We start from the raw sequence: 179,821 nt of genomic DNA, 5'->3' as shown, positions 1-179,821 counted from the left end.
CGTGGCCCGGGCAATCGACGTGCGCGTAGTGGCGCGTCTCGGATTCGTATTCGACGTGTGCGGTCGAGATCGTGATGCCGCGCGCCTTCTCTTCCGGCGCCGCGTCGATCGCGTCGTAGGCCTTGAATTCGCCGCCGAAACGCTCCGCACCGATCTTCGTCAGCGCCGCCGTCAGCGTCGTCTTGCCGTGGTCAACGTGACCAATCGTGCCCACGTTCACGTGGGGCTTGGTGCGCTCGAACTTACCCTTTGCCATGGCTGCCTAATCTCGAATCTGGTGAGGTGGTGACTGCGTGCCGCGTCGGATCCGCACTGGAAGCGGAACCGCGGAGGATGGTGCTCACGAAAGGAATCGAACCTTCGACCTCCTCCTTACCAAGGAGGTGCTCTACCGACTGAGCTACGTGAGCAACGATGTGGAACTGAGGGTACCGCCTGAAACGTTCAATGGAGCGGGAGAAGGGAATCGAACCCTCGTAATCAGTTTGGAAAACTGAGGTTCTACCATTGAACTACTCCCGCACCGGGACCCGCATACCGCATTACAACCTGTCGCACTGCACTTGTTTCCACCGCACTCGAAAGATGGTGGAGGGAGGTGGATTCGAACCACCGAAGGCGTAAGCCAGCAGATTTACAGTCTGCCCCCGTTGGCCGCTTGGGTATCCCTCCGGCGCTTTCGTGTTGCCGGTGAAAACAGCCCGCGATTTTGGGGCCAGTTCCCGGTTCTGTCAACGCTGGAAGGCGCTGGATTTCACCGGACCCGTCGCCTGGCCGATGACCTTGCAGACGGGCGCGCATCTTAACCGTCCCGGCGCCGCGGCGCCATGGCCGCGTGCGAATTTCCGTGCATCCATGGCGCCCCGACGCACGAAAGGCGCCCGCAGGCGCCTTTCGCGAAGCCCGACGACAGAGGCCGGTCAGACGTTGAAGCGGAAATGCATCACGTCGCCATCCTTGACGATGTATTCCTTGCCTTCCAGACGCCACTTGCCCGCGTCCTTCGCGGCGGACTCGCCGTTGTAGCGGATGAAGTCGTCGTAGCCGACCACTTCGGCGCGGATGAAGCCCTTCTCGAAATCGGTGTGGATGACCGCAGCCGCCTGCGGCGCGGTCGCGCCGATCTTGACCGTCCACGCGCGCACTTCCTTGACGCCCGCGGTGAAGTAGGTCTGCAGGGTCAGCAGGCCGTAGGCGGCGCGGATCACGCGGTTCAAGCCGGGCTCGTCGAGACCCAGATCGGCCAGGAAGGCGTCGCGGTCGGCATCGTCGAGCTGCGAGAGTTCTTCCTCGATCGCGGCCGACACCGGCACCACCTCGGCGCCCTCGCCCGCTGCGCGTGCACGCACGGCGTCGAGGTGCGGATTGTTCTCGAAGCCGTCCTCGAGCACGTTGGCGATGTACAGCACGGGCTTGGCGGTCAGCAGGAACAGGTCGCGGATGGCCGCGTTGTCGTCGTCGGAGAGCTTCAGCGCGCGCACCGGCTGACCGTCGGCCAGGCCCTTGTGCACGCGACCCAGCACTTCGGCGCGGACCTTCGCGTCCTTGTCGCCGGTCTTGGCCGAACGCTCGGCACGCTGCAGCGCGCGCTCGACGGAATCCAGATCCGCCAGCGCGAGCTCGGTATCGATGGTCTCGATATCGGCGATCGGGTCGACCTTGTTGTTGACGTGGATGACGTCCGGATTCTCGAAACAGCGCACCACGTGCGTGATCGCGTCGACCTCGCGGATGTGCGACAGGAACTTGTTGCCCAGGCCCTCACCGCTGGCCGCGCCGGCGACGAGGCCGGCGATGTCGACGAATTCCACCGCCGTCGGCAGCACCTTCTGCGGCTTGACGATCGCCGCCAGCGCATTGAGGCGCAGGTCCGGCACCGGCACGATGCCGACGTTCGGCTCGATGGTGCAGAACGGGAAATTTGCCGCGGCGATGCCCGCCTTGGTCAGCGCATTGAAGAGAGTCGACTTGCCGACGTTCGGCAGGCCGACGATGCCGCATTTGATGCCCATGTGGAGTCCGTCAGGTGGCGGCTGCGCCGCTGGTGAGGGGAGTCAGTCGGCGGCTGCGCCGCCTGCGTCAGTAGAAAGCTGCGGAGCAGCCGAACAGAGAACACGGCGAATAGACACCCGGAAGATGCAGGAATTCTATCGCCAGGCGGACCATGGCGCCGAAGTTACTGACGCGACCGACCGCACCGAAGGTGCGCTGACAGCGCGCCATGCGCGCCCTGACGGCTTCACCGCTGCGTGTGCAGCCGCGTCATCGCATCCATGAAATTGTCGTCCATCGCCAGCGGCAGCACGTCGATCGCGTCGTCGATCGCGCGGCCGATCAGGATGTCGTCGTCGGCGTTCGCACGACCGAGCACCCACGGCGTGACCTTGTCCTTGCTGCCCGGATGGCCGATGCCGATGCGCAGCCGATGGAAACGGCCGTGACCGAGCAGTTGCATCGTGTCGCGCAGCCCGTTCTGGCCACCGTGGCCACCGTCGAACTTCAACCGCGCGGTCCCCGGCGGCAGATCCAGTTCGTCGTGCGCAAGCAGCGCCTGTTCGGGTTCGACTTTCCAGAACCGCAGCGCGGCCGTGACCGACTTGCCGCTGAGATTCATGAAGGTGGCCGGCTTCAGCAGCCAGACCGGCTGACCGACGATGTCGATCTTCGCGGTCTCGCCGAACAGCTTGCTGTCGAGTCGGAACGACGCGCCCGCCTTCGCGGCGAGTTCGTCGACAAAACGGAACCCGGCGTTGTGCCGGGTCCGTGCATGCTCGGGTCCGGGATTGCCCAGCCCGACGATCAGTCGCAGTCCTGCCATCGTGACGGCAACGCGGGCGCGCCCGAAGGCGCGCCCACGCGACGATTACTCGTCGTCCTTCGCGGCCTTGGTGGCCGGCACGTCCGCTGACGCGTCGTCGGCCTCGTCTTCCGGCTCCGCTTCCACGCGGCCGTGCTTGGCGACGACAACGGCGACATCGTGGTCCGCGCCCAGCGCCAGCTCGGGGATCTCGACGCCCTTCGGCAGCTTGACCTGCGAGAGGTGGACGATGTCGCCGACGACCATCGCACCGAGATCGATCTCGATGAACTCCGGCAGATCGCCCGGCAGGCAGGTCACGGTGACTTCGTTGAGCTCGTGTGTGATCACGACGTCGGCCGCCTTGCCGGCCGGCGAGGTGTCTTCGTTGAGGAAGTGCAGCGGCACGGCGGTACGGATCGTCTCGTTCGCGTTCACGCGCTGGAAGTCCAGGTGCATGATCTGCTGCTTGAAGGGATGACGCTGCATGTCACGCAGCAGCACCTTCTGGACGTCGCCGTTGAGGCTCAGGTCGAGGATCGACGCGTAGAACCACTCGTGCTGGCTGGCGAGCCAGACGTCGTTGTGGCTCAGCTCGATGCTGACGGGCTTGAGGTCACCGCCGTAGACGACGGCAGGCACGTTGCCGGCAAGACGGAGGCGGCGGCTCGCACCCTTCCCCTCGTCTTCGCGGCGCTGCACCTTGATTTCATGCGTGGTAGCCATGTTCTGTATTCACTTTTCAGGATTGAAACCGCCTCGCGGCGGTGAAGCGTCTCGTCCGCGACCAGACGAGACGTTGCAGCAGGTCAGTCGACGTAGAGCGAACTGACCGATTCTCCGAACGCGATCCGGCGGATCGTCTCGGCCAGCAGCTCGGCGACGCTGAGCTGGCGGATGCGCGCGCAGTTGCGCGCGGCCTCCGACAGCGGAATGGTGTCGGTGACGACCATTTCGTCGAGCTGCGATTTGTTGAGGTTGTCGATCGCCGCGCCCGACAGCACCGCATGGGTGCAGTAGGCGACGACCTTGGTGGCGCCCTGCGCCTTCAGCGCGGCGGCCGCGGCGCACAGCGTGCCGGCGGTGTCGACGATGTCGTCGACCAGCACGCAGGTCTTGCCGTTCACGTCGCCGATGATGTTCATCACGGTGGCGACGTTGGCGCGCGGACGGCGCTTGTCGATGATCGCCAGATCCGCGTCGTCGAGACGCTTGGCGATCGCACGGGCGCGGACCACGCCACCGACGTCGGGCGAGACCACGACCATGTTGTCGGTGCCGTGCGCGCGCCAGATGTCGGCCAGCAGCAGCGGCGAGGCGTAGACGTTGTCGACCGGAATGTCGAAGAAGCCCTGGATCTGGTCGGCGTGCAGGTCGATCGTCAGCACGCGGTCGGCGCCGGCGGCGGTGACCATCTTCGCCACGACCTTCGCGGTGATCGGCACGCGCGTCGAACGCAGGCGGCGATCCTGGCGCGAATAGCCGAAGTACGGGATCACCGCGGTCACGCTGGCCACCGAGGCGCGCTTGAGCGCATCGATGAGCACCAGCAGTTCCATCAGGTTCTCGGCCGACGGCGCGCTGGTCGGCTGGATCACGAACACGTCCTGGCGGCGGACGTTCTCTTCGATCTCGACCTGGACTTCGCCGTCGGAGAACGTCGACACCAGCGCCTTGCCCTGGCGCACGCCGAGTTCGCGGCACACGGCCTTGGCCAGCGGACGGTTCGAGTTGCCCGAGAAGATCAGGAGATTGCGTTCTTCTTTCATGTCTGCGGTTCCGCGTCGCTCTGACCGAGCGGATGGAGGAGTGGCCATGCCGGCACGTGGCGATCACCACGCAGGATCCGGCACGGGTATCAGGGGCGGCAGGATTCGAACCTGCGAATGCCGGGATCAAAACCCGGTGCCTTAACCACTTGGCGACGCCCCTAGAAAGCGGTGATTCGTGGGTGTCGACTCGGCGCATGCACCGCGAATCGACAACCACCAGCCACCGCCCTCAACCTCCCGCTTCGAGCGCATCCAGCAACGGCGATCGCGCCGCGCCGCCGACCACACGGGACGGCACCCGCGATGTGACCTGCGCCTGCGCGGCTTCGGCGGATTCGCGCGTGGCGAATTCGACGAAGCAGCCGCTGCCCGTCCCGGTCAAGCGTGGCGTTCCGACCTCTGCCAGCACGTCGAACACCGCCTCCACGGCGGGTTCTCGGCGCCGCAGGACCGGCTCGAACGCATTGCCGAGCGATGCACCTGAAACGAAGTCCGCCATTGTCGCGGGTGCAGCATTTCGCGTCAATTCAGGGGTATGGAACAGACCCGCGGTATTCACGTGCACGCCGGGATCGGCGAGGACGTACCAGGCCGAAGGCAGGTCGATCGGCAGCAGCGACTCCCCGACCCCTTCGGCCCAGGCATTGCGGCCGCGGACGAAGACCGGCACGTCGGCGCCCAGCGTGAGGCCCAGAGCGGCGAGGCAGCCTTCGCCGAGATCGAGCTGCCAGAGGCGATCGAGCGCCCGCAGGACGGTGGCCGCGTCGGACGATCCACCGCCGAGACCCGCGCCCGACGGAATCCGTTTTTCGACGACGATGTCGACACCTGAAGACACGTTCGCTTCTTTTTGCAGCAGCTGAGCGGCCCGGATGACGAGATCGTCGGCCTCGGCGAGGCCCGGCACGGAGTCGCCGATCCGGCGGATCCGGCCATCGGCGCGCGGCCGCAGGCGGATCGTATCGCCCCAGTCGAGCATCCGGAACACGGTCTGCAACGCGTGGTAGCCGTCTTCGCGACGGCCGGTGATCCGCAGGAACAGGTTCAGCTTGGCCGGCGCCGGCCAGATCGACCAGCCGCCGGCGGGATCCGCATCGCTCATGGTGTCGCGCGCGGAGCCGTGGGGTCGGCGGGCGTCCAGCTGTCGACGATCAGGCGGACCCGCGCATCGCCGCGCTGGGCGTTGATGCGGGTCGGCAGGGCCGGCGCAGCGCCCGCAGCCGGGTCGGGCTGCCATTCGAGGTAATCGATCGTCCAGCCGTCCTGCTGCACGCGCGCCAGCCGGCCGCCGGCGTCGAACGCGACCTCGGCGGGGCCGGACACCGTGACATCGGCGCGCGCGCCTGCGGCCCAGGCCGCCATCGCGGCGACGGGAATTTCGAAGCCGGTGGCCTCGCGCAGCAGCAGAGCGACATCGGCACCCTCGCGCGGACCGCCGTCGAGGCCGTCGATGCGCGCCCCCTGCGGACCGCCCTGCAGTTGCCAGCTCTGCCGGGTGACCGGCGCGCTCAGGGTCACCCGGTAATCGCCGCCGGTCTGCAGCCATTCGATGCGACCACTGCCGCCGTCGCGCCCGTTGGACATCGCGACGCGACCGTTGAACGCGAGCTGCGGCAGCGCACGCACCGCGGCTTCGCGCGCAGCGAGCCGCGCCTGCGCATCGGCGAGCGCGGCGGGCGCGAGATCGACGGTCTGCAGCGGCGGCCGTACCGGCACGCTGGTACAAGCGGCCAATCCGAACGCCATCAACGCGGCACATGCGATCCGGATGTTCATGCGCCGGTCTTCTCCAGCGCGCGGAGGAGCGAGCGGTTCTCCGGATCGATCGCGCGGGCTTCGTCGAAATACTTGCGCGCTTCGTCGTGGCGACCGAGCACCCACAGCACCTCGCCGATATGCGCGGCGACTTCGGCGTCTTTCATCATCGAGAACGCGCGACGCAGCTCGACGAGGGCGTCCTCGTTGCGGCCCAGGCGATAGAGCACCCAGCCGTAGCTGTCGATGATCGCGGCGTTGTCGGGCTCGGCCACGCGCGCGCGGTCGATCAGTTCCAGTGCTTCGGTGTATCGCGTGGTGCGATCGGCCAGGGTGTAGCCCAGCGCGTTGAGCGCGGCGACGTTCTCGGGATCGGCCACCAGCACGCGGCGCAGGTCGGCTTCCGCACGCGGGATGTCGTCGCGGCGCTCCCACATCAGCGCCCGCGAATAGAGCACCGCCGGATCGTCCGGCATCGCGGCCAGGCCGCGGTTGTAGACGTCGAGTTCGGCCGGGTCGTCGCCCTGTTGCCGGAGTTCCGCTTCGAGCAGGTAGGCGTTGCGGCGCATGTCCTCGTCGGACGTGCCATCGGACTGCAGCTCGCGCAGCCGTGCCCAGGCATCGTCCCGGCGACCGAGCTCGTGCAGCACGCGTGCGCCACGCAGACGGGCCTGCGCGCGCTCCGGGCCACCGGGCACGGTCTGGTACCAGTCCAGCGCCTCGTCGTACTGCTCCAGATATTCGGCCATCTGGCCGAGCAGCAGACGCTGCGCCGGGTTCGGCGTCAGCGCAACGGCCTTGACCTCTTCATAGAGCGCGGCGAGCGCGACCTTGTTCTCGGCGCGCGCCATCAACGACGCACGCAGCACGTAGGTACGGCCGTCCTGCGGCCCCATCGCGAGGGTGCGCTCGGCATCGGCCAGATCGCCCAGCGCTTCATACTCGCCGGCGATGCCCATGCGCAGATCCGGGCCGGTCAAGGCGGCATCGCCGAGCGCGGCGAGCGCCTGGCGCGCCTCGTCGGGGCGACCGGATTCGCGCAATTGGCTCGCGCGCAGCAGCGCGACACGGGGCTCGCCGGGGAAACGCGCGACGATGTTCTCGAGGATGCGTTCGGTCAGATCGGTGCGGTCCAGCCGCTGGGCGAGGCCGCCGAACGCCATCCAGGCCTGCAGCGTATCGGGAATCGCACCGCTGTCGACGAGCTGGCCGAGCAGACGCGCGGCCTGGGCCTGGTCGCGGGCGCCGCCACCGAGCACGGTGAAGGCATGGCGCCAGCCGGCCGGATCGCCGCTGCGCAGCAGGGCTTCGAGCTGACGGCGGGCGACGCGGTCGCGACCCGCGCGCAGCGACAACGTGGCCTCGGCGGCGCGCATCGGCAGCGAATCGGGCGCATGGCGGCGCCACAGGTCCAGCGCCTGCGCGGCGCGGCGGTCGTCGCCGGCCAGCAGGGCGATGCGGGTGGCGCGCTCGGCCAGTCCGGGATCGCCATCGGACTGGCGGGCGGCGTCGAGATACCAGTTGGCGGCCTCGTCGAGACGACCGGCCTGCACCGCGAACTCGCCGGCGAGCGTCGCGCCCAGCAGATCCTGGTGCAGGGTGTCGGTGCGGTCGAGATCGCCGCGTTGGGCATGGGCCGCGCAGGCCAGTCCGAGCAGGGGCACCAGCAGGGCGGCGCGCAGCCGCGCGGTCCGGGGCGGAGAGAAAACGGGCATCTGGGGCAACCGGGCCGTAAAATGGGCGCCTTCGTCCGCAGCTTATCGCAAGCGCCTGAACGGAATCGCGTCTCCGACAGGCACGCCCGCCCATGAGCCTTTACGCACTCGGCATCAACCACCAGACCGCGCCGGTCGCCCTGCGCGAACGGGTGGCGTTCGCCGGCGACGCGCTCGACGCGGCGCTGGCGCAGCTGCGCGCGTTGCCGCCCGTGCGCGAGGTGGCGCTGCTGTCGACCTGCAACCGCACCGAGCTCTACGCCGTGTGCGACGACGACGGCAGCGCGCTGGCCCACTGGCTGGCGACGCATCCGGGCGACGACGCGGCGCTGGCCGGCGGTTCGCTGCAGGCCTATCTGTACCGGCATCGCGACGCCGACGCGGTGCGCCATCTGTTCCGCGTCGCGACCGGGCTCGATTCGCTGGTGCTCGGCGAGCCGCAGATCCTCGGCCAGGTGAAGCAGGCCTGGGCCAGCGCGCGCGCGGCCGGCACGCTCGGTAGCGAACTGGACCGCGTGTTCCAGCATGCCTTCGTCACCGCCAAGCGCGCGCGCAGCGAGACGCGCATCGGCAACAGCCCAGTGTCGGTGGCCTCGCTCGCGGTGCGGCTGGCGCAGGAATCGTTCGCGCGACCGGCCGACTCGGCGGTGCTGCTGATCGGCGCCGGCGAGACCATCGAACTGGCCGCGCGCCATCTCGCGCAGGCCAACGTCAAGCGCTTGCTGATCGCCAACCGCACCTACGCGCACGCGCAGGAGCTGGCCGCGCGCCACGGCGGCATCGCCCTGCCGCTCGACGAACTGGACCGGCATCTGTTCCTCGCCGACATCGTGCTGTCGGCCACCGCCAGCCGCACGCCGATCATCGGCCGCGCGCAGGTCGCCGCTGCGCTCACCGCGCGCAAGCACCGGCCGATGCTGCTGATGGATCTTGCGGTGCCGCGCGACATCGCGCCCGACGTGGCCAAACTGCGCGACGTGTTCCTCTACACCGTCGACGATCTCGAACGCACGCTCGACGACAACCGTCGCGGCCGCCGCGAGGCCGCCGCCGATGCCGACGCGATCATCGATCTGCAGGTCACCCGCTTCGGCGAGTCGAACGCCGCGCGCGGCCGTCTGGCGCCGGTCAAGCGCCTGCGCGCGCACGGCGAAGCTGTGCGCGGAGAAGCGCTCGCCCGCGCGCGCCAGCAACTCGCCGCCGGGCAGTCGCCCGATGCGGTGCTGGAACTGCTGGCGCACACGCTGACCAACCGGCTGCTGCATCTGCCGACCACCGCGCTGCGCGACGCCGCGCTGCGCGGCGACGACACCCTGGCCGACAGCCTCGATGCGCTGCTGCCGCCCGACTCCGAGCCCCGGACACCCGATGCTGCCGACCCTGCGCCGTAAGCTCGAAGCGCTGGCCGAACGCCGCGAAGAACTCGAACGCCTACTGTCCGACCCCTCGACCGTCGCGGACCAGTCGCGGTTCCGCGCGCTGTCGCGCGAGTTCGCCCAGCTCGAACCGGTGTCGAACGCGCTGGCCGACGAGCGCCGCGCGCTGGACGACCGCGAGGCCGCGCGCGCGCTGCTCGACGATGCCGAAATGCGCGAGATGGCAGAGGAGGAGATCGCTGCCGCCGATGCGCGTCTGGAAACATTGGAGGCCGATCTGCTGGCCCTGCTGGTGCCGCGCGATGCGCGCGACGACGGCGGTTTCTATCTCGAGATCCGCGCCGGCACCGGCGGTGACGAGGCCGCGATCTTCGCCGGCGACCTGTTCCGCATGTACCAGCGCTACGCCGAGCGGCAGGGCTGGCGCGTCGAAGTGGAATCGGCGAGCACCGGCGAACACGGCGGCTTCCGCGAAGTGATCGCCGCGGTCGACGGCAGCGGCGCCTATGCACGGCTCAAGTTCGAGTCCGGCACGCATCGCGTGCAGCGCGTGCCCGAGACCGAATCGCAGGGCCGCATCCACACCTCGGCCGCGACCGTGGCGATCATTCCGATCGAAGACGCGGGCGAGCCGATCGAACTCAACCCAGCCGACCTCAAGGTCGACACCTTCCGCTCGTCCGGCGCTGGTGGCCAGCACGTCAACAAGACCGACTCGGCGATCCGCATCACCCACGTGCCGACCGGCGTCGTCGTCGAATCGCAGACCGAGCGCAGCCAGCACGCGAACCGCGACAAGGCGATGAAGCGCCTGCGCGCGATGCTGGCCGACGCCGAAGCCGAACGCCGCGCCGCGGCGACGGCCGAGGTGCGCAAGCTGCAGGTCGGCAGCGGCGACCGCAGCCAGCGCATCCGCACTTACAACTATCCGCAGGGCCGGATCACCGACCATCGCATCGAAGGTCTCACCCTGTACGACCTGCCGAACGTGCTCGAAGGCCATCTCGATGGCCTGATCGCGCGGCTGTCGCAGGAACACCAGGCCGACGAACTCGCGCGCATGACCGCGCAGTGAGTCGCAACGCGGCCTGAAGTGAGCCATGTGGATCCACGCCCGCGACCGCGCATCCCGATGCAGCCGTCGACACGGGTGGAGTACCCTCGCCGGATGAGCAGCCAGACCGATTTCATTCCCTTACAGATCTGCGTGCTGACGGTCTCCGACAGCCGCACCCTCGACACCGACAGTTCGGGCGACTACCTCGTCGCGTCCCTGACCGGCGCGGGCCACGGGATCGCCGAACGCGCCCTGTTGCCCGACGACCGCTACGCGATGCGTGCGCTGGTGTCGAAGTGGATCGCCGATCCCGTCGTCGACGGCATCCTCGTCACCGGCGGCACCGGCTTCACCGGACGCGATTCCACGCCAGAAGCGCTGTTGCCGTTGCTGGACAAGGAAATGCCGGGCTTCGGCGAACTGTTCCGCGCGGTCTCGGTCGAGGAGATCGGCACGTCCTCGCTGCAGTCGCGCGCCTTCGCCGGCCTCGCCAATGCGACCTTCGTGTTCGCCCTGCCCGGCTCGACCTCGGCCTGTCGCACGGCGTGGGAGAAGATCGTCCGCCACCAGCTCGACGCGCGCACCAAGCCCTGCAATCTCGCGACGATCCGTCCGCGCCTGAAAGAAGCCTGATGGCCCTCGACCACACGCTGCGCCTGCTCGCCAAGGCCCGCGGCCTGACCGCCGCGGAGATCGCCGCCGCGATTCCGCGCGTCGGTGCGGCGACGGTGTCGGCCTGGATGCGCGGCGAAAAGACCCCCGGCAGCGCGCAGCTCGATGCACTGGCCCGCGCGTTCGGCGTCCCCGCCGGCGCATTGCTGGCGACGCTCGCTGCCACGCTCGACCCGGCGCGCACCAAGGGCGAGCATGAACTGCTCGCCGCGTATCGCACGCTCAACACGCGCCAGCAGGGCGCGCTGCTCGAAGTCGCGCGGACGATGGCGCAGGCGCCACCGCGCAAGTCACGCGACTAGCGTTCCACCGCACAGGAGCCCGCGATGAAACCGCTCAAGCGCAAGGCCTACGAGGCCGCTCTGGAACCGATGCAGATCGAACTCGCCGCGGTCGCACGCTGGCTGCAGCACAGCGGCCGCCGCCTGCTGGTGCTGTTCGAAGGCCGCGACACCGCCGGCAAGGGCGGCGCGATCGAGTCGATCTCCGAGCATCTCAATCCGCGCCAGTGCCGCGTCGTCGCGTTGCCCAAACCCAGCGATCGCGAAGCCGGCCAGTGGTATTTCCAGCGCTACGTGACGCATCTGCCGTCGGCCGGCGAGATCGCCCTGTTCGACCGCAGCTGGTACAACCGCGCCGGCGTCGAATCGGTGATGGGCTATGCGACGCCGTCGCAGGTCGACACGTTTTTGGCCCAGGCGCCCGCGTTCGAACAGCAACTGGTCGACGACGGCATCCTGCTGTTCAAGTACTGGCTCGGCTGCGACCAGGCGCAGCAGGAAGCGCGCTTCGCCGAGCGCCTGCACGACCCGCTCAAGCGCTGGAAGCTGTCGCCGGTCGATGTCGCCGCGCGCACGCGTTACGACGATTACACGCGGGCCCGCGACACCATGCTGCGTGCCACCCATACCCCGCACGCGCCGTGGACGCTCGTCGATTTCAACGACCAGCGCCGCGGCCGGCTGACGCTGCTGCGCGACCTGCTCGACCGGCTGCCGGACAGCCACGTCGATGCGCCGTCACTGCGCTTCCCCAAGCTCAAGCGCACGCCGCGTCCGGAGCGCTACGACGTGCTGCCGCCGCTCGCGCCGTTCGAAGACTGAGCGCGCCTCAGGCTTCGACCGCAGGCCCGCCCGCGCCGGCGATCAATGTTTCCAGCCGCTCGGCCGTGACCGGGCCGAGGATCTTCTCCACCACTTGGCCCTCGGGCCCGATCAGATACGTCATCGGCAGGCCGGGCGGCGTGTCGAAATCGGCCGGCGGGTCGAAGGTGTCGATGATCGCGATCGGATAGACCACCGGGTGCTTCTGCAAGAACGCGCGCATGTCGTCGGCTTCGATCTCCTCGTAGGCGAGGCCGATCACCTGCACGTGCTCGCGCATCGCGTCGAGCGCCGAGAGTTCCGGCATCTCCTTCAGGCACGGCGCGCACCAGGTCGCCCAGAAGTTCACGACCACCCACTGGCCACGATGCGCGGCGAGATCGAAGCTGCCGCCGTCGATCGTCTCGACCTTCAGCGCGGGATGTGTCTTCGCTTCGGGCCGAGGCGCTGCATCGGCCTGCGCGCGTGCCGGCGTTGCGGCAGGCGGCGTGGTGCCATCGGCCGGCGCCTGGCTGTCGGGCTTGCAGGCGGCGAGCAACAGGACGAGTGCGATGCAGGAGGCGAGGCGGTTCATGCGGAAATCTCCGGGGAGTCGTAGAGGCTGCCGACCCGCCGCTTGAGCAGGTCGCGCAGCGGAATGCGCAGTTCGTCGAGGGCGGCCGAAGCAGAGACGCCGAGCGCATCGTCACGGCACGGCAGATGGGCTTCCGCGACGGGGATGCGCAGGTCGCAGGCTTCGTAGAGTTCGCCGACGGTCAGGCCGTCGAGATCGCGCGCGAGGATCCATTCACCGGATTCGGCGCGACGCAGCAGCGCGATTTCCTCCAGCTGCGCGAGCATCTGCTGCACCAGTGTGTCGGTGAGCATCGGCTCCAGCGCCTGGATCTCGTCGCTGTGCAGCCCGCGGCCCTGCACGCGCGCGGCCGAGAACCGGCCCAGCATGCGCAACAGGCCGTAGAGTTCGAAACCGCGCGGCAGGCGCATGTGCGCGGGCTGGTAGCGGAACGCTGAAATCGACGAGGCGAACGACGCGCCGAGCAGGATCGCCACCCAGCTCAGATACACCCACAGCAGGAAGATCGGCAGGAACGCGATCTGCCCGTAGATCTTCTCGTAGGCATCGAAGCTGCCGAGGTACAGGCCGATCGCCCATTTCACGACTTCCGACAGCATCACCGCCAGCGTCGCGCCGGCCAGCGCGTGTCGCCACTGCACGGTGCGGTGCGGCACCACGCGGAAGATCGTCGTGAACGCGGCGAGTTCGATCAACATCGGCGCCGCCCACAGCATCAGCCCGCGCAGCAGACGGCCCGAATCGGTGCTGAAGATTTCCAGCGCGAAGAAGCGCGCCGACACCGCCAGACTCGCCGTCGCCACCAGCGCACCCAGGGTGAGCACGGTCCAGTAGACGAGGAAGCGCCCGAACGTGGGCCGCGCCGACTTCACCCGCCAGATGCGGTTGAATGTGGTCTCCACGCTGAGCAGCGTGACCAGCACCGAGATCACCAGTGCGATCACGCCGATCGTCGTCAGCTGGCCGGTATTGGTCGACAGCTGCAGCAGCACCTGTTCCACCGCGCGCGCCGAGTCGGGCACGAAGTTGGAGAAGATGTAGTCGCTGAGCTGGTCGCGCCACTGGCCGAACGCCGGGAACACCGACAGCACGCCGAACACCACCATCGACAGCGGCACCAGCGCGAACACGGTGGTGAAGGCGAGCGCGCCCGCGGCTTCGAACAGACGGTCGTCGATGAAGCGACGCCACAGAAAGCGGGAAAAGCTCAGCGCGCGTGCGCGGTCCGCCATCCGGTCGGTCCAGCGGTTGAAAGTGGCGAGTGGCTCCATCGGCGAAGCGTAGCAAAGCGGTCTGGGTGGAGATGCATGAAGGCTTGGTGCCGACGCGGTCTTTCCGTCATACCGCAGCCGTCATCTGACGGAAGCCGGGTTTCCACAACCTGCATGACGGGTCGTCCAGCGCTCGCTCTATGCACAGTGCGGGCGCCCGACTGGTAGGCGCTGGATTCCGGCATTCGCCGCAATGACGGTATCCAGGGGCGTGCCGGGCGCGATCGACTCCCCACGCATCGCCCACTGCGCGAGAATGCAGAGTGCGCGACGCTTGCGAGCGTCTGCCGCTGCACACGCGAAACGCTTCAGATCCTGCACGTTCCTTTCCCGCAAACAGGCGTCCCCATGCCCGACATCCTCGTCCTCTACTACAGCCGCAACGGTTCGGTCGCCCGCCTCGCCCGGCAGATCGCACGCGGGATCGGCGAGGTCGACGGCATGCAGGCGCGGCTGCGCACGGTGCCGCCGGTGGCGGCGGTCACGCAGCAGGCGGCGCCGCCGGTGCCCGAGGACGGCGCGCCGTACGTGGACCGCGCGGATCTCGCCGAATGCGCCGGCCTGCTGCTCGGCAGCCCGACGCGCTTCGGCAACATGGCCGCGCCGCTGAAGCATTTTCTCGATGGACTGGGCGCCGAATGGGCCAGCGGCACGCTGGTCGGCAAACCGGCCGGGGTGTTCACCTCGACCGCCACCCAGCATGGCGGCCAGGAAGCGACGCTGCTGACGATGCTGGTGCCACTGCTGCACCATGGCTGCGTGATCGCGGGCATTCCGTATACCGAGCCGGCACTGACCACCACGCGCGGCGGCGGTACGCCGTACGGCGCCAGCCACGTCGCCGGACAGCAGGACGATCCGCAGCCGAGCGAAGACGAGGCCGTGCTCGCGCGCGCGCTCGGACGCCGCATCGCCACGCTCGCCGCGAAGCTCGGCGCATGAGCGGAATGCGGCCGCCCGCCACGCGCGTGCTGGCGACGTCGCTGGTGCTGATCGCCGTGCTGTATGCCGCCTGGTATCGCAACGACGCGCATTTCGGCGCGGCCCTGCTGGTGTTCGTGCTGCCGCCGCTGGTGCTGCTCGCCGGTGTGCTGCTGCGCCGGCCGAGCGCGCCGCTGTGGTCGGGCATCGCCGCACTGTTCTGGTTCTCGCACGGCGTGATGTACGCCTGGTCGCATCCCGAGCTGGGCCTGTGGCCGTGGGCCGGCATCGCGCTGTCGCTGGCCGTGGTGTTCTCGGCCAGCCTGCCCGGCATGCGCGCGCGTTTTTCGAAGGGGCGTCCGCCCCAGGGCTGAACGCGCTGGCGGCGGATGTCGCCCGCGCCGGTATCATGGGCGGCCCGATTCGCTGCCCTGCAGGACCGCATCACAATGGACGAACTGCTGATCGTCACCACCGGTGGCACGATCGACAAGATCTACTTCGACGACAAGTCGGATTTCCAGGTCGGCGATCCGCAGATCGGACGCATGCTCGAGGAACTCGGCGTCGCGTTCCGGTTCCGGGTGATTCCGATCATCCGCAAGGATTCGCTGCACATCACCGACGACGACCGCGAACTGATCCGCGCGACCATCGCTGCGCAGCCGGCGAAGCACGTGCTGCTGACCCACGGCACCGACTCGATGGTCGAGACCGCTAAGGTGCTGTCTTCGATCAGCGACAAGACCATCATCCTGACCGGCGCGCTGAGCCCGGCGCGGTTCCGCGGCTCGGATGCGGAGTTCAACATCGGCACCGCCGTCGGCGCCGTGCAGTCCAAGCCGCCGGGCGTCTACGTGGCGATGAACGGCCGCATCTGGGACCCGCTCAAGGTCCGCAAGAACGTCGAAGCCAACCGCTTCGAACCGCTGGGCTGACGGCTCAATCGACCGCGGGTCCGCGCATCCGCATCTCCGGCCCCGGACCGATGGTCATGCGACCGTCGGGTTCGGCGTACTCGACATCGGCCTCGGCATTGAGCGCCTCGAGCAGCCGCTGCGTCTGCGCCGCATCGAGCTCGGGATCGATCGAGACGACATCGGCGCCGACCGCGAGCCGGCGCAGCCAGGTCACCTTGCCCGGCATCCCCTTCGCGTCGACCAGACCCGCGCCGCGGGCGCTTTCGGCGATGCGGTCGGCGACCAGCGCCGGATCGCGTTCGGGCGCACTGCCCGGCGTGTAGCGGACGATGAAACGCTGCTGCATGGCGCTGACCTCGCTGGAGGGGGTGGCGGGCGGATCGCCGCCCATCGCGCATCCCGACAGCAGCAGGGCCGGAACGAAGAACGCGGCGCCGAAGCGCCGCGCGAAGTGGGGATGAGGACGGTGCATGGCGGTCTCCGCGGGGGCACGCGTCTGCGTGCGACCCCAAGATGATGCCGCCACCCCGGGCGTGCCCGGGGTGAACGTCCGGACGATTACCAGGTCGCGACCAGCGATGCCCCGCTGAAGGTCGCGTAGGCGTTGACGAGCACGTGGTACGTGCCCGCCGGCGGGTTGCTGATGGTGCAGGTCTCGTTGTTACCGACCACCCAGGAGCGGCAGTCATACGCCGTCGTGGTCGGCTGCGAGCCGGCGCGCACGTAGAGATCCGCATCGCCCGTGCCGCCGCTCAGTGCGACGCGCAGGCTGCTGGTGCCGGCCGGCACCTGGATCGTCCAGAACTGCTGGCTGCCCGCCGCGCCGCTCAGACCGGTCACCGGCACGCCGTTGCGCAGCCCGCCGTCGCCGCCCTCGCTCGGCGGGTTGTGACGCGCCTGCACGCTGACGTTGGCGAACGCGGTCACGCCGACCACCTTCACGTAGTACGTGCCGGCTTCGACGTTGGCGATGCGCACCACTTCGTTGTTGCCCGGACGCTGCGAGATGAAGTCGTAGGCATCGGCCTGCGGCTCTTCATCCTGGCTGACGTACAGCGTGACGTTGCCGCTGCCGCCCGAGGTCGTGATCGACAGCGGACCGCTGACGCCCTCCGGCACGGTGATGCTGTAGAGCAGCTCGGCACCGGCCGCGCCCGACAGGCCCGACACGGGCGTGCGGTTGGTCAGTTCGGTCGCATCCGGGGTGAGGTCGCCCACTTCCACCTGCTGGGTGCGGGTGCGGGTGTTGCCCTCGTCGTCGGTGACCGTCAACGCGACCGAGTACACGCCGGCTGCGTCGTAGGTCTTGACCGGGTTGGTGTCAGTCGAGGTGGTGCCGTCGCCGAACGCCCAGGCGCGGCTGACGATCTCGCCGTCGTCGCTCGAGGTGTCGGTGAAGGTCACGGTCAGCGTGTCGTTGTCGACGGTGAAGTCGAAGCCGGCCACCGGCACGCCCGGGGTGCCGCCGCCATCGGCGCCGATCGTGTCGACGAACTCCTCGCCCGTGCCCGCCGCATCGAGCCAGTCGCTCAGACGCGTCGCCGCGGTGCCGCCGCCGGTCCACGATGTGAACAGACGGCCGTACCAGTCGACGTGGTCCGCGCCGGTCGTGGTGCACGAGGCGTAGCCGCCGTGCAGCTGGCCGATCACGCGACCTTCGGGGCTGTAGATCGGCGAACCCGACGAACCGCCTTCGGTGGTGCCGCGCTGGTTCCACTGCACCCACAGGTGGGTATTGCCGCTGGCGCCCAGATAGCCTTCCACGCGCAGCGGGTTGTCGGAGTGCGTGATGCGCTTTTCGGCGACGCGCGGGTGATGGATGCCGGTCGCGCCTGCCGGTGCGAGATCGCGACGATCCCAGCCCGACCAGCTCAGGTTGAAGGCCGGATCGGCGGCGTCGTCGAATTCGAGCAGGGTGAAGTCGGACGCGGCATTGGTCGCGCGGACCACGGCGCCGGTCTGGTTCTGCGCGAGGCTGCCGTCGCCGTTGGCGCCGCTCTCGGCGCTGCCGGGCGTGCGGCAGGTGGAGTTCTGGTAGTTCCAGTAGACGACGATGCTGGCCGCCGCATCCGCGGTGCCCATGCCGCAGTGGTTCGCGGTCAGGAAGTACATCTTCTGGTCGTTGGACGTGTTGTTGACCAGCGAGCCGCTGCAGTAGAACGTACCGAAGCGCGAGTACGCACCGACCGACGGGATCTCGTCGCGGAAGTCGTCGCCGTCCGGGCACACCGTGTCGACGTTGCAGCTGCCGGACACGCCCTTGGTCTGGGCCAGCGCGCCCTCGCGGGCGAGGCGGCCGAAGCCGACGTAGTCGTGGTTGATGCTGGTCAGGCGCAGCTTGAGCTCACCCATGCGCGCCTTCGGCACCACCACTTCGATGATCGCGTTGTCGCCCGGCACGATCGGCGTCCACAGACTGCCGCTGGCCTTGTTGTGCGCGGAGGTGAAGGTCTGGATCGCTTCGGGATCGGCGTTCTTGGACAGGCCTTCGGGATAGACCAGCAGGCGCGCGCCTTCGGGCAGATGGAACTCGGAGAAGCCGAAATTCAGCGACAGCGCGTCCTTCGATTCCACGCGCAGGCGCCAGACCAGATTCCCGCCGGCGATCTCGTCCCAGTCACCGGCGTTGTTCGGTGTCAGGTCGACGGCGTGCGGTGTCGCGAAGCGGATCGGGCGCTGGCCCATGGCGCGATCCTGGCGCGCATCCTCGGCGCGCAGGCGCGCGGCGTCGACCGCCGGCATGCGCTTGAGTTCGACCGTCTGTTCGGCCGGCAGCCGGTTGTCGAACGCGGCCGGTCGCGCGTCGCGCGTCGCCGCCGCGGCAGCACCGACCGACAGCGTGCCGGCGGTGATGCATGCGATAAGAGTCTTCATCCTGTTCTCTACCCCTCAGTGGTGACAGATAAAAACGGAGCACACCGCGTGCGGCATGCTCCGCCGGCGGCGGACATCACGATCACGATGTCCGCTGCCTGCCCTTCCTCCCCCGGAACTCCCCGAACCCGCCTCAGTTGTGGCTGGCGCGCAGCGTGACTCCGGAGAACGATGTGTAGCCGCGGACCAGCACGTGATACGTGCCCGCCTGGGGCGTCGCGAACGCGCAGCTCTCGGCATTGCCGGTGCGGTACGGACGGCAGTCGTAGGTCGACGTCGTGGGCGCACTGCCCCGGCGCACGTACAGGTCGGCGTCGCCGCTGCCGCCCGAGATCGCGATGACCAGGTTGCGGGCGCCCGACGGCACGGTGAACGTCCACGTCTGCGCGCTGTTGGCCGCACCAGACACGCCGGTGACCGGCACGCCGTTCTGCAGGCCGCCGGTACCCGGATCGGGATTCGGCACGGTGCCGCCGGTCGCCGCTGCGACGGCCGCTGCGGCATCGACGATGCCCGCGCCGATCGGCTGGGACGGCGTCGACGGGAACGCCCGCGCGGTGCTGGTCAGCAGGGTCTTGATCTGCGCCGGTGTCTTGGCGGGATTGGAGACCGACTGGATCAGCGCGACGACGCCGGCGACGTGCGGCGCCGCCATCGAGGTGCCGTCGTAGGTCGCGTAGCTCTCGCTGCCCGGCGTGGTCTGCCCGCTGTTGAGCGTGGAGACGATGCCCGAACCCGGCGCCGAGATCGTGATGCCGCTGCCGTAGTTGGAGAAGCTCGAACGCGCGCCGGTGCTGGTGTTCGACGCCACCGAGATGACGTTGCTGCAGTTGGCCGGCGAGAAGCCCGAGACATTGGCGTTGCTGTTGCCCGCGGCGATGACGAGCGTGGTGCCGCGGTTGACCGCGCCGTTGATCGCGCTCTGCATCGCGCTGCCGCAGGTGCCGGCGCCGCCGAGGCTGAGGTTGATGACCTCGGCCGGATTCGCGTTCGCGGGCACACCGCTGACGGTGCCGCCCGACGCCCAGATCACCGCATCGGCGATGTCGGAGTCGTAACCGCCGCCGCGGCCGAGCACGCGCACCGGCACGACCTTCGACTCGGGCGCGGTGCCCGCGACGCCGACGCCGTTGTTGGTGACCGCCGCGACCGTGCCGGCCACATGCGTGCCGTGCCAGCTCGACGCGCGACCGTTGTAGAAATCGCCGGGATCGCTGGGATCCGCGTCGCGCCCGCCGCCGTCGCCCGACACCGCGGCGTCGATGATGAAGTCGTAGCCGGGCAGGATGTTCGCGTTGAGATCGCTGTGGTTGGTGATGCCGGTATCGAGCACGGCGACGACCGCGCCCGCGCCCTTGGTGGTGTCCCAGGCGGTCGTCGCGCGGATGCCGCCTGCGCCGGTGCCGAAGCCGTACTGGCTGCTGAAGCGCGGATCGTTCGGCGTCCAGAACACCTGGTTGAGCTTGTCGACTTCGACGAATTCGACGTTCGGATCGGCGGCGATCTGGCGCATCAGCGATTCGGCGTCCGCGCGGTCGAGCTTGCGGCTGGTGCGCACCACATCGGCGCCCAGCGCCATGCGCCGGACGTGTTCGAGACGCAGTTGCTTGCCGCCGCCGCTGACGGCGATCCGGCTGGCGGAGGCGCGCAGCGCGGTGTCGATCGCGGCCGGGTCGGCTTGGAGCGCGGAGCCGTCGCGGTATTTGACGATGAAGCGGTCGTGGGTATCGGACGACTGCAGGCCGCCGAGGTTGAGCCGGTCCGTGGCGTTGAGCGACAGCGGCGCCAGGGCCGCGAGCGCGAGGGACGTGGCAGCGACGAGCAGACGACGGCGCGGCGCGTGATGCGGGTGATTCGACATCCGATAACCCCCAAACCTGTGGGTGAGCCGCGCTGGGGCGGCAGATCGGGAGCCGTCGTCGCCGCCTGAACTCCGGGCAACGCCGACTCCGCAACGAATGCGGACGTGACAAAACTGACCGCAAACTGACGCTACGCGACAGCGCGGCCGGTTCGCAACGCAGAAGACCGTTAAATTTCCATGAAAAATGGCGTAGCCCGTCACATATCGACGATGTGGGTCACGATTCCGGGACCGAACGCACGCTGAATGGACCGGGACGCTGGCGGTCGGAATGGCCTGCCTGCCGTTCGCACGTCTGTGTTGACACCGGACGACAGCAGATGCGCCGGCGCACCCGCGAACGCAGCGGCTCGCAGGGTCTGACCTCGGTTGTCCAGAAACGGCCTCAGGCGGCCGGGGCAGTGACGCGGGGCACCGTGCTCAAGACGGCTGACGCGACCAACGGTCCGTCGAGCGGATCAGAGCATGCCGGTTTCGAGGCGCGCGGCTTCCGACATCATCGATCGGTTCCACGGCGGGTCGAACACGAGTTCCACGTCGGCCTCGATGACCGTGGGAATCAGTTCCAGCTTGCTGCGCACGTCGTCGACCAGGATGTCGCCCATGCCACAGCCGGGCGCGGTCAGCGTCATCTTGACCTCGAGGCGGCGCTGGCCATCGTCGGTCGGCTGTACGTCGGCTTCGTAGATCAATCCGAGATCGACGACGTTGATCGGGATTTCAGGATCGAAACAGGTCCGCAGCTGGTTCCACACCATGCGCTCCACGGCTGCATCGTCGGCGCCGTCCGGCAGTTCCAGCGGGACCGGCGGCTCCTTGCCGATCGCATCGGCATCGCGGCCGGATATCCGGAACAGGTTGCCCTCCACGAACAGCGTGTAGCTGCCGCCTAGCGCCTGGGTGATGTAGCCGGCGCTGCCCGCGGGCAGGGTCACGTGTTCGCCGGCCGGCACGAGGACGGCGGCGCAATCGCGCTCGAAACGGACGGGTTCGCTGCTGCGGGAGTACATAGGACCATCAGATGGTGGCCAGGGGCGGCCACGACAAGGTCTGTCATTGTATCGCCGCGCGCCGGTATGCTGGCCGGCCGTTTCCGCGATGCAGCCTTCCATGCCGACAAGGCACCACCCCGCGGGCGCCCGGCGCTGGCCGATGGCGACCGCCCTGTTGTTGCTCGGCAGCTTCGGCATCGCTGCCGCGTGGATTTTGCTTGCCGACGCGCGTGGCGCGCAGACGAGTTGGATGGCCATCATCGCCGCGTTCGATGCGGCCTGGCTGCTGCGCCTCGCCCGTGCCCGCCCCGGCCTGGTCCGGGCACTGGCCGGGACTGCGGCGACGGCGCTGGCGATCGTGGTCGCGAACTTCGGCATCGTCGCGTCGCAGCTCGCCCGGCCGATGGGCATGCTGCCGTGGGAGTCACTGCTCAAGCTCGGCCCGCACCACGCCTACACGCTGGCGACGCTGGCCAATTCCACGGTCGATCTGGCCTGGCTCGGTGCCGCGATCGTGATCGCGGCGGTGGCGTCACGCTGACCCGCGCGGCGGCTCAGTGGCCGCCGTCGAGTGCCTTGAGTTCGGCGACCAGCGCACCAGCCGCTTCGGCCCCGTCGCCGTAGAGCATGCGGGTGTTGTCCGCGTAGAACAGCGCGTTCTCGATGCCGGCAAAACCCGTACCCTTGCCGCGCTTGATCACCACGACGTTCTTCGCCAGCACCACGTCGAGGATCGGCATGCCGTAGATCGGGCTCTGCGGGTCGGTCTTCGCCACCGGATTGACCACGTCGTTGGCACCGATCACCAGCACCACGTCGGTGTTCGGAAATTCCGGATTGACGTCGTCCATGTCGACGATCAGGTCGTAGGGCACGCCGGCCTCGGCCAGCAGCACGTTCATGTGCCCGGGCATGCGTCCGGCGACCGGATGGATCGCGAAGCGGACCTTGACCCCGCGCTCGATCAGCCGCTGGCTCAGCTCCCAGATCTTGTGCTGCGCCTGGGCCACGGCCATGCCGTACCCGGGCACGATCACCACGCGCGCCGCATACGCCATCAGCGCAGCGACATCGGCGGCCTCGATCGGCTTCTGGCTGCCCTCGATCGCCGCCGCGGTGCCGCCGGCGCTGAAGCTCGAGAACAGCACGCTGGCGATCGAGCGGTTCATCGCCTTGGCCATCAACCGCGTCAGCAGCATGCCGGCCGCGCCGACCATGGTGCCGGCGATGATCAGCGCCTCGTTACCCAGCACGTAGCCCTCGAACGCGACCGCCAGACCGGTCAGCGCGTTGTAGAGCGAGATCACCACCGGCATGTCGGCGCCGCCGATCGGCAGCGTCATCAGCACGCCCAGCGCGAGCGCCAGCACGAAGAACACCACGATCGCGGGCACGCCCAGCGCGTGCACGATCAGGCCGCCGGCAATCATTGCAGCCACGAACACCGCCAGATTGAAGAGCTGCTGGCCCGGGAACACGTAGCGCTTGTCCATGCGCCCGTCGAGCTTGGCCCAGGCGATGACCGAGCCCGACAGCGCGATCGCGCCGATCAGCGCGCCCAGCACCGCGAGCACCAGCGACAGCCGCGGCGGCGCGGCGCCCGAACCCGACCAGCGCAGCAGTTCGACCGCGCCGATCGCCGCCGCCGACCCGCCGCCCAGGCCGTTGTAGAGCGCGACCATCTGCGGCATGTCGGTGATCGCGACCTTCTTGCCCGACACCCACGCGAGCCCGGTGCCCAGCGCGATCGCGACCAGAATCAGGCCGATGTTCGCGAGCCCCGGCACGAAGAACGTCGCCACCGTCGCCAGCACCATGCCGACGCCCGCCCACTGGATGCCCGAGCGCGCGGTCCGCGGCGAGGCCATGCGCTGCAGGCCGAGCAGGAACAGCGTGGCGGCGACGAAATAACTGCCGGCGACGAGCCATTGCAGGCCGCTCATGCGCCGCGTCCTGCGCGCGATGCCATCGCAATGGCGGCCCTCACTCCGGCGTCCCCGGACGACCCGACGGCTTGAACATCTCCAGCATCCGCTCGGTCACCACATAACCGCCGGCGGCGTTGCCCGCCCCCATCAGCACGGCGATGAAGCCGATCGCCTTCTCCAGCGTCGTGTCGGCATGGCCGAGCACCAGCATCGCGCCGATCAGCACGATGCCGTGGATGAAGTTCGAACCCGACATCAGCGGGGTGTGCAGGATCACCGGCACCCGCGAGATGATCACGTGGCCGGCGATCGCCGCCAGCATGAAGATGTACAGCGCCACGACACCATCGATCATTGCGATTCCCCGGGCCCGTCGTCCGCATCATAACCGCCGTTGAACGGCGCGCCAGCCGGCCGGCGCCGGCCACGTCAACCGCCGCGCCGGACACGCGTTGACCTGTGCAGACCCCGCCACTGGCGACGACCCGACGATGGATGGCAGCCACTTTCCCGACCCGCATGCGCACATCGCGCACGGTAGGCTTGGCGACGTGACCGAATCCACCGTCGCGGCCGACGCCGCCACTCCCGCATTGCCGACGACGCTGGAAGGGTTTCTCGCCAGCGTCGAACGCCGCGCGTTCCGCTTCGCCGAACTCGGCCTGCGCCACCGCGACGACGCGCTGGACGCGGTGCAGGACGCGATGATCAAGATGCTGGGCTATCGCGAGCGTCCGCCGTCGGAATGGACGCCGCTGTTCTGGACCGTGCTGCGCAGCCGGATCATCGACGTGCAGCGCCGGCGCACGTTCCGGCTGAGCTGGCTCAGCGATGCGCGCGCGCCGGATGGCGAGGAGATCGACTGGGCCGACGCCGGCCCCGACCCCGCCCGCCACCACGACGGACGCGAGGCCTGGGGCCGGTTGGCCGAGGCCCTGCGGCAATTGCCGCGGCGCCAGCGCGAAGCGTTCTCGCTGCGCGTGCTCGAAGAATTCGATGTCGAGACCACCGCCCGCATCATGGGATGCGGCGAGGGCTCGGTGAAGACCCATCTGTTCCGCGCCCGCGAGGCGCTGCAGACGCACCTGGAGGAATTCCGATGAACCGGTCGCACGACCCGCAGGACGACGCCGCACTGCGCGCGCTCTACGCCCAGGCGCAGGACACGATCACGCCTGCGACCACCACGCGCCTGCATCGCGCGCGGCATGCCGCCTCACAGGTGAGCGCGCCTGCGCGTCGCGGCTGGGGCATCCCGCTGGCGACCGGATTCGCTGCGGTGTGCGCGCTGGCCATCGGCGCGCGCATGCTGATGCCGGCCACAGATGCGCCGACGGCGACGCCCGTGCTCGCGGCGGCCGAATCGGCCGCGCACATCGACGAAGGCGTCGACGAAGCGTTGGCCGGCTACGACGAATCCCCCGATTTCTATCGCTGGCTCGCCGCCAACGAGTCCACCCTGCTCGCCGCGGAATGACCATGTCCCTGCCCCTGACCCGAACCGCTCTCCTCGCCGCCGCGCTGCCGTGGCTGCTGCTGTGCGGCAATGCCGCACTCGCCCAGTCCGCGTCGCCACCGGCGTGGGACCAGCTCACGCCTGCACAGCGCGAACAGCTGATCGGGCCGGTGCGCGAACGCTGGAACAGCGCCGATGCGCAGGAGCGCGAGCGCATGCTCGAACACGCGCGGCGCTGGCAGTCGATGACGCCGGCCGAGCGCGCCGAGGCGCGTCACGGCATGCACAGCTGGAAGCACCTGCCGCCCGACCAGCGCGAAGAAGCCCGCGCGCTCTACAGCAAGTTGCGCACGCTGCCCGATGCCGAGCGCGACGCCCTGCGCGAACGCTGGAAGCAGATGACGCCCGAACAGCGCCGGCGCTGGGCCGCGGAGAACCCCGCCCCGCCGCGTCGCGGCTCGCGAGGCCCCTGATCGAAAAAGGCCGCGAATTCCGCGGCCCCGGCGCAGCGCGATGTCCTCCGCACGAGTGGCGGCGCGCAGCAAAACCTTTCGCGTCCCGACGTCATGCGTCGGGACGACGGCGCCTTCAGGCCGCAGCGTCTTCCACTGCAGCGCGCGCCGGCCACACCGTCTTCGCCAGCAGCTCGTCGCTCCAGTCCGGCGCCAGCGCGCCGTCGACCAGCAACAGCTGGACGAAATTGAACACGTTGCGCGCGAACATCTCGCTCGCGTGCGTGGCCCCCAGCGAGGCGAGATCCAGTGGCCCGGCGACGATGACGCCGCCGACGTCCACCGTCTCGCCCGGCCGCGTCGCCTCGCAGTTGCCGCCGCTTTCGGCCGCCAGATCGACGATCACGCTGCCTGGCCGCATGCCGGCGACCATCGCCGCGGTGACGATCTTCGGCGCCGGCCGTCCCGGCACCGCCGCGGTGCAGACGACGACGTCGATGCTCTTGAGGTGATCACCGAGACGGCGCTGCTGTTCGGCGCGCTCCGAGTCGGTCAGCGCGCGCGCGTACCCGCCCTCGCCTGCGGCGCTGACGCCGAGATCGAGAAAGCGTCCGCCCAGCGATTCGATCTGCTCGCGCGTTTCCGGTCGCACGTCGAAGCCCTCGACCTGCGCGCCGAGGCGCTTCGCGGTCGCGACCGCCTGCAGACCCGCGACACCCGCGCCGACCACCAGGACCTTCGATGGCCGGATCGTGCCGGCGGCGGTGGTCAGCATCGGAAAGAACCTCGGCGCCAGCTGCGCGCCGATGAGCACCGCCTTGTAGCCGGCCATGCCGGCCTGCGAACTGAGCACGTCCATCGACTGCGCGCGCGTCGTGCGCGGCAGGCGTTCGAGTGGAAACGCGACCAGCCCGCGCGACACGATCGCGTCGCCGCGTGCGGCATCGGCGTCGGGCTGCAACACACCGACCAGCGCGGTGCCGGCGTCGAGCAGGTGCAGGCGGTCGATCTCCGGCGGTCGCACGCACAGCGCGACCCCAGCACCCGACAGCGCGGCCCGTGCATCGTCGACCAGGGTCGCGCCGGCATCGGCATATGCGGCATCGGAAAAATGGGCGGCGCTGCCGAGTCCACGCTCGACGCGCACCTGCGCGCCGGCCGCCACGAGTTTCTTGCAGGTCTCCGGCGTCAGCGCCACGCGCCGTTCGCCCACCGCGGTTTCACGCGCCACGCCGATCGTCACCGCCATCGACATCGTCCTCGCCCTGGAGTCGACGTCATCCTAGGCCATGTCGCCGGTCGCGGCATGCCGCGCGCCGGCGGCGGACGATCAGGCCGCGCTGGCCTGCGCCGCGAGCGTTGCCAACGCCTGCGACACGGCGCCGCCACCCGGGCGCGCCTGCAACTGGCCGGCCTCGATCATCGCGTGCAGTTCGGCCGGCATCAGCAGGAATTCGCGCGCGCCGGTCGCATTGACCAGCAGGCAGGCGCCGCTGAGCGAACTGCGCCACGCGATTCGCAAGGTCCGCCCCGCGCCCGCGCCGTCGGGCTGCACGAAGCGCTGTCCCTCGGCGAACGTGGTGTCGGCGAGACCGGCCTGCGGATCGGCGTCGTCCGGCAACAGCGGGGTGTCGTCATCGCTCGGCGGTGTCGGCAGGTGCACCTGCCGCGGCGTCGGGCTGGCGTGCTCGGCCACGAGGCCGGCCAGCCGCGCCTCGGTGGCGTTCGCATCGTTGCCGCATTGCGCGCAGCAGTCGCGCAGCGCGGGCAGGATGCCGAGCAGGCGATCGGCGACCGCACTGCCGCCATCGTTCGCCGCCAGTCCATCGGATTCGACCAGCGCATCGCCGAGCGACAGCACTTCGCGATAGCGGTCCGAATCGTCGCCATCGCGCAGCCAGGACTGCGCCAGCGCCTGGCGCCATTCGACATCCAGGAAACCGGCGACCGAGGGCAGCAGCGGACGGCCGTCGAGCCGGCGCGCGAGTTCGATCCGCGCCTGGCGGCGGGCGGCATCGAGCCGCTCGCGACCGCGCAGGGCCTGCCAGGTGCGACGCTCCACCGCCTCCGCGCGCCGACGGTTCGCGGCGAGCGCGCCGTCGATCTGCGCCAGCTGCGCGGGGAATATCCGGCTATCGCCCTGGGCGCCGTCGAGCACTGCATCGGCGACGCGGTCGGCCAGTGCCTGCTGCTCGACCGACTGCGGGTCGTCGGGATCGACGCCGTCCCACAACTCGACCAGCGCCGACAGCAGCTGCATCGCCGGCGGCGACGACGGCTCGAACAGGTGCGCATCCTCGAGCGCGAGATGCAGCCAGGCCACCGACAGCAGCGCGAGACGCTCGCGGGCGGCGGGGGTCAGCTGATGGCGCGCGGCGATCAGGTCGAACAGCGCGCCGATCAGGATCAGCGCTTCGTCCTGCTCGCCGTCGAAGGCGACCGTGTGGCGATCGATGCCCAGGCCGCCGGCCACCGCATACAGGCCCTCGCGCAGGCGGATCGCGTGCGTGTCGCCGGGCGGCAGGCTGCGTTCGGACTGCAGCAGCGCGAGCGTGGACAGGAATTCGTCACGCCGGAAGCTGCGTTCGGCGGCGTCGAGCTCCGCGCGCCGCGCGTCGCGCTGGCGCCGCGCATGCCGGCGCAGCAGATTGCCGCGCGGCGCATCGGCACGTGCGGCGGGCGATGCCCCCGCACCCGCCTGCGCGACGGCGTTGCCCTGCTCCCAGATCCGGGTCTTGTTGGCCGGCAAGGTGTCCGTCGAGCCGCCGAGTCCCGCGATCAGCGACGCATGGTCGCTGTCGCCGGCCAGGGCGCAGCCCGCTTCGGCCAGACGCGTATTGCACCAGGCGTAGACCCCGCCCAGTTCGGCATCGAGCAGCGCTTCGTGTCGCCGCAGCAGCGACGCGCGCAGACGACGGCCGCAATCGCCGGCCTCGAAGGCGCGCAGGAAACTCTCGACGAGGAAACGCGCGGCCAACGGATTCGACGGCCGCCCGCGATACTGCAGGCGACCGGCCAGCGTGTGCAGCCGGCGATCGATGATGTCGCGCACGCTCTCGAAACGCCGGTCGAGTGCCTCGGCAACCGGCTGCCCGATCAGCTGCGCCTGCAGTTCGTCGTCCGACAACAACGAGAACGCACTGCGCGCGTGCGACGCGGGTGGTTCGGGCCACGCGGCGAACACTTCGCCAAGTGCCCTCTGCCAGCGGTGCTCGTGCTGGATCAGTTCGGCGGCGAGCACGGTCAGGCTGGTCAGGTCCTCGGCATCGGCGTCGCGCGCCGGGCTGTCCTGGGTCGCGTCATCGCAGGCGCGCTGGAGACGCGCACGTTCGCTGCGCAGGGTTTCGCCCAGCAGCGGCAGCAGCCGCGCGGTGGCCTCGCGACGGATTCCTTCCATCAGTTGCGCGGGCGTTTCCGTCCGCAGGGCATCGCCCGGTCCTTGCGTCGACACGGGCATCGCGCCCACTCCGTCCCCCATAAGATCGCCGGACAATAACGCAAGGTCCGTCAGCGCGTCTTAACGGTAGCGCACACAGATCAGGCGGTCGCAGCGTCGCCGGCAGGATCGTTCGCCGCGTTGAGCTGTTGCCACAGCTGCTTCATCGCCTCGTCGAACGGCGCATCGACCGCGCGCACGACGGCACGGCCCGCGCCGACCAGCGCGGCCAGCTCCTCGGGCGACACGACCATGCGGCGGATGCCGCGGCGATTCACGATCAGCAGGCGCTGGGTCAGCGGACTGATCCACGCGACACGCGCCGCCGATTCGCGGCCGTTGTCGTCGACCAGACGCAGCCACTGGCCGACGCGCAGCTGGCGCATGCGTGCGGCGATCGTCGGGTCGAAATCCAACGCATCGTGCCCGCCTGCGAGGCGCACGGCCGGATCGGGCGCCTCGTCCTCGACCTCGGACGACTGCGGCGCGTGCACGCTGCGCGGCGTGTCGGGCAGCGCCAGCGCGGCGATGATCCGCGCCACCGCATCGCGCGCGGCGTTCGCATCGAGGCCGCAACTGGAATAGCACTCGGCCAGCGGCACCTGCAGCGCCAGCAGCTCGTCGGCGACCGCGGTGCCGAGTGCGTGCGCGGCGTCGAAGTCGACCTGGACCATGGCGTCGCCGATGCCGATCGCGGCCAGATGCCGCGCCGAGTCCGGCCCGTCGCGCAGCCAGGTCTGGGTGAGATGGTGGCGCCAGTGGCGATCGAGAAAGAACGCGACGGCGGCCGTGAGGCGGCGCTCGGACAGGCGCGAGGCGACCATGTCGTCGACGCTGCGGCGCGCCTGCTGCAGGCGTTCGCGACCATGGATGGCTTCGGCCGCGCGGCGCTCGGCGACATCCGCGCGCCGCCGCTGCTGATCGAGCCGCTCGCGCAGTTCGCCGGCGGCGAGCTCGAACACCGCCTGGTCGCTCTCGTATTCGTCGACGACGCGGTCGACCACGCGGCCGGCCTGGTCGAGCAGATCCCGATCCTGCGGCGTGTCGCCGACGTTGCCGTCGCAGGCTTCGGTCACCGCATCGAGCAGCCGGCGGGCGGGATGCGCGCGCTGGTTGAACATCGAGTCATCGGTGAGTGCGACCTTGAGATAAGGCATCACCAGCCGGCCGTAGATGTCGCGGGCCTGCTGGAGCAGATCGTTGGCATCGAACAGCGCCTGGAACAGGATGCCGACCAGATCGATCGCGTCCTCGTCCTCGCGGCTGAGCGGCGTCTGCTCGGTGTCCACGCCCAGCTCGCGCAGGCCGCGCAGCAGTTCGTCGCGGATCACATCGCCGAGGCGGCGGCGGTCGTCGCCGACCAGCGCGCGTGCGAACGGCGCGGGATCGTCGCCCTGCAGCATCCGCGCGACGCTCAGCAGCTGCGACATGCCCAGCACAGGACCGCCCGCGCCATCAGCGCCCGCGTCGGGCGCCATGTCGTGCGCACGACGCTCGCGCCACTGGTGCAATTGCTCGCGGACCAGATCCCGGTAACCACGTGGCGCAGCCGCACCGGCAGGTGCATGGCCATGCGCGGCCAGCACATCCATCAGACCGGCCGACAGCGGCCCGTATGCGGGCGCGTCGGTACCGCCGGTCGTCACGTGACTTTCGGGCTCCGCGTGCGCGACCACGCCGCCGTCGGGCACCCAGCTTTCGCCGGCGGCATCGTGGCGCCTGGAGCGCGCGGGGGCCGCTGCATGCACGACCGGCCTTGCCTGCGGTTGCGGCTGCTGCGACACGGCGCCCGGCCCGATGCCCGCGGCATCGAGCGATGCGTTGGCCCGGGCATAGACCTCGGCGAGGATGCCGGGCAGGCGCTTGTCGAACTGGTTGAACACCATCGCGCGCAGGCCAGCCGGCAGCTCGTCGGCCTTGAACAGACGCATGAAGGCGAGGACCGGCACTTCCGGTCGCAATGGATTGGCGTGCACACCCTCGATACCGAGGCGCGCGGCCAATGCGTCCAGACGATCGTTCAACGCGGCCAGCGGGTGCAGGAACTGGTGGTCCATCAGCTCGACGATCTGCTGCGCAGCCAGATGCACTTCGAGCTCACCCTCAGACATCAGTGACAGCCCGTCGGCCACCGGCGGCGCCGGGCGGTCGGCCAGCCACTGGTCGAATTCGGTTTCGATCGCCTTGCGGAAGCGCGTGGCCAGTTCCAGCGCGCGCTGGTTGAGCTCCAGCACGGCCATGCGCTCTTCCTGCGCCACCATGTAGTCGTGGCGCGCGAGCGCGGCCAGGCGCACCTGCTCTTCGATCGCACTCCAGAACCCGGACAGCACACCGCCCAACGCAGTCACGGCGTCGTGGCGCAGCGTCTCGAGGACGCGCGCAGCGTCGCGGGCGGGACCCGCGCGCGAGCCGGAACCGGCGCCGATGTCGTGGTGATGCGTCATTTGGAGGAGAATCGGGGGAAGGGGCGTAATGCCCCTCGCATAAGATTCCCGAACCCCCACGGCAGGTCTGTGACCATCTCCGCAAATACTGAACACGAGGCGCTCGCGGCGCTCGACGCACGCCGATCCGTCCCCGCCAAGCAGCTCGACGCCCCCGGCCCGGACGACGCCACCCTGTTACGCATGCTGCGTTCGGCCTCGCGCGTGCCCGATCACGGCAAGCGCGTGCCGTTCCGCTTCCTGCGTATCGCAGGCGCCGATCGCGATGCGCTCGGCGAACGGCTCGCAGCGCGCTCGCTCGAGCGCGATCCCGATATCGGCGACGGCGCCCTCGACAAGGATCGCCGGCGGTTCTCGCATGCGCCGCTGGTGATCGTCGTGGTCGCGGTGCTCGATCCCGAGGACACCAAGATCCCGGAGGTCGAGCGCCTGCTGACCGCCGGCAGCGTCTGCTTCGCCCTGCTGCAGGCCGCGCAGGCGCTGGGCTTCGGTGGTTCGTGGCTGTCGGGCTGGCCGGCCTACGATCCCGACGTGCGGGCGCTGCTCGGTCTCGGCGCGAACGAGCGCGTCGCCGGCTTCATCCACATCGGCACGCCGCGCATCGAAGCGCCCGAACGCGAGCGTCCGGACCCGGCCACGCTGCTGACCGACTGGCACGCCCCGTGACCCTGCCGCCGCAGGCGCTGCAGGCGACACCAGCGCCGCCCACCGCCCCGCTGTATCTGGTCGACGCCAGCCTCTACGTGTTCCGCGCCTGGCATTCGATGCCCGACGAGTTCCGCGATGCAGAGGGCTGGCCGACCAATGCGGTGCACGGCTTCGCGCGCTTTCTCGCCGAGCTGGTGGAGCGGGCGAATCCGCAGTACATCGCGATCGCGTTCGACGAAGCGCTCGACAGCTGCTTCCGCAACCGCCTCTACCCGGCCTACAAGGCCAACCGCCCGCCGGCGCCCGACGAACTGCGGCGCCAGTTCGCGCAGTGCAAGGCGCTGTGCCGCGCGCTCGGATTCGTGGTGCTGGCCGACACCGAATACGAGGCCGACGATCTGATCGGCAGCGCGCTGGTCGCCGGTCGGGCGCGGGCGCATCACGGTGTCATCGTCTCGGCCGACAAGGACCTGTCGCAGCTGCTCGAAGGCGCGGACGAACAATGGGACTACGCGCGCGGCGTGCGCTGGACCGCGGCCGGCGTACGCGATCGCCACGGCGTGGAAGCGCACCAGATCGCCGACTATCTCGCGCTGTGCGGCGACGCGGTCGACAACATTCCCGGCGTGCCCGGCATCGGCAGCAAGACCGCGGCGAGTCTGCTGCATCACTTCCGTACGCTCGACGCGCTGCTGGAACGCAGCGACGAGATCCAGTTCCTGCGCTTCCGCGGCGCCGGACAGGTCGGGCCGAAACTGCGGCAGCACGCCGACGCGGCGCGCCTGTACCGCCAGCTGACGACGATCGCCTGCGATGCGCCGCTGGGCGAAGGCACGACCGGATTCGCACGTCGCACCGGCGATGCCGCAGCGCTGCACGCACTGTGCGAAGCCCTGCGCTTCGGACCGCTGACGCGGCGTCGGTTGCACAGCGTCGCCGGCCTGGATTACGCGCCGCCCGCGATAGCCTAAGCGCGCTGTCGATCGTCACGGCCGCGCGTTAGCATCGGCGCATGACGAATCCATCGATGCGCGAACACACCGAAGTCCTCTATCAGGGCGACTGGCTGCGGCTGGTCCGCCACGGCAAATGGGAAGCCTGCGAACGCACGCACGGCGGCAACGGCATGGCGGTGCTGGTGATCGCGGTGACGCCCGACGACGAAGTGCTGTTCGTCGAGCAGTACCGCGTGCCGCTGGGCGCCCGCACGATCGAGATGCCGGCCGGTCTGGTCGGCGATGGCGGTTCCACCGATTCGCTGGAAGACGCCGCGCGGCGTGAGCTGATCGAGGAAACCGGCTGGTCCGCCGGCCGCGTCGACGTGCTGCTGACCGGCCCGACCACCGCCGGCATGAGCAACGAACGCGTCGCCTTCGTGCGTGCGCGCGAGCTGACGCGGGTCGGCGACGGCGGCGGCGTGGATGACGAAGCGATCATCGTCCACACCGTGCCGCGCGCGACCGCGCCGGCGTGGCTGATGCGCAAACATGCGGAAGGCTACGAGCTCGATCTCAAGCTCTGGGCCGGCCTGTGGATGGTGGACTTCAATCCGGACGGCTCGCCCGCGGATTGAGCCGGGTTCGTCCGTGGGACCTTGTATCAAGCCTTCTTGACGAACTCCGTCCGCAGCACCAGGCCCTTCACCTTCTCGACATTGCACTCGATCAGGTCGGGGTCGTCGGTCAGACGGATGTGCTTGGCCAGCGTGCCGCGCTTGAGCGTGACGCTGGTGCCCTTGACCTTGAGATCCTTGATCACCGTGACCGCATCACCGTCGGCGAGACGGGCGCCGTTGCTGTCCTTGACGACGCGTTCTTCTTCAGACATCGGAATTTCCTTGCGCGACGGACCTGCCGTCGCGCATCGATAGGTTGGTATGACGTCGCCGCGGATCGACCGCGGCGCGCGCGTCAGGCGAAACGGTCGGTCGCGCGGACCAGCGCGTCGACGTTCTCGGCCTCGAACGCGGAGTGGCCCGAGGTCGGCGTGACAACGAGTTCGGCCTTCGGCCACACCTGGTGCAGGTCGAACGCGTTCTGCACCGGGCAGACCACGTCGTAACGGCCATGGACGATGACGCCGGGAATGTCGACGATGCGATAGGCATCGCGCAGCAGCTGGTCGTCGACCTCGAAGAAACCCGCGTTGGTGAAGTAGTGGTTCTCGATGCGCGCGAACGCGAGCGCGAACTGCGCGTCGGCATGGCTGTCGGCGAAATCGGCGTCGATGTGCAGGAAGCTGGTCGCGCCTTCCCACACGCTCCACGCACGCGCGGCTGCCAGACGCGTGGCCTCGTCGTCGCTGGTCAGGCGCTTGTGGAATGCCGCGATCAGATCGCCGCGTTCGTCTTCCGGAATCGCGGCGATGTACTGCTGCCAGGCTTCCGGGAACAGGCGCGACGCGCCTTCCTGGTAGAACCACTCCAGCTCCCAGCGGCGCAGCATGAAGATGCCGCGCAGGATCAGTTCGGTGACCTGGCGCGGATGGGTCTGCGCATAGGCCAGCGCCAGCGTCGAACCCCAGGAACCGCCGAACACCTGCCAGCGGTCGATACCCAAATGCGTGCGCAGCTTCTCGATGTCGGCGACCAGATCCCAGGTGCTGTTGTCGACGAGATCGGCATGTGGCGTCGAGCGCCCTGCGCCGCGCTGGTCGAACAGCACGATCCGGTACTTGGCCGGATCGTGGAAGCTGCGCATCTTCGGGCTGCAGCCGCCGCCCGGACCGCCGTGCAGCAGCACCACCGGCTTGCCCTTCGGATTGCCGCACTGCTCGTAATAGAGCGTGTGGCGGTCGTCGACGGCGAGCGTGCCGGTGTCGAAGGGTTCGATGGCGGGATAGAGCTGGCGCATGCGCGTGGATCCGGAAAAAACCGGCCGCCAGTCTATCAGCCGGCCCTTTGGAGCCCGGGCGCACGGCCCAGCGTCACGCGATCCCGCGCCTCCAGATCGCGCTCGGTCGCGACCTCGACGAGGCCCGCATTTTCGAACAGCGCGCGTACCGCCGCGCCCTGTGCAAGACCGTGTTCGATCAGCAGCCAGCCGCCCGGCGCGAGGTGCGCGGGCGCACCCGCGGCGAGCACACGGATCGCGTCCAGACCATCGGCACCGGACGACAGCGCCGAGGCCGGTTCGAAGCGCAGATCGCCCTGCGACAGGTGCGGGTCCGCGTCTTCGATGTAGGGCGGATTGCTGGCGATCACGTCGAAACGCGCGCTGTCCAGCGGCGCGTACCAGTCGCCGTGGGCGAAGCGCACATTCGGCACGTCCAGCGCCTGCGCATTCGCGCGTGCGACCGCGAGCGCCTCACTGCTTGCGTCGGTCGCCAGCACCGCGGCGTCGGATCGTTTGCGTGCGATCGCCAGTGCGACTGCGCCGCTCCCGGTGCCGAGATCCACGACGCGCGCGTGTTCGGCAGGCAGCCGCGCCAGCGCCAGTTCGACCAGCAGTTCGGTTTCCGGCCGCGGAATCAGCGTCGCGGGCGTCACCGCCAGATCCAGCCCGAAGAAGCCGCGCACGCCGGTGAGATAGGCGACCGGCTCGCCTGCGGCGCGGCGCGCGACCAGCGATTCGAAGCGTGCGGCCACGCCGTCCGGCGCGGGGTCGCGGGCATGCGCGAACAGCCAGGTCTGCGAGCGGCCGGCGGCATGGGCCAGCAGCCAGCGCGCGTCGGTCGCGTCGATGCGGATGGCGGCGTCGCGCAGCAATGCATCCAGCGCGGGACTCGGGTTCGTAATCATGACTTCACATCGTAGCCGGCCCCCGGCCGGGCATGGTGTCGCACCTCGAGGAGATCACCGATGCGCCGTTCAATCCACGCCTGTGTCGCCGCCACGCTCGCCCTGCTGGTCTCGGGCTGTCAGAGCGCGTTCTTCGGCTTCGTCAATCGCGACAGCACGCAGCCGGATGCCACCTCGGTCTACGACACCGCACGCGGGCTCGCGCTCGACATTTATCGCCCTCAGAACGCCGCGCCCGATACGCCGGTCGTGCTGTTCTTCTATGGCGGCTCCTGGCAGTACGGCACGCGCGCGCAGTACCGGTTCGTCGGCAGCCGCCTGGCGCAGAACGGCGTCGTCGCGGTGGTCGCGGACTACCGCACCTGGCCGGCGGCCGGCTTCCCGGCCTTCATGGGCGATGCCGCGCACGCGGTGCGCTGGACCGTCGATCACGCGGCCGAATACGGCGGCGACCCGAAGCGTGTGTTCATCGCAGGCCATTCGGCCGGCGCGCAGATCGCCGCGCTACTGGGCACGGATGCGCGACACCTGGCCGCGGTCGATCTGAAGCCGAAGGATCTGGCGGGCGTGATCGGCCTGTCGGGTCCCTACGATTTCGTCATCAGCGGCAAGCTCGAGGAGATCTTCGGCCCACGCAGCCAGTGGCCCGAGGCGATGGCCGTGCGCTTCGTGGATGGCGACGAACCGCCGTTCCTGCTGATCCACGGCGACGGCGACCGCACGGTCGACGTGGGCAACAGCCGCAAGCTGGACTTCGCGCTGCGTCGCAAGGGCGTGGCCTCGACGCTGGAGATCATCTCGGGCGGCAACCACTTCGTCACCGCTGCGGCGTTCTACGACCCGGAACGCGCCCCCGAAGTGCTGCCGGCGATCCGGACGTTCATCGGTCTGGATCCGACCGAAGCCGAATAACAGACAAAATGAAGGCGGCCGAGGCCGCCTTCAAAAATTCCGTGGACGTGTGGGAGGGAGGTACGGACACGGAATCCGGTACGCAGCCCCGGAGGGCTGCTGGCGACGCGTGAAACCGCTGCGCGACGCCTGTTGACCCGATATTGCTGCAGCGCAACAGCGATTGCAAGCCCCTGTGGAACCGTTTCCTACGGTTTTTTCCTGAACCGAAATCGATAGCCAAAGACTATCGATTGAATTCCTATAATCGATTTCCCATATCGATAGACGTTGCCTACTCTATGCGCAGCCGGATCCGCCGGCCGCGATTTTCGAGTCGCCCGCCTTCCCCCGTCCAGGAGCTTGCATGTCCCTCATCAACACCGAAGTCCAGCCGTTCAAGACCACCGCGTTCCAAAACGGCGAGTTCATCGAAGTCAGCAACGAGAGCCTCAAGGGCAAGTGGTCGGTCCTGATCTTCATGCCGGCCGCCTTCACCTTCAATTGCCCGACCGAAGTCGAAGACGCTGCCGACAACTACGCCGAGTTCCAGAAGCTGGGCGCTGAGGTCTACATCGTCACCACCGACACGCATTTCTCGCACAAGGTCTGGCACGAAACCTCGCCGGCCGTCGGCAAGGCGCAGTTCCCGCTGGTCGGCGATCCGACCCATCAGCTGACCCGCGCGTTCGGCGTGCATATCGAAGAAGCCGGCCTCGCCCTGCGCGGCACCTTCGTGATCAACCCGGACGGCGTCATCAAGACCCTCGAGATCCACGACAACGCGATCGCCCGCGACGTCAGCGAGACCCTGCGCAAGCTCAAGGCTGCCCAGTACGTCGCCGCCAACCCGAACGAGGTCTGCCCGGCCAAGTGGAAGGACGGCGAGAAGACCATCGCCCCGTCGCTCGACCTCGTCGGCAAGATCTGATCGCCTCGATCTGATCGAACGACCCGACGGCGCAGTCCATCGCGCCGTCTCCACCCCCATCCCGCCCAGCGCGGATGGGGGTGGACCGCAGCCGGTCTCCTCCCCCGCCGGCTGCGGTCCACCCCTCTCCCCCGGTTCCGATGCCCGCTTCGCCGGTGCGTCGCGGACGCCCCCACCCGTCGTCAGGAGCGTTGCCATGTTGGAAGCCGATCTCAAGGCGCAGTTGAAGGCCTATCTGGAGCGCGCGGTGCGCCCGATCCACATCGTCGCCTCGGTCGACGACGGCGCGAAGTCGCGCGAGCTGCTGTCGCTGCTCGAAGACCTCAAAGATGCGAGCGCGAAGATCACCGTCGACACCGCCGGCACCGATGCACGCACGCCCTCGTTCGCACTGACCTCGCCGGGCACGGACATCTACGTGCGCTTCGCCGGCCTGCCGATGGGGCACGAGTTCACATCGCTGGTGCTGGCGCTGCTGCAGGTCGGCGGACATCCGTCGAAGGCGGCCCAAGACACGATCGAGCAGGTCGCGGCGCTCGATGGCGACTACCTGTTCGAGACCTATTACTCGCTGTCGTGCCAGAACTGCCCGGACGTGGTGCAGGCGCTGAACCTCGCCGCCGTGCTGAATCCGCGCATCCGCCACGTGGCGATCGACGGCGCGCTGTTCCAGGCGGAAGTCGAGGCGCGCGAGATCATGTCGGTGCCGACGGTGTTTCTCAACGGCCAGAAGTTCGACCAGGGCCGCATGACGCTGGAGCAGATCGTCGCCAAGCTCGACACCGGCGCGGCCAAGCGCGAAGCGGCCAAGATCGCGGCGAAGAAGCCGTTCGACGTGCTCGTCGTCGGCGGTGGCCCGGCTGGCGCCGCGGCGGCGATCTACGCCGCGCGCAAGGGCATCCGCACCGGCGTGGCGTCGGAGCGGTTCGGCGGCCAGGTGCTGGACACGATGGCGATCGAGAACTTCATCTCGGTCACGGAGACCGAAGGGCCGAAGATGGCCACCGCGCTCGAGCAGCACGTGCGCGAGTACGACGTCGACGTCATGGACCTGCAGCGCGCCACGCAGCTGCTGCCGGCCGGCGATGACGGCCTGGTCGAGATCAAGCTCGAGAACGGCGCGTCGCTGAAGTCGCGCACCGTGGTGCTCTCGACCGGTGCACGCTGGCGGCAGATGGGCGTGCCCGGCGAAGACCAATACCGCAACAAGGGCGTGGCCTATTGCCCGCACTGCGACGGGCCGCTGTTCAAGGGCAAGCGCGTGGCGGTGATCGGCGGCGGCAATTCCGGTGTCGAAGCCGCGATCGATCTGGCCGGCATCGTCGCCCACGTCACCCTGATCGAATACGACGCGCAGCTGCGCGCCGACGAAGTTCTGCAGCGCAAGGTGCGCAGCCTGCCGAACGTGCGCATCGTGACCAGCGCGCAGACGACCGAAGTGCTCGGCGACGGCGCGAAGGTCAATGCGCTGGTCTACCGCGACCGCGTCGGCGGTGACAGCCACCGTGTTGAACTGGAGGGTGTGTTCGTGCAGATCGGCCTGCTGCCCAATACCGAGTGGCTCAAGGGTGTGGTCGCGTTGTCGCCGCGTGGCGAGATCATCGTCGACGACCGTGGACAGACCTCGGTGCCCGGCGTGTTCGCCGCTGGCGATGCGACGACGGTGCCCTACAAGCAGATCGTCATCGCGATGGGCCAGGGCGCGACCGCTGCGCTCAGCGCGTTCGACCACCTGATCCGCGTGCCGGTCGCCGAGACGGCCGAGGCCGAAGCCGCGTGATCCCGCGCGCGGCCCGCGCCCTGCGCGTCCCGGTATCGCCTGTGCGATCCGGGACGTGTGCGGAGCGCGCGGCGTGAACCTGCGCGACCTGCGCTATCTGGTCGCGCTCGCCGACGAGCGGCATTTCGGCCGCGCCGCGGCCGCGTGTTTCGTCAGCCAGCCGACGCTGTCGACGCAAATCCGCAAGCTCGAAGAAGAACTCGGCGTCGCGCTCGTCGAACGCGCGCCGCGCAAGGTCATGCTGACGCCGATCGGCGTGCAGGTCGCCGACCGCGCACGTCGCATCGTCGGCGACGTCGAACAGATGAAGGCGCTGGCCCGGCGCAGCATGGATCCCGAAGCGGGTTCGATCCGCCTCGGCCTGTTTCCGACGCTGGGCCCGTATCTGCTGCCGCACGCGGTGCCGCCGCTGCGCGCACGGTTTCCGCAGCTGGAACTGCTGCTGGTCGAAGAAAAGAGCGACGTGCTGCTGACACGGCTGCGCGACGGGCGCCTGGATGCGGCGATCCTCGCGTTGCCGGTCGACGAGGACGCGCTGCATGCCGAGTTCCTGTTCGAGGAACCGTTCCTGCTCGCGGTATCCGACCAGCACCCGCTGGCCGCACGCGAACGCCTGAGCCTGCAGGAGCTGTCGTCGCAGAAGCTGCTGCTGCTCGAGGACGGCCACTGTATGCGCGAACAGGCGCTCGATGTCTGTCGCCTGTCGGGCGCCGGCGAGCACGCCGAGTTCCGCGCCACCAGCCTGGAAACGCTGCGGCAGATGGTCGCCGCGAATGTCGGCGTGACGCTGCTGCCGGTGCTGGCGACCAAGCCGCCGGTGGCGCCGTCGCCGCATCTGCGCCTGCTTGATTTCAGCGACACCCGCCCGACCCGGCGCATCGCCCTGGTCTGGCGCCGCAGCTCGGCCATGCACGCGTTCCTGCTGGAACTGGCGGGCGTGCTGCGCGATCTGCCGCCCGCGTTGTTCGAGCACGCTGCGGCCTGAGTCGCGCCGCGCACGCGGGACACGGCACAATGGACCCCGGGCGGCGCAATGCGTCGCCTTTCTCATGGGCGTCGTTCGAGCGCCCTTCCAACCCGAGGAACTCTGATGTCATCGCACTCCACCAGCGGCCTGCCGCCCTCCGACGCCCCGTCGATCCGTTTGACCCGTCACGACCTCGCGCGCCTCGACGCGCTGCTCGCTTCACCGAACTACAGGCAACACCCCGGCGCAGAGGCGCTGCAGCGCGAGCTCGATCGCGCTGACATGCTGCCGGACGATGCGCCCGCCGACGCGACCGTCGGCATGCATGCACGCGTGACCTGCATCGACGACGCCACCGGCGCCCGACACACCCTCACCCTCGTCTATCCGCACGAAGCGGACGTGGACGCCGGCCGCGTGTCGATCCTCGCGCCCGTGGGCACGGCCCTGCTGGGATTGACGATCGACCAGCGCATCGACTGGCCGGTCAGCGGCGGTCGCACCCTGCGGCTGCGCGTATTGGAAGTCGCGCCCGCGGATCACTGATCGCACTGCGTGCGGCGCCAATCCGGGCGCCGCACGGAGTACCGCAACGACTCAGAGCGGCACGCCGACCTGGCAGGCCACGCCGGTACCGCCGATGCCGCAATACCCGCCGGGATTCTTGTGCAGGTACTGCTGGTGCTCATTCTCGGCGTAATAGAACGGCGGCGCCTGATCGAGGATCTCGGTGGTGATGTCCGGATAGCCCGCCGCCTGCAGCTTCGCCGCGTAGGCGTCGCGGCTGCGATGCGCCAGCGCGGCCTGCGCAGCCGTCGTGCAGTAGATCGCGGAACGGTACTGGGTGCCGGTGTCGTTGCCCTGGCGCATGCCCTGGGTCGGATCGTGGCTTTCCCAGAAGGTCTGCAGCAGCGTCTCGAACGCGACCTGCGCCGGGTCGTAGACGACGAGGACCACTTCGGCGTGGCCGGTCTGGCCGGAACACACTTCGCGATACGTCGCGTTCGGCGTCACCCCGCCGGCGTAACCGACCGCGGTCGTGACCACACCCGGCAGCGACCAGAACTTGCGTTCTGCGCCCCAGAAGCAGCCCATGCCGAACTGCACCTGCTCCAGACCTTCAAACGCATCCTGCAGCGGGCGGCCGTGCACCGCATGCGCGTTGCGCAGCGTCACCGGCGTGTCGCGACCGGGCAGCGCATCTTGGGGCCGCGGCAGACGCTGTTTCCAGGCTCCGATTCCGAGCATCGCGATATCTCCGGGGGCGCGGCAGATTGCCGTGCGTTCTGGATGCGGGCGGCCGCGCCCGCTTCCAAGGTGTCAGCCCCGCTGCTGCGGGATCCGTGTGCGGCCCTTCAGGCTCGCGAGAAAGATGCCGGCCAGCGTGAACGCGAGACCCAGCCATTCCCGCGGCAGGGTCTCGCGCTGCAGGACGAGGATGTCGAGCAGGAACGCGCAGACCGGCTGCACGAGCAGCAGCAGGCCGACGAGTGCGACCGACAGGTGCTGCATCGCGCGCGAGATCAGGATCCAGCTCAGGCAATGGCCGAGTGCGGCGAGCAGCAGCAACCAGCCCAGCGCCTGCCAGGTCGGAATCGCGAACGACACGCGTTCGGCGACGCCGGCCAGCCCCAGCAGTCCCGCGCACAGCAGCGATACCATCGCCAGCACCTGGGCCACCGGTGCGGAAACGGCTGCGCTCGACGCGCCGATGTTGCCGGCGCGCTGCACGTGACGCAGACCGACGTTGTAGACCGCGTAGCACAGCCCGGTCGCAAGCCCGAGCCACACACCCCAGCGGTAATCGGCCGGCAGCGTCGCCCAGTCCGCGCCGAGCATCAGCCACAGGCCGAAGAACGCCAACGCAATGCCGGCCACGAAACGCAGGCCGACGCGCTCGCCGAACAGCAGCACGCCGGCCAGCGCCATGAAGAAGACCTGCGCATTGGCCAGCAGCGTCGCCAGGCCCGGGCCGATCAGCAGGATGCTCCGGTGCCACAGCCACAGGTCGGCGGCGAACGCGGTGGCCGGCAGCAGCGCCAGCCACCACATGCGCCGCGGCAGCGGACGCCAGTCGCGGCGCAGATGCACGAACAGCGCCAGCAGCACGCCGGCGAACAGCATCCGGTAGAAGGCCGAGACCGTCGGCGGCGTGCCGGCTAGACGCACCATCAGGCCGTTGGTGCCGATCAGCGCGGCGCCGGTCAGCATCCACGCGAGGGCGGCGCGACCGGCCGGGGTGTCGTGCATCGCAGGACCTCGCGTGGGGGACGCGCAGCGTAGCAGCGCCGCGCGGCGGTCTTCAGCTGCGGCAGCCCTTAGCTGAAGACGGCGGGCGCCACCTGCACGCAGTTGCGGCCCTGGCGCTTGGCCGCGTACAGCGCCTTGTCGGCGCGCGCGATCGCCGCGGCCGGCTCGTCCTCGCCGCGCTGCCGCGTGGCGATCCCGATGCTCACCGTCAGCCGCACGCGCTGGCCTTCGTGCCGCACTTCGCAGTTCTCGACCGCGGTGCGCATGCGCTCGCCGACCGCGCGTGCCTCGGCGCCATCGCGGCCCGGCAGCACCGCGATGAATTCCTCGCCGCCGTAGCGGCCGAACATGTCGGCCTCCGACAGCACGCTGCGCAGCGCGGTCGACACTTCGCGCAGACATTCGTCGCCGCAGGCGTGACCGAACCGGTCGTTGACCGACTTGAAGTGGTCGAGATCGATGAACAGCACCGAGACCGGCCGGCCGCTGCGTTCGGCCTCGGCGAAGGTCCGTTCGATCCAGACATCGATCGTGCGGCGGTTCATCGTGCCGGTCAGCGCGTCGATCTCCGCCGAACGGCGCAGCTTGACCGCGGCCGCAGCCTGGTCGACGTGCAGTTGCACCACACGCGCGAGTTCGCCGATCACCGACATCTCGTCGGTCGTGAAGCCTTCACCACCGGCGCGGCGCAGCAACAGCACGCCCCAGCCCGGTGCGCGCACCTGGAACGGAATCAGCGCTTCCATGGCCACGACCGGTCCGCCCGCGGACGGACGCACCGGCTGCTGCAGGGCCAGACCGGCGGTCGCCTGCCGGCGCAGGATCAGCCCGCGCCGGTTGACCTCGTGTTCGACCGACGGCAATGCATCCGACGGCTCGACCAGCAGATGGTCGCGGCCCTGGTAGCCGCGCAACACCGCGATGCAGGACTGGGTGGGCACGAGCGGCAGCAGGTGGTCCATCAGCAGGCGGAAGCCCTGCCACGGAATCTCGCCCGGATCGAGTCCGTTGAGCTGGGTCTGCAGGGCGGTCGACAGATCGGCGCGCGCGGCCTCGCGGCGCATCTTGCGCTCGGTGTCCTGGCGGGCGAGCCGGTCCTGGTCGCGCTGGTCGCGGTAGTCGCCGATGCGATGGGTCAGCGCGAGTGCGAGCAGCAGCGCGAAGGCCACCGCGGCGCCCTGGTAGCCGTAATGCAGCAGCGGGCCCTCGGGTGCCAGACCGTGCCGCGCCAGCGCGACCCACACGCCGGTCAGCACCATCAATGCGGTCGCCGCCGTCAGCCCCCAGGCCATGGAGACCCCGCGCCGCGCCGCGTCGGCCAGCATGCCGAAGACGGCGATGCCGGCGAGTGTCCAGCCGACGGCGCTCAGCGCCTGGGAGACCTGCGCCAGCCACGGCAGATTGAGCAGGAACAGCGCTGCCAGCGCGATCAGCCCGATACCGACGCCGCGCACCAGGCGCGCATGGCGATAGCGGCGCCCGCGCATCGTGTAGGCCTCGATCAGCCACAGCGCGGCGGCCGCGTGCACCAGCGTCAGCGCCGACAGGCCCTGCAGCTGCCACAGGCCGAAGAACCGCACGCCCGGCAGCCCGTACAGATGACCGTTCATCGCCTGCAGCAGCAGCACCAGCGCGACGGTGAAACCGAACAGACCGATGAACAGCCGGTCACGCGAGGCATAGGCCAGAGCGAGCGCAAGTGCGGCCAGGGTCAGCAGACCGCCATAGACGGCGCCTGCCAGCGCGACGCCGGAGCGTTCGACCCGGCGGATGTCGGTCGCCTGGGCCAGCACCGGGCGCAGGCTGCCGTGCAGACCGCCATCGATCTCGGCCTCGATCACTATCGGACCCTGCGCGTTGCGCGGCAGCAGGAACGCGTAGCCGGCCGGCAGGATGCCCTCATCGGCGCCCACACTGAAGAAGTCGAGCGCCTCGCTGCGCCAGCCATCGGCGGCGACCAGCTGCAGCCGGTTCACCGGCTCGCGCGGGAACCACAGCGCCCAGCGCGTCGTCGCCTCGGCCGGCAGTTCGAAGCGCAGCTCGACCACGCCATCGGAGGGCGTCCCGACCTCGATCGGGCGGGTCTCGCCCGGTCGCAGCTGGGTGGCGGACACCAGCGCCGCGAACAGGCCCATCAGGAGCAGCAGGCATGCCGTCAGCACCCAGCCGTGGCCGGGCATCGCACGCGACGCGGTTACCTCCATCGGTAAGCCCGCCCGTCGACCGCACGCAGTCGTGTCTGGATGTCTCCGATGCCCCGATGCGCCGGATCGCGCATGCGCCGCCCCCTTGGTGTCCCCTGCTCCATCGCAACTCGCGTGCCACGGTTTCCGTACCGTCGTCACGGAATTATGGCAGGAGCCCATCACAGAAATCGCGACCACGCCGTCACGCCCGGCGCTGGCGCGTCGCATGTGGACCGTCCGCTACACTGCACGGCTCTCCCGCAGCCGCCGTCCGAGCCTCCATGTCTTCCGCCGAATCCGCCGCTCCCCCGACCGATCCCGCCGTCCCGGCACGCCAGGACTTCATCCGGCAGATCGTCCGCGAGGATCTGGCCAGCGGCAAGCACCCCACGGTGCGCACGCGCTTCCCGCCCGAGCCCAACGGCTACCTGCACATCGGTCACGCCAAGGCGATCTGCCTCGACTTCGGCATCGCCGCCGAGTTCGACGGCCGCTGCAACCTGCGCTTCGACGACACGAACCCGGAGAAGGAAGATCTCGAGTTCGTCCGCGCGATCGAGGACGACGTGCGCTGGCTGGGCTTCGAGTGGGCCGAGCTGCGCCACGCCTCGGACTACTTCGACGTCTATTACCGCGCCGCCCGGAAGCTGATCGAACAGGGCGACGCCTTCGTCTGCGATCTCACCGCGGAGCAGATCCGCAAGTACCGCGGCACGCTGGTCGAGCCGGGCCGCAACTCGCCGTTCCGCGACCGCAGCGTCGACGAGAACCTCGACCTGTTCGCGCGCATGCGCGCGGGCGAGTTCGCCGACGGCACGCGCACCCTGCGCGCGAAGATCGACATGGGCAGCGGCAACATGAACCTCCGCGACCCGGCGCTGTACCGGATCAAGCAGGTCGCCCACCAGAACACCGGCGACGCCTGGCCGATCTATCCGATGTACGACTTCGCCCACGCGCTGGGCGATTCGATCGAGGGCATCACCCATTCGCTGTGCACGCTGGAGTTCGAGGATCACCGCCCGCTGTACGACTGGGTGGTGGACCGCGTCGACCTGGCCGGCAATCCGGACCTGCTGGCGTCGCTGACCGAACGCGGGCTGCCGGTCGTGGCCGCGAAGCCGCGCCAGATCGAGTTCTCGCGCCTCAACATCAACTACACGGTGATGAGCAAGCGCAAGCTCACCCAGCTGGTCGGCGAAGGCCTGGTCGACGGCTGGGACGATCCGCGCATGTACACGCTGCAGGGCCTGCGCCGCCGCGGCTACACGCCGGCGAGCCTGCGACTGCTGGTCGACCGCGTCGGCATCAGCAAGCAGAACTCGGTCATCGATTTCTCGGTGCTCGAGGGCGCGCTGCGCGACGATCTCGACGCCCGCGCGCCGCGCCGCATGGCGGTGGTCAATCCGCTGAAGCTGGTGCTCACCAACCTGCCCGAAGGTCATGCCGAGACGCTGAGCTTCCCCAACCACCCGAAGGACGAGGCGCAGGGCGTGCGCGAGGTGCCGTTCTCGCGCCAGCTGTGGATCGAGCACGACGACTTCGCCGAAGTGCCGCCCAAGGGCTGGAAGCGGCTGGTCCCGGGCGGCGAAGTACGCCTGCGCGGCGCCGGCATCGTGCGCTGCGACGAGGTGATCAAGGACGAGAGCGGCGCGATCGTCGAACTGCGCGGCACGCTCGATCCCGAGTCGCGTCCGGGCATGGAAGGCGCCAACCGCAAGATCAAGGGCACGATCCACTGGGTCAGCGCCGCGCATGCGGTCGAGGCCGAAGTCCGTCTTTACGACCGGCTGTTCGTGGTCGAAAAGCCGGACGACGAGTCGACCGGCAAGACCTACCGCGACCATCTGAACCCCGAGTCCAAGCGCAGCGTGACCGGCTACGTCGAGCCGGCCGCAGCATCGGCCGCGCCCGAGCAGTCGTTCCAGTTCGAGCGCCTGGGCTACTTCGTCGCCGACCGCGTCGACCACACGGCCGCCAGGCCGGTGTTCAACCGCAGTGTGACCCTGCGCGATACCTGGGCGGCGGACAAGGCCGGCGGTTGAGGCCACTGGAACACCCTGCATCCCGTGCGGGCTGATCGACAGGTCGCTCGGGTGCATTGCGGATCGCAGGCCACGCTCCGCGCGCTCGCGCAACGCCGCACCGCACCGACGGACAGGACGCCTCGCCGATGACGTTGATCTCGATGCTGCTGTATCTGCTGAACCAGCATCCGTTCTGGATGATTCCGGTGTACCTGGCGTTCGGCATCGGTATGACGATCTGGCGCCGCAACGCAGGCTGGGGCATCGCCACCTTCCTCGCGTGGATGTTCGCGATGTTCTGCATGCAGTTCATCAATGCCGTATTTCTCAACGCGGTCGGTACGCGCGGCACCGCCGTACTGATCGACGCGCGCCAGACCAGCTCCAAGCTCAACGAGAACTACGTCTGGACGTACGAGGGCGTGCTGCGCACCGAAGACGGACGCGACGTGACGTTCGGGTTCGACACCATGTCGGCGACGCTGTATCCGCTGCGCAACGCCATCGAGATTCCGCCGCTGGGCCAGCGATTCGAGGTCAAGTACGTGCCCGGCTTCGCACGCAATGTGGTGATCCTGACCGACGCGTCCGAACACGGCCGCGCCCTGCAGCGCCGCGAGGACGTGCAAGCCGTGATGCGCGCACGGCGCCAGTACGACGCCAGCCCGACCAATCCGGCCTTCATCGCCGAATATCGGATGGCGCTGCGGACGTACCTGTCGCAGCACCCCGACGTGGATGCGCCCGACCATGTCCGCTTCCAGCGGGCGCTCGACACGCTGGACGCGCTGGAGCGGTAACATCCCCGGCATGATCCGCCTGCGCGCCCTGTCGTTCCGCCTGTTGCCCGGCCTGCTGTTGCTGGTGCTCGCGGCATGTGCGGCGCCTGCACCGCCGGTCGCCGAGGCCGCGCCGCCCGCAGGTGCGCCGGTCATCGATCGGCCCGTCGCGCCGTCTGGCGTGCCGGATCTCGACACCAGCTGCCGCGTCGACAGCGATTGCGCGGTCAAGAACGTCGGCAGCTGCTGCGGCTACCAGCCGGCCTGCGTCAATGCGAACGCGCAGGTCGATCCGCAGGCGGTGCAGGCCGACTGCGCACGCCGCGGCATCGCCGGGGTCTGCGGCTTCGTCGAGATCCAGTCCTGCGCCTGCGTCAACTCGCGCTGCGAGGCGCCCGCGCCGGGCAGCCTGCTGCGCTGATCCCCCGCTTCTTTTCCGGAAAGTCCAATGCTGTATGCCCAGGTCCACCTGACCCTGCCCGCGTGGGTGCACGAACACGTCGACGTGTCGCGCGCCTACGTCGGCGATGACGCCAAGGTCGCGCTCGCGATCGATCTCTCACGGATGAACATCGAGGCGCAGAGCGGCGGCCCGTTCGGCGCGGCCGTGTTCGGCGGCGACGACCGCATCATCGCCGTCGGCGTCAACCGGGTGATGCCGCATACCTGCTCGGTCGCGCACGCCGAAACCATGGCCTACATGCTCGCGCAGCAGCGCCTGCAAACGCCCCGCCTCAATGAGCGCGGTGGCCCGGTCACGCTGGCGACGTCGTCGCAGCCCTGCTGCATGTGCTACGGCGCGACCGTCTGGGCCGGCATCGACCGGCTGCTGATCGGCGCACGCTCGCAGGACGTCGAGGCGCTGACGCCGTTCGACGAAGGCCCGCTGCCCGAAGACTGGATCGGCGCGCTGAACCAGCGCGGCATCGAAGTCGTGCGCGATCTGCTGCGCGACGACGCGCGCGCTGTGCTGCGCACCTACGGCGAAACCGACGGGGCGAAGTACTGACATGAGCGACATCGACACCGATCACGCCGACGCCGTGGCCGAACCGGCCGACGACGCGACCTCGCCCCTGCATGCGATCAGCGGCCTGCTCTGCTACTGCCGCCCGGGCTTCGAACCCGATCTCGCCGCCGAGCTCACCGAGCGCGCGGCCGGCGTGCACGTCGCGGGCTACGCGCAGACCAAGCGCGGCGACGGCTACGTGCTGTTCCATTCCGACAACGGTCCGTCGCTGACCAGCGAACTGCCGTTCCGCGAACTGATCTTCGCGCGCCAGAAGCTGATGCTGCTGGCCGAACTGCGCGATCTCGACCCGACCGACCGCATCACGCCGATCTTCGAAGTGCTCGCCGGCCGCGGCCGCCATGGCGAACTGATGGTCGAGCATCCCGAATCCGACGAGGGCAAGCAGCTCGCCGGCCTCGCGCGCAGCTTCGGCAACGCGCTGCGTCCGGCGCTGCGCAAGCGCGGCTTCCTGAGCCAGAAGGACGAGACGCGCTTCCCGCGCCTGCACGTGTTCTTCGTCTCGGGCACGCACGCCTACATCGCGCAGTCCGTGGTGGGCGACAGCGCGCCGTGGGCCATGGGCATTCCGCGCCTGCGCACGCACGCCGATGCGCCCTCGCGTTCGGCGTTGAAGCTCGAAGAAGCCTTCATGGCGCTGCTGACCGAACGCGAGCGCAATGCCCGCATCAAGCCCGGCATGCGGGCGGTCGATCTGGGCGCTGCGCCCGGTGGCTGGACCTGGGTGCTGACGCGCGAACACATGCGCGTGGTCGCGGTCGACAACGGACCGATGCAGGCCGATCTGATGGACACCGGCCTGGTCGACCATCACCGCGTCGACGGCTTCCGCTACCAGCCCGTCGGCGCCGTCGACTGGATGGTCTGCGACATGGTCGAGCAGCCGCGCAAGGTCGCCGAGCGCATGGCGACCTGGTTCCGCGAAGGCTGGTGCCGCAATGCGGTCTTCAACCTCAAGCTGCCGATGAAGAAGCGCTGGCAGGAAACGCTGCTGGCGCTGGACCTGTTCGCCAACAACGCCGGCGAGCACGACAACCTGGTGATCCGCGCGCGTCAGCTCTATCACGACCGCGAAGAGATCACGGTCTACGCCAGCGTCGACTGATTCGAACCCCGGAGCGCGCCATGGCAGCAGGCTGGATCACCGTCGTCGCCCCGTACCTGCCGGAAATCGTCCGGCTGGCGCGGCCGATCTTCACCCGCACGCCGCCGCCTCTGGTCGATCTGGGGCAGCAGCGCCGCAACGACGTACTCGACGCGCAGATCACCGAGCTGCAGGACGCCGCGAGCCAGAACGCCGACTCGATCGGGAAGCTCGCCGCGGACATGCAGAAGACCATCGACGTGCTGCAGCTGGGCGCGGCGCGCGTCGAACAGCGCCTGCTGCGCGCGCAGGTCCTCGCGGTGGTCGCCTGCACCGTTGCGGTGCTGGCCTTCGGCCTCGCCGCCTGGGCGCTCGCGCGCTGACGCAACCGCCACATCCGGGCTGCATACTGCGCGCGCCCTCCCACCGGATCGACCCGCATGGCGTCCAGCCTGCTCACCCTGCTCGACGATATCGCCACCGTGCTCGACGACGTGGCCCTGATGACCAAGGTGGCCGCGCGCAAGTCCGCCGGCGTGCTCGGCGACGACCTCGCCCTCAATGCGCAGCAGGTCACAGGCGTCACGGCCGATCGCGAACTGCCGGTGGTCTGGGCGGTCGCGAAAGGGTCGGCGCGCAACAAGTTGATCCTCGTGCCGGCCGCGCTCGCGATCAGCGCGTGGCTGCCGTGGCTGGTCACGCCGCTGCTGATGGCCGGCGGCCTGTTCCTCTGCTACGAAGGCTTCGAGAAGGTGCTGCACAAGCTGCTGCACAAGGCCGAGGACGACGCCGCCAAGCCGGGCCGCACTGCCGCGCTCGCAGGCACGGATGTCGATCCGGTGGTGTTCGAACGCGACAAGATCCGCGGCGCGGTGCGCACCGATCTGATCCTGTCGGCCGAGATCATCGCGATCACCCTCGGCACCGTCGCCGGCGCCGCGTTCGCGACCCAGGTCGGCGTGCTGGTCGGCATTTCGGCGTTGATGACGGTCGGCGTCTACGGTCTCGTCGCGGGCATCGTCAAACTCGACGACGCCGGCCTCTACCTGAGCAAGCGCGCGTCCAGCGCGGCGCAGGCGATCGGTCGCGGCATCCTGCGCGTCGCGCCGTGGCTGATGAAGACGCTGGCGATCGTCGGCACCGCGGCGATGTTCCTCGTCGGCGGCGGCATCCTGACCCACGGCGTGCACGACGTGCAGACCTGGATCGACGACGCGGCGACCGGCCTCGGCGCGCTGCCGGAAGTCGGCATGGTGCTCGGCGCGATGCTGCCGACGGTGATCAACGCGGTGGTCGGCATCGTTGCCGGCGGCATCGTGGTGGGCCTCATCGCGCTGATCCGGCGCATGCGCGGCAAGCCCGCGCTCGCGCACTGACGGCGCGCGCTCAGCAGGGCAGGACGAAGGCGCCGAGCCAGATCATCAGGCCGGCGAGCCACAGTCCCAGCATCACCACGCAGGCGCCCAGCAGCCACAGCGCGCGCACGCCCGGTCGCAATGCACGGATGTGCCGCCAAGTGAACACCGGCGCGGCAAGTCCGATACATGCGGCGAGCGCGAGCACGCCGTAACCAAGCGCGACGAACCAGCCCGGCTTGACCGATTCGACCGGGCACTGGGTCATCGCGAACGTCGGTGCAGCGGCGCACGCCAGCAGCGCGGCGACCAGTGATCGGAACGCCGGACTCAAAGTCCCGCCGCCCGCTTCCACAACAGGTTGCGCAGCGGCGGCACGGCCTGCGCAATGCCGAGCGCGTGGCTGCGCAACAGCACAGGCAAAAGCGATTCATTCGAGTACGCGCGGTTGATCGATTCGAAGGCGTGCGCGGCGACCGCGCTCTCGCTGCGTCGCGCGCGCGCCCAGCGCGCGAGCCGCTGCGGCGCATCCCATCGCGCGCCGCGACGACGCGCGTCGGCGACGCTATCGGCCAGCCCGATCACGTCGCGCAGGCCTAGATTCACGCCCTGCCCGGCCAGCGGATGCACGACGTGCGCGGCGTCGCCGATCACCAGCACACGGCCCTGCAACTGCGCATCTGCCAGTTGCCGTCGCAACGGAAACGCGGCGCGCGGCGAGACCGGCGTCAGCGTGCCGAGCCGGCCGCCGGACGCGCGCGTCAGTGCATCCGAGAACGCCGCGTCGTCGAGCTCGCGCATGCGCGTCGCTTCGTCGGCGGGCAGTGTCCAGACGATGGAGCTGCGGCCCTGTCCGACCGGCAGCAACGCCAGCGGACCGGTCGGCAGGAAGCGCTGCCACGCGGTATCGCGATGCGGTTCCGTGCTGTCGACATAGCCGACCACGCCGGCCTGCGCATAGTCGTGCGCGCGGGTGCCAATGCCGGCGAGCGTGCGCAGCGTCGACGCCGCGCCGTCGGCGGCGATCGCCAGACGCGCCTCGATCCGGCTGCCCGCGTCGAGGCGCAGGGTCACGCCGTCGCCATCCTGTTCCAGCGCTTCGACCTGCGCCGGCGCACGCACGTCGACGCCGGCCGCTGCCAGCCGCGCCCACAGCCGGTCGACCAACAGAGCGTGTTCGACGATCCAGCCGAGCTCGCGCATGCCGAGCTGGTCGGCGTCGAACACCAGTTCGCTGCCACCGCCTGCATCCCAGACCTGCATGCGCCGGTAGGGATGCGCGCGCGTGGCGCGGATGTCGTCCCAGGCACCGACCGAACGCAACAGCCTGGCGCTGTCGTGCGCGAAGGCATAGACGCGCAGATCCGGACTCCCCGCCGACCACGCGGCGGGCGCGCGCGCCTCGACCAGCACCACGTCGAGATCCTGCGCGGCCAGCGCCAGCGCGCACGCGGCGCCGACCACACCACCGCCGACGATCACGACATCGCGTCGCTCGCGGCGGCTCATGCGGCGACTCCCCGGCACAGCGCCGGCACGTCGCCGCGATAGCCCATCGCACCGCCGGCGAGCATCGCCTGCAATGCGGAGTCGCGATCGATGGCCAGCAGGCCGAGACTGCGCAGCGGCCGCAGCAGGCGCGCGGGATTGGAGGTCACGCGGGCGAGCCCGTCGGAGAACGCCAGCGTGCGCGTGCGGTCGTCCTGGCGACGCGCGACGTGACGTTCGAGCAGGCCGGGCGCGCCCGGATCGGCTGCGCCGGCGATGACTTCGGCCAGCGTGAGCGCATCGCGCAGACCGAGGTTGAAGCCCTGGGCGCCGATCGGATGCAGGCTCTGCGCTGCATTGCCGACCAGCACGGCCCGCGTGTCGATACAGCGTGCGGCGACCACGCGCCGGGCCGGATGCCGACTGCGCGGACCGACCGACAGGAACCGACCCGCGCGCCAGCCGAACGCCGCCTGCACGCGCGCGAGAAATGCCGCGTCGTCGAGTGCGGCGACCGCATCGGCTTCCTCGCTTGAAACACCATGGACCAGGCCGTAATGCCGGTCGCTGCGCGGCAGCAGCGCGGTCGGCCCGGTGTCGGTCAGGCGCTCGAAGGCGCGGCCATCCGGCGCACGCGCCGCGCGCAGGCGCGCGATGAACAGGGTCTGCGCGTAATCGTGGGTCTCGGCGTCGATCCCGAGCGCCCGGCGCACCGCACTGTCGGCGCCGTCGGCCCCGACCACCAGTTGCGCCCGCACCCGCATGTCGCCGTCCACACCGCTGAGACGGACCACGCGATGACCGTCTTCGATGCCGTCGAACCCCGCGAAGCGCGCCGGCCGGTAGCGCACCAGCCGCGGCAGCTCCGCCAGACGCGCTTCGAGCGCTTCGCCGAAATCGCGTGCGACGACCACCTGCCCGAACGCGTCGCGTCCGTAATCGGCCGCGGCCAGCTTCACCCGGCCGAAATCGCCGGCGCGGCTGACGTGGATCTCGCGGATCGGCCCGCCCGGCGCGCGCAGCTTCTGCAGCACGCCGAGCGCGGTCAGCGCGTTGACCGTCGCCTCGGCGAAGCTGAGGTTGCGCTCGTCGAACACCGCCGGCATCGACGCCGGCGGTGTGGCCTCGACCAGGGCGGCATCGACCCCCGCGCGGTCCAGGGCGATCGCGAGACTGGCGCCGACCAGACCGCCGCCGACGATGAGGACCGGATGCACCGGTGCTGGATGTGTTTCGACCATGACCGCGATGATACGCGCCGCCCTCTGCGCCCCGCGCTGCGGCTCCGCTAGAATGCGCGCTCGACCCGACGTTGCACCGGAGCTGTCCGATGACCCTCACCGCCCGCCGCGCCACGATCTTCGCCCTGCTGGCCGCGCTGATGGCCGCGACCCGGCTGCACCACTTCGCCGCGATCCCCGATGCCTCGTGGGCGGTGTTCTTCATCGGTGGCTTCTATCTCGCGGGCTGGCAGCGCTGGGCGTTTCCGGCGCTGATGGTGCTCGCGGTCGCGGTGGACTGGTTCGTCATCACCAGCCAGGGCCTGTCGTTCTGGCAGCACTACTGCGTGTCGCCGGCCTACTGGTGCCTGGTGCCGGCGTACTTCGCGCTGTGGGCCGGCGGTGGCCTGCTGCGTCGCCACCTGTCGGCGTCCGCGCCGGTCGCGATCGGCCAGCTGGTCGTCGCGCTGGTGGCGTCGGTCGCGGTCTGTCATCTGCTGGCGCAGGGCAGCTTCTACTGGATCAGCGCTTCGGTCGCCGATCCCACATTGGCCGGCTGGTGGAAGAACTACAGCGACTGGCTGCTGCCCTACATGCGCACTGCCGCCTTGTACGTCGGCATCGCTGCGATGGCCCACGTGCTGCTGACGCGCGTGCTGCCCAAGCCGGCAACCGCCGCCCGTCCGCTGCACGCCGACTGACGTCGCGCGGATGGGCAACCGTCTTTCGAAGATCTACACCCGCACCGGCGATGACGGCTCGACCGGTCTCGGCGACGGCGCACGGGTCGGCAAGGATTCGTTGCGCGTGACGGCCTATGGCACCGTCGACGAGGCGAACTCGACGATCGGCCTGTTGCTGGCCGCGGACGTTCCCGAGGACATCCGCAGCCTGCTGACGACCGTGCAGCACCAGCTGTTCGATCTCGGCGGCGAGCTGTGCATTCCCGGCCACGCCGCGATCGAGGACGCCGATATCGAGCGCCTCGAACAGCAGCTCGACTACTACAACGACGATCTGCCGCCGCTGAAGGATTTCATCCTGCCCGGCGGCGGCGAAGCGGCGGCGCGCTGCCACATCGCCCGCACCGTGGTCCGCCGCGCCGAGCGTGAATCGGTGGCGCTGGCGAGGATCGAGGATGTCCGCCCGCAGGCGGTGCGCTATCTGAATCGACTGTCGGACCTGCTGTTCGTGCTCGCCCGGGTGCTGGCACGCGCCAGCGGCCACGGCGAGGTGCTGTGGCACCACGAGCGGCGGCGCTGAGCGATGCACCATCCGGTCGGCTTCGGCGGCGGTGACCCCCGGCGGGTGCCGGTGTTTTCGCATCCGAGTCTGCTGGACCACGACACCGGTCCAGGCCATGCCGAACGCCCCGAGCGCCTGGCCGCCGTCATCGAAGCGCTGCGCGCCGCGTTCCCCGATCTCGACCTGCGCCAGGCGCCACCCGCGACCCGCGGCCAGTTGCTGCGCGTCCACGACGCCGCGCTGCTCGCGACCGTGCTCGATTCGCAGCCGACCGGCCGTATTCCGCTCGACAGCGACACCGTGCTCTCGCCCGGCTCGGCCCAGGCCGCGCTGCATGCGGCAGGCGCCGGCGTCGCCGCGGTGGATGCGGTGCAGGGCGGCACGGAGCGCCGCGTGTTCTGCGCCGTGCGCCCGCCGGGCCACCACGCCACCGGCGACATCGCGATGGGTTTCTGCCTGTTCAACAACATCGCCGTGGCCGCCGCGCATGCGCTGGACCGTTACGGCCTGACCCGGATCTCGATCGTCGATTTCGACGTGCACCACGGCAACGGCACCCAGGCGATCTTCGAGGCCGAACCGCGCGTGCAGTACGTCAGCTCGCACCAGATGCCGCTGTTCCCCGACACCGGGCGACGCGACGAGCGCGGGGTCGGCAACATCGTCAACCTGCCGCTGACCGCCGGCACCGGCAGCCGGCGCTTCTGCGAGGCCTGGCGCGAACGGCTGCTGCCCGAGATCGACGCCTTCGCGCCGCAGCTGCTGATGATCTCGGCCGGCTTCGACGCCCACTGGCGCGATCCGCTGGCCCAGCTGCAGCTCGACGCCGAGGATTTCGGCTGGCTGACCGGCGAACTCGTCGCCATCGCCGAGCGGCACTGCGAGGGCCGGATCGTCTCGATGCTCGAAGGCGGCTACGACCTCCAGGCGCTGCGCGAAAGCAGCGTCGCCCACCTGCGCGCACTCGCCGGCTGACCTCGCTTCAGCCGGCACCGCAGCCGGCCCGGAATCGCCGATATCGCAGGTGAACAGGATGTCTTCGGACCGCATTGCCGCTGCCCGGTGGATCGGTCATGCTGGCGCCCGTTTTTCCCGCTGAACGGATCGACCGTGCGCACAGCCCTCCGCTTGCTTCCCCTTCCGTTCTGCATCGCGGTTTCGCTGTCCGCCAACGCCGACGACAGGCTCCGTCCCAACTACTGGGCGCTGTGTCCGATCGAGGACGCCGTCCCGGCCTTCACCGACGCCCAGGCGCCGGTCGGCACGGTCGAGCAGCGCGAAACCCAGCCCACCGACATCGACGGCGACGCCTTCGACGGGCTGGCCGGCGTGGACAGCGACTTCACCGGCAACGTCACCGGCAATGTGACCCTGCGCCGCGGCGACCAGTTCCTCGGCACCGACGATCTGCAGTTTTCGCAGGATGACGGCACCTTCGTCGCCGACGGCAACGTGCGCTACCAGGACCGCGGCATGCGCGTCGTGGCCGACCGCGTCGAGGGCGACACGATCGCCGAGTCCTACCGCATGGACAGCGTGCAGTATCAGCTGACCGCACGCCGCGGCAACGGCGGCGCCGATCACATCCGCATGGACGGCACCGTCGGCGCCCTGCTCGGCTCCACCTACTCGACCTGCACGCCCAGCGACCGCTGGTGGGAGTTGAAGGCCGGTCAGATCGACATCGACACCGACATGGGCATGGGCACCGCGCGCAACGCGACCCTGCGCGTGGGCAAGGTGCCGGTGCTGTACGTGCCGTGGTTCCGGTTCCCGATCGACGAACGCCGCCTGAGCGGCCTGCTGTTCCCGCGCATCTCGCAATCCGGCCGCAACGGCTTCGACTACACCCAGCCGATCTATCTGAACCTCGCGCCCAACTACGACATGACGCTCGAGCCGCGCTTCATGAGCCGGCGCGGCGTACAGCTGGGCACTGAATTCCGCTTCATGACCGACCGCACGCGCGGCGAACTGGACGTGGCCTATCTGCCGTCGGACAAGCTCACCAGCCGTGAGCGCGAGCTCGAAGAAGAGCAGGTGCCGATCGTCGAGAACCGGCGCAAGGCCGACCGCGCGTTCCTCGGCTTCGGCGGTTCGCTGGACATCAACCCGACCTGGCAGGGCCGCGCCAACCTGACCTGGATGAGCGACCCGCGGTATCTGGAAGACTCGAGCAACAACGTCGACGGCATTTCGTCGGTCAGCGCGTTGAGCCAGATCGGCGTGTTCGGCCAGGGCTCGTCGGGCGACCGCGGATTCTGGAACGCGAGCGTGCTCGGCGACTACCAGTTGCTGACCGACTACACGCTTCCCGAGTCGGTGCTGCCCTACAACCGCCTGCCGCACGCCTCGTTCACCTGGCAGCGCCCGTATGGCGACTGGATCAACGCCGGCGTCGACACCACCGCGACGCGCTTCGCGCACATCGACGACGCCGCACGTCCGGGCGGCAGCCGTCTCGATCTGAAGCCCTACATCTCGCTGCCGTTCGAAGGCGCAGCCTGGTTCGTGCGGCCGACGCTGGCATGGCGCCACACCAGCTATGCGCTGGACCGCGCACTGACCGACCAGATCGCCGCACAGCGCGCCCGGGCCGAACTCGGCATTCCCGTCGACCAGCCTGTGCCGGCCGATACGCTGGCGCTCTACAGCAACAGCTCGCCGAGCCGCAGCCAGCCGATCGGCTCGATCGACGCCGGCCTGTTCTTCGACCGCAACACCAGCTGGCGCGGCGAGGAATACCTGCACACGCTCGAGCCGCGGCTGTTCTATCTGAACTCGCCGTACCGCGACCAGTCCGCGCTGCCGCTGTTCGACACCACCCCGCTGACCTTCGGCTGGGGCCAGTTGTTCCGCGACAACCGCTATTCCGGCGCCGACCGTCAGGCCGATGCGAACCAGATCACGATGGCGGTCAGCACGCGCCTGATCCGCGAATCCGACGGCCAGGAGAAACTGTCGGCCAGCCTCGGCCAGATCGTCTATCTCTCCGATTCGCGGGTCACGATTCCCGGCGAAGCGCAGGTCGAACAGGGCCGTTCGGCTTGGGTCACCGACGCGACCTACGCGATCAACGACCGCTGGACGGTCAGCGCCGGTTACCAGTGGGATCCGAAGTTCCGCCGCGAAGACCTGATGTCGCTGCGCACGCGCTATCTGATCGGCGACGAAGGCATCGCGAACTTCGCCTACCGCCGCCGCGCGGATCTGATCGAACAGGCCGACCTGTCGTTCCTGTATCCGATCAGCCCGGCGTGGAGCATCGTCGGCCGCTATTACTACTCGTTCACCGACAGCCGCCTGCTCGAAGCCGTGGCCGGTGTGCAGTGGGACAGCTGCTGTCTCGCGGCGCGCGTCGTCGGCCGCCGCTACCTGCGCAATCGCCAGGGCGAGCTGAACAACGCCATCATGTTCGAACTTGAACTGAAGGGTCTGGGCTCGGCCGGACCCAACACGGAAGACCGTTTGCGCCGTGCTATTCTCGGTTATTACCGCGATGACCTCTATCTCGTGCCGCCGTCCGAGCTGCGCAACAGCGACGACGATGAGACCCTGACCCCCGGCCTGAGCCAATGAAGACACTGATCTATTCCCTCGCGGCCGCTGCCGCGCTGTTCGCGTCGAGTGCGCACGCGCAGGACCTCCAGCCGCTGGACCGCATTGCCGCCGTCGTCGACGAGGATGTGATCCTCGCCAGCGAACTCGAGCGCGCCGTCGCCAACATCCGCGGCCAGTACGCCACCCGCCAGGACCAGCTGCCGCCGCAGGAAATCCTCGAGCGCCAGGTGCTGGAGCGTCTGATCACGATGCGCCTGCAGACCGCGAACGCGCAGCGCACCGGTGTGCGCGTCAGTGACCAGGAAGTCGATCAGGCGATCGCCGCGATCGCCCAGCAGAACAACTTCACGATGGATCAGCTGCGCCAGCAGCTGGCGGGCGACGGCATGTCGTTCGACGACTTCCGCGCGTCGCTGCGCGAGGAGCTGATGATCCAGCGCATGCGCCAGCGCTTCGCGCAGACCCGCATCTCGGTCAGCGACGCGGAAGTCGATGCGGCGCTGTCGGCCGAGGCGACCGGCGCGCAGTACCGTCTGGCGCACATCCTGGTGGCGCTGCCGGAAGGCGCGACCCCCGAGCAGATCCAGACCGGCCAGCAGAAGGTCGACGGCATCAAGTCGCTGCTCGATCGCAACGAGATGGAATTCTCCGCCGCCGCCGTGCGCTACTCCGACAGCCCGAACGCGCTGGAAGGCGGCGATCTGGGCTGGCGCCGCGCCGATGAAATCCCGGCCGCATTCGCGACCGCGGTGACGAGCCTGCAGCCCGGCCAGACGATCGGCCCGATCCGGGGCCCGAGCGGCTTCCAGATCCTGCAGCTGGTCGATCGCCGCGAAGCCGCGCAGTCGGCCGATGCCGGTTCGGTCACCGAGTACCAGGCGCGCCACATCCTGATCCGCAGCGAGCCGGGCAACGACGCTGCCGCCAAGGGTCGCGCGGACAGCCTGCGTGCACGTCTCGTCGGCGGTGCCGACTTCGCCGAAGTCGCGCGCGAGAGCTCGGAAGACAACGCCACCAAGGCCAACGGCGGCGATCTCGGCTGGTTCACCCAGGACGAGTTCGGCCCGGACTTCGGCGGCCAGGTCGCGGCGATCGGCGACGGCGACATTTCCGAGCCCTTCCGCACCCAGGCCGGCTGGCACATCGTCCAGCGCCAGGCCACGCGCCAGGCGGCCGGCAACGACAACAACCGACGTGCCCAGGCCCGCGAAGCCATCGGCCAGCGCAAGCTGGAAGACGAATGGGACCGCTACGTGCGCGAGCTGCGCGGCGAAGCCTACGTCAGCGTCCGCGTCGGCCCCAACCGCGATCCCGAGATCGGCAGCGGCGGCTGAGATGCGACCCGTCCGGTTGGCGCTGGTCCCGGGCGAACCGGCCGGCGTCGGGCCGGAACTCTGCGTGCGCGCCGCCTGGCGCGCCTGGGACTGCGATCTGGTCGCCATCGGCGACCGTCCCACCCTGCAACGCGCGGCCGACGCGATCGGCCTGTCGATCGCCTTCACCGACGCCGAAGCCACCGACGTGGCGCCCGGCACGCTGCGCCTGATCGAACTGCCGCACGCCGCGGCCACCGCCTTCGGCACCCCGGATCCGCGCAACGCCCGCAGCGTGCTCGACGGCTTGCTGCATGCCGCGGCCGGCTGCCGCGACGGACGCTTCGACGGCATGGTCACCGGCCCGGTGCACAAGGCGGCGATCAACGCCGGTGGCGTGCCCTACACCGGCACCACGGAGCTGCTGGCCCACGACGCCGGCTGCGACGTCGTGATGATGCTGGCCAACCCGACGTTGCGTGTCGCACTGGCGACCACGCACCTGCCGCTGCGCGCCGTGCCCGACGCGATCACCGCGCCGTTGCTGGAACGCGTCATCGGCATCCTCGACGCCGCTTTACGCGAGGACTTCGGCATCACCGCACCGCGCATCGCAGTGCTGGGCCTCAATCCGCATGCCGGTGAAGCCGGACATCTCGGTCACGAGGAGATCGAGACCATCACGCCGGTGCTCGAGCGCCTGCGCGCCCGCGGCCTGCTGCTCGAAGGCCCGCTGCCGGCGGATACCGCGTTCCTGCCCGCGCGTCTGGCGAACGCCGATGCGGTGCTGGCGATGTATCACGACCAGGGCCTGCCGGTGCTCAAGTACAGCGGCTTCGAATCGGCGGTGAACCTCACCCTGGGCCTGCCCTACCCCCGCGTCGCCGTCGATCACGGCACTGCACTGGAACTCGCCGGCAGCGGCCGCGCCGATCCGTCGAGCCTGTTCGCCGCGATCGAACAGTGCGCCGCGCTCGGCCGCAACCGCAGGCACGTCGCGTGAGCGCCGACGACACCATCGGCTGGGACGACTTCATGCGCGTCGATCTGCGCGTGGGCCGTGTGGTATCGGCCGAGCCGTTCCCGCAAGCCCGCCGTCCTGCCTACATCCTGCATGTCGATTTCGGCCCCGAGCTCGGCGTGCGCAAGTCCAGCGCGCAGATCACCGCGCAGTACACGCCCGAGGCGCTGGTCGGCCGGCTGGTCGTGGGCGTGGTCAATTTTCCGCCCAAGCAGATCGGCCCGCTGATGTCCGAATGCCTGGTCACCGGCTTCCACGACGCCGACGGCCACGTGCGCCTGTGCGTGCCCGACGGCGATGTCGCGCCCGGCACCCGCCTGCTGTGAGCTTCCCCTCCATCCGATTCGGCTTGACCACACGATGATGCGTTCCCCTGCCGCGCCCGGCACGTTCTCCGAGCCGCCGAAGAAATCCCTCGGCCAGAACTTCCTGCACGAGCGGGGCGTCGTCGATCGCATCGTACTGGCAGTCAATCCACAGCCCGGCGACCGGCTCGTGGAGATCGGCCCCGGCCAGGGTGCGATGACGTTTCCGCTGCTCAAGCGTCACGGCGCGCTGACCGCGATCGAGTTCGACCGCGATCTGCTCGAGCCGCTGACGCTGCAGGCGGCCGCGCACGGCGCACTGGAGCTGATCCATGCGAACGTGCTCGACGTCGACTTCACCGCGCTCGCCGGCGATGCGCCGATCCGGTTGGTCGGCAACCTGCCCTACAACCTGTCCTCGCCGATCCTGTTCCACGCGCTCGACCATGCGGCGGTCGTCACCGACATGCATTTCATGCTGCAGAAGGAAGTCGTCGAGCGCATGGCGTCCGGCCCGGGCAGCAAGGTCTACGGCCGCCTCAGCGTGATGCTGCAGGCCTATTGCGAGGTCACGATGCTCTTCGTCGTCGGCCCCGGCGCATTCCGCCCGCCGCCGAAGGTCGATTCGGCCGTCGTGCGTCTGAAGCCGCGCCCGGCGCACACCGTCGGCATCGACGATGCGCGGCGATTCTCCGACATCGTGAAAGCCGCTTTCGGCCAGCGTCGCAAGACGCTGCGCAATGCGCTGTCGACGCTGATGGACAGCGATGCGATCACCGCTGCCGGCATCGATCCGCAACTGCGCGCCGAGCAGCTCGCGGTCGCGGATTTCGTGCGTCTGGCGAATCATCCGGTGACGACGTAGTCGATGCATTCATGGCCTGCGGATACACTGTCTCCAGCATGGACGAGACAGCCGACTACACACTCGAGATCCAGATCGCGACGCGCTTCCTCGACGAGGAATCGACGCCCGACGACGACCGCTACGTGTTCGCCTACACCATCCGCATCCGCAACACCGGCCGACTGGCCGCGCAGCTGATGGCCCGCCACTGGGTCATCACCGATGCCAATGGCCGGATCGAGGAAGTGCACGGCGACGGTGTGGTGGGCGAACAGCCGCGCCTGGAACCCGGCGAAGCCTTCACCTATACCTCGGGCGCGGTGCTCTCGACCGCGGTCGGCACGATGGAAGGTTCCTACGACATGGTCGGCGACGACGGTGCGCAGTTCGATGCGCCGATTCCGCCGTTCACGCTCTCGATTCCGCGAACCCTGCACTGATGGCCGTCTGGGCGATCGGTGATCTGCAGGGCTGCTACGGCCCCACGCAGCGACTGCTCGAAGCGATCCGCTTCGATCCGGCGGTCGATCGCCTGTGGTTCTGCGGCGATCTGGTCAACCGCGGCGGTGAGTCGGTCGAGACGCTGCGGCTGGTGCATTCGCTGCGCGACAACGTGGTCAGCGTGCTCGGCAATCACGACCTCTCGCTGCTGGCGATCGCCGAGCGCCGCGAGGAAGACCAGCGCAAGGTCAACGCCGATCTGCAGGGCGTGCTGTTCGCACACGACCGCGACGTGCTGCTCGACTGGTTGCGCGCGTGCCCGCTGCTGCACGTCGACCGCGAACTCGGCTGGATGATGCTGCACGCCGGCCTCGCGCCGCGCTGGGACGTCGATCTCGCACAGCGCCATGCGCGCGAGATCGAGAACAAGCTGCGCGGCCCCGGCTACAAGAAGCTGCTGCGCAACATGTATGGCGATCGCCCCGCGTGGTCGCCGAACCTGACCGGTTACGACCGCGACCGCGCGATCATCAACGTGTTCACGCGCATGCGCTACTGCTCGCCGCGCGGCCGCATCGCGTTCGAGGAAAAGGGCACGCCCGGCACCCAGCAGCCCGGCATCTATCCCTGGTTCGAAGTGCCGGGCCGTGCCGAGCGCGATCTGAAGATCGTCTGCGGCCACTGGTCGACGCTGGGTCTGTTCCTCGGCCTGGGCGTGCATGCGCTCGACACCGGCGCGGTCTGGGGCGGCACGCTCACCGCGCTGCAGCTCGATGCGGAGACGCTGCGTGTCGTGCAGGTGCCCGGCCGCGACGTGTCCGGCCTGCCGCCGCGCAAGGTCCAGGCCTGACGCCGATGCGGTCGGTGTCACGGCTCGCAGCGCTCCTGCTGCTCGCCTGCGTCGCTCTGCCGGCAGTCGCGAGACCGGCACTGGTGGACGCCGCGCGCGCGCAGATCGGCGTGACCGTGCGCTACGACCCTGCCTACATCCGTCTGTCCTATCCCGGCGGCGACGTGCCCGACGACCGCGGCGTCTGCACCGATGTCGTCGTGCGCGCGCTGCGCACGCAGGGGCTGGATCTGCAGCAAGCGATTCACGAGGACATGCGCAGCGCATTCGCCGCGTATCCGCGCGACTGGGGCGCCGACGCGCCCGATCGCAACATCGATCACCGGCGCGTGCCCAACCAGATGCGCTGGTTCGAGCGGCAGGGCTGGCAACGTGCGATCGGCCAGCGCGCTGCGGATTTCCGCCCCGGCGACATCGTCGCCTGGCGCCTGCGCAGCGGCCAGCTGCACATCGGCATCGTATCGGATCGCCGCAGCGCAGCCGGCACGCCGCTGATCCTGCACAACATCGCCCGCGGCACGCGCGAGGACGACCTGTTGTTCGACCACACCATCATCGGCCACTACCGGCCGACGCGTCCCCTTGCACGCGTCGCGCGCTGATCAGGCGCGGCGGTACTCGACGAACTCGAAGGCATGCGCATGGCGCGCATCGGCCGCATGCGGGGTGCGCGAGATCTCGCGCCACGCCGCCGCGTCCCAGGCGGGAAAGAACGCATCCGCGCCGTCCACCACGGTGTCGACATGGGTCAGCTGCAGTACGTCCGCCTGCGGCAGCGTGAGCGTGTAGATCGCGCCGCCACCGATGACGCACAGCGCGTCCGCGTTCTGCGCGCCGGCGATGGCGATCGCCTCGTCGAGCGTCGCGACCGCCTGCATGCCGTCGAACGGCACGCGTCCGCTGCGGGTCAGCACGAGGTTGGTGCGTCCGGGCAGCGCACGTCCCAGCGATTCCGCGGTCCGTCGCCCCATCAGCACCGGCTTGCCGAGCGTCAGCGCCTTGAAGTGGCGGAAGTCTTCGGGCAGATGCCAGGGCATCGCATTGCCGCGGCCGATCGCGCGATGGCGATCGACTGCCGCGACGAGCACCAGAGCCGGCCTGCTCATTCGGCGTCCAGCGCGTCGCGCAGACGACCATCGGACGCGAAGTCCCAGTCACCACCGAACTCGATGTCGTCGACGCGCCACTGCGCGTGCTCGCAACGCATCAGCGCATGGTCGCGCCAGCGCGCGTCGCCCTGGCCGGCGTAGCGCATCTCGACCGCGACGCGTGTCGGCGCGGCGGGATCGGCCTGCGCCGACAGCACGGCGGTCGGTCCTTCGAACAGGCTGGTGAACAGGCTGCCCTCGATGAAGGACGGCTTGTCGTCCGGAAACGCCGCGATTTCGGCCTGCTGGCGAACGCGCGCACGCGCGATCGAGGCCTGCATGCCGGAGGACAGCAACGGGCCGAGCGTGTGCATCGCATCCGCCGACGGCAGCCCGCGGGGGTTCAGCGCGACGACCTGGCGGAAGAACGTCTCCGCGGCATCGACGGGGGATGCGCCCGCGCACGCATCAGAGGTCGCCGACGCACTGGCAGCGCGCGTGGGCATCTGCTGGCAACCCGCAGCCGCCAGCGACGCGACGAGCGCCAGCGCGATGCGCGCAACGTTCATACCGCGATCGGCGCCTTGATCGCCGGCGCGGGATCGTAGCCCTCGATCGCGATGTCCTCGAAGCGGAACCCGAACAGATCGGTGACGTCCGGATTGAGCCGCAGCGTCGGCAGCGCCCGCGGCGTGCGGGTCAGCTGCTCGCGGGCCTGGTCGTAGTGGTTCGAGTACAGATGCGCGTCGCCGAGCGTGTGCACGAAGTCACCGACGCCCAGGCCGGTCACCTGCGCGACCATGTGGGTCAGCAGCGCATAGCTGGCGATGTTGAACGGCACGCCGAGGAAGATGTCGCCGCTGCGCTGGTAGAGCTGGCAGCTGAGCTTGCCGTCGACGACGTAGAACTGGAACAGCGCGTGGCAGGGCATCAGCGCCATCTCCGACAGCTCGCCGACGTTCCAGGCGCTGATCACCAGACGACGCGAATCGGGATTGCGGCGGATCTCGTCGACCAGCCACTGCATCTGGTCGATCGTGCGGCCGTCGGCCGTCGTCCAGCGCCGCCACTGCTTGCCGTAGACCGGGCCCAGTTCGCCGTCGGCGTCGGCCCACTCGTCCCAGATGCTGACCTTGTGGTCGCGCAGGTAGGCGACGTTGGTGTCGCCCTGCAGGAACCACAGCAGCTCGTGGATGATCGAGCGCAGGTGCAGCTTCTTCGTCGTCACCAGCGGGAAGCCGGCGTTGAGGTCGTAGCGCATCTGCCAGCCGAACACGCTGCGCGTGCCGGTGCCGGTGCGGTCGGACTTCTCGGCGCCGTGGTCGAGGACGTGCTGCAGCAGATCGAGGTACTGCTTCATCGCGATCTCCGGATCGATCGGGGCGATGCGTGCATCGCTTATTGCGTGTCGACGGTCGCCGCGGGCGGCACCGGCTGCAGGGTCGGTGCACTGCGCGAACGCCACAGCAGGAACAGGCCCAGCGCGATCAGCGGCAGCGACAGCACCTGCCCCATCGTCAGCCAGCCGAACGCCAGATAGCCGAGCTCGGCATCGGGCACGCGGACGAACTCGACGATGAAGCGGAACACGCCGTACAGCAGCGCGAACAGCCCCGACACCGCATAGCGCGGCCGCGGCTTGCGCGAGAACCACCACAGCACGACGAACATCACCAGGCCTTCGAGAAACGCCTGGTAGAGCTGCGACGGATGGCGGGCGAACTGGTCCAGCGCGCCGGTCGCGAACTCGCTCTGCAGGCGCTCGGCCGACCAGCCGCGGAACGCGGGATCGGTCGGAAACACCACGCCCCAGCCGGCCTGCGTGTACTTGCCCCACAACTCGGCGCCGATGTAGTTGCCGATGCGGCCGAAGCCCAGACCCGGCGGCACCCACGGCGCGACGAAATCCATGACGTCGAAGAAGTGCAGGCCCTGCTTGCGCGTCCACCACCACGCCGCCACCAGCACACCGAGCAGGCCGCCGTGGAAGCTCATGCCGCCGTCCCAGACCTTGACCAGCATCAGCGGGTCGCGCAGCAGATCGCCGAAGGCATAGAACAGCACGTAGCCGGTCCGGCCGCCGAGGATCACGCCGAGGATGCCGTAGAAAAGTAGATCGCCGAACTGTTCGACGTTGACGCCCGGCAGGCGCCCGGCGCGGATGCGGCTGCGTCCGAGCAGCCACGCCGTGCCGAAGGCCAGCAGGTACATCAGGCCGTACCAGTGGATCGACGGATGGAAGGCGCCCACCTGTGGCAGGTGGACCGCGATGGGATCGATCTGGTGGAGGATCGTCATCGGATCAGCGCGGCATCGGATCGGTCGGCTCGTCCACCGGCGGCGTCCGCTCGCCGCGCACGCGCATCGCGTTGCGCTTGGCCCACAGGTTCAGCATCTCGACCGCGGCCGAGAAGCCCATCGAACCGTAGATGTAGCCCTTCGGAATGTGCAGGCCGAACCCGTCGAGCAGCAGATAGATGCCGATCAGCACGATGAAGGTCAGCGCCAGCATCTTCACCGTCGGATTCGCGTCGATGAACTTGCCCAGCGGCTGCGCCGCCAGCAGCATTACCGCGACCGCCAGCAGGATCGCGCAGACCATCACCGGCACGTAGTCGCCGGCCATGCCGACGGCGGCGATCACCGAGTCCAGCGAGAACACGATGTCGATGACCGCGATCTGCGCGATCACCGCGCCGAACGAGGCCGTCGCCTTGCCGACCGTGCCGTGGGCCTCGCCGTCCTCGCCCTTGAGCTGCTCGCGGATCTCCATCGCACCCTTCACGATCAGGAACAGACCGCCGAGGATCAGCACCAGATCGCGCACCGAGATGCCGCGTCCGAACAGTTCGAACAGCGGCTCGGTCAGCCCGGCCAGCCAGGCCAGCATCAGCAGCAGGCCGATGCGCGTGATGCACGCCACCGCGATGCCGAACTTGCGCGCGAACTCGCGCTGCTCGACCGGCAGCTTGGACACCGCGATCGAGATGAAGACCAGATTGTCGATGCCGAGCACGATCTCGATCGCGCTGAGCGTGATCAGCAGGATCCAGACCTGCGGGTCGGTAATCAATTCCATCATCGGTGACACATCCTCATTGAGATTCGATCGGCGCGGCGCGTGACCACCATCACCACGCTCACAGCCAGCGCGGCAGCAGGATCAGGCCCCACACCACCACTACATTGACCATCGTGACGAACACCGCGGCCGAGCCCATGTCCTTGGCCCGGCCCGCGAGTTCGTGGAATTCAGGGCCGTAGCGCTCGATCACGGCTTCGATCGCCGAGTTCAGCAGTTCCACGGCCAGCACCAGCAGACAACTGCCCAGCAGCAGCGCGCGCTCCACACCGTCGGCGCCCAGCCAGATCGCCAGCGGCGCGAGCACGACCAGCAGATACACCTCGAGCCGGAACGAGGACTCGTGCAGCCAGGCGGCACGCAGGCCCTGGCAGGACCAGACCGTCGCCTGGAACATGCGCACGAAACCGCGTGGGCGATGACCGATACCGTCCGCCATCGTTCACGGCACCCGTCGGACGGCACGACGCGCGGCGCGCGCCACGCTGCGGCCAGGCGCGGGCCGCGGAACAGTCGGAGACATGGTGGGCCGGAGGCGTCGGGCAGTCGCGTTGCGGCAATTCTGACACATCGTCCGCAAGGCGACGGCGGTCCCGGTTTGCATTGCCGGGCGGCGGCTGTTTGACTGGCCGGCGGATTTTCAGGAGCGACACCATGCCCATTCGACATCTGTCCCACCGCTGCCGGGCGCTGTGCGCCGCCGCCCTGCTCGCCGCCGGCGTGCTCGCCGGCTGCGCCACCGGCAACGGCGTGCCGGCCGGTCTGGACCCGGTGTCCTCGCCGGAATGGGCCACCGACATGGCGCGCTTCGCGACCGAGGACGCGGCGACACCGCCGCCCGAGCGCCCGGTCGTGTTCACCGGCAGTTCCTCGGTGCGGATGTGGGACACGCTGGCCGCCGATTTTCCGGAAGTGACCGTGCTCAACCGCGGCTTCGGCGGCTCGCAGGTGCGCGATGCGATCTGGTACGCCGATGAAGTCGCCCTGCGTTACCGGCCGCGGCAGATCGTGCTCTACGCAGGCGACAACGACATCGCCGAGGGTCGCTCGGCCGCGCAGGTCCTCGCCGACACGCAAGCCTTCGTCACACGCATCCGCACGACCCAGCCGGGCACGCCGATCGCCCTGCTCGGCATCAAGCCCAGCCCGTCGCGTGCGCACCTGCTCGGCGTGCAGCGCGACGCCAACACCGCACTGCGTGACTGGGCCGCGACCCAGCGCAACGTCGCCTATATCGACGTGTTCACCCCGATGCTCGATGCCGACGGCGTGCCGCGCGAGGATCTGTTCATCGCCGATCGCCTGCACATGAACGCCGCGGGCTATGCGATGTGGAAGGACATCATCGGTCCGTATCTGGTGCGTTGAGCCAGGCGGTCGCACGCGGCCACACCCAGATACCGCAATGCCCGGCATCGCCGGGCGCCGCGCATCGAACGTCATGGGACCACCCTTCTTCGCGGGGAGAATGGACCGTCATGCGCGCCGCGCGCGAGTCGACCACCAGCGTGCGTCACCGCGACCCGCGCCTTGCGGATTCTGCGCGATGGAAATGATTCCCGCCTGCGCTTGAAACGCTTACACGGCGATTTCCGTGTCGCGACGCACAGCGCAAGCGAGCGCCAAGTGTGCACGGTGCCCTGTTCATTGACACGTGCAACCGTCCCGGCCAGCGTCGGTCGACCGGCGCAGCGCGCATGCGTGTCGCCCGGGACAGGAACAGGGGGAAGACCGCGGTAGCCACCCTTCATCAAGGAAATCACGATGATCCACAAGCGCCTGCTCGTTCTCGCCGTAGCCTCCGTCCTTGCCTCGCCCGCGTTCGCCGCGGAACTGCGCAAGGTCGACAACGCGATTCCCGGCCAGTACATCGTCGTCTTCAACAGCGACGAGATCCGCGAACGCGTCGATGCCGACCGCCTCGCCGGCCGACTCGACAAGGCCCTCGTGGCCTCGCCCGATGCCGCCGTCGCCGCTGAAGTGGAAAAGCGTGTGGTCGACGTCGCCGCCCAGCACGACCTCAAGGTCACCCAGCTCTACACCCATGCGCTGCACGGCATGGTCGTCAACGCCGACGACCGCAAGCTGGCCAGCCTTCTCAACGATCCGCGCGTCGATTTCGTCGAGCAGGATGCCTACGTCGAATTGTCGGCCACGCAGACCGGCGCCACCTGGGGCCTGGACCGCATCGACCAGCGCGACCGTCCCTTGAACGGCACCTACGTCTACGATCCGCTGGCCGCCAACGTGCGCGCCTACATCATCGACAGCGGCATCCGTACCGGCCACACGCAGTTCGGCACGCGTCTGCTGTCGGGCTACTCGGCGATCAACGACGGTCGCGGTACCAACGACTGCAACGGCCACGGCACGCACGTCGCCGGCACCGTCGGCGGCACGACCTGGGGCGTGGCCAAGCAGGTGCGTCTGGTGCCGGTGCGCGTGTTCGGCTGCACCGGCGGCAGCGCCAACTCGACGATCATCGCCGGCATCGACTGGGTGCGCGCCAACCGCGTGCTGCCGGCCGTCGCCAACATGAGCCTCGGCGGCCCCGCGTCGACCGCGACCGACAACGCGACCAACAACCTGATCAACAGCGGCGTCACCGTCGTGGTCGCGGCCGGCAACAACAACGGCGCCAATGCCTGCAACTACTCGCCGGCGCGCGTGGCCAATGCAGTGACGGTGGGTTCGACCACGTCCACCGATGCGCGCTCCTCGTTCTCCAATATCGGCAGCTGCGTGAACATCTTCGCGCCGGGCAGCTCGATCACCTCGGCCTGGTCCACCAGCACGTCGGCGTCGAACACCATCAGCGGCACCTCGATGGCCTCGCCGCACGTCGCCGGCGCCGCGGCGCTGTATCTGACCAACAACCCCTCGGCCTCGCCGGCGACGGTGCGCAACTGGCTCTACAGCAACTCGACACCGAACCGGGTCAGCAACCCCGGGACGGGCTCGCCGAACCGCCTGCTCTACACGCGCTGATCGCGCGGATGCACTGCGGAGAAGGGCGCCCTCGGGCGCCCTTTTTCTTCGCGACGTCTACTGCTGCCGCAGCGCGTCGATCGGATCGAGTTCCGAGGCCTTGCGCGCCGGGTAGTAACCGAAGAATAGGCCGGTCGCGACCGAGAACCCCGCGGCCAGCAGCACGATCTGGCTGTTGAGCGCGGTCGGCAGATCGCTGAAGCGACCGACCAGCAGCGCGCCGCCGACACCGATCGCGATGCCCAGCACGCCGCCGCCGAGCGACAGCAGCATCGCCTCGGCGAGAAACTGCCGGCGCACGTCGGTGGGACCGGCGCCGACCGCCATGCGCAGGCCGATCTCGCGGATCCGCTCGGTCACCGAGACCAGCATGATGTTCATGATGCCGATGCCGCCGACGATCAGCGAGATCGTCGCGACCGCACCGAGCAGCAACGACATCAGGCGCGTGGTCGCGGTACGCGTGGCGACGATCTCGGAGATGTTGCGCACGCTGAAGTCGTCTTCCGCGCCCGGCGCGATGCGATGGCGTTGCCGCAGCAGTGCTTCGACTTCGCCCTGCACGTAAGGCAGATCGTCGGCGTTGCCGACCGTCAGCGCGATCTGCATTACCGCGCCGGCCGGCATGCCCATCGCGCCGAGCAGACGTCGGCGCCCGGTTTCGAGCGGCACCATCATCACGTCGTCCTGGTCCTGGCCGAAGCCGCCCTGCCCCTTCGAATTGAGCACGCCGACCACGACGAACGGCGTGCGCCCGATGCGCACCGTCTGACCGATCCCGCTGTCCTCGCCGAACAGTTCGCGCCGCACGGTCTCGCCGATGATCACGTTCTTGCCGGCGCCGCTGTAGTCCTGCGGCTCGAAGCCCGAGCCGTCGACGATCGTCCAGCCGTTGATCTCGAAGAAATCCGGCTGCACGCCCTGCCAGCTGCTGGCCCAGTTCTTCTCGGCGAACACGATCTGGCTGCTGCCGCGCAGCGACCCCGAGACCAGCTGCACTTCGGGGATCTCGCTGCGGATCGCGTCCGCGTCGCCCTCGCTCAGGGTGAAGAAGCTGCTGCCGGCCTGGCGCGCGCCGCCGGGCGTGCGCCGCGAACCCGGGGAAATGTCCAGCCGCTGCGAACCGAGCCCTGACACCATGCGATCGATCTCGGTCTGCGTGCCCTGGCCCACCGAGACCATCACGATGACCGCCGCGATGCCGATGATCACGCCCAGCGAGGTCAGCGCACTGCGCATCCAGTTGCCGCGCAGCGCGAAGATCGCGGTGCGCAGGACGTCGAGATAGGTCATGGCGCGGCTCCGGTCTGCGTGTGCGCGCGGGTGTCGTAGGGGCCTTCCTCGTGCAGCTCGCCATCGCGCATGACGAAGGTGCGATCGGCGTGCGCAGCGACTTCGGGATCGTGGGTGATCAGCACGACGGTATGGCCGTCGTCGCGCAGCCGTTTGAACAGGGCGAGGATTTCCTCGCCTGTCTTGGTGTCGAGCGCGCCGGTGGGTTCGTCGGCGAGCAGCACCGGCGGCCGGTTGATCAGCGCGCGCGCGATCGCCACGCGCTGCTGCTGGCCGCCCGACAGTTCGCTCGGGCGGTGCGTGCCGCGGTTTTCCAGCCCGACCGAGGCCAGTGCCTCGCGCGCGCGCTCCGCGCGCTCTTCGTTCGGCACGCGCGCGTAGCCGAGCGGCATCGCGACGTTCTCGAGTGCGGTCATCCGCGGCAGCAGATTGAAGCCCTGGAACACGAAGCCGATCTTGTCGCGGCGCAGCTCGGCCAGTTGCTCGCGGTCGAGCGTGGCGACGTCGATGCCGTCGCACAGGTACTGGCCGCCGGTCGGCGTGTCGAGGCAGCCGACGAGATTCATCAGCGTCGACTTGCCCGACCCCGACGGCCCCATGATCGCGACGAACTCGCCGTGCGCGATCGACATGTGCACGCCCTTGAGCGCGACGACTTCGGCTTCGGTACCGGCCGAATAGATCTTCTCCAGCCCGCGGGTCTCGATGACCGGCGGCCGGCTGCCGGCCTGCGGCGGAACGGCGATCGCGCTCATCGGGTCGCCGCGCGCTCGCCGGTGACGATCAGATCACCTTCCGCGATGCCGCCCGAGGCTTCGGTCATGCTGCCGTCGCTGGCGCCCAGCCGCACCGGCACCGCCTCGCGGCGTCCGTCGACCAGACGGTAGACGGTCACGCGGGTCGCACCGACGGTCGCCGCCAGCGTGCGATTCCACTGCGCGCGCTGGTTGGCGTCGAGCGTGGCGGTGAAGTCGGCGAAGGTCTGCTGGAAGCGGTCCATCATCCGCTGGCGGATCTGCGCCTGCACGCTGGGATCGCTGCCGCCACCGCCCATCGTCATGCCCGGCGGCGGTCCGCCACCGGCATTGCCGCGCTGACCGCCGGGCGGACCGCTCGGGCGCGGCGCCTGCTGACGTTCGCGCATCGCCGCGAGCGCACTGTCGAACGCGGCCTGCTGCGGCGCGGTGAGCTGCATCGCGGCGGCCGCGGCGGCGAGATCATCGGCCAGTCCGCCACCGCGCGGCGCAGCGCCGCCTTCCGGACGCGCGGCCGCGGCGATGTCGGCCGCATCGGCCGGTCGGTAACGCAGAGCCGCGTTGGCGATCTTCAACACGTTCTCGCGGTTGCTGACTTCGATCTCGGCATTGACCGTCAGGCCGGGCAACAGCGTGCCGTCGGCGTTGTCGACCGCGACGACCACCGGATAGGTCACCACGTTGTTCGTCGTCGTCGCCGCCAACCGCACCTGCTCGACGGTGCCGTTGAAGCGGCGGTCGTTGAACGCGTCGGCGGTGAAGGTCACGCTCTGGCCGACCTGCACCTGGCCGATGTCGGCTTCATCGACCGCGAGCTCGATGCGCATCTTGCGCAGGTCCTCGGCGATGGTGAACAGCTCCGGCGCCTGCAGGCTCGCGGCGACGGTCTGCCCGGGTTCGATCGAACGCGTGAGGATGGTGCCGTCGACCGGCGAACGGATCACGGTGCGTTCCATGTTGATGCGCGAGGTCTGCGTGGACGCGGTCTGCTGCACGATCTGCGCCTGCGCGGAATTCGCCTGCGCCTTGGCCTGGTCGAGCGCGGCGCGCGCGAGATCGACATCGCTGCGTGCGACCAGCTGCTGACCGGCCAGCGACGCCTTGCGGTCGTAGTCGAGCTGCGCGTTGCGCAACGTGGCCTGCGCCTGCGCCAGCGACGCGCGCGCGCTGTTGACCTGGGCCGAGCCCTGTTCGATCTGCGCCTGGTAGGTCGCCGGATCGATGCGCGCCAGCACCTGGCCCTGCGTCACCGGATCGTTGAAGTCGACCAGCACCTCGGTGATCTGGCCCGAGACCTGGCTGCCGACGACGACCGTCGAGGTCGCGCTGAGCGTGCCGGTGGCGGAGATCACGACGCGGATGTCGCCGCGCTCGACCGGCGTCGTGCGCCAGGCGTCTTCCGCGCCGGCTGCAGTGCGCTGGGACCAGAACCAGACGCCGCCGGCGACGACGGCAGCGATCAATATGACGGGCACGAACCGCGAAACGGCGCGGCGACGGGGCTTGGGGCGGGTCGACATGGGTCCGGTCTTGATGGGCGACTGGAGACGCTAACGCATCGCGTGGCGTGGAGTTGACCCGGGCGCGGACTTTTTTACGTGCAGCGCTCGATCCGCCGCCACGGCGTCGGCATCGATTCAGACCAGCCGGTCGCCGAGCACGATGGTGACCGTGGTGCCCTCGTCGGGCGTGCTGTCGAGCGCGACCGGCCAGCCGAAGCGCGTGCCGAGGCGGCGCACGATCGACAGACCGATGCCCTTGCCGGACTGCGAGAACGGATCGGCGCGGTAGAACGGGTCGTACACGCGCTTGAGCACGTCGGGTGTCATGCCGATGCCGGTGTCGCGGACGATGATGCGGTCGCGATCGACGATCACGTCGACGCGGCCGGTTTCGGTGAACGCCCAGGCATTGCGCAGCAGATGCCCGAGCATCACGCCGAGCACGCGCGGCGGCGCGTCGAGCCGCGGCCGGCCCTGGATGTCGAAGGTCAACGACAGCTGCTTGCCTTCGAACAACTGCCGCACCTTGTCGAGTTCTTCCTCGACCACGTCGACCACTTCGAAGACTTCGCTCTGCGGCATGACGCCACGCTCGCGTGCGAGCACCAGCAGCGCGTCGATCACCGCTTCCATGTCCTGTGTCGCGCGCCGGATGCGCAGCAGCGGGCGCTGCTGGTGCGGCGGCGTGGCGGGGTCGGCGGCGATCATGTCGCTGGCGACGCGGATCACCGTCAGCGGCGTGCGCAGTTCGTGGCTGGCGTCGCGGGTGAACTCGCGCTCGCGGCGCACGAAGGCGCCGATGCGGTCGCCGAGCCCGTGCAGCGCGCTGGTCAAGGCCTGCGCCTCGCGGCCGGCATCGTCCTGGGTGGTCAGCGCCGCTGGCACGCCATCGTCGTTGTCGGACGGATTCCAGCGGCCCACTTCGTCGGCCAGCCGGTGGATCGGCAGCACCATGCGTTTGGACGTGCGGTAGGTCATCCACGAGACGACGAACATCGTCGCCATCATCAGCAGCGCGAGGCCGCCCGCCGCCAGCGCGAGGATGCGATCGAACAGCGACAGCGACGCGGCGAGATACAGCGTGCCGGCTTCACGCCGGTCGACCAGCAGGACGCCTTCGGTGTCGCGCCGCGGCGAGAACCCTTCCGGCGCGCCCTTGAACCACAGCAGATTCGCGACCGCGCGGTCGCCCCCGATGATCGCCTCGAGGTCGCCGCCACCGGCAGGCATGAAATAGCCCTGCAGGTTGACGCCGAACGGCGGCGGATAGGCCGCGTTGGTGGCCTTGGCCTGCCACCAGGCATCGGCCTCGGCCTGCAGCCACTGGCGCGCGACGACCTCGCGGCCGATGAAGGCCGCGGTCATCACGCAGACGATCAACGTCATCCCGGCGATCACCGCCTGGAAGGTGAACGCATCACGGATGCGATTGGGCAGCCCCTGGGGCATGGTCGAGCGTCGCGTCGTCGGCTCAGGCCGGCGACTGCTCGATGTCGGCGATGCGGTATCCGGCGCTCTGCACGGTGTGCAGCAGCTGCTTGTCGTAGGGCTTGTCGATGATCTTGCGCAGGTTGTAGAGATGGCTGCGCAGGGTGTCGGAGTCCGGCAGGCTGTTGCCCCAGATCTCGCGCTCGATCTCCTGGCGGTTCACCACGCGCGGCGATTCGCGCATCAGGATCGTCAGCAGCTTCATGCCGATCGGCGACAGCTGCAGTTCGGTGCCGCCTCGCGTGGCGCGCATGCTGGCGGGGTCGAGCACCAGATCGGCGACCTTGAGCACTTCCGAACCCACCTGGCGGCGCTCGCGGCGGATCAGCGCGCGCAGACGCGCTTCCAGTTCCTGGATCGCGAAGGGCTTGGTCAGATAGTCGTCGGCGCCGGAACTCAGGCCGGTGAGCTTTTCGTCGAGCGTGTCGCGCGCGGTCAGCATCAGCACCGGCGTCGACTTGCGCGCATCCTCGCGCAGGCGCTTGCAGACTTCGATGCCGTCCAGACGCGGCAGCATCAGGTCGAGCACGATCACGTCGTAATTGTTCTCGGTGGCCAGGCGGTAGCCGTCCAGACCATCGGCGGCGTAGTCCACCTCGAAGCCGCGACCTTCCAGGTATTCGCCGACCATCTCGGAAATATTGCGGTTGTCCTCGACGATGAGGACGAGGCCTCCGGGTTCCTGACCTGCGCGCATGTACGACTCCGTAGCTGGGGTGCGTGTGGATTAAGCTTTGTGAATTTCCCACTTTCACGGTGCAGGATTTGTGAAGATTTCGTGGATCGCCCGCGTCGTGGCGGGCTTGGCGCTACGATCTGCGCCGTCCCCACCCCTTCGGAAATTCCGTCATGCCCGGCTACGAGCGCTATCTGCCCATTCTTCTGCTGGTGGGCTCGAACATCTTCATGACGTTCGCCTGGTACGGCCATCTGAAATACCGCAGCGTGCCGATCCTGACCGTCATCGTCGTCAGCTGGGGCATCGCGTTCTTCGAATACATGCTGATGGTGCCGGCGAACCGGATCGGCGCCGCGGTCTACTCCGCGCCGCAGCTCAAGGGCATGCAGGAGGTCATCACCCTGCTGGTGTTCGCGGGCTTCTCGACCTGGTATCTGGGCCAGCCGCTGAAGTGGAACCACTGGGCGGGCTTCGCGCTGATCGTGGTCGCAGCCTGGCTGATCTTCCTGGAGTGACCCGCGGTCAGAAGCGGATACGGCCGGTCAGGATGTCCTTGAACATCACCCAGTCGCCGATGAAGGAATAGATCGGGTGCTTGAACGTGGCAGGCCGGTTCTTCTCGAAGAAGAAGTGGCCGACCCACGCGAAGGCGTAGCCGCAGACCAGCGCGGCCCAGAGCCACATCGGATTGCGCTGCCAGATCGCCACGCCGACCAGCGCGAGTACGCCGCAGCTGCCGATGAAATGCAGGCGTCGCGACACCGGGTGCGCGTGCTCGCCGAGATAGAACGGATAGAACTCGCGGAAGCTGGCGAAGCGGCGCATGCGTCCTCCCAGAGCAGGCGGTATACGCGCCATTGATCGCACCGGCGCCCGCGTGCGTCAACCGCCGTCAGGTGCTGCGCGGGGCGAACATGATCACCGCCATGCCGCCGAGGCACAGCGCGGCGCCCAGCAGATCCCAGCGGCTGGGCACGATGCCGTCGACGCGCCACAGCCACAGCAGCGCGACCGCGACATAGACCCCGCCGTAGGCCGCGTAGACGCGCCCCGACGCGGTGGGATGCAGGGTCAGCAACCACACGAACGCGGCCAGCGCCGCGGCAGCCGGCAGCAGCAACCAGGTGCTGCCGTCCTTGCGCAGCCACAGCCACGGCAGGTAGCAGCCGACGATCTCGAAGAACGCAGTGGCGAGGAACAGCAGCAACGTTTTCATGGCACGCGTTCGGCCTGCTTGGCGCGGTTCCAGTAGGCGTCCTGCGCGTCCAGCGACTGGCCTGCGAGCGCACTGCCCTCGGCCTCGGCCATCGCTTCCATCGCGCGGAAACGCCGCTCGAACTTGTGGTTCGCGCGTCGCAGCGCCGCGCCGACATCGACCTTGGCGTGCCGTGCGAGATTCGCCGCGACGAACAGCAGATCGCCGAGTTCTTCTTCGAGTCGATCCTGCGCCGCTGTGTCGTCCGGATCGGCAGCGACCGCATCGAACTCCACGCGGACCTCGTCGATCTCCTCGTGCAGTTTCGCGATCACCGGCTGCGGTCCCGGCCAGTCGAAGCCCACGCGCGCGGCGCGCTGCTGCAGCTTCACCGCACGCTGCCATTCCGGCAGCCCGCGTGCGATACCGGCCAATGCCGACGTGTCCGTGTCGCCCGCCGCGGCGCGCTCCTCGCGCTTGATCGCCTCCCAGTTGCGCAGCACGGTCTCGGCATCGTCCGCGGATACATCGCCGAAGATGTGCGGGTGCCGGCGGATCATCTTGTCGCTGATCGCGTCGACGACGTCGCCGAACGCGAACGCGCCCTGCTCCTGCGCCATCTGCGCGTGGAAGACGACCTGCAGCAGCAGATCGCCGAGTTCATCGCACAGGCCCGGCAGGTCGCCGCGATCGATCGCGTCGGCGACCTCGTAGGCTTCCTCGATCGTGTACGCGGCGATGGACGCGAAATCCTGCTTGACGTCCCAGGGACAGCCGCGCTGCGGATCGCGCAGACGCGCCATGATGTCGAGGATGCGGTGGATATCGCCGGGGGCATCGGTCACGTCGAACTCCTGGAAGACGGGTGCGGATTGATTGGACCTCAACGAGCGATTGTGGGAGCGCGCTTGCGCGATCCGCTCGCGCCAGGCACGCCTCATCGCGCGCAAGCGCGCTCCCGCGGAATCCTGTCGTGTGCGCGATACGCGCGTACTCAGGCCGCGAGCCAGTCGCGCCACGGCAACGCCGGATCGCCGAGCGCGATGAAATCGCCGTTGAGGATCGTGTCGCGCTGGTTGTAGCGGAACGGCCGGCCCTGCGGGTCGAGCACCGCGCCGCCTGCGCCTTCGAGGATCGCCTGGCCGGCCGCGGTGTCCCATTCGCTGGTCGGGCCGAAGCGCGGATAGACATCCATGCCGCCTTCGGCAAGCCGGCAGAACTTCAGCGACGACCCCAGCGGCACCGGGGTGACGTCGCCGATCCGCTCGAGCAGTGCCGTTGTGCGCGGATCGCGATGCGAGCGGCTCGCGGCCACGCGCAAAGCGACCGGCCTCGCAGGATCGTGGCGCGGCGCCTGCAGTGCAGTGTCGCGATCGCCCTCGCGCACGAAGGCGCCGTGGCCCGGTGCGCCATGCCACAGCGCACCGGTCACCGGTGCCTGGATCACGCCGAACACCGCGACGCCGTGTTCGATCAACGCGATGTTGACCGTGAACTCGCCATTGCGCTTGACGAATTCGCGCGTGCCGTCGAGCGGATCGACCAGCCACATGCGCGTCCATGCGCGGCGCTCCGCGGCGGGGACGACGACGGCGGATTCTTCGGAGACGATCGGAATGCCGGGCGTCAGCGCGCGCAAGCCATCGACGATGACCCGGTGCGCGGCCAGATCGGCCGCGGTGACCGGGCTGGCGTCGGCCTTGCGGACGACATCGAAATCTTCGGCGTAGACGGCGAGGATCGCGTCGGCCGCGGCGCGCGCGATCGCGATGACGCCGTCGCGGACCGCGGCAGTGACGGGTCCGGCGGCGTCAGCCACCGTGGTGACGCAGCCAGTCGCGGACGATGAACAGCGCGGCGATCGAACGGCCTTCGGAGAACTCGTCGAGCAGGATCAGCTCGTGCAGCGCATCGAGCTTCCACGGCACCACGTCGAGTTCTTCGGGCTCGTCGCCAGCCAGACGCTCGGGGTACAGATCGCGCGCGACGACCAGCGTCGCCTGGTGGCTCATGTACTGCGGCGCCAGCGAGATCGAGCGCAGCGCTTCGACACTGCGCGCGCCGTAGCCGATCTCTTCCTTGAGTTCGCGGTTGGCGGCTTCGAGCGCGGTCTCGCCGGCGTCGATGCGGCCCTTGACCAGGCCCAGCTCGTAGCGATGGAAGCCGGCGGCGTATTCGCGCACCAGCAGCACCGTCTCCGCATCCAGCATCGGCACCACGATCACCGCACCATGGCCGCGGCCGTGCAGGCGTTCGTACAGCCGCCGTTCGCCGTTGGAGAACTCCAGATCGAGCCGTTCCATGCGGTACAGCGCCGCCTCGTGCTCGGTGACCTCGTGGATGGTCGGCAGCGTCTTGCTCATGCCCGCGCCCTCCCGTCTGCACGGCGGCGGCGCTGCGGAGCGATAATGACGGGATGACTGGACAGATTCACGATGCGGCCATTCTAGCCGACGGCAACGACTGGCGGACCCGCGACCTCGCCGCGGTCTGGCACCCCTGCACCCAGATGCGCGAGCATCCCGACATCCAGCCGATGCTGCCGATCGTGCGCGGCGAAGGTGCCTGGCTGATCGAGGCCGGCGGCCGGAAGATCCTCGATTCGGGCAGCAGCTGGTGGACCAACCTGCACGGCCACGCCGAGCCGCGCATCGCCGAGGCCATCGCCACGCAGGCGCGCACGCTGGAGCAGGTAATCCTGGCCGGCTGCACGCATCCGGCGGCGGTCGAGCTCGCCGAACGCCTGCTCGCCGTCGCCCCGCGCGAGCCGGGACGCCCGCCGCTGACCAAGGTGTTCTTCGCCGACAACGGCTCGGCCGGCGTCGAAGTCGCCTTGAAGATGGCGTTCCAATGGTTCCAGAACCGCGGCGACGAACCGCGCCGGACCAAGTTCGTCGCGCTGCAGAACGGCTATCACGGCGAGACGCTCGGCGCGCTCGCGGTCGGCGACATTCCGCTGTATCGCCGCGTGTACGCACCGCTGCTGTGCGAAGCGGTGTTCGCACCCTCGCCCGATGCCTACACCGCGCGCGCCGGCCAGAGCGCGGCCGGCCACGCCGAAGACGCGGCCGATGCGTTGGCGCACCTGCTCGATGCGCATGCGGGCGAGATCTGCGCGCTGATCCTCGAACCGCTGGTGCAGTGCGCCGGCGGCATGCGCATGCACGACCCGGTGTACCTCAAGCGCGTGCGCGAACTGTGCGACGTGCACGGCGTCTTCCTGATCGCCGACGAGATCGCGGTCGGCTTCGGGCGCACCGGCACGCTGTTCGCATTCGAACAGGCGGGCGTGCAGCCGGATCTGCTGTGCCTGTCGAAGGGTCTGACCGGCGGCTTCCTGCCGTTATCGACGGTGCTGGCGACACAGGCGCTGTACGACGGCTTCCTCGACGCCTCGCGCGAACGGGCCTTCCTGCACTCGCACAGCTACACCGGCAATCCGCTGGCCTGCGCCGCGGCATTGGCCTCGCTCGACATCTTCGGCACCGACGACGTGCTGGCGCGCAACCGAGACACGGCCGCGAAGATGGCCACGCTCGCGGCGCAGATCGGCACGCACCGGCATGTCGCCGATACGCGTCAGACCGGCATGATCGTCGCGTTCGAACTCACCCGTGACGGCGGCAAGGCCACGCCGTTCGATCCGGCGCTGCGCGTCGGTTTGCGCGCATATCGCCATGCGGTCGAACGCGGCGTGCTGCTGCGTCCGCTCGGCGACATCCTGTACTGGATGCCGCCCTACTGCATCAACGACGCACAGCTGCAGCTGCTGGCCGACGTCACCGCCGAAGCCATCGAGGCGGGCACCGCATGCGTGTGATCCGCGCCTTCGTCGATCGCCCGCTCGCGACCGGCCAGCCGGTCGAACTGCCCGACGACGCCGTGGCGCATCTGGTGCGCGTACTGCGCCTGCGCGAAGGCGATGCCTGCGTACTGTTCAACGGCGACGGCATCGATCACGACGCGCGTCTGGTCCGCGTGGACAAGCGCAGCGCGGTGGCCGAGATCACCGGCAGCCGCGCGATCGATCTGGAATCGCCGCTGTCGATCACCCTCGTGCAGGGCATCGCGCGCGGCGAGAAGATGGACTGGATCCTGCAGAAGGCGACCGAGCTCGGCGTCGCCGCCTTCGTGCCCGTCTCCAGCGACCGCAGCGAAGTGAAGCTCGACGCCGAACGCGCGGCCAAGCGCCTGGCGCACTGGCGCAGCGTGGTGGTGTCGGCCTGCGAACAGAGCTGGCGTTCAAAGATTCCGGCGGTCTCGCCGCCGCGTTCGCTCACAGCCGCGCTCGCCGATCTGCCTGCCGATGCCTCGCGCTGGCTGCTCGATCCCGATGCGGCATCAGGTCTCGCGACGATGCCACCGCCGTCCGGCGGCATCGTGCTCGCGATCGGTCCGGAAGGCGGCTGGTCCGCGAACGATCGGGCGGCCTTGATCGCCGCCGGCTTCGCTGGACTGCGGCTCGGACCGCGGATCCTGCGCACCGAGACCGCCGGCATGGCCGCCATCGCGGCGCTGCAGGCGCGGTTCGGTGATCTCGCCGGCTGACCGCCGGCTCTGAGTTCAAGCATTCCCGGCAGCTGAGCGCCGGCGGCGACTCAGGCGGCGAGCGCCTCGCGCACGGACTGTTCGATCAGGTCGATATCGGGAATCAATGCCACGTCGTCATTGAGGCGTACGCGGGCGCGCACCGCGAACGGCAGCGCGTCGCCGTCACCGTCCGATTCGTCGAGCAGATTCGCTTCGGAGATCGTGACCAGCCGCGGGAAGCCTTCGGTCAGCAGCGCGAAGAACGGCAGGCGCGCGTCGCCGCCCAGCGTCTTCAGCACGACGACCTTGCTGGCCAGTTCGGCGCGTTCGTCGCCCTGCTTCGACAGCACCGGAAACGCGACCAGTGGCAGACGCCAGCCGCGCCAGCGCAGGCGCCCCAGCAGCCAGTCGGGCGCATTCGCGACCCCTTCCGGCGGCGAGTACGAGAGCACCTCGGAAATCGTCGCATTGGGCAGCAGTAGTTGCGTGGCACCGGCGCGGATCAGGACGCCGCGGATTTCTCGATCTGCGCTCACAGCGACAACCCTCCGGAATCGAAACGGCGCGCGCTCGGCATCCAGCGCGCGATCAGCCAGTCGGCGATGTCGGTCGGACTGCCCGACGGACCACCGCGCTGCGCGACGGCGCGCGCTGCGACCGGGTCGTAGCAGCCTTCTTCGCTCTGGCCGCCGACCAGCGCGCCCTGCCAGGCATGTCCCATCGCCACGTCGACGAGCGATGCATCGGCGCCGCTGAGAAACAGCAGGGCGCTGTCGTCGGCCGGCACCGCCTCGGCGAGACCGGCGATGTCACCGGCTTCGGCGAAACGCAGTGCGCCACCGGCCGCGCTCGGCATCAGATCCGGCGGCAGGAAATAGACCTCGCCCGGCGAGACCGTCATGCCGGCCTCGGCCAGCTGCACCGGCATCGCGGTCGCACGTTCCATCTGCCGCACGAGCCGGTCGTATCGACCGCCGTCGAGCTGCAGCCGCACCAGCACCGGGCGCGGAAAGCCTTCGGGCAACGCGCCCAGCAACTGGCGCACCGCGTCGGGTCCACCCAGGCCGCCTTCGATCAGCACGACACCTTTGACCGGCCCGTGGCCGTAGCTGTCGGTATCGGTGAGGCTCAGGCCGGAGATGCGCGATTCCAGATCGGACAGGTCGCGCTGCAAGGTCTTGGCCGGCGTGATGGCCACGGGCGCCTCGTCGTCCGCCGGCGCCGCAGCGCGGAAGGACGGCAACGCATCGCCATCGAGCAGCGTCAGCGGTTCGGATGTCGACTCGACGATCGGTTCGGGCGCCGGCGCGGCCGGCGCATCGGTCGATGCATCGGTCTCGACCGCATCTTCAGCCGGAGATTCGTCCGGCGTCGTCGGATCGTCCGACCACGCGGCCAGATTCTCGTCGAGATCGCGCACTTCGCCGGGCGGCGCGGCCGGCGGGGTGTAGCTGGTCTCGTCGTAATCGGCGAGTTCGAAATCGAAACTGAATTCCACGGCGGGCGTCTGCACGCTGGGCGGTGCATCGAACTCGGCCGCGACCGGGTCGAACGCGAGATGCGTCCCATCGTCGGGCGTCGATTCCGGTGCAGACGGCACTTCGATCTCCGGCGTCACCGGTGCTTCCGGCGCGACGAAGGCGGCGGCTTCCGTGTGCGCATCGAACTCCAGCGTCAGCGGGGACGCGTCGACCGGCACATCGCCGAGCGCCGACGGCGGCAGTACATCGCCGACCCCGCGCAGCTTCGCGGCGAGATGGCGCACCCAACGGGCGGCATCCCAACCGGTGCGTTCGAGCACCAGCGCCGCTTCTTCGAAGATCACCGTGCGGCCGGGCACGGCGAACGCCGGCTCGAACGGTTCGAGCGCGTCCTCGTCGACGGGATCGAGCACCACCACGAGCACGGAAGGCGCCAGTGCTTCGAGCGCATCCGGCGCGTGCTGCGCGGGATCGAGCGTGGCGACCAGTTCGGCGCCGGCTTCGGTCAGGCCTTCGACCACGCGGTCGCAGGCGGCACCTGCGCGCGCCAGCACCACGGTTCGGATCGCGTCAGTCATCGTCGCGCTCCAGCTTCAGCAGCTCGTAGACATGGCGCAGCAACTCGGGCTCCTGGTAGGGCTTGCCGAGATAGCGGTCCACGCCGATCTCGAACGCGCGCTGGCGATGTTTCTCGCCGGTACGCGAGGTGATCATCATGATGTGCACGTCGCGCAGACGCGGATCGGCCTTCATCTGCGTCGCGAGTTCGTAGCCGTCCATGCGCGGCATCTCGATGTCGAGCAGCATCAGATCGGGCACGCGCTCGTCCATGCGCTCCAGTGCATCGAGGCCGTCCTTCGCGGTCACGACCTCGAAGTTGTGGCGCTCCAGCACGCGGCCGGTGACCTTGCGCATCGTCACCGAATCGTCGACCACCATCACCAGCGGCACCGCGCGGCGTTCGATCGCCGGCTCCGCCGCGTGCACGGGTGCATCGACCTGCGCAGCCTGCGTGCCGTAGCGACGCACCAGCGGCGCGATGTCGAGGATCACGACCACGCGGCCGTCGCCCATGATCGTCGCGCCGAAGATGCCCGGGATCGAGGTGATCTGCGGACCCACCGGCTTCACCACGATTTCCTTGTTGCCGACGATTTCGTCGACCGCAACCGCCGCGCGCAGCTCACCGGCGCGGATCAGCAGCAAGGGCATCTGCAACTGCCCTTCGGCGCGCGCCGACGGCTGGCCGACGAGGCGCCCGAGGTCGTACAGCGGATAGTCTTCGCCGCCGTAGCGGTAGATCGCGCCGGGCTTCGCCTCGGCACGCGCGATGCGACCGACACCGCGCACCGATGCGATCGGCACCGCGAAACTGGTCTCGCCGATGCGCACGAACGCGGCCTGGGTGACGGCCAGCGTCTGCGGCAGGCGCAGCGTGAACGTCGTGCCCGCGCCGTCGCGCGAGCGGATGTCGAAGGTGCCGCCGAGCTGGCGGACTTCGCTGGCGACGACGTCCATGCCGACGCCGCGACCGGCCAGGCGACTGACTTCGGTCGCGGTCGAGAAGCCCGGCTGCAGGATCAACGCATCGAGATCGATGTCGGCGACCTCGGCATCCGCCTGCAACAGCCCGCGTTCCTCGGCGCGGCGACGGATCGCGGCGCGGTCGAGACCGGCGCCGTCGTCGCCGACTTCCAGCACGACTTCCGAACCCTCGCGGCGGACGGCGATGTGGACGCTGCCCTCGTCGGCCTTGCCGGCCTTGCGACGCGCATCCGGCGCCTCCAGCCCGTGCGCGACCGCGTTGCGCAGCATGTGCTCCAGCGGCGACACCATGCGTTCGAGCACGTTGCGATCCAGCTCGCCCTGCGTGCCTTCGAGACGCAACTGCACCTGCTTGCCGGTGTCCTGCGCGGCCTGCCGGACGACGCGGCGCAGCCGCGGCACGAGGCCGTCGAACGGCACCATGCGCGTGCGCATCAGACCTTCCTGCAGATCCGAACTCACCCGAGACTGCTGGGTCAGCAGCGTCTCGTACTGGCGGGTCTGGTCCTCGAGCATCTGCTGCAGGCTGCCGAAGTCGGACGCGGTCTCGCTGAGACCACGCGAGAGCTGCTGCAGTGTCGAGAAGCGGTCGAGTTCCAGCGGATCGAAGGTGGTATCGGTGTCCTCGCCCTCGCGCTGGTAGCGCGCGACGATCTGCGCCTCGGTCTCGCTGTCGAGGCGGCGCAGCTGGTCGCGCAGACGCGTATTGGTCTGCGCCAGTTCGTTCATCGCGCCGCGGAACGCGCCGAGCTGCTGCTCCAGACGCGCGCGGTAGATCGCGACCTCGCCGGCGTAGGTGACCAGCTTGTCGAGCAGGTCGGCGCGAATGCGCACCTGCTCCTGCGAACCGCGCAGCGCGTTCTCTTCGTCCTCTGCGGTGCCGCTGTCGAGCGGCAGCGGTGCGGACAATGGCGCGAGTTCGACCTTCGGCGCCTCGTCGGCGGGCGCCGGCGACGCGGCCTGAGACTCGCTCGGGCGCTTGCCACTGAACGCATCGACCAGCGCCTGCGACGGGCCAATCGCGCGCCGGTCGCCGGCGCGGGTCACCATCGTGTGCAGGCGATCGAAGCCGCGTTCGAGCAGCATCACGTCGCCGCGGCGCAGCGTGCGCCGACGCTCGGCCACGGATTCGAGCAGGGTCTCCATCGCATGACCCAGCTCGCCGATTTCCATCAGGCCGGCCATGCGCGCGCCGCCCTTGAGCGTGTGCAGATCGCGCTGCAGACCGGCCACCGCGTCGCGGTTGTCGGGCGCGACCCGCAGCTGCGCCAGCAACGCGTCGGAATGGTCGAGCAGATCGATGCCTTCCTCGACGAAGATGTCGATCAGTTCCGGATCGAGACCCTCGAGCGCGAGCGCGGTATCGGGATCGTCTTCGCTGGTCGGCAGATCGTCGGTGGGCAAGGAAACGGTTGCATCGGCCGGGATCCCGGCTTCGGCGGTGTCTGCCGGCGCGACCGTCTCATCGTCGATCGAATCGACTGGCGCAACTTCGAGGTCGGAAGGTGGCACGGCTGCGACGTCGTCGACTTCAGGGTCGATAGTCAACGCGTCCGCTTCGATGTCTGCCGCAGACGCTGTGATGTCGATGGTTTCCGGGTCGGCGTTGTCGGCCGGATCCGAGATCGCATCCGAAGCGTCTTCGACATCGATCACGTCGGACACCAGCGCACCATCGACAACGTCTGTCGATTCGATCTCCGGCGACGTGGTCACGTCCTCGTTCGATGGCGTTTGGACATCGGACGCATCGCCGACGATCCCGACTGCATCGACGTCGTCTGCAGCAGCGTCAAGGGAGCCTTCTGCGGACAACGCGCTTGCCTCTGCGGCAGCCGCCTCGGCATCGCGCAGACGACGTGCGGCTTCGTCCTGATCGAAGCGGGCACGCTCGGCGACCAGCACGCTGGCGTCGATGTGGGCTTGACGGCGCAACTTCTCGAACGCTTCGATCGCGATCCGCGCAGCATCGGCCTGACGCGCATCCTCTACTTCGATGTCGTCCGACGCAGCCTGATCCGTCGCCGCAGCGGTGTCGTCCGTCTCCGCAGCCTGCTCGGCCGCCAGACGTGCCTGCTCCCGCTGCTCGGCTTCGACGCGCTCGGCTTCGACGCGTTCCGCGTCTGCCCGTTCGATCTCGAGTCGCGCGAGCGCGGCCTGTTCGGCTTCGTCCTGCGCAGCCCGCTCGGCGGCGAGACGCTCTGCTTCCAGCCACTCGGACTCGACACGCTCGGCGTCGAGTCGTGCGGCTTCCGCCTGCTCGGCTTCTGCCTGTGCGATCCGCTCGGCGGCAAGACGGGCTTCCTCCGCGCGTTCGCTCTCGACACGCTCGGCTTCGATCCGGGCCGCTTCCACCCGTTCGGCTTCAGCCTGTGCGAGACGCTCGGCATCGAGGCGCTCCTGCTCCAGACGCTCGGTCTCGACACGCACTGCGTCGAGGCGCGCTTCTTCGGCCTGTTCAGCTTCGGCTTGCGCGAGACGCTCGGCGTCGAGACGGTCCTGTTCCAGACGCTCGCGCTCGACGCGTTCCGACTCGGCACGTTCGGCCTCTGCAAGCGCAAAAAGTTCTGTATCCAAGCGTTCCTGTTCGAGACGCTCGGCCTCGACACGCTCGCTCTCTGTTCGCTCAGCTTCGAGCCGCTCGCTTTCCGCCTGCGCAGCGCGCTCGGCCTCCAGATGCTCGGCGTCCTGCGCCACCTGCCCGGCATCACTGTCTTGGTCGAGTGCGATCGACGTGGAATCGGACAGATCGTCCAGCGCATCGATGTCGTCGGGCAGATCGAATTCGAACCGCTCGACCGGCGCTTCGGGTAGGCGGTCGCGCAATGCGCCGACCTGCTCGGCCAGTGCGGTCCTGACCGCGATGCGTGGCTCGGGTGCGTGCAACTGGCGCAGCGCTTCGCGGGCGGCGACGCAGACCGCGTCGAGCACCGGTGTGACATCGGCGTCCGGCGCGGTGCCGGCGGCGACCAGACGACGTGCGTACTCCTCGGCAGGACCGAGCAGCAGGCCGATCGCGGGCACTTCGGCCATCGCGAACGCGCCGTGCATCGTGTGCAGCGCGCGCAGCAGACGCTCGCCGTCGGCGGGTGCGCCGGCATCGATCGCACCGAGCCAGTCGCCGACGGTCTGCAGATGGCCCTGCACTTCGTTGTCGAGGATTTCAAGCAGCAGCGCGTCGACGGACGCGGGCACGGTCTCGATTTCGTCCGACGCCGCGACGGGCGCCGCCTCTGCGATGTCGGACGTCGCGTCGTCGGCACTCGCGACCGGCGCGACGTCGGATTCGACTCGCACCGGCACCGGCGCGTCTTCGAGATCGACCTCTACGGTATCGGCGGCCATCACGAGCGCCGCGGGCTGCACCGGCAAGGTGTCGTCGCCGGCGGCGATGCGCGCCGCATTGGCCTGCATGGTGTCGAGATCGGCGCGCAGCGTGGCTTCGCCGCGCAGCACCGCCTGCAGTTCGGGCAGCGCATAGAACGCCTGGTCGACCATCTCGACCACGGCAGGCGTGGCCGGGCGACCGTCGATGACGCGGTTGAGCATGGTCTCGATCGACCAGCTGAACTCGCCGAGCGCCTTCGCGCCGACGAGTCGACCGCTGCCCTTGAGCGTGTGGAACACGCGCCGGATCGGACGCACGAGTTCGATGTTGTCCGGCTGCGCGCGCCACGGCGGCAGCAGCGCGTCGAGATTCTCGATCTCGCCGGCGAATTCCTCGAGGAACACCTCGCGGATCTCGTCGTCGATCTCGTCGCCGACGTCCTCGAAGCCACCGGCGACATTGCGCGCCGGCGTGGGCGCCGGTGTCTGCGAGGGGGAGGTGTCCACCGACACCGGAGCGGGCGCCTGCTCGCGCTCGGCCACCGGTGGCTCCCACACCTCGATGCCGCGGGCGAACTGGTCGAGGTGGAAGCCGGCCGTCGCACTGTCGGCCTCGTCGAACGGGTTGTCGTTGACCACGGTCTCGTGCGCGACGCTCGCTTCCGGCAGCGGCCAGTAGCCGAGCGCTTCCAGCGAGCTGCGCGCGATGTCGAGAATGTCGGCGCGGTTCGGGCGCTGCTCGCGCAACGCTTCGAGGTAGTACTCCAGGCTCGCCAGCGCATCGGCGAAGGTGTCGAGCTGGCGGCCGTTGGGCACGCGCTGACGCGCGATCAGTTCGCGTTCGGCATACAGGCGCACGCCGGCCAGATAGCTCGCGGCCTGTGGCAGTTCCAGCATCGCCAGCGCACCGCCGACCTCGGCCAGCAGACGCGGCACTTCCTGCAGTTCGGCGTGATCCCAGCTGGTCTCGACGAACGCGACCAGCGCCTGACGCGCGTCGGAGAAATTGGCGATCGCCTCGCGGACCAGCACCGCCATCGACTGCTGCGCCTCGACGGCGAGCGTGTCGTCGGAGCCATCGGTGACCTCGGCGCCGAGACGCGAGACCTGGTCGTCGAGCGTCGCATCGACGTAGAGCAATGCGCCGGCGACGTCGAGCAGCGTGTCCTCGCTGGCCGGCATGGCACCGCCGACGATGCCGCGCATCGTGTCGCGCTGCTGCTGCACCACGGTACGCGCGGCGCCCAGACCGAGCATGCCGAGCGTGTCGGCGACGCCGGCCAGCACGTCGACCTGCGGTTGCAGACCGGCGATGTCGGTCGAGCCGGTGCGCAGATGCAGGTCCAGCGCGTCCTTGACCCGCAGCAGGTCCTCCTTGACCGCGGCGGCGACGGTGCCGAGCAGCGCGCGGTTGCGGCCACCCAGACTGCCGCGCGCGTGTTCGAGTTCGGCCTCGCTCGGCAGTTGCGCCTGCAGGTCGAAGGCATCGCGCAACGCGTCGAGCGCGGGATGCGCGGCGTCGCTGTGGGCGACGTGATACAGCAGCTGACGCGTGGGTTCCTGTGCACCGTCGGCGAGCGTCGCGTCGAGACGCGGCGCCTGCGCGTACTGGCGCACTTCGCGTTCGACGCCGGCGAACACCTGGCGCAGCGTGGGATGCAGGGCCGGCGCGAACGCGCCATCGGCCAGTGCGTCGGCAACGCGCGAGGCGACCCACAGCATGCGGCGCTGGGTTTCGGTGCCGGCCTGTGCGGCCAGTGCAGACAAACCGGTCACCAGCGCGCCGGTATCGCCGGGGCTGCCGGTCGCGGGCCAGGCCTGCAGCGCGACGCGCAACTGGCGCAGCGCGGCGTCTGGGTCGATACCGGCATCTTCGACCGGCGCGGTGTCGGGCAACGCACGCGCCAGATCCGGGGCGAACAGGATGCTTTCGCTCAGGCCGGTTTCGCCGCGCGCGGCGCGCAGCTCGTTGAGCAGCGGCAGCAGTACGATCGGAATGTCGCGGTGCCCGCCCTGCAGGCGTTCGAGGTAATCGGGTAGCAACAGCATGCCGCGCAGCAGCGCAGCCGAGGCGATGTCACGGTCGGCGGTCGCGTCGTCGCGAAGCGCATCGGCCAGCCGCTCCATTTCCTCGACGACCATCGCCGGCGCGTACAGCTCGACCATGCGCAGCGTGCCCTGCGCCTGGTGCAGATACCCGGCGCACAGGCGCATGCGGCCCGGATCGTCCGGTGCTTCGACGAAGCCTTCCAGTTCGATGCGTGCCTGGCGCAGCACTTCGTCCAGCTCCGGCTTGATCCAGCCGAGCATGGTGTGGTCGATGGCATCGCGCAGACCGCTCATGCGGCGGCTCCGCGAAGGGCGCCGCGCGCGTCAGCGCGAATGAAACAGACGGTCATGGAATCCGTTCCGTGGCTCAGGCCGGCAGCTTGAAGTCGGCGACCGAGCGACGCAGGTCGGCGGCGAGCTGCGCCAGGTTGCCGATCGACGCCGCGGTCTGGTTCGCGCCCTGCGAGGTCTGCTTGGTGATCGACTGGATCGTGTGCATGGCCGTGGTGATGTTGGTCGCGGCCGAGGACTGCTGGTGCGCGGCCGAAGAAATGCCCTGGATGAGGTCGGCGAGGCTGGTCGAGACGCTTTCGATCTCGCCCAGCGCGGTACCGGCGTCTTCAGCCAGGCGCGCACCGGCGACCACTTCGGAGGTCGTCTGTTCCATCGACGTCACCGCTTCGTTGGTGTCGGACTGGATCGTCTGCACCAGCGTTTCGATGCGGCGGGTCGCATTGGTCGCGCGTTCCGCGAGGCGCTGCACTTCGTCGGCCACGACCGCAAAACCGCGGCCCGCTTCACCGGCGGAGGCCGCCTGGATCGCGGCGTTGAGCGCGAGGATGTTGGTCTGCTCGGAGATGTCGTTGATCAATTCGACGATCGAGCCGATCTCCTGCGAGCTTTCGCCCAGCCGCTTGATGCGCTTCGAGGTTTCCTGGATCTGGTCGCGGATCGAGTCCATGCCGGCGATCGTCTCGCGCACCACGCCCGCGCCCTTGGTCGCGATCTGCACCGAGCGCTGCGCCACGTCGGCCGATTCGGCGGAGTTCTTCGACACCTGGTCGATGCTGACCGCGATCTCATTGATCCGGTCCGACGCGGAGTTGATCTCCTGCTCCTGGTGCTCGGCCGCTTCGGCCAGATGCATCGCGGTGGCCTGGGTTTCCTGCGCGCTGGACGCGACCTGCACCGAGGTGTCGTTGATCGTCTGCACGAGGCTGCGCAGCTGCTCGATCGCGAAGTTGATCGAGTCGGCGATCGCGCCGGTCATGTCTTCGGTGACCGTCGCCTTGACCGTCAGATCGCCTTCGGCGAGCGAACCCATTTCGTCCAGCAGGCGCATGATCGCCTCCTGGTTGCGGTTGTTGAGTTCCATCGTGGTCTCGTAGCGCTCGCGCTGCGCGCGGTTCAGCGAGACGAGCAGACCGGCGATGGCGACCAGCGCGATCAGGCCGGCGACGATGCTGATCCAGATGTTGCCCAGGATGCTGCGGTCGGTCATCGAGCCAAACGCGGTGAAGGCGTTGAACAGCGATTCGCTGTCGGCCAGCAACTGGTCGGAACCGGTCACCAGCGCACCGGCGGCGGCCTGCGCCTGGAACAGCTGCTCGCTGCTGCCGAGTATGGCTTCGAGCTCGGCGCGCATCCGCGCCCAGGCTTCGTCGGCGCGGGTCAGCGCGGCGAGCGCGTTGCCGTTGGTCAGCGCCTGCAGTTCGCGCGACGGGTCGCCCTCGCGCAGACCGGTCATGACCTGCTGGAAATCTTCCGCATTGCGACGCAGACCCTGGCCCGCGATCGCGGCGCCGGCGCCGCCGGCCTGCACCTCGGTCACGCGACGTGCCATGTCGCCGGCGATCACCACCTGGCGCAGCGCCATATAGACCTGCGAGGACGGCGAGCCGCTGCTCGACATCGCACGCACCAGTTCGTCGAGCAGAGCCTGCAGCTGCGGCACGCCCTGGCTGAAGCGCTGGGCCTGGCCGGCGAATGCGGTCACCGCGGCTTCGCTGTCGGCGAGCCGCTGCGCGCTGGCGCCGAGCGGCGTCCAGGTTTCGGTGACCTTGGCGACCGCGCCGGATACGCCCGGCGTATCGCCGTAGCTGGCGTTGAGCTGCTGGATGTCGCCGTCGATCTGCGCGCGCGTGGCCTTGAACGTGGCGAACGCCGCCGCGTTGCCGCGGACCGCGTCGCTGCCCTGGTTGGCCAGCCGCTGGCTGTCCACGCGCAGGTTCGAGGCCGAGGTACTGGCGCCGCCGAGGGCGGACGCCTTCCACGTGCCGTAACCGGTGTTGAGGACCAGGATCGCGCCGGCCACGACCAGCACCACGACCCAGAAGTTCGTGCCGAAGGTGCGACGTTTGATGGCGAGAGTATCGGCGGCTGTGCTCATGCGGGCTGTCCGTTCCTGATGCTGGGTGCGACGGCGGCCATCAGGCCGCGGCGTGTCGAAATTCCGGGGTGCGACCGAGACGTTCGAGGCTGAAGACGCCCCAGGTCGCGTTGGCATGCGCATACGCGCGTTCGACGAAGTGGCCGTAGCGGCCTTCGGCGATGCGGTCGGCCGAGACCTCGTCTTCCTCGAGGAAACTGCGCTGGCCGAACAGTTCGTCGATCGTCAGCGCGACGTCACCGCCGGGCTGGCGCACGATCAGCACGCGCTGGCTTTCCTGCAGCACCGTGCGCTCGCCCTCCAGGAACTGCTTGAGGTCGACGATCGGCAGCAGGCTGCCGCGGATGTTGGCGACGCCGAGCACCCAGGGCTGCGCGCCGGGCACCGGGGTCACCGGCGGCATCGGCAGGATCTCGATGACCTCGTCGAACGACGAGGCCAGCATGCGCCGGCCGATCCGGTAACCCACGCCGCGCCACAGGCCGGGCGCGTCGAGCTGGTCGGGCAGGCCGATGCTGTGCGCCAGGCTGCGCCGCTCGTACTCGGCCAGAAGTGCGAACGCGCCCGTGGCGGGCGCGTCGACGGATTGCGTGGTGGACATCAGCCCGCCAGAACCGCGTTGACCTGACTGATCAGCGCGTCCTCGGTCGGCGGCTTGACGATGTAGCCCTTCGCGCCTTGGCGCATGCCCCACATCCGGTCCGTCTCCATGCCCTTGGTGCTGATGATGACGATCGGAATGCCGGAGGTTTCGGCGTCCTTGGCCAGCGCACGCGTGGCCTGGAAGCCGCTCATGCCCGGCAGCACCACGTCCATCAGCACGAGGTCGGGGCGCTCGCGCTTGCACGCGATGATGCCGTCCTCGGCGTTGCCCGATGCGGTGACCTCATGCCCGTGGCGTTCCAGCCACTGCGTCAGCACCGCGGTATCGGTCGGCGAATCCTCGATCAACAGGATGCGTGCCATGCCCTGCTCTCCCCTGATCAGGCGGTGACGTGCGTACGGATCGCGTCGAGGAGTTCCTCGCGCGTGAATGGTTTGGTGACGTACTGCTCGGAGCCGACGATGCGGCCGCGGGCCTTGTCGAACAGGCCGTCCTTGGACGACAGCATGATCACCGGCGTGTTGCGGAACACCTGGTTGTTCTTGATCAGCGCGCAGGTCTGATAGCCGTCCAGCCGCGGCATCATGATGTCGACGAAGATGATCTGCGGCTTCTGGTCGGCGATCTTGGCGAGCGCCTCGAAACCGTCGACGGCGGTGACGACGTCGGCCCCTTCGCGACGCAGCAGCGTCTCGGCGGTGCGCCGGATGGTCTTCGAGTCGTCGATCACCATCACCCGCAAGCCATCGAGGCTGCCGGAGGACGGCTTGTCGTCACTGGTCATGCATTCTCCCCTGGTGCGCGGCGCGGGACTTCGCGCGCCGGTGCAGGACGGAGTTATACCGCGGCCCGGCGTCGGCCTGTCAAGATTTTCACGCGCTTTGTGCGCAGCGCCTCGAAATGCGGCGGCGCGGCGCGGGAACGGCCCCTGATAAGATCGTGCGTCCCCTTTCCGCAGGTCGTACGCATGTCCCTGGATGTCGTCGTGGTGATGGACCCGATCGGGTCGATCAAGATCGCCAAGGACTCGACGTTCGCGATGCTGCTCGAAGCGCAGCGCCGCGGCCATCGCCTGCACTACGTGATTCCGGGCGGCCTGGCGATGACTGGCGGCGAGGCAATCGCGCGCACTGCACCGCTGACCGTGCGCGAAGATCCGGACGACTGGTACACCCTCGGCACCCCCGCGCTGCGCCGCTTCGGCGACGGCGATGTGGTGCTCATGCGCAAGGACCCGCCGGTCGATCCGGAGTTCGTCGGCGACACGCAGATCCTCGGCGTGGCGCAGCGGCAGGGCGCGATGATCGTGAACGATCCGCAGGGCTTGCGCGACATGAACGAGAAGCTGGGCGCGCTGGCATTTCCGCAGTGCTGCCCGCCGACGCTGGTCAGCCGCGATGCGGCGTCGCTGAAGGTCTTCGTCGCCGAACACCGCGACGCCGTGCTCAAGCCGCTCGACGGCATGGGTGGTCGCTCGATCTTCCGCGCCGTCGCCGGCGACGCCAACCTCAACGTGATCCTGGAAACGCTGACCGACGGCGGCCGTCGTCTGGCGATGGCGCAGCGCTATCTGCCGGAGATCGTGGATGGCGACAAGCGCATCCTGCTGATCGACGGGGTGCCGGTCGACTATTGCCTGGCGCGGATTCCGCAGGGCGACGAGTTCCGCGGCAACCTCGCGGTCGGCGGCCGCGGCGAGGCGCGTCCGCTGAGCGAGCGCGACCGCTGGATCGCCGCGCAGGTCGGCCCGGCGCTGGCCGCACGCGGCATGCGCTTCGTCGGTCTGGATGTCATCGGCGACTGGCTGACCGAGGTCAACGTCACCAGCCCGACCTGCATCCGCGAGATCGATGCGGCCTACGGCACCAATATCGCCGGCCTGCTGTTCGACGCGATCGAGCGCGGCCCGGTCGCGACGCACACGCCCTGACGCGCATCGCGCCGCCGACGATGCAGGCCGCCCCGCCGCCTCCGCAGATCGACGACGGCGCGCGCCTCGGTGCGACGTTCGTCCTGTCGCTGCTGGTGCACGGCCTGCTGGTGCTGGGCATCGGCTTCGCGACCGAAGACGCCGCGCCGGTGATGCCGACGCTGGACGTGATCCTGACCGAGACCACGAGTCCGCTGACCCAGGCGCAGGCCGACTTTCTCGCCCAGGCCAGCAACCAGGGCGGCGGCGAGCACGAGCAGACCAACCGCCCGCGCGAGGCGCAGATCGGCCAGGTGCCGCAGGACACGACCGGCGTCGCTCCGATGGAACTGCGCGCGCAGTCGCCGGATGCGCAGCCACCGCCGCTCGACCGCGTGGTCGCCAGCACCCGCGGCGAGACCGCGCTGCCGGTCGAAGATCCCACCACGCAGACCGATCCCTCGACGCTGCCGCGCGGGCCCGAGAAGATCGAGCGCGATCTGGAAATGGCGCGGCTCGCGGCCGAGATCCACATGCGCTCGGAGCGCTACGCGCGCCGGCCCAAGCGCAAGTTCGTCTCGGCGAGCACGCAGGAATACGCCTACGCCGCCTACCTGCGGCAATGGGTGGACCGCGTGGAGCGCGTCGGCAATCTCAACTATCCCGACGAAGCGCGGCGCCGGCAGTTGGCCGGCGAACTGGTGATCAGCGTGGCGATCCGCCGCGACGGCTCGGTGGAACGGGCCGACATCATCCGCAGCAGCGGCACCGCGATGCTCGACGACGCGGCGCTGCGCATCGCGCGGCTGGCCGAGCCCTATCCGCCGCTGCCGACGACGGGCGACGAGGTCGACGTGCTCCACGTCACCCGGACCTGGAACTTCCTGCCGGGTGGCGAGCTGATCGACGATCGGTGAGGGGCTGTCGATCTCCGCACACGCGGCCCCTGGCCGAGATCAAGCGCTCCGGGTGAACACGTCCCGGCGATGGCAGCTGGCGTGTAGGCGCGCGCTTGCGCGCGGGGGCAGTCCAGATCGGGCGCCATCGCGCGCAAGTGCGCACCTGCAGATCCTAGAGCTTCCGCCAGCCGAAGCCGTCGCCGGTGCGCCAGAACACGCCGCGCGCCTGGCCGTAGATCGCCGCGGCGGGCACGAAGCCGAAGTAGCGGCCATCGATGCTGGCGCCGCGATGATCGCCGAGCACCAGCACCTGGCCGTCGGGCACCTGCAGTGCCTCGAGATCGGGACCACCGCCGGCATCGAGATTCAGCGTGACCTGCACGTCGCCGAAGTCCTCCGGTGCACCGGGCTGATCGGCGAGCGGTGCGCCGTTGATCGCCAGGCGGCCATCGACGAGATCGACGCGGTCGCCGCCGACGGCGACCACGCGCTTGATCAGGCGGATGCCGTCCGAGGGCGAGCGGAACACGACGACATCGCCGCGCGCCGGCGCATCACCACCCCACACCGCCCACTGGGTGAACGGGACGCGCAGGCCGTAGGCACGCATGTCGACGACGACGCGGTCGCCCGGCAGCAGTGTCGGTTCCATCGAACCGCTGGGCACGTAGTAGTGATTGGCCAGCGACGAGCGCGCGACCAGCAGCAGGCCGAGCAGACAGACCAGCGGCAGACCTTCGCGGCGCAGCCAGCCACGCAGGCGTGCGCCACGCTGGCCGGCGCGCCAAGGCGAAGGTGGTGGGGACGTCGCGGTCATGTCGCGCTCTCCATGCAGGTCCTGTCTCAGACCGTGCCCGGCGTGCCGGGTTCCACCGCGCGACGGGACGCGCGCAAGGCGATCTGTTCGACGAGGGTCAGCGCGACGTTGTCGCGCAGGTAGGCGGGTTCGACACGCTCGGGCGCGACTGCTTCCCCGCGTGCAAATGCCGCGGCCGCGATCTGCGCCAGATCGGCCGCGTGCGGCAGCGCAGTTGCGTCGATCCGCGCGAAGCACGCGCCCAGCCGCGACTGCAACGCCCCATCGGCGGCCGAGAAGCCGGTACCGACACCTGCCCACGCGGTCGCATCGCCCGGCAGCTCGACGGCGTCGGGCGAGGACACGCGCGCGGCGCCGAGCGCGCGCAGACCATCGGCGTCGTGCACGAATGCCTGGCTGTAGACCTCGCCCATGCGCGCGTCGATCGCCGCCAGGACCTGCGTGCCCGGCGTCGCCTGTGCGCGCATCGCCAGCACTTCCAGCGTGGAGCGCGCGACCACCGGGCGATCCAGCGCCAGCGCGATGCCCTGCACCAGCGCGATGGCCAGACGCACGCCGGTGAATGCACCCGGCCCCCGGCCGACCGCCACCGCATCGAGCTGGCTGCGCGCGATGCCGGCTTCCGCCAGCAACGTCTCGGCCCACGGCAATGCGAGTTCGGCGTGCCGGCGCGGTGCGATCTCGAAGCGCTCCAGCACACGGCCGTCGTCCCAGATGGCGACGGAACAGGCCTCGGTGGCGGTTTCGAACGCGAGCAGTTTCATCGGGACAGGGGGTCGGGAAGCGGAACGGAGGATTCGGACGGCGCGTCCGGCGCCATTGTCGCAGGCACCGGCGCCTCGCGGTTCGCGAAGAACGCGGCGACGGTCGACAGCTCCCGGGTCCGCGGCAGCGGCGGCAGGGAATCGAGGAACACGCCGCCGTAGCTGCGGCCGAGCAGCCGCGGGTCGCACAGCACCAGCACGCCGCGGTCGAATTCCGTGCGGATCAGGCGGCCCACGCCCTGCTTGAGCGCGATCACCGCCTGCGGCAGCTGCTCGTCGCGAAATGGATTGCCGCCCGCGCGGCGGATCGCATCCAGCCGCGCCTCGAACACCGGATCGTCCGGGGCGGCGAACGGCAGCTTGTCGATCACCACGACGCTCAACGCGTCGCCGGCGACGTCGACACCTTCGCGGAAACTCGCCGCGCCCAGCAGCACGCCGTTCCCCGAATCGCGGAAGCGCTGCAGCAGCACGTGGCGCGGCGCCTCGCCCTGCACGAACAGCGGCCAGGGACACGCGCGGCTGCCATCGCGCAGCAGCGCCGCGGTTTCGCGCAGGGCGCGATGCGAGGCGAACAGGAGGAACGCGCGTCCGGCCGAGGCTTCGAGCACCGGGAGCACCGCATCGACGACGGCACGCGTGTAGTCCTGCGCCGACGGTTGCGGCAGCTTCGGCGGCAGATAGCACAGCGCCTGGTGCGGCCAGTCGAATGGGCTCGGCGTCAGCAGGGTCTGCGGCGCTTCGATGCCCAGGCGCTCCGCGATGTGGTCGAAGTGGCCATCGACCGCCAGCGTCGCCGAGGTGAAGATCCACGCCGCGCCCGAGGCTTCCCGATGCGTGCGCAGCGGTGCCGAGACATCCAGCGGGGTGCGCTGCAGGCGGAAGCCGCGCGGGGTGAGTTCGTACCACAGCACGCCGTCGTCGAGCGGTGGCGAATCGGCATCTTCGACGGGCGGCGCGTCGTCGTCGAACATCGACTCCGCCGCCGCGCTGCCGTCGTTCCAGCGCCGCAGCTTCGTGACGAAAGCTTGCGCGCGCGCGTGACAGCTGTCGAAGCCGGGTGAGGCTTCGCGCAATGGACCGAGCGCATCGCGCAGATGCAGCAGCGCGTCGTCGAGCGCATGCAGCGCGTCCTCGACCGCAGGTTCGTACAGCGCGCGATAGCGGGTGCCACGTGGCGGCAGTCCGTCCATCGCGGTGCGCAGCGCGCTCGTGGCCTCGTCCAGCGCATGTGCCGGGGACTGCAGCACCGGCAACGCGCCGGGCACGTCCTTGCACTCGGCGATCGCGTCGCGCGCCAGCTCGACCAGCGGCCGCGCGCTCATGCCCTCGCCGAAGAACTGCGCGGCGAGTTCCGGCAACTGGTGCGCCTCGTCGACGATGAAGAGCTGCGCCCCGGGGAGGATTTCGCCGAAGCCTTCCTGCTTCAGCGCCAGATCGGCCAGCAGCAGATGGTGGTTGACCACGACCACGTCCGCGGCCTGCGCCCGCTGGCGCGCCTGCACCAGGAAACACTCGCTCCAGAACGGGCAGTCGTTGCCGAGGCAGTTGTCGACGGTCGAGGTGACCAGCGGCAGCAGCGGCGTGTCTTCAGGCAAGCCGTCGAGTTCGGCCATGTCGCCCATGCGCGTGCGCCCGGCCCAGGCAACGATCCGCTGGAACTGATGGATCTGTTCGCGCGAGGCCAGCCGCGGTTCGCCACGCGCCTGCTCGAGGCGATACAGACACAGATAGTTCGCGCGGCCCTTGAGCAGCGCACTGCGCAGGCCGCTGCCGAGCGCATCGCGTACGCGCGGCAGGTCGCGATGGAACAGCTGGTCCTGCAGCGCGCGCGTGCCGGTCGAGACGATCGTCTTCAGCCCCGACAGCAGCGCCGGCACGAGATACGCGAAGGTCTTGCCGGTGCCGGTGCCGGCCTCGGCCAGCAGCGTGGCGCGCTGGTCGATCGCATCGGCCACCGCCATCGCCAGCGATTGCTGGGCGACGCGTGGCCGGAACGCGGGAATCCGTTCCGCCAGCAGGCCACCGGGGGCGAGGGCCTCGCGGCTGCGGTCCGCGAGGCGGGCGTCACGCGTGTCGAGCACGGGCCCGGCCGGTGGCGCGATCAGTAGCGATTGGGCCCGGCGACACGGCAGCCATCGGCCTGACCGCGCGCCTGGGTCGCGCCTTCGGCGTCGCCGGTCGACAGGCGCACCTGTTCGAGGGTGATCCAGTGGCGACGGCACAGCGGACCGACCTGCGCACCGAGCGCGTAGGCGCGTTCGGCCAGTTGCGTGGCCCTGGGCAAATCATTCTGCAGGATCGCCAGTTCCGCGCGCTCCTGCAGCAGTGCGGGATCGCTGTCGACGATCGTCATGGCTTCGTCGAGTGCGGCGACGGCGCCCGCCAGGTCGCCCTGCGCCTCCAGCGTGACCGCGCGTGCGCGCAGGTCTTCGACCATCGGATCGCGCAGCGGCTGCACGGCGAGTTCGCCGTCGCCATCGCCGGCGGATGCACGGATCGTCTGGACCATGGTCGCCGGCGGGATGGTCGAGACCGGCGCGGCGTCTGCGGTGCTCGGCGACGGACTGGCGCAGGCGGCGAGCACGAGCGCGGCCGACAGCGCGGACAGACGGAATGCGAGACGGGACGGATGCATCAGGGCGACTCCTCGACAGGCGGTGCGGGTGCGGGTGCGGGCGCAGGGGCGGGCGGTGCGGTGTCGGCCGGCGGCGCGGCCTCCTCGTCACGGCCGAAGCCGAAGAACTCGCGCCAGCCGCGGCGCTCCTGCTGCACCGGCGCGCCGGTCGCATCCACGAGATTGCCATTCTCGTCGACGAAGGTCTGGTTGGGATCGTAGGTCGGGCACGGCTGGTACGGCGGCGCGTAGCCGGCGACGAAAGCGAATCGACGCGCATCGGGGCAGTCGGCGTCGGTGCTGTTGGACTGCGCGACCCACTGCCATTCGAGACCCGCGTCGCCCACTTCCAGCGGCTTGCTCGGCAGACGCGAGAAGATGCCCGACCACACGCGCATCGCGCCGGTCGCGCCGTAGAGACCGGTCTGCTCGTTCTGGTCGTTGCCGACCCAGACCACGGCCAGATGATCGCCGGTCCAGCCGGCGAACCAGCTGTCGCGGCCGTCGTTGCTGGTGCCGGTCTTGCCGGCGGCGTTGAGCCGGCCGAGGCCGTCGCTGACCAGCTGGCGGCCCGTGCCCGAGGTCACTGCGTGCTGCAGGGCCAGCGTCACCAGACGCGCGGCGATCGCGTCGCCTTCCTGCGCGGGGCGCGGCGCGTTGTCGTACCGGTTGACCACCCGGCCCTGCTCGTCGATCACGCCGCGCACCGCGCGCAGCGGCTGGATCTCGCCCCCGGACGCCAAGAACTGGTAGAGCTGCGCCATCGCATACGGGCTCTGGTCCATCGAGCCCAGCGTCAGCGATGGATTGGGCGTCGCGCGCACGCCGGCGAGCACGTGCACCAGGTCGGCCAGCGCCCGCGCGCCGACGGCCTCGCCGATGCGCACCGTCGCCTGGTTGTAGGAGCGCGCCAGCGCATCGATCATCCGCACCGTGCCGTGACTGCGGCCGTCGGAATTGCCGGGCGACCAGCGCTGTCCGTTCTCCAGCGTGATCGTCACCGGCGAATCGTCGACCCAGCTGGCCAGCGAGTACTGCGCGGGATTGCCGAACGCAAGCAGATACACGAACGGCTTGAGCAGCGAGCCGACCGGGCGGTGGGCCTCGACGACGCGATTGAAGCCGTGCTCGACCGGATCGCGACTGCCGACCGCGGCCACCACTTCGCCCGAATGCACGTCGGTCACGACCAGGCCGGCCTGCAGCGGCGGCCGCTTGCCGGTGCTCAGATCCTTGATCGTGCGTACCGTCGAGCCTTCCGCGTACGCCTGTGCCGACGGCGCCATCGCGGTCATCACCGACAGGCCCGCGCCCTGCAGCTCGCCGGTCGGATAGTCGCGCGCCAGCTGGCGACGCACGAGATCGACGTAGGCGGGGAAGCGGTTCGCGGCGATGCTGCCGGGCGTTTCGGTGACGCCGAGCGGGCGTTTGGCGGCGCGATCATGCGCGGCCTGGTCGATCAGCCCGGATTCGAGCATCTTGCCGAGCACGAAATCGCGGCGCGCGAGCGCGCGTTCCGGATTGCGGCGCGGATCGTAATGCGAGGGCCCGCGGATGATGCCGACCAGCAGCGCGACCTGCTCGGTTTCCAGGTCGTCGAGGCGGCGGCCGAACCAGAATTCAGCACCCGCGGCGACCCCGTGGATCGCCTGCGCACCGCGCTGGCCCAGGTACACCTGGTTGAGATAGGCCTCGAGGATCGGGCCCTTGCCGTAGCGCGCCTCGATCAGCATCGCGTACAGGATTTCGTTGAACTTGCGCGTATAGGTCTGCTCGCGGCCGATGCCGAGCAGACCGCTGCGCGCGAGCTGCTGGGTCAAGGTGCTGGCGCCCTGGCGTGCTTCGCCGGCGCGCATGTTGACCATCGCCGCGCGGACGATGCCGCTCAGATCGATGCCGTGGTGATGCGCGAAGTCCTTGTCCTCGACCGCCTGCAGCGTGTCGGTCAGCAGCTGCGGCACTTCGTCGATGCGCACCAGCCGGCGCTCTTCCTGGCGCTGGCCGTAGAGCGTGGCGATACGCGCCGGATCCATGCGCGCGACCTTGAGCGCGCGCTCGCCGTCGCCATCGCGCAGCCGCGACACGCGTCCGCCCGACAGCGACAGCTGCACACGACCGGGCGCGACCGCGCCGTCGACATCGCGATAGCCGCGGCTGGAGATCGTCCAGCGCCCGCCCTCGCTCGCATACGTGCCCGGCTTGACGCCGTCGCCTTCGCGATAGCCCGCCGCATCGAGCTCGGTCTTGAGCGTCGCGGCGTTCATCGCGACGCCGGGCGTGATCTGCAGCGGACGTGCATAGACGCGCGTCGGCACCTGCCAGGTCAGCGCCCCGAACTTCTCGCTGACCTGATGGTTCAAGTACAGCGTGTAGGGAATCAGGAATCCCAGACCGAGACCGACCAGTGCGAGCACCGCGGTGACCGCGCGCCGACGCCAGGCGGGCGGCGCGTCGTCGTTCAGATCGTCGGTGTCGTCGTCTTCGTAATCGATCCGGGCCATGGAATTCCTGCACCCGCGGCGGCGGGTCGATGTGGATGCCACAATAGCGCCGGGCAGTCTATCCCAGCGCTCCGGCGCGGACCGCAGGCCGCCTCCCGAACAGTCAGCTGGAGTTACGAACGCATGTCGTTTTCCCTGGCGGGCGCGCGGTTCCAGTTGGAACGCGCGCTCGGCCTGTGCCGCCGCGGCCTGGCCAGTCTGCGCACCCGCGGCCCTGCCGCGACGTGGCAGCGTGTCAGCGCGCAACTGGGGCTCTTCGCGCCCGCTTCGGCCGATGTGTTGCTGGCAGCGGACACGTCGCCATTCGCGCCGTTTGCCCTGCCCGTCTCCGACGCGCCCGACGTCAGCATCGTCATCCCGGTGCATGGCCACGTCGACCAGACGATCGCGTGCCTGCGCGCGATCGCAGCACACCCGCCGCGCACGCTGATCGAAGTGATCGTCGTCGACGATGCGAGTCCGGACGACACGCGCGCGCTGCTGGCGCAGGTCGATGGGCTGCGCCTGCACGCGTTGCCGGCGAATCTCGGTTTCATCGGCGCGAGCAACGCGGGCGCCGCGATCGCACGCGGTCGTTTCCTGCTGTTCCTCAACAACGACACCGTGCCCCAGCCCGGCTGGCTGGATGCATTGCACGCGACCTTCGATGCGCACGCCGACGTCGGCATCGTCGGCGCGCAGCTGGTGTACCCCGACGGTCGTCTGCAGGAGGCCGGCGCGATGCTCGCGCGCGACGGACGTGGGGAAAGCCGGGGCCGGTTCGCCGATCCCACGCATCCCGCATTCGCCTGGTGTGCGGACGTGGACTACGTGTCCGGCGCGGCACTGATGGTCGAACGCAGCGTGTTCGAACGCCTCGACGGATTCGATCCGCGCTATGCGCCGGCCTACTACGAAGACACCGATCTCGCGTTCCGCGTCCGCGATGCCGGGCTGCGCGTGCTGGTGCAGCCAGTCGCGCGCGTGGTGCACTTGGAAGGCCTCAGTGCGGGCACCGATCCGACCCAAGGCATGAAGGCCGCGCAGGCGCGCAACCTGCCGGTGTTCGAAGCGCGCTGGCGTGACGCACTCGCATCGCGACCGGTCGATCCCGTCGCCGCTGGACAAGTGCCGCGCCCCGGTACGCCACAGGTGCTGATCGTCGACAACCTCACGCCCAGCCCGGACCGCGATTCGGCGTCGTTGCGGCTGGTCAACCTGATGCGGCTGCTGCGCGAGGCCGGCGCGCACGTCGTGTTTCTGCCCGCGGACCGACGGTTTGCGGGCGATGCGACACGCGACCTGCAGGCGCTCGGCGTCGAGGTCTGGTATGACCCGCAGGCCGGGGGTGTCGCCCGCTGGATGCGCACGCATGGCGGCCGCTTCCAGCGCGTGCTGCTGTGCCGCCACTACATCGCGCGCGAATTCCTGCCGCTGGTGCGTGCGCACGCGCCGCAGGCGCGCGTCGTGTTCGACAGCATCGATCTGCATTACGTCCGCGAGCAGCGCGGCGCGGACGTCGCGCAGGACGCCTCGTTGGCGCGCGCCGCCGCACGCACGCGCTCGCTGGAGCTGGAGGTCATCGCGCGAAGTGACCACACCCTCGTGGTCAGCGCGGCCGAGGCCGAAGTGCTGTCCAGCGATGCGCCGGATGCGCGCGTCACCGTGCTGTCGAATCTGCACGAGGTTGCGGGTACGGGCGCGGCATTCGCCGAGCGGCGTGATCTGGTCTTCGTCGGCGGTTTCCGTCATCCACCCAACGTCGATGCGATGCGCTGGTTCCTCGGCGAGGTGTTCCCGCGCATCAGAGCCGCGCTGCCGGACGTGAATTTCCACTGCATCGGCGGCTACGTGCCCGACACCATCGCCGCGTTCGCGGATGCGCCCGGCGTGCGCATCCATGGCCACGTGCCGGACATCGCGCCCTATATGGAGGGCTGTCGCATCGCCGTCGCACCGCTGCGCTTCGGTGCGGGCGTGAAGGGCAAGGTCAATCTGAGCATGGCACACGGCCAGCCGGTCGTCGCGACGCCGTGCGCGGCCGAAGGCATGCACCTGCGAGATGGGGAGGATGTGTTGCTGGCCGGGGACGCGGCGGCCTTCGCGGATGCCGTGATCGCGCTGTACGGCGACGAAGTGTTGTGGGCCCGCCTCGCCCGCAATGGGCTCGCAAACGTGCAGGCGCATTTCTCGATGGACGCGGCGCGCGACACAGTGCGTCGCGTGTTCTTCGACAGCTGATTGCCGGGCAGCCGGCGCTGCGACCGTCGAGGCGCGAGAAAGACAGTCAGCGGTTGATCGACGCCGCGCGCAGCCGGCGCGCGAACTCCGCATGACCGGGTACGCCGGCGTCGACATCGCGCGCCGATGCGAGCGCGGCCTCCGCGCCGGCGAGATTGCCCGCGCCCAGACGCTCGTCGCCGATCGCCAGCCAACGCTGCGCCAGCCGGCGCCTTGCTTCGCGCACGGCGCTGCCTGCGTCGCCGAGCACTTCGCGGGCATCGAGGCAGGTGCGCGCGCGCGCCAGACTGTTCGCGCGCAGGCCGGCATCGAAGCATTGCCGGGCCGACGGCAGCAGACGCGACGACGCGCGCGCAACCGCCGCGTCGTCCGGCGCCACCAGACGCGCGGCCCGGATCTTGTCGTAGGCACTGTCGCCGGGCGGCGTCAGCAGATCGCCGCGTGCTTCGGCGGCAGCGGCCTGACGCAACAGGGTGTCCACACGCTGGCGACGTTGGGCAGGCGGCAGTTGCGGTCCGAGGCGCGCATGGCGCGCGCGTGAGCGCTCGACGTGTTCGCCGGCCACGCGCACGGCATCGCTGTCGGCCGCGAGCGCGCGGGCTTCGCGCAGTTGCGCGTCGGCATCGGCGAAATTGAAGTCGCGCGCGAAGCGCTCCGCGCGGGCCGCGTAGGCAGCGCCGGCATCGTGCAAGCCGCGTTGCGCGCGCGCATCGGCCGGGTCGAACGCGAGCAACGTGCGCCACTCGGCGACCGCGCGTTCGACGTGGCCCGTTTCCAGACTGCGTGCGGCGCGACGGCGCAGCGCATCGAGTTCTTCGGTCAGGCGCGCATCGGTGTCGGGGAGGTCGACGTGGCCGGCATCGTATTCGCGGACGCGTGCGATCAGGTCGGCCGCTTCGCGCAGGCCGCCTTCGCGAAGACGCCGCCGCGCATCCTCCAGCAGCGACGCCAGCGCATCCTCGCGACCGCGCAGGGCGTCGGCATTGTCGGGCTGCAGCGCCAGCACGCGGCGATACAACGGCAACGCACTCTGCTCCCCTGCGTCGAGGACGCCAGCCGCCTGCGCGGCCTGCGCCTCGGCGACCAGGCGATCGAGCCCGGCACCGGCCGCTTCCCGCTGACGCAGCGCGTTCGTCACCGCATCGACGTGCTCGCGCGGCGCCGAGAGTTCGTTGGCGAGTCGCAGCGCCGCGTGCGCGTCGTCGAAACGGCCCGCCTCGACCGCGGCCGCTGCCTGCACCACCGCCGCGCGCGCGACCTCGGCCAGACCCGCGCGCGGACGTACGTCGTCGGGATCGAGCGCGAGCGCGGCTTCGTAGAGTTGTCGGGCGCCGTCGCCATCGGGCGTGCTCAGGCGCCCGGCGGCGGTCGCGACTGCAGCCTCGTCGAGCAGCGCCTGCGCGCGGGTTTCCGGCCACAGCCGGTCGACCAGGAACAGGCGGACCAGCACGACCAGGACCACCACGAGCCCGAACACACCGGCCGCGATCCACCACCCGCGTCGACGCTGCAGTGCCTCGGCCGCCGAGGCGCGCGCGCGCGATGACGCACGCGCCAGACGCTCGCGCGGGGGCGGTGCGGGATGATCAGGCATGTCGGATTCGCGTCGCACGCGGCGCAGTATGGAAGCCCCCAATGAACGGGCGCGTCACCGGCGCGCGGCGTCCACGCCGGGCATCCCGTCGAGCTTGCCGAGCAAACGCGCGAGCTGGCCGTAATCCGCGACCCGCACGCGCAGTTGCAAGCGCACGCGTGACAGCCCGAGCGACTCGCTCTGGATCGAAAGCACGTGCACATCCTCCTGCGCGATCGCGTTGCTCAGATCCTTGAGCAGATGCCGGCGATCGACGGCCTCGACGACGATGTCCGATGCATGGCCGCCACTGGCGCGCCCCCACTCCACAGGCAGCACGCGCTGCGGCTCGTGCGCCGACAGCCGCAGGAAGGCCGGGCAATCGCGGCGGTGCACGGTCACCCCGCGCGCGCGGGTCAGGTACCCGGCGATCGGCTCGCCCGGCACCGGCCGGCAGCAGCGCGCGACCTGCACCAGCAGATTGTCGACGCCGACCACGTGGAATTCGGAGTCGGCGGCCTTGGGCAGGCGTCGCGGTTGCCGCAGCGGCAGCGTCGGCGTGGCGTCGTCGGCCGGCGCCTCGCGTTCGCGCTCCAGCTCCAGCAGTGCACGGCCCACCTGGTTCGGACCGACGTCGCCGAGCGCGACCAGCACGTGCAGGTCTTCGACGGTGGCGACGTTGAAGCGCGACAGCACCGGCGCGAGATCCGCCTGCAGCAGGCCGAGGCGGCGCAGGTCCTTGTCCAGCAGCTCGCGACCGGCCTGCAGGTTGCGCGCACGGTCGAGCTTGTGGAACCAGTTGCGGACCTTCTCGCGCGAGCGCGCACTGGCCAGGAATCCATTGGACACGACCAGCCAGTCGCGACGCGGCGACGGCGTCTTCGCGGTCAGGATTTCGACCCGCTCGCCGCTGTGCAGCACGTAATCCAGCGGCACGATGCGACCGTCGACCTTGGCGCCGCGGCAGCGGTGCCCGACCATCGTGTGCACGTGGTAAGCGAAATCCAGCGGTGTCGCACCCTGTGGCAGATCGACGATCTCACCCTTGGGCGTCAGCACGAAGACCCGGTCTTCGACAAGTTCCGTACCGAGCGCGCCGGCCAGCGACGGATCACCCTCGCCCGCCGGTTCGGTGTGTGCGTCGAGCAGACGGCGCATCCATTCGATCCGTCGCTCCAGCGCGGCATCGCCGGCCGACGACGAGCGCTGCGAGCCGCCGCTTTCCTTATAGCGCCAGTGCGCGGCGACGCCCAGTTCGGACGCCTCGTGCATCTCGCGGGTGCGGATCTGCACCTCCAGCGTCTTGCCGTCCGGCCCGACGACCGCGGTGTGCAGCGAGCGATAGTCGTTGTGCTTGGGCCGGGCGATGTAGTCGTCGAACTCGCTGGGGATCGGCGTCCACAGCGCATGCACCACACCGAGCGCGGCGTAGCAGGCGGGAATGTCGTCGACCAGCACGCGCACGGCCCGCAAATCGTAGAGTTCGCCGATCGGCACCTGCTTGCGCTGCATCTTCTTCCAGATGCTGAAGATGTGTTTGGGCCGGCCCGCGACCTCACCGCGCACGCCCTGCGCGGCCAGCGCTTCGCCGAGCTGCACGCGGACCGCCTCGATGTGGCGCTCGCGCCCGGTGCGCTTGTCGTCAAGCAGGCCCGCGATGCGGCGATAGGTGTCCGGTTCTAGATAGCGGAACGCGAGGTCTTCGAGCTCCCACTTCAGCTGCCAGATGCCGAGCCGGTTCGCCAGCGGCGCGTGGATGTCGCGGGTCAGCGCCGCCAGCGCGCGACGCGCGGCGTCGTTTTCGCTGCGCGCCGCGGCGCGCATCAGCGCCAGCTGCCGCGCCAGCAGCACCAGCACCAGCCGCAGGTCGCGGATCAACGCCAGCAACAGGCGTCGCAGGCCTTCGGGATTGCCTTCGCTCGCGTGCTCGGCATGCAGCGACCAGACCTGGTGCGCGGCGGCCAGCCCTTCGATCAACGGAACGATCGCCGGCAGTCGCGCCACCAGCAGGGGCCGCCACGCGGGCACCGCATCGGCGAGCGCGGTCGCGACGACTTCGACGTCGGCACCGAGCAGACCCAGCGAACCGACGGTGTCCAGCAGCACGGCCGCATCGCCCGCGGCGATCTGCGCCTCGTCCGGCAGCGACGCCAGCAACGCGCGCAACGACGGCCCGGCCGCAGCCATCGTCGGCAGCGCCAGCAGGCGGTCGCGCAGGTTGTCCGGGGGCTCGGGCATCGGCCGCTCGATGCGGGCAGGACGGTCTACACTAGCGGCGCCCCGACCAGAGGAACAGAGCATGCGTGCAGTCCACAGTGTCTTGATCGCGGCGGCGCTTGCCGCAGCCGTGCCCGCATTCGCGCAGCAGACGCGAATCGAGGAGCGCCTGACAGATGCCGAGTTCCGTGCGGCGGGACTGGAAAAGCTCAGCCAAGCCGAACTCGCACGCCTCAACGAACTGCTGGCGCGTGGTGCTGCGCCCTCTGCGGCCGCAGCGGCTACGCCGGACGTCGAAGCGCGCATCGCGCAGGCGCGCGAGGAAGGCCGTCGTGAAGCGTCGGTCGCGGCAGAGACGGCGGTGCGTCCCGCGGAATCGCGCGAGCCGGTCGAGAGCACCATCCCTGGCGCCTTCACGGGCTTCGCACGTGGCCGCGAATACACGCTGGCGAACGGCCAGGTGTGGCGGCAGACCGACAACGCGTCGATCGCGGGCGCACGCGGCCAGGATGTGAATGTCCGACTGCGCCCGGGACTGCTGAGTGTGTGGTGGCTGCAGGTCGACGGCTACAACCGCGAAGCCAAGGTCGAACGCGTTCGCTGACGGCAGATCGTCGCCGCCGTCCGTTCGCTTTCACGATCACATCCGCGCGCTGCTCGACAGGCGCAACTCCTGGAGACACACGATGCGTGCAGTCATCATCGGCATCATTACGTTCGGCCTCACGTTTGCAGGCGCGTCCCACGCGCAGGATTCTTCTATCCAGACCCGCATGGGCGAAGCCGAATTCCAGGCTGCTGGTCTCCAGAAGCTCGATGCAACAGAGCTTGCACGCCTGGATGCCTGGCTCGTGCGCCAGCTTGCCGATGCGTCGACTGCTAGCGCCACGCGCGGCCAGTCTGTTTCCGTTGCGCGCGGAGCGATGGAAGCGACCGAGGTCGACAGCACCCTGGTCCACTCTTTCACTGGATTCTCGAAAGGGCGCGAGTACGTACTGGCCAATGGCCAGGTGTGGCGCCAGACCGACGATGCAGCATTGCCCGGCGTCGCGCTCGAGAACGCGGCGGTCCAGATCCGTGCCGCAAGATTCGGCGGTTGGTGGATGAAGGTGCACAACTACAACACCCGGGCGCGCGTCGAACGCATCAAGTAAGCGCCGCCACCCGCGTCGCCAGTTTCTTCGGCGACACGCCGCCTTTCGCGCCCAGCTCCTGGGCAAACAGCGACACCCGCAACTCTTCGATATCCCAGCGCAGCGCCTGCCAGTCGGGCGCATCGCTGCGGCCGCGCGCAGCGGCTTCGGCGAGGGCGTCGACGAAGGGTTTGACGTCGAGCATGCGCTGCTGGTCGCGTTGTGGATCGCGTTGCGCCCGTTCGGCGCGCAATGACAACGCATGCAGCCAACGCGCGTATTCCGACAGCGCCGTCGCCGGTACCGTGCGCAGGAATCCCGGCGGCACGAGCGCGTGCAGCTGGGCCTGCATGTCGTCGAGGTTCGCGCGCGCCCAGCCCATCAGCTTCGATTCGAGCTTCGCGCGCACGTCGGCGACGCGATCGAGAATGGCCTCCGCCTGCTGCAGGCGCGCCATCGCCTCGCCGAACAGCGCCTTGCCGACGGCGTCACGATGCGCGGCGAACGCATCGGCATCGCGGATCGTCTCGAGTCCGTCGGTGAGCAGCGCGGCGAGCGCACCGTCGACGAGATCCTCGCGCAGACGGTCGCCCGGCTTGCCGTCGCGCGGCGCGGCCGATTCGATCGCGGCGTAGAGCAACGCTGTTTTCGGCGCGACCGGCAACTGCTTGCGCGCATGCCGCACGCGATCCGCCAGTGCGATCGTCAGCAGGCGTCGCACGCCCTGTGGATGCAGGCGTCGCGCGTGCGTGGCATCGGCATGGACCGCGAGCGACGCACTGTCGCCATCGTCCTGCAGAGCGGGATAGGCCGGCAGGCCGCCGGCGCCGGGAATCGACACCGGAACCGGCGTCTCCGGAAACGTGGTCAGCCCCCCCTGCTGCAGACCGTCGGCGGCATGCGACGCGAACGCGCGCGCAGCGCGCTCGCCGAAGCGGCGGCGCAGGTCGTCGAGATCGCGCGATTCGGCGAGCACCGTCGCGCTCTTGCGGTCGCGACCGGTGTCGACGAGACGCAGGTTCGCGCGCAGATGCGGCTCCAGAGCAGCCTCGTCGAAATCCGACGCGGTGATGTCCACGCCGGCGAGCTTCTTGAGGAATCGCGCCAGTGTGCCGGTGAACGCGTCGGCATCACCTTCGCGCCAGGCCTGCGCGAAGGCGCGTGCGAAATCCGGCGCCGGCACGAAATTGCGGCGCAGTGCCTTGGGCAGGCTGCGGATCAAGGCCGCCGCCTTGTCCTCGACGAAGCCGGGCGCCAGCCATGACAGTCGAACCGGATCGATGGCGTTGAGCAGGTGCAGCGGCACCGAGACGGTCATGCCGTCGTCGACCGCGCCCGGCTCGAAGCGGTACGACACGGCGAGCCGCGCGTCGCCGAGCGCAATGAAGGCCGGGAACAGATCGGCGTCCACGCCATCGGCGACCAGCAGATCGTCGCGGCTCCACGCCAATGCCTGCTTCGCCGCCTCGGGCGCCTTGCGCCACCACGCATCCAGCGCCTGCGCCGACAGCACGTCGGCGGGCAGGCGCTGCGCGTACCACTGCGCCATCCAGTCTTCGTCGACGACGAGTCCCGAGCGGCGCTGCTTGGCTTCCTCTTCGCGTGCGCGCTCGAGCGTGCGCAGGTTGCGCTCGACGAACGTCGCGCGTGTGTTGATCTCGCCGGTGACCAGTCCGTCGCGCAGGAACAGCGCGCGTGATTCGTCCGGATACAGCCGCCCGTAATCGACCGGCTTCTTCGGTGCGAGCACCAGACCGAACAGGCTGATCTGTTCGCTGCCGACCACGCGCCCCTGCGAGCGCGACCAGCGCGGGTCGTGGTGGCGCCTCGCCAGCAAGTGATCGAGTTCACTGATGACCCAATCGGGCTCGATCGCGGCGTTGGTCAGTGACCAGACCTTCTCGGTATCGAGCAACGTCGCAGACAGGACCCACGGCGGCGGCTTCTTCGACAGCGGCGAGCCGGGAAACAGCTGGAAGCGCCGTCCGCGCGGACCTTCGTACTGGCCGGACACGCGGCCCCCGCCACCAGGGTCGGCGCGATGGCCGACCTGGGTCGGCAGACCGGCGATCAACGCGCGATGCAGCGCGATGAATGCCGCTGCGTCCGCCTTTGCCGCCATGCGCGGATCGGCGTCCACGACGGCGGCGTCGCGTGCTTCGATCGACCAGCCCAGATCCTCGCACTGCAGCCGCAGCTGGCGATGCAGTTCGCGCCACTCACGCATGCGCAGGAAGCCGAGGAAATTACGGTCGCACCATTTGCGCAGCTGCGACTGGGTGAGGTCGGCGTGCGCCTGCCGGTAGCCGTCCCACAGTTTCACGATGCCGACGAACTCGGACTTCGGATCGGCGAATTGCGCGTGCGCCGCATCGGCCGCGCCGCGCTGGTCGGACGGCCGCTCGCGCGGATCCTGGATGCCGAGGAACGAGGCGATCGCGAGCATCGCATCGAGACAGCCATGCGCACGCGCGGCGACGAGCATGCGCGCGAGCTTGGCGTCGACCGGCAGCTTCGCCATCGTGCGGCCGGTCGCGGTGAGCCGGCGTTCGCCGTCGATCGCGCCGAGCTCGGCGAGCTGCTGCCAGCCGTCGGCGACCGCGCGCGGATCCGGCGGCTCGACGAACGGGAAGGATTCGATATTGCCCAGGCTCAGCGAGAGCATCCGCAGGATCACGCCCGACAGCGATGCGCGGCGGATTTCGGGGTCGGTATAGGCCGGACGCGAGGCGAAATCCGCTTCCGAGAACACGCGGAAACACGTACCCGGCGCGATACGGCCGCAACGCCCCTTGCGCTGGTCGGCGCTGGCCTGGCTGACCGGCTCGATGTGCAGACGGTCCAGCTTCTGCCGCGGGCTGTAGCGCTTGACGCGTGCGAGTCCCGGATCGACCACGTAGTGGATGCGCGGCACCGTCAGCGAGGTCTCGGCGACGTTCGTCGCCAGCACGATGCGCCGCTGCGGCCCGGGATTGAACACGCGGTCCTGGTCTTTCGCCGACAGCCGCGCATACAGCGGCAGCACTTCGGTGTGCCGGTATTTGCGACGCTCGAGCGCCTGGTGCGCATCGCGGATTTCGCGCTCGCCGGGCAGGAAGATCAGCGTGTCGCCGGTGCCGCGCATCTGCATGATCTCGTCGCAGACCGCCACGATGCCGTCGAGCACGCTGCGTTCGCCCGCGTCGTCGCCTTCGCCGTCCAGCGGGCGGTAACGCACCTCGACCGGGAAGCCGCGACCTTCGACATCGACCACCGGTGCGCCGTCGAAATGCTCGGCGAAGCGCGCGGTGTCGATCGTCGCCGAGGTCACGATCAGCTTCAGATCCGGGCGACGGCCAAGGAGCTGCTTCAGATAGCCCAGCAGGAAATCGATGTTGAGGCTGCGCTCGTGCGCCTCGTCGATGATGATCGTGTCGTAGGCCGACAGCCAGCGGTCTGACGCGATTTCCGCGAGCAGGATGCCGTCGGTCATGAACTTGATCGCGGTCGCATCGCTGACGTTGTCGTTGAAGCGGACCTGGTAGCCGACGAGGCCGCCGCTCGGGACCTGCAGCTCTTCGGCCACCCGCTTGGCCACCGTACGCGCGGCGATGCGGCGTGGCTGGGTGCAACCGATCAGACCGGCTGTGCCGCGGCCGGCGGCCAGGCACAGCTTGGGCAGCTGCGTCGTCTTGCCCGATCCGGTCTCGCCGGCGACGACGACGACCTGGTGCGCACGGATCAACGCGACGATTTCCTCGGCCTTGCCGGCGATCGGCAGCACCGGATCGACTTCGGCACGCGGCAGTTGCGCGGCGCGCGTCTCGCGCTGCCGGATGGAGGCCTGCAGGCGCATTTCGAACGCCTCGCGCGCCGACGCATCGCCGGGGGCGCGCCGCCAGCGACCGAGCAGTCCAAGCAGGCGGCCGCGGTCGCGCGTCGACGCGGTTTCGATCGCGGCCTGCGCGTGTTTCAACGCGCCGTTCACCGCCTTGTCGCTGGAATGCTGCGTCACGCCCGAACCCGCCCTCAAGTCACATATCCACAACGGATGCGCCCATATTGTGGGCGCAATCCCTTCATTACCGGAGTCCTGTCATGGCCAAGACCAAGCCGAGCAAGTCCAAATCGTCCAAGACACCGGTCGCCCCGGCCGTCGCGTCGCCCGACGCGCAATCCAAGGCGCCGGCCATCGATATCGGGATCAGCGACGCGGATCGCAAGGCGGTCGCCCAGCATCTGTCGGTGTTCCTGGCCGATGCCTATACGCTGTATCTCAAGACCCACAATTTCCACTGGAACGTCACCGGGCCGATGTTCAACGCCCTGCACGTGATGTTCGAGGGCCAGTACACCGAACAATGGAATGCGCTGGACGAGATCGCCGAGCGCATTCGCGCGCTGGGCTACAACGCGCCGGGTTCGTATGGCGAGTTCATCCAGCTGTCGTCGATCAAGGAAGAGCCGGGCCTGGAGAAGGCGCCGGACTGGCGCGAGATGGTGCGCCAGCTGGTCGTCGGCAACGAGGCCGTATGCCGCAGCGCGCGCAAGGCGCTGGATGTGGCCGACGATGCCGACGACGATCCGACCGAGGACCTGCTGACCCAGCGTCTGCAGACGCATGAGAAGAACGCCTGGATGCTGCGCTCGCTGCTGCAGTAAGCATCACGTTCCGCTTCAAGAAAACGCCCGGCATGGCCGGGCGTTTTCGTATCTGCATATCCGCGCGACGTCAGGCCGTTTTCAGCGGCTCGGGCGCGTCGTCCTCGCCGCGCGACACCAGCGCCGCGATGCCGAGATCGCCCGTCACGTTGACCGTGGTGCGGCACATATCGAGGAAGTGGTTGACGCCCAGCACCAGGCCGATGCCTTCGGCCGGCACGCCGACCATCGTGCAGATCAACGCCACCACCGGCAGCGACCCCGACGGCACACCGGCCGTGCCGATACCGCCGAGGATGCAGACCAGCATCACCAGCACCTGCTGCCAGATCGACAGGTCCACGCCGAAGAACTGCGCCAGGAAGATCACCGTGACGCCTTCGAACAGCGCGGTGCCGTTTTGGTTGGCGGTGGCGCCGACGGTCAGCACGAAGCGCGACACCTTGCGCGGCAACTTGAGGTTCTCGTCGGCGATGCGCAGCGCGGTCGGCAGCGTGGCGTTGCTCGACGCGGTGGAGAACGCCATCAGCATCGCTTCCTGCACGCCGCGGAAGAACGCCAGCGGCGACCAGCCGCCGACGAACTTCAACGCCAGCGAGTACGTCACCAGCATGTGCAGCGCCAGCGCGCCGACCACCACGAGCACGTACGCGCCCAGGCGCAGCAGCAGATCCCAGCCGAACAGCACGGCGAGATTGAACATGAAACAGAACACCGCGATCGGCGCGAGGCGGATCACCAGGCCGATCAGCGTCATCGATACTTCGAACAGACCTTCGATGCCGCGCTTGAGTGTCGCGGTGGCCTCGGACTTCGTCAGGACCAGACCGATGCCGAACATCAGCGCGAAGAACATCAGCGACAGGATGTTGGCGTTGTCCGACGCAGCGCCCACCACGTTCTGCGGCACGATCGACATCAGCATGTCCATGCCGGTCGCGCCTTCCTTGCTGTCGCGCACGATCGCCTCGGTGCGCTGCGCGCCTTCGGCCAGCAGCTGCTGCGCGAGCGCGGGGTCCACGCCGTCGCCGGGGCGGAACAGGTTCACCATCACCAGTCCCACCACGACCGCGATGCCCGACAGCACGACGGTCCACGCGAGCGTGCGCCAGCCGATCCGGCCGAGCGCCGCGACATCGCCCATTTCCGACACGCCGATCACCAGCGCCGAGAACAGCAGCGGCACGATCAGCATGAAGATCAGGCTGAGGAACAGCGTGCCGAGCGGCTCGGTGACCCAGCCCACGAAGCTCTCGATCAGCGGCCGGCACTGCCACGACGGCTCGGCGACGGTGCAGGCGGCCGATCCGGGATCGGCTAGCGTCCAGCCGGTCAGGCCGGTGTAGTGCGCGATGAGGCCGAGGATCAGACCGGCTGCGAAGCCGATCGCGATCTTCCAGTGGAGCGGCATGCGGGAACGTACGGGAGCGTTGGAATCGGCCATGGCGTGGAGACCGCGGGAAAGCGCGGAGGCTAGCAGGAAGCGGGGCTCAGCGGCGCGGGTACAGCGGCGGCAGGTCCGGGCCGCGCGGCGCACGCGAAGGCGCATCCCGCCACGAGGCGCCACCGCGGAACGCCGCGCGCAGCGCCTCGCGCGCGCCGGGCAAGTCGCCCCCGGTCCAGCGCGCCCGCTGCCAGAGTGCGACAGCGTCACGCTGGCCAGGCGTCTCGAGACGGGACGCGAGCGTGTCGAGATCCGCCGCAGGCGGGTCGGACAACGCGCGCAAGGCGGCTTCCACGTCCGCCGGCTCGCCGGTCTGCAGCACGTGCATCAGGCGACGCTGGGCTTGGCCTGCCGAGCCCGACGATTGCGGAGACACCGGCGCATCGCCGGATGCCGGCGAGGCGGCGCCTGCGCGTCGAAGGCCGATCGGCTGCTGACGGTACAGCCGCCACGCCAGCCACGCGGTCGCCAGCCACAGCGCACCGAGCAGGGCGGCGAGCGCAGGCCACAGACGCGAAGCGCCGGCATCGGACACCATCGTGATGACGGGCGACGCCGCCGCGTCGACGTCCTGCGCCGCTGCCCCACCGGGCATCACTTCACCGGCCGCGACCGCCAGCGACACCGCAGGCGGACCACTGGTCCGCGCCGCGCCGGCGCGCACGTCCCACCAGGCGATCCGCGGACCCGGCACCTGCAGGCTGCCCTCGGCGCGCGGCACCACCGAGTAGCGCCGGGTCAGCCGCACGCGCGGCCGGCCGTCCTCGAAACTCTCGTCGTACTGCGGCGGTTCGGCGAACACCTGCGCGCCCTGCAACGGCGGCAGACCGATTTCAGGCAGCTGCGTGCCCACCGCGCCATCGAACACGGCCTCCAGCAAGAAGGTGCTGGCCTCGCCGGCGCGGCCTTCGGTCGGCGCTTCCAGCCAGCGCGCCTGCACGCCATACAGCGGCAGCCACGGCTGCGGCGCGTTCGCGGGCATCGCGCGCACGTCCAGCACGCTGGGCGGTCCGTTCGCCGACAGTTCGCGCGGCCCGCGATTGAACACGTCGTCGAACATGCCGCCGCCCGCGCCGCGCCCCTCGAAGCGCGCGCCGGGTATCGACAGCGTGCCGCTGCGCTCGGGCACGATCTGGTAGCGACGCTCGACGACGCTGTAGCGGCGCCCGTCGATGTCGCGGCTGTATTGCACGTCGCTGCCGATGCGCTGCATCGACGCGCCCTCGGGCGCGGGCTGGTCGAGGCTGCCCGACACCAGCGGCGTCGCGTAATACAGCCGCAGCACGTAACCCACCGACTGCTGCACGTACGGCGACTGCACGTCGATGTCGGCTTCGATGAAGGCCGGCGCCCCATCCCGCGCGGCCGTGACCGCAGCCGGCGCGACGCTCAGCGACAGTGGCGCAGTGCGTGCACCGCCCACCTGCAGGGCCGGCACCGTGAGCACACCTTCGCGGCGCGGCCGCAGCGCGACGCCGTAGAGCGAACGAGTCACGCGGCGGCCACCGGTGATCTCCACCTCGCGTCGACTGGTATGTCCGCTGACGTCGAAATCGCGCGCCAGTGGCGTCCAGTCGGGTGCGTCGCCTGCACTGTCGGTTTCGACGTTGAGCGTGGTCGTTTCGCCGAACGCGATGCGGTCGCGGTCGAGCCATGCGCGCGTCTGCGCCTGCGCAATGCCGGCCAGGCACGACAGCACCAGCATCGCGACCAGCCACGCCGCGGATCGCGCGCCCTTCGAACGCACAGCCTTCATCGGTCGCCTCCCGTTGCGCGGCGTTCGTGTTCGAGCCGGAACTTGGCCCGCAGCAATCCGCCCGGATCATCGGGCACGCGCCGCAGCCAGGCGGCATTCGCCTGCGCGCGCTCGTCGCCGGTTTCGGCACCCGTTGCGCCGGCGTCGGCTGCGTCTTCATCGGATGGCTCTGTCTGGCCTTCGAGCGCGCGCTGCATCTGTTCGCGCTGTTGCGCATCCGCATCGCGCTGCGCCTGCGCATCGGCTGGCGGCGGCGTGTCGGATGCCTGCGGTTCCGGGGCGTCGGGCGGCGGACGCTGATCGCCCTGCCCCTGCGCATCGCCAGGCTGGCTGTCCGAAGGATCGCCGGCTTCGCCCGGCTTGGATTGGCTGTCACCGTCGTCGCGCGGTTTCTGCGGCGCGCGCGGATCCTGCCCCTGTCCCGGTGGCGGCTTGCGGCTGCGCGCGGCTTCGACGGCGGCGCGGTTCGCCTGCGCATCGGCCATGCCCGGCTGCTGCGACAGCGCCTCGTCGTAGGCCGCAATCGCATCGTCGAAACGGCCCAGCCGCGCCAGCGCATTGCCACGGTTGTACGCCGCATCGGCGCCCGGCAATCCGGTCCACGTCTTCAGGGCCTCGTCGTAGCGTTCGCTGCGATAGGCCGACGTGCCTGCGCGCATCCGGCCGTCGGCGACCTGGTCCGCACGCTGCCAGGGGGTTGCGACGGGCGCCTTCGCTTGCGCAGGCACCGGTAACAGGGCCGGCAACAGCGCCAGTACCGCCACGCAGGCAAAGCCGGATCCGCGGCGGAAGGCCAGCAGCACCAGCGCGAGCAACGGCAGCAACAGCCAGTAACCTTCATCGAGCACGCGGCGCTCGCTCGCATCGCTGCGCGCAGACGCGGCGCCTGCACGCGCCTCCGGCGTCAGCACGCCGAGCGCCCGCAGATCGCCATCGTCGATCGACAACGCGTGGTAGCGACCGTCGCCAGCGACCGCGAGCGCGCGCAACGCGACGGTGTCCAGACGTGCGTGCGCGAGCGCACCATCGGCGTCGCGATAGGCCGCACCGGCCGCGGTGCCGAGTCCGAGCACGGAGACCCGATAGCCCATGCGCGCGGCGATGCCCGCTTCCGCGACGGCCGCCGTATCAGCAGCGCCGGTCACCAGCAGGATGTCGCCGCGCAGCGCCTGTCCCTGCCGCAGCAGGCGCGTCGCGTGCGCGATCGCGCGATCGGCGCGCTGACCATCGACCGGCATGATCTCCGGCGACAAGGCATCGAGATACAGCGCCACGTTGCGCGCATCGTCGGTCAGCGGTGCGACGGTGAAGGCATCGTCGGCGTAAGCGACCAGCGCGACCTGGCCCGCGCCACGTTCGGCCAGCAACTGCGCGAGCTTCGCGCGCGCCTGCAGCAGCCGCGAGGGCGACAGATCGCTGGCGGTACTCGAGGTCGACAGGTCGATCGCCACGACGAGCGGCGCCATGCCCTGCGTATCGAGCGGCACCGCGACCTCGCGCCAACCCGGCCCGGCCATGGCCAGCACCGCCAGCAAGCCGGCAAGCAGCCACGCGACGAGCCCGAACAGACCGCGACGGTCCGGACGCGCTTCGAGGAGATGCGTGAGCAGGTGCGGATCCACGGCCTCGCGCCAGGCCTCTGCGCTGCGTCGACGTCGCCACCAGATCCACGCGAGCAGCGGCAACGCCAGCAGTGCCCACAGCCAGGCCGGACGCGCGAACTGCACTGCGTCGAACGGCAGGTTCATGCGGCCGCCTCGCGACGCAGGCGCAACTGCGGCAGCAGCGCGAGCAACAGCAACCCGCACGCAGCGCCGAGCGGCAACGGATAGCGCTCGATGCGCGGGCGCAATGCGGGTCCGGGCTGTTCGACCGGTTCGAGACGATCGATCTCGCCGTAGATGCCGGCGAGTTCACCGGTATCGCGCGCCCGGAATGCACGACCGCCGGTGGTGTCGGCGATGCGTTGCAGCGCGGCCTCGTCGATCGCCGGTTCGCTGCCGGGCATCTGGAAGCCGAGCAGGCCACCGGCGCCGGCATCGCTGCCGAACGCGATCGTGTGAACGCGAACGCCGGCATCGCGCGCCAGTTCGGCGGCCTTGTCGGGCGTCAGTGCGCCGGCGTTGCTGACGCCATCGGTCAGCAGGATCAGCAGGCGCTGGCCGCGCGGCGCATCCTGCAGCCGCTTGACCGCGAGACCCACCGCATCGCCGATCGCGGTTTCGCGGCCGACCAGGCCCACCACGGTCGCATCGAGCTGCTGGCGCACGCTCTCGCGGTCGAGCGTCATCGGCGTCATCGCGTAGGCGCGTTGACCGAACACGATGAGACCGATGCGGTCGCCGGCGCGGCGCTCCAGAAAATCGGCGATGACCGCCTTCGCCGCCGTGAGCCGGTCCACGGGACGTCGCCCGACGAACATGTCTTCCTCGCTCATGCTGCCCGACAGGTCGACGGCGAGCATCAGATCGCGCGCGCTGCGCGGCGGCTGTTCGACCTCGCCCCATTGCAGCGGGCGCGCGGCGGCGATGCACAGCAGACACCACGCCCCCCACAGCAGCCAAGGCGCCTTCGACGCGCCGGCTGCGCTGCCGGAGGTCGCCAATGCATCGAGTCCGCGATAGGGCACGCGCAGCGCACCGCCACGGCTGTGCGACGTCGGCAGAAGACGCCGTACGAGCCAGGGCAGCGGGATCGCCAGCAGCCACCAGGGCCACGCGAACATCTCGCGCAGGGCCGGCAGCCATGCGGGCACCTCCCCGGTCATCGGCCGCGCCCCAGCATCAGCGCAACGAATCGCATGCGTGCGAGCGCGTGCAGCGCCGGGGTGTCCAGCGCGTCGGCTTCACGCCGGAACGCGCCGTCGCGCATGGCGATGCCCACTCCTGAGGTGAATGGCGCGCCCGGCAGACCGTTGTCGAGAAACGACAGCCAGTCGTCGCCCTGCAGGCGATCGGCATCGCGTCGCTGCCGGCGCGCTGCGCGGCGGAGCAGCGACGACATCGCCGCGATCCGGCCGACCGCATCCGGCGCCGCTGCGACCTCGCTGTCGAACAGCTGCTGCCAGCGCCGCCGCTGCCATGCGCGGAACAGACGCCAGCCCACGACGGCGCAGACCAGCGCCAGCAGCGCGGCCGCCAGCCACCACCAGCCCACCGCCGGCGGCCACCACGACGGCGCAGGCGGCTGGTGGATGTCGCGCAATACCAGGTCGGGCATCGTCGCCATCAGCCCATCCGGCCACGGGCGAACGCGGACAGCCAGCCATCGCTCGGCGCATCGCTGGACAAGGACTCGACGCCGATGCCGGCGCGTCGAAGATGCGCGGTCGCCAGGTCGCGCGGCGCATCGAAGGCCGCGCGCCAGCGTCCACGCTGCGCGACGCCCGACAGGTCGAGATCGATCCGGCCGTCGTCGCTTGCGAATCCGAAGCGCCCGCGCGGCGGCACGCGTTCGAGCGGATCGTCGAGCAGCAACACCAGCGCATCGCAGTGCGACCCCACCGCCGCCCAGTCGCGCGACGGCACCGCGGCGGCACTGGCCGCATCCGCCAGCACCAGCAGGCGCGAGCCGGGCCGCAGCAGGCGCCGCGCGTGGTCCATCGCCACGCCCAGTCCCGCATCGCCTTCCGGCGCTGCCGCATACCAGCGTGTCAGCGCGTGCAACACGCGCAACGCACCACGCGTGCCACCAGCGGGCGGCACCGGCGCTTCGATGACCGAACCACGCAGGGCCGCGATGCGATCGCCATCGGCGGCCGCCGTCCAGGCCGCGATCGCGCCTGCGCGTGCGGCCTGGGTCGACTTGAAACGCACACGCGTGCCGAAGTAGAGCGACGCCGCGGTGTCGGCGACGATCAGGGTCAGCCGTTCGCGTTCGCGCTGGAAGGTCTTGGTATGCGGACGCCCGGTACGCGCGGTCACACGCCAGTCGATGTGCCGCGCGTCGTCGCCGGCCACGTAATCGCGCGACTCCGCGTACTCCATGCCCTGTCCGCGTTGCGGCGACGGCGCAAGAGCCCGCACACCGCTGCGTGCACGGCGCACCGCGCCGCGCTGCCGTGCGAGCGGACGCAGCGCGACCAGTTCCGCCAGCGACGGCCGCACGCCCGGCGCGACGTCCGCCTTGTCGGCATTCACGGCAGCGGCACCCGCGCGATCAATGCCTGCACCAGACGCTCGCCATCCCAGCCCTCGGCCGTGGCCTCGTAACTCGGCAGCACGCGATGGCGCAGGACATCGGGCGCGACGGCGCGCACGTCATCGGGGGTCACGAAATCACGGCCGGCGAGCCAGGCGGTCGCGCGCGCGCAGCGCTCCAGCGCGATCGATCCACGCGGGCTGGCGCCCCAGGCGATCCGGTCCGCCAGCGCCGCGTCGTAGCGGCCGGCGTCGCGTGACGCGAGCACCAGCTCGACCAGATAACGCTCGACCGCAGGCGCCATGTGCATCGCCAGGACTGCGCGCCGCGCTTCGAACAGGTCCGCCAGCGGCATGCGCTCGACCGGTGTCGAGACGTCGTCGAGTTGGGCCAGCGCACGATCGCGCGCGAGTTGCAGGATGCGCGCTTCTGCATCGGCTTCCGGATAGCCCACGCGCACATGCATCAGGAACCGGTCCAGCTGCGCTTCCGGCAGGGGGAAGGTGCCCTCCTGTTCGATCGGGTTCTGCGTCGCCATGACCAGGAACAGGTCCGGCAGCCGATACGTCTGACGCCCCACCGTCACCTGCCGCTCGCCCATCGCCTCCAGCAGCGCGGACTGGACCTTGGCCGGAGCCCGGTTGATCTCGTCGGCGAGCAGCAGCGGGTGGAAGATCGGCCCGGCCTGGAACTCGAAGCGCCCGTCCTGCGGCCGCCAGATCTCGGTCCCGGTCAGATCCGCGGGCAGCAGATCGGGCGTGAACTGCACGCGTGCGAAATCCGCGTCCAGCCGCGCGGCCAACGCCCGCACCGCGGTCGTCTTCGCCAGACCCGGCGCGCCCTCGACCAGCAGATGGCCATCCGCCAGCAGCGCCACGAGCAACCGCTCGACCAGCGCCGACTGCCCGATGATCTCCTCCGACAGCGCATCGCGAAGCGCCACGAACCGCGCATGCAGCCCGTCCGCAGTTCCGTTCACCAGATCCATCGCCATCCTCGATCACCGGCGCCCATCGCGCAGAGGCCCAGTTTGACCGGAACCCGCGCCATCAGTTCACAACGCCAGCCAAACCGGCGACCCGGAAACGCGAACGGGGCCCGAAGGCCCCGTCGCTTGACGACTTACAGATTGCACCGATCAGTTGACCGGACGCTGGGCTACGCGCATGACCTTCGGGGTCACAAAGATCAGGAGCTCGGCTTTCTCTTTGTTTCGACCGCGGCTCTTGAACAGATTACCGAGAATAGGCAGATCGCCTAGGAACGGCACCTTCGAGAGAGATGCGCGATCGGTGAACTCGTAAACGCCGCCGATGGCAACGGTTTGACCATCATCGATCAGTACTGCGGTGGTCACGTTGCGCTTACTGATAAGCGGAACCGTACCGATGCCGGGGTAGTCGACTTCGCCCGTAACTTCGTCTTTCTTGATGTCCATCGCTAGGAACACGCGGCCGTCATTGGTGATCGTCGGCGTCACCTTGAGCTCCAGCAGGACATCCTTGAACTCGACAGTCGGGATGCTGTTGCTCTGACCGCCGGTGATCGTCAGGTAGCCAATCTCCTGACCTTGACTGATCACGGCTTCTCGCTGGTTACTCGTTACAACGCGTGGGTTGGAGATCACCTCACCCCGTTGCTCGCTCTGCAACGCCTGAAGTTCGACTGCCCAGTCAATCGTATTACCGAGAATGGTAAACGCGAGCGAAGGACCAGCTTCGATCGGGAGGTTTACATTCAGCCCGCCAGGAACCAGAGGGCCACCTGCCGTTTGAGGAGCGAGCGAACCACCCACGTTGACACGCTGTTTGCTCGCGCTGACACCAAACCGCGCGCCAAGGTTGCGCGCGAACGATTCGTTCGCAATGACAATGCGCGCTTCGATCACAACCTGGTCGACCGGCTTGTCAAGCATGTTGACGAGACGTTTGATCTCTGCGACTCGATTCGGAATATCGATGACCAGCAAAGTGTTGGTGCGGCGGTCGAAGCTCAGGCTGCCGCGCGTCGAAAGGAAACCGCGTTGCTGCGAGGTTCCGCTGCCGCCGCTTGCTCCGCTCTTGCTCTCTTCCGTCAGCAGCTTCGCAATATCTTCCGCATTGCCGTAACTGATCGGGATGTACTCGGTCGCCATCTCCGCACGCTCTTCGATCGCCAGGCGCGCGTCTTCCTTGGCCTGCTCGAACGCGGCGATCTCACTCTGGGGCGCGACCCAGACCACATTGCCGCTGCGGCGCTTGTCCAGGGACTTGGCCTGCAGGACGATGTCCAGCGCCTGATCCCAGGGCACGTTCTGCAGGCGCAGGGTCACGTTGCCGGTCACGCTGTCGCTGGCGACGATGTTGAGGTTCGACTCGTCGGCGATCAGCTGCAGCACTGTGCGCACCGGCACGTCCTGGAAGTTGAACGTCACCGGCGCGCCGCTGTAGGCGCGCACGTCCGATACCGTCGCCGCAGCTGCCTGGCCCATCGTCGCAGCCGTCGATGCTGCGCCCACAGCGCGCTCGCTGGTGGCAGCGCCGGTGCGCGGGATGATCTCGACGATGTAGTCGCGACCGCTCTGGTACGCCATCGGCTCGAATTCACCGCGTGCGCTGAGCACGACCTGCGTGCCGTCCGCGCCCTGGCGTGCGTCGATGCGCTGCACGGGCGTGGCGAAGTCGGTGACGTTGAGCGGACGCTGCAGAGACGCCGGCAGCGTCGCCCCGCCGAGGCTGATGACGACATTCCCACCCTGCGTGCGCAGGTCGGGCGCGGCGCCGTCTCCATCGAAGCGAAGCACCAGCTTGCCCGAGCCGCCGTCACCGCGACGGAAATCGATATCCGTCACTGCGACCGCCCCGGCCGGCTGCGCTGCGGCAGTCGTTGCCTGCAGCAGGGGCAGCAGCGACGCATGCGTCGGCGCCTGCGCCGCATGGGCACCACTGAACGTCGCCACCAGTCCTATGGCAAGACCGAGCGCGCCGGCACGCACCGATTTCATCCGGCCCGACTGCAGGCTTCCCGCGTTGCTCACGGTCATGTTGCTTCCCCTCATCATTGTTCGTTCAGCGCGAGCGAAGCCGGACGTTCCAACCAGCCGCCGGCGCCATCGGGCACGAGCTCGACGAGCTCGATGCGATTTTCATTGACCGAAGTGACGCGGCCATCGTTCTGACCCAGGTAGTTGCCCGGGTTAATGCGGTAGGTCACCTTGTCGGGCGCGAGCACCAGACCGACGATGCGGCCCCCGGTGCCGATCGTGCCCACCATCGACATGCTGTCGAGCGGATATTGCTCGGTGATTTCCTTGCGCCGGTTCGAATCCGGTCGCGGACCGCTGCCGCCGGAGTCGTCGGTAAATGCATTGCTGAAGGGGTCGCGGATTCCCTGCGCCGAGTACTCGAACGTCTCGAACTGCTGCATCACCGGCAGAGGCTCCAGCGCCGGTGCTGGACGCTGCTTGACCTCTTCGGCCCAGACTTCGAGATTGGGCGCCTCGCCCGGTTCGCTGGTGACGCCGCGGCCGCAGCCAGAGGTCGCCAGCGCCATCGACAGCAGCGCAACGCCACGCATCATGTTGCCCGTCCTGACGGCCATCACGGCGTCCCCTCCGTCGTCTGCGCGGCCTGGGCTTGCGCGGCGGTCTCTTCTTCGTCCAGATAGCGGTAGGTCTTCACGGTACCGGAAAGTTCGAGACTGGAATTCGGCCCGATACCCGCCAGACCATCGGTACCGCCAGCGCGCGGCTTCAGCGAAATGTCGTGCATCGTCATGATGACCACGCGTGGCAACGATGCGACACCGCTGACGAACGCGCCGAACTGGTGGTAGGTGCCGACCATGCGCAGGGCGATCGGCTGCTCGGCGTAGAACTCGCGCGGCATTTCCTCGCCCGGCTTGAACAGGTCGTTCTGGATGCCGGTCGCGATCGCGGTCTGCGAAATGTCTACGATCAGATCGGGCATCTCCGTCTTGCTCGGCAACTGCCGCAACATCTGCTGCAACTGCTGTTCCATCTGGGCCAGCTGCTGCTTGAGCGGCTCGAGGTTCGCGGCCTTCCCCTGCTTGGTTTCGAAATCCGCGCGCAGGTTGGACTCCTGTGCCTCCAGATTCGTCAGCTCGTCGCCCTTCTCCCGGGTGATCACGTACCACAGCAGGAAGAAGATCAGCAGGCCCACGAGGATGCAGGCGCCGATCTTGTACTCGCGCGGCCAGGATCCCGTGTTGTTGAAGTCCAGCTCGCGCAGCGACATCTTTTTCTTGCTCACGACGCGACTCCTTCTGCAGCGGGCGCAGCGACCGGCGCAGCCTCGGGCAGGGTGTCGGCCGGCGCGGCCGGGTCGGTGCCCTCGGCCGCCGCAGCTTCCTTGGCGGCCGGCGTTGACAGCTGCACGCTCAGGGTGAACGCATACGGCAGGCCCGGCACGCCGTCACGTGCTTCGATCACCGACAGCTGCGGGCTGGTCATCCAGCCGGATCCGTCGAGCGAACGCATGTAGGTACTGACGCGCGCGTTCGACTGCGAACGCCCTTCGAGCGTCAGCGTCTGGCCTTCCTGCTTGAGCGACGTCAGCAGGACCCCATCGGGAATCGTGCGAACGAGCTGGTCGAACAGATGGACCATCTGCGAGCGGTTGCCCTGCAGCTCCTCGATCACGGCCTTGCGCGCCAACAGGCGGGCACGCTGCGATTCGAGCGCTTCGATCTCGGTGATCTGGGTGTCGACCGCGGCGATCTGCTGCTGCAGGAACGCGTTGCGCTCGTTCTGGCCGTCGATCTGCGCGTTGTAGTACATGTTGACGAGGAACCACAGCGCCACGCCGGTCGCCGCAGCGATGCCGACCATGACACCGAATTCCTTCTGCCGCTGCTTGCGCCGTTCGGCGCGCCACGGGAGGAGATTGATCCTGGACATCAGTCGAAGCTCCTCAGGGCCAGGCCGCAGGCGATCATCAGCGCGGGCGCATCCTGGGCCAGCGCGTGCGCCTGCACGCGCGGGCCGAGCGTCATCTGCGCCAACGGATTGGCGAGCACGGTCTGCACGCCCAGCTGCTCTTCGACCATGTCGGCCACGCCCGGGATCGATGCGCAGCCACCGGCCAGCACCACCTGGTCGACACGATTGAAATCACTGCCTGCGTAGAAGAACTGCAGCAGGCGGCTGACCTGCTGGACCATCGCTTCCTTGAACGGCTCGAGCACTTCGACCTCGTAGCTCTCCGGCAGGCCGCCCTGGCGCTTGGCCAGCCCGGCTTCCTCGTAGCTGAGGCCGTAGCGACGCATCACCTCGTCGGTGAGCTGCTTGCCGCCGAACACCTGCTCGCGCGAGTACAGGCTGCGCCCGTTGCGCAGTACATTGAGCGTGGTCATCGTCGCGCCGACATCGACCAGCGCGACCACGCCGTCGGACGGCATGCTCAGCGTGCCGGCGATCATGGCGAACGCGTTCTCGACCGCGAACGCCTCGACGTCGATGACCTTGGCGGTCAGTCCGCCCAGCTCCAGCGCGGAAGCGCGGAGCTCGACGTTCTCCGAGCGCGAGGCCGCGAGCAGCACCTGCACCATCTCGGCGTTGCCGGGCATCGGCCCGAGCACCTCGAAGTCGAGGTTCACTTCCTCGATCGGGTACGGAATGTAGTTGACCGCTTCGAGCTCGACCTGCGATTCGAGATCGTCCTCGTCGAGGTCGGCCGGCATCGGAATGGTCTTGGTGATGACCGCCGATCCCGCGACCGCGGCCGACGCATGCTTGGCCTTGGTGCCCGAGCGCGACACCGCGCGGCGGATGGCCTCGCCCACGGCCTCCACCTCGACGATGTTCTTCTCGACCACCGCATTGGGCGGCAGCGGTTCGACCGCGTAGTGCTCCACGCGGTAGCGATTGCCCTGGCGCGACAGCTGCAGCAGCTTGACCGCAGTCGAGCTGATGTCGACGCCGATGATCGGCACCTGGCTTTTTGTGATGAGCCCCACGGAATATCCCCTTTGCCACGGGCGTTTAGCCACGCCTCGTGTCCCGGCGCATTAAATAGCGGACTTTCCGGGTATTGGCAACACGCGCCTTCGATTCCGGAAAGCTGAACCACCGGCGGGCACGGCCGGTGCAATCCGCCTGCAAGCCCCGTTCCACGTCGACGCACCGGCGCCCCGCGGACACCTCCCCTATACTTTGCCGCCATGAGCCCAGCCCCCACGTCGACGCCCAAGCCCCGCCCCTCCCGCTTCCGCCGTCTGCTGCGCTGGACCCTGGTCCTGGTGCTGGTGCTCGGCATCCTCGGTGCGATCACCGGCGGCATCCTCTACGCGGCGGTCGCGTCCAAGCTGCCGGATGTCGAAGCGCTGCGCGACATCGAGATGCAGGAGCCGATGTACGTCTACGCGCGGGACGGCCGGCTGATCGCGCTGTTCGGCGAAACGCGCCGCTACCCGGTCGACATCGAGGATGTGCCCGAGCGTCTGAAGCAGGCGTTCCTCGCGACCGAAGACGCACGCTTCTACGAACACGGCGGTATCGATTACCGCGGCGTCGCGCGCGCGCTCTGGCTGCTGGCCACGACCAACGACCGCCGCGTGCCGGGCGGCTCGACGATCACCCAGCAGGTCGCGCGCCAGTTCTTCCTCAGCTCGGAATACAGCTTCACGCGCAAGTTCGCCGAGATGCTGCTGGCGCGGAAGATGGAGCAGAACCTCAGCAAGGACGAGATCTTCGAGCTCTATCTCAACAAGAGTTTCTTCGGCAATCGCGCCTACGGCGTCGCGGCGGCCGCCGAGTTCTACTACGGCAAATCGCTGGCCGAACTCGATCTCGACGAGATGGCGTCGCTGGCGGCGATCCCGAAGTTCCCGTCCAGCGGCAATCCGCTCAGCAACCCCGAGCGTGCGAAGGAGCGCCGCGACGTCTACGTGCTCGCACGCATGCAGGAGCTCGGCTTCATCAGCGCGCAGGACGCCGCCGCCTCACGCGCCGTCGACATGCACGCCAGCCCGCACGAGCGCCCGATCGAAGTCTTCGCGCCGTACGTGGCGGAAATGGTGCGGCTGGAAATGGTCGCCCGGTACGGCGGCGACGTGCTGACCCGTGGCTACCACGTCACCACCACGATCGACCCGACCATGCAGGCGGCCGCCGAGCTGGCCGTGCGCAACGGCCTGACCACCTACGACCGTCGCCACGGCTGGGTGAAGCCGGCGGACACGTTCGAGCTGGCAGCCGGCGAAGACGCCGAGACCACCGCGCGTCGCCTGCGCGGCATCGCGCCGCAGGGCGGCATGCTGCCGGCGGTCGTCGTGCGCAGTGGAGACGGCACGGCCGATGTCGTGCTGTCCGATGGCAGCACCGTGACGCTTGACGCTGCCGCCAGCCGCTGGACCGGCAAGAATCCGGCTGCGCTGCTGACGCGCGGCGATCTGACCCGCGTGCGTCGCATCGAAACGCCGGCCAAGGCCCCGGCCGACACTGCGCCCGACGCGCTGCCGCCCCCGGTCATCACCTGGCAGCTCGAACAGTTGCCGCGCGCGCAGGCGACGCTGGTCTCGATGGAGCCCGACGACGGCGCGGTGCGCGCATTGATCGGCGGCTTCAGCTTCGCGGGCAGCAATTTCAACCGCGCCACGCAATCGCGTCGTCAGCCGGGTTCGAGCTTCAAGCCTTTCATTTTCGCCGCGTCGTTCGAGAAGGGGTTCAACCCGGCCTCGATCGTGCTCGACGCACCGGTGCTCTTCAGGATGCGCCGCGGCCAGGACTGGCGCCCGCAGAACTCCGATGGCAGGTTCGTCGGACCGATGCGCCTGCGCGAGGCACTGGTGCAGTCGCGCAACCTCGTGGCCGTGCGCCTGCTCGATGCGATCGGCGTCGACTACGCGCGTCGCTACATCAGCCATTTCGGCTTCGAGGAATCGCAGCTGCCGCCGAACCTGTCCATCGCACTCGGCACGCCGTCGCTGACGCCGCTGGACGTGACCCGCGGCTACGCGGTGTTCTCCAATGGCGGCTTCCGCGTGACACCCTGGTTCGTCGACGAAGTGCGTGACCGTGAGGGCACGCTGGTGTTCAAGGAAAACCCGGCCCGCGCCTGCCGCGGCTGCAGCACCGGCGGAACGCCGGGCCAGCCGTCGACGCCCGGCCATGTGGTCGATGGCTTCAATCTCGGCCCAGCTGCCGAACAACGCGAGGTCACCGAAGCGCCGGTCGAAGCCCCGAAGCCGCCCGAACCGCGCGCCGACGGTGCTGCTCCGGTGTTGGCGCCGCGCGCGATCGACGAGCGCGTGGCCTACCAGATGATCTCGATGATGCGCGACGTCGTGCGTCGCGGCACCGGCACCGCCGCACGCGTGCTCGAACGCGAGGACGTCGGCGGCAAGACCGGTTCGACGAACGACCATCGCGATGCCTGGTTCTCCGGCTTCGGCGGCAATCTCGTGACATCCGTCTGGGTGGGCCGCGACGACAACCGCTCGCTGGGCTTCCGTGAGTACGGCGGCCGCGCAGCCCTGCCGATCTGGATCGACTTCATGCGCGTCGCGCTCGAAGGCGTGCCCGAAGCCACGAACGAGCCGCCGGAAGGCATGGTGCGCGTCGCGGTGACCGCGGGTGGCCGCCTGCTGCCGACCGCGTCCGAGGGCGGCATCATCGAGTACGTCAAGGCCGAAGACCTGGAGCGTATGGAGTCGGAGATCGATCTGCAGATCGACGACGTGCCGGCCGAGGAAGCGTTCGACATCTTCTGATCACTGCGGATGTGGCCGGCACGCGCGCATCGCGTCGCCGGCCGATCGAGGCGCCGCCCGGCGTCGTCGCGAGCTCGAGGCATCCAGCAGCTGAAGCGGATCGCGCCGTGTCTTGACCCGTCACGACGCGGGCGTAAAGTCGATCCCAGGTGATCGACGACAGGGGACGCGCATGCATCGCGCACGTCAGCACGCGGAAACACAGACCCGCGAACGCCGCCATCGCCTCGCGCACGAGGCCGCCCGCCTCATGGCCGAAGGCGGCATCCGCGACTTCCACGTCGCCAAGCTCAAGGCGGCGAGTCGACTCGGCATCCACGACGATGCGTCTCTGCCGCGCAACCGGGAGATCGAGGACGCATTGCGCGAGTACCAGCGCTTGTTCGGTGGCGAACGCCAGACCGCTGCGCTGCGCGAGCGGCGCGAAGCCGCCATCCGCGCGATGGGGTTCTTCGAACGGTTCTCGCCGCGGCTGGTCGGCCCCGTGCTCGAAGGCACGGCGGATGCGCATTCGGCGGTCACGCTGCATGTGCACACCGATGACACGGGCGGACTCGCGCGCTTTCTGGACGATCACGGGATTCCGGCCGAGAGCCGGATGCGCCGACTGCGTCTGGACCGGCAGCGGGCGGGGGACTTCGATGTCTGGGTGTTCGCGGCCGAAGATCTGACCTTCGACCTGACGGTATTGCCGGAGGCGAGTCTGCGACAGGCCCCGCTGTCCACGATGGACGACAAGCCGATGCGCCGTGCGTCCCGATCGCAGCTGGAGCAGCTGATCGCACTGGAGCACGGCGTCGGCTGAGTCGGCGCGCCGTCGCATCGATGGCGCGTCGTTGTTTACTCCATGACGATCTGCGCACTCTGGCCCGTGCCGAATACGCGCGCGCGTGCACCGACGCGCAGGCCATCGGCACTCGCGGCGCGGATCGCCGACTCGCTGCCGTCGTCGAACTTGAGCATGACCATGTAGGCGGTCACCGTCGGCACGCCTGCTGCCGGCGCGGCGGCAGCGCCTTCGACGACATCGCGCGCCGCGCCGCTGGCGACCTCGTAGGCCTCGTAGGAGTACTCGCCGGTGACACGGGAGGCCGCCCGCCCCGCCATCCGACCCAGCGCGCGGCCGAGCGCGCCGGTGGTCTGCGACGGCTTCGTCTGTTGCTGGACGGCCGTTGCGGCGACCTGCATCGGGCTGATCCCCGTGATCAGGCCGCTGCGGAACGACATTTCCTGCGCAGGCACGTTCGAAGCAGTGAACGCCATTCCGCAAGCGAGCGCTGCGCTCCACATCCATCCCATCTTCATTCGAGCATCCCCGTCGAGTGAGCCGAGCGCTGCGCTTGTCTGGTACGCAGAGTGCGGGCAGCGCGTGTCGAACCCAGTCTGCCGAGCGCATGAGGAGCCGGCTGCTGGAAAACACCTGAGACGGATGTCGGGATTCCCGTAGAAACAGCTGGTCTCCCAGATACGACGAAGGCGGCCCGGAGGCCGCCCTGTCGTGGCACGCGGGATCCGAGGATCCCGCAGTGTGGTCGAGTCGATCAGCGCTGGTCGGCGCCCTTGTAATCGCGCACGTCATAACCGGTGTAGATCTGACGCGGACGGCCGATCTTGGCTTCCGGATCGACCTGCTGCTCGAGCCAGTGCGCGACCCAGCCGGCAGTGCGGCCGATCGCGAACATCACCGTGAACATTTCGGTCGGGATGTTGAGCGCCTTGTAGATGATGCCGCTGTAGAAATCGACGTTCGGGTAGAGCTTGCGCTCCACGAAGTAGTCGTCCTTCAGCGCCGCTTCTTCCAGCTTCATCGCCACGTCGAGCAACGGATCGTTGACGCCCAGCTCGCCGAGCACCTTGTGGGTCATCTCGCGGATGATCTTCGCGCGCGGGTCGAAGTTCTTGTAGACGCGATGGCCGAAGCCCATCAGGCGGAACGGGTCGTTCTTGTCCTTGGCGCGCAGGACCGCCTTCTCGACGTTGTCGGCAGTGCCGATTTCGGCCAGCTGCTTGAGCACCGCTTCATTGGCGCCGCCATGCGCGGGGCCCCACAGCGCGGTGATGCCGGCCGCGACGGACGCGTACGGATTCGCACCGGTCGAACCGACCAGACGTACGGTCGAGGTCGACGCGTTCTGCTCGTGATCAGCGTGCAGGATGAAGAGCAGGTCCATCGCCTTGGCGACGACCGGGTTGAGCTCCAGCGGCTCGCTCGGCACTTCGAACATCATGTGCAGGAAGCGATCGACGTAGTTCAGGCTGTTGCGCGGGTAGCGGATCGGCTGACCGATCGAATAGCGGTACGCGGCCGCGGCCAGCGTCGGCACCTTGGCGATCAGACGGATCGCGGCGAGGCGGCGCTGTTCGGGATCCTGCAGATCCAGCGTGTCGTGATAGAACGCCGACATCGACGCGACCGACGCGGCGAGCATCGCCATCGGGTGCGCATCGTGACGGAAGCCCTGCAGGAAGCTCTTCAGCGACTCGTGCATCATCGTGTGATGCGTGACTTCGTGCTCGAACTTGGCGAATTCGTCGGCGGTCGGCAGTTCGCCGGCCTGCAGCAGATACGCGACTTCAAGGAAGCTCGACTTCTCGGCCAGCTGGTCGATCGGGTAACCGCGGTACAGCAGCACGCCCTCGTCGCCGTCGATGTAGGTGATGGCCGACTTGCAGCTGGCGGTGGCGGTGAAACCGGAGTCGTAGGTGAAGCAGCCGGTTTCCTTGGGCAGCTTCGAGATGTCGATGCAGGGATTGCCGAGCGTGCCGTGCAGAACGGGCAGCGTCACCGTTTTGCCGGCGGCATCGAGCGTGACCTGGTCGAGCTTGGCGTTGGATTCAGACACTCTGGAGGCTCCTCATTTCTCCGGACAGCTGCGCCATCCGGCCTGGCGGGCGGCGCGTGCCGCAATGCGTCAATTATCGCATAGCGATTCCATGCGCGCCGGTATGTGGCATTGCACGAAAGTCGAACACGGCGAAGCGCACCGCGGCGGCGTGCAGCGGCGAAACGCGAGGAACCGGAATGCAGACGGCCGCCCAAGGGCGGCCGCTGGTGTCGTCGGACGATGCGCACCGCATTCGCGGCACGCACCATTCCACACGCGCTTACTTGGCGTAGCGCTTGCGGAACTTGTCGACGCGACCGCTGGTGTCGATGATCTTGTTCTGGCCGGTGTAGAACGGATGCGTGGCCGAAGAGACTTCGATCTTGATCAGCGGATATTCGTTACCGTCCTCCCACTGGATCGTTTCCTTCGCCGAGGCGGCGAGGGTCGAGCGGGTGAGGAACTTGAAACCGTCGGACGTGACGTCCTGGAAGACGACTTCGCGGTAATCGGGATGGATGTCGGCCTTCATGGCGGCACCAAAGTTGCGCAAGGGAAGAGCGGCATTTTAACCATCGAGCGGACCCCGGCGCAAGCCGCCGGACGCATTCCGCTCAACGGCCCAGCACGCGGCGGATCCGCGCATGGAACCGGGCCGCGTCGTAGCGCATCAGGATGCGGGCATTGTCGGGCCGGCCGAGCTGGCGGTTCCAGTCCACGACCGTCGCACCACGGGCCGGCCCGTGGTCGAGCACGACATCGAGCGGACGCGTGATGACCTCCTGCGCGGACCCGGGTTCGAGCACCCAGGCCATCGCCAGCGCATCGGCCGAATGCCAGTCGTCGCCGCGCCGGTCCGCGGACCATTCGCGGGTCTTGCGCGAGATCGCCTCGTAGAACCGGCCGATCTCGCCGCCTGCCTGCATCCAGCCGAGCACCGCGTCATGCGGCAGGCCGTGGGCGACGGTGGCCTCCCAGTCCGACAGGTCGAACACCGGGAACGCGTCGAAGACGATCTTCGCCGCTTCGGGGTCGAAGTAGGCATTGAACTCGGCGCTGGGGGTGATGTTGCCGTGGCCGGTCACCGCACCCGACATCGCCACGAAACGCGCCACACGCGACGGCAGGCTCGGATCGAGCTTCAACGCCAGCGCGACATTGGTCAGCGGCCCCAGGGCGACCAGTACCAGACGGCCGGCATGCACGTGCGACAGACGCAGGATCGCCAGTGCGGCATGCTCGTCTTCGACCCCACGCGACGCCGGCGCGTAGCCGATGTCGCCGAACCCGTCGTTGCCGTGGACGTAGGCCGCGTCGGGTGCGGCGTGCAGCAGCGGCGACGCAGTGCCTGCGAATACGGGCACATCGGTGCGGCCGACCACCTCGCAGAGCTTGAGCGCATTGGCGACGGTGTGATGCAGACCGACGTTGCCGGCGGCGATGGTCAGCCCGACGACGTCGTGCGCGTCGTCGTCGAAAGCCAGCAGGAGCGCGAGGGCGTCGTCGACGCCCGGGTCGGTATCGATCAGCAGCGGGATTTTATCGGTCATGCCGCATTATCGCCCGCGTCGTCCACGGCGGCGACCGCCGAGAACGGAAACGCCCGGCCGACGCATCGACCGGGCGCTTCGGACTCACACGGACGGGCTTACCACTGCATGCCGGCGCCCACGGTCACCCCCACATCGTTGCGGGTATTGGTGGTGCCGCTGAACTTGTAGACCCAGCGCCCGCTTTCCGAGATGGTGGTGATGCCGACCGCCAGGCCGGCCTCCTGCTCGTAGCCGCTGACCGCCGCCGCCACCATGCTCCGGCCCGGCTGATAGGCCTGCGGCAGGCCCGCCACCGCCATCGCCGACGCCACGCCTGCGCGGTAGCCGCGATCGATTTCCCAGACGTCTGACTGCATCTGGTTCAAGCGCGCGTCGGTGTAGTCGTTCGCCGATTGCAGCGCCCGCTCGATTCCGGCGTTCATCTGGTTGACATTCACCGCGTCGGTGCCTGCGGTGCCGGCGGCCACATTCGTCAACTGGCGTTCGCCGCCCGCGGATCCCACCGACACCGTATTGGCGCGATCGGCCACGGATCCCTGGCCCAGTGCCACCGAATTGCCGGCGTTGGCCTGGGCACCCTGCCCGACCGCCACGCCGCCGGCGGCCGCCACAGTGGCACCTTCGCCGACGGCAACCGCATTCGGCGCTGTCGCGGCGATCGTCGCATTGGCGCCGACAGCGGTGCCGTTCGCGGCCTGCACGGTCGTGCTTCCGCCGATCGCGGTCGCGTTGTCGCCGACCGCGGCGCTGTCACCCCCCACGGCCACTGCCTGGTCACCGTCCGACACCGCGGCGGCGCCGACGGCGACACCGCGCGAACCGTCGTTCACCGCGGCATCGCCGGTGCCGTCACGCGGCCCGTCGACACCGACGAGCGCATCGGTGCCTCCCGGACCCGGCGGCAGGCCGTCGATCCGGCCGTTGACCGCGTCGAGACCGCTGTTGAGCGCCGCGAGTGCGGACCCGACGTTGTCGTAGAACGCGCCCTGGATCGCGTAACTCGGCGCGACGAGCGTGCCGAGCGGCGTCACCGATGCACCGCCACCGAGCAGGCCCGCGATCGCCGAGTGCGTCGCGAACAGCTGACCGCCGTTGATGGCCTCGGTGCTGGCGGCGGAAATCGCACCGCCGGCCACGTTCGCCAGCGTCGTACCGTCTGCGCCGCCGCCGAGCGTGATCCGGCTGTAGTCCGGGTCGCCGTTGACGTCCTCGTCGTAGCGCACCGCGAACACGCTGTCGGAGTTCACGTCGACGATCGCATCGCGCAGCTGCGCGAGATTCACCGCATCGGTATCGACCGTGCCGGCGGCGACGCCGCTGAGGCGTCGCGCGTCGCCGGCATTGTTCGCGAAGTCCACCTGCGTGCCGCCCACCTGGTTGCCCACGCCGATCGCCAGCGTGGCGGCGTCCTGCTGCACCAGGCCTGCGGTGCCGGCCAGAAGTCCCGCGATGTCGGACGTGTTGGTGGTGGTGCGGCCGTCCAGATTGGTGATCGCCGAGCCCACGTTGTCGACGCTGACCGTGGTGCCGGTGTTGCTGCCGTCGTCGAGCACGTACGTCGGGCCGGTCACCGCGCCCGTGGTCGGATCGATCCCCGCACCACCACCCAGCGCATCCACAACCGGCGTGAGCTGCGCGACATTGACCGCCTCGTCCGCTGCCACGCCGGCCGCCACGTTGGCCAGTGTCGTACCCGTCGGACCCGCCAGCGTGATGCGCGCGAGGTTCGGCGCGCCGGCGCCGTCGTCGTCGTAGCGGACGGCGAACGCGCCGATCGCGACGGCATCACCGAGCGCGTCATCGACCGCATCGAATGCCGCCCCGACGTTGCCGTAGCTGGCACCGCCGATGCTGTAGGTCGGCGCGGTGACGGTGCCATCCGGGTTGACGGTCGCGCCGCCCCCCAGATGGGTGGCGACCGATCCGCTGGCGCCTTGCAGCTGCGCGAGGTTCACCGCATCGGCCGCGTCGGTTGCCGCCGCGACGCCACTGAGGCGACGTGCGCCGCCGCTCGCGTTGGCGAAGCTGACCTGGCTGCCGCCCGTCTGGCCCGCGATGGTCACCACTTCGGTAGCCGGGTCCTGCCGCACGAGACCCGCGCTGCCATCGAGCAGCGCGTTGACGTTGCTGGTGTTCGTCGTCGTGCGCGTGTCGAGGTTGCCCAGCGCGCTGCCGACGTTGTTGAAATCTTGCGTCGTCGCGGTGTCGCTGCCGTCGTCGAGCGTGTACGTCGGACCGGTCACCGCACCGGTCACCGGATCGATGCCGGCGCCGCCGCCGAGCGCGTCGACCACCGGCGTCAGCTGGGCGACGTTCACCGCCTCGTCGTCTGCCACACCGGCGGCGACATTGCCGATGGTGGTGCCGTCAGCGCCCGCCAGCGTCAATCGCGACTGGGACGCGTCGTCGTACTGCACCGCCAGTTCGCCGAGGTCGGTGATCTGGTTTTCGACCGCCGTCAGCTGCCGCAGGTTCACCGCGTCGGTGTCCTGCGTGCCATCGCCGACGTTGATGATCTGCCGCTGCACGGCTGCAGTACCGACCGACACCGCATTCGCACGGTCGGCAACCGAACCGAGGCCCAGCGCCACACTGTTCGTCGCCGTGGCAAACGCAAACTGACCCACCGCCGTCGAATCCGCGACCGTAGCCTGCGCGCCCTGACCGAGCGCAGTCGCACGCACACCGGTGGCGGCGGCGTTCATGCCGACCGCAGTGCCGCTGTTGCCCGCCGCTGCGTTACGTCCCACCGCCACGCTGTTCGAACCGGTCGCTCGCGCGGCCGATCCGAACGCGGTCGATTGCGGGCCACTGGCCTGCGATTCGCCACCGACCGCGGTGCTGTTTTGCGCAGTGGCGCGCGCATTGTTGCCGATTGCAACCTGATCGACGCGTGTCGCGTCTGTCGCATCACCCGTCACGGCGTTCAGGCCGATGGACACGCCACCCCGGCCGTTCGCGATGGCGTTGGGGCCGATCGCCACGGTGTCCGCACCGAGCGCCTGCGCGACTGCGCCAGTCGAATTCACGCGGAAGAAGCGCGGGGCGCCGCTGCCATCGAGTGTCTCGATGATTGCGGTATTGCTGACCACGCGTGTATCCAGGTTGCCCAGCGCCGAGCCCACATCGCCGTAGTCAATCGTCGCGCCGATGTTGGCGCCGCTGTCCAGCGTATAGGTCGGCCCCGTGACCGCGCCCGTCGCAGGATCAAACGCCGCGCCACCGCCGAGTGCTGTGATGACGGGCGCGAGCTGGCCGACATTCACGGCCTCGCCGAGTGCGATACCGTTCGCAAGATTGCCGATCGTCGTCGGCGTTCCGGCCTCACCAAGGGTGATACGCGCGAGATTCGGGCTACCCGCAACGTCGTCGTATCGCACTGCAAACGCACCGATCGACACCGCAGTGTCGAACGCCGCATCGACCGCATCGAATGCAGCGCCGACGTTGTTGTAACTCGCGCCGGCGATCGTGTAGCTCGGCGCGGTCACGGTGCCGTCCGCATTCGCTGTCGCGCCACCGCCCAGCTGCGCCGCGAATGACGCCCCGACTGCCCGCATCTGACCGAGATTGGCGGCATCCGTCGCGACGGTCGCGTTGGCGACGCCGCTCAGACGGCGCGCGACACCGCCCGTCCCGGTGAAGTCGACCTGTGTGCCGCCGGTCGCCGCGCCTACAGTCAGCGCAGCCGCTGGACCGGCCTGCTGCACCAGTCCTGCCGTACCCGCGAGCAGATTGTTGATGTTGAGGGTATTACCCGTCGTGCGGGCATCGAGATTGCCGAGCGCATCGCCGACGTTGGCGAACGCCTCCGTCGAACCAGAGTCGGTACCGTCGTCGAGGGTGTAGTTGGGCGCAATCACCGCGCCTGTCGTCGTGTCGACAGCCGCACCGCCACCGAGCGCGTTAATTGCGCTGGTCAGCTGACCGACGTTGACGGCTTCGAGCGCGTTGGCACCCGCCGCAACATTACCGATCACGGTCCCACCGGGGTTCTGCAGCGTAATCCTCGAGAAGTCCGGTACGTCCGGGTCGGTCGCACTGACGTTGTAAGTGACCGCGAACACGCTCGGGTCACCGACGGCACCGCCGAGATTGGCGAATGCATTCTCGACCGCGGTAAATGCCGAGCCGACATTGTTGAAGGTCACACCGCGGATCGTGTATGACGGCGTCGAAAGCACGCCAGCCGCATTGAATGTCGCGCCGCCGCCGAGACGGGCCGCGACGTTGGTACCGAGACCGAACAGCTGGCTGCCGCTGACGGCCTGCAGGCTCGTCGTGCCGAGTGCGGCCGGCGCGATCCCGTCAAGCGTCCGGGCGACACCGCCAGATGCGCGGAAATCGACGAGCGTGCCGCCTGTCTGTGCACCGACGGTCAGAGGCGCCGTCGCCCCCGTCTGCTGGATCAGACCCGCGGTGCCGCCGATCAGGTTGTTGATGTTGGTTGTGTTGCCCTGCACGCGCCCGTCGAGATTGCCCAGCGCGTCGCCGACCGTGGTGAAATTCGCGGTACCGCCAACGCCGTCGGCGAGCGCGTAGGTCGGTCCCGTGACCACGCCGGTCACAGGATCAATGCCCGCGCCCCCTCCGAGTGCGGCGACTGCCGGCGCCAGCTGCGACACGTTGACCGCGTCAGCCGGCGCAATACCTGCGCTGACGTTCGCCAGCGTTGTGCCGCCCGCGACGCCATTGCCGAGCGTGATCCGCGCAAGATTCGGATTACCGGCGCCATCCGTGTCGTAGCGCACCGCGAGCAGGCCGACCGCGGTGGCGTCTGCAAGGGCGCCATTCACCGCGCCGAACGCATCGCCCACATTCGTATAGGCAGTCGTTCCGATCGTGTAGCCCGGCGCCGTGATGAGACCGGCACCGTTGACCGCTGCACCGCCGCCGAGATGCGCCGCAACGGCAGTGTTGGACGCGAACAGCTGGCCACCATTGAGCGCTTCGGTGCTGCCCGCGGCGACCGCGCCGCCTGCGACGCCCGTCAACGTGCGGGCGGCGCCCACGTTGTTCGCAAAGCCCACTGCAGTGCCGTCCGTCTCCGCACCCACCGTCAGCGCGGCACCCGGCGCCGCCTGGCGCACGAGCCCTGCGGCACCTGCAAGCACTGCGTTGATGTTCGTGGTGTTCGTGGTGGCACGCCCGTCGAGATTGCCCAGCGCCGTGCCGACATCCGACGCGGTGACGGTGCCGCTCTGCAGGCTATAAGCCGGAGCGGTCACCGTGCCGTCGGCTGCCAACGTAGCGCCGCCGCCGAGACGGGTTGCCAGGGTGCTGCCGGTATTGAACAGTTGCCCGGTATTGACCGCCTGCGTGCCTGCGGCCGACAAGACGCCTGCCGTCACGCCATCCAGGGTGCGCGTGGCGCCCGACACATTGGCGAAACTCACCGTGGTGCCGCCCGTCGTACCCGCCACGCTCACGGCCAGCGAGCCGGGATCCTGTCGCACCAGGCCCGCCGTACCGTTGGTGAGGTTGGTGATGCTGGTCGTGTTGCCCGTCGTTCGTCCATCGAGATTCGCAACCGCAGCACCCACGTTGTTCGTGGTCACGGTGCCGCCCTGCAGTGCATAGGTCGGCGCAGTGACGGCGCCGCTCGCCGCGACCGTCGAGCCACCGCCCAGACCGGCTGCGACCGACGTGCTCACGCCATGCAGCTGCGCGCCGTTGACCGCCTGCGTGCTGGCGGGGGTGACTGCACCCGCCGCGAGATTCGAAATCGTCGTGCCACCCGCGCCCTGCAGGGTGATCCCGGTTCGCGCCGCGGTGTCGTAGCCGACTGCGAGCGCATTGACGGCATTGACCTGCGAGATGGCGCCCTGCATCTGCTCGACATTGACGGCGTCGGTCGCCAGCGTACCCGCCGCGACATGCGTGAGCTGGCGGTTCGTTGCGCCTGCGCCGATGGACACCGAACCGACCGAGGAGCGCACCAGAGACGTGCCCGCCGCGGTGTAGTTCGTGAGTGCGCCCCGATCGGTCACCGCGCCCGCACCGAGCGCAACGCTGTTGGCATGCGTCGACGATGCATTCGCGCCGAGAATTACCTGCCGATCCGCGGTGCCGTTCGCGCCATGACCGACGACGACAGCATTGCCGAGCCTCGCCGCGTAATTGCCATCAGGCGCGCCGGCGCCGGTCCAGGCGGTGGTCGGCAGCGTGTGCGTGGCATTCGTTCCGAGGACGACCGTATTCGATCCGTTCGCCGCAGCGCCGTCACCGATGATGATCTGGAAATCCTGCGCGGGGAGCGTGGACCACGTGTAGGTGCCGAGCGCATTGCCCACGCAAAGCCCCCCGATCCCGAATAACGTGCAGGTGGCGTTGTTCGCGTTGCTCCCATACTGCGCATTCGTGACCGTGAGATAGCTGCCCGATGTCGCCCGCCCGATCACCGTCGTGTGGTCCGCGGGCCGGTTGCCGTTGAGATCCCCCACATTGGGTAGCGTCACGATGTTGGTGCCGATCACCTCGACCCCGGTAAATGCGTAATTGAAGTTCGCGCGCGAGATCGTCAGGCATTCCGTTGGCAGCAGTCCGCCATTGCCGAGCAGACCGCACTGCTGGTAGTTACCGCCCACGAGAAACTGCTGCAGATGATTGACCAGGCCCGGCAGGGTGCCACCCGTCAGACCGCCAGGATTGATGACGCCCATCGGCATCACGGCGCCGCCTCCCATGACCGAGCGCGACTGCGCGCCTGCGGACAGCATGTCGCTGGAGAACAGCAGGGAAGACGCCCGGTCGTTGGCAGCATCGTCCTGCGACTGCAGGTGCTGCTCGACGGCTTTTGCGATCGTCTCCGCCTCGTCGCGCGTCGCAGCCGTCTCGTCCTGCGCGGACGCGGTACCTGCGCACAACAGTGCCGCCGCCAGAATCGAGATCGCCGGCATGCAATGCGCGCGCCCTGCCTGCACATCGGCGCCGCGGCCCCTTGCAAGTTCCGATGCCACCACCACGACGCCCAGCGCCCGGTTCCACACCTTGCGGAAAATGCGATTCATCTGCGTCCTCTCCCTCTGCGTTGCCTGGTGGGCGACAGCGGGACGCGGCAGCCGCTTCGAGGCGACGCGCCGGACAGCCCCCTGTCCGTCTGATCGATCGCGAAACACGTGGACGTGTCTCGACGCGATCAGATAATCAGAGGGCCGAAAAAGCAGGAATCAGACTATTCTCAAAACCGGGGGCGCATTCCGGTATGTCGTCAGGAGGTCAACCCGTGATCGCGCGCGTACGCATACAGTTGGCTGTTGTTGTCGAGACCCAGCTTGTGCATCGCGTCGTTCTTCTGCCGGCTGATGGTCTTGACGCTGCGCGAGAGGCGCACCGCGATCTCACTGACGGTCAGGCCGCCGACGAACAGGCGCACGACCTCGGCTTCGTGGGGTGAGATGCGGACCTGCGGCTTGTCGAGTCCGCCGGCCTGATCGAGCACCGCGCGCATCGTGCGGCAGAAATGGATGCGTCCCGAGGCAACTTTCTGGATTGCGGTGAGCAGTTCGTTGCGGGCCGAAATCTTGTCGACCAGGCCGCGCACACCGGCATCCACCATCGCGCGCAGCATCGCCGGATTCTCGACCTCGGTCAGGACGATGATCGGCAGTGCCGGAAACTGGCGGCGCAGGGTCAACAGCAGCGGCAGTCCGTCGCAATCGCGAAGCTGCGGGCCCCGCATCGAAAAATCCGTGACCAGCAGATCGCCTGGACGTGATGCCTCCAGCAGTTTGAGCAGGACGGCACCGTTCGAAGCTTCGCCGGCGACCACGAACGGCTCGCCCGCCCGTTCGATTTCGGCGCGCACGCCGGCGAGCGTAAATGGATGATCGTCAGCGATGAAAATACGCAACTGGGTTTCCATCTGTCCCTCCCTGGGCATGTCGGGGGCCGGACCCGCCTTCCGGTGATGTCTAACGTCTCAGAATTATCCCGTCCGCTGCAGGGATACCGGGCAGCAAAATGTGACAAAAGGCACACTTGCTGCGCGAATTGCTACGGTATTTCCCGGATGTGATGAAACTGTGAAGACTTCACAGCCGCCGTTGTACCAGATACACAACCTATTCAGGCGGCTGCGTAGCGGGTGGCGCTCCCGATCCAGCGCGACACCACGCGATCGGCCAGCGCCGGTTGCGCAACGAGCATCGCGTCGCCGATCCGATGGACATCCGGCAACAGGTCGGCGTCGCGCGCGAGATCGGCCAGGCGGAATTCGGCCAGGCCGGTCTGGCGGGTGCCGAGCAGTTCGCCCGGGCCGCGCAGCGCGAGGTCTTTTTCGGCGATGACGAAGCCGTCGCTCGTCGTGCGCATGGTGTCCAGACGCTCGCGCGCCATCCGCGACAGCGGCGCCTGGTAGAGCAGCACGCAACTCGATGCGGCGCTGCCCCGCCCCACGCGGCCGCGCAGCTGATGCAGTTGCGCGAGACCGAGACGCTCGGCGTTCTCGATCACCATCAGCGATGCATTGGGCACGTCGACGCCGACCTCGATGACGGTCGTCGCCACCAGCAGATCGACGGCGCCCTGCTTGAACGCACGCATCGCGTCCTGCTTGGCAGCCGGCTTCATGCGTCCGTGCACGAGCGCGACACGGAGCTCGGGCAGCGCGGCGGAGAGCTGTTCGAACGTCGTCTGCGCCGCCTGCGCGACGACTTCATCGGAATCGTCGATCAACGTGCACACCCAATACGCCTGACGGCCATCGGCGCAGGCGTGGCGGATGCGTTCGATCAGGGCGGGCCGTCGCTCGCTGCTCAATACGACCGTCTGCACCGGCGTGCGACCGGGGGGCAGTTCGTCGATCGCGGAGACGTCGAGATCGGCGTAGGCCGACATCGCAAGCGTGCGCGGAATGGGTGTTGCGGTCATCACCAGCTGGTGCGGCACGCGATCGCCGCCCGCGCCCTTGTCGCGCAGCGCGAGGCGCTGGTGCACGCCGAAACGGTGCTGCTCGTCGACGATGGCGAGCGCGAGGTCGTGGAAGGCGACGCTGGCCTGCATCAGGGCGTGCGTGCCGACCACCAGCGGCGTTGCGCCAGACGCGATATCGGCCAGCACCGCCGCGCGCGCGCGTCCGGTGACCTTGCCTGCGAGCCAGGCCACGCGCACGCCCAGTGGCTCGAACCAGGCCCGCAGGTTCTGCGCGTGCTGTTCGGCCAGCAATTCGGTCGGCGCCATCAACGCGGCCTGACGACCACCATCGATCGCGGCGGCAGCCGCCAGCGCGGCGACGACGGTCTTGCCGCTGCCGACATCCCCCTGCACCAGTCGCAGCATCGGCTTGCGCCGGGCCAGATCGATCAGCAGCTCACGATGCACACGGGACTGCGCGCCGGTCAGCGCGAATGGCAGCGAGGCCTGCAACGCGGCGGCGAGCGTGCCCGGGCGCAGCGCCGGCGCGCGATGCGCCTGCAGCGCGATGCGTTGCCGACGCAGGCTCAGGTGGTGGGCGAGCATTTCCTCAAGCACCAGCCGACGCTGGGCGGGATGACGACCCGACGCCAGCATCGCCATGTCCGCGTCGCTCGGCGGCCGATGCACGTACAGCAGCGCATCGCGCAGCGTCGGCATGCCGAGCGACTCCAGCGCGTCACCGGGCAACAGTTCGAGCGCGGCATCGCCGGGCAGCCGGTCGAGCGCCTGCCCGACCAGCCGTCGCAGCATCTGCGGGCCGACGCCTTCGATCGCGGGATAGACCGGATCGAGGCGATCGTCGAGCACCGTCATCGCGTCGTCGTCGAGCACGCGATAACTGGGATGCACGATTTCCAGACCCTGCTGGCCGGGTCGCGGCGTGCCGAAACAGCACAGCCGCGTGCCCACGGCGAGCTGCGCCACCTGGGCGGCACGGAAATGGAAGAAGCGCAGCACCAGCGTGCCGCCGGACCCGTCGGAGATCGCGACGCGCAGCATCGGCCGGCGCCGGAACCCCTTTTCGACCGCTTCGACCGTGCCTTCGATCTGCGCCGGCACGCCGCCGCGCAGATGGCGGATCGGCGTGACGTGGGTGCGGTCCTCGTACTGGCGCGGCAGATGCAGCCACAGATCGCCGATCGTCGCGAGCCCGCGCGCAGTGAGCTTCTCTGCGACCTTCGGCCCGACGCCCGACAACGCGGACACCGGCGTCTGGCCCGCATCGGCGAGCGTCGGCGCGTGGATGCCGGACCGGCTCATACGGGCGCGCTGGCCCTCAGCCGAGCACCATGACCGCATCGACCTCGAAGCGCGCGCCCTTCGGCAACGCCGGCACTTCGATGGTGGAGCGCGCGGGATACGGCGATGCGAAGTAGTCCGCCATCACCGCGTTGACCTGCGCGAACTCGCCCAGATCGGTGACGTACAGCCCGACGCGCACGATGTCGTCGAGGCTGCCGCCGGCCGCGATGGCCACCGCCTTGAGGTTGTCGAACGCGCGACGTGCCTGCGCGGTGATGTCGCCGGCGACGATCTCGCCGGTGGCCGGGTCGAGCGGAATCTGGCCCGAAAAATACACGGTGTCGCCGGCGCGGACGGCCTGCGAATACGGACCGATCGCGGCGGGCGCATCGGTCGTGGAAATGGGCGTGCGGGGCATCGTGGAACTCCGGCGACGGGAAAGCCCGCATTCTAGCGGGCGCACGCCGCGCCGCGGTTCGGATTACATCCGCTGTACGCCGTGCACAACCGGCAGGCGGCGTGTCCGCCGGATCACTTCGGCCAGGTGCTTGCGGCCCTTGACCTCGATCGAGAAGCGGATCGCGGCGATGGTGCTGTCGCGTTCCAGATACTCCACGCCGTCGATGTTGGAATGCACGCGTGCGATCGCCGCAGCCACCTGCGCGAGCACGCCGGGATGGTTCTCGACCTCGATGCGCAACGCGACGTTGTAGTCGCCGACGACCTCGCGGTCCCAGTCGATCGCGACCCAGCGCTCGGGCGACTTGCGGAACTCGGCGACGTTCGGGCAATCCACGCGATGCACCACGATGCCGCGGCCGGTGGTGTGGTAGCCCATGATGTCGTCGCCGGGAATCGGCATGCAGCAGTTGGCGAACGTGATCACGCCGCGCTCGTCGCCGCGGATACGGATCGTCTCGCCGGCGCGCGCGATCTGCTCGGTCGGCACGCCGCCATCGTGCTGCGCGAGCGCGAGCGCCACCTGCGCCGGCATCCAGTTGCCCAGCGCGATGTCGGCCATGAGTTCTTCGAGCCGCGGATATTTCGCCTCGACCAGATACGCGTCGAGGCGCTCCTGCGGCAGCCGGTCGAGCGAGGTGCCGAGCAGTTCCAGCGCGCGGTCGAGCATGCGATGACCGAGCTGCACCGCGTCCTCGTGCTGCAGATGCTTGAGCTGCGCGCGGATCGCGGTGCGGGCCTTTCCGGTGACGACGAATTCCAGCCACTGCGGACGCGGCATCGAGGATTTCGCGGTGACGATCTCCACCCGCTGCCCGCTCGACAGCATCGTGCGCAGCGGCACCAGCTTGCCGTCGACACGCGCGGCCACCGCCTGGTTGCCGATGTCGGTGTGGACCGCGTACGCGAAATCCAGCGCGGTCGAATTGCGCGGCAGCGACATGATGTCGCCCTTGGGCGTGAACAGGTAGACCTCGTCCGGGAACAGATCGACCTTGACGTTCTCGAGGAACTCCAGCGACGAACCGGTCGCCCGCTGCGATTCGAGCAGCCCGGCGATCCACGTGTGCGCACGTGACTGCGCACTGTTCGGACCGTCGCCGCCGTGCTTGTAGGCCCAGTGCGCGGCGATGCCGCGCTCGGCGATCAGTTCCATTTCCTCGGTGCGGATCTGCACTTCGATCGGCGCGCCGTAGGGCCCGAACAGCACCGTGTGCAGCGACTGGTAGCCGTTGGCCTTGGGGATCGCGATGAAATCGCGGAAGCGCCCGTCGAGCGGCTTGAACACCGAATGCGCGATGCCGAGCGCGTGATAGCAGTCGGCCGCGTTGCCGACGATGATCCGGTAACCGAACACGTCCATGACCTGGGTGAAGGTTTTGCCTTCGCCCTGCATCTTGTTGTAGATGCTCCACGGCGATTTCACCCGACCCACGAGCCGGTACTGCAGGCCCGCGCTGGTGAGCCGCTGCGCGAGTTGCGCCTCGATGCTCGCCAGCGCTTCGCGACGTACCAGCGGCTGGTTGCGGATGCGCCGCTCCAGCACCATGTGCCGGATCGGATACAGCGCGTGGAAGCCGAGATCCTGCAGCTCGGCCTTGATCTTGTTCATGCCCAGGCGCTGGGCGATGGGTGCGTAGATGTCGAGCGTTTCGCGCGCGATGCGCTCGCGCGACGGTCCCGGCTGCGCGCCGAGGGTGCGCATGTTGTGCAGGCGGTCGGCGAGCTTGATCAGGATCACGCGTAGATCGCGCGCCATCGCCAGCATCATCTTGCGGAAGCTCTCCGCGTCCGCTTCCTGGCGACTGCCGAAGTTGAGCTTGTCAAGTTTGGTGACGCCTTCCACCAGCTCGGCGACGGTCTCGCCGAATGCCGAGGCCAGCGCTTCGCGCGTCAGCGGCGTGTCTTCGATGGTGTCGTGCAGGATCGCCGCGACGAGCGTCTCGATGTCGACCTTCTGCTCGGCCAGCACCACGGCCACCGCGACCGGATGGGTGATGTAGGGCTCGCCGGACTTGCGCATCTGGCCCGAATGCGCGGCCGCACCGACCGACCAGGCACGACGCAGCTGCGCGCGTTGTTCGTCGGGCAGATACTGCGCCGCCCGCTCGAGCACGCGCATGTACTCGGGCACCGCGTCATCCGCGGGGATATCGGGCATTACAGGGGCAGTGGCGGGTGCGGCGGGCGTCATCCACGAAGCCTACGGGCACGGTCGTACTTTGGGAACCACATCCGCATACGGCCACGCGGCTGCGCGTGCGTACCGCACAAACGCAACGACCCCGCCGGAGCGGGGTCGTCGGTGGAACACCAGGCGGCGCGCCTCAGGCGCGCGGCAGGCGGATCAGAGATCGTCGCCCTTGCCCATGTCCTCGTCGGCCACGACTTCGGCGGCGGCCCATTCCAGCGCCTCGCGTTCCTTGCGCTCGCGCTCGGACTTGTCGACGGCGTCGATGAACGGCTGATCGATGCGGCGCGCGGCGATTTCGCGCAGTGCCAGCACGGTCGGCTTGTCGTCGTTCTCGCTGTTGTCGAGCTGCGATTCGACGCCATTGGCGAGCTGGCGGGCGCGACGTGCGGCCAGCATGACCAGCTCGAAGCGGTTGTCGACGACTTCCAGGCAATCTTCTACGGTGATGCGGGCCATACGGGCTCCCGGCGACCGGATCGGCCGCGCGAATTGACGAAAAAGGGTCGCGCATCGTAGCGCCGGCCCCATGCCGGCGCAAGCGCCGGCTATATGAATCAAGCAGTTAGCCTGCGCTCGACGCCGCGACGCCCGCCTCTTCGCGCAGCAGACGCGCGATCAGCGCGGCGTGGCGCTCGGCCTGGCGTTCGCGGCGCAGCCGGCTGGCGCGGAAGATCGCGCACATCTCGGCTACGGCGGTGTCGAAATCCTCGTTGACCACGACGTAGTCGAACTCGTCGTAGTGCGACATCTCTTCCTGCGCGGCCGCGAGCCGCTGGGCCATCACCGCCTCGCTGTCCTGGCCGCGCTTGCGCATGCGCTGGTCCAGCGCTTCGCGCGACGGCGGCAGGATGAAGACGCTCACGGCCTCGGGCACCTTGTCGCGCACCTGGCGCGCACCCTGCCAGTCGATCTCCAGCAGCACGTCCTTGCCCGCGGCGAGCTGCGGTTCCACCGACTGGCGCGCGGTGCCCTTCCAGTCGCCGTGCACCTGGGCGTATTCGAAGAAGTCGCCGGCATCGATCATCTGCTGGAACGCATCCTTGCCGACGAAGTGGTAGTGCTCGGCATGCCGCTCACCCGGACGCGCGAGGCGCGAGGTGAACGAGATCGACAGGGCGATGTCGGGATCCTGCGCCAGACAGGCGTTGACGATGCTGGACTTGCCCGCGCCCGACGGCGCGGCAACGATGAACAGCGTGCCGCGCATCGGCGGCGTGTCCACGGAATGGTGGGATTCGGGGGTCACGCCCGTCTCCAGCGCTCGAAAGGCCGCGCATCGTACCGCTTTATGCGGACCCGCGCCGGGGCCGGCCCGCGCAGGATCACTCGATGTTCTGGACCTGCTCGCGGATCTGGTCGATGAGCACCTTCAGTTCGATCGCCGCCTGCGAGCTGCGGCGGTCGACCGACTTCGAACCCAGCGTGTTGGCCTCGCGATTGAATTCCTGCAGCAGGAAATCGAGGCGCCGGCCCTGCGGCTCGCGCTGGCCCAGCACGCGGCGGATCTCGACGACGTGGCTGTCGAGGCGATCGAGCTCCTCGTCCACGTCGAGCTTCTGCAGCCACAGCACCAGCTCCTGCTCCATGCGACCGGGCTCGACCGGGTGCGGCAGATCGTCGAGACGCGCCTGCAGCTTGGCGCGCTGGGCCTCGCCGATCTGCGGCATCAGCACGCGGATCTCGGCGGCGATCGCGGCGATGCCGTCCACGCGCTCCAGGATCGCGGCGACCAGCTTGCCGCCCTCGCGCTCGCGCGCGGCGACGAAGTCTTCGAGCACGGTGTCGAGCAGCGCCAGCACTTCGACCTGCAGCGCCGCTGGATCGACGCCGCGCGACTGCAGCACGCCGGGGAACTGCAGCAGCTCGGTCAGGCTGGCGCGCAGTTCCGGGAATCCGCCGCGCAGATCCTGGGCCAGATGCTGCAACTGGCCCAGCAGCGCCTGGTTGAGCTGCAGCTCGCCGCCGCCCTCGGCGCTGCGCAGACGCAGGCCCAGATCGACCTTGCCACGCGAGACCTTCGACGCGATGCGCTCGCGCAGTGCCGGTTCGGCCGCTCGCATCTCTTCGGGCATCCGCGTGCCGAGTTCGAGGAAGCGGTGGTTCACCGCGCGCAGTTCGCAGGCCAGCGTGCCCCACTCGGTGCTGCGCTCGCCTGAAGCGAAGGCGGTCATGCTGCGGATCATCGGCAAGTTCACTGCGGAAAACGGCGGACGAGTATGCCACCGCCCGCCGGGGCGATTCCGGCGCCACTGCTAGAATCCATGCCCGCTTTCCCCCTGCAGGCTCCCCATGTCCGACTTCACCCGTCCCAGCGGCCGCGCTGCCGATCAGCTGCGCGCCGTGCGCTTCGAGCGCGGCTTCACGCGTCATGCCGAGGGCTCGGTGCTGGTGAGCTTCGGCGACACCCGCGTGCTGTGCACGGCGAGCGTGGAGAACCGCGTGCCGGGCTTCCTGCGCGGCAAGGGCGAGGGCTGGGTGACAGCCGAGTACGGCATGCTGCCGCGCGCCACCAACACCCGGAATGATCGCGAAGCCGCGCGCGGCAAGCAGGGCGGCCGCACGCTGGAGATCCAGCGCCTGATCGGCCGCAGCCTGCGCGCCTGCGTGGACCGCAAGGCGCTCGGCGAACGCACGATCACGCTGGACTGCGACGTGCTGCAGGCCGACGGCGGCACCCGCACTGCCGCGATCACCGGCGCCTACATCGCGCTGGTCGATGCGATCGGCGTGCTGCGCGGCCGTCGCGAGATCACCCGCGATCCTGTGCACGGCGCGATCGCGGCCGTCTCGGTCGGCATCTATCGCGGCGTGCCGGTGCTCGATCTCGACTACGCCGAGGACAGCGACTGCGACACCGACATGAATGTCGTGATGAACGACGGCGGCGGCTTCATCGAGGTCCAGGGCACCGCCGAAGGCCACGCATTCCGCCGCACCGAGATGGACGCGATGATGCAGCTGGCCGAAACCGGCGTCGCCCAGCTCGTCGCCCTGCAGCGCGAAGCTCTCGCCGGATGACACCGCACCACGCGAAGCGGCGCATCGCATTGACCACGCTGCTGGTGGCCGACTACGACGCGGCCATCGCGTGGTACACGTATGCGCTGGGCTTCCGGGTGTTCGAGGATCGGCCGCTCGGCGACGGCAAGCGCTGGGTACAGATCGGGCCCGGCACTGCGGACGACGCGTCGCTGCTGCTGGCGCAGCCTGCCGATGACGCGCAGCGCGCGCGCATCGGCGACCAGACCGGTGGCCGCGTCGACCACTTTCTCTACACCGATGATTTCGAAGGCGACCATGCATCGATGACCGCGGCCGGCGTGACGTTTCTCGAAACGCCGCGCATCGAGGCCTACGGCACGGTCGCGGTGTTCGTCGATCTGTACGGCACCAAATGGGACCTGCTGGAGCCTGCCGCATGAAGACCCTCGTCCTGGCCAGCGGCAACGCCGGCAAGCTCCTCGAACTGCGCGCGATGCTGGCCGATCTGCCGCTGACGGTTCTGCCGCAGCGCGAGCTTGGCGTGGACGATGTCCCGGAGACCGGCACCACCTTCGTCGAGAACGCGCTGATCAAGGCGCGGCATGCCTCACAGGTTACCGGTCTGCCGGCGCTGGCCGACGACTCGGGCCTGATCGTCGATGCCCTGGGCGGCGCGCCCGGTCTCTACAGCGCGCGCTACGCCGGCAGCCCGACCGACGATGCCGCCAACAACACCAAGCTGCTGCAGGCACTCGAGGGCCTGCCCGAGGCACGGCGCACCGCCCGCTTCTACGCGGTGATCGTGCTGCTGCGCCACGCCGACGATCCGCAGCCGCTGATCGCCGAAGGCAGCTGGGAAGGCCGCATCCTCGACGCGCCACGCGGTGCCAACGGATTCGGCTACAACCCGGTGTTCCTCGATCCCGCGCGGGGTCTGACCGCGGCCGAGATGCCGCCCGAGCAGAAGAACCGCATCAGCCACCGCGCACTGGCGCTGCAGGCGCTGCGTGACCGGCTGGCGTCGTCCGGCCTGCTCACCTGATCGGGCGCCGCGCGCACGTGCGCATGCCGCCCTGAGTGTCCCTCGATGCTGATCCCGCCGCCGCTCTCGCTGTATGTGCATCTGCCCTGGTGCGTGCGCAAATGCCCGTATTGCGATTTCAACTCGCACGAGTTCAAGGGCGGCACGCCCCCGTTCGACACCTACGTCGATGCACTGCTCGCCGATCTCGACCAGGACCTGCCGCTGGTCTGGGGCCGCACGGTGCACAGCGTGTTCTTCGGCGGCGGCACACCGAGCCTGTTTCCGGCCGATGCGATCGAACGCATCCTGCAGGGCGCGTCCTCGCGGCTGCGGTTCGCGCCCGAGGCGGAGATCACGCTGGAGACCAATCCCGGCACCGCCGAGCACGGCCGTTTCGAGGATTACCGGCGCGCCGGGGTGAACCGGATCAGCTTCGGCATCCAGACCTTCGACGACGCCACGCTGAAAAAGCTCGGCCGCATCCACGACAGCGCGCAGGCGGCCGCGGCCGTCGATCTGGCGCGTAACGCCGGCTTCGACAACTTCAATCTCGACCTGATGTACGCCCTGCCCGATCAGACGCTGGCGATGGCCGAGGCCGACGTACTACGCGCGATCGATCTCGCGCCGACGCACATCTCGCATTACCAGCTCACGCTGGAACCCAACACGGTGTTTGCCGCGCGCCCACCGACCGGCATCCCCGACGATGACCTCGCCTGGGACATGCAGGAGCGCTGCCAGGCGCTGCTGGCCGAGGCCGGCTACGCGCAGTACGAAGTGTCCGCCTACGCGCGCGCCGGACGGCAGTGCGCGCACAACCTCAACTACTGGCGCTTCGGCGACTACCTCGGCATCGGCGCCGGTGCGCACGGCAAGCTCACGCTTGGAAGCGAGCAGACGATCCTGCGCCGCTGGAAATCCAAGCATCCGGTCGCGTGGCTGGCCGGCGCCGGCACGCAGGCCGGGATCGGCGGCGACGAGCGCATCGAGCCGACGCGTCGCCCGTTCGAGTTCATGCTCAACGCGCTGCGACTGGTCGACGGCTTCACCCTCACCGGCTTCGAGGCCACGACCGGCCTGCCGCCCTCGGCCATTGATGCCCCGCTGGCCGTCGCCATCGACAGGGGCTGGTTGCAGCGCGATGGCGACCGGGTCGTGCCGACCGAGCTCGGCCGGCGCTTCACCAACGACGTCGTCGCACTGTTCCTCGAAGACTGAGAACCCGTTCAATGTCCTGCTGCGCTTGCCAGCTGGCGCGCGTGCGGTGCTCGGAAGGAATCGCAGCATGGCGATTCCTGACAGCGCTCGCCGCTGGCCCGAAGGGTGGGCGCCATGGATGGACGGCCACAATGCTCACGTACCGCCCGTACGCTGCGCTTCCTGCGCTCCACCACGCGCCCATCTGGCGGCGCTCGCGACGGACCTTGAACGAGTTCTGGGGCCGGCGCAGCCGCCTGCCGCAGCGCAGCAGACAGGTGGCCGGAGACGCTCGGTCATCGCGTTATCCAGAACCGGACGCCCCGCCCGCGCGCAGGCGTCCGCCTGTGTGCGCACGCCAGTGGTGACGGCCGCGCGCGCATGCTAAAGAATGTGATCGATGCCCAGCCCGGCAACCGGAATGCCTGCGACCGCACACTATCCGCCGCCTCCCCGCTCGCTCGCCGCGGCCGGCCTGCCCCCGCGCGTGCGCCGCACGCTCGAGCGTGCGCTGTCGTTCGTCTCGACCGAGCTCGATGGCGGCCTGTCTAGCCTCGTCTCCGAGTTCGAACAGGAGCTGTTCCGGCTCGCCGACCACGCGCGCAACCCGGGCCTGGAGTCCGGCTACATGGCCACGCTGCGGGCGTTCCGCGCCAACCGCGCCGACCTCGTCCCGCGGTTCCTGCTCGCGCTGGAGGGCTCGATCGCGGCCATCCGCACGCCGGCACCGCCTCCGCCACCCACGCCGCTGGACACCGCCTCGTTCGGGCCGCTGAGCCTGGTTGAAGACACGGTGATGGACGAAGGCACCGTGCTGCGCGAGATCGCGAGCCGGCAGGAGGGCCGCGCGAACCTGTCGCTGCACCTGCTGGGCCAGCGCTTCGGCGTGCTCGCCGCGTCGCCCGCCTTCGATGCCGAGCGCCTGCCGCTGGGCCCGCAGTGCCTGTGCCGGGCGATCGCCTCGGCCGCGCGCACGCTTGAGATCGAGCACGACGCGCGGCTGCTGCTGTACCGCATCTTCGACCGGGTGGTGATGCCCGGTTATGCCCGTGTGCTCGAGCGCCTGGACGCGCAGCTCGCCGACGACGGCATCCTGCCCTCGCTGACGTTCGTGCCGATGCGCGCGCGGGTCGAGCCCGTCGAACCCAAGGAAGCCTCCCGCGTGGCAAGGACTGCCGATCCCGTTGAAATGCCGCGTCCGCAGGTGGACGACGCCCAGCGCCCCTACACCGGCTGGGGCGAACCCGAGACCGCCGACGACGACGCGGACGATGCGCAGTCGCACGAGGCCGCCTACGCGCGCCTGCAGGCCCTGATGTCCGGGCGCCGCGAACTGCTGCGCAAGTTCCAGCCGCGCACCGATTCGCCGCTGCCACGGCGCCAGCTGGCGACCAGCGAAGTGTCCGATGCGCTGCGGCAGCTCCAGCAGCAGCCCCAGGGGGGTGGACGCAGCCTGGTCGAGATCAAGCGCTCGCTGCTGGCGCAGGCGCGTCAGCGCAGCGGCGAGGGTGCCAGTCTGGCGCCGCAGGACGAAGACGCGTTCGAACTGCTCGGCATGCTCTACGGGCACATCGAACAGGAGATCCGCAGCGAGGCGCCGGCCGCACCTCTGGTGCGCGAGCTGCAGATTCCGGTGCTGCGTGCGGCGCTCAAGGACCACTCCTTCTTCACCCGACAGCGCCACCCGGCGCGGCAGCTGCTCAACACCGTCGCCGAGAGCGCCGCCAACTGGCACGACGACACCGCTTTCGATCCGCGCGTGCAGGCCGCCCTGCGCGCCGCGGTGGCCTTCGTGGTCGGCAATTACGAAGGTGACGTGGCGGTGTTCGCCGAAGGCAATGCGCGGGTGCAGGCGCAACTGCAGACGCAGGCACGCACTGCCGAGCTGCAGGAGCGTCGCCATATCGAGGCCGCCCGCGGTCGCGAGAAGCTGGCCGCCGCGCGCGCCCGGGCCGACGAGCTGATGCAGGGCATCGTCGGCGAGCGTCGCCTGCCGCGGTTCTCGCGCGCGCTGCTCGACCAGGCCTGGGCCGACGTGCTCACGCTGACATTGCTGCGGCATGGCGAGTCGTCCAGCGAGGCCGCCCACCAGCTGGCGATGACGCGCCGCATCGTCGAGGCTTTGCTCGATGCGGTGCCGCGCGAAGACGATACGCTGCAGTCCGATGTCGAATCCGCGCTCGGCCAGGTCGGCTACCACGGCGAGGAGGCGACGGTGATCGCCCAGCGCCTGACCAGCCATCGCAGCGACGAGGACGATGCCGCGTCGCGCACCGAGCTGGCGATGAAGCTCAAGGCGCGCGCCCGTCTGGGCGAGGACGCCGGCACCGCGCGCCGCGAGAAACCGCCGGCACGCACGGCCGAGGAACAGGCGCAGTACGACCACCTGCGCACGCTGCCGTTCGGCACCTGGATCGAATTCACCACCAACCAGCAGGGCGACATGGTGCGCCGGCGCATGTCCTGGTACAGCCCGATCACCGATCACGTGCTGTTCGTCAACCAGCGCGGCCAGCGCACCGGCGAGCAGTCGATGGACGCCGTCGCGCGGCTGATGGCGACCGGCAATGCGCGCGTCGTGACCGCCGATCGCGGGCACCTCGTGGACCGCGCCTGGCAGGCCGCAATGGGCGCCCTGCGCAGCTTCGCCGGCCGCGGCGAAAGCCGCACGTCGGAGGCGACGGCATGATGCAGGAGTTCCGCCGCGCCAAGCGCCGCAAGGCACCGGATGTGATCCTGGTGACCGACGCGATGACCGCCCGCGTCATCGGTCGTGTCGGCAACCTGTCGGAAACCGGCATGCTGCTGATCGCCAGCGAACCGTTCGTCGAGGACGCGCTGTACCAACTGTCCTTCACCCTGCCCGATGCACCCGACGCGCCGGTCGAGATCGGCGCGCATCTGTTGTGGCTCGACGATGCGACGCTTGCCGGGGCGAGCTGGGCGGGCTTCCGCTTCATCGCGACGACGCCGTCGCTGGCGCACCGGTTGCAGGGGTGGGTCAATGCGCCGGGAAGTCATTACGCCTGACGTTCGGTGCCGCGGCCACAGGACGCGACGCGTCTGCTTCTGATCTTCCAACCCGGCAGTCCATGTGAGCAGACCCATCGGGTTTGTGAGCTCGCTATCGCACGCCGACCCAGGAAAGGCGAGCGAAGGCCAACAGCGCGACAACACCGGAAGCGCGGCACGCCTGCAAGCAAAGGCCCGAGGCCGCAAAACAACGCACCTGCGTCAATACGGCAGAATAGGCCGATCCACTCGCCGCCCCGGGATCACGATGTCCACGCCTGCTTCGTCCGCCGCCAGCCTTTACGCCGACCACCTCGCGACGCTGCAGGCGCGCACCGCCACCGCACTCGAGCGCGCCGGTCTTGAGCATCTCGTCATTCCCAGCGGCACGCTGCACTACCAGATGTTCGACGACCGCGATTACCCGTACGCGGTCAATCCGCAGTTCAAGGCTTGGCTGCCGCTGACGCGCAATCCCGGCAGCTGGCTGGTGATCACGCCAGGCGCGCGACCGAAGCTGGTGTATCTGCAGCCGCGCGATTACTGGCACGTCGTGCCGGAAGCGCCGTCGGGCTATTGGGTCGAGCACTTCGACATCGTCGTGATCCGAAAGCCCGAGGACGCGCAGCAGCATCTGCCGAAGAATGCCGCGCGGTGCGCGATCCTCGGCGAGCCGCAGAGTGCGCTGGGGCACTACGGCGCCTACAAGCCGAACAACCCGCAGGCGGTCATTGATCATCTCGACTACCACCGCGCGTTCAAGACGCCGTACGAACTGTCGATGCTGCGCGAAGCCTCGCGCCGCGGCGTGCGTGCACATGCGGCGGCCGAGCGGGCGTTCCGCGCCGGTGCCAGCGAGTTCGGCATCCACCTCGCCTATTGCCAGGCCGCGGGCCAGGACGCGAACGAACTGCCTTACGGCAATATCGTCGCGCTCAACGAACACGCGGCGGTGCTGCACTACACCGAACTCGGCCGCCTGCCGCCCGATCCGGTGCGCAGCTTCCTGATCGATGCCGGCGCGAGTCATGCCGGCTACGCCGCCGACATCACTCGGACCTACGCCACCGATACCGGCAGCGAGTTCCAGGCGATGATCGAAGCGGTCGACGCCGCGCAGCAGGCGATGGTCGCGCAGGTGCGCAGCGGCACGGACTACAAGCAGATGCATCTCGACGCGCACCTCGCCCTCGCAGGCGTGCTGCGCGACTTCGGTCTGATCAAGGTCTCGCCGGAGGCCGCGCTGGCGACCGGCGTCAGTGCCGCGTTCTTCCCGCATGGCCTCGGCCACGGGATCGGCCTGCAGGTGCACGACGTGGCCGGCTTCGCCGCATCGGAGACCGGCGGCGTCATCGCCAAGCCCGAGGGGCACCCGTTCCTGCGCCTGACCCGCGTGCTGGAACCGGGGATGGTGGTGACCATCGAACCGGGCGTCTACATCGTCGACATGCTGCTCGAAGATCTGAAGGCGGCCGGACACGGCGACAGCATCGACTGGGATCGCGTCGACACCTTCCGCCCCTATGGCGGCATCCGCATCGAGGACGACGTGGTCTGCACCGACGACGCGCCCGAGAACCTCACGCGCGATGCGTGGGCGGACGAGAACGCAGCCGCCTGATCATGACGGGCGCGTCGCGCGCCCGCTGACACCTGAAGACGCAGCGCGCGCCATGCGCGCTGCGGACGGAACAGGCGTGCTCATTTGCGCGCCATGAACGCCTCGATCTCGTCGGCCGTACGCGCCAGACCGGTCGTCAGCACTTCATGCCCCGTCTTGGTCACCAGCACGTCGTCCTCGGTGCGGATGCCGATGCCGCGCCATTTCGCATCGACGCTGGTGTCGTCGGCCGACACATACAGGCCGGGTTCGATCGTGAACACCATGCCGGGCTCGAGCAGGCGCGATTCACCCTCGATGCGGTAGTCGCCGACGTCGTGCACGTCGAGGCCGATCCAGTGTCCGGTCTTGTGGCGATAGAACCGCTTGTAGCTGCCGTCGGCGATGCGCGCCTCCAGCTTGCCCTTCAGCAGGCCGAGCCGCAGCAGGCCGTCGGTCAGTGCTTCGACCGCGGCGTTGTGGCCAGCCTCGTAAGCCACGCCCGGGCGCGCCTGCGCGAGCGCGGCCTGCTGCGCGGATTCGACGACGTCGTGCAGGGCACGCTGCGCAGCCGTGAAACGGCCGTTGACCGGGAAGGTCCGGGTGATGTCGGCCGCATAGCCGCGATATTCGGCACCGGCATCGATCAGCACCAGATCGCCATCGCGCGCCTGTGCGTTGTTGGCGCGGTAATGCAGCACGCAGGCATTGGCGCCTGCACCGACGATGCTCTCGTAGGCGGGACTCGCGTCGTGGCGGCGGAACACGTATTCCAGCTCGGCCTGCAACGCGTATTCGTGGATGCCGGGGCGCGCCACGCGCATCGCCGCGGCGTGCGCGTCGACGCTGATCTTGGCCGCGCGCCGCATCAGCTTGAGTTCGCCGGCGTCCTTGAACAGACGCATCTCGTCGAGCAGATGGCCCAGTTCCAGGAATTCGTGCGGCGGCTGCGCGCCGACCCGCACCTGTGCACGCACGCGGTTGAGCCAGCCGATCAGCTGCAGATCGAATTCGGTGTCGCGACCGAAGTGGTAATAGACGCGCGTGCGGCCTTCGAGCAGGCCGGGCAGGATCTCGTCGAGATCGTCGATCGGATACGCATCGTCCATGCCCAGCGCCTCGACGGCGCCCTCTGGACCGACACGCGGACCGTCCCAGCCTTCGCGCTCCAGGTCGCGTTCACGGCAGAACAGCAGCGCCTCGCCGTGCTTGCGGCCCGGCACCAGCACCAGCACCGCATCGGGTTCAGCGAAGCCGGTCAGATACCAGAGGTCGGAATCCTGTCGGTAGGCGTGATGCGTATCGCGGCTGCGCACCCGCTCGGGCGCGCTGGCCAGCACGAGGATCGCGTTGTCGCCGACCAGCCGCATCAGCTGGCGCCGACGCTTCTCGTAGGTGGCCGCGGTGATGCCGGTCGCGCTCGCCATGTCAGTTCAGCCGGTTGCGGTGACGCGGCCCCAGTGCGGCGTCGCCGTGCAGCAGCAGCGCGGCCACGCGCACGAACTCCTCGATCTCGGTCAGCGCGTCTTCCTCGACCGCATCGTCCTCGTCGTCGGGATCGGGCTGCGCGGCCGCCAGACGGGCGAGGTCCGCCAGCGCCTCGTTGCCTTCTTCCGACAGCGACGCGCGTTCGCCCGCGGCGAGACCGAAACCGCCGAGAAATCCACGGCACCAGTCGAACAGGGCGGCGCTGCGCACCGACAGCGGTTCGCCGTCCTCGGGCAGCAGCAGTGCGAAGGTGAAGTCGCGGTCTTCGAGCTGGTTGGCCGTCGCCACACGCAGCCGGTCAAGCGCACTGCCACTCGCGGGCGCGGGTAGCGTCGTGTCGGCCAGCACCGGCGCCAGCCAGGCGACCGCATCGTCGCCACCGCCGGCCAGCCAGCCACTGAGACCGCCGTGCAGTTCGCTGCCGGGCATCGCCAGTTGCAGGTGGCGGATCTCGGCGTCGACTTCGGCAAGGCTGGGCAGGGTTTCGGACACGGTTGGCGCTCTCGGGCAAGGGTGCGCCATTCTACCAACGGCCATCCTGTGACCGGGCGCACGCTTGTTGCTGGACCGCCCGCATGCCTACACTCGCGGTCGCCGACCCCGGCACGGAGCGCCGCCGCTTGATCGAACCCAGCCAGCTCCACGTGCCAGGCGCCGCGGTGCTGATCGCGTTGCTGGTGCTGCTGGTGGTCATGGTGGTGCGCCGTCACAACAGCGAGCATGCCTACCTCGCCGAGATCAACGAACGCCGCGACCGGCTGAAGCTCGCGCTGTGGGCGACCGGCGAACGCTACTGGGATTACGACGTCGGCAGCGGCCAGCTCCGACGCCTGCTCGAAGACGAGCCCAATGGTGATGGCCGTCTGCTCGAAGACAGCCTGCCGGTCGACGAACTCGTGCATCCCGACGACATGGCGCTCGCGCGCGAGACCCTGCGTCGCTACCTCGACGGCGAGTCCGGCCGCTACCAGGCGCAGGTCCGCGTGGCCGACGGCACCGGCGGCTGGGCCTGGGTGCGCGTGCGCGGCCGCGCGGTGGAGCGGGACGACGACGGCAACGTGCTGCGCATCGCCGGCACCGCGCTCAACGTCTCCGCCACGCGCGAGGCCGAACGCGAGCGCCAGATCGCCGCCACGGTGTTGCGCAGCATGGGCGAAGCGGTCGCGGTGATGGACGCGGATTTCCGCTACGTCTCCGTCAATCCCGCCTTCCTGCGCATGACCGGCTACACGGAGACCGAAGTCCTCGGACGCAGCGCGTCGCTGCTCGACAGCGAACAGAACGACAGCGCCTTCTACCGCCGCATCCGCACGCAGGCCGGGCGCCAGGACCACTGGAGCGGCGAGCTGTGGCAGCGCCGCAAGGACGGCGACGAACTGCTGACCGCACTCGAGCTGCGCACGGTGCGCGATGCCGACGACGACAGCGTGCTGCACGTGTGCGTGTTCAACGACATCACCCAGCAGAAGCGCACCGAACAGGAACTGCGCTATCTCGCCAACTTCGACACGCTGACCAGCCTGCCGAACCGCTCGCTGCTGTCGGAGCGTCTGTCGCGGGCGATCGTCCGGGCGCATCGCGAAGACACGCGGCTGGCAGTGCTGTTCCTCGATCTGGACCGATTCAAGGACATCAATGATTCGCTGGGCCACGCGGCCGGCGACCGCATCCTGCGCGCGGCCGCAGTGCGCCTGCAGAAGACGGTCGGCGAGCAGCACACCGTGGCGCGGCTCGGCGGCGACGAGTTCACCGTCGTGCTGGAAGACCTGGAAACGCCCGACGACGCCGAACGCATCGCGCGCGAGATCATCAATGCGTTCGAGGCGCCGCTGCTGCTCGACGACCGCCGCGAAGTGTCGATCTCGCCGTCGATCGGCATCAGCCTGTACCCCGATCACGCCCAGGTGCCGACCGAACTGCTGAAGCAGGCCGATACCGCGATGTACCAGGCCAAGGCCGCCGGGCGCCGCACCTTCATGCGCTACAACGACAACATGGATCTGGCGGTGCGGCAGCGCGCGACGATCTCCGGCGCGCTGCGCAAGGTGCTCGACCGCGGCGAACTGCGCCTGGTGTTCCAGCCGCGCCTGTCGCTGTCGCCGCCGCGCATCACCGGTGTCGAAGCGCTGCTGCGCTGGTCGAGTCCGGAACACGGCGACATCCCGCCGGCCGAGTTCATTCCGATCGCCGAGGAAAGCGGGCTGATCCTGGAGATCGGCGAATGGGTGCTGCGCGAGGCCTGCCTGGTGCTGCAGCGCTGGCGCCAGCACGGCATGGACGCGCTCAATGTGTCGGTCAACGTGTCGGTGCTGCAGCTGCTGCGCGGCGATTTTGTCGGTGTGGTGGGCCGCGTGCTCGACGATGTGGGCATCCCGCCGCATCTGCTCGAACTCGAGCTCACCGAAAGCGTGCTGATGGCCAACGCCGAGCAGACCGCAGAACGCCTGCAGGCCTTCCGCGCGCTCGGCGTGTCGCTGGCGATCGACGATTTCGGCACCGGCTACTCGTCGCTGGCGTATCTCAAGCGTCTGCCGATCACCACGATCAAGATCGACAAGGCCTTCGTCGACGGCCTGCCGCACGACGCCGAGGACGCGGCGATCACCCCGACCATCGTCGCGATGGCGCACTCGCTGGGCCTGCGCGTGGTCGCCGAGGGCGTGGAGACCGAGGCGCAGATGCGGTTCCTTGCCGAGCGCGGCTGCGACGAGATCCAGGGCTTCTGGCTGTCGACGCCGCTCGACGCACTGCAGTGCCTGGCCTTCATGCGCAACTGGCGCCCCGATGGCCTGCTGCTGGCGCGCGACGCACCGCTGGCCGTGCTGCCTTGACCGCCACCGGCGCGCTGCCTATGGTGCGGCAATGACCGAACCCGACGTCATCGCCCAGCTGCAGAGACTGACGTCGCGCCTCGACGCGTTGATCGAACGTGTCCGCATCCTCAGCGACGAGAACCGCAGCCTGCGCCAGCAGCAGGAATCCATCGTCGGCGAACGCGCCCAACTGCTGTCGAAGAACGAGCAGGCCCGCTCGCGGGTCGAGGCGATGATCGCGCGGCTCAAGTCGCTGGAGCAGCACACATGAGCGCCACCGAAGCCGTCAGCGTGCGCGTGCTGGATCGTGAGTACACCGTCGGCGTCACGCCCGACGAGCGCGACAGCCTGATGGCGGCGGCCAAACTGCTCGATACGCGGATGCGCGAGATCCGCGGCGCCAACCGTATGGCCGCCGTCGATCGCATCGCGATCCTCGCGGCGCTGAATCTCGCGCACGAACTGCAGCTGCTCGGCGACGGCCAGTCGCACGGCTCGCGCGCGATCTCCGATTCGGTGGCGGCGCTGCACCGCAAGCTCGACGTGCTCGACGCCGAGCAGCGCTGAGTCGCGCGTCTTCGCGACGCCTCCACGCAACTGAATCCCCGCCGCCGTCCGACGCGTCGCGACCGACGAACGGAACACGTGCCGCGGATCGATTGGCTATACTGCGCCTGCGTTCTCTGCCGTGTTCGACAGCGTGCAAAACATTCGCCTTGTCCCTTAATAACGACACCGGGGACGTCAGGAAACCGGGAGTGCCAGTCCGCCCCCGAGCGGAAAGCCCAAAGGAATCCCAGCGTTCCCACTTGAACCCCGGGTTCAAGGTCGTTTCGCCTGCATCGGCATCGGCGGAGAACGTATTTTTCGAGCCTGCCCGCCGCGTCGCCGGCACTTCCGACGACGAGCCCGGCCGCATGACCGACCGCCCCGCCCTCCGCCGACGCCTGCGCGACCAGCGCCGCGCCCTGCCTGCGCCCGCGCGCATCGCCGCCGCCGAGGGCCTCGCGACGCAACTGTTCGCACTGCCCGCATTGCCCGCATCGGGTTACGTCGCGGGCTACTGGGCCAGCGATGGCGAGATCGGCCTCCACGTCTTCCAGATGCGGCTGCCCGCCGGGCTGATCTATTGCTTGCCGGTGCTGCACGACGACACGCTGCGCTTCGCGCCCTGGCGCGCCGGCGACCCGCTGGTCACCAACCGTTACGGCATCCCCGAACCCGACGTCGAACCGGCGTCCGCACTCGACGCGAGCGCGATGGCACTGGTCGTCACGCCGCTGGTCGGCTTCGACGCGCACGGCCATCGCCTCGGCATGGGCGGCGGCTGGTACGACCGGAGCTTCGGGTTCCGTCGCGTGCAGGCCGCGCCGCCGCTGCTTGTGGGCGCCGCATTCGCACTGCAGCAGGTCGAGGCGCTCGACGCCGCGGATTGGGATGTGCCGCTCGACGCGATCTGCACCGAATCGAACACGCTCCACCCGCCCACAGCTGCCTGACCGAGACGCGATGAGCACCCGCAAGCGCTACTGGCTGATGAAGTCCGAGCCCGACGACTTCTCAATCGACGACCTCGCCCGCGTGGGCACCGAGCCCTGGACCGGCGTGCGCAACTACCAGGCGCGCAACTTCATGCGTGACGGCATGCGCGTGGGCGACGGCGTGCTGTTCTATCACTCGAATGCGGACGTGCCCGGCATCTACGGCATCGCCGAGGTCGCATCGACCGCGTATCCCGATCCGAGCCAGTTCAAGAAATCCTCGAAGTACTACGACGAGAAAGCGACGGAAGAGACGCCGCGCTGGTTCCTGGTCGATGTCGGCTACGTGCGCACGCTGGCCCACCCCATTCCGCTGGCGGAGATCCGCGAGCACAGCGCCGCACTCGGCGAAGAATTCGCGCTGATCCGCAAGGGCGCGCGCCTGTCGGTGCTGCCGGTCACGGCCGCGCAATGGAAACTGCTGTTGTCACTGGAGAAGAAGCGATGAGCGAAGGCAAGCGCCTGGCCGCCGAGAAGGCGATCGAGTACGTGGAAGACGGCATGATCGTCGGCGTCGGCACCGGCTCGACGGTCGCCTACTTCATCGACGCGCTGGCGCGCATCAAGCACCGCATCGACGGCGCGGTGTCGAGTTCGGACCAGAGCACCGAGCGTCTGCGCAGCCATGGCATCGACGTGCTCGATCTCAACGCGACCGGTCCGCTGGCGCTGTACGTCGACGGCGCCGACGAGTGCGATCCCGGCAAGCACCTGATCAAGGGCGGCGGCGCGGCGTTGACGCGCGAGAAGATCATCGCCGAGGCGAGCCGGCAGTTCATCTGCATCATCGATCCCGCGAAGCAGGTGCCGGTGCTGGGCACCTTTCCGCTGCCGGTCGAGGTGATTCCGATGGCGCGCAGCCTCGTCGCCCGCACGATTCTCGAAACCACAGGCGGCCAGCCGGTGTGGCGCGAAGGCGTGAAGACCGACAACGGCAACTGGGTGCTCGACATCCACGGCCTGTCGATCACCGATCCGGTGGCGCTGGAAGCAAAGCTCAACCAGATTCCGGGCGTGGTCAGCGTCGGCCTGTTCGCACGCCGCAAGGCGGACGTGGTGATCGTGGGCACGCCGACGCCGACGGTGCTCTGACGCACAAATCTTCTGTGGGAGCGCGCTCGCGCGCGATGGCCTTTCCGGAAACGCCATATCGCGCGCAAGCGCGCTCCCACGGGGCCGGATTCCGCCCAATAAAAAAGCCCGCCTTCCGGCGGGCTTTTTCTGACTGCAGGCAGCCCCGACTCATTCGACGTCGAGGAAGCTCCGCAGCTGTTCGCTGCGCGAGGGGTGGCGCAGCTTGCGCAGCGCCTTGGCCTCGATCTGGCGAATCCGCTCGCGGGTGACGTCGAACTGCTTGCCGACTTCCTCGAGGGTGTGGTCGGTGTTCATGTCGATGCCGAAGCGCATGCGCAGCACCTTGGCCTCCCGCGGGGTCAGGCCGGCGAGCACGTCGCGGACCGTTTCCATCAGGTTGGTGTTGGTGGTCGCGTCGATCGGGGACTCCACGTTGGTGTCCTCGATGAAGTCGCCCAGGTGGGAGTCTTCGTCGTCGCCGATCGGGGTCTCCATCGAGATCGGTTCCTTCGCGATCTTCATGACCTTCCGGATCTTGTCCTCCGGCATGTCCATTTCCTTGGCCAGCTCCTCCGGCGTGGCCTCGCGGCCGTACTGCTGGAGCATCTGGCGGGAAATGCGGTTGAGCTTGTTGATCGTCTCGATCATGTGCACGGGGATGCGGATCGTGCGCGCCTGGTCGGCGATCGAACGCGTGATCGCCTGGCGGATCCACCACGTGGCGTAGGTCGAGAACTTGAAGCCGCGACGGTGCTCGAACTTGTCGACGGCCTTCATCAGGCCGATGTTGCCTTCCTGGATCAGGTCGAGGAACTGCAGGCCGCGGTTGGTGTACTTCTTGGCGATCGAGATCACGAGGCGCAGGTTGGCCTCGACCATTTCCTTCTTGGCCTTGCGGGCCTTGGCCTCGCCGTAGGCCATCGCGCGGTTGATCTCCTTGAGATCGCCCAGGGTCACGCCCATGGCCTTCTCGATCGCGAGCGTGGCTTCCTGCTCGGCGACGATCTGGTCGCGCACGTCCTTCAGGCCGGACGACCACTTCTGCTTGCGCTTGATCATCTCGTCCGCCCAGCCCGTATTGGTCTGGTTGCCGTCCCAGGCGCGGATGAAATCCTTGCGCGGCATCTTGGCGACGCGGGTCGACAGGTCGAGGATGCGACGCTCGTGGTCCTTCAGCTCGGACACGACCTCGCGCAGCTTGCGGACCAGCAGATCGGTCAGCGGCAGCGGCAGCTTGAACGTCATGAAGACGTCGGCCATCTCGGCGCGCAGCTTGATCGATGCCTTCGCCGTCGCACCATTCTTTGCGTACGACTTCTGGAACTTGTTGAACAGGTCCGCCATCAGGTCCATGCGACGCAGGACTTCTTCCGGATCCGGACCGGTCGGACCGGTGCTCTCTTCCTCGTCGGAGGAATCGTCGGATTCTTCCTCGTCGGTCTCGGCCTCTTCCTCGGCCTCGACGACGGCCGGCGCATTGCCCGCCGCCGCTTCTTCCTCGGCCGCCAGCTCTTCGAGCAGCTGGTCGTTGAAGCCGGCCACGACTTCGGCCAGGCGCTTCTTGCCGCCCTTGTGCAGTTCGTATTCTTCGAGCAGCAGCTGGACCGACCACGGGAAGCTGGCCACCGAGGCCATCATCTGGTTGAGGCCTTCCTCGATGCGCTTGGCGATGGCGATTTCGCCTTCGCGGGTCAGCAGCTCGACCGTGCCCATCTCGCGCATGTACATGCGCACCGGGTCGGTGGTGCGACCACCTTCGGTATCGAGCGAGGTCAGCGCAGCCGCGGCTTCTTCCGCAGCGGTCTCGTCGACTTCGCGGTTACCGCTGGATTCGCCGGCCAGCAGCAGCGTTTCCGCATCGGGCGCCACTTCATGGACAGCGATGCCCATGCCGTTGATCATGCCGATGATGTCTTCGATCTGCTCCGGATCGACCATGTCGTCGGGCAGGTGATCGTTGACTTCGGCATAGGTCAGATAGCCCTGCTCCAAGCCCTTGCTGATCAGGATCTTGATGTCGGACTGCTGGGCGGGACGTTCATTCGCCATGTGGCGCACCGTCTGAAAAGTGAACCCGTAATTGTACCACCTGCGGGGCCGGGATCATGCCCTGAGCAGGAAGGTGACCGGGCCGTCGTTGACCAGGCTGACCTCCATATGGGCACCGAAGCGCCCGGTTTCCACCCCCGGGTGATGCGACCTGCAGACGGCGACCAGCCGGTCGAAGATCCGTTCAGCCTCTTCCGGCGGCGCAGCGGTGCTGAAGCCGGGCCGGTTGCCCGAACGGGTATCGGCCGCCAGGGTGAACTGGCTGACCAGCAGCAGGCCGCCCCCGGTCTGCGCCAGCGACAGGTTCATGCGGCCGGCGGCATCGGAGAACACCCGGTAGGCGAACAGACGCTCGGCCATGCGGGTGATCTGGGCCTCGCCATCGCCCGGCTCGATGCCGACCAGAGCGAGCAGGCCGGGTCCGGTCCGGCCGATGACCGCGCCATCGACGCGGACAGCGGCTTCGCTGACGCGCTGGATCAGGGCGAGCACGGCAGACCCACTCGGCGAGCCCGCTTCAAGCCCTCCCCTGCGTGCGGGGGAGGGTTGGGTGGGGGCAGCCCGTCAGACCGGGCGGCAACCTGAAACAAGCGCGAAAGCATCAATTGCAGATTATTCATCCTGAGACCGGATCCGATGCCCCATCCCAACCTTCTCCCGCATGCGGGAAAAGGGGTGAGAAACCGCAACGCATCTATGAACGCACTCACCCTTCATACCGGTTGCTGATCGGGTACCGCCGCTCGCGCCCGAACGCGCGACGCGAGATCTTTGGCCCCGGCGCAGCCTGGTGGCGCTTCCATTCGCTGATGCGGACCAGCCGCAGCACGCGGTCGACGGTGGCCGCATCGAAGCCGGCGGCCACGATCTCGTCGCGCGATTCTTCCTGGTCGACGAAGCGGCGCAGGATCGCGTCGAGCACGTCATAGGGGGGCAGCGAATCCTGGTCCAACTGGTTGTCGCGCAGCTCGGCCGAGGGCGGCCGCGCGATCACCGCGGGTGGAATCACCGGTGCGCCGCCGACGGTGTTGCGCCACTTCGACAGGCCGAAGACTTCGGTCTTGTAGAGATCCTTGATCGGCGCGTAGCCGCCGCACATGTCGCCGTAGATCGTCGCGTAGCCCACCGCGTACTCGCTCTTGTTGCCGGTCGTCAGCAGCAGGCCGCCGTGCTTGTTCGACAGGGCCATCATGATCGCGCCGCGGGTGCGCGACTGCAGGTTCTCCTCGGCGATGTCGATGTCCTTGCCTTCGAACGCGTCCGACAGTGTGTCGAGAAACCCCTGGAACGGCGGCTCGATCGGAATGGTCAGCATGCGCACGCCCAGCGCCTCGCATTGCTCGGCCGCCAGATCGTTGCTCAGCCCCGCCGTAAACCGGGACGGCATACGCACCGCGGTGATGTTCTCCGCGCCCAGCGCATCGACCGCCATCGCCAGCACCACCGACGAATCGATGCCGCCCGACAACCCGACCCAGGCTTTGGAGAACCCGTTCTTGCCGCAATAATCGCGCGTGCCACGCACGACCGCGCGCCAGGCCAGCGCGTCGATGCTCTCGTCGCCGTCGTCGACCCACACGACCGGCGAGAACGCGCGCGTCGCGGCGTCGAAATCCACCACCAGCCACTGGTCGTCGAACGCGATCGCCGCCGGATGCACGGTGCCGTCGGCATCGGCGACGACGGACGCGCCGTCGAACACCAGCGCGTCCTGCCCGCCGACGACATTGACGTAGGCCAGCGCGACGCCGCTCTCGCGGGTGCGCTCGGCCAGCAGCGCATCACGCTGGCGATGCTTGCCGCGCTCGTAGGGCGAGGCGTTTGGCACGACGACGACGGCCGCGCCTGCAGCCGCGGTATCGGCCAGCGGCTCGGGAAACCAGAGGTCCTCGCAGACGAGCACGCCGACCGGCACGCCGCCGACATCGACGACGCAAGGCTCCCCATCGGGATCGACATGGAAGTAGCGGCGCTCGTCGAACACGTTGTAGTTCGGCAGCTCGCGCTTGCGATAGGTGCGCTCGAGCTTGCCGTCGCGCAGCACGCTCGCCGAGTTGTAGAGCACGCTGCCCGCCGATTCCGGCCAGCCGACCACGGCGACGATGCCACGCACGTCCTTGGCGATCTGCATCAGCGCCGCTTCGCAGTCGATCAGGAACGAGGGCCGCATCAGCAGGTCCTCCGGCGGATAGCCGCTGATCGCGAGCTCCGGGAACACCACCACGTGCGCGCCGAACTCGTCGCGGGCCGCCGCGATCATCTCCGCGATGCGCTCGGCATTGCGGCCGACGTCGCCGACCGGAAAGTCGAACTGGGCGAGTGCGATACGCAGGGGATCGGTCATGGCGGCAGGCACGCGAACGGGGGCGTCCATCATAGCGGCCGTGATCGCAGGGCCCGCGCGGATGCATGTCGCAGCAACGCCATCGCGCCACAAAAAAGGCCGCCCGAGGGCGGCCTTTTCGAATCACGCGGAGGCGATTACTTCACGAGCGCAGCGATCGCTTCGCCCAGGTCGCCCGGCGAACGGACGGTCTTGACGCCCGCCGCTTCCATCGCCTTGAACTTGCCTTCGGCCGTGCCCGAGCCGCCGGATGCGATCGCACCGGCGTGGCCCATGCGCTTGCCCGGAGGGGCCGACGCGCCGGCGATGAAGCCGACGACCGGCTTCTTGACGTGCGCCTTGATGTACTCGGCGCCCGCTTCCTCGGCGTCGCCGCCGATTTCGCCGACCATGATGATGCCCAGCGTCTGCGGATCTTCGTTGAAGAGCTTGAGGCAGTCGACGAAGTTCAGGCCGTTGATCGGGTCGCCGCCGATGCCGATGACGGTCGACTGGCCCAGGCCCGCCGCGGTGGTCTGCTTGACTGCTTCATAGGTCAGCGTGCCCGAACGCGACACGATGCCGATCTTGCCCGGCATGTGGATGTGGCCCGGCATGATGCCGATCTTGCACTCGCCCGGCGTGATCACGCCCGGGCAGTTCGGACCGACCAGGGTCACGTCCGGATGCGACTTCAGCACGTTCTTGACGCGCAGCATGTCGAGCACCGGGATGCCTTCGGTGATGCAGACGATGACCTTGATGCCGGCCGCAGCCGCTTCGAGGATCGCGTCGGCCGCGAACGGCGGCGGCACGTAGATCACCGAGGCATCGGCGCCGGTGGCGTCGACGGCTTCCCGCACGGTGTTGAACACCGGCAGGTCGATGTGCGTGGTGCCACCCTTGCCGGGCGTCACGCCGCCGACGACCTGGGTGCCGTATTCCACCATCTGGGTGGCGTGGAAGGTGCCCTGCTGGCCGGTGAAGCCCTGCACGATCACCTTGGTGTTCTTGTTGATCAAAACGCTCATGGAATGGTCCTGTTGAGCCCCTCTCCCCTTGGGAGAGGGGTTGGGGTGAGGGCCGCCTGGATGCAAGCGCCCTCATCCGCCCTTCGGGCACCTTCTCCCGGAGGGAGAAGGGAAGGAAATAGAGTCGATCGGAATCAGGCGGCAGCCGCGACGGCCTTCTTGGCGCCGTCGTTGATGTCGTCGGCTGCGGTGATCGCCAGGCCCGAATCGGCCAGCAGCTGCTTGCCCGCTTCGACGTTCGTGCCTTCCAGGCGCACGATCACCGGCACCTTGACGTCCACTTCCTTGACCGCGGCGATGATGCCTTCGGCGATCATGTCGCAGCGGACGATGCCGCCGAAGATGTTGACGAAGATCGCCTTCACCTTGTCGCTCGACAGGATCAGCTTGAACGCCTCGGTGACGCGCTCCTTGGTCGCGCCGCCGCCGACGTCGAGGAAGTTCGCCGGCGAACCGCCGTTGAGTGCGATCACGTCCATCGTCGCCATGGCCAGACCCGCGCCGTTGACCATGCAGCCGATGTTGCCGTCCATGGTCACGTAGTTCAGGTCGTACTGGCTGGCACGCGCCTCGGCCTCGTCTTCCTGCGTGGCGTCACGCATTGCCGCCAGATCCTTGTGACGGAACGCGGCGTTGTCGTCGGAATCGACCTTGCCGTCGAGCGCGTACAGGTCACCGTTGTCGAGGATCGCCAGCGGGTTGAGTTCGACCAGCGCCAGATCCTTCTCGTTGAACAGGGTGTACAGGCCGCCCATGATCTTGGCGAGCTGGTTGGCCTGCTTGGCGGTCAGACCGATCTTGAAGCCGATGTCACGGCCCTGGTAGGCCTGGAAGCCTTCCACGAAGTTGACGTTGAGGCTCTCGATCTTCTCCGGCGTCTCGGCAGCCACCTGCTCGATGTCCACGCCACCCTCGCTCGAGACGATGTAGGTGATGGACTGCGTGCCGCGGTCGACCAGCACCGACAGATACAGCTCCTTGGCGATCTCGCCGGCTTCGGTGACCAGCACCAGATTGACCGGCAGTTCGACGCCAGCGGTCTGATAGGTCGCCATCTTGGTGCCGAGCATCTTGGCCGCAGCGGCCTTCACGTCGTCGGTGGTCTTGCAGAACTTCACGCCGCCGGCCTTGCCGCGACCGCCCGCATGGATCTGGGCCTTGACCATCCAGGGGCCATTGCCCAGGGAGTTCGCTGCTTCGACTGCTTCGTCGGCGGTGGACGCGACGCGTCCTGCCGGCACGGGGATGCCGTAATCGGCAAACAACTGCTTCGCCTGGTATTCGTGGAAGTTCATGTGGGGTCCGTACGGAGGAGGAAATGACACCGGTCGACGGGCGGCGCTGGGCGCGCGGCGGGCCGACGGGGTCCGCTATTCTCGCCCATGCGGCGGCGGCGGGCAAAACCACCCCACCCGGCCGCCCCGGGCGCCCGCCTATACTCGGCCGTCCGGCTTCGATGGAACGCGCCCGTGCCCCTGCTTGCAGCCTCCACGCTGTCCCCGTCGCTGCTGCAGCGCGAGCTCTCGCTCTTCGCGCTGTACCGGGTGCTGGAAGCCGCCCTGCTGGCGCTGCTTGTGTTCAGCCCCTGGGGCGCGACGCTCGGCGACGTGATCGATACGCCGGTCGCGATTTCGGTCGGCATCGGCTATCTGGTGGCCTCGGTCGGCCTGCTGCTGCACGCCCGGCGCGCCATGGCCGACTTCCCGAGCCATGCGGTCGTGGGCGTGGTCGTCGACATCGTGGTCGCCACGCTGATCACCCATGCGATCCCCGAGGTGGCACCGGGCATCGCGATGCTGCTGCTGTTCAACATCGGCGCCGCCTCGCTGTTCGTGACCCTGCGCACCAGCATCCTGATCGCCGCCGGCGCCTCGCTGGCGCTGCTGATCGAACGCCTGGTCGGCCTGTTCGGCACCGGCACGTTCGATCGCCCCTTCGCCGAAATGCTGATGTTCGGGCTGGGCTTCTTCGCCGCCGCCTCGATGACCCGGCAGCTGGGCAAGCAGGTCCGCGATTCGCAGGCCCTGGCCGACCGCCGCGGCGCCGAGGCCGCGAACCTGGCCGAGATCAACGAGCTGATCATCCGCCGCATGCAGACCGGCGTGCTGCTGGTCGACGGCACCGGACACATCCGCCTGACCAACGAAGCGGCGACTCTGCTGATCGGCGACACCGAAACGCCCGGCGAGGACGGCCTGCACGGCCGTACCCTCGGACAGCTCGCCCCGCCGCTGGCGATGCGCCTGGCCGAGTGGCTGCGCAGCGGCAGCGTCGACAGCGCCCCGTTGACCCTGCGCGAACACACCGACGTGATGCCCCGCTTCGTGCGCCTGCTGGCCGAGAGCGACAGCACGCTCGTCTTTCTCGACGACACCTCACTGGTCTCCCGACGCGCCGAATCGCTGACCCTTGCCACGATGGGCCGCTTCTCCGCGAGCCTCGCGCACGAAATCCGCAATCCGCTGGCCGCGATCAGCTACGCCACCCAGCTGATGGAAGAGTCGAACCAGATCGGCGAGGCCGATCGCCGCCTGCTGCAGATCATCCACCAGCAGTGCGTGCGCACGAACGGTATCGTCGAAAGCGTGCTCGGCCTCGCCCGTCGCGAGCGGGCACGACCCGAACACGTCGATCTGGTCGCCGCCGCGCATGCGTTCGTGCAGGACTACCGGATGATCGTCAGCGAGGAGAACGCCGAACTGAAGGTCAGCTGCGACCAGCCCACGCTGCGCGCGATCTTCGACCCGCGCCACCTGCAGCAGGTCCTGACCGCACTGGTCAACAACGCCGTCCGTTATGGCCGCATGCCCGGCGAACCGGCGCGGATCACCCTGCGCCTCGAGCAGGCCGGCGAGTGCCCGACGCTGAGCGTCCTCGACCGCGGCCCCGGCATCCCGGACGCCGTATCCGCCCAGCTCTTCCGCCCGTTCTTCACCACGTCGGAAAGCGGCACGGGCCTGGGCCTCTACATCGCCCACGAGCTGTGCCGGGCGAACGAAGCGCACCTCGAGTACGTCGCGGTCCCCGGTGGCGGTGCCTGTTTCCGCGTCACGCTGGCGGCGCGGCAGACATTGTTGCGGAACTAGTCCACGGCATCCCGCCCCCCCCCCCGCGGCAACGGAATCATCGCCGCCACGGTGACCGTTTCGATTTACTGCCGCTGTAGAGGGCACCTCTCCCGTTCGTCATCCCAGCGCACGCTGGGATCCATTTTCGCCGCGACCAAAGAGAAACGCGGCGCCTTGCCCGGGCGGCAGCCTCGCCTTTCACCTCATTCTTTTTAATCGAGAAACGCTTCTGTAATCGTGACCCGGGGCGTCCAACGCCACGCGCGAAATCAGGGTGGACCCCAGCCTGCACTGGGGTGACGGCCTCTCGGCCCGATCCGTTGCATCTAGCGAGCACGCCCCACAGTTATGAGACCTCAGCCTGCTCCGCTGGGGGCTCTCCGAACACCCGAATCCCCACCCGAATACCTGCACCCCATCCCTCCACCATCGTGACGCGCGTCACCAGTGTGACCCTCGTCACTTTTGACAGAATCTGTCACTATGCGTCACACCTCAGTTCCGTTTGTGTGGCGAATCGATGAGCGAAACTCGCAGCGTCCTGATCGTCGACGACGAACACGATATTCGTGAACTGCTGGTGCTCACGCTGAGCCGGATGGGGCTGCGCACCGAAACCGCGCCCACCCTCGCCGCCGCCCGCGAACTGCTGGCCTCGGCGGCCTACGATCTCTGCCTGACCGACATGCGCCTGCCGGACGGCTCGGGCCTCGAGCTCGTCAGCGAGATCAGTACCCGCTACCCCGGCATGCCGGTCGCCATGATCACGGCCTACGGGAACGTCGAGGCCGCGGTCGAAGCATTGAAGGTCGGCGCGTTCGATTTCGTCAGCAAGCCGGTCGACATCCACGTGCTGCGTGGCCTCGTCCGCCAGGCGCTGGAACTGGGTGAACGCGCCAAGCGCACCACCGAAGAACAGAGCAGCCGCCTGCTCGGCACCTCCGACGCGATGGTCACGCTGCGCAACACGATCGCCAAGGTCGCCCGCAGCCAGGCGCCGGTCTTCATCCAGGGCGAATCGGGTACGGGCAAGGAGCTGGTCGCCCGCACCATCCACGCCCAGGGCGCGCGCGCCAACGGCCCGTTCGTGCCGGTCAACTGCGGCGCCATTCCGACCGAACTGATGGAAAGCGAGTTCTTCGGCCACAAGAAGGGCAGCTTCACCGGCGCGCACAGCGACAAGCCCGGCCTGTTCCAGGCTGCCGACGGCGGCACCCTGTTCCTCGACGAGATCGCCGAGTTGCCGCTGCCGATGCAGGTCAAGCTGCTGCGTGCGATCCAGGAAAAGTCGATCCGCCCGGTCGGCGCCGCCGCCGAGATCCAGGTCGACGTGCGCATCCTCTCGGCCACGCACAAGGACCTGTCGCAACTGGTCAACGACGGCCGTTTCCGCCACGACCTCTACTACCGCATCAACGTCATCGGCCTGAACGTCCCCGCGCTCCGCGAGCGCACCGGCGACCTGCCGCTGCTGTCGGACGCCATCCTGCGCCGCCTTGCCCAGGCCATGCACCGCTCAGCGCCGACGCTGGCGCCGGACGCCGTCGCCGCACTCGAAACCTACGGGTTCGCCGGCAACGTCCGCGAACTGGAAAACATCCTCGAACGCGCCCTGGCAATGGCCGACGACGACCAGATCACCGCCGCCGACCTGCACCTCCCGGCTGCCCGGAACACCCAGCAGGCCGCGCAACCCCAGCCCGCCTCGCCGTACGCCACCGGCGTCCACCAGGCACTTCCGCAGAATCACGGCCAGCCTCGCGACCCGCGCACCGTCAGCCCCTACGAGACCGCCGGCACTGCCTTGCCTTCCTTCATCGAAGACATCGAGCGCGCCGCGATCCAGCAGGCCCTGCAGGAAAACCGTTACAACAAGACCAAGACGGCGGCGGCGCTGGGCATCACGTTCCGGGCGCTGCGGTACAAGCTGAAGAAGCTCGGGATCGATTGAGTGCGCCAGTTGCGCTTGTGCGACTTGAAGGATCGCTATTGCTGGAATAGCGAAATTTGCGGTGACGGCGCAAACCGAATTCAATGTTTTAGTGTCGTCTGAGGCACGTGCACCGATCGGCCGGCTGCTGGATGAGACCGAGAGATGCCGGTCCTTGCCCGTAACGCACTCACATACTGCTGCCTAACGGTTTGACAAGGCCGACGCAGACCGCGACGCTCCCCGTCCGCCACCGGGCGACGGGACTACTCGATGTTTAGCGAACAGCCCGTTGGGCGTCGGAACTTGATGCTTGCGCTGGCGTGCGTGCTTTTGCTGCGCCTGCTGCATATGCAGTACGCGCTTGCCGGCCCCTTGACCTGGCAGATGGGCGCCGATGAAGACTTCTACTGGCGCTTTGCCCACGACGTAGCCTTCGGCTCGGGCGGCCTGCAGGACGGATGGGCCTTCATGGATCCTCTCTACGCCTACCTGCTCGGCGCGATCCTGAAGCTCGGCGCGGGCGCGTTCCCGATCTACGTTCTCCAGATCGCAGTCGACTGCCTGAGTGCGTACGGCATGTACAGGATCGCAGCGCTGCTCGGACGACCTCGCGCCGGGCTGATCGCGATCTTCGTCTACGCCATTACCGGAACAGCCATTGCCTACACGATGGCGCTGCTCAAGGCCACCTGGGTGGCGGCATTCGTCGTCTGGTGGATGTATGGCGCACTGAGTTTCTGTAGGAACGGTCGCCTGGCGAACTGGCTCGGATTCGGTGTGCTGTGTGGAATTGGCGTTGCGCTTCGAGCGAACCTGCTGCTGATGGCGCCGCTCGCACTGCTTTGCGCCGGCTGGCTCCGATGGCGTGAAGGAGATACGCCCAAGGCCATCTCTCTGGGCGCAGCCTGCCTGCTTGCAGGCTTGGCGATGCCGCTGTTTCTACTGGTCGCCCGCAATGCCGCCATTTCCGAAAAGTACTCGCCGATGCCCAACAACGGCGGCATCGTGCTGCACCAGATCTACAATGTGGAGAATCCGGAAGGCCGTGCCGGCGTGCCAAGCTTCGTGGGCCGCTACTCCGCACCAGGGGAGATCTGGGACGGTTATCGTGCCGAGGCTGAGCGCAGAGCAGGCACCCGCCTGACGCCTCAGGCTGTCGATGCGTATTGGCGAGAACAGGCGTCCACCTACATCGAGTCGCACCGCCTCCAGAGCGTCGGCAACGCGGTTCGCAAGCTCCGGGAGGCGAGCGCCTATCCCGAGGTGCCCAACACCCGCAACTATGTGGACGAGCGCATCGTCTCTCCCCTGCTGCACGCGCTTCCCCTGCCATTCGGCTGGCTTTTCGCGCTCGGTGTTCCCGGTCTTGCGCTTCTGACATGGCGTGACAGGCGCGGAATCATTCTGCTCGCACCACTTGCGATGGGTGCGCTGACGCTCGCCGTGTTCTTCGCCGAAGACCGCTTCCGCTTCAATGTGATCGCACCGTTCGTTGTCGGCACGGGGATCTGGGTCGATGCGCTCTGGAGAGCCCTTGCGACACGTCAATGGCGCTCAATCGCGGCTGGCATCCTCATCACGAGCCTGCTTGGCGCCTGGACGCTGTCGCAGGCCCGCCTCTTGATTCCTGAATTCCCGAGCGACTGGACGCGACTGGCTTGGGGCTACCTGAAGTCCGGACAAGAAGACAAAGCCCGCGCGATTCTGCAAGCGCAACCGCCGGGCACACCCGGCGTGGATGAACTGTTGGGATACCTAGCCGTTCGAGAGCAACGGTGGGATCTCGCGATTGCGGCTTTCGAACGGGCAGTGGAATTTCGTCAGGATCGACACGAGGTCTGGCACAACTTCAGTTTGGCGCTCGAAGGCGGTGGGCGGACTGAAGACGCATTGGCCGCCGCGGCACAGGCACTTCGACTGCGCCCGGCCGAGCCCGATTACCTCATCCACGCCGGTGATCTGCTGATAGCGCTCAAGCGCCCACAGGAAGCGGAAGTTGCCTGGATGTGCGCATTGAACGAGGCCTCGCCGCCTCAACGCCAACTGGCTATCGAGCGCTTGGGCGGAGCAGGCCTTCGGAAGAGTGACGCAGTGGGTCACCTTAGCTGCCCCAAGTGACTTTGCGCGTCACTTCCTAGAGTTTGCGACCTCGTCTCCTTGGGCACGACAGTTGGCACGCATCCTGCGTAAACGAACCCGCACGTGCTCTTGCACGGCCGTCCAAGGATCGGCACCCGCCGGGCCCGAGGCACGTGAAATCTTCCACTCCTAGGGGATACACCATGAAGACGCTGCAGAAGGGCTTTACCCTGATCGAACTGATGATCGTCGTTGCGATCATCGCCATCCTGGCGGCCATCGCGCTGCCGGCCTACCAGGACTACGTTGCCCGCTCGCAGGTGTCGGAAGGCCTGAGCCTGTCGGCCGGCCCGAAGACTGCGATTGCCGAGTACTACGCGAACTACGGTGCGTGGCCGGCAGATCCCACGGCAGCCGGCGTTGCCGCAGGCGCGTCTATCTCGGGCAAGTACGTCACCAGCGCGACCGTTTCGTCCGGCTTGATCAACGTCGTCTACAACCAGACGGCGACCAGCACCAAGATCAAGAACGCGGGCACCGGCCTCGTCCTGAGCCCGATCGACCGTGGCGGTAGCATCGCCTGGACCTGCAAGACCGGTACGATCGGCGCGAAGTATCTGCCGAGCTCCTGCCGCTAATTTTCTTCCAGCGACAGCTGTTCGAGAAAGGGGCCGCCTTGCGGCCCCTTTTTTTGCCTGAAGGAACCGGCAACATGCGCGGATGATCACATCACCTTCTTATCGCCGCTTGCTGCCGGTGCTCGGCCTTGCGGTTCTGGCAGTGCTGGTCTTCCACGTCGGCCTCTCCGGTGGCCTCATCTTCGATGACGAACCGAATCTGGTGCGCGACACCTCGTGGCGGATCACGTCGCTCAGCGCAGATCAGCTCGTCCAAGTGGCTTCTGGCGGCATTGCCGGCCTCGGCGGGCGTCCGCTGGCCATGTTCTCGTTCGGCCTCAATCATGTGACGACAGGCGAATCGATCTACGCCTTGAAGCTGACAAACCTGTCGTTCCACATTTTGAATACGTGGCTCGTCTATGCGCTTGTCGTCCGGTTCTTCCGGATCGCCCTGCCGGATACCCGGCGCAGCAGCTACGTGCCGCTGTTCGTCGCGGCTGCCTGGACAATCCATCCTCTGCAGGCATCCACGGTGTTGTACGTCGTGCAGCGCATGGAACTCGGCGCGGCGACCGGCATTCTGCTTTCGCTGCTTGCGTATGTGTCTGCCCGGGAGCGGCAGATCGCCGGACGCCCGGCAAACCTGCGTTTCATCGTCTGCATTCTGGCGATGCTGTTCGGATTGGGCTTCAAGGAGTCGGCGCTGCTCGCGCCCGTTTTCATTCTGCTGATCGAACTCGTGCTCCTGCGCTTCGCGGGCCCGGGCGCAGGACGGTCTCGCGCGCTCATCGCAGTTGCCTGGGGCACGGCGATCGCGGGTGTCGTCGGCTACCTGTGGATAGCATGGCCGTTCCTGACACAGATGCAGGCGATCTCCAGCCGCGACTTCACGCCTTACGAGCGCGTGTTGACGCAAGGCCGCGTGCTTATCATGTATCTCGGTCAGATCGTGATACCGCTGCCAGACACGCTGCGCTTCTATTACGACGACATCCGACCTTCCACCTCATTGATCTCGCCCCTTTCCACTCTGGTCTGCTGGTTGGTGATCGCGATGTCCGCATGGATCGCGTGGTGCCTCCGGCGGCGAGCCCCCCTCGTCGCGCTGGGGATCGGCTGGTTCTTCGCCGCCCATGCGCTGACCAGCAACGTGATCCCGCTGGAGCTCGCCTTCGAACACCGCAACTACCTCGCCCTGATCGGTCCGCTTCTGGTCTGCGCGGATATCGCACGCAGGCTCGGCGGACATTTCAACGCGGATGCGCGCCGCACGCTCGCCGGAGCGTCTGTGGCGGGGCTGGCGGCTCTGTCTTATGTACAGGCTGCGACCTGGGGCAACCCGTTCGAGCTCGATCTCGCGCTCGAAAACAGGGCACCGCAATCGCAGCGCGCCTCGTATGCGCTCGGACAGCGTCTCCTTCAGACCAGCAGCGACCCCGCATCTCCAACCTGGCATCTCGCCCGGCGGCAGTTCGAACGCGCAGCGGCGCTCCCCGGCAGCTCGCCCCTTCCGCTGCAGGCGATGATCATCATGGATGCGCAGGCGGGTATCGACGTATCGCCTGATACCTGGAACAGGATGCGTGCGCTGCTGACCGAGCGTCCGATCGGACCGGCGCAGACCAGCGCCCTGTACGCCATCACACAATGCACCATCGAACGACGTTGCGCGCCTCACGCGCAATCACTGCTGGACCTGTTCGCTGCAGTCCTCGAGAAGAATCCCTCCGACGTTGCGGTGCATGCCATGTACGCCAACTTTGCCTGGAATGTATTGCGGGACCGGAACTTGGCAATCGCAGTGCAGCGGATGGCAGTGGACCTGCGAAACGACGATCCGCAGCTTGAGCTGTCACTCATCGAGATGGAGTTCGCCAACGGCGAGCGTTCCCCAGATTTGCTGGAGCGAGCAGCTGCGCTCGCCCAACGCCATCGCCACCGTTACTCGCCGTCCGAGCGGGAAAGGCTCTTCGCGATCGAGGCCGCACTGCGTCAAGGAAAAGGCGCGCAGTGAGTGTGACCGCGCCGGTTTTGCCACATTCCCTGCCTCTGGGGCGCCATCTGGCGACAGCGTGCTTCCTCGTCGTAGCAACGCTGACGTGCGTCGCCTACTGGCCGGGTGT

General features: G+C 68.8%; 158 protein-coding genes, 4 tRNA genes, 1 other RNA gene and 4 pseudogenes (1 of these 167 cut by a window edge). 72 read left to right on the top strand and 95 right to left on the bottom strand.

What is annotated here, in order from left to right:
• The 12 genes from V3391_RS17385 to V3391_RS17330 all read right to left on the bottom strand — a co-directional run.
• A partial coding sequence (locus V3391_RS17385) for a GTP-binding protein (RefSeq protein ID WP_332079673.1) occupies positions 1 to 256 on the bottom strand: 256 nt, incomplete at its 3' end.
• A 78-nt stretch (positions 257 to 334) separates the two neighbouring features.
• Positions 335 to 410 (bottom strand) — tRNA-Thr (locus tag V3391_RS17380).
• Between the two features lie 38 nt (positions 411 to 448).
• A tRNA-Gly gene (locus V3391_RS17375) sits at positions 449 to 522 on the bottom strand.
• 64 nt (positions 523 to 586) lie between these two features.
• Positions 587 to 672, bottom strand: a tRNA-Tyr gene (locus V3391_RS17370).
• Between the two features lie 248 nt (positions 673 to 920).
• Positions 921 to 2,012: a redox-regulated ATPase YchF gene (gene ychF, locus V3391_RS17365; RefSeq protein ID WP_332079672.1), complete on the bottom strand. Its 1,092-nt coding sequence runs from the start codon at positions 2,010 to 2,012 to the stop codon at positions 921 to 923.
• A gap of 227 nt (positions 2,013 to 2,239) precedes the next feature.
• Complete coding sequence (gene pth, locus V3391_RS17360) at positions 2,240 to 2,818, bottom strand: aminoacyl-tRNA hydrolase (protein WP_332079671.1); 579 nt, start codon at positions 2,816 to 2,818, stop codon at positions 2,240 to 2,242.
• Positions 2,819 to 2,863: 45 nt separating this feature from the next.
• The gene (locus V3391_RS17355; RefSeq protein WP_332079670.1) at positions 2,864 to 3,523 is read right to left on the bottom strand and encodes a 50S ribosomal protein L25/general stress protein Ctc; all 660 of its coding nucleotides are present in this window, start codon (positions 3,521 to 3,523) and stop codon (positions 2,864 to 2,866) included.
• 83 nt (positions 3,524 to 3,606) lie between these two features.
• Entirely contained in the window at positions 3,607 to 4,566 is a 960-nt protein-coding gene (locus tag V3391_RS17350; protein ID WP_332079669.1) for a ribose-phosphate diphosphokinase, read from the bottom strand.
• Between the two features lie 90 nt (positions 4,567 to 4,656).
• Positions 4,657 to 4,729: transfer RNA gene (locus tag V3391_RS17345), tRNA-Gln, on the bottom strand.
• Between the two features lie 69 nt (positions 4,730 to 4,798).
• Positions 4,799 to 5,671: a 4-(cytidine 5'-diphospho)-2-C-methyl-D-erythritol kinase gene (gene ispE, locus V3391_RS17340; protein WP_332079668.1), complete on the bottom strand. Its 873-nt coding sequence runs from the start codon at positions 5,669 to 5,671 to the stop codon at positions 4,799 to 4,801.
• Positions 5,668 to 6,345, bottom strand: a complete 678-nt coding sequence (gene lolB / locus V3391_RS17335) for a lipoprotein insertase outer membrane protein LolB (protein WP_332079667.1) — start codon at positions 6,343 to 6,345, stop codon at positions 5,668 to 5,670. The genes ispE and lolB overlap by 4 nt, the downstream gene beginning before the upstream one ends.
• Complete coding sequence (locus tag V3391_RS17330) at positions 6,342 to 8,039, bottom strand: tetratricopeptide repeat protein (protein WP_332079665.1); 1,698 nt, start codon at positions 8,037 to 8,039, stop codon at positions 6,342 to 6,344. Before V3391_RS17330 ends, lolB begins: the two co-directional genes overlap by 4 nt.
• A 92-nt stretch (positions 8,040 to 8,131) precedes the next feature.
• Between V3391_RS17330 and hemA the strand changes: the two genes are divergently transcribed.
• The 5 genes from hemA (at position 8,132) to ppk2 (ending at position 12,247) form a co-directional block, all read left to right on the top strand.
• Positions 8,132 to 9,430: a glutamyl-tRNA reductase gene (gene hemA / locus V3391_RS17325; protein ID WP_332079664.1), complete on the top strand. Its 1,299-nt coding sequence runs from the start codon at positions 8,132 to 8,134 to the stop codon at positions 9,428 to 9,430.
• Positions 9,408 to 10,490 (top strand): peptide chain release factor 1, encoded by a 1,083-nt coding sequence (gene prfA / locus V3391_RS17320; RefSeq protein ID WP_332079663.1) that lies wholly within the window; start codon positions 9,408 to 9,410, stop codon positions 10,488 to 10,490. The genes hemA and prfA overlap by 23 nt, the downstream gene beginning before the upstream one ends.
• A 93-nt stretch (positions 10,491 to 10,583) precedes the next feature.
• Entirely contained in the window at positions 10,584 to 11,105 is a 522-nt protein-coding gene (moaB, locus tag V3391_RS17315; RefSeq protein WP_332079662.1) for a molybdenum cofactor biosynthesis protein B, read from the top strand.
• Positions 11,105 to 11,446 (top strand): helix-turn-helix domain-containing protein, encoded by a 342-nt coding sequence (locus V3391_RS17310; protein WP_332079661.1) that lies wholly within the window; start codon positions 11,105 to 11,107, stop codon positions 11,444 to 11,446. Before moaB ends, V3391_RS17310 begins: the two co-directional genes overlap by 1 nt.
• Before the next feature lie 24 nt (positions 11,447 to 11,470).
• Complete coding sequence (gene ppk2 / locus V3391_RS17305) at positions 11,471 to 12,247, top strand: polyphosphate kinase 2 (RefSeq protein ID WP_332079660.1); 777 nt, start codon at positions 11,471 to 11,473, stop codon at positions 12,245 to 12,247.
• A 7-nt stretch (positions 12,248 to 12,254) separates the two neighbouring features.
• On the opposite strand, the gene V3391_RS17300 is transcribed toward ppk2, so the two are convergent.
• A complete protein-coding gene (locus tag V3391_RS17300) occupies positions 12,255 to 12,821 on the bottom strand; it encodes a TlpA family protein disulfide reductase (RefSeq protein ID WP_332079659.1) in 567 nt (188 codons plus the stop codon).
• A complete protein-coding gene (locus V3391_RS17295) occupies positions 12,818 to 14,092 on the bottom strand; it encodes a YihY family inner membrane protein (RefSeq protein ID WP_332079658.1) in 1,275 nt (424 codons plus the stop codon). Before V3391_RS17295 ends, V3391_RS17300 begins: the two co-directional genes overlap by 4 nt.
• A 348-nt stretch (positions 14,093 to 14,440) precedes the next feature.
• Here V3391_RS17295 and wrbA point away from each other — a divergent pair, with 348 nt between their 5' ends.
• From wrbA to V3391_RS17280, 3 genes are all read left to right on the top strand, one after another.
• On the top strand, positions 14,441 to 15,034 hold the full coding sequence (gene wrbA / locus V3391_RS17290) for an NAD(P)H:quinone oxidoreductase (protein ID WP_332079657.1): 594 nt from the start codon (positions 14,441 to 14,443) through the stop codon (positions 15,032 to 15,034).
• Between the two features lie 5 nt (positions 15,035 to 15,039).
• Positions 15,040 to 15,387 (top strand): DUF2069 domain-containing protein, encoded by a 348-nt coding sequence (locus V3391_RS17285; protein WP_425497305.1) that lies wholly within the window; start codon positions 15,040 to 15,042, stop codon positions 15,385 to 15,387.
• A gap of 75 nt (positions 15,388 to 15,462) precedes the next feature.
• Positions 15,463 to 15,951: an asparaginase domain-containing protein gene (locus V3391_RS17280; protein WP_332079655.1), complete on the top strand. Its 489-nt coding sequence runs from the start codon at positions 15,463 to 15,465 to the stop codon at positions 15,949 to 15,951.
• 4 nt (positions 15,952 to 15,955) lie between these two features.
• Here the strand turns inward: V3391_RS17280 and V3391_RS17275 are convergent, their stop codons facing one another.
• The 4 genes from V3391_RS17275 to sufT form a co-directional block, all read right to left on the bottom strand.
• Positions 15,956 to 16,405 carry a hypothetical protein gene (locus V3391_RS17275; protein ID WP_332079654.1) on the bottom strand — a complete coding sequence of 150 codons (450 nt, stop codon included), beginning with the start codon at positions 16,403 to 16,405 and terminating at the stop codon, positions 15,956 to 15,958.
• 86 nt (positions 16,406 to 16,491) lie between these two features.
• Positions 16,492 to 18,807 (bottom strand): pre-peptidase C-terminal domain-containing protein, encoded by a 2,316-nt coding sequence (locus V3391_RS17270; protein WP_332079653.1) that lies wholly within the window; start codon positions 18,805 to 18,807, stop codon positions 16,492 to 16,494.
• A gap of 133 nt (positions 18,808 to 18,940) precedes the next feature.
• Positions 18,941 to 20,668, bottom strand: a complete 1,728-nt coding sequence (locus V3391_RS17265; protein WP_332079652.1) for a S8 family peptidase — start codon at positions 20,666 to 20,668, stop codon at positions 18,941 to 18,943.
• Positions 20,669 to 21,129: 461 nt separating this feature from the next.
• Positions 21,130 to 21,681, bottom strand: coding sequence for a putative Fe-S cluster assembly protein SufT (gene sufT / locus V3391_RS17260; protein ID WP_332079651.1), 552 nt, complete (start codon positions 21,679 to 21,681; stop codon positions 21,130 to 21,132).
• A 142-nt stretch (positions 21,682 to 21,823) separates the two neighbouring features.
• On the opposite strand from sufT, the gene V3391_RS17255 reads away from it, so the two are divergent.
• The gene (locus tag V3391_RS17255; protein ID WP_332079650.1) at positions 21,824 to 22,204 is read left to right on the top strand and encodes a hypothetical protein; all 381 of its coding nucleotides are present in this window, start codon (positions 21,824 to 21,826) and stop codon (positions 22,202 to 22,204) included.
• A 13-nt stretch (positions 22,205 to 22,217) separates the two neighbouring features.
• On the opposite strand, the gene V3391_RS17250 is transcribed toward V3391_RS17255, so the two are convergent.
• Both V3391_RS17250 and V3391_RS17245 read right to left on the bottom strand, forming a co-directional pair.
• Positions 22,218 to 23,606 (bottom strand): NAD(P)(+) transhydrogenase (Re/Si-specific) subunit beta, encoded by a 1,389-nt coding sequence (locus V3391_RS17250; protein WP_332079649.1) that lies wholly within the window; start codon positions 23,604 to 23,606, stop codon positions 22,218 to 22,220.
• A gap of 40 nt (positions 23,607 to 23,646) precedes the next feature.
• Complete coding sequence (locus tag V3391_RS17245) at positions 23,647 to 23,946, bottom strand: NAD(P) transhydrogenase subunit alpha part 2 (protein WP_332079648.1); 300 nt, start codon at positions 23,944 to 23,946, stop codon at positions 23,647 to 23,649.
• A 196-nt stretch (positions 23,947 to 24,142) separates the two neighbouring features.
• Here V3391_RS17245 and V3391_RS17240 point away from each other — a divergent pair, with 196 nt between their 5' ends.
• The 3 genes from V3391_RS17240 to V3391_RS17230 are packed head-to-tail and all read left to right on the top strand — an operon-like array spanning position 24,143 to position 25,520.
• Positions 24,143 to 24,694: an RNA polymerase sigma factor gene (locus V3391_RS17240; protein WP_332079647.1), complete on the top strand. Its 552-nt coding sequence runs from the start codon at positions 24,143 to 24,145 to the stop codon at positions 24,692 to 24,694.
• The gene (locus V3391_RS17235) at positions 24,691 to 25,068 is read left to right on the top strand and encodes a hypothetical protein (protein WP_332079646.1); all 378 of its coding nucleotides are present in this window, start codon (positions 24,691 to 24,693) and stop codon (positions 25,066 to 25,068) included. The genes V3391_RS17240 and V3391_RS17235 overlap by 4 nt, the downstream gene beginning before the upstream one ends.
• Before the next feature lie 2 nt (positions 25,069 to 25,070).
• Positions 25,071 to 25,520 (top strand): DUF3106 domain-containing protein, encoded by a 450-nt coding sequence (locus tag V3391_RS17230; RefSeq protein ID WP_332079645.1) that lies wholly within the window; start codon positions 25,071 to 25,073, stop codon positions 25,518 to 25,520.
• Between the two features lie 115 nt (positions 25,521 to 25,635).
• Here V3391_RS17230 and V3391_RS17225 read toward each other — a convergent pair whose 3' ends face one another.
• The 3 genes from V3391_RS17225 to V3391_RS17215 form a co-directional block, all read right to left on the bottom strand.
• The gene (locus tag V3391_RS17225; protein WP_332079644.1) at positions 25,636 to 26,748 is read right to left on the bottom strand and encodes an NAD(P) transhydrogenase subunit alpha; all 1,113 of its coding nucleotides are present in this window, start codon (positions 26,746 to 26,748) and stop codon (positions 25,636 to 25,638) included.
• A gap of 81 nt (positions 26,749 to 26,829) precedes the next feature.
• Positions 26,830 to 28,956, bottom strand: a complete 2,127-nt coding sequence (locus tag V3391_RS17220; RefSeq protein ID WP_332079643.1) for a DUF1631 family protein — start codon at positions 28,954 to 28,956, stop codon at positions 26,830 to 26,832.
• Positions 28,957 to 29,036: 80 nt separating this feature from the next.
• Complete coding sequence (locus V3391_RS17215; protein WP_332079642.1) at positions 29,037 to 31,379, bottom strand: DUF1631 family protein; 2,343 nt, start codon at positions 31,377 to 31,379, stop codon at positions 29,037 to 29,039.
• Positions 31,380 to 31,454: 75 nt separating this feature from the next.
• On the opposite strand from V3391_RS17215, the gene V3391_RS17210 reads away from it, so the two are divergent.
• From V3391_RS17210 to V3391_RS17200, 3 genes are read left to right on the top strand one after another with little or no spacing between them, the layout of a single operon-like run.
• Positions 31,455 to 32,045, top strand: a complete 591-nt coding sequence (locus V3391_RS17210) for a nitroreductase family protein (RefSeq protein WP_332079734.1) — start codon at positions 31,455 to 31,457, stop codon at positions 32,043 to 32,045.
• Entirely contained in the window at positions 32,042 to 32,998 is a 957-nt protein-coding gene (locus V3391_RS17205) for a 5'-3' exonuclease (RefSeq protein WP_332079641.1), read from the top strand. The genes V3391_RS17210 and V3391_RS17205 overlap by 4 nt, the downstream gene beginning before the upstream one ends.
• 41 nt (positions 32,999 to 33,039) lie before the next feature.
• Positions 33,040 to 33,600, top strand: coding sequence for an NUDIX hydrolase (locus tag V3391_RS17200; protein ID WP_425497289.1), 561 nt, complete (start codon positions 33,040 to 33,042; stop codon positions 33,598 to 33,600).
• Positions 33,601 to 33,626: 26 nt separating this feature from the next.
• Here V3391_RS17200 and V3391_RS17195 read toward each other — a convergent pair whose 3' ends face one another.
• The 3 genes from V3391_RS17195 to prmC form a co-directional block, all read right to left on the bottom strand.
• Positions 33,627 to 33,854, bottom strand: coding sequence for an alkylphosphonate utilization protein (locus tag V3391_RS17195; protein WP_425497288.1), 228 nt, complete (start codon positions 33,852 to 33,854; stop codon positions 33,627 to 33,629).
• 83 nt (positions 33,855 to 33,937) lie between these two features.
• On the bottom strand, positions 33,938 to 34,879 hold the full coding sequence (gene pip / locus V3391_RS17190) for a prolyl aminopeptidase (RefSeq protein WP_332079640.1): 942 nt from the start codon (positions 34,877 to 34,879) through the stop codon (positions 33,938 to 33,940).
• A 35-nt stretch (positions 34,880 to 34,914) separates the two neighbouring features.
• Complete coding sequence (gene prmC / locus V3391_RS17185) at positions 34,915 to 35,766, bottom strand: peptide chain release factor N(5)-glutamine methyltransferase (protein ID WP_332079639.1); 852 nt, start codon at positions 35,764 to 35,766, stop codon at positions 34,915 to 34,917.
• A 60-nt stretch (positions 35,767 to 35,826) separates the two neighbouring features.
• Here prmC and V3391_RS17180 point away from each other — a divergent pair, with 60 nt between their 5' ends.
• The 5 genes from V3391_RS17180 to rnk all read left to right on the top strand — a co-directional run bounded on the left by V3391_RS17180 (position 35,827) and on the right by rnk (position 40,881).
• Positions 35,827 to 36,678 carry an alpha/beta hydrolase gene (locus tag V3391_RS17180; protein ID WP_332079638.1) on the top strand — a complete coding sequence of 284 codons (852 nt, stop codon included), beginning with the start codon at positions 35,827 to 35,829 and terminating at the stop codon, positions 36,676 to 36,678.
• A gap of 346 nt (positions 36,679 to 37,024) precedes the next feature.
• Positions 37,025 to 37,588: an alkyl hydroperoxide reductase subunit C gene (gene ahpC, locus V3391_RS17175; protein WP_232134417.1), complete on the top strand. Its 564-nt coding sequence runs from the start codon at positions 37,025 to 37,027 to the stop codon at positions 37,586 to 37,588.
• A gap of 196 nt (positions 37,589 to 37,784) precedes the next feature.
• Positions 37,785 to 39,368 carry an alkyl hydroperoxide reductase subunit F gene (gene ahpF, locus V3391_RS17170; RefSeq protein ID WP_332079637.1) on the top strand — a complete coding sequence of 528 codons (1,584 nt, stop codon included), beginning with the start codon at positions 37,785 to 37,787 and terminating at the stop codon, positions 39,366 to 39,368.
• A 73-nt stretch (positions 39,369 to 39,441) separates the two neighbouring features.
• The gene (locus tag V3391_RS17165; RefSeq protein ID WP_159679993.1) at positions 39,442 to 40,353 is read left to right on the top strand and encodes a LysR substrate-binding domain-containing protein; all 912 of its coding nucleotides are present in this window, start codon (positions 39,442 to 39,444) and stop codon (positions 40,351 to 40,353) included.
• Between the two features lie 105 nt (positions 40,354 to 40,458).
• Entirely contained in the window at positions 40,459 to 40,881 is a 423-nt protein-coding gene (gene rnk, locus V3391_RS17160) for a nucleoside diphosphate kinase regulator (RefSeq protein WP_332079636.1), read from the top strand.
• A gap of 51 nt (positions 40,882 to 40,932) precedes the next feature.
• Here rnk and msrA read toward each other — a convergent pair whose 3' ends face one another.
• The 3 genes from msrA to V3391_RS17145 form a co-directional block, all read right to left on the bottom strand.
• Positions 40,933 to 41,583, bottom strand: coding sequence for a peptide-methionine (S)-S-oxide reductase MsrA (gene msrA, locus V3391_RS17155; protein WP_332079635.1), 651 nt, complete (start codon positions 41,581 to 41,583; stop codon positions 40,933 to 40,935).
• Positions 41,584 to 41,655: 72 nt separating this feature from the next.
• Positions 41,656 to 42,585, bottom strand: a complete 930-nt coding sequence (locus tag V3391_RS17150) for a DMT family transporter (RefSeq protein WP_332079634.1) — start codon at positions 42,583 to 42,585, stop codon at positions 41,656 to 41,658.
• Between the two features lie 68 nt (positions 42,586 to 42,653).
• On the bottom strand, positions 42,654 to 44,789 hold the full coding sequence (locus V3391_RS17145; RefSeq protein WP_332079633.1) for a sensor domain-containing diguanylate cyclase: 2,136 nt from the start codon (positions 44,787 to 44,789) through the stop codon (positions 42,654 to 42,656).
• Between the two features lie 263 nt (positions 44,790 to 45,052).
• Here V3391_RS17145 and V3391_RS17140 point away from each other — a divergent pair, with 263 nt between their 5' ends.
• The 7 genes from V3391_RS17140 (at position 45,053) to V3391_RS17110 (ending at position 51,067) form a co-directional block, all read left to right on the top strand.
• Positions 45,053 to 46,816, top strand: coding sequence for a glutamine--tRNA ligase/YqeY domain fusion protein (locus tag V3391_RS17140; RefSeq protein WP_332079632.1), 1,764 nt, complete (start codon positions 45,053 to 45,055; stop codon positions 46,814 to 46,816).
• A 128-nt stretch (positions 46,817 to 46,944) separates the two neighbouring features.
• Complete coding sequence (locus tag V3391_RS17135; RefSeq protein ID WP_332079631.1) at positions 46,945 to 47,598, top strand: hypothetical protein; 654 nt, start codon at positions 46,945 to 46,947, stop codon at positions 47,596 to 47,598.
• Positions 47,549 to 47,998 (top strand): hypothetical protein, encoded by a 450-nt coding sequence (locus V3391_RS17130; RefSeq protein ID WP_332079630.1) that lies wholly within the window; start codon positions 47,549 to 47,551, stop codon positions 47,996 to 47,998. Before V3391_RS17135 ends, V3391_RS17130 begins: the two co-directional genes overlap by 50 nt.
• A 27-nt stretch (positions 47,999 to 48,025) precedes the next feature.
• Entirely contained in the window at positions 48,026 to 48,586 is a 561-nt protein-coding gene (locus V3391_RS17125; protein ID WP_332079629.1) for a nucleoside deaminase, read from the top strand.
• 76 nt (positions 48,587 to 48,662) lie between these two features.
• Positions 48,663 to 49,712: a 23S rRNA (cytidine(2498)-2'-O)-methyltransferase RlmM gene (gene rlmM, locus V3391_RS17120; protein WP_332079732.1), complete on the top strand. Its 1,050-nt coding sequence runs from the start codon at positions 48,663 to 48,665 to the stop codon at positions 49,710 to 49,712.
• Between the two features lie 20 nt (positions 49,713 to 49,732).
• Positions 49,733 to 50,074, top strand: a complete 342-nt coding sequence (locus V3391_RS17115) for a hypothetical protein (RefSeq protein ID WP_332079628.1) — start codon at positions 49,733 to 49,735, stop codon at positions 50,072 to 50,074.
• A gap of 57 nt (positions 50,075 to 50,131) precedes the next feature.
• A complete protein-coding gene (locus V3391_RS17110; protein ID WP_332079627.1) occupies positions 50,132 to 51,067 on the top strand; it encodes a DUF808 domain-containing protein in 936 nt (311 codons plus the stop codon).
• Between the two features lie 10 nt (positions 51,068 to 51,077).
• Here the strand turns inward: V3391_RS17110 and V3391_RS17105 are convergent, their stop codons facing one another.
• The 3 genes from V3391_RS17105 to ubiH form a co-directional block, all read right to left on the bottom strand.
• On the bottom strand, positions 51,078 to 51,314 hold the full coding sequence (locus tag V3391_RS17105; protein WP_332079626.1) for a hypothetical protein: 237 nt from the start codon (positions 51,312 to 51,314) through the stop codon (positions 51,078 to 51,080).
• Positions 51,315 to 51,376: 62 nt separating this feature from the next.
• Entirely contained in the window at positions 51,377 to 52,555 is a 1,179-nt protein-coding gene (locus V3391_RS17100; RefSeq protein WP_332079625.1) for an FAD-dependent oxidoreductase, read from the bottom strand.
• Positions 52,552 to 53,775: a 2-octaprenyl-6-methoxyphenyl hydroxylase gene (ubiH, locus tag V3391_RS17095; RefSeq protein ID WP_332079624.1), complete on the bottom strand. Its 1,224-nt coding sequence runs from the start codon at positions 53,773 to 53,775 to the stop codon at positions 52,552 to 52,554. Before ubiH ends, V3391_RS17100 begins: the two co-directional genes overlap by 4 nt.
• Before the next feature lie 89 nt (positions 53,776 to 53,864).
• Between ubiH and V3391_RS17090 the strand changes: the two genes are divergently transcribed.
• From V3391_RS17090 to V3391_RS17040, 11 genes are all read left to right on the top strand, one after another.
• Positions 53,865 to 54,455, top strand: a complete 591-nt coding sequence (locus V3391_RS17090) for a hypothetical protein (protein ID WP_332079623.1) — start codon at positions 53,865 to 53,867, stop codon at positions 54,453 to 54,455.
• A gap of 10 nt (positions 54,456 to 54,465) precedes the next feature.
• Positions 54,466 to 55,017, top strand: a complete 552-nt coding sequence (locus tag V3391_RS17085) for a cob(I)yrinic acid a,c-diamide adenosyltransferase (protein ID WP_332079622.1) — start codon at positions 54,466 to 54,468, stop codon at positions 55,015 to 55,017.
• 45 nt (positions 55,018 to 55,062) lie between these two features.
• Positions 55,063 to 55,974, top strand: a complete 912-nt coding sequence (locus V3391_RS17080) for a histone deacetylase family protein (RefSeq protein ID WP_332079730.1) — start codon at positions 55,063 to 55,065, stop codon at positions 55,972 to 55,974.
• A 135-nt stretch (positions 55,975 to 56,109) separates the two neighbouring features.
• The gene (lptD, locus tag V3391_RS17075) at positions 56,110 to 58,578 is read left to right on the top strand and encodes an LPS-assembly protein LptD (protein ID WP_332079621.1); all 2,469 of its coding nucleotides are present in this window, start codon (positions 56,110 to 56,112) and stop codon (positions 58,576 to 58,578) included.
• Positions 58,575 to 59,894 carry a peptidylprolyl isomerase gene (locus tag V3391_RS17070; protein ID WP_332079620.1) on the top strand — a complete coding sequence of 440 codons (1,320 nt, stop codon included), beginning with the start codon at positions 58,575 to 58,577 and terminating at the stop codon, positions 59,892 to 59,894. Before lptD ends, V3391_RS17070 begins: the two co-directional genes overlap by 4 nt.
• A gap of 1 nt (position 59,895) precedes the next feature.
• Positions 59,896 to 60,876 carry a 4-hydroxythreonine-4-phosphate dehydrogenase PdxA gene (pdxA, locus tag V3391_RS17065; RefSeq protein WP_332079619.1) on the top strand — a complete coding sequence of 327 codons (981 nt, stop codon included), beginning with the start codon at positions 59,896 to 59,898 and terminating at the stop codon, positions 60,874 to 60,876.
• A complete protein-coding gene (locus V3391_RS17060; protein WP_343226858.1) occupies positions 60,873 to 61,220 on the top strand; it encodes a tRNA-binding protein in 348 nt (115 codons plus the stop codon). The genes pdxA and V3391_RS17060 overlap by 4 nt, the downstream gene beginning before the upstream one ends.
• A gap of 34 nt (positions 61,221 to 61,254) precedes the next feature.
• Positions 61,255 to 62,064 carry a 16S rRNA (adenine(1518)-N(6)/adenine(1519)-N(6))-dimethyltransferase RsmA gene (gene rsmA / locus V3391_RS17055; protein WP_425497287.1) on the top strand — a complete coding sequence of 270 codons (810 nt, stop codon included), beginning with the start codon at positions 61,255 to 61,257 and terminating at the stop codon, positions 62,062 to 62,064.
• 38 nt (positions 62,065 to 62,102) lie between these two features.
• Positions 62,103 to 62,486, top strand: coding sequence for a Co2+/Mg2+ efflux protein ApaG (apaG, locus tag V3391_RS17050; protein WP_332079618.1), 384 nt, complete (start codon positions 62,103 to 62,105; stop codon positions 62,484 to 62,486).
• Positions 62,486 to 63,337 carry a symmetrical bis(5'-nucleosyl)-tetraphosphatase gene (locus V3391_RS17045; RefSeq protein ID WP_332079617.1) on the top strand — a complete coding sequence of 284 codons (852 nt, stop codon included), beginning with the start codon at positions 62,486 to 62,488 and terminating at the stop codon, positions 63,335 to 63,337. Before apaG ends, V3391_RS17045 begins: the two co-directional genes overlap by 1 nt.
• Positions 63,338 to 63,351: 14 nt before the next feature.
• Entirely contained in the window at positions 63,352 to 63,939 is a 588-nt protein-coding gene (locus V3391_RS17040) for a DUF1287 domain-containing protein (RefSeq protein ID WP_425497286.1), read from the top strand.
• On the opposite strand, the gene V3391_RS17035 is transcribed toward V3391_RS17040, so the two are convergent.
• The 6 genes from V3391_RS17035 to V3391_RS17010 are packed head-to-tail and all read right to left on the bottom strand — an operon-like array spanning position 63,940 to position 67,946.
• Positions 63,940 to 64,443 (bottom strand): dihydrofolate reductase, encoded by a 504-nt coding sequence (locus V3391_RS17035; RefSeq protein ID WP_332079615.1) that lies wholly within the window; start codon positions 64,441 to 64,443, stop codon positions 63,940 to 63,942.
• The gene (locus V3391_RS17030) at positions 64,440 to 64,994 is read right to left on the bottom strand and encodes a YqhG/Tai3 family protein (RefSeq protein WP_332079614.1); all 555 of its coding nucleotides are present in this window, start codon (positions 64,992 to 64,994) and stop codon (positions 64,440 to 64,442) included. Before V3391_RS17030 ends, V3391_RS17035 begins: the two co-directional genes overlap by 4 nt.
• Positions 64,991 to 65,785, bottom strand: coding sequence for a thymidylate synthase (locus V3391_RS17025; RefSeq protein WP_332079613.1), 795 nt, complete (start codon positions 65,783 to 65,785; stop codon positions 64,991 to 64,993). The genes V3391_RS17030 and V3391_RS17025 overlap by 4 nt, the downstream gene beginning before the upstream one ends.
• A 38-nt stretch (positions 65,786 to 65,823) precedes the next feature.
• Positions 65,824 to 66,723: a prolipoprotein diacylglyceryl transferase gene (gene lgt, locus V3391_RS17020; protein WP_332079611.1), complete on the bottom strand. Its 900-nt coding sequence runs from the start codon at positions 66,721 to 66,723 to the stop codon at positions 65,824 to 65,826.
• Positions 66,724 to 66,727: 4 nt separating this feature from the next.
• On the bottom strand, positions 66,728 to 67,507 hold the full coding sequence (locus V3391_RS17015; RefSeq protein ID WP_332077262.1) for a TerC family protein: 780 nt from the start codon (positions 67,505 to 67,507) through the stop codon (positions 66,728 to 66,730).
• A gap of 58 nt (positions 67,508 to 67,565) precedes the next feature.
• Complete coding sequence (locus tag V3391_RS17010; RefSeq protein ID WP_232134389.1) at positions 67,566 to 67,946, bottom strand: diacylglycerol kinase; 381 nt, start codon at positions 67,944 to 67,946, stop codon at positions 67,566 to 67,568.
• A 215-nt stretch (positions 67,947 to 68,161) separates the two neighbouring features.
• On the opposite strand from V3391_RS17010, the gene V3391_RS17005 reads away from it, so the two are divergent.
• Together V3391_RS17005 and V3391_RS17000 are read left to right on the top strand one after the other, a co-directional pair.
• Complete coding sequence (locus V3391_RS17005) at positions 68,162 to 68,875, top strand: SGNH/GDSL hydrolase family protein (protein WP_332079610.1); 714 nt, start codon at positions 68,162 to 68,164, stop codon at positions 68,873 to 68,875.
• Positions 68,876 to 69,271: 396 nt separating this feature from the next.
• Positions 69,272 to 70,495, top strand: a complete 1,224-nt coding sequence (locus V3391_RS17000; protein ID WP_332079609.1) for a S8 family peptidase — start codon at positions 69,272 to 69,274, stop codon at positions 70,493 to 70,495.
• Between the two features lie 57 nt (positions 70,496 to 70,552).
• Here V3391_RS17000 and V3391_RS16995 read toward each other — a convergent pair whose 3' ends face one another.
• The 5 genes from V3391_RS16995 to V3391_RS16975 all read right to left on the bottom strand — a co-directional run bounded on the left by V3391_RS16995 (position 70,553) and on the right by V3391_RS16975 (position 76,230).
• Positions 70,553 to 71,788, bottom strand: a complete 1,236-nt coding sequence (locus tag V3391_RS16995; RefSeq protein ID WP_332079608.1) for an ABC transporter permease — start codon at positions 71,786 to 71,788, stop codon at positions 70,553 to 70,555.
• Complete coding sequence (locus V3391_RS16990; RefSeq protein ID WP_332079607.1) at positions 71,785 to 72,543, bottom strand: ABC transporter ATP-binding protein; 759 nt, start codon at positions 72,541 to 72,543, stop codon at positions 71,785 to 71,787. Before V3391_RS16990 ends, V3391_RS16995 begins: the two co-directional genes overlap by 4 nt.
• The gene (locus tag V3391_RS16985; protein ID WP_332079606.1) at positions 72,540 to 74,063 is read right to left on the bottom strand and encodes an efflux RND transporter periplasmic adaptor subunit; all 1,524 of its coding nucleotides are present in this window, start codon (positions 74,061 to 74,063) and stop codon (positions 72,540 to 72,542) included. Before V3391_RS16985 ends, V3391_RS16990 begins: the two co-directional genes overlap by 4 nt.
• 117 nt (positions 74,064 to 74,180) lie before the next feature.
• On the bottom strand, positions 74,181 to 75,494 hold the full coding sequence (locus tag V3391_RS16980) for a sensor histidine kinase (protein ID WP_332079605.1): 1,314 nt from the start codon (positions 75,492 to 75,494) through the stop codon (positions 74,181 to 74,183).
• Positions 75,495 to 75,516: 22 nt separating this feature from the next.
• The gene (locus V3391_RS16975; protein ID WP_159680050.1) at positions 75,517 to 76,230 is read right to left on the bottom strand and encodes a response regulator transcription factor; all 714 of its coding nucleotides are present in this window, start codon (positions 76,228 to 76,230) and stop codon (positions 75,517 to 75,519) included.
• A gap of 152 nt (positions 76,231 to 76,382) precedes the next feature.
• On the opposite strand from V3391_RS16975, the gene V3391_RS16970 reads away from it, so the two are divergent.
• Positions 76,383 to 76,727 carry a DMT family protein gene (locus V3391_RS16970; RefSeq protein WP_310233138.1) on the top strand — a complete coding sequence of 115 codons (345 nt, stop codon included), beginning with the start codon at positions 76,383 to 76,385 and terminating at the stop codon, positions 76,725 to 76,727.
• Positions 76,728 to 76,734: 7 nt separating this feature from the next.
• Here V3391_RS16970 and V3391_RS16965 read toward each other — a convergent pair whose 3' ends face one another.
• The 5 genes from V3391_RS16965 to nudE all read right to left on the bottom strand — a co-directional run bounded on the left by V3391_RS16965 (position 76,735) and on the right by nudE (position 79,770).
• On the bottom strand, positions 76,735 to 77,037 hold the full coding sequence (locus V3391_RS16965) for an Mpo1-like protein (RefSeq protein WP_332079604.1): 303 nt from the start codon (positions 77,035 to 77,037) through the stop codon (positions 76,735 to 76,737).
• A gap of 67 nt (positions 77,038 to 77,104) precedes the next feature.
• A complete protein-coding gene (locus tag V3391_RS16960; protein WP_332079603.1) occupies positions 77,105 to 77,428 on the bottom strand; it encodes a YnfA family protein in 324 nt (107 codons plus the stop codon).
• On the bottom strand, positions 77,425 to 78,210 hold the full coding sequence (gene mazG / locus V3391_RS16955) for a nucleoside triphosphate pyrophosphohydrolase (RefSeq protein ID WP_332079725.1): 786 nt from the start codon (positions 78,208 to 78,210) through the stop codon (positions 77,425 to 77,427). Before mazG ends, V3391_RS16960 begins: the two co-directional genes overlap by 4 nt.
• Before the next feature lie 191 nt (positions 78,211 to 78,401).
• On the bottom strand, positions 78,402 to 79,226 hold the full coding sequence (gene cysQ, locus V3391_RS16950) for a 3'(2'),5'-bisphosphate nucleotidase CysQ (RefSeq protein ID WP_332079602.1): 825 nt from the start codon (positions 79,224 to 79,226) through the stop codon (positions 78,402 to 78,404).
• Positions 79,219 to 79,770, bottom strand: coding sequence for an ADP compounds hydrolase NudE (gene nudE, locus V3391_RS16945; RefSeq protein WP_332079601.1), 552 nt, complete (start codon positions 79,768 to 79,770; stop codon positions 79,219 to 79,221). The genes cysQ and nudE overlap by 8 nt, the downstream gene beginning before the upstream one ends.
• Positions 79,771 to 79,823: 53 nt before the next feature.
• Between nudE and bioA the strand changes: the two genes are divergently transcribed.
• Both bioA and V3391_RS16935 read left to right on the top strand, forming a co-directional pair.
• Positions 79,824 to 81,227, top strand: a complete 1,404-nt coding sequence (gene bioA, locus V3391_RS16940) for an adenosylmethionine--8-amino-7-oxononanoate transaminase (RefSeq protein ID WP_332079600.1) — start codon at positions 79,824 to 79,826, stop codon at positions 81,225 to 81,227.
• Positions 81,218 to 81,955: a 16S rRNA (uracil(1498)-N(3))-methyltransferase gene (locus V3391_RS16935; protein WP_332079599.1), complete on the top strand. Its 738-nt coding sequence runs from the start codon at positions 81,218 to 81,220 to the stop codon at positions 81,953 to 81,955. Before bioA ends, V3391_RS16935 begins: the two co-directional genes overlap by 10 nt.
• 50 nt (positions 81,956 to 82,005) lie before the next feature.
• On the opposite strand, the gene V3391_RS16930 is transcribed toward V3391_RS16935, so the two are convergent.
• From V3391_RS16930 to pilG, 8 genes and pseudogenes are all read right to left on the bottom strand, one after another.
• Entirely contained in the window at positions 82,006 to 82,473 is a 468-nt protein-coding gene (locus tag V3391_RS16930; protein ID WP_332079598.1) for a chemotaxis protein CheW, read from the bottom strand.
• Positions 82,470 to 83,996, bottom strand: coding sequence for a chemotaxis protein CheB (locus tag V3391_RS16925; protein ID WP_332079597.1), 1,527 nt, complete (start codon positions 83,994 to 83,996; stop codon positions 82,470 to 82,472). Before V3391_RS16925 ends, V3391_RS16930 begins: the two co-directional genes overlap by 4 nt.
• Positions 83,989 to 86,535: pseudogene (locus tag V3391_RS17875) on the bottom strand (response regulator); the annotation flags it as partial. The gene V3391_RS16925 and the pseudogene V3391_RS17875, both read right to left, overlap by 8 nt.
• A 1,914-nt stretch (positions 86,536 to 88,449) precedes the next feature.
• Positions 88,450 to 90,339, bottom strand: a pseudogene (locus tag V3391_RS17870) (FimL-related protein); the annotation flags it as partial.
• 367 nt (positions 90,340 to 90,706) lie between these two features.
• Positions 90,707 to 92,728 (bottom strand): methyl-accepting chemotaxis protein, encoded by a 2,022-nt coding sequence (locus V3391_RS16915; protein WP_332079594.1) that lies wholly within the window; start codon positions 92,726 to 92,728, stop codon positions 90,707 to 90,709.
• 40 nt (positions 92,729 to 92,768) lie between these two features.
• On the bottom strand, positions 92,769 to 93,329 hold the full coding sequence (locus V3391_RS16910; RefSeq protein WP_332079593.1) for a chemotaxis protein CheW: 561 nt from the start codon (positions 93,327 to 93,329) through the stop codon (positions 92,769 to 92,771).
• Entirely contained in the window at positions 93,329 to 93,694 is a 366-nt protein-coding gene (locus V3391_RS16905; RefSeq protein WP_332079592.1) for a response regulator transcription factor, read from the bottom strand. The genes V3391_RS16910 and V3391_RS16905 overlap by 1 nt, the downstream gene beginning before the upstream one ends.
• 17 nt (positions 93,695 to 93,711) lie before the next feature.
• On the bottom strand, positions 93,712 to 94,116 hold the full coding sequence (pilG, locus tag V3391_RS16900; protein ID WP_332079591.1) for a twitching motility response regulator PilG: 405 nt from the start codon (positions 94,114 to 94,116) through the stop codon (positions 93,712 to 93,714).
• A gap of 183 nt (positions 94,117 to 94,299) precedes the next feature.
• On the opposite strand from pilG, the gene gshB reads away from it, so the two are divergent.
• Positions 94,300 to 95,262 (top strand): glutathione synthase, encoded by a 963-nt coding sequence (gene gshB / locus V3391_RS16895; protein ID WP_332079590.1) that lies wholly within the window; start codon positions 94,300 to 94,302, stop codon positions 95,260 to 95,262.
• Positions 95,263 to 95,282: 20 nt separating this feature from the next.
• Positions 95,283 to 96,158, top strand: a complete 876-nt coding sequence (locus tag V3391_RS16890) for an energy transducer TonB (protein WP_332079589.1) — start codon at positions 95,283 to 95,285, stop codon at positions 96,156 to 96,158.
• Between the two features lie 154 nt (positions 96,159 to 96,312).
• Here the strand turns inward: V3391_RS16890 and lepB are convergent, their stop codons facing one another.
• Genes lepB through mrcB form a run of 5 tightly spaced genes read right to left on the bottom strand, consistent with a single transcriptional unit; the run spans position 96,313 to position 102,839 of the window.
• Positions 96,313 to 96,957 (bottom strand): signal peptidase I, encoded by a 645-nt coding sequence (gene lepB, locus V3391_RS16885; RefSeq protein WP_332079588.1) that lies wholly within the window; start codon positions 96,955 to 96,957, stop codon positions 96,313 to 96,315.
• Positions 96,958 to 96,983: 26 nt separating this feature from the next.
• Entirely contained in the window at positions 96,984 to 97,721 is a 738-nt protein-coding gene (gene tsaB / locus V3391_RS16880) for a tRNA (adenosine(37)-N6)-threonylcarbamoyltransferase complex dimerization subunit type 1 TsaB (protein ID WP_332079587.1), read from the bottom strand.
• A complete protein-coding gene (gene yoaA / locus V3391_RS16875; protein ID WP_332079586.1) occupies positions 97,718 to 99,805 on the bottom strand; it encodes a DNA repair helicase YoaA in 2,088 nt (695 codons plus the stop codon). Before yoaA ends, tsaB begins: the two co-directional genes overlap by 4 nt.
• Before the next feature lie 20 nt (positions 99,806 to 99,825).
• Entirely contained in the window at positions 99,826 to 100,359 is a 534-nt protein-coding gene (locus V3391_RS16870; protein ID WP_332079585.1) for a tetratricopeptide repeat protein, read from the bottom strand.
• Complete coding sequence (gene mrcB / locus V3391_RS16865; protein ID WP_332079584.1) at positions 100,359 to 102,839, bottom strand: penicillin-binding protein 1B; 2,481 nt, start codon at positions 102,837 to 102,839, stop codon at positions 100,359 to 100,361. Before mrcB ends, V3391_RS16870 begins: the two co-directional genes overlap by 1 nt.
• A 123-nt stretch (positions 102,840 to 102,962) precedes the next feature.
• On the opposite strand from mrcB, the gene V3391_RS16860 reads away from it, so the two are divergent.
• Positions 102,963 to 105,059: a glycosyltransferase gene (locus V3391_RS16860; RefSeq protein ID WP_332079583.1), complete on the top strand. Its 2,097-nt coding sequence runs from the start codon at positions 102,963 to 102,965 to the stop codon at positions 105,057 to 105,059.
• A 46-nt stretch (positions 105,060 to 105,105) separates the two neighbouring features.
• Here the strand turns inward: V3391_RS16860 and V3391_RS16855 are convergent, their stop codons facing one another.
• The gene (locus V3391_RS16855; RefSeq protein WP_332079582.1) at positions 105,106 to 106,653 is read right to left on the bottom strand and encodes an ATP-binding protein; all 1,548 of its coding nucleotides are present in this window, start codon (positions 106,651 to 106,653) and stop codon (positions 105,106 to 105,108) included.
• Between the two features lie 54 nt (positions 106,654 to 106,707).
• Positions 106,708 to 108,870 carry a RelA/SpoT family protein gene (locus V3391_RS16850; protein ID WP_332079581.1) on the bottom strand — a complete coding sequence of 721 codons (2,163 nt, stop codon included), beginning with the start codon at positions 108,868 to 108,870 and terminating at the stop codon, positions 106,708 to 106,710.
• Between the two features lie 61 nt (positions 108,871 to 108,931).
• Here V3391_RS16850 and V3391_RS16845 point away from each other — a divergent pair, with 61 nt between their 5' ends.
• Entirely contained in the window at positions 108,932 to 109,453 is a 522-nt protein-coding gene (locus V3391_RS16845) for a hypothetical protein (RefSeq protein WP_332079580.1), read from the top strand.
• Between the two features lie 82 nt (positions 109,454 to 109,535).
• Complete coding sequence (locus V3391_RS16840) at positions 109,536 to 110,003, top strand: hypothetical protein (protein WP_332079579.1); 468 nt, start codon at positions 109,536 to 109,538, stop codon at positions 110,001 to 110,003.
• Here the strand turns inward: V3391_RS16840 and hrpA are convergent.
• A complete protein-coding gene (hrpA, locus tag V3391_RS16835; RefSeq protein WP_332079578.1) occupies positions 109,996 to 113,976 on the bottom strand; it encodes an ATP-dependent RNA helicase HrpA in 3,981 nt (1,326 codons plus the stop codon). The two genes, V3391_RS16840 and hrpA, sit on opposite strands and share 8 nt — an antisense overlap.
• 83 nt (positions 113,977 to 114,059) lie before the next feature.
• Here hrpA and V3391_RS16830 point away from each other — a divergent pair, with 83 nt between their 5' ends.
• Positions 114,060 to 114,623: a Dps family protein gene (locus V3391_RS16830; protein WP_332079577.1), complete on the top strand. Its 564-nt coding sequence runs from the start codon at positions 114,060 to 114,062 to the stop codon at positions 114,621 to 114,623.
• A 70-nt stretch (positions 114,624 to 114,693) separates the two neighbouring features.
• On the opposite strand, the gene V3391_RS16825 is transcribed toward V3391_RS16830, so the two are convergent.
• The 12 genes from V3391_RS16825 to V3391_RS16770 form a co-directional block, all read right to left on the bottom strand.
• Positions 114,694 to 116,067: a dicarboxylate/amino acid:cation symporter gene (locus V3391_RS16825; RefSeq protein WP_425497285.1), complete on the bottom strand. Its 1,374-nt coding sequence runs from the start codon at positions 116,065 to 116,067 to the stop codon at positions 114,694 to 114,696.
• A 46-nt stretch (positions 116,068 to 116,113) separates the two neighbouring features.
• Positions 116,114 to 117,823, bottom strand: coding sequence for a BatD family protein (locus V3391_RS16820; RefSeq protein WP_332079575.1), 1,710 nt, complete (start codon positions 117,821 to 117,823; stop codon positions 116,114 to 116,116).
• Complete coding sequence (locus V3391_RS16815; RefSeq protein WP_332079574.1) at positions 117,820 to 119,571, bottom strand: tetratricopeptide repeat protein; 1,752 nt, start codon at positions 119,569 to 119,571, stop codon at positions 117,820 to 117,822. Before V3391_RS16815 ends, V3391_RS16820 begins: the two co-directional genes overlap by 4 nt.
• A complete protein-coding gene (locus tag V3391_RS16810; protein ID WP_332079573.1) occupies positions 119,568 to 120,590 on the bottom strand; it encodes a vWA domain-containing protein in 1,023 nt (340 codons plus the stop codon). Before V3391_RS16810 ends, V3391_RS16815 begins: the two co-directional genes overlap by 4 nt.
• Positions 120,587 to 121,051: a DUF4381 family protein gene (locus V3391_RS16805; RefSeq protein WP_332079572.1), complete on the bottom strand. Its 465-nt coding sequence runs from the start codon at positions 121,049 to 121,051 to the stop codon at positions 120,587 to 120,589. The genes V3391_RS16810 and V3391_RS16805 overlap by 4 nt, the downstream gene beginning before the upstream one ends.
• Complete coding sequence (locus tag V3391_RS16800; protein WP_332079571.1) at positions 121,051 to 121,962, bottom strand: DUF58 domain-containing protein; 912 nt, start codon at positions 121,960 to 121,962, stop codon at positions 121,051 to 121,053. Before V3391_RS16800 ends, V3391_RS16805 begins: the two co-directional genes overlap by 1 nt.
• Positions 121,959 to 122,951: an AAA family ATPase gene (locus V3391_RS16795; protein WP_425497284.1), complete on the bottom strand. Its 993-nt coding sequence runs from the start codon at positions 122,949 to 122,951 to the stop codon at positions 121,959 to 121,961. The genes V3391_RS16800 and V3391_RS16795 overlap by 4 nt, the downstream gene beginning before the upstream one ends.
• A 150-nt stretch (positions 122,952 to 123,101) precedes the next feature.
• Positions 123,102 to 124,985: a type IV pilus secretin PilQ gene (locus V3391_RS16790; RefSeq protein WP_332079568.1), complete on the bottom strand. Its 1,884-nt coding sequence runs from the start codon at positions 124,983 to 124,985 to the stop codon at positions 123,102 to 123,104.
• 14 nt (positions 124,986 to 124,999) lie between these two features.
• Positions 125,000 to 125,521, bottom strand: a complete 522-nt coding sequence (locus V3391_RS16785) for a pilus assembly protein PilP (protein ID WP_425497303.1) — start codon at positions 125,519 to 125,521, stop codon at positions 125,000 to 125,002.
• Between the two features lie 20 nt (positions 125,522 to 125,541).
• Positions 125,542 to 126,213, bottom strand: coding sequence for a type IV pilus inner membrane component PilO (locus V3391_RS16780; protein WP_332079566.1), 672 nt, complete (start codon positions 126,211 to 126,213; stop codon positions 125,542 to 125,544).
• Complete coding sequence (locus V3391_RS16775; protein WP_332079565.1) at positions 126,210 to 126,860, bottom strand: PilN domain-containing protein; 651 nt, start codon at positions 126,858 to 126,860, stop codon at positions 126,210 to 126,212. Before V3391_RS16775 ends, V3391_RS16780 begins: the two co-directional genes overlap by 4 nt.
• Positions 126,860 to 127,918, bottom strand: a complete 1,059-nt coding sequence (locus tag V3391_RS16770; protein ID WP_232134342.1) for a pilus assembly protein PilM — start codon at positions 127,916 to 127,918, stop codon at positions 126,860 to 126,862. The genes V3391_RS16775 and V3391_RS16770 overlap by 1 nt, the downstream gene beginning before the upstream one ends.
• A gap of 204 nt (positions 127,919 to 128,122) precedes the next feature.
• On the opposite strand from V3391_RS16770, the gene V3391_RS16765 reads away from it, so the two are divergent.
• Positions 128,123 to 130,672, top strand: a complete 2,550-nt coding sequence (locus tag V3391_RS16765) for a penicillin-binding protein 1A (RefSeq protein WP_332079564.1) — start codon at positions 128,123 to 128,125, stop codon at positions 130,670 to 130,672.
• Between the two features lie 172 nt (positions 130,673 to 130,844).
• Positions 130,845 to 131,477 (top strand): hypothetical protein, encoded by a 633-nt coding sequence (locus V3391_RS16760; protein WP_332079563.1) that lies wholly within the window; start codon positions 130,845 to 130,847, stop codon positions 131,475 to 131,477.
• 35 nt (positions 131,478 to 131,512) lie between these two features.
• On the opposite strand, the gene V3391_RS16755 is transcribed toward V3391_RS16760, so the two are convergent.
• From V3391_RS16755 to V3391_RS16700, 12 genes are all read right to left on the bottom strand, one after another.
• Positions 131,513 to 131,935, bottom strand: coding sequence for a hypothetical protein (locus V3391_RS16755; protein WP_332079562.1), 423 nt, complete (start codon positions 131,933 to 131,935; stop codon positions 131,513 to 131,515).
• A 278-nt stretch (positions 131,936 to 132,213) separates the two neighbouring features.
• Complete coding sequence (locus V3391_RS16750; RefSeq protein ID WP_332079561.1) at positions 132,214 to 133,515, bottom strand: citrate synthase; 1,302 nt, start codon at positions 133,513 to 133,515, stop codon at positions 132,214 to 132,216.
• A gap of 262 nt (positions 133,516 to 133,777) precedes the next feature.
• Entirely contained in the window at positions 133,778 to 134,029 is a 252-nt protein-coding gene (locus tag V3391_RS16745) for a type B 50S ribosomal protein L31 (RefSeq protein WP_332079560.1), read from the bottom strand.
• Positions 134,030 to 134,111: 82 nt separating this feature from the next.
• On the bottom strand, positions 134,112 to 135,047 hold the full coding sequence (locus V3391_RS16740; RefSeq protein WP_332079559.1) for a nucleoside hydrolase: 936 nt from the start codon (positions 135,045 to 135,047) through the stop codon (positions 134,112 to 134,114).
• 98 nt (positions 135,048 to 135,145) lie between these two features.
• Positions 135,146 to 142,060: a YadA-like family protein gene (locus V3391_RS16735; RefSeq protein ID WP_332079558.1), complete on the bottom strand. Its 6,915-nt coding sequence runs from the start codon at positions 142,058 to 142,060 to the stop codon at positions 135,146 to 135,148.
• 200 nt (positions 142,061 to 142,260) lie between these two features.
• Positions 142,261 to 142,914 carry a response regulator transcription factor gene (locus tag V3391_RS16730; protein ID WP_332079557.1) on the bottom strand — a complete coding sequence of 218 codons (654 nt, stop codon included), beginning with the start codon at positions 142,912 to 142,914 and terminating at the stop codon, positions 142,261 to 142,263.
• A 203-nt stretch (positions 142,915 to 143,117) separates the two neighbouring features.
• Complete coding sequence (recG, locus tag V3391_RS16725; RefSeq protein WP_332079556.1) at positions 143,118 to 145,226, bottom strand: ATP-dependent DNA helicase RecG; 2,109 nt, start codon at positions 145,224 to 145,226, stop codon at positions 143,118 to 143,120.
• A 16-nt stretch (positions 145,227 to 145,242) separates the two neighbouring features.
• A complete protein-coding gene (locus tag V3391_RS16720) occupies positions 145,243 to 145,626 on the bottom strand; it encodes a RidA family protein (RefSeq protein WP_332079555.1) in 384 nt (127 codons plus the stop codon).
• Positions 145,627 to 145,689: 63 nt separating this feature from the next.
• Complete coding sequence (locus tag V3391_RS16715) at positions 145,690 to 147,861, bottom strand: RelA/SpoT family protein (protein WP_425497283.1); 2,172 nt, start codon at positions 147,859 to 147,861, stop codon at positions 145,690 to 145,692.
• 153 nt (positions 147,862 to 148,014) lie between these two features.
• Complete coding sequence (rpoZ, locus tag V3391_RS16710) at positions 148,015 to 148,317, bottom strand: DNA-directed RNA polymerase subunit omega (RefSeq protein ID WP_332079553.1); 303 nt, start codon at positions 148,315 to 148,317, stop codon at positions 148,015 to 148,017.
• Positions 148,318 to 148,423: 106 nt separating this feature from the next.
• Positions 148,424 to 149,068, bottom strand: coding sequence for a guanylate kinase (gene gmk / locus V3391_RS16705; protein WP_332079724.1), 645 nt, complete (start codon positions 149,066 to 149,068; stop codon positions 148,424 to 148,426).
• A 115-nt stretch (positions 149,069 to 149,183) separates the two neighbouring features.
• Positions 149,184 to 150,044: a YicC/YloC family endoribonuclease gene (locus tag V3391_RS16700; protein ID WP_332079552.1), complete on the bottom strand. Its 861-nt coding sequence runs from the start codon at positions 150,042 to 150,044 to the stop codon at positions 149,184 to 149,186.
• Positions 150,045 to 150,150: 106 nt separating this feature from the next.
• On the opposite strand from V3391_RS16700, the gene rph reads away from it, so the two are divergent.
• From rph to pepQ, 7 genes are all read left to right on the top strand, one after another.
• Positions 150,151 to 150,879, top strand: coding sequence for a ribonuclease PH (gene rph, locus V3391_RS16695; RefSeq protein WP_332079551.1), 729 nt, complete (start codon positions 150,151 to 150,153; stop codon positions 150,877 to 150,879).
• Positions 150,876 to 151,283, top strand: a complete 408-nt coding sequence (locus V3391_RS16690; RefSeq protein WP_332079550.1) for a VOC family protein — start codon at positions 150,876 to 150,878, stop codon at positions 151,281 to 151,283. The genes rph and V3391_RS16690 overlap by 4 nt, the downstream gene beginning before the upstream one ends.
• Positions 151,280 to 151,885, top strand: a complete 606-nt coding sequence (rdgB, locus tag V3391_RS16685; RefSeq protein ID WP_332079549.1) for an RdgB/HAM1 family non-canonical purine NTP pyrophosphatase — start codon at positions 151,280 to 151,282, stop codon at positions 151,883 to 151,885. Before V3391_RS16690 ends, rdgB begins: the two co-directional genes overlap by 4 nt.
• A 45-nt stretch (positions 151,886 to 151,930) precedes the next feature.
• A complete protein-coding gene (hemW, locus tag V3391_RS16680) occupies positions 151,931 to 153,088 on the top strand; it encodes a radical SAM family heme chaperone HemW (RefSeq protein ID WP_332079548.1) in 1,158 nt (385 codons plus the stop codon).
• Positions 153,089 to 153,488: 400 nt separating this feature from the next.
• Positions 153,489 to 155,756, top strand: a complete 2,268-nt coding sequence (locus tag V3391_RS16675) for a DUF1631 family protein (RefSeq protein ID WP_332079547.1) — start codon at positions 153,489 to 153,491, stop codon at positions 155,754 to 155,756.
• Positions 155,753 to 156,097: a PilZ domain-containing protein gene (locus V3391_RS16670; protein ID WP_232134326.1), complete on the top strand. Its 345-nt coding sequence runs from the start codon at positions 155,753 to 155,755 to the stop codon at positions 156,095 to 156,097. Before V3391_RS16675 ends, V3391_RS16670 begins: the two co-directional genes overlap by 4 nt.
• Before the next feature lie 250 nt (positions 156,098 to 156,347).
• Positions 156,348 to 157,700 (top strand): Xaa-Pro dipeptidase, encoded by a 1,353-nt coding sequence (gene pepQ, locus V3391_RS16665; protein ID WP_332079546.1) that lies wholly within the window; start codon positions 156,348 to 156,350, stop codon positions 157,698 to 157,700.
• A gap of 80 nt (positions 157,701 to 157,780) precedes the next feature.
• Here the strand turns inward: pepQ and V3391_RS16660 are convergent, their stop codons facing one another.
• Both V3391_RS16660 and V3391_RS16655 read right to left on the bottom strand, forming a co-directional pair.
• A complete protein-coding gene (locus tag V3391_RS16660; protein WP_332079545.1) occupies positions 157,781 to 159,106 on the bottom strand; it encodes an aminopeptidase P N-terminal domain-containing protein in 1,326 nt (441 codons plus the stop codon).
• Position 159,107: 1 nt separating this feature from the next.
• Positions 159,108 to 159,659 carry a UPF0149 family protein gene (locus tag V3391_RS16655; RefSeq protein WP_425497282.1) on the bottom strand — a complete coding sequence of 184 codons (552 nt, stop codon included), beginning with the start codon at positions 159,657 to 159,659 and terminating at the stop codon, positions 159,108 to 159,110.
• An 83-nt stretch (positions 159,660 to 159,742) separates the two neighbouring features.
• Between V3391_RS16655 and V3391_RS16650 the strand changes: the two genes are divergently transcribed.
• The 7 genes from V3391_RS16650 to rpiA all read left to right on the top strand — a co-directional run bounded on the left by V3391_RS16650 (position 159,743) and on the right by rpiA (position 164,613).
• On the top strand, positions 159,743 to 161,998 hold the full coding sequence (locus V3391_RS16650) for a putative bifunctional diguanylate cyclase/phosphodiesterase (RefSeq protein WP_332079544.1): 2,256 nt from the start codon (positions 159,743 to 159,745) through the stop codon (positions 161,996 to 161,998).
• Between the two features lie 31 nt (positions 161,999 to 162,029).
• On the top strand, positions 162,030 to 162,251 hold the full coding sequence (locus tag V3391_RS16645; protein WP_232134323.1) for a TIGR02449 family protein: 222 nt from the start codon (positions 162,030 to 162,032) through the stop codon (positions 162,249 to 162,251).
• Complete coding sequence (locus V3391_RS16640) at positions 162,248 to 162,547, top strand: cell division protein ZapA (protein ID WP_332079543.1); 300 nt, start codon at positions 162,248 to 162,250, stop codon at positions 162,545 to 162,547. The genes V3391_RS16645 and V3391_RS16640 overlap by 4 nt, the downstream gene beginning before the upstream one ends.
• Before the next feature lie 110 nt (positions 162,548 to 162,657).
• Positions 162,658 to 162,842, top strand: a non-coding RNA gene (gene ssrS, locus V3391_RS16635) — 6S RNA.
• A 55-nt stretch (positions 162,843 to 162,897) separates the two neighbouring features.
• The gene (locus V3391_RS16630) at positions 162,898 to 163,479 is read left to right on the top strand and encodes a 5-formyltetrahydrofolate cyclo-ligase (RefSeq protein WP_332079542.1); all 582 of its coding nucleotides are present in this window, start codon (positions 162,898 to 162,900) and stop codon (positions 163,477 to 163,479) included.
• 10 nt (positions 163,480 to 163,489) lie between these two features.
• Positions 163,490 to 163,969: an EVE domain-containing protein gene (locus V3391_RS16625; protein WP_332079541.1), complete on the top strand. Its 480-nt coding sequence runs from the start codon at positions 163,490 to 163,492 to the stop codon at positions 163,967 to 163,969.
• Complete coding sequence (gene rpiA / locus V3391_RS16620) at positions 163,966 to 164,613, top strand: ribose-5-phosphate isomerase RpiA (protein ID WP_332079540.1); 648 nt, start codon at positions 163,966 to 163,968, stop codon at positions 164,611 to 164,613. The genes V3391_RS16625 and rpiA overlap by 4 nt, the downstream gene beginning before the upstream one ends.
• Before the next feature lie 150 nt (positions 164,614 to 164,763).
• Here rpiA and rpoD read toward each other — a convergent pair whose 3' ends face one another.
• The 5 genes from rpoD to sucC form a co-directional block, all read right to left on the bottom strand.
• Positions 164,764 to 166,644, bottom strand: coding sequence for an RNA polymerase sigma factor RpoD (gene rpoD / locus V3391_RS16615; RefSeq protein WP_332079539.1), 1,881 nt, complete (start codon positions 166,642 to 166,644; stop codon positions 164,764 to 164,766).
• Between the two features lie 54 nt (positions 166,645 to 166,698).
• Positions 166,699 to 167,136: a D-aminoacyl-tRNA deacylase gene (gene dtd, locus V3391_RS16610; protein WP_332079538.1), complete on the bottom strand. Its 438-nt coding sequence runs from the start codon at positions 167,134 to 167,136 to the stop codon at positions 166,699 to 166,701.
• A gap of 214 nt (positions 167,137 to 167,350) precedes the next feature.
• Entirely contained in the window at positions 167,351 to 168,988 is a 1,638-nt protein-coding gene (locus V3391_RS16605) for an NAD+ synthase (protein ID WP_332079537.1), read from the bottom strand.
• A 137-nt stretch (positions 168,989 to 169,125) separates the two neighbouring features.
• Complete coding sequence (gene sucD / locus V3391_RS16600; RefSeq protein WP_332079536.1) at positions 169,126 to 169,998, bottom strand: succinate--CoA ligase subunit alpha; 873 nt, start codon at positions 169,996 to 169,998, stop codon at positions 169,126 to 169,128.
• A 134-nt stretch (positions 169,999 to 170,132) separates the two neighbouring features.
• Positions 170,133 to 171,293, bottom strand: coding sequence for an ADP-forming succinate--CoA ligase subunit beta (gene sucC, locus V3391_RS16595; protein WP_332079535.1), 1,161 nt, complete (start codon positions 171,291 to 171,293; stop codon positions 170,133 to 170,135).
• A gap of 174 nt (positions 171,294 to 171,467) precedes the next feature.
• Between sucC and V3391_RS16590 the strand changes: the two genes are divergently transcribed.
• The 7 genes and pseudogenes from V3391_RS16590 to V3391_RS16565 form a co-directional block, all read left to right on the top strand.
• Positions 171,468 to 173,084: a sensor histidine kinase gene (locus tag V3391_RS16590; RefSeq protein WP_332079534.1), complete on the top strand. Its 1,617-nt coding sequence runs from the start codon at positions 171,468 to 171,470 to the stop codon at positions 173,082 to 173,084.
• 502 nt (positions 173,085 to 173,586) lie between these two features.
• Positions 173,587 to 174,736 (top strand): annotated as a pseudogene (locus V3391_RS16585) (sigma-54-dependent transcriptional regulator); the annotation flags it as partial.
• Positions 174,737 to 174,858: 122 nt separating this feature from the next.
• A pseudogene (locus tag V3391_RS17845) lies at positions 174,859 to 175,017 on the top strand (helix-turn-helix domain-containing protein); the annotation flags it as partial.
• A 288-nt stretch (positions 175,018 to 175,305) separates the two neighbouring features.
• Positions 175,306 to 177,117, top strand: a complete 1,812-nt coding sequence (locus V3391_RS16580) for a tetratricopeptide repeat protein (protein ID WP_332079532.1) — start codon at positions 175,306 to 175,308, stop codon at positions 177,115 to 177,117.
• A gap of 164 nt (positions 177,118 to 177,281) precedes the next feature.
• A complete protein-coding gene (locus tag V3391_RS16575; protein ID WP_332079531.1) occupies positions 177,282 to 177,716 on the top strand; it encodes a pilin in 435 nt (144 codons plus the stop codon).
• An 82-nt stretch (positions 177,717 to 177,798) separates the two neighbouring features.
• Positions 177,799 to 179,712: a hypothetical protein gene (locus V3391_RS16570; RefSeq protein ID WP_332079530.1), complete on the top strand. Its 1,914-nt coding sequence runs from the start codon at positions 177,799 to 177,801 to the stop codon at positions 179,710 to 179,712.
• On the top strand, positions 179,709 to 179,821 hold the start of the coding sequence (locus tag V3391_RS16565) for a hypothetical protein (protein ID WP_332079529.1). 1,858 nt of this gene lie beyond the right edge of the window; only the first 113 of its 1,971 coding nucleotides appear in the window; the start codon lies at positions 179,709 to 179,711; its stop codon lies off the right edge, out of view. Before V3391_RS16570 ends, V3391_RS16565 begins: the two co-directional genes overlap by 4 nt.

Source organism: Luteimonas flava, assembly GCF_036584485.1.
GTDB classification, from domain to species: Bacteria; Pseudomonadota; Gammaproteobacteria; order Xanthomonadales; family Xanthomonadaceae; genus Luteimonas; species Luteimonas flava.
This window is presented reverse-complemented; position numbering and strand designations above follow the sequence as displayed.

Excerpts from the sequence above, each read along its gene's own strand:
- ychF (WP_332079672.1), bottom strand. The coding sequence starts at position 2,012 with ATGGGCATCAAATGCGGCATCGTCGGCCTGCCGAACGTCGGCAAGTCG.
- pth (WP_332079671.1), bottom strand. The coding sequence starts at position 2,818 with ATGGCAGGACTGCGACTGATCGTCGGGCTGGGCAATCCCGGACCCGAG.
- V3391_RS17355 (WP_332079670.1), bottom strand. The coding sequence starts at position 3,523 with ATGGCTACCACGCATGAAATCAAGGTGCAGCGCCGCGAAGACGAGGGG.
- V3391_RS17350 (WP_332079669.1), bottom strand. The coding sequence starts at position 4,566 with ATGAAAGAAGAACGCAATCTCCTGATCTTCTCGGGCAACTCGAACCGT.
- ispE (WP_332079668.1), bottom strand. The coding sequence starts at position 5,671 with ATGAGCGATGCGGATCCCGCCGGCGGCTGGTCGATCTGGCCGGCGCCG.
- lolB (WP_332079667.1), bottom strand. The coding sequence starts at position 6,345 with ATGAACATCCGGATCGCATGTGCCGCGTTGATGGCGTTCGGATTGGCC.
- V3391_RS17330 (WP_332079665.1), bottom strand. The coding sequence starts at position 8,039 with ATGCCCGTTTTCTCTCCGCCCCGGACCGCGCGGCTGCGCGCCGCCCTG.
- hemA (WP_332079664.1), top strand. The coding sequence starts at position 8,132 with ATGAGCCTTTACGCACTCGGCATCAACCACCAGACCGCGCCGGTCGCC.
- prfA (WP_332079663.1), top strand. The coding sequence starts at position 9,408 with ATGCTGCCGACCCTGCGCCGTAAGCTCGAAGCGCTGGCCGAACGCCGC.
- moaB (WP_332079662.1), top strand. The coding sequence starts at position 10,584 with ATGAGCAGCCAGACCGATTTCATTCCCTTACAGATCTGCGTGCTGACG.
- V3391_RS17310 (WP_332079661.1), top strand. The coding sequence starts at position 11,105 with ATGGCCCTCGACCACACGCTGCGCCTGCTCGCCAAGGCCCGCGGCCTG.
- ppk2 (WP_332079660.1), top strand. The coding sequence starts at position 11,471 with ATGAAACCGCTCAAGCGCAAGGCCTACGAGGCCGCTCTGGAACCGATG.
- V3391_RS17300 (WP_332079659.1), bottom strand. The coding sequence starts at position 12,821 with ATGAACCGCCTCGCCTCCTGCATCGCACTCGTCCTGTTGCTCGCCGCC.
- V3391_RS17295 (WP_332079658.1), bottom strand. The coding sequence starts at position 14,092 with ATGGAGCCACTCGCCACTTTCAACCGCTGGACCGACCGGATGGCGGAC.
- wrbA (WP_332079657.1), top strand. The coding sequence starts at position 14,441 with ATGCCCGACATCCTCGTCCTCTACTACAGCCGCAACGGTTCGGTCGCC.
- V3391_RS17285 (WP_425497305.1), top strand. The coding sequence starts at position 15,040 with ATGCGGCCGCCCGCCACGCGCGTGCTGGCGACGTCGCTGGTGCTGATC.
- V3391_RS17280 (WP_332079655.1), top strand. The coding sequence starts at position 15,463 with ATGGACGAACTGCTGATCGTCACCACCGGTGGCACGATCGACAAGATC.
- V3391_RS17275 (WP_332079654.1), bottom strand. The coding sequence starts at position 16,405 with ATGCACCGTCCTCATCCCCACTTCGCGCGGCGCTTCGGCGCCGCGTTC.
- V3391_RS17270 (WP_332079653.1), bottom strand. The coding sequence starts at position 18,807 with ATGAAGACTCTTATCGCATGCATCACCGCCGGCACGCTGTCGGTCGGT.
- V3391_RS17265 (WP_332079652.1), bottom strand. The coding sequence starts at position 20,668 with ATGTCGAATCACCCGCATCACGCGCCGCGCCGTCGTCTGCTCGTCGCT.
- sufT (WP_332079651.1), bottom strand. The coding sequence starts at position 21,681 with ATGTACTCCCGCAGCAGCGAACCCGTCCGTTTCGAGCGCGATTGCGCC.
- V3391_RS17255 (WP_332079650.1), top strand. The coding sequence starts at position 21,824 with ATGGCGACCGCCCTGTTGTTGCTCGGCAGCTTCGGCATCGCTGCCGCG.
- V3391_RS17250 (WP_332079649.1), bottom strand. The coding sequence starts at position 23,606 with ATGAGCGGCCTGCAATGGCTCGTCGCCGGCAGTTATTTCGTCGCCGCC.
- V3391_RS17245 (WP_332079648.1), bottom strand. The coding sequence starts at position 23,946 with ATGATCGATGGTGTCGTGGCGCTGTACATCTTCATGCTGGCGGCGATC.
- V3391_RS17235 (WP_332079646.1), top strand. The coding sequence starts at position 24,691 with ATGAACCGGTCGCACGACCCGCAGGACGACGCCGCACTGCGCGCGCTC.
- V3391_RS17230 (WP_332079645.1), top strand. The coding sequence starts at position 25,071 with ATGTCCCTGCCCCTGACCCGAACCGCTCTCCTCGCCGCCGCGCTGCCG.
- V3391_RS17225 (WP_332079644.1), bottom strand. The coding sequence starts at position 26,748 with ATGGCGGTGACGATCGGCGTGGCGCGTGAAACCGCGGTGGGCGAACGG.
- V3391_RS17220 (WP_332079643.1), bottom strand. The coding sequence starts at position 28,956 with ATGCCCGTGTCGACGCAAGGACCGGGCGATGCCCTGCGGACGGAAACG.
- V3391_RS17215 (WP_332079642.1), bottom strand. The coding sequence starts at position 31,379 with ATGACGCATCACCACGACATCGGCGCCGGTTCCGGCTCGCGCGCGGGT.
- V3391_RS17200 (WP_425497289.1), top strand. The coding sequence starts at position 33,040 with ATGACGAATCCATCGATGCGCGAACACACCGAAGTCCTCTATCAGGGC.
- V3391_RS17195 (WP_425497288.1), bottom strand. The coding sequence starts at position 33,854 with ATGTCTGAAGAAGAACGCGTCGTCAAGGACAGCAACGGCGCCCGTCTC.
- pip (WP_332079640.1), bottom strand. The coding sequence starts at position 34,879 with ATGCGCCAGCTCTATCCCGCCATCGAACCCTTCGACACCGGCACGCTC.
- prmC (WP_332079639.1), bottom strand. The coding sequence starts at position 35,766 with ATGATTACGAACCCGAGTCCCGCGCTGGATGCATTGCTGCGCGACGCC.
- V3391_RS17180 (WP_332079638.1), top strand. The coding sequence starts at position 35,827 with ATGCGCCGTTCAATCCACGCCTGTGTCGCCGCCACGCTCGCCCTGCTG.
- ahpC (WP_232134417.1), top strand. The coding sequence starts at position 37,025 with ATGTCCCTCATCAACACCGAAGTCCAGCCGTTCAAGACCACCGCGTTC.
- ahpF (WP_332079637.1), top strand. The coding sequence starts at position 37,785 with ATGTTGGAAGCCGATCTCAAGGCGCAGTTGAAGGCCTATCTGGAGCGC.
- rnk (WP_332079636.1), top strand. The coding sequence starts at position 40,459 with ATGTCATCGCACTCCACCAGCGGCCTGCCGCCCTCCGACGCCCCGTCG.
- msrA (WP_332079635.1), bottom strand. The coding sequence starts at position 41,583 with ATGCTCGGAATCGGAGCCTGGAAACAGCGTCTGCCGCGGCCCCAAGAT.
- V3391_RS17150 (WP_332079634.1), bottom strand. The coding sequence starts at position 42,585 with ATGCACGACACCCCGGCCGGTCGCGCCGCCCTCGCGTGGATGCTGACC.
- V3391_RS17145 (WP_332079633.1), bottom strand. The coding sequence starts at position 44,789 with ATGGAGGTAACCGCGTCGCGTGCGATGCCCGGCCACGGCTGGGTGCTG.
- V3391_RS17140 (WP_332079632.1), top strand. The coding sequence starts at position 45,053 with ATGTCTTCCGCCGAATCCGCCGCTCCCCCGACCGATCCCGCCGTCCCG.
- V3391_RS17135 (WP_332079631.1), top strand. The coding sequence starts at position 46,945 with ATGACGTTGATCTCGATGCTGCTGTATCTGCTGAACCAGCATCCGTTC.
- V3391_RS17130 (WP_332079630.1), top strand. The coding sequence starts at position 47,549 with ATGTCCGCTTCCAGCGGGCGCTCGACACGCTGGACGCGCTGGAGCGGT.
- V3391_RS17125 (WP_332079629.1), top strand. The coding sequence starts at position 48,026 with ATGCTGTATGCCCAGGTCCACCTGACCCTGCCCGCGTGGGTGCACGAA.
- V3391_RS17115 (WP_332079628.1), top strand. The coding sequence starts at position 49,733 with ATGGCAGCAGGCTGGATCACCGTCGTCGCCCCGTACCTGCCGGAAATC.
- V3391_RS17110 (WP_332079627.1), top strand. The coding sequence starts at position 50,132 with ATGGCGTCCAGCCTGCTCACCCTGCTCGACGATATCGCCACCGTGCTC.
- V3391_RS17105 (WP_332079626.1), bottom strand. The coding sequence starts at position 51,314 with ATGACCCAGTGCCCGGTCGAATCGGTCAAGCCGGGCTGGTTCGTCGCG.
- V3391_RS17100 (WP_332079625.1), bottom strand. The coding sequence starts at position 52,555 with ATGAGCCGCCGCGAGCGACGCGATGTCGTGATCGTCGGCGGTGGTGTG.
- ubiH (WP_332079624.1), bottom strand. The coding sequence starts at position 53,775 with ATGGTCGAAACACATCCAGCACCGGTGCATCCGGTCCTCATCGTCGGC.
- V3391_RS17090 (WP_332079623.1), top strand. The coding sequence starts at position 53,865 with ATGACCCTCACCGCCCGCCGCGCCACGATCTTCGCCCTGCTGGCCGCG.
- V3391_RS17085 (WP_332079622.1), top strand. The coding sequence starts at position 54,466 with ATGGGCAACCGTCTTTCGAAGATCTACACCCGCACCGGCGATGACGGC.
- V3391_RS17070 (WP_332079620.1), top strand. The coding sequence starts at position 58,575 with ATGAAGACACTGATCTATTCCCTCGCGGCCGCTGCCGCGCTGTTCGCG.
- pdxA (WP_332079619.1), top strand. The coding sequence starts at position 59,896 with ATGCGACCCGTCCGGTTGGCGCTGGTCCCGGGCGAACCGGCCGGCGTC.
- rsmA (WP_425497287.1), top strand. The coding sequence starts at position 61,255 with ATGATGCGTTCCCCTGCCGCGCCCGGCACGTTCTCCGAGCCGCCGAAG.
- apaG (WP_332079618.1), top strand. The coding sequence starts at position 62,103 with ATGGACGAGACAGCCGACTACACACTCGAGATCCAGATCGCGACGCGC.
- V3391_RS17045 (WP_332079617.1), top strand. The coding sequence starts at position 62,486 with ATGGCCGTCTGGGCGATCGGTGATCTGCAGGGCTGCTACGGCCCCACG.
- V3391_RS17035 (WP_332079615.1), bottom strand. The coding sequence starts at position 64,443 with ATGAGCAGGCCGGCTCTGGTGCTCGTCGCGGCAGTCGATCGCCATCGC.
- V3391_RS17030 (WP_332079614.1), bottom strand. The coding sequence starts at position 64,994 with ATGAACGTTGCGCGCATCGCGCTGGCGCTCGTCGCGTCGCTGGCGGCT.
- V3391_RS17025 (WP_332079613.1), bottom strand. The coding sequence starts at position 65,785 with ATGAAGCAGTACCTCGATCTGCTGCAGCACGTCCTCGACCACGGCGCC.
- lgt (WP_332079611.1), bottom strand. The coding sequence starts at position 66,723 with ATGACGATCCTCCACCAGATCGATCCCATCGCGGTCCACCTGCCACAG.
- V3391_RS17015 (WP_332077262.1), bottom strand. The coding sequence starts at position 67,507 with ATGATGGAATTGATTACCGACCCGCAGGTCTGGATCCTGCTGATCACG.
- V3391_RS17010 (WP_232134389.1), bottom strand. The coding sequence starts at position 67,946 with ATGGCGGACGGTATCGGTCATCGCCCACGCGGTTTCGTGCGCATGTTC.
- V3391_RS17005 (WP_332079610.1), top strand. The coding sequence starts at position 68,162 with ATGCCCATTCGACATCTGTCCCACCGCTGCCGGGCGCTGTGCGCCGCC.
- V3391_RS17000 (WP_332079609.1), top strand. The coding sequence starts at position 69,272 with ATGATCCACAAGCGCCTGCTCGTTCTCGCCGTAGCCTCCGTCCTTGCC.
- V3391_RS16995 (WP_332079608.1), bottom strand. The coding sequence starts at position 71,788 with ATGACCTATCTCGACGTCCTGCGCACCGCGATCTTCGCGCTGCGCGGC.
- V3391_RS16990 (WP_332079607.1), bottom strand. The coding sequence starts at position 72,543 with ATGAGCGCGATCGCCGTTCCGCCGCAGGCCGGCAGCCGGCCGCCGGTC.
- V3391_RS16985 (WP_332079606.1), bottom strand. The coding sequence starts at position 74,063 with ATGTCGACCCGCCCCAAGCCCCGTCGCCGCGCCGTTTCGCGGTTCGTG.
- V3391_RS16980 (WP_332079605.1), bottom strand. The coding sequence starts at position 75,494 with ATGCCCCAGGGGCTGCCCAATCGCATCCGTGATGCGTTCACCTTCCAG.
- V3391_RS16975 (WP_159680050.1), bottom strand. The coding sequence starts at position 76,230 with ATGCGCGCAGGTCAGGAACCCGGAGGCCTCGTCCTCATCGTCGAGGAC.
- V3391_RS16970 (WP_310233138.1), top strand. The coding sequence starts at position 76,383 with ATGCCCGGCTACGAGCGCTATCTGCCCATTCTTCTGCTGGTGGGCTCG.
- V3391_RS16965 (WP_332079604.1), bottom strand. The coding sequence starts at position 77,037 with ATGCGCCGCTTCGCCAGCTTCCGCGAGTTCTATCCGTTCTATCTCGGC.
- V3391_RS16960 (WP_332079603.1), bottom strand. The coding sequence starts at position 77,428 with ATGAAAACGTTGCTGCTGTTCCTCGCCACTGCGTTCTTCGAGATCGTC.
- mazG (WP_332079725.1), bottom strand. The coding sequence starts at position 78,210 with ATGGCGCGTCTGCGCGATCCGCAGCGCGGCTGTCCCTGGGACGTCAAG.
- nudE (WP_332079601.1), bottom strand. The coding sequence starts at position 79,770 with ATGAGCAAGACGCTGCCGACCATCCACGAGGTCACCGAGCACGAGGCG.
- bioA (WP_332079600.1), top strand. The coding sequence starts at position 79,824 with ATGACTGGACAGATTCACGATGCGGCCATTCTAGCCGACGGCAACGAC.
- V3391_RS16935 (WP_332079599.1), top strand. The coding sequence starts at position 81,218 with ATGCGTGTGATCCGCGCCTTCGTCGATCGCCCGCTCGCGACCGGCCAG.
- V3391_RS16925 (WP_332079597.1), bottom strand. The coding sequence starts at position 83,996 with ATGACTGACGCGATCCGAACCGTGGTGCTGGCGCGCGCAGGTGCCGCC.
- V3391_RS16915 (WP_332079594.1), bottom strand. The coding sequence starts at position 92,728 with ATGAGCACAGCCGCCGATACTCTCGCCATCAAACGTCGCACCTTCGGC.
- V3391_RS16910 (WP_332079593.1), bottom strand. The coding sequence starts at position 93,329 with ATGTCCACCACGCAATCCGTCGACGCGCCCGCCACGGGCGCGTTCGCA.
- V3391_RS16905 (WP_332079592.1), bottom strand. The coding sequence starts at position 93,694 with ATGGCACGCATCCTGTTGATCGAGGATTCGCCGACCGATACCGCGGTG.
- pilG (WP_332079591.1), bottom strand. The coding sequence starts at position 94,116 with ATGACCAGTGACGACAAGCCGTCCTCCGGCAGCCTCGATGGCTTGCGG.
- gshB (WP_332079590.1), top strand. The coding sequence starts at position 94,300 with ATGTCCCTGGATGTCGTCGTGGTGATGGACCCGATCGGGTCGATCAAG.
- V3391_RS16890 (WP_332079589.1), top strand. The coding sequence starts at position 95,283 with ATGCAGGCCGCCCCGCCGCCTCCGCAGATCGACGACGGCGCGCGCCTC.
- lepB (WP_332079588.1), bottom strand. The coding sequence starts at position 96,957 with ATGACCGCGACGTCCCCACCACCTTCGCCTTGGCGCGCCGGCCAGCGT.
- tsaB (WP_332079587.1), bottom strand. The coding sequence starts at position 97,721 with ATGAAACTGCTCGCGTTCGAAACCGCCACCGAGGCCTGTTCCGTCGCC.
- V3391_RS16870 (WP_332079585.1), bottom strand. The coding sequence starts at position 100,359 with ATGCATCCGTCCCGTCTCGCATTCCGTCTGTCCGCGCTGTCGGCCGCG.
- mrcB (WP_332079584.1), bottom strand. The coding sequence starts at position 102,839 with ATGGCCCGGATCGATTACGAAGACGACGACACCGACGATCTGAACGAC.
- V3391_RS16860 (WP_332079583.1), top strand. The coding sequence starts at position 102,963 with ATGTCGTTTTCCCTGGCGGGCGCGCGGTTCCAGTTGGAACGCGCGCTC.
- V3391_RS16855 (WP_332079582.1), bottom strand. The coding sequence starts at position 106,653 with ATGCCTGATCATCCCGCACCGCCCCCGCGCGAGCGTCTGGCGCGTGCG.
- V3391_RS16850 (WP_332079581.1), bottom strand. The coding sequence starts at position 108,870 with ATGCCCGAGCCCCCGGACAACCTGCGCGACCGCCTGCTGGCGCTGCCG.
- V3391_RS16845 (WP_332079580.1), top strand. The coding sequence starts at position 108,932 with ATGCGTGCAGTCCACAGTGTCTTGATCGCGGCGGCGCTTGCCGCAGCC.
- V3391_RS16840 (WP_332079579.1), top strand. The coding sequence starts at position 109,536 with ATGCGTGCAGTCATCATCGGCATCATTACGTTCGGCCTCACGTTTGCA.
- V3391_RS16830 (WP_332079577.1), top strand. The coding sequence starts at position 114,060 with ATGGCCAAGACCAAGCCGAGCAAGTCCAAATCGTCCAAGACACCGGTC.
- V3391_RS16825 (WP_425497285.1), bottom strand. The coding sequence starts at position 116,067 with ATGGCCGATTCCAACGCTCCCGTACGTTCCCGCATGCCGCTCCACTGG.
- V3391_RS16820 (WP_332079575.1), bottom strand. The coding sequence starts at position 117,823 with ATGAAGGCTGTGCGTTCGAAGGGCGCGCGATCCGCGGCGTGGCTGGTC.
- V3391_RS16815 (WP_332079574.1), bottom strand. The coding sequence starts at position 119,571 with ATGAACCTGCCGTTCGACGCAGTGCAGTTCGCGCGTCCGGCCTGGCTG.
- V3391_RS16810 (WP_332079573.1), bottom strand. The coding sequence starts at position 120,590 with ATGACCGGGGAGGTGCCCGCATGGCTGCCGGCCCTGCGCGAGATGTTC.
- V3391_RS16805 (WP_332079572.1), bottom strand. The coding sequence starts at position 121,051 with ATGGCGACGATGCCCGACCTGGTATTGCGCGACATCCACCAGCCGCCT.
- V3391_RS16795 (WP_425497284.1), bottom strand. The coding sequence starts at position 122,951 with ATGGATCTGGTGAACGGAACTGCGGACGGGCTGCATGCGCGGTTCGTG.
- V3391_RS16790 (WP_332079568.1), bottom strand. The coding sequence starts at position 124,985 with ATGACCGTGAGCAACGCGGGAAGCCTGCAGTCGGGCCGGATGAAATCG.
- V3391_RS16785 (WP_425497303.1), bottom strand. The coding sequence starts at position 125,521 with ATGATGCGTGGCGTTGCGCTGCTGTCGATGGCGCTGGCGACCTCTGGC.
- V3391_RS16775 (WP_332079565.1), bottom strand. The coding sequence starts at position 126,860 with ATGTCCAGGATCAATCTCCTCCCGTGGCGCGCCGAACGGCGCAAGCAG.
- V3391_RS16765 (WP_332079564.1), top strand. The coding sequence starts at position 128,123 with ATGAGCCCAGCCCCCACGTCGACGCCCAAGCCCCGCCCCTCCCGCTTC.
- V3391_RS16760 (WP_332079563.1), top strand. The coding sequence starts at position 130,845 with ATGCATCGCGCACGTCAGCACGCGGAAACACAGACCCGCGAACGCCGC.
- V3391_RS16755 (WP_332079562.1), bottom strand. The coding sequence starts at position 131,935 with ATGGCGTTCACTGCTTCGAACGTGCCTGCGCAGGAAATGTCGTTCCGC.
- V3391_RS16745 (WP_332079560.1), bottom strand. The coding sequence starts at position 134,029 with ATGAAGGCCGACATCCATCCCGATTACCGCGAAGTCGTCTTCCAGGAC.
- V3391_RS16740 (WP_332079559.1), bottom strand. The coding sequence starts at position 135,047 with ATGACCGATAAAATCCCGCTGCTGATCGATACCGACCCGGGCGTCGAC.
- V3391_RS16735 (WP_332079558.1), bottom strand. The coding sequence starts at position 142,060 with ATGAATCGCATTTTCCGCAAGGTGTGGAACCGGGCGCTGGGCGTCGTG.
- V3391_RS16730 (WP_332079557.1), bottom strand. The coding sequence starts at position 142,914 with ATGGAAACCCAGTTGCGTATTTTCATCGCTGACGATCATCCATTTACG.
- recG (WP_332079556.1), bottom strand. The coding sequence starts at position 145,226 with ATGAGCCGGTCCGGCATCCACGCGCCGACGCTCGCCGATGCGGGCCAG.
- V3391_RS16720 (WP_332079555.1), bottom strand. The coding sequence starts at position 145,626 with ATGCCCCGCACGCCCATTTCCACGACCGATGCGCCCGCCGCGATCGGT.
- V3391_RS16715 (WP_425497283.1), bottom strand. The coding sequence starts at position 147,861 with ATGACGCCCGCCGCACCCGCCACTGCCCCTGTAATGCCCGATATCCCC.
- rpoZ (WP_332079553.1), bottom strand. The coding sequence starts at position 148,317 with ATGGCCCGCATCACCGTAGAAGATTGCCTGGAAGTCGTCGACAACCGC.
- gmk (WP_332079724.1), bottom strand. The coding sequence starts at position 149,068 with ATGCGCGGCACGCTGTTCATCGTTGCCGCGCCGTCGGGCGCGGGCAAG.
- V3391_RS16700 (WP_332079552.1), bottom strand. The coding sequence starts at position 150,044 with ATGATCCGCAGCATGACCGCCTTCGCTTCAGGCGAGCGCAGCACCGAG.
- rph (WP_332079551.1), top strand. The coding sequence starts at position 150,151 with ATGTCCGACTTCACCCGTCCCAGCGGCCGCGCTGCCGATCAGCTGCGC.
- V3391_RS16690 (WP_332079550.1), top strand. The coding sequence starts at position 150,876 with ATGACACCGCACCACGCGAAGCGGCGCATCGCATTGACCACGCTGCTG.
- rdgB (WP_332079549.1), top strand. The coding sequence starts at position 151,280 with ATGAAGACCCTCGTCCTGGCCAGCGGCAACGCCGGCAAGCTCCTCGAA.
- hemW (WP_332079548.1), top strand. The coding sequence starts at position 151,931 with ATGCTGATCCCGCCGCCGCTCTCGCTGTATGTGCATCTGCCCTGGTGC.
- V3391_RS16675 (WP_332079547.1), top strand. The coding sequence starts at position 153,489 with ATGCCTGCGACCGCACACTATCCGCCGCCTCCCCGCTCGCTCGCCGCG.
- V3391_RS16670 (WP_232134326.1), top strand. The coding sequence starts at position 155,753 with ATGATGCAGGAGTTCCGCCGCGCCAAGCGCCGCAAGGCACCGGATGTG.
- pepQ (WP_332079546.1), top strand. The coding sequence starts at position 156,348 with ATGTCCACGCCTGCTTCGTCCGCCGCCAGCCTTTACGCCGACCACCTC.
- V3391_RS16660 (WP_332079545.1), bottom strand. The coding sequence starts at position 159,106 with ATGGCGAGCGCGACCGGCATCACCGCGGCCACCTACGAGAAGCGTCGG.
- V3391_RS16650 (WP_332079544.1), top strand. The coding sequence starts at position 159,743 with ATGCCTACACTCGCGGTCGCCGACCCCGGCACGGAGCGCCGCCGCTTG.
- V3391_RS16645 (WP_232134323.1), top strand. The coding sequence starts at position 162,030 with ATGACCGAACCCGACGTCATCGCCCAGCTGCAGAGACTGACGTCGCGC.
- V3391_RS16640 (WP_332079543.1), top strand. The coding sequence starts at position 162,248 with ATGAGCGCCACCGAAGCCGTCAGCGTGCGCGTGCTGGATCGTGAGTAC.
- V3391_RS16630 (WP_332079542.1), top strand. The coding sequence starts at position 162,898 with ATGACCGACCGCCCCGCCCTCCGCCGACGCCTGCGCGACCAGCGCCGC.
- V3391_RS16625 (WP_332079541.1), top strand. The coding sequence starts at position 163,490 with ATGAGCACCCGCAAGCGCTACTGGCTGATGAAGTCCGAGCCCGACGAC.
- rpiA (WP_332079540.1), top strand. The coding sequence starts at position 163,966 with ATGAGCGAAGGCAAGCGCCTGGCCGCCGAGAAGGCGATCGAGTACGTG.
- rpoD (WP_332079539.1), bottom strand. The coding sequence starts at position 166,644 with ATGGCGAATGAACGTCCCGCCCAGCAGTCCGACATCAAGATCCTGATC.
- V3391_RS16605 (WP_332079537.1), bottom strand. The coding sequence starts at position 168,988 with ATGACCGATCCCCTGCGTATCGCACTCGCCCAGTTCGACTTTCCGGTC.
- sucD (WP_332079536.1), bottom strand. The coding sequence starts at position 169,998 with ATGAGCGTTTTGATCAACAAGAACACCAAGGTGATCGTGCAGGGCTTC.
- sucC (WP_332079535.1), bottom strand. The coding sequence starts at position 171,293 with ATGAACTTCCACGAATACCAGGCGAAGCAGTTGTTTGCCGATTACGGC.
- V3391_RS16580 (WP_332079532.1), top strand. The coding sequence starts at position 175,306 with ATGCTTGCGCTGGCGTGCGTGCTTTTGCTGCGCCTGCTGCATATGCAG.
- V3391_RS16575 (WP_332079531.1), top strand. The coding sequence starts at position 177,282 with ATGAAGACGCTGCAGAAGGGCTTTACCCTGATCGAACTGATGATCGTC.
- V3391_RS16570 (WP_332079530.1), top strand. The coding sequence starts at position 177,799 with ATGATCACATCACCTTCTTATCGCCGCTTGCTGCCGGTGCTCGGCCTT.